210 protein-coding genes, 7 pseudogenes and 1 riboswitch (2 of these 218 running past the window's edge) are annotated in these 227389 nt (G+C 71.4%); of the genes and pseudogenes, 123 read left to right on the top strand and 94 right to left on the bottom strand.

Annotation, left to right across the window (positions count from 1 at the left end):
• Positions 1 to 127, bottom strand: the start of a protein-coding gene (locus tag IE258_RS01865; RefSeq protein WP_189738016.1) for a carboxymuconolactone decarboxylase family protein. It extends 383 nt beyond the left edge of the window; only the first 127 of its 510 coding nucleotides appear in the window; its start codon is at positions 125 to 127; the stop codon falls past the left edge of the window.
• Between the two features lie 46 nt (positions 128 to 173).
• Here IE258_RS01865 and pdxR point away from each other — a divergent pair, with 46 nt between their 5' ends.
• Positions 174 to 1562, top strand: a complete 1389-nt coding sequence (gene pdxR, locus IE258_RS01870) for a MocR-like pyridoxine biosynthesis transcription factor PdxR (protein WP_189738019.1) — start codon at positions 174 to 176, stop codon at positions 1560 to 1562.
• A 110-nt stretch (positions 1563 to 1672) separates the two neighbouring features.
• Positions 1673 to 1761, top strand: a riboswitch (ZMP/ZTP riboswitch).
• A 35-nt stretch (positions 1762 to 1796) separates the two neighbouring features.
• Positions 1797 to 3248, top strand: coding sequence for a glycine hydroxymethyltransferase (locus IE258_RS01875; protein ID WP_189738023.1), 1452 nt, complete (start codon positions 1797 to 1799; stop codon positions 3246 to 3248).
• A gap of 14 nt (positions 3249 to 3262) precedes the next feature.
• Here the strand turns inward: IE258_RS01875 and IE258_RS01880 are convergent, their stop codons facing one another.
• A complete protein-coding gene (locus tag IE258_RS01880) occupies positions 3263 to 3919 on the bottom strand; it encodes a hypothetical protein (protein WP_189738026.1) in 657 nt (218 codons plus the stop codon).
• Positions 3920 to 4028: 109 nt separating this feature from the next.
• On the opposite strand from IE258_RS01880, the gene trpS reads away from it, so the two are divergent.
• A complete protein-coding gene (gene trpS, locus IE258_RS01885; RefSeq protein WP_189738029.1) occupies positions 4029 to 5042 on the top strand; it encodes a tryptophan--tRNA ligase in 1014 nt (337 codons plus the stop codon).
• A 175-nt stretch (positions 5043 to 5217) separates the two neighbouring features.
• Positions 5218 to 5796: a 2'-5' RNA ligase family protein gene (locus tag IE258_RS01890; protein WP_087807643.1), complete on the top strand. Its 579-nt coding sequence runs from the start codon at positions 5218 to 5220 to the stop codon at positions 5794 to 5796.
• 25 nt (positions 5797 to 5821) lie between these two features.
• On the opposite strand, the gene dprE2 is transcribed toward IE258_RS01890, so the two are convergent.
• Positions 5822 to 6577 carry a decaprenylphospho-beta-D-erythro-pentofuranosid-2-ulose 2-reductase gene (gene dprE2 / locus IE258_RS01895; protein ID WP_189738032.1) on the bottom strand — a complete coding sequence of 252 codons (756 nt, stop codon included), beginning with the start codon at positions 6575 to 6577 and terminating at the stop codon, positions 5822 to 5824.
• A gap of 34 nt (positions 6578 to 6611) precedes the next feature.
• The gene (dprE1, locus tag IE258_RS01900) at positions 6612 to 7985 is read right to left on the bottom strand and encodes a decaprenylphosphoryl-beta-D-ribose oxidase (RefSeq protein ID WP_189738035.1); all 1374 of its coding nucleotides are present in this window, start codon (positions 7983 to 7985) and stop codon (positions 6612 to 6614) included.
• A 143-nt stretch (positions 7986 to 8128) separates the two neighbouring features.
• Between dprE1 and IE258_RS01905 the strand changes: the two genes are divergently transcribed.
• Genes IE258_RS01905 through IE258_RS01920 form a run of 4 tightly spaced genes read left to right on the top strand, consistent with a single transcriptional unit; the run spans position 8129 to position 11010 of the window.
• Positions 8129 to 8638 (top strand): phosphatase PAP2 family protein, encoded by a 510-nt coding sequence (locus IE258_RS01905; protein WP_189738039.1) that lies wholly within the window; start codon positions 8129 to 8131, stop codon positions 8636 to 8638.
• Positions 8631 to 9599 (top strand): decaprenyl-phosphate phosphoribosyltransferase, encoded by a 969-nt coding sequence (locus tag IE258_RS01910; protein ID WP_189738042.1) that lies wholly within the window; start codon positions 8631 to 8633, stop codon positions 9597 to 9599. The genes IE258_RS01905 and IE258_RS01910 overlap by 8 nt, the downstream gene beginning before the upstream one ends.
• A complete protein-coding gene (locus IE258_RS01915; protein WP_189738045.1) occupies positions 9593 to 10066 on the top strand; it encodes a GtrA family protein in 474 nt (157 codons plus the stop codon). Before IE258_RS01910 ends, IE258_RS01915 begins: the two co-directional genes overlap by 7 nt.
• Positions 10054 to 11010 carry a YihY/virulence factor BrkB family protein gene (locus IE258_RS01920; RefSeq protein WP_229891903.1) on the top strand — a complete coding sequence of 319 codons (957 nt, stop codon included), beginning with the start codon at positions 10054 to 10056 and terminating at the stop codon, positions 11008 to 11010. Before IE258_RS01915 ends, IE258_RS01920 begins: the two co-directional genes overlap by 13 nt.
• Here IE258_RS01920 and IE258_RS01925 read toward each other — a convergent pair.
• Entirely contained in the window at positions 10958 to 12232 is a 1275-nt protein-coding gene (locus IE258_RS01925; protein WP_373309703.1) for a D-alanyl-D-alanine carboxypeptidase family protein, read from the bottom strand. The genes IE258_RS01920 and IE258_RS01925 overlap by 53 nt on opposite strands.
• 91 nt (positions 12233 to 12323) lie before the next feature.
• Here IE258_RS01925 and IE258_RS41060 point away from each other — a divergent pair, with 91 nt between their 5' ends.
• On the top strand, positions 12324 to 12563 hold the full coding sequence (locus IE258_RS41060; RefSeq protein ID WP_229891905.1) for an SCO4848 family membrane protein: 240 nt from the start codon (positions 12324 to 12326) through the stop codon (positions 12561 to 12563).
• Positions 12564 to 12617: 54 nt separating this feature from the next.
• The gene (locus tag IE258_RS01930) at positions 12618 to 13928 is read left to right on the top strand and encodes a metallophosphoesterase (protein ID WP_189738048.1); all 1311 of its coding nucleotides are present in this window, start codon (positions 12618 to 12620) and stop codon (positions 13926 to 13928) included.
• On the opposite strand, the gene IE258_RS01935 is transcribed toward IE258_RS01930, so the two are convergent.
• The 9 genes from IE258_RS01935 to IE258_RS01975 all read right to left on the bottom strand — a co-directional run bounded on the left by IE258_RS01935 (position 13919) and on the right by IE258_RS01975 (position 20383).
• Positions 13919 to 14674, bottom strand: coding sequence for a TetR/AcrR family transcriptional regulator (locus tag IE258_RS01935; RefSeq protein ID WP_189738051.1), 756 nt, complete (start codon positions 14672 to 14674; stop codon positions 13919 to 13921). The two genes, IE258_RS01930 and IE258_RS01935, sit on opposite strands and share 10 nt — an antisense overlap.
• 11 nt (positions 14675 to 14685) lie before the next feature.
• Complete coding sequence (locus IE258_RS01940; protein ID WP_189738055.1) at positions 14686 to 15174, bottom strand: thiol-disulfide oxidoreductase DCC family protein; 489 nt, start codon at positions 15172 to 15174, stop codon at positions 14686 to 14688.
• Positions 15175 to 15178: 4 nt separating this feature from the next.
• The gene (locus tag IE258_RS01945) at positions 15179 to 15586 is read right to left on the bottom strand and encodes a hypothetical protein (RefSeq protein WP_189738058.1); all 408 of its coding nucleotides are present in this window, start codon (positions 15584 to 15586) and stop codon (positions 15179 to 15181) included.
• Between the two features lie 85 nt (positions 15587 to 15671).
• Positions 15672 to 16082, bottom strand: a complete 411-nt coding sequence (locus tag IE258_RS01950) for a VOC family protein (protein WP_159323981.1) — start codon at positions 16080 to 16082, stop codon at positions 15672 to 15674.
• Between the two features lie 153 nt (positions 16083 to 16235).
• Positions 16236 to 17009 carry a succinate dehydrogenase iron-sulfur subunit gene (locus IE258_RS01955; protein WP_109034407.1) on the bottom strand — a complete coding sequence of 258 codons (774 nt, stop codon included), beginning with the start codon at positions 17007 to 17009 and terminating at the stop codon, positions 16236 to 16238.
• Positions 17009 to 18763 (bottom strand): succinate dehydrogenase flavoprotein subunit, encoded by a 1755-nt coding sequence (sdhA, locus tag IE258_RS01960; protein ID WP_189738061.1) that lies wholly within the window; start codon positions 18761 to 18763, stop codon positions 17009 to 17011. The genes IE258_RS01955 and sdhA overlap by 1 nt, the downstream gene beginning before the upstream one ends.
• A 19-nt stretch (positions 18764 to 18782) precedes the next feature.
• Positions 18783 to 19265 (bottom strand): succinate dehydrogenase hydrophobic membrane anchor subunit, encoded by a 483-nt coding sequence (locus IE258_RS01965; protein ID WP_159323982.1) that lies wholly within the window; start codon positions 19263 to 19265, stop codon positions 18783 to 18785.
• A 5-nt stretch (positions 19266 to 19270) separates the two neighbouring features.
• Positions 19271 to 19651, bottom strand: a complete 381-nt coding sequence (gene sdhC, locus IE258_RS01970; protein ID WP_003974113.1) for a succinate dehydrogenase, cytochrome b556 subunit — start codon at positions 19649 to 19651, stop codon at positions 19271 to 19273.
• A gap of 222 nt (positions 19652 to 19873) precedes the next feature.
• A complete protein-coding gene (locus tag IE258_RS01975) occupies positions 19874 to 20383 on the bottom strand; it encodes a 2-oxo-4-hydroxy-4-carboxy-5-ureidoimidazoline decarboxylase (protein WP_308434116.1) in 510 nt (169 codons plus the stop codon).
• Between the two features lie 281 nt (positions 20384 to 20664).
• Between IE258_RS01975 and IE258_RS01980 the strand changes: the two genes are divergently transcribed.
• The 8 genes from IE258_RS01980 (at position 20665) to IE258_RS02015 (ending at position 28006) form a co-directional block, all read left to right on the top strand.
• Entirely contained in the window at positions 20665 to 22230 is a 1566-nt protein-coding gene (locus tag IE258_RS01980) for a beta-N-acetylhexosaminidase (protein ID WP_189739243.1), read from the top strand.
• Between the two features lie 132 nt (positions 22231 to 22362).
• Complete coding sequence (locus IE258_RS01985; protein WP_189738068.1) at positions 22363 to 22911, top strand: hypothetical protein; 549 nt, start codon at positions 22363 to 22365, stop codon at positions 22909 to 22911.
• 87 nt (positions 22912 to 22998) lie between these two features.
• Complete coding sequence (locus tag IE258_RS01990; protein WP_189738071.1) at positions 22999 to 23568, top strand: hypothetical protein; 570 nt, start codon at positions 22999 to 23001, stop codon at positions 23566 to 23568.
• Between the two features lie 167 nt (positions 23569 to 23735).
• Positions 23736 to 24161 (top strand): hypothetical protein, encoded by a 426-nt coding sequence (locus IE258_RS01995; RefSeq protein ID WP_159323986.1) that lies wholly within the window; start codon positions 23736 to 23738, stop codon positions 24159 to 24161.
• Positions 24162 to 24246: 85 nt separating this feature from the next.
• Positions 24247 to 24864, top strand: a complete 618-nt coding sequence (locus tag IE258_RS02000; protein WP_189738074.1) for an RNA polymerase sigma factor — start codon at positions 24247 to 24249, stop codon at positions 24862 to 24864.
• A complete protein-coding gene (locus tag IE258_RS02005; RefSeq protein ID WP_189738078.1) occupies positions 24861 to 25772 on the top strand; it encodes a hypothetical protein in 912 nt (303 codons plus the stop codon). Before IE258_RS02000 ends, IE258_RS02005 begins: the two co-directional genes overlap by 4 nt.
• A 363-nt stretch (positions 25773 to 26135) precedes the next feature.
• The gene (locus IE258_RS02010) at positions 26136 to 26798 is read left to right on the top strand and encodes an RNA polymerase sigma factor (RefSeq protein WP_159323989.1); all 663 of its coding nucleotides are present in this window, start codon (positions 26136 to 26138) and stop codon (positions 26796 to 26798) included.
• Positions 26798 to 28006: a hypothetical protein gene (locus IE258_RS02015; RefSeq protein ID WP_189738081.1), complete on the top strand. Its 1209-nt coding sequence runs from the start codon at positions 26798 to 26800 to the stop codon at positions 28004 to 28006. Before IE258_RS02010 ends, IE258_RS02015 begins: the two co-directional genes overlap by 1 nt.
• A gap of 219 nt (positions 28007 to 28225) precedes the next feature.
• Here IE258_RS02015 and IE258_RS02020 read toward each other — a convergent pair whose 3' ends face one another.
• Positions 28226 to 29068 (bottom strand): L,D-transpeptidase family protein, encoded by an 843-nt coding sequence (locus IE258_RS02020; RefSeq protein WP_189738085.1) that lies wholly within the window; start codon positions 29066 to 29068, stop codon positions 28226 to 28228.
• 250 nt (positions 29069 to 29318) lie between these two features.
• Here IE258_RS02020 and IE258_RS02025 point away from each other — a divergent pair, with 250 nt between their 5' ends.
• Entirely contained in the window at positions 29319 to 30899 is a 1581-nt protein-coding gene (locus IE258_RS02025; protein ID WP_189738088.1) for an acyl-CoA mutase large subunit family protein, read from the top strand.
• 25 nt (positions 30900 to 30924) lie between these two features.
• Here the strand turns inward: IE258_RS02025 and IE258_RS02030 are convergent, their stop codons facing one another.
• On the bottom strand, positions 30925 to 32364 hold the full coding sequence (locus IE258_RS02030; RefSeq protein WP_189738091.1) for an FAD-dependent oxidoreductase: 1440 nt from the start codon (positions 32362 to 32364) through the stop codon (positions 30925 to 30927).
• A gap of 72 nt (positions 32365 to 32436) precedes the next feature.
• Between IE258_RS02030 and IE258_RS02035 the strand changes: the two genes are divergently transcribed.
• Positions 32437 to 33087, top strand: a complete 651-nt coding sequence (locus tag IE258_RS02035) for a TetR/AcrR family transcriptional regulator (protein ID WP_189738094.1) — start codon at positions 32437 to 32439, stop codon at positions 33085 to 33087.
• Here the strand turns inward: IE258_RS02035 and IE258_RS02040 are convergent.
• Both IE258_RS02040 and IE258_RS02045 read right to left on the bottom strand, forming a co-directional pair.
• Positions 33072 to 34070 (bottom strand): class I SAM-dependent methyltransferase, encoded by a 999-nt coding sequence (locus tag IE258_RS02040; RefSeq protein ID WP_189738097.1) that lies wholly within the window; start codon positions 34068 to 34070, stop codon positions 33072 to 33074. The genes IE258_RS02035 and IE258_RS02040 overlap by 16 nt on opposite strands.
• A 146-nt stretch (positions 34071 to 34216) precedes the next feature.
• A complete protein-coding gene (locus IE258_RS02045; RefSeq protein ID WP_189738100.1) occupies positions 34217 to 35128 on the bottom strand; it encodes a class I SAM-dependent methyltransferase in 912 nt (303 codons plus the stop codon).
• A 372-nt stretch (positions 35129 to 35500) separates the two neighbouring features.
• On the opposite strand from IE258_RS02045, the gene IE258_RS02050 reads away from it, so the two are divergent.
• Entirely contained in the window at positions 35501 to 36592 is a 1092-nt protein-coding gene (locus tag IE258_RS02050) for an acyltransferase (protein WP_189739245.1), read from the top strand.
• 69 nt (positions 36593 to 36661) lie between these two features.
• Here IE258_RS02050 and IE258_RS02055 read toward each other — a convergent pair whose 3' ends face one another.
• The 6 genes from IE258_RS02055 to IE258_RS02080 form a co-directional block, all read right to left on the bottom strand.
• Positions 36662 to 38017 carry a polysialyltransferase family glycosyltransferase gene (locus IE258_RS02055; RefSeq protein ID WP_189738103.1) on the bottom strand — a complete coding sequence of 452 codons (1356 nt, stop codon included), beginning with the start codon at positions 38015 to 38017 and terminating at the stop codon, positions 36662 to 36664.
• A gap of 3 nt (positions 38018 to 38020) precedes the next feature.
• Positions 38021 to 38986 (bottom strand): glycosyltransferase family 2 protein, encoded by a 966-nt coding sequence (locus tag IE258_RS02060; RefSeq protein WP_189738106.1) that lies wholly within the window; start codon positions 38984 to 38986, stop codon positions 38021 to 38023.
• A gap of 136 nt (positions 38987 to 39122) precedes the next feature.
• Positions 39123 to 41786, bottom strand: a complete 2664-nt coding sequence (locus IE258_RS02065; protein WP_229891906.1) for a polysaccharide pyruvyl transferase family protein — start codon at positions 41784 to 41786, stop codon at positions 39123 to 39125.
• Entirely contained in the window at positions 41783 to 43057 is a 1275-nt protein-coding gene (locus tag IE258_RS02070) for a tetratricopeptide repeat protein (RefSeq protein WP_189738109.1), read from the bottom strand. The genes IE258_RS02065 and IE258_RS02070 overlap by 4 nt, the downstream gene beginning before the upstream one ends.
• A 115-nt stretch (positions 43058 to 43172) precedes the next feature.
• Positions 43173 to 44507, bottom strand: a complete 1335-nt coding sequence (locus IE258_RS02075) for a polysialyltransferase family glycosyltransferase (protein WP_189738112.1) — start codon at positions 44505 to 44507, stop codon at positions 43173 to 43175.
• Entirely contained in the window at positions 44504 to 45502 is a 999-nt protein-coding gene (locus tag IE258_RS02080) for a glycosyltransferase family 2 protein (protein ID WP_189738115.1), read from the bottom strand. The genes IE258_RS02075 and IE258_RS02080 overlap by 4 nt, the downstream gene beginning before the upstream one ends.
• Positions 45503 to 45700: 198 nt before the next feature.
• Here IE258_RS02080 and IE258_RS02085 point away from each other — a divergent pair, with 198 nt between their 5' ends.
• The 13 genes and pseudogenes from IE258_RS02085 to IE258_RS02140 all read left to right on the top strand — a co-directional run bounded on the left by IE258_RS02085 (position 45701) and on the right by IE258_RS02140 (position 60562).
• The gene (locus IE258_RS02085) at positions 45701 to 47035 is read left to right on the top strand and encodes a DUF6716 putative glycosyltransferase (protein ID WP_189738118.1); all 1335 of its coding nucleotides are present in this window, start codon (positions 45701 to 45703) and stop codon (positions 47033 to 47035) included.
• 32 nt (positions 47036 to 47067) lie between these two features.
• Positions 47068 to 48342 carry an N-acylneuraminate cytidylyltransferase gene (locus tag IE258_RS02090; RefSeq protein ID WP_189738121.1) on the top strand — a complete coding sequence of 425 codons (1275 nt, stop codon included), beginning with the start codon at positions 47068 to 47070 and terminating at the stop codon, positions 48340 to 48342.
• 13 nt (positions 48343 to 48355) lie between these two features.
• Positions 48356 to 49294, top strand: a complete 939-nt coding sequence (locus IE258_RS02095) for an N-acetylneuraminate synthase family protein (RefSeq protein WP_189738125.1) — start codon at positions 48356 to 48358, stop codon at positions 49292 to 49294.
• 43 nt (positions 49295 to 49337) lie between these two features.
• Entirely contained in the window at positions 49338 to 50405 is a 1068-nt protein-coding gene (locus IE258_RS02100) for a hypothetical protein (protein ID WP_159324005.1), read from the top strand.
• Between the two features lie 265 nt (positions 50406 to 50670).
• Positions 50671 to 51903 carry a M20 family metallopeptidase gene (locus IE258_RS02105; RefSeq protein ID WP_189738127.1) on the top strand — a complete coding sequence of 411 codons (1233 nt, stop codon included), beginning with the start codon at positions 50671 to 50673 and terminating at the stop codon, positions 51901 to 51903.
• 195 nt (positions 51904 to 52098) lie between these two features.
• Entirely contained in the window at positions 52099 to 53142 is a 1044-nt protein-coding gene (locus tag IE258_RS02110) for a BMP family lipoprotein (protein WP_189738130.1), read from the top strand.
• A 272-nt stretch (positions 53143 to 53414) separates the two neighbouring features.
• Positions 53415 to 54461, top strand: a complete 1047-nt coding sequence (locus tag IE258_RS02115; RefSeq protein WP_087807603.1) for a BMP family lipoprotein — start codon at positions 53415 to 53417, stop codon at positions 54459 to 54461.
• 239 nt (positions 54462 to 54700) lie between these two features.
• A complete protein-coding gene (locus IE258_RS02120) occupies positions 54701 to 56311 on the top strand; it encodes an ABC transporter ATP-binding protein (RefSeq protein ID WP_159324008.1) in 1611 nt (536 codons plus the stop codon).
• Complete coding sequence (locus tag IE258_RS02125; RefSeq protein WP_189738132.1) at positions 56311 to 57435, top strand: ABC transporter permease; 1125 nt, start codon at positions 56311 to 56313, stop codon at positions 57433 to 57435. Before IE258_RS02120 ends, IE258_RS02125 begins: the two co-directional genes overlap by 1 nt.
• Positions 57432 to 58488 (top strand): annotated as a pseudogene (locus IE258_RS02130) (ABC transporter permease); the annotation flags it as partial. The gene IE258_RS02125 and the pseudogene IE258_RS02130, both read left to right, overlap by 4 nt.
• Positions 58489 to 58709: 221 nt before the next feature.
• A pseudogene (locus tag IE258_RS41975) lies at positions 58710 to 58856 on the top strand (ABC transporter permease); the annotation flags it as partial.
• On the top strand, positions 58853 to 59245 hold the full coding sequence (locus tag IE258_RS02135; RefSeq protein WP_189738136.1) for a cytidine deaminase: 393 nt from the start codon (positions 58853 to 58855) through the stop codon (positions 59243 to 59245). The pseudogene IE258_RS41975 and the gene IE258_RS02135, both read left to right, overlap by 4 nt.
• Positions 59246 to 59284: 39 nt before the next feature.
• Complete coding sequence (locus tag IE258_RS02140; protein WP_189739252.1) at positions 59285 to 60562, top strand: thymidine phosphorylase; 1278 nt, start codon at positions 59285 to 59287, stop codon at positions 60560 to 60562.
• 68 nt (positions 60563 to 60630) lie between these two features.
• On the opposite strand, the gene IE258_RS02145 is transcribed toward IE258_RS02140, so the two are convergent.
• Positions 60631 to 61551, bottom strand: coding sequence for an AEC family transporter (locus IE258_RS02145; protein ID WP_189738139.1), 921 nt, complete (start codon positions 61549 to 61551; stop codon positions 60631 to 60633).
• A 134-nt stretch (positions 61552 to 61685) separates the two neighbouring features.
• Here IE258_RS02145 and IE258_RS02150 point away from each other — a divergent pair, with 134 nt between their 5' ends.
• On the top strand, positions 61686 to 62072 hold the full coding sequence (locus IE258_RS02150) for an STAS domain-containing protein (RefSeq protein ID WP_159324015.1): 387 nt from the start codon (positions 61686 to 61688) through the stop codon (positions 62070 to 62072).
• Here IE258_RS02150 and IE258_RS02155 read toward each other — a convergent pair.
• Both IE258_RS02155 and IE258_RS02160 read right to left on the bottom strand, forming a co-directional pair.
• Complete coding sequence (locus tag IE258_RS02155) at positions 61965 to 62969, bottom strand: sigma-70 family RNA polymerase sigma factor (RefSeq protein ID WP_189738142.1); 1005 nt, start codon at positions 62967 to 62969, stop codon at positions 61965 to 61967. The two genes, IE258_RS02150 and IE258_RS02155, sit on opposite strands and share 108 nt — an antisense overlap.
• Positions 62970 to 63115: 146 nt before the next feature.
• Positions 63116 to 64417: an MFS transporter gene (locus tag IE258_RS02160; protein ID WP_189738145.1), complete on the bottom strand. Its 1302-nt coding sequence runs from the start codon at positions 64415 to 64417 to the stop codon at positions 63116 to 63118.
• Between the two features lie 63 nt (positions 64418 to 64480).
• On the opposite strand from IE258_RS02160, the gene IE258_RS02165 reads away from it, so the two are divergent.
• Positions 64481 to 65434, top strand: a complete 954-nt coding sequence (locus IE258_RS02165; protein ID WP_189738148.1) for a LysR family transcriptional regulator — start codon at positions 64481 to 64483, stop codon at positions 65432 to 65434.
• On the opposite strand, the gene IE258_RS02170 is transcribed toward IE258_RS02165, so the two are convergent.
• The 7 genes from IE258_RS02170 to IE258_RS02200 form a co-directional block, all read right to left on the bottom strand.
• Positions 65388 to 66371 (bottom strand): carbohydrate kinase family protein, encoded by a 984-nt coding sequence (locus tag IE258_RS02170; RefSeq protein ID WP_189738150.1) that lies wholly within the window; start codon positions 66369 to 66371, stop codon positions 65388 to 65390. The two genes, IE258_RS02165 and IE258_RS02170, sit on opposite strands and share 47 nt — an antisense overlap.
• 11 nt (positions 66372 to 66382) lie before the next feature.
• Complete coding sequence (gene metK, locus IE258_RS02175) at positions 66383 to 67576, bottom strand: methionine adenosyltransferase (RefSeq protein WP_189738154.1); 1194 nt, start codon at positions 67574 to 67576, stop codon at positions 66383 to 66385.
• Between the two features lie 155 nt (positions 67577 to 67731).
• A complete protein-coding gene (locus tag IE258_RS02180; RefSeq protein ID WP_189738155.1) occupies positions 67732 to 68445 on the bottom strand; it encodes a CPBP family intramembrane glutamic endopeptidase in 714 nt (237 codons plus the stop codon).
• A complete protein-coding gene (locus tag IE258_RS02185) occupies positions 68442 to 71009 on the bottom strand; it encodes an MMPL family transporter (protein WP_189738157.1) in 2568 nt (855 codons plus the stop codon). The genes IE258_RS02180 and IE258_RS02185 overlap by 4 nt, the downstream gene beginning before the upstream one ends.
• Positions 71006 to 71935: a class I SAM-dependent methyltransferase gene (locus tag IE258_RS02190; protein ID WP_189738159.1), complete on the bottom strand. Its 930-nt coding sequence runs from the start codon at positions 71933 to 71935 to the stop codon at positions 71006 to 71008. The genes IE258_RS02185 and IE258_RS02190 overlap by 4 nt, the downstream gene beginning before the upstream one ends.
• Positions 71936 to 72071: 136 nt before the next feature.
• The gene (locus tag IE258_RS02195; protein ID WP_189738161.1) at positions 72072 to 72923 is read right to left on the bottom strand and encodes a hypothetical protein; all 852 of its coding nucleotides are present in this window, start codon (positions 72921 to 72923) and stop codon (positions 72072 to 72074) included.
• Positions 72920 to 74131 (bottom strand): aminotransferase class I/II-fold pyridoxal phosphate-dependent enzyme, encoded by a 1212-nt coding sequence (locus tag IE258_RS02200; protein WP_189738163.1) that lies wholly within the window; start codon positions 74129 to 74131, stop codon positions 72920 to 72922. Before IE258_RS02200 ends, IE258_RS02195 begins: the two co-directional genes overlap by 4 nt.
• Positions 74132 to 74607: 476 nt before the next feature.
• Between IE258_RS02200 and IE258_RS02205 the strand changes: the two genes are divergently transcribed.
• From IE258_RS02205 to IE258_RS02215, 3 genes are read left to right on the top strand one after another with little or no spacing between them, the layout of a single operon-like run.
• Positions 74608 to 75150, top strand: coding sequence for a TetR/AcrR family transcriptional regulator (locus IE258_RS02205; protein WP_189738166.1), 543 nt, complete (start codon positions 74608 to 74610; stop codon positions 75148 to 75150).
• Complete coding sequence (locus IE258_RS02210) at positions 75150 to 75476, top strand: DMT family transporter (RefSeq protein ID WP_189738169.1); 327 nt, start codon at positions 75150 to 75152, stop codon at positions 75474 to 75476. The genes IE258_RS02205 and IE258_RS02210 overlap by 1 nt, the downstream gene beginning before the upstream one ends.
• Positions 75476 to 75973, top strand: a complete 498-nt coding sequence (locus IE258_RS02215) for a DUF5360 family protein (protein ID WP_189738173.1) — start codon at positions 75476 to 75478, stop codon at positions 75971 to 75973. Before IE258_RS02210 ends, IE258_RS02215 begins: the two co-directional genes overlap by 1 nt.
• A 39-nt stretch (positions 75974 to 76012) precedes the next feature.
• On the opposite strand, the gene IE258_RS02220 is transcribed toward IE258_RS02215, so the two are convergent.
• Positions 76013 to 76774, bottom strand: coding sequence for an alpha/beta hydrolase family protein (locus IE258_RS02220; RefSeq protein WP_189738176.1), 762 nt, complete (start codon positions 76772 to 76774; stop codon positions 76013 to 76015).
• A 135-nt stretch (positions 76775 to 76909) separates the two neighbouring features.
• Here IE258_RS02220 and IE258_RS02225 point away from each other — a divergent pair, with 135 nt between their 5' ends.
• Positions 76910 to 78112, top strand: coding sequence for an adenosine deaminase (locus IE258_RS02225; protein WP_189738179.1), 1203 nt, complete (start codon positions 76910 to 76912; stop codon positions 78110 to 78112).
• A gap of 140 nt (positions 78113 to 78252) precedes the next feature.
• Entirely contained in the window at positions 78253 to 78621 is a 369-nt protein-coding gene (locus tag IE258_RS02230) for an ATP-binding protein (protein WP_189738182.1), read from the top strand.
• A gap of 89 nt (positions 78622 to 78710) precedes the next feature.
• Here the strand turns inward: IE258_RS02230 and IE258_RS02235 are convergent, their stop codons facing one another.
• The 5 genes from IE258_RS02235 to afsQ1 form a co-directional block, all read right to left on the bottom strand.
• The gene (locus tag IE258_RS02235) at positions 78711 to 78914 is read right to left on the bottom strand and encodes a PspC domain-containing protein (RefSeq protein ID WP_030145644.1); all 204 of its coding nucleotides are present in this window, start codon (positions 78912 to 78914) and stop codon (positions 78711 to 78713) included.
• Positions 78915 to 79009: 95 nt separating this feature from the next.
• Positions 79010 to 79561: a VanZ family protein gene (locus IE258_RS02240; RefSeq protein WP_189738185.1), complete on the bottom strand. Its 552-nt coding sequence runs from the start codon at positions 79559 to 79561 to the stop codon at positions 79010 to 79012.
• 102 nt (positions 79562 to 79663) lie between these two features.
• The gene (locus IE258_RS02245; RefSeq protein WP_189738189.1) at positions 79664 to 80275 is read right to left on the bottom strand and encodes a hypothetical protein; all 612 of its coding nucleotides are present in this window, start codon (positions 80273 to 80275) and stop codon (positions 79664 to 79666) included.
• The gene (gene afsQ2, locus IE258_RS02250; RefSeq protein ID WP_189738191.1) at positions 80275 to 81891 is read right to left on the bottom strand and encodes a two-component system sensor histidine kinase AfsQ2; all 1617 of its coding nucleotides are present in this window, start codon (positions 81889 to 81891) and stop codon (positions 80275 to 80277) included. The genes IE258_RS02245 and afsQ2 overlap by 1 nt, the downstream gene beginning before the upstream one ends.
• The gene (gene afsQ1 / locus IE258_RS02255; protein ID WP_003974066.1) at positions 81888 to 82565 is read right to left on the bottom strand and encodes a two-component system response regulator AfsQ1; all 678 of its coding nucleotides are present in this window, start codon (positions 82563 to 82565) and stop codon (positions 81888 to 81890) included. The genes afsQ2 and afsQ1 overlap by 4 nt, the downstream gene beginning before the upstream one ends.
• Before the next feature lie 208 nt (positions 82566 to 82773).
• Between afsQ1 and IE258_RS02260 the strand changes: the two genes are divergently transcribed.
• Positions 82774 to 83544 (top strand): SigE family RNA polymerase sigma factor, encoded by a 771-nt coding sequence (locus tag IE258_RS02260; protein WP_189738194.1) that lies wholly within the window; start codon positions 82774 to 82776, stop codon positions 83542 to 83544.
• A gap of 232 nt (positions 83545 to 83776) precedes the next feature.
• On the opposite strand, the gene IE258_RS02265 is transcribed toward IE258_RS02260, so the two are convergent.
• Positions 83777 to 84379 carry a uridine kinase gene (locus IE258_RS02265; protein ID WP_189739255.1) on the bottom strand — a complete coding sequence of 201 codons (603 nt, stop codon included), beginning with the start codon at positions 84377 to 84379 and terminating at the stop codon, positions 83777 to 83779.
• A 192-nt stretch (positions 84380 to 84571) separates the two neighbouring features.
• Between IE258_RS02265 and IE258_RS02270 the strand changes: the two genes are divergently transcribed.
• A complete protein-coding gene (locus IE258_RS02270; protein ID WP_159324033.1) occupies positions 84572 to 84982 on the top strand; it encodes a hypothetical protein in 411 nt (136 codons plus the stop codon).
• Between the two features lie 158 nt (positions 84983 to 85140).
• Entirely contained in the window at positions 85141 to 87159 is a 2019-nt protein-coding gene (locus tag IE258_RS02275) for a bifunctional serine/threonine-protein kinase/glutamate ABC transporter substrate-binding protein (RefSeq protein WP_189738197.1), read from the top strand.
• 49 nt (positions 87160 to 87208) lie between these two features.
• On the opposite strand, the gene IE258_RS02280 is transcribed toward IE258_RS02275, so the two are convergent.
• From IE258_RS02280 to deoC, 3 genes are read right to left on the bottom strand one after another with little or no spacing between them, the layout of a single operon-like run.
• Positions 87209 to 88102, bottom strand: coding sequence for an aldehyde dehydrogenase family protein (locus tag IE258_RS02280; protein WP_189738200.1), 894 nt, complete (start codon positions 88100 to 88102; stop codon positions 87209 to 87211).
• The gene (locus IE258_RS02285; protein ID WP_189738203.1) at positions 88095 to 89555 is read right to left on the bottom strand and encodes an aldehyde dehydrogenase family protein; all 1461 of its coding nucleotides are present in this window, start codon (positions 89553 to 89555) and stop codon (positions 88095 to 88097) included. The genes IE258_RS02280 and IE258_RS02285 overlap by 8 nt, the downstream gene beginning before the upstream one ends.
• A 5-nt stretch (positions 89556 to 89560) precedes the next feature.
• Positions 89561 to 90568: a deoxyribose-phosphate aldolase gene (deoC, locus tag IE258_RS02290; RefSeq protein WP_189739258.1), complete on the bottom strand. Its 1008-nt coding sequence runs from the start codon at positions 90566 to 90568 to the stop codon at positions 89561 to 89563.
• A 125-nt stretch (positions 90569 to 90693) separates the two neighbouring features.
• Between deoC and IE258_RS02295 the strand changes: the two genes are divergently transcribed.
• Positions 90694 to 91392: a PH domain-containing protein gene (locus IE258_RS02295; protein ID WP_189738206.1), complete on the top strand. Its 699-nt coding sequence runs from the start codon at positions 90694 to 90696 to the stop codon at positions 91390 to 91392.
• A 109-nt stretch (positions 91393 to 91501) separates the two neighbouring features.
• Here the strand turns inward: IE258_RS02295 and IE258_RS02300 are convergent, their stop codons facing one another.
• From IE258_RS02300 to IE258_RS02310, 3 genes are all read right to left on the bottom strand, one after another.
• On the bottom strand, positions 91502 to 93142 hold the full coding sequence (locus IE258_RS02300; protein ID WP_189739261.1) for a phospho-sugar mutase: 1641 nt from the start codon (positions 93140 to 93142) through the stop codon (positions 91502 to 91504).
• A 431-nt stretch (positions 93143 to 93573) separates the two neighbouring features.
• Positions 93574 to 94398, bottom strand: coding sequence for a purine-nucleoside phosphorylase (locus tag IE258_RS02305; RefSeq protein ID WP_189738209.1), 825 nt, complete (start codon positions 94396 to 94398; stop codon positions 93574 to 93576).
• Positions 94399 to 94491: 93 nt separating this feature from the next.
• Positions 94492 to 94929: a gamma-glutamylcyclotransferase family protein gene (locus IE258_RS02310; protein ID WP_003974055.1), complete on the bottom strand. Its 438-nt coding sequence runs from the start codon at positions 94927 to 94929 to the stop codon at positions 94492 to 94494.
• 86 nt (positions 94930 to 95015) lie between these two features.
• On the opposite strand from IE258_RS02310, the gene IE258_RS02315 reads away from it, so the two are divergent.
• Together IE258_RS02315 and IE258_RS02320 are read left to right on the top strand one after the other, a co-directional pair.
• Complete coding sequence (locus tag IE258_RS02315) at positions 95016 to 96464, top strand: NAD(P)H-quinone dehydrogenase (protein ID WP_189738212.1); 1449 nt, start codon at positions 95016 to 95018, stop codon at positions 96462 to 96464.
• Positions 96465 to 96642: 178 nt separating this feature from the next.
• A complete protein-coding gene (locus IE258_RS02320) occupies positions 96643 to 97629 on the top strand; it encodes a DeoR/GlpR family DNA-binding transcription regulator (RefSeq protein WP_189738215.1) in 987 nt (328 codons plus the stop codon).
• Between the two features lie 89 nt (positions 97630 to 97718).
• On the opposite strand, the gene IE258_RS02325 is transcribed toward IE258_RS02320, so the two are convergent.
• Positions 97719 to 99491, bottom strand: coding sequence for an acetyl/propionyl/methylcrotonyl-CoA carboxylase subunit alpha (locus tag IE258_RS02325; RefSeq protein WP_189738219.1), 1773 nt, complete (start codon positions 99489 to 99491; stop codon positions 97719 to 97721).
• Positions 99492 to 99865: 374 nt separating this feature from the next.
• Between IE258_RS02325 and IE258_RS02330 the strand changes: the two genes are divergently transcribed.
• Positions 99866 to 100348, top strand: coding sequence for a hypothetical protein (locus IE258_RS02330; protein ID WP_189738222.1), 483 nt, complete (start codon positions 99866 to 99868; stop codon positions 100346 to 100348).
• On the opposite strand, the gene IE258_RS02335 is transcribed toward IE258_RS02330, so the two are convergent.
• The 4 genes from IE258_RS02335 to IE258_RS02345 all read right to left on the bottom strand — a co-directional run bounded on the left by IE258_RS02335 (position 100317) and on the right by IE258_RS02345 (position 103049).
• The gene (locus IE258_RS02335; protein WP_189738225.1) at positions 100317 to 100940 is read right to left on the bottom strand and encodes a nucleoside triphosphate pyrophosphatase; all 624 of its coding nucleotides are present in this window, start codon (positions 100938 to 100940) and stop codon (positions 100317 to 100319) included. The two genes, IE258_RS02330 and IE258_RS02335, sit on opposite strands and share 32 nt — an antisense overlap.
• Before the next feature lie 33 nt (positions 100941 to 100973).
• A complete protein-coding gene (gene mmpB / locus IE258_RS41680; protein WP_159324043.1) occupies positions 100974 to 101102 on the bottom strand; it encodes a morphogenic membrane protein MmpB in 129 nt (42 codons plus the stop codon).
• A gap of 135 nt (positions 101103 to 101237) precedes the next feature.
• Entirely contained in the window at positions 101238 to 101447 is a 210-nt protein-coding gene (locus IE258_RS02340) for an acyl-CoA carboxylase subunit epsilon (protein WP_189738229.1), read from the bottom strand.
• A gap of 9 nt (positions 101448 to 101456) precedes the next feature.
• A complete protein-coding gene (locus IE258_RS02345) occupies positions 101457 to 103049 on the bottom strand; it encodes an acyl-CoA carboxylase subunit beta (protein ID WP_189738232.1) in 1593 nt (530 codons plus the stop codon).
• Between the two features lie 110 nt (positions 103050 to 103159).
• Between IE258_RS02345 and IE258_RS02350 the strand changes: the two genes are divergently transcribed.
• Together IE258_RS02350 and IE258_RS02355 are read left to right on the top strand one after the other, a co-directional pair.
• Positions 103160 to 104035, top strand: a complete 876-nt coding sequence (locus IE258_RS02350) for a biotin--[acetyl-CoA-carboxylase] ligase (RefSeq protein WP_189738235.1) — start codon at positions 103160 to 103162, stop codon at positions 104033 to 104035.
• A 115-nt stretch (positions 104036 to 104150) separates the two neighbouring features.
• Positions 104151 to 105296 (top strand): adenylate/guanylate cyclase domain-containing protein, encoded by a 1146-nt coding sequence (locus IE258_RS02355; protein WP_189738238.1) that lies wholly within the window; start codon positions 104151 to 104153, stop codon positions 105294 to 105296.
• 58 nt (positions 105297 to 105354) lie between these two features.
• On the opposite strand, the gene IE258_RS02360 is transcribed toward IE258_RS02355, so the two are convergent.
• Positions 105355 to 106017: a hypothetical protein gene (locus tag IE258_RS02360; RefSeq protein ID WP_229891908.1), complete on the bottom strand. Its 663-nt coding sequence runs from the start codon at positions 106015 to 106017 to the stop codon at positions 105355 to 105357.
• 212 nt (positions 106018 to 106229) lie between these two features.
• On the opposite strand from IE258_RS02360, the gene IE258_RS02365 reads away from it, so the two are divergent.
• From IE258_RS02365 to hutH, 3 genes are all read left to right on the top strand, one after another.
• Entirely contained in the window at positions 106230 to 107030 is an 801-nt protein-coding gene (locus IE258_RS02365; RefSeq protein WP_189738241.1) for an enoyl-CoA hydratase/isomerase family protein, read from the top strand.
• A 92-nt stretch (positions 107031 to 107122) separates the two neighbouring features.
• Entirely contained in the window at positions 107123 to 108271 is a 1149-nt protein-coding gene (locus IE258_RS02370) for a GGDEF domain-containing protein (protein ID WP_189738250.1), read from the top strand.
• Between the two features lie 115 nt (positions 108272 to 108386).
• Positions 108387 to 109925 carry a histidine ammonia-lyase gene (gene hutH / locus IE258_RS02375; RefSeq protein ID WP_189739267.1) on the top strand — a complete coding sequence of 513 codons (1539 nt, stop codon included), beginning with the start codon at positions 108387 to 108389 and terminating at the stop codon, positions 109923 to 109925.
• A 123-nt stretch (positions 109926 to 110048) separates the two neighbouring features.
• Here the strand turns inward: hutH and IE258_RS02380 are convergent, their stop codons facing one another.
• Positions 110049 to 110378 carry a hypothetical protein gene (locus IE258_RS02380; protein ID WP_189738253.1) on the bottom strand — a complete coding sequence of 110 codons (330 nt, stop codon included), beginning with the start codon at positions 110376 to 110378 and terminating at the stop codon, positions 110049 to 110051.
• A 109-nt stretch (positions 110379 to 110487) separates the two neighbouring features.
• On the opposite strand from IE258_RS02380, the gene IE258_RS02385 reads away from it, so the two are divergent.
• From IE258_RS02385 to IE258_RS02400, 4 genes are all read left to right on the top strand, one after another.
• Positions 110488 to 110841, top strand: a complete 354-nt coding sequence (locus tag IE258_RS02385; RefSeq protein WP_161377579.1) for a hypothetical protein — start codon at positions 110488 to 110490, stop codon at positions 110839 to 110841.
• Positions 110842 to 111072: 231 nt separating this feature from the next.
• Positions 111073 to 112317, top strand: coding sequence for a L,D-transpeptidase (locus tag IE258_RS02390; RefSeq protein WP_127895963.1), 1245 nt, complete (start codon positions 111073 to 111075; stop codon positions 112315 to 112317).
• A gap of 147 nt (positions 112318 to 112464) precedes the next feature.
• Positions 112465 to 113952 carry an ABC transporter permease gene (locus IE258_RS02395; protein WP_189738256.1) on the top strand — a complete coding sequence of 496 codons (1488 nt, stop codon included), beginning with the start codon at positions 112465 to 112467 and terminating at the stop codon, positions 113950 to 113952.
• Positions 113953 to 113985: 33 nt separating this feature from the next.
• Entirely contained in the window at positions 113986 to 114669 is a 684-nt protein-coding gene (locus IE258_RS02400; RefSeq protein WP_189738259.1) for an ABC transporter ATP-binding protein, read from the top strand.
• Positions 114670 to 114693: 24 nt separating this feature from the next.
• Here the strand turns inward: IE258_RS02400 and IE258_RS02405 are convergent, their stop codons facing one another.
• Positions 114694 to 115233: a carboxymuconolactone decarboxylase family protein gene (locus tag IE258_RS02405; RefSeq protein ID WP_229891909.1), complete on the bottom strand. Its 540-nt coding sequence runs from the start codon at positions 115231 to 115233 to the stop codon at positions 114694 to 114696.
• A 210-nt stretch (positions 115234 to 115443) separates the two neighbouring features.
• Between IE258_RS02405 and sigJ the strand changes: the two genes are divergently transcribed.
• Positions 115444 to 116358 carry an RNA polymerase sigma factor SigJ gene (sigJ, locus tag IE258_RS02410; protein ID WP_189738262.1) on the top strand — a complete coding sequence of 305 codons (915 nt, stop codon included), beginning with the start codon at positions 115444 to 115446 and terminating at the stop codon, positions 116356 to 116358.
• Between the two features lie 39 nt (positions 116359 to 116397).
• Here the strand turns inward: sigJ and IE258_RS02415 are convergent, their stop codons facing one another.
• Positions 116398 to 117180, bottom strand: coding sequence for an MBL fold metallo-hydrolase (locus tag IE258_RS02415; RefSeq protein ID WP_189738265.1), 783 nt, complete (start codon positions 117178 to 117180; stop codon positions 116398 to 116400).
• Between the two features lie 90 nt (positions 117181 to 117270).
• Between IE258_RS02415 and IE258_RS02420 the strand changes: the two genes are divergently transcribed.
• A complete protein-coding gene (locus IE258_RS02420) occupies positions 117271 to 117873 on the top strand; it encodes a TetR/AcrR family transcriptional regulator (RefSeq protein WP_189738268.1) in 603 nt (200 codons plus the stop codon).
• An 88-nt stretch (positions 117874 to 117961) separates the two neighbouring features.
• A complete protein-coding gene (locus IE258_RS02425) occupies positions 117962 to 118162 on the top strand; it encodes a DUF397 domain-containing protein (protein WP_189738271.1) in 201 nt (66 codons plus the stop codon).
• 52 nt (positions 118163 to 118214) lie between these two features.
• Here IE258_RS02425 and IE258_RS02430 read toward each other — a convergent pair whose 3' ends face one another.
• Entirely contained in the window at positions 118215 to 118859 is a 645-nt protein-coding gene (locus IE258_RS02430; RefSeq protein WP_189738275.1) for a TetR/AcrR family transcriptional regulator, read from the bottom strand.
• 122 nt (positions 118860 to 118981) lie between these two features.
• On the opposite strand from IE258_RS02430, the gene IE258_RS02435 reads away from it, so the two are divergent.
• On the top strand, positions 118982 to 119974 hold the full coding sequence (locus IE258_RS02435; protein WP_189738278.1) for an aldo/keto reductase: 993 nt from the start codon (positions 118982 to 118984) through the stop codon (positions 119972 to 119974).
• An 87-nt stretch (positions 119975 to 120061) separates the two neighbouring features.
• Here the strand turns inward: IE258_RS02435 and IE258_RS02440 are convergent, their stop codons facing one another.
• Positions 120062 to 120937: a helix-turn-helix domain-containing protein gene (locus IE258_RS02440; protein WP_189738281.1), complete on the bottom strand. Its 876-nt coding sequence runs from the start codon at positions 120935 to 120937 to the stop codon at positions 120062 to 120064.
• 167 nt (positions 120938 to 121104) lie between these two features.
• Between IE258_RS02440 and IE258_RS02445 the strand changes: the two genes are divergently transcribed.
• From IE258_RS02445 to narI, 6 genes are all read left to right on the top strand, one after another.
• Positions 121105 to 122145 carry an NAD(P)-dependent alcohol dehydrogenase gene (locus tag IE258_RS02445; protein ID WP_159324064.1) on the top strand — a complete coding sequence of 347 codons (1041 nt, stop codon included), beginning with the start codon at positions 121105 to 121107 and terminating at the stop codon, positions 122143 to 122145.
• A 166-nt stretch (positions 122146 to 122311) separates the two neighbouring features.
• Complete coding sequence (locus IE258_RS02450; RefSeq protein WP_189738284.1) at positions 122312 to 123097, top strand: SDR family oxidoreductase; 786 nt, start codon at positions 122312 to 122314, stop codon at positions 123095 to 123097.
• Between the two features lie 216 nt (positions 123098 to 123313).
• Positions 123314 to 127027 (top strand): nitrate reductase subunit alpha, encoded by a 3714-nt coding sequence (locus tag IE258_RS02455; protein WP_189738287.1) that lies wholly within the window; start codon positions 123314 to 123316, stop codon positions 127025 to 127027.
• On the top strand, positions 127027 to 128694 hold the full coding sequence (narH, locus tag IE258_RS02460) for a nitrate reductase subunit beta (protein ID WP_189738292.1): 1668 nt from the start codon (positions 127027 to 127029) through the stop codon (positions 128692 to 128694). Before IE258_RS02455 ends, narH begins: the two co-directional genes overlap by 1 nt.
• Positions 128691 to 129368 carry a nitrate reductase molybdenum cofactor assembly chaperone gene (gene narJ / locus IE258_RS02465; RefSeq protein WP_189738295.1) on the top strand — a complete coding sequence of 226 codons (678 nt, stop codon included), beginning with the start codon at positions 128691 to 128693 and terminating at the stop codon, positions 129366 to 129368. Before narH ends, narJ begins: the two co-directional genes overlap by 4 nt.
• Positions 129365 to 130084, top strand: coding sequence for a respiratory nitrate reductase subunit gamma (narI, locus tag IE258_RS02470; protein ID WP_189738297.1), 720 nt, complete (start codon positions 129365 to 129367; stop codon positions 130082 to 130084). Before narJ ends, narI begins: the two co-directional genes overlap by 4 nt.
• An 18-nt stretch (positions 130085 to 130102) precedes the next feature.
• Here narI and IE258_RS02475 read toward each other — a convergent pair whose 3' ends face one another.
• Positions 130103 to 131140: an aldo/keto reductase gene (locus tag IE258_RS02475; protein WP_189738300.1), complete on the bottom strand. Its 1038-nt coding sequence runs from the start codon at positions 131138 to 131140 to the stop codon at positions 130103 to 130105.
• 180 nt (positions 131141 to 131320) lie between these two features.
• On the opposite strand from IE258_RS02475, the gene IE258_RS02480 reads away from it, so the two are divergent.
• Both IE258_RS02480 and IE258_RS02485 read left to right on the top strand, forming a co-directional pair.
• Positions 131321 to 131917, top strand: coding sequence for a TetR/AcrR family transcriptional regulator (locus tag IE258_RS02480; RefSeq protein WP_189738303.1), 597 nt, complete (start codon positions 131321 to 131323; stop codon positions 131915 to 131917).
• Positions 131918 to 132036: 119 nt separating this feature from the next.
• Entirely contained in the window at positions 132037 to 133845 is a 1809-nt protein-coding gene (locus tag IE258_RS02485) for a restriction endonuclease (protein WP_189738306.1), read from the top strand.
• A gap of 266 nt (positions 133846 to 134111) precedes the next feature.
• Here IE258_RS02485 and IE258_RS02490 read toward each other — a convergent pair whose 3' ends face one another.
• The 3 genes and pseudogenes from IE258_RS02490 to IE258_RS02500 all read right to left on the bottom strand — a co-directional run bounded on the left by IE258_RS02490 (position 134112) and on the right by IE258_RS02500 (position 136953).
• A complete protein-coding gene (locus tag IE258_RS02490) occupies positions 134112 to 134705 on the bottom strand; it encodes a DUF3885 domain-containing protein (protein WP_189738309.1) in 594 nt (197 codons plus the stop codon).
• Positions 134702 to 135173 (bottom strand): annotated as a pseudogene (locus tag IE258_RS02495) (DUF4291 family protein); the annotation flags it as partial. The gene IE258_RS02490 and the pseudogene IE258_RS02495, both read right to left, overlap by 4 nt.
• Before the next feature lie 142 nt (positions 135174 to 135315).
• Positions 135316 to 136953, bottom strand: a complete 1638-nt coding sequence (locus tag IE258_RS02500) for an alpha/beta hydrolase (RefSeq protein ID WP_189738315.1) — start codon at positions 136951 to 136953, stop codon at positions 135316 to 135318.
• A gap of 474 nt (positions 136954 to 137427) precedes the next feature.
• On the opposite strand from IE258_RS02500, the gene msrA reads away from it, so the two are divergent.
• Complete coding sequence (gene msrA / locus IE258_RS02505; protein WP_115743911.1) at positions 137428 to 137940, top strand: peptide-methionine (S)-S-oxide reductase MsrA; 513 nt, start codon at positions 137428 to 137430, stop codon at positions 137938 to 137940.
• Between the two features lie 70 nt (positions 137941 to 138010).
• Here msrA and IE258_RS02510 read toward each other — a convergent pair whose 3' ends face one another.
• Complete coding sequence (locus tag IE258_RS02510; protein WP_189738318.1) at positions 138011 to 139129, bottom strand: hypothetical protein; 1119 nt, start codon at positions 139127 to 139129, stop codon at positions 138011 to 138013.
• A 96-nt stretch (positions 139130 to 139225) separates the two neighbouring features.
• Between IE258_RS02510 and IE258_RS02515 the strand changes: the two genes are divergently transcribed.
• A complete protein-coding gene (locus IE258_RS02515; RefSeq protein WP_189738322.1) occupies positions 139226 to 140380 on the top strand; it encodes a cystathionine gamma-synthase in 1155 nt (384 codons plus the stop codon).
• 22 nt (positions 140381 to 140402) lie between these two features.
• Here the strand turns inward: IE258_RS02515 and IE258_RS02520 are convergent, their stop codons facing one another.
• The 3 genes from IE258_RS02520 to IE258_RS02530 form a co-directional block, all read right to left on the bottom strand.
• Positions 140403 to 140660 (bottom strand): hypothetical protein, encoded by a 258-nt coding sequence (locus tag IE258_RS02520; protein ID WP_123628568.1) that lies wholly within the window; start codon positions 140658 to 140660, stop codon positions 140403 to 140405.
• 232 nt (positions 140661 to 140892) lie between these two features.
• Positions 140893 to 141399, bottom strand: a complete 507-nt coding sequence (locus IE258_RS02525) for a sigma factor-like helix-turn-helix DNA-binding protein (protein ID WP_189738325.1) — start codon at positions 141397 to 141399, stop codon at positions 140893 to 140895.
• Positions 141400 to 141521: 122 nt separating this feature from the next.
• Positions 141522 to 142025 (bottom strand): MarR family winged helix-turn-helix transcriptional regulator, encoded by a 504-nt coding sequence (locus IE258_RS02530; protein WP_159324406.1) that lies wholly within the window; start codon positions 142023 to 142025, stop codon positions 141522 to 141524.
• 169 nt (positions 142026 to 142194) lie between these two features.
• On the opposite strand from IE258_RS02530, the gene ilvA reads away from it, so the two are divergent.
• The 3 genes from ilvA (at position 142195) to IE258_RS02545 (ending at position 145446) form a co-directional block, all read left to right on the top strand.
• Positions 142195 to 143424, top strand: coding sequence for a threonine ammonia-lyase (gene ilvA, locus IE258_RS02535; protein ID WP_189738330.1), 1230 nt, complete (start codon positions 142195 to 142197; stop codon positions 143422 to 143424).
• 160 nt (positions 143425 to 143584) lie between these two features.
• Positions 143585 to 144592 carry an ATP-binding cassette domain-containing protein gene (locus tag IE258_RS02540; RefSeq protein WP_189738333.1) on the top strand — a complete coding sequence of 336 codons (1008 nt, stop codon included), beginning with the start codon at positions 143585 to 143587 and terminating at the stop codon, positions 144590 to 144592.
• Entirely contained in the window at positions 144589 to 145446 is an 858-nt protein-coding gene (locus IE258_RS02545) for an ABC transporter permease (RefSeq protein ID WP_189738336.1), read from the top strand. The genes IE258_RS02540 and IE258_RS02545 overlap by 4 nt, the downstream gene beginning before the upstream one ends.
• 69 nt (positions 145447 to 145515) lie before the next feature.
• Here IE258_RS02545 and greA read toward each other — a convergent pair whose 3' ends face one another.
• Both greA and IE258_RS02555 read right to left on the bottom strand, forming a co-directional pair.
• The gene (gene greA, locus IE258_RS02550; RefSeq protein ID WP_127895173.1) at positions 145516 to 146013 is read right to left on the bottom strand and encodes a transcription elongation factor GreA; all 498 of its coding nucleotides are present in this window, start codon (positions 146011 to 146013) and stop codon (positions 145516 to 145518) included.
• 180 nt (positions 146014 to 146193) lie between these two features.
• On the bottom strand, positions 146194 to 146592 hold the full coding sequence (locus tag IE258_RS02555) for a DUF4307 domain-containing protein (RefSeq protein WP_189738339.1): 399 nt from the start codon (positions 146590 to 146592) through the stop codon (positions 146194 to 146196).
• Between the two features lie 185 nt (positions 146593 to 146777).
• Here IE258_RS02555 and mca point away from each other — a divergent pair, with 185 nt between their 5' ends.
• Positions 146778 to 147659, top strand: a complete 882-nt coding sequence (gene mca, locus IE258_RS02560) for a mycothiol conjugate amidase Mca (protein WP_189738342.1) — start codon at positions 146778 to 146780, stop codon at positions 147657 to 147659.
• Entirely contained in the window at positions 147652 to 147888 is a 237-nt protein-coding gene (locus tag IE258_RS02565; RefSeq protein WP_164883605.1) for a hypothetical protein, read from the top strand. Before mca ends, IE258_RS02565 begins: the two co-directional genes overlap by 8 nt.
• A gap of 37 nt (positions 147889 to 147925) precedes the next feature.
• Here the strand turns inward: IE258_RS02565 and IE258_RS02570 are convergent, their stop codons facing one another.
• The gene (locus tag IE258_RS02570) at positions 147926 to 151174 is read right to left on the bottom strand and encodes a tetratricopeptide repeat protein (RefSeq protein ID WP_189738345.1); all 3249 of its coding nucleotides are present in this window, start codon (positions 151172 to 151174) and stop codon (positions 147926 to 147928) included.
• A gap of 552 nt (positions 151175 to 151726) precedes the next feature.
• Between IE258_RS02570 and IE258_RS02575 the strand changes: the two genes are divergently transcribed.
• The 4 genes from IE258_RS02575 to IE258_RS02590 all read left to right on the top strand — a co-directional run bounded on the left by IE258_RS02575 (position 151727) and on the right by IE258_RS02590 (position 157140).
• Positions 151727 to 153220: a xanthine dehydrogenase small subunit gene (locus IE258_RS02575; protein WP_189738348.1), complete on the top strand. Its 1494-nt coding sequence runs from the start codon at positions 151727 to 151729 to the stop codon at positions 153218 to 153220.
• Entirely contained in the window at positions 153217 to 155634 is a 2418-nt protein-coding gene (gene xdhB / locus IE258_RS02580) for a xanthine dehydrogenase molybdopterin binding subunit (protein ID WP_189738351.1), read from the top strand. The genes IE258_RS02575 and xdhB overlap by 4 nt, the downstream gene beginning before the upstream one ends.
• 1 nt (position 155635) lies before the next feature.
• Positions 155636 to 156445, top strand: coding sequence for a xanthine dehydrogenase accessory protein XdhC (gene xdhC, locus IE258_RS02585; RefSeq protein ID WP_189738354.1), 810 nt, complete (start codon positions 155636 to 155638; stop codon positions 156443 to 156445).
• Between the two features lie 191 nt (positions 156446 to 156636).
• On the top strand, positions 156637 to 157140 hold the full coding sequence (locus tag IE258_RS02590) for a nucleoside deaminase (protein WP_189738357.1): 504 nt from the start codon (positions 156637 to 156639) through the stop codon (positions 157138 to 157140).
• 115 nt (positions 157141 to 157255) lie between these two features.
• Here the strand turns inward: IE258_RS02590 and IE258_RS02595 are convergent, their stop codons facing one another.
• The 5 genes from IE258_RS02595 to IE258_RS02615 all read right to left on the bottom strand — a co-directional run bounded on the left by IE258_RS02595 (position 157256) and on the right by IE258_RS02615 (position 161945).
• Positions 157256 to 157663 carry a PIN domain-containing protein gene (locus IE258_RS02595; RefSeq protein WP_189738360.1) on the bottom strand — a complete coding sequence of 136 codons (408 nt, stop codon included), beginning with the start codon at positions 157661 to 157663 and terminating at the stop codon, positions 157256 to 157258.
• On the bottom strand, positions 157660 to 157932 hold the full coding sequence (locus IE258_RS02600; protein ID WP_161377832.1) for a hypothetical protein: 273 nt from the start codon (positions 157930 to 157932) through the stop codon (positions 157660 to 157662). The genes IE258_RS02595 and IE258_RS02600 overlap by 4 nt, the downstream gene beginning before the upstream one ends.
• A 120-nt stretch (positions 157933 to 158052) precedes the next feature.
• Entirely contained in the window at positions 158053 to 160041 is a 1989-nt protein-coding gene (locus IE258_RS02605) for a hypothetical protein (protein WP_189738363.1), read from the bottom strand.
• A complete protein-coding gene (locus tag IE258_RS02610) occupies positions 160038 to 161201 on the bottom strand; it encodes a 5'-methylthioadenosine/S-adenosylhomocysteine nucleosidase family protein (protein ID WP_189738366.1) in 1164 nt (387 codons plus the stop codon). The genes IE258_RS02605 and IE258_RS02610 overlap by 4 nt, the downstream gene beginning before the upstream one ends.
• Positions 161202 to 161945, bottom strand: a complete 744-nt coding sequence (locus tag IE258_RS02615; protein WP_189738369.1) for an NUDIX hydrolase — start codon at positions 161943 to 161945, stop codon at positions 161202 to 161204.
• 175 nt (positions 161946 to 162120) lie between these two features.
• Here IE258_RS02615 and IE258_RS02620 point away from each other — a divergent pair.
• From IE258_RS02620 to IE258_RS02640, 5 genes and pseudogenes are all read left to right on the top strand, one after another.
• Positions 162121 to 162279: pseudogene (locus tag IE258_RS02620) on the top strand (DUF255 domain-containing protein); the annotation flags it as partial.
• Between the two features lie 491 nt (positions 162280 to 162770).
• Positions 162771 to 164033 carry a DUF3696 domain-containing protein gene (locus IE258_RS02625; RefSeq protein ID WP_189738375.1) on the top strand — a complete coding sequence of 421 codons (1263 nt, stop codon included), beginning with the start codon at positions 162771 to 162773 and terminating at the stop codon, positions 164031 to 164033.
• The gene (locus tag IE258_RS02630; RefSeq protein WP_189738378.1) at positions 164023 to 165048 is read left to right on the top strand and encodes a hypothetical protein; all 1026 of its coding nucleotides are present in this window, start codon (positions 164023 to 164025) and stop codon (positions 165046 to 165048) included. The genes IE258_RS02625 and IE258_RS02630 overlap by 11 nt, the downstream gene beginning before the upstream one ends.
• Before the next feature lie 2 nt (positions 165049 to 165050).
• Complete coding sequence (locus tag IE258_RS02635) at positions 165051 to 166724, top strand: DUF262 domain-containing protein (protein WP_189738381.1); 1674 nt, start codon at positions 165051 to 165053, stop codon at positions 166722 to 166724.
• A 467-nt stretch (positions 166725 to 167191) separates the two neighbouring features.
• Positions 167192 to 169231, top strand: a complete 2040-nt coding sequence (locus IE258_RS02640) for a thioredoxin domain-containing protein (protein WP_189738383.1) — start codon at positions 167192 to 167194, stop codon at positions 169229 to 169231.
• Positions 169232 to 169241: 10 nt separating this feature from the next.
• On the opposite strand, the gene IE258_RS02645 is transcribed toward IE258_RS02640, so the two are convergent.
• The 3 genes from IE258_RS02645 to trhA are packed head-to-tail and all read right to left on the bottom strand — an operon-like array spanning position 169242 to position 171444.
• Positions 169242 to 169970, bottom strand: a complete 729-nt coding sequence (locus IE258_RS02645; protein ID WP_189738386.1) for a Mut7-C RNAse domain-containing protein — start codon at positions 169968 to 169970, stop codon at positions 169242 to 169244.
• Positions 169971 to 170003: 33 nt separating this feature from the next.
• Positions 170004 to 170711 (bottom strand): TetR/AcrR family transcriptional regulator, encoded by a 708-nt coding sequence (locus IE258_RS02650; RefSeq protein ID WP_189738389.1) that lies wholly within the window; start codon positions 170709 to 170711, stop codon positions 170004 to 170006.
• A 28-nt stretch (positions 170712 to 170739) separates the two neighbouring features.
• Positions 170740 to 171444 (bottom strand): PAQR family membrane homeostasis protein TrhA, encoded by a 705-nt coding sequence (gene trhA, locus IE258_RS02655; RefSeq protein ID WP_109033159.1) that lies wholly within the window; start codon positions 171442 to 171444, stop codon positions 170740 to 170742.
• Positions 171445 to 171730: 286 nt separating this feature from the next.
• Here trhA and IE258_RS02660 point away from each other — a divergent pair, with 286 nt between their 5' ends.
• Positions 171731 to 173560: a phosphoenolpyruvate carboxykinase (GTP) gene (locus IE258_RS02660; protein WP_189738392.1), complete on the top strand. Its 1830-nt coding sequence runs from the start codon at positions 171731 to 171733 to the stop codon at positions 173558 to 173560.
• 220 nt (positions 173561 to 173780) lie between these two features.
• Here the strand turns inward: IE258_RS02660 and IE258_RS02665 are convergent, their stop codons facing one another.
• From IE258_RS02665 to IE258_RS02680, 4 genes are all read right to left on the bottom strand, one after another.
• Positions 173781 to 174398, bottom strand: coding sequence for a hypothetical protein (locus IE258_RS02665; RefSeq protein WP_189738395.1), 618 nt, complete (start codon positions 174396 to 174398; stop codon positions 173781 to 173783).
• Positions 174385 to 175962 (bottom strand): vWA domain-containing protein, encoded by a 1578-nt coding sequence (locus IE258_RS02670; protein ID WP_189738398.1) that lies wholly within the window; start codon positions 175960 to 175962, stop codon positions 174385 to 174387. The genes IE258_RS02665 and IE258_RS02670 overlap by 14 nt, the downstream gene beginning before the upstream one ends.
• A complete protein-coding gene (locus IE258_RS02675) occupies positions 175959 to 177152 on the bottom strand; it encodes a toxic anion resistance protein (protein ID WP_189738401.1) in 1194 nt (397 codons plus the stop codon). The genes IE258_RS02670 and IE258_RS02675 overlap by 4 nt, the downstream gene beginning before the upstream one ends.
• Before the next feature lie 73 nt (positions 177153 to 177225).
• Entirely contained in the window at positions 177226 to 178305 is a 1080-nt protein-coding gene (locus tag IE258_RS02680) for a substrate-binding domain-containing protein (RefSeq protein ID WP_189738404.1), read from the bottom strand.
• Positions 178306 to 178497: 192 nt separating this feature from the next.
• Between IE258_RS02680 and IE258_RS02685 the strand changes: the two genes are divergently transcribed.
• Entirely contained in the window at positions 178498 to 178680 is a 183-nt protein-coding gene (locus tag IE258_RS02685; protein ID WP_189738407.1) for a hypothetical protein, read from the top strand.
• Positions 178681 to 178768: 88 nt separating this feature from the next.
• On the opposite strand, the gene IE258_RS02690 is transcribed toward IE258_RS02685, so the two are convergent.
• Entirely contained in the window at positions 178769 to 179191 is a 423-nt protein-coding gene (locus IE258_RS02690; protein ID WP_189738410.1) for an SCO4983 family protein, read from the bottom strand.
• A 92-nt stretch (positions 179192 to 179283) separates the two neighbouring features.
• Positions 179284 to 180495, bottom strand: coding sequence for a pyridoxal phosphate-dependent aminotransferase (locus IE258_RS02695; RefSeq protein WP_102931996.1), 1212 nt, complete (start codon positions 180493 to 180495; stop codon positions 179284 to 179286).
• A 234-nt stretch (positions 180496 to 180729) separates the two neighbouring features.
• Between IE258_RS02695 and IE258_RS02700 the strand changes: the two genes are divergently transcribed.
• Complete coding sequence (locus IE258_RS02700) at positions 180730 to 181593, top strand: S1 family peptidase (protein ID WP_189738413.1); 864 nt, start codon at positions 180730 to 180732, stop codon at positions 181591 to 181593.
• A 37-nt stretch (positions 181594 to 181630) separates the two neighbouring features.
• On the opposite strand, the gene IE258_RS02705 is transcribed toward IE258_RS02700, so the two are convergent.
• Entirely contained in the window at positions 181631 to 183241 is a 1611-nt protein-coding gene (locus IE258_RS02705) for an N-acyl-D-amino-acid deacylase family protein (protein ID WP_189738415.1), read from the bottom strand.
• A gap of 33 nt (positions 183242 to 183274) precedes the next feature.
• Positions 183275 to 184576: an amino acid deaminase gene (locus tag IE258_RS02710; protein ID WP_189738418.1), complete on the bottom strand. Its 1302-nt coding sequence runs from the start codon at positions 184574 to 184576 to the stop codon at positions 183275 to 183277.
• Between the two features lie 181 nt (positions 184577 to 184757).
• Between IE258_RS02710 and IE258_RS02715 the strand changes: the two genes are divergently transcribed.
• The 7 genes from IE258_RS02715 to IE258_RS02745 all read left to right on the top strand — a co-directional run bounded on the left by IE258_RS02715 (position 184758) and on the right by IE258_RS02745 (position 191568).
• Positions 184758 to 185813 (top strand): sugar kinase, encoded by a 1056-nt coding sequence (locus IE258_RS02715; protein WP_189738421.1) that lies wholly within the window; start codon positions 184758 to 184760, stop codon positions 185811 to 185813.
• Positions 185810 to 186574: an IclR family transcriptional regulator gene (locus tag IE258_RS02720; RefSeq protein ID WP_159324097.1), complete on the top strand. Its 765-nt coding sequence runs from the start codon at positions 185810 to 185812 to the stop codon at positions 186572 to 186574. Before IE258_RS02715 ends, IE258_RS02720 begins: the two co-directional genes overlap by 4 nt.
• Positions 186571 to 186981: a RidA family protein gene (locus tag IE258_RS02725; RefSeq protein WP_127894746.1), complete on the top strand. Its 411-nt coding sequence runs from the start codon at positions 186571 to 186573 to the stop codon at positions 186979 to 186981. The genes IE258_RS02720 and IE258_RS02725 overlap by 4 nt, the downstream gene beginning before the upstream one ends.
• A gap of 127 nt (positions 186982 to 187108) precedes the next feature.
• Entirely contained in the window at positions 187109 to 188590 is a 1482-nt protein-coding gene (locus tag IE258_RS02730; RefSeq protein WP_189738424.1) for a GntP family permease, read from the top strand.
• A 101-nt stretch (positions 188591 to 188691) separates the two neighbouring features.
• Positions 188692 to 189333, top strand: coding sequence for a hypothetical protein (locus IE258_RS02735; protein ID WP_189738427.1), 642 nt, complete (start codon positions 188692 to 188694; stop codon positions 189331 to 189333).
• A 67-nt stretch (positions 189334 to 189400) separates the two neighbouring features.
• A complete protein-coding gene (locus IE258_RS02740; RefSeq protein ID WP_189738430.1) occupies positions 189401 to 190726 on the top strand; it encodes an Nramp family divalent metal transporter in 1326 nt (441 codons plus the stop codon).
• Positions 190727 to 190932: 206 nt separating this feature from the next.
• Entirely contained in the window at positions 190933 to 191568 is a 636-nt protein-coding gene (locus IE258_RS02745; protein WP_189738433.1) for a hypothetical protein, read from the top strand.
• Between the two features lie 74 nt (positions 191569 to 191642).
• Here IE258_RS02745 and IE258_RS02750 read toward each other — a convergent pair whose 3' ends face one another.
• The 4 genes from IE258_RS02750 to IE258_RS02765 all read right to left on the bottom strand — a co-directional run bounded on the left by IE258_RS02750 (position 191643) and on the right by IE258_RS02765 (position 194651).
• Entirely contained in the window at positions 191643 to 192908 is a 1266-nt protein-coding gene (locus IE258_RS02750) for a hypothetical protein (RefSeq protein ID WP_189738436.1), read from the bottom strand.
• Positions 192909 to 192987: 79 nt separating this feature from the next.
• Positions 192988 to 193497, bottom strand: coding sequence for a SigE family RNA polymerase sigma factor (locus IE258_RS02755; protein WP_189738439.1), 510 nt, complete (start codon positions 193495 to 193497; stop codon positions 192988 to 192990).
• Positions 193498 to 193596: 99 nt separating this feature from the next.
• On the bottom strand, positions 193597 to 193788 hold the full coding sequence (locus tag IE258_RS02760; protein WP_189738442.1) for a hypothetical protein: 192 nt from the start codon (positions 193786 to 193788) through the stop codon (positions 193597 to 193599).
• An 11-nt stretch (positions 193789 to 193799) separates the two neighbouring features.
• A complete protein-coding gene (locus IE258_RS02765) occupies positions 193800 to 194651 on the bottom strand; it encodes a helix-turn-helix domain-containing protein (protein WP_189738445.1) in 852 nt (283 codons plus the stop codon).
• Between the two features lie 216 nt (positions 194652 to 194867).
• On the opposite strand from IE258_RS02765, the pseudogene IE258_RS02770 reads away from it, so the two are divergent.
• The 4 genes and pseudogenes from IE258_RS02770 to IE258_RS02785 all read left to right on the top strand — a co-directional run bounded on the left by IE258_RS02770 (position 194868) and on the right by IE258_RS02785 (position 200600).
• A pseudogene (locus tag IE258_RS02770) lies at positions 194868 to 195357 on the top strand (ATP-binding protein).
• Positions 195358 to 195478: 121 nt separating this feature from the next.
• A complete protein-coding gene (locus IE258_RS02775) occupies positions 195479 to 195790 on the top strand; it encodes a hypothetical protein (RefSeq protein WP_189738448.1) in 312 nt (103 codons plus the stop codon).
• Between the two features lie 7 nt (positions 195791 to 195797).
• Positions 195798 to 200225, top strand: coding sequence for an RHS repeat-associated core domain-containing protein (locus tag IE258_RS02780; protein WP_189738451.1), 4428 nt, complete (start codon positions 195798 to 195800; stop codon positions 200223 to 200225).
• 21 nt (positions 200226 to 200246) lie between these two features.
• Positions 200247 to 200600: a hypothetical protein gene (locus IE258_RS02785; RefSeq protein WP_189738454.1), complete on the top strand. Its 354-nt coding sequence runs from the start codon at positions 200247 to 200249 to the stop codon at positions 200598 to 200600.
• A 120-nt stretch (positions 200601 to 200720) separates the two neighbouring features.
• Here IE258_RS02785 and IE258_RS02790 read toward each other — a convergent pair whose 3' ends face one another.
• On the bottom strand, positions 200721 to 202433 hold the full coding sequence (locus IE258_RS02790) for a chitinase (RefSeq protein ID WP_189738457.1): 1713 nt from the start codon (positions 202431 to 202433) through the stop codon (positions 200721 to 200723).
• A gap of 318 nt (positions 202434 to 202751) precedes the next feature.
• Between IE258_RS02790 and IE258_RS02795 the strand changes: the two genes are divergently transcribed.
• The 13 genes from IE258_RS02795 (at position 202752) to IE258_RS02855 (ending at position 212610) form a co-directional block, all read left to right on the top strand.
• Positions 202752 to 203714: a hypothetical protein gene (locus tag IE258_RS02795; RefSeq protein ID WP_189738460.1), complete on the top strand. Its 963-nt coding sequence runs from the start codon at positions 202752 to 202754 to the stop codon at positions 203712 to 203714.
• A 78-nt stretch (positions 203715 to 203792) separates the two neighbouring features.
• A complete protein-coding gene (gene cpaB, locus IE258_RS02800; RefSeq protein ID WP_189738463.1) occupies positions 203793 to 204500 on the top strand; it encodes a Flp pilus assembly protein CpaB in 708 nt (235 codons plus the stop codon).
• Positions 204501 to 204507: 7 nt separating this feature from the next.
• Positions 204508 to 205764: a CpaE/TadZ family protein gene (locus IE258_RS02805; RefSeq protein WP_189738466.1), complete on the top strand. Its 1257-nt coding sequence runs from the start codon at positions 204508 to 204510 to the stop codon at positions 205762 to 205764.
• The gene (locus IE258_RS02810; protein WP_189738470.1) at positions 205761 to 206156 is read left to right on the top strand and encodes a TadE/TadG family type IV pilus assembly protein; all 396 of its coding nucleotides are present in this window, start codon (positions 205761 to 205763) and stop codon (positions 206154 to 206156) included. Before IE258_RS02805 ends, IE258_RS02810 begins: the two co-directional genes overlap by 4 nt.
• A gap of 1 nt (position 206157) precedes the next feature.
• Positions 206158 to 206520 carry a TadE/TadG family type IV pilus assembly protein gene (locus tag IE258_RS02815; protein ID WP_189738473.1) on the top strand — a complete coding sequence of 121 codons (363 nt, stop codon included), beginning with the start codon at positions 206158 to 206160 and terminating at the stop codon, positions 206518 to 206520.
• An 18-nt stretch (positions 206521 to 206538) separates the two neighbouring features.
• The gene (locus IE258_RS02820) at positions 206539 to 207876 is read left to right on the top strand and encodes a TadA family conjugal transfer-associated ATPase (RefSeq protein WP_189738477.1); all 1338 of its coding nucleotides are present in this window, start codon (positions 206539 to 206541) and stop codon (positions 207874 to 207876) included.
• A 9-nt stretch (positions 207877 to 207885) separates the two neighbouring features.
• Complete coding sequence (locus tag IE258_RS02825) at positions 207886 to 208836, top strand: type II secretion system F family protein (protein ID WP_189738480.1); 951 nt, start codon at positions 207886 to 207888, stop codon at positions 208834 to 208836.
• 19 nt (positions 208837 to 208855) lie between these two features.
• On the top strand, positions 208856 to 209758 hold the full coding sequence (locus IE258_RS02830; protein ID WP_189738484.1) for a DUF5936 domain-containing protein: 903 nt from the start codon (positions 208856 to 208858) through the stop codon (positions 209756 to 209758).
• A 262-nt stretch (positions 209759 to 210020) separates the two neighbouring features.
• On the top strand, positions 210021 to 210221 hold the full coding sequence (locus IE258_RS02835; RefSeq protein ID WP_161376422.1) for a Flp family type IVb pilin: 201 nt from the start codon (positions 210021 to 210023) through the stop codon (positions 210219 to 210221).
• A complete protein-coding gene (locus IE258_RS02840; protein ID WP_189738487.1) occupies positions 210221 to 210817 on the top strand; it encodes a pilus assembly protein TadG-related protein in 597 nt (198 codons plus the stop codon). Before IE258_RS02835 ends, IE258_RS02840 begins: the two co-directional genes overlap by 1 nt.
• Before the next feature lie 32 nt (positions 210818 to 210849).
• Complete coding sequence (locus IE258_RS02845) at positions 210850 to 211434, top strand: hypothetical protein (protein WP_189738490.1); 585 nt, start codon at positions 210850 to 210852, stop codon at positions 211432 to 211434.
• Between the two features lie 8 nt (positions 211435 to 211442).
• Positions 211443 to 212063, top strand: a complete 621-nt coding sequence (locus IE258_RS02850; RefSeq protein WP_189738493.1) for an OmpA family protein — start codon at positions 211443 to 211445, stop codon at positions 212061 to 212063.
• Between the two features lie 55 nt (positions 212064 to 212118).
• The gene (locus IE258_RS02855; RefSeq protein ID WP_229891910.1) at positions 212119 to 212610 is read left to right on the top strand and encodes a hypothetical protein; all 492 of its coding nucleotides are present in this window, start codon (positions 212119 to 212121) and stop codon (positions 212608 to 212610) included.
• Between the two features lie 19 nt (positions 212611 to 212629).
• Here the strand turns inward: IE258_RS02855 and IE258_RS41065 are convergent, their stop codons facing one another.
• Complete coding sequence (locus tag IE258_RS41065; RefSeq protein WP_229891911.1) at positions 212630 to 213028, bottom strand: hypothetical protein; 399 nt, start codon at positions 213026 to 213028, stop codon at positions 212630 to 212632.
• Positions 213029 to 213077: 49 nt separating this feature from the next.
• On the opposite strand from IE258_RS41065, the gene IE258_RS41070 reads away from it, so the two are divergent.
• From IE258_RS41070 to IE258_RS02870, 3 genes are all read left to right on the top strand, one after another.
• Positions 213078 to 213542 (top strand): hypothetical protein, encoded by a 465-nt coding sequence (locus IE258_RS41070; protein WP_229891912.1) that lies wholly within the window; start codon positions 213078 to 213080, stop codon positions 213540 to 213542.
• Between the two features lie 160 nt (positions 213543 to 213702).
• A complete protein-coding gene (locus IE258_RS02865; protein WP_229891913.1) occupies positions 213703 to 214683 on the top strand; it encodes an AraC-like ligand-binding domain-containing protein in 981 nt (326 codons plus the stop codon).
• A gap of 69 nt (positions 214684 to 214752) precedes the next feature.
• The gene (locus tag IE258_RS02870; RefSeq protein ID WP_189739326.1) at positions 214753 to 215058 is read left to right on the top strand and encodes a hypothetical protein; all 306 of its coding nucleotides are present in this window, start codon (positions 214753 to 214755) and stop codon (positions 215056 to 215058) included.
• Here the strand turns inward: IE258_RS02870 and IE258_RS02875 are convergent.
• The gene (locus tag IE258_RS02875; RefSeq protein ID WP_189738504.1) at positions 215055 to 215462 is read right to left on the bottom strand and encodes a DUF192 domain-containing protein; all 408 of its coding nucleotides are present in this window, start codon (positions 215460 to 215462) and stop codon (positions 215055 to 215057) included. The genes IE258_RS02870 and IE258_RS02875 overlap by 4 nt on opposite strands.
• Before the next feature lie 248 nt (positions 215463 to 215710).
• Here IE258_RS02875 and IE258_RS02880 point away from each other — a divergent pair, with 248 nt between their 5' ends.
• The 4 genes and pseudogenes from IE258_RS02880 to IE258_RS02895 all read left to right on the top strand — a co-directional run bounded on the left by IE258_RS02880 (position 215711) and on the right by IE258_RS02895 (position 218355).
• Positions 215711 to 216376, top strand: a complete 666-nt coding sequence (locus tag IE258_RS02880; protein WP_189738507.1) for a hypothetical protein — start codon at positions 215711 to 215713, stop codon at positions 216374 to 216376.
• Positions 216364 to 217410 (top strand): hypothetical protein, encoded by a 1047-nt coding sequence (locus IE258_RS02885; protein ID WP_373309705.1) that lies wholly within the window; start codon positions 216364 to 216366, stop codon positions 217408 to 217410. Before IE258_RS02880 ends, IE258_RS02885 begins: the two co-directional genes overlap by 13 nt.
• A gap of 241 nt (positions 217411 to 217651) precedes the next feature.
• A pseudogene (locus IE258_RS02890) lies at positions 217652 to 217982 on the top strand (transposase); the annotation flags it as partial.
• Between the two features lie 91 nt (positions 217983 to 218073).
• Positions 218074 to 218355 carry a hypothetical protein gene (locus tag IE258_RS02895; protein WP_189738510.1) on the top strand — a complete coding sequence of 94 codons (282 nt, stop codon included), beginning with the start codon at positions 218074 to 218076 and terminating at the stop codon, positions 218353 to 218355.
• 88 nt (positions 218356 to 218443) lie between these two features.
• Here the strand turns inward: IE258_RS02895 and IE258_RS02900 are convergent, their stop codons facing one another.
• Both IE258_RS02900 and IE258_RS02905 read right to left on the bottom strand, forming a co-directional pair.
• Positions 218444 to 219421 (bottom strand): SUKH-3 domain-containing protein, encoded by a 978-nt coding sequence (locus tag IE258_RS02900; protein ID WP_189738513.1) that lies wholly within the window; start codon positions 219419 to 219421, stop codon positions 218444 to 218446.
• Positions 219418 to 223962 carry a DUF6531 domain-containing protein gene (locus IE258_RS02905; protein ID WP_189738516.1) on the bottom strand — a complete coding sequence of 1515 codons (4545 nt, stop codon included), beginning with the start codon at positions 223960 to 223962 and terminating at the stop codon, positions 219418 to 219420. The genes IE258_RS02900 and IE258_RS02905 overlap by 4 nt, the downstream gene beginning before the upstream one ends.
• A 346-nt stretch (positions 223963 to 224308) precedes the next feature.
• Between IE258_RS02905 and IE258_RS02910 the strand changes: the two genes are divergently transcribed.
• The 4 genes and pseudogenes from IE258_RS02910 to IE258_RS02925 all read left to right on the top strand — a co-directional run.
• Complete coding sequence (locus IE258_RS02910; RefSeq protein ID WP_189738519.1) at positions 224309 to 224974, top strand: hypothetical protein; 666 nt, start codon at positions 224309 to 224311, stop codon at positions 224972 to 224974.
• Positions 224971 to 225990: pseudogene (locus IE258_RS02915) on the top strand (hypothetical protein). Before IE258_RS02910 ends, IE258_RS02915 begins: the two are co-directional and overlap by 4 nt.
• 106 nt (positions 225991 to 226096) lie before the next feature.
• Positions 226097 to 226393: a hypothetical protein gene (locus IE258_RS02920; protein WP_189738522.1), complete on the top strand. Its 297-nt coding sequence runs from the start codon at positions 226097 to 226099 to the stop codon at positions 226391 to 226393.
• Positions 226390 to 227389: the 5' portion of a putative T7SS-secreted protein gene (locus tag IE258_RS02925; protein ID WP_189738525.1), read on the top strand. Its footprint extends 365 nt past the window's final position; the window shows 1000 of its 1365 coding nt (coding positions 1–1000); it begins with the start codon at positions 226390 to 226392; the stop codon falls past the right edge of the window. Before IE258_RS02920 ends, IE258_RS02925 begins: the two co-directional genes overlap by 4 nt.

The following is a 227389-nucleotide window of genomic DNA, read 5'->3' on the forward strand; positions in this document are numbered from 1 at the left end:
GCTTGGCGGCGGTCTCGAGCCGGATCATCGCCTTGTAGACCTCGGGCGCGTGCTGGGACCAGTTCAGCCGGACGGGTACCTCGGCGGCGAGATCCTGGGACTTCGTGTCATCGGTGTGTGTCGTCATGCCTCGACCCTAGGAAGGAAGCAGCCCAGCGGTATGGTCCATTCCCATGGCGAGATCATGGGCCACTCTCGGCGTCGACCTGCACCTCGAACCCACCGGTCCCGGCCTGCGCCGCGGCCTCACCGACGCGTTGCGCGAGGCAGTCCGCACCGGCCGGCTGGGACCCGGCACCCGGCTGCCCTCCTCCCGCGTCCTCGCCGCCGACCTCGGCATCGCCCGCAACACCGTCGCCGACGCCTACGCCGACCTCGTCGCCGAGGGCTGGCTCACCGCGCGCCAGGGCTCGGGCACCCACGTCGCCGACCGTGTCGCCGCCCCGCCGCCCGAAGCCTCGGCCCGGCGCCCCCGGGAGCCCGCCCGGCCCGTCCACGACCTGCGCCCCGGCAGCCCGGACCTCGCCAGCTTTCCGCGCGTCGAGTGGCTCAGAGCCGCCCGCCGCGCCGTCACGGCCGCCCCCAACGACGCCTTCGGCTACGGCGATCCCCGCGGCCACCCCGACCTGCGCGGCGCGCTGTCCGCCTACCTCGCCCGCGCCCGGGGCGTGCGCGCCGCCCCCGACCACCTGCTGGTCTGCGGCGGCGTCGCGCACGCCCTGGTGGTGCTGGCCGCGGTGCTGCGGGCGCGCGGCGTGCACACCGTGGCCGTCGAGTCGTACGGCCTGCACGTCCACCGCGACCTGCTCGAAGCCGCCGGTCTGCGGACCGTCCCGCTGCCCGTCGACGACCGGGGAGCCGACCCCGGGGCGCTCACGGACGCGGGCGCCGTGCTGCTCACCCCCGCCCACCAGTTCCCGACCGGCGTGCCGCTGCACCCCGACCGCCGGGCGGCCGTCGTGGACTGGGCACGCCGCACCGGCGCCCTGATCCTGGAGGACGACTACGACGGCGAGTTCCGCTACGACCGCCAGCCCGTCGGCGCCCTCCAGGGGCTCGCCCCCGACCACGTCGCCTACCTCGGCACCGCCAGCAAGTCCCTCGCCCCCGGCCTGCGACTGGCCTGGGCGGTACTCCCGCCGGGGCTCGCCGACGAGGTCACGGCGACCCGCGGCGGCTCCGACACCTGCGGCGTGCTGGAACAGCTCACGCTGGCCGAGTTCCTCGCCTCCGGGGCCTACGACCGGCACGTCCGCGCCTCCCGCCTGCGCTACCGGCGCCGCCGGGACGCCCTGGTCGCGGCCCTCGCCGGCCGGGACCCCGAGGTGCGGATCGCCGGGATCGCGGCCGGTCTGCACGCCGTACTCGGTCTGCCGCCCGGCACCGAGCAGCAGGTGCTCAGATCGGCGGCCTGGCACGGCCTGGGCCTGCACGGCCTGTCCGTCTTCCGCCACCCGAGGGCCACGACCGACCCGCTGGACGCGGTGGTCGTCGGCTACGGCACCCCGCCCGACCACGCCTGGACCGGCGCCCTGGACGCACTGTGCCGGGCGCTGCCCTAGACAGGCCCCGGTGTCCGCCGCCGACGCCGGCCGGGCCCGCGACCGGTTCGGCCGGAGCCTTTCCGCATCACGGACACCCACGGCATGCCCCCGCCCCACCCGGTAGCCTGGCCCCGGGCCGTGACTGGCGCGCTGGGATGGGACGAACCATCGGGGAGCGGCCCGGGAAGAGCATGTGCCGTGCGCCTGGGCCGTCCGTACCGTGAACGCTGACCACAACGTCCGGAGGTCCCCATGTCCGCCGAGCAGCCGCTCTCCCCCGAGTCCACCGCCTACCGCGCCGCGCTCGACGTCATCCGAGCCGTCGAGCCCCGCGTCGCCGACGCCATCGGCCAGGAGGTCGCCGACCAGCGCGAGATGCTCAAGCTGATCGCCTCGGAGAACTACGCCTCCCCGGCCACGCTGCTGGCGATGGGCAACTGGTTCAGCGACAAGTACGCCGAAGGCACCATCGGCCGCCGCTTCTACGCCGGCTGCCGCAACGTCGACACCGTCGAGTCGCTGGCCGCCGAGCACGCCCGCGAGCTGTTCGGCGCCCGCCACGCCTACGTCCAGCCGCACTCCGGCATCGACGCCAACCTGGTCGCCTTCTGGGCCGTCCTCGGCGCCCGCGTCGAGGTGCCCTTCCTGGAGAAGACCGGCGCCCGCCAGGTCAACGACCTCACCGACGCCGACTGGGCCGAGCTGCGGCAGGCGTTCGGCAACCAGCGGATGCTCGGCATGTCCCTGGACGCCGGCGGCCACCTCACCCACGGCTTCCGCCCGAACATCTCAGGAAAGATGTTCGACCAGCGCTCCTACGGCACCGACCCGGCCACCGGACTCATCGACTACGAGGCCCTGCGCGCCTCCGCCCGCGAGTTCAAGCCGCTGATCATCGTCGCGGGCTACTCCGCGTACCCCCGGCTGGTGAACTTCCGGATCATGCGCGAGATCGCCGACGAGGTCGGCGCGACGCTGATGGTCGACATGGCGCACTTCGCCGGCCTGGTCGCGGGCAAGGTGCTCACCGGCGACTACGACCCGGTCCCGCACGCCCAGATCGTCACGACGACCACGCACAAGTCGCTGCGCGGCCCGCGCGGCGGCATGGTCCTGTGCGACGACTCCCTCAAGGACCAGGTCGACCGCGGCTGCCCGATGGTGCTCGGCGGCCCGCTCCCGCACGTCATGGCCGCCAAGGCCGTCGCCCTCGCCGAGGCCCGGCAGCCCGCCTTCCAGGACTACGCCCAGCGCATCGTGGACAACGCCCGCGCGCTCGCCGAGGGCCTGACCAAGCGCGGCGCCACCCTGGTCACCGGCGGCACCGACAACCACCTCAACCTGATCGACGTGGCCTCCTCCTACGGCCTCACCGGCCGCCAGGCCGAGGCCGCGCTCCTCGACTCCGGCATCGTCACCAACCGCAACGCCATCCCCGCCGACCCGAACGGCGCCTGGTACACCTCCGGCATCCGCATCGGCACCCCGGCGCTGACCACGCGCGGCCTCGGCACCGCGGAGATGGACGAGGTCGCGGGCCTGATCGACCGCGTCCTGACCGCCACCGAGCCCGGCACCACCAAGTCCGGCGCCCCGTCCAAGGCATCCCACGTCCTCGACGCGAAGGTCGCCGACGAGATCTCGCACCGCGCCACCGACCTGGTGGCCGGATTCCCGCTGTACCCGGAGATCGACCTCGGCTGAGAGGCCGCGAGGCTCTACAGGTCGATCAGCTCCTGACGCGGCTCCCCGCGCGGCGGTCCGGTCCGGTACCGGTCCGCCGCGCGGCGGACCAGCAGCGTCCCCGCGACGCCCGCCCCGAGCCCGGCGGCGGCCCACCACACCCCGCCCGGCCCGCCGTCCTCCTCCGCGTCCCCGGCACCGTCCTTGGCGAAGAAGCCCTCGTCGGCCAGCCACGCGTAGGTGTCCTCGGGCACCCGGTGCCAGCGGATGTCGTCGTCCGCCACGTCCGGCGCCGGATCGGTGCGCACCCACGGCGTGCCGTCCCCGGCCAGGAACAGCTGGTCCTGCCGCAGCATCGCCACGTCCCCGCCCGGCGCCCGCTCCGTCTGCGGCCAGCCCCCGACACCGGTCAGCCCCCACAGCACCGTGAACCGCACCGGCGGACGGCGGTCCCGCGTCCAGTCCTCCGGCACCGGCTCGGTCCCCGAGTACGACGGGTCGAGCAGGCTCCGCAACCGGTCGAAGTCCCGCTCACCCGCGTGCCAGGACGTGGTGCGCCCCGTGCCCGTCCACACGATCACCGCCACGTCCGGATCCACCAGGGGCGCCGCACCGTCCGCCACCGCGGTCCCCGGCACCCCCGCCCACACCACCGCGACCAGCGCCGCCCCCGCTCTCGCCCACCACCGCACGCCGCACCCCCTCCGTCCCCGCCCTTGTTACACCGCCGGGCCCGGAATGGAGCCCCCCTGTTCCGAACCAGTGCCCGACCGCCCCGCGAAGCCTGAGAGAATGGTGAACATGGCCAACGATCGTCCCCGCGTGCTCTCCGGTATCCAGCCGACCTCCGGCTCGTTCCACCTCGGCAACTACCTCGGCGCCGTCCGCCAGTGGGTCGACATGCAGGACACCCACGACGCGTTCTACACGGTCGTCGACCTGCACGCGATCACGGTCCCGCAGGACCCGAAGGAACTGCGCGAGAACACCCGCGTCGCCGCCGCCCAGCTCCTCGCGGCCGGCCTCGACCCGGACCGCTGCACGCTGTTCGTGCAGAGCCACGTGCCCGAGCACGCCCAGCTCGGCTGGCTGATGAACTGCATCACCGGCTTCGGCGAGGCGTCCCGGATGACGCAGTTCAAGGACAAGTCCGCCAAGCAGGGCAACGACCGCACCACCGTCGGCCTGTTCACGTACCCGATGCTGATGGTCGCCGACATCCTGCTGTACCAGGCCGACCAGGTCCCCGTCGGCGAGGACCAGCGCCAGCACCTGGAGCTGACCCGCGACCTCGCGGACCGCTTCAACCAGACCTACGGCGACGCCTTCACCGTCCCGACCGCCCACATCCTCAAGGAGACGGCGAAGATCTACGACCTTCAGGAGCCGACCGCCAAGATGAGCAAGTCGGCGGCCAACCCGAAGGGCCTGATCAACCTCCTCGACGAGCCGAAGGCCAGCGCGAAGAAGGTGAAGAGCGCGGTCACGGACACCGACACCGTGGTCCGCTTCGACCGCGAGCACAAGCCCGGCGTCAGCAACCTGCTGACGATGTACTCCACCCTCACCGGCGCCGAGATCGCGGAGCTGGAGCAGAAGTACGAGGGCAAGGGCTACGGCGCGCTGAAGACGGACCTCGCCGACGTCGTCGTGGAGTTCGTCACCCCCTTCCGGGAGCGGACCCGCCAGTACCTGGACGACCCGGAGACGCTCGACGCGATCCTCGCCAAGGGCGCGGAGAAGGCCAGGAGCGTCGCCGCGGAGACCCTCGCCCGGGCGTACGACAGGCTGGGCTTCCTGCCCGCCAAGCACTGAACCGCGACGCCGCCCGGGGTGCCGCCGCACGCGGTGCCCCCGGCACCGTCCGTGCGCCCCGGCATGCCGCCGTAGCGCTGCACATCACTCCGGTTGCGCCTGCCCACGGCACGGCGGTGGCCGTACAGTCGATATCCGGGTGTCCGACGAAGGACACACAACGACAGGAGACGAAGTGGGGACCGTAACGATCGGCGTGTCGATCGCGGTCCCGGAGCCTCACGGCAGCAAGCTCCAGCAGCTGCGCGCGGGCTTCGGCGACGCCGCTGCTCACGGCATCCCCACGCACGTCACCCTGCTGCCGCCGACCGAGGTCGACGGCGCCGCGCTGCCCGCCGTCGAGGCGCACCTGGCGGAGGTGGCGGCGCGCGGCCGGCCCTTCCCGATGCGGCTGTCCGGCACCGGGACCTTCCGCCCGCTCTCGCCGGTCGTCTTCGTCCAGGTGGTCGAGGGCGCGGCGGCCTGCTCCTGGCTGCAGAAGCGGGTGCGCGACGCGTCCGGCCCCGTCCCCCGCGAACTGCAGTTCCCCTACCACCCGCACGTCACCGTGGCGCACGGCATCGAGGAGGCGGCGATGGACCGCGCCTACGAGGAGCTGTCCGACTACGAGGCCCAGTGGCCCTGCACCGGCTTCGCGCTGTACGAGCAGGGCCCGGACGCGGTGTGGCGCAAGCTGCGCGAGTTCCCCTTCGGCAGCGCCACGGTGCCCCCGCAGGCCGGACGTGTGGAGAGCGGCACCCTGCCCACCCGCTAGCCGGGGAGGGCCGGGGCCGCGCGCCTCACACCGGCAGCCGCCGGAAGACGGTCCGCGGCAGGTGCCGCAGGGCCGACATCACCACCCGCAGCGCACCCGGCACCCACACCGTCTCCGAGCGCCGCCGCAGCCCCAGCTCGATCGCCGTGGCGACCGCCTCGGGCGTCGTGGCGAGCGGCGCCTCCGCCATCCCCTCGGTCATCCGCGACCGCACGAACCCTGGCCGTACGACCATGACGTGCACGCCCGTGCCGTGCAGCGCGTCGCCCAGGCCCTGCGCGAAGGCGTCCAGGCCCGCCTTGCTGGAGCCGTAGATGAAGTTGGCGCGGCGGGCCCGCTCACCGGCCACGGAGGAGAGCACCACCAGCGAGCCGTGCCCCTGCGCCTGCAGGGAGCGGGCGGCGACCAGCCCGGCCGAGACGGCACCGGTGTAGTTGGTCTGCGCCACCCGCACCGCGTTCAGCGGCTCGCGCTCGTCGTGCGCCTGGTCGCCCAGGATGCCGAAGGCCAGCAGCACCAGGTCGATGTCGCCCTCGGCGAACACCTTGCCGAGCGCCGCCTCGTGGGACTCGGGGTCCAGTGCGTCGAAGGCGGCCGTGCGCACCTCGGCGCCGAGGCCGCGCAGCTCCTCGGCGGCCGCCTCCAGGGCGGGGGAGGGGCGCCCGGCCAGCCACACCGTACGGGTGCGGCGGGCCACCAGACGGCGCACGGTGGCGAGCGCGATCTCGGACGTACCGCCGAGGACGAGGAGGGACTGGGGGAGGCCGAAGGCGTCCTTCACGGCTGCTCCAGACAGGTCGGGGTGGCGGGGGGCGTCAGAGGGCGAGGCGGCGGGCCAGGTCGGACACGAACACCCCGCGCGGGTCCAGCTCCGCGCGCAGGGCGCGGAAGTCGTCCAGGCGGGGGTACATCGCGGCGAGCAGTTCCGGGCGCAGCCGGGAGTCCTTGGCGAGGTAGACCCGGCCGCCCGCGTGAGCGACCTCCTCGTCCAGCTCGTCCAGGAACGCGCCGAGCCCCGGCAGGCCCGCCGGGATGTCCAGGGCGAGGGTCCAGCCCGGCACGGGGAAGGAGAGCCAGCCCGGGTCGGCCTCGCCGAAGCGCTTGAGGACGGCCAGGAAGGAGGGGCAGCGGCGGGCGGAGATGCGCCGCACGATCGAGCGCAGGGCCTCCTCCCGGCCGTGCCCGACGACGAACTGGTACTGCACGAAACCCCCGCGGCCGTAGACCCGGTTCCAGTGCGGGACGCCGTCCAGCGGGTGGAAGAAGGTGGAGATCCGCTGGAGCCTGCCCCGGCTGCACCGGGGGGCCTTGCGGTACCAGACCTCGTTGAACAGGCCCACCGTGGTCCGGCCGAGCAGTCCGTCCGGCACCAGGTCGGGGGCGGCCGGCAGGCGGGAGGTGCGGAAGGCCAGCGGCGCGCGCCGGGCGCGGGAGCGGGCGGGCAGCGCGTCCAGCGGGGCGTGGTCGCCGCGTGTGAGCACCGCGCGGCCGGTCGCCCGGCCGCGCGCGAGGAGGTCGATCCAGGCGACCGAGTAGCGGTAGCGGTGGTCGGTGGCGGTCAGCCGGGTCATCAGGTCGTCCAGGTCGCCGGCCCGCTCGGTGTCGACCGACATCAGCGCCGTCTCGACCGGCTGGAGCCGCAGCGTCGCGGTGAGGATCACCCCGGTCAGCCCCATGCCGCCCGCGGTCGCCTCGAACAGCGGCGTGCCCGGGGTGACGGTACGGACCCGGCCGTCGGCGGTGAGCAGCTCCAGGGAGAGCACGTGCCGCGTGAAGGACCCCGACACGTGGTGGTTCTTGCCGTGGATGTCCGCGCCGATCGCCCCGCCGACCGTCACATAGCGGGTGCCGGGCGTCACCGGCACGAACCAGCCGAGCGGCAGCAGGACCTCCATCAGCCGGTGCAGGGAGACACCCGCGTCGCACAGCACGGTGCCGCCCGCGACGTCGACCGCGTGCACGCGGTCCAGGGCCGTCATGTCGAGCACGGCACCCCCCGCGTTCTGCGCCGCGTCCCCGTACGCCCGCCCGAGCCCCCGCGCGACGGCGCCGCGGACCCCGCAGTCCCGGACGGCGACGGCCGCCTCCTCGTACGTCCGCGGACGCACGACGAGCGCTCCGGTGGGCGCCGTACGGCCCCAGCCGGTGACGGTGCCCCAGTCGGCGTCGGGAACGGTGTCGGCAGACATGGCGGTGACCGTATCGCCCCTGTCCGTCCCTGTGTGAAGGATTGGTTCCAGAACATTCGGAGCATCCCTGAAACGGGTGATTAATGGTATGTCGCTCCGGTGTGCCCGCCCTCCCGTGCCACGGGCGTGGACAGTGAGTCCACATGGACGACCTCGACGACATGGACCACCGGATCGTCAGCGCGCTCAGGGCCTGCGGAACCGACCCGCGCGTGGCCGGCGCCGCGCGCGCCCTGTCCTGGGCCGGGGAGCACGGGGCGCTGTGGCTCGCGGCGGGCCTCACCGCGGCCGCCGTGGACCCGCCGCGGCGCACGGCCTGGCTGCGCGGCACCGCGCTCACCGCGGGCGCCCACGTCGTCAGCATGGGCGTGAAGCGGGTCGTGCGCCGCCCCCGCCCCGCGCACGTCGTCCCCCTGGTGCGCACCGCCGGCCGGCACTCCTTCCCCAGCTCCCACGCCACCTCGGCCGCCGCGGCCGCCGTCGTCTTCGGGGCGCTCGGGGTGCGTGCCGCCTGGCCGCTCGCCGCCGCCGTGTGCGCCTCCCGGCTGGTCGTCGGCGTCCACTACCCCACGGACGTCGCGGCGGGCGCCGCCCTGGGCGCGCTCACCGCCCGGCTCGGCGCCGACTGGATGCGCGGAGGCACCCGTGACTGACACGGCCGTCACCGACACCGCCGTCCTGCGCCAACGCGGCCCCGAACAGCAGCGGGAGCCCGACCCGCCGCGCCGCGCGAGACGGATCTCGGCCGGGCTGCTGCGCACCGCACGCCCCCGCCAGTGGGTCAAGAACGTCCTGGTCGTCGCCGCCCCGGCCGCCGCCGGCGAGCTGTTCTCCGCGCCCGCGCTGGGCCGGCTCGCCCTGGTCTTCGTCCTGTTCACCGCCTCCGCCGCCGCCGTCTACCTCGTCAACGACGCCCGGGACGCCGAGGCCGACCGCGCCCACCCCGTCAAACGGCACCGCCCGGTCGCCGCCGGAGACGTCCCGGTGCCGCTCGCCTACGCCGTCGGAGGCGTCCTGGGCGTCCTGGCGCCCGCCCTCGCCGCCTGGCTGTGCCCCCCGCCCGTCGCGGCCCTGCTGACCGCCTACCTCGCCATGCAACTGGCGTACTGCGTCAGCCTCAAGCACGTCCTGGTCGTCGACCTCGCCGTCGTCACCACCGGCTTCCTGATGCGCGCGATGATCGGCGGGCTCGCGCTCGGCATCCCGCTGTCGCGCTGGTTCCTCATCACGACCGGCTTCGGCGCCCTGTTCATGGTCGCCGCCAAGCGCTACTCGGAAGCCGTGCAGATGGCCGGGAAGCAGGGCGCCACGCGCGCGCTGCTCACCGAGTACACCACCGGCTACCTGCGCTTCGTCTGGCAGCTCGCCGCCGGGGTCGCCGTCCTCGGCTACTGCCTGTGGGCCATGGAGGAGGGCGGCGTCCCGCACACCAGCGTGCTGCCCTGGCGCCAGCTCTCCATGATCGCCTTCGTCCTCGCCGTGCTGCGCTACGCCGTCTTCGCCGACCGCGGCACCGCGGGCGAACCCGAGGACGTCGTCCTGCGCGACCGCGCCCTCGCGCTGATCGGCGTGGTCTGGCTCGCGATGTACGGCCTGGCGGTGGCCAATTGGTAGCCGACCGGCGCGAACTGCTGGGCTTCGCCGGTGTCGGTCTGCTCGCCTACGCCGTCGACCTCGGCCTCTTCACCTGGCTGCGCGGCCCGGCCGGTCTCGGCCCGCTCACCGCCAAGACGCTCTCCTTCGTCGCCGGGTGCTCGGTCGCCTACGCGGGCAACGCGCTGGGCACCTACCGCCACCTCGGCCGCCCCCGGGGCCTGCGCCCCTACGCGGTGTTCTTCGCCGTGAACGCCGCGGGCGCCGCCGTACAACTGCTCTGCCTGGCCGTCAGCCACTACGGGCTCGGCCTCACCTCGCAGCGCGCCGACACGGTCTCCGGCGCCGGCGTCGGCATGCTCCTGGGCACGATCCTGCGCTTCTGGGGCACAAGGACACTGGTCTTCCGGTCCACGGCCGGATCCGGAGACCGGTCTGGATCATGGAACGGGACGAACGGGGGCAGGGTCGGATCATGGACTGGCTGAAGAAGCTCCCCGTCGTGGGACCGTGGATCGCCCGCCTGATGACCACGCACGCGTGGCGCTCCTACGAGCGGCTCGACCGGGTGAAGTGGTCGAGGCTGGCCGCAGCCATGACCTTCACCAGCTTCGTCGCGCTCTTCCCGCTGCTGAGCCTGGCCGCCGCCGTCGCCGCCGCCACGCTGAACAAGCAGCAGCAGGACAAGCTCCAGGACAAGCTCGCCGAGCAGATCCCCGGCATCTCCGACCAGCTGAACATCCAGGGCCTCGTCGACAACGCCGGCACCGTCGGAGTGATCTCCGCGCTCCTGCTGCTGTTCACCGGCATGGGCTGGATCGAGGCCACGAGGGGCTGTCTGCGCGCCGTCTGGGAACTGCCCGACGAGGAGGAGAACCCGGTCCTGCACCGGGCCAAGGACGCGGGCGTCCTCGTCGGCCTCGGCGGCGCGCTGCTGATCACGGTCGGCATCTCCACCGTCGCCTCGGCGCTGGTCGGCTGGATCATCCGCACGATCGGCCTCGCCCAGGGCGGGGTCGGCGGCGTCCTGCTCTACGTCGCCGCCTTCGCCGTCGCCGTGCTCGCCGACTTCCTGCTGCTGCTGTACGTGCTGACCCTGCTGCCCGGCGTCCAGCCCGAGCGCCGCCGCCTGGTGGTCGCCGCGCTGATCGGCGCGGTCGGCTTCGAACTGCTGAAGCTGCTGCTCAGCGGCTACATCCAGGGCGTCGCGGCGAAGAGCATGTACGGCGCCTTCGGCGTCCCCGTCGCCCTGCTGCTGTGGATCAACTTCACCGCGAAGCTGGTGCTGTTCTGCGCCGCCTGGACCGCGACCGGCAGCAAGGCGCAGGAGCTGGGCGAGGAGGGCGCCGGAAACGACGGCGGCACGGGCGGCCCGGACGTCAAGGACGGGTCCGGCGGCGGACCAGGTCCGGCAGCGGCCACCTCCGGTTGACCAGGAACGCGCCGCCCGCGAGCAGCACCAGCACCCCCGCGGTGATGCCGGCCGCGATCCCGACCCCACCGGCCCCGTGCGCGGTCGAGGCGCCCGCCACCGGCTTCGTGCCCGCCGCGCCCTTCCCGGTGCCGCCGGCCTCACCGGAGGCCCCCGCCGAGGGGCTCGCCTGAGTGGCGCTCCTCGGCCCCACCAGCTCTCCCACCGGCCGCACCTTGCCGGCCGCCGCGAAACCCCAGTCGAGCAGGCGGGCGGTCTCCTTGTAGACCTCGTTGTGCTCGTCCTTCGCCGGGTTCATCACGGTGACGAGCAGCACCCGGCCGCCGCGCTCGGCGACACCCGTGAAAGTGGAACCCGCGTTGGTGGTGTTGCCGTTCTTCACGCCCGCGATGCCGGGGTAGACCTCGACGTCGGAGTCACCGGCCAGGAGCCGGTTGGTGTTCTGGATCTCGAAGGACTCGCGGGACGTCTTGCCCTTCTTGTTCTTCGTGGTCTCGCCGGGGAACTTCGCGCGGACCGTCGAGGCGTACTCGCGGAAGTCCTTCTTCTGCAGACCCGAACGGGCGAACAGCGTCAGGTCGTACGCGGACGACACCTGCCCCGGCATGTCGTAGCCGTCGGGGCTGACCGCGGTGGTGTCGAGGGCCTGCAGTTCCTCGGCGTGCGCGTTCATGTCCTCGACGGTCTGCTCGACGCCGTCGTTCATCGCCGACAGCACGTGCACCGCGTCGTTGCCGGACCGCAGGAAGACCCCGAGCCACAGGTCGTGGACGGTGTAGGTCTCGCCCTCCTTGATGCCGACCATGCTGGACCCGGAGCCGATGCCCGCGAGGTCGGAGGGCTCGACCTTGTGCTTCGTCGTCTTGGGCCACTTCGGCAGCAGCGTGTCCGCGAACAGCATCTTCAGGGTGCTCGCCGGGGCCAGCCGCCAGTGCGCGTTGTGCGCGGCCAGTACGTCGCCCGACTCGGCGTCCGCGACGATCCACGAACGGGCGGTGAGGTCCTTGGGCAGCACGGGCGCCCCGCCCGCCAGCTCCACCTGCGTCCCGGGCTTGCCGAGCCGTGCGCCGCCCACGATCGACATCGCCGCCGGCGGAGTGGCCGACGGACTCGTCGACGGGCTCGGTGCGGCGAGCGCGGCGGGGGAGAGGAGGGCGAGAGCGGTCAGGGCGGCGGAGGTGGCCGTCAGGGATCGCCTGAGGGCCTTCTTGGGAGCGGGCACGAGCGGAAACGTACCGTCCGCGAGCGGCGCCTTCCCACCCCCCTCCCCACCCCGGGCACGGATCCGGACAGCGTGCGGCGATACTGAAACCATGAAGCTCAGCCGCCCCGTCTCCTGGTTCCTGCTCGCTTTCGGGGTGTGGAGCTGGATCATCTGGATCACTTTCGTCAAAAACCTGGTCAAGGACGGCAGCGGGCTCGCCTTCGAGGACGGCGACCCCACGGCGTACTTCTGGGTGCACCTGCTGCTCGCGATCGTCTCCTTCGTATTGGGGACGGTCGTCGGGGTCATCGGGTTGCGCGGGGTGCGCGCACTGCGCCGAACGCCATAGGCGACGAGGACGTCACGGACGCCCTGGGCGTCACAACCGAGGGGATACGACGGCATGGTGGTCGTCTTCGTGCTGGTCGCGTTGTTGATGGTGGGCGTCCTGGTGACGGCCAACTGGTACGTGTGGCGGCGCCTGTTCCGCGACACGACCCGCGCTCCAGGACCCGTGCGCCGGATCGGCGCGGCGGTGATCGCCGGGGGCTGGCTGCTGGCCGTCGGCGCGCTGGTCGCCGAGCGCGCGGGCGCGCCGTTCTGGCTCCAGCGGGTCCTCGCCTGGCCGGGCTTCCTGTGGCTGGCCCTGTCGATCTACCTGCTGCTCGCGGTGCTCGCGGGCGAGGTCGTCCGGCCGCTGCTGCGACGGTTCCTGGAGCGCCGGGCGGCCGCGCGGCGGACGGCCGGGGCGGAGCAGCCGGCGGCGTCCCCGGCCGCGGACCCGCAGCGCATACCGGCCGGGACGGCCCCGCCGAAGGAGCCCGAGGCGTCCGAGGCACCCGGGACAGCGGGTACCGAGGCGCCGTCCCAGGGCAGCCCCCTCGCCGTCCCCTCCCGCCGCCTCTTCGTCTCCCGCGTCGTCGCCGGCGCCGCCGCCGCGGCGGCCGTCGGGACGGTCGGCTACGGCACGTACGGCGTGCTGAACGGACCGAGCGTGAAGCGGGTCACCGTGCCGCTGGCCAGGCTCCCGCGCGCGGCGCACGGCTTCCGCATCGCCGTGGTCAGCGACATCCACCTCGGCCCGGTGCTCGGCCGGGGCTTCGCGCAGAAGGTCGTCGACACGATCAACTCCACGCAGCCCGACCTGATCGCCGTCGTCGGCGACCTCGTCGACGGCAGCGTGAAGGACCTCGGCCCGGCCGCCGCCCCGCTGGCCCAGCTCGAGGCGCGGCACGGTGCGTACTTCGTCACCGGCAACCACGAGTACTTCTCCGGCGCCGAGCAGTGGGTCGCCGAGGTGCGGCGGCTCGGGCTGATCCCGCTGGAGAACGCCCGCACCGAGCTGCCCCACTTCGACCTGGCCGGCGTCAACGACGTGGCGGGCGAGGACGAGGGCCAGGGCCCCGACTACGAACGGGCCCTCGGCGACCGGGACCGCTCCCGCGCCTGCGTGCTGCTCGCCCACCAGCCGGTGCAGATCCACGACGCCGTCGACCACGGCGTCGACCTCCAGCTCTCCGGCCACACCCACGGCGGCCAGCTCTGGCCGGGCAACCTCATCGCGGGCGCCGCCAACCCGACGCTGGCGGGCCTGGAGCGCTACGGCGACACCCAGCTCTACGTCAGCCGCGGCGCGGGCGCCTGGGGCCCTCCCACGCGCGTGGGGGCGCCCTCGGACATCACGGTGATCCAGCTGGCGTCCCGTCAGGCCTGAGGACCGGAATCCCGCGTCGGCTTCTTCGCGGGGTCCGGCATCATCCTCGTCATCCCCGGCAGGAAGTCCGTGAACAGCTCGTGCACCTCGCGCACCAGCGGGCGCAGCACCCGGAAGCGGGCCAGCACGACGCCCCGCGCGGTGAGCCGGGCGCCGCGCTCGGCGAGGCGGTAGCTGCGCTCGCGGCCCTCGGTGCGGTCGAAGATCCAGTACAGGACGAGGCCCATCTGGGACAGCCACATCAGCTCGGGCAGGATGTCCCGCAGGTCCTCGGGCACCTTGGTCTTCGCCCCGGCGAGCACCGCGCGGTGGATGCTGATGGCCTCCACGCGCGCGTGCTCCGACTCCGGGGAGAAGGGGCTGAGCGGGCTGTCCGGGTCGGCGGCGTTCTTGAAGAACTGCACCGCGAACTCGTGGTACGGCGTGGCGATGTCCAGCCAGACCTTCAGCACGCCCGCCAGCCGGGCCTCCAGGTCGGTCTCCTTGGCCAGCACCTCGCGGACCGCCGCCCGGTGCTCGGCGGCGATCCGGTCGTAGAAGCCCTGGATCAGGTGCTCCTTGCCGGCGAAGTAGTAGTACGCGTTGCCGACGGAGACCCCGGCCTCCTGGGCGATGGCCCGCATCGTGGTCCGGTCGTAACCGCGTTCCTGGAACAGCCGCATGGCCGTCTCCAGGATCAGCGCGCGGGTCTGCTCGGACTTGCTGAGGTGGGCACCGTCGTCGGGGCCGTCGTGGGTCGCAGGCACGGGTCCAGAGCCTATCCAGTGGCGCAGGCGCCGTCGTCACAGCCCGGCCCCGTGTAGATCCACCCGAGACCCGGCTCGTAGACCCAGCCGTCGGCGCGGCGGTACCCGTTGCCGCCCCACTGTCGCTGCCCGCCCCGCCACTTGGCGGCGGCCAGGACGGCCCCCCGGGCCAGCCAGGCGCCCTTGGGCGTGCTGAGCCGGTGGGCGAGCCCGCGGTACCTGCGCAGCGCCCACAGGACGACCACCCAGGCGGCGGCGCCGCGGAAGACCTGACCGGCGTCGCCCACGGCGGTGACCTCGTCCAGGGTGGCCTCGTGGTCGAGCCCGGGGAAGCGCCTGCGCGCCTCCTGGGACGCGGCCGGGACCAGGTCCAGCGGCACCAGCCGGGGCTGGCGCAGCAGCCAGTCCCGTACATGTGTGCACAGGGCGCATTCGGCGTCGTAGAGGACGGTGAGCCGGCGCACGGGGGCGCCGGCCGTCGTCCCGGGAGCGGGAGCCATCGGCTCAGGCCCCGGCCGTCGGGGCCGCCCAGCCCTGCGGCGGGACCGGCGGTACCTGCTCCTGCTCCATCAGGCCGCGCCGCCGGATCTTGTTGAGCACGTACACGTTGCCCAGGTGCATCACGCCGAGCACCAGCAGCACCACACCGAGCTTGGTCGACAGCGCCTCGAAGATGCCCCGGGTGTCGGTGATGGTCTCGTCGTCGCTCAGGTAGAGGGCGACGAAGCCGAGGTTGACGAGGTAGAAGCCGACCACCAGGAGGTGGTTGACGGCGTCCGCGAGCTTCTCGTTGCCGTGCAGGACGTCGGCGAGGAAGACCCGTCCGTTGCGGCTGAGCGTGCGGGCCACCCAGACGGTCAGACCGATGCTGACGGCCAGGTAGATGACGTAGGCGATGACGGTGCGGTCCATGCCCCACCCCTTCTTGAACGCGTTCAAAACGCTGACAGGACTGACTGTAGACCTGTTTTTGAACACGTTCAAGCGGGAGTTCCTCTCAGGGGCGGCGGCCCAGCTCCGGGCGCTTGGAGTAGTCCGTGAGGCCGATGACGTTGCCCCACGGGTCGGCGAACTCGACGGTCCAGCCGGTGGCTACGGGGAACGGCTCGTCGAGCGGCGGCACCCCGGCGTCCCGCAGCGCGCGGGCGGCGACCCGGGCGTCGGTCACCTCCAGCCACACCCGCGCGGAGGGCCACATCGGCGGCTGCCGCCCGAACTCCTCCTCCGCCCGCAGCAGCAGCCCCGGCGTCTCGACGCCCACCTTCAGCAGTGCGATCCCGGCCTCGTCGAGCCGGTAGGCGACCGGGAAGCCTGCCCGCTCGTAGAACCCGACGGCCTCACCGAGGTCCCCGACGGGCAGCAGTACGTTGTCGAACCCGAGCAGTTCGTACGACTCGTCATCTGACATGGCGTCAGGCTAGGACGATCGTCGCCCGGAACGGCTGATTGCCGGTCCGACCCCGCGGCCGGCTTACGCCGTACGGCCGCAGGAACGCGGCAGGGCCCCGTCTCCACAGGAAACGGGGCCCTCACAGCCGTCAACCGGCGTACACCGACGGAGTCAGAAGCGGCGCGTGATCAGCGCTCGCTTCACCTCCGCGATGGCCTTGGTGACCTCGATGCCGCGCGGGCAGGCGTCCGTGCAGTTGAAGGTCGTACGGCAGCGCCACACGCCGTCGCGGTCGTTCAGGATCTCCAGCCGCTGCTCGCCGGCCTCGTCGCGCGAGTCGAAGATGAAGCGGTGGGCGTTGACGATCGCGGCCGGGCCGAAGTACTGGCCGTCGTTCCAGAACACCGGGCACGAGGACGTGCACGCGGCGCACAGGATGCACTTGGTCGTGTCGTCGAAGCGCTCGCGGTCCTCGGCGGTCTGCAGGCGCTCACGCGTCGGCTCGTTGGTGTCCTTCGTGATCAGGAAGGGCATCACGTCCCGGTACGCCTGGAAGAACGGCTCCATGTCGACGACCAGGTCCTTGAGGACCGTCAGGCCCTTGATGGGCTCGACCGTGATCGGCTTCTCGGGGCTGAGGTCCTTGATCAGCGTCTTGCAGGCAAGGCGGTTCTTGCCGTTGATCCGCATGGCGTCCGAGCCGCAGATGCCGTGCGCGCAGGAGCGGCGGAAGGTCAGGCTTCCGTCCAGGTCCCACTTGATCTTGTGCAGCGCGTCGAGGACGCGCTCCTTCGGGTCGATCTCCAGCTGGAAGTCTTCCCAGGTCGCCTCGGCCGCGACCTCCGGGTTGAACCGCCGGACGCGGAAGGTGACCGTGATGTAGGGGGAGTCGGCGAAGCCCGGCTCGGGGGCCTGGTCGCTCTTCTCCATGACAGGGGTAGCCATCAGTACTTACGCTCCATCGGCTGGTAGCGGGTCTGGACGACCGGCTTGTAGTCGAGCCGGATGGACTCGGCGCCGTCGTCGCCCACCTCGCGGTACGCCATGGTGTGGCGCATGAAGTTGACGTCGTCGCGGTTGGGGAAGTCCTCGCGGTAGTGACCGCCGCGCGACTCCTTGCGGGCGAGGGCGGAGACCGCCATCACCTCGGCCAGGTCGAGCAGGTTGCCCAGCTCGACGGCCTCCAGGAGGTCGGTGTTGAAGCGCCGGCCCTTGTCCTGGATCGCCACGTTCTTGTAGCGGGCGCGCAGTTCGGCGATCTTCTCGACGGCCGTCTTGATCGTCTGCTCGGTGCGGAACACCATGACGTTGGCGTCCATGCACTCCTGCAGCTCGCGGCGGATCGTCGCCACCCGCTCGGTGCCGGTGGACGAACGCAGCCGCTCGATCTGCTCGACGACCTGGGACTCCGGGTCCTCGGGCAGCTCGACGAAGTCCGCCTTCTGCGCGTACTCCGCGGCGGCGATGCCCGCGCGGCGGCCGAAGACGTTGATGTCGAGCAGCGAGTTGGTGCCCAGGCGGTTGGCGCCGTGCACCGACACGCAGGCCACCTCGCCGGCCGCGTACAGGCCCGGCACGACGGTGGTGTTGTCCGCCAGGACCTCACCCTCGACGTTGGTCGGGATGCCGCCCATGGCGTAGTGCGCGGTCGGCTGGATCGGGATCGGGTCCGTGTAGGGCTCGATGCCGAGGTAGGTCCGCGCGAACTCCGTGATGTCGGGCAGCTTGGCGTCCAGCTGCTCCGGCGGGAGGTGGGTCAGGTCCAGGTAGACGTGGTCGCCCTCGGGACCGCAGCCGCGGCCCTCGCGGATCTCCGTGTAGATGGAGCGGGAGACGACGTCACGCGAGGCGAGGTCCTTCATGACCGGCGCGTACTTCTCCATGAAGCGCTCGCCGTCCTTGTTGCGCAGGATGCCGCCCTCACCGCGGGCGCCCTCCGTCAGCAGGATGCCCATGCGCCAGATGCCGGTCGGGTGGAACTGGAAGAACTCCATGTCCTCCAGCGGCAGTCCGCGCCGGTACACGGCCGCCTGGCCGTCGCCGGTGAGCGTGTGCGCGTTGGAGGTCACCTTGAAGAACTTGCCGGTGCCGCCGGAGGCGTAGATCACGGACTTCGCCTGGAAGACGTGGATCTCGCCGGTCGCCAGCTCGTAGGCCACCACGCCGGCCGACTTCTTGACGCCGTCGACCTCGGTGATCAGCTGGTCCAGGACGTAGAACTCGTTGAAGAACTCCACGCCCTCCTTGACACAGTTCTGATAGAGCGTCTGGAGGATCATGTGACCGGTGCGGTCGGCCGCGTAGCAGGACCGGCGGACCGGCGCCTCGCCGTGGTTGCGGCTGTGACCGCCGAAACGGCGCTGATCGATGGTCCCGTTGGGCGTCCGGTTGAACGGCAGGCCCATCTTCTCCAGGTCGAGGACCGAGTCGATGGCCTCCTTCGCCAGGATCTCGGCGGCGTCCTGGTCGACCAGGTAGTCACCGCCCTTGACCGTGTCGAAGGTGTGCCACTCCCAGTTGTCCTCCTCCACGTTGGCCAGCGCGGCGGCCATGCCGCCCTGCGCGGCGCCCGTGTGGGAGCGGGTGGGGTAGAGCTTCGTCAGCACGGCGGTGCGGCTGCGCTTGGTCGACTCGATGGCCGCGCGCATGCCGGCGCCACCGGCGCCGACGATGACGGTGTCGTACTTGTGTACCTTCATGATTTTCGCAGCCCCGTGCCTAGCGGATGTTCGGGTCGAAGGTGAAGATCACCAGCGTGCCCAGCAGGATGGTGAACACCGTGGCGGTGTAGAGCAGGCCCTTGAGCCACAGACGCGTGTTGGGGCGCTCTGCGTAGTCGTTGATGACCGTGCGCAGGCCGTTCGCGCCGTGCAGCATCGCGAGCCAGAGCATCAGGAGGTCCCAGACCTGCCAGAACGGCGAGGCCCAGCGGCCCGCCACGAAGGCGAAGCCGATCTTGGAGACGCCGCCGTCGAGCACCAGCTGGATCAGCAGGTGGCCGAGGACCAGGACGACCAGCACGACGCCGGACAGGCGCATGAACAGCCAGGCGACCATCTCGAAGTTGCCCCGGGTGGACTTCGGGGTCTTCTTCGTGCGGGCGCGGGGCGCCTCGATGAGCGGCGCCGGGTTGTCGGCCGTGTAGAGGGAGGCGCCCTCGACGGGGCCGATCCCGGAAGCGGGGGATTCAGTCGTGGACATTGGCGTCAGCTCCCGAACAGTTCACGAGCGGCGTGGCCGAGGACGGGGTAGATCGCCCCGAGCATCAGCACGACCCACAGGGCGACGACGGTCCAGAGCATCTGCTTCTGGTAGCGGGCGCCCTTGACCCAGAAGTCGACGGCGATGACACGCAGGCCGTTGAGCGCGTGGAAGAGGATGGCGGCGACGAGGCCGTACTCCAGCAGCGCGACGATCGGCGTCTTGTACGTGGCCACGACGGTGTCGTAGGCCTCGGGGGACACCCGCACGAGAGCGGTGTCCAGCACGTGAACGAACAGGAAGAAGAAGATGAGGACGCCGGTGACTCGGTGAGCCACCCAGGACCACATTCCTTCCCGGCCGCGGTACAGCGTTCCAGCCGGCACGGAAATTTCCTCCGGGAGCGGGGATTGGGGCCGCGCCGGCTTTCCTTGTCGGTCGGGCCCGGCCGGGTACGGTCCACCGGCCCCCAGCATGGTAGCGACGTGTACCTGCGGTGCTTACAGGGGGCCTGCCGGTGTGATCAAAGTTGCACTCAAAGGAGCAGTGGGGTTGCCGCGGGGCGGCTACTGGGGTGGGGGTTTGGGTGGTTTGCCGGGTGCGGGTGGTCAGTGGCTGGTCGCGCAGTTCCCCGCGCCCCTGAGCGTGCTGATCAATCTGCCTCTTGCCAGGTGCCGGAGTTCTTCAGCCGCTACCAGGCGTTCTTCGTCCAGGTCGTTGTTCAAACGTGACCGGATGGCTGCGAGGACGTGGTTCAGGGCCTCGTTGGTGCTCAAGTCGTCCAAGGAGATGACGAACACGTGTCCGAAGCGGGACTCGTAGGCCGCGTGGGCCGCGTTCAGGGCCGTGTGGGCCGCCGCGTAGGTGTCCTCCGGCAGGGCGGGCCGGGGCTCCGCGGCCAGGGCCTCGGTCAGGTCGTCCGGGGAGAGGTCGTAGGCCGCCTCGTCCGCTGCCGCCAGGAGGGCGGGGAGGTCCGGGTAGGGGCGGTGGGCGACGAGGCGGTGGGTCCAGGCGCGGCTGTGCAGGCAGGCGAGGAGGGTCTGGGCGGCCTCGGCGGCGGGGGCCGTGTTGAAGCGCTCCAGCGGGGCGGCCGTTGCCGGTGTGGCGCGTGTTTGCACCGGTACCGGTATGGCCACTCGGCGGGGGAGGTCTGGGAGACGGTGCGCAGGCAGCGTGGGTCCTCGTGGGCTTCACGTGTGTGTCGGCAGGGGATTGTGCGAAAGATGTGGCGTCACGTTATCGAGTGACGGCAACGCGTGTCCGTCCGATGCCCGAATTTCACCCGAACGGGAGAGTTTCAGAACATGTGGTGGACGCATGACGGCAACGGCGGCCTTAGGTTGGCGCTGTGAGCCAGCACGGAGGCCGGATACCGGCGCACAAGGTGAGGCAGCGGGCCGTGATCGCCGGCGCGGTGGTCGCCGCGCTCGGCGTGGGAGTCGGCCTCTGGGCCACCGACGGCGACGGCGACGGCCCACAGGGTTCGGCGACCCGGTCGTCCACCGGTGAGGCGGCCGCCCCCAGTCCCAGCAGGTCCTACCCGCTGTCCAAGGCGCCGCGCACCATACCCGCCGTGCGCGAGCACACCGCGGCCCGCGGCCCCGGCTGGCAGCCCGAGAAGGGGAACCGGGTCGTCGTCGCCGACTCCGGACTCGCCGACGAGGGCAAGCAGATCGCCGGCGACCTGGGCATGACGTACGCCGGGGAGAAGGACGACGAGCGCGCCGGGGACCTGCTGCTCGACGTCAAGGCCGACAAGGGCGCGAACCCGGAGTCGTACACCATGACCGTGCGCGACGGCCGGGTCACCGTCACCGGGCCCGCCGAGGCCGGCGTCTACTACGGCACCCGCACCCTGAAGCAGGCGGTGGACGGCGGCGGCACCGCGCCGGAGGGCGTGGTGAAGGACGAGCCGGCCAAACCGAAGCGCGGCTTCTCGCTCGACATCGCCCGCAAGCACTACAGCGCCGACTGGATCAAGGACCGGATACGCGAGCTGGGCGACCTGAAGTTCAACGAGCTGGGCCTGCACTTCTCCGACGACCAGGCCTTCCGCATCGAGTCCGACTCGCACCCCGAGATCGTCTCGGACGACCACCTGACCAAGGCCGAGATGAAGGAGATCATCGATCTCGCCTCCTCGCGCCACATCACCGTCGTCCCCGAGATCGACTCGCCGGGGCACCTCGGCGCCGTGATCGCCGCGCACCCCGACCTCCAGCTGCGCAACGCGCAGGGCACGGCCACCCGCGGCGCCATCGACATCTCCAAGCCGGAGGCCGCGAAGATCGTCGACGACCTGCTGAACGAGTACGCCGACCTCTTCCCCGGCTCCCAGTTCCACCTGGGCGCCGACGAGTACCAGGCGCTCGTGGTGCCGAACCCGGAGGCGTCCTACCCGACGCTGGCCGCCGCGGCCCGCAAGGCGTACGGCTCCGACGGCACCGTCGCCGACCTCACCACCGGCTGGCTCAACGGCCGCGCCAAGACGGTCATGGCCCACGACCGCACCCCGCGCGCCTGGAACGACGGCTTCTTCAAGGACACGTCCGTCGAGCCGCTCAAGGACATCAAGGTCGCCTACTGGACCGGCAAGGAGATCGGCGCCCGCCCGCCGACCGAGTACCTGAGCGAGGGCCGCCAGGTCCTCAACTACAACGACGAGTTCCTCTACTACGTGCTCGGGCAGCCCCAGACCTTCGTCTACCCGACGGGGCAGCGCATCTACGAGCAGTGGACCCCGCGCGTCCTGCGCGGCACCACCGCCGTCGACGCCAAGTACGACGACCAGATACTCGGCGGCAGCTTCGCCGTCTGGGGCGACTTCCCGAACGCCCAGACCCAGGCCCAGGTCGCCGAGGGCATCCGGCTGCCGCTGGCCGCGACGGTCCAGAAGCTGTGGGACCCCGGCAAGCCCGAGCTGTCCTGGGCCGACTTCGAGTCGCTGGCGAACCGGCTCGACTGAATCCGGACCTCCCGGACACACCCGGCACGTCACCGTCGCGGCGCGCCGATTGACCGATCCTGCTGCGAACTCCCGTACGGCTGTGGTGGTCTTTTGACCGAGCCGAACCGACACGCCGGGGGGAACCGGGACATGGGCTACTGGGGGTATTTCGTCGTCGGCCGCGCCGAGCGGCCGCTCGCGGAACTGGAGGCGCTGTCCGGCGCCGCGGACATGACCCTGCGCCAGTCCGCTCCGGACGGCTGGCAGGTGTGGGAGTTCGCGGGCGGCGACGGAGACGTCGGCAACATGAACGACCTGGCCGGGCAGACCGGCGCGCCCGCGCTGTTCGGATACGTGATGGACAGCGACTGCGTGGTCGTGGAGGCGGCGGCGCCGGAGAGCGGGGCGTGGACGACCTGCCTGGCGCGCACCGCGATGGCCGGCTACCTGGGCGCCGAGCGGGACGGGCTCACCCTGGAGGACTACTTCCTGGAGCCCCGGGACGCCGCCGAGCGCGCCGTCGCCTGGGCTGCCGAGGCGCAACGGGTCGCGCACGCGGGTGAACTGACCGAGGTGCTGTCGGACGACCCGGCTGCGGAGCCCGACGCGGGTGGCGACGACGGGGTCCTCGCCTCCGGTCCCGTGGCCGAAACCCTCTTCTTCCGGTTCCTCGACCGGCTGGGCGTCGTGCCGCTGTGACACTCCCGGGCCGTCGCACGCAGTAAGGGTCAGTGCGGGCTCCGTGGTGGTGAGCGGGGCGAAGCGGCGGGAACAGGGAGGCGCCCGATGAGCCTGGTGGAACTGATCGCGCGGGCCGACACACGCGGACTCGCCGCGAGCGGACTGGCTTGTTTGGATCGCTGCGTCCCGCTGCTGGACGGCGACGACGAGGCCCTCAGACCCCTGTGGGCGACCCTCGCCGACGGTACCGGCGACGCGGCCGGACGCGACTGGGCGCAGGGGCTGACGCAGGTGCGGGACAAGCTCGCCGGCCCCGACGCCACCGGCGAGGACGAGGCCGTGGTCCTGGCCCGCCGGATGCTCGTGGCCGCGCCCGCCGAGTGCTCCGGACCGGAGCTGCGGACCTGGGCCGACGGCTGTTCCGTCGCCTCGCTCCGCATCCACCGGCTGCTCGACCCGGCGGCGGACCCGGCCCCGGAGGGCGACGTCCCGCGCGACGGCGGCGCGCAGGCGCTGCCCCCGCTCGTCGCCGCCGAACTGCGCCGCCAGGTCGGCGTCCTGGAACTGCTCGCCGGTCACGGCGCGGCCGGGCTGCGTCCCGCACTGGAGGTCTCCACGGAGGGGCGCCGCGTGCTGCGCGCGGTGGTCTCCCGCCGGGCGCGGGGGCGGGGCTGAACGCCGGGGCCGCCCTCGGACCCTGCCTGTGACCGTCGTGCGGGGAACACGCAGTGGCGGTGCGGCGGACGTGGGGAAGGTGGGGCGGTCCTGCGCCGGTTGCGGAACGACCGCCTCCCACGTGTGACGCGAGCCCGCCGTACGGCGCTATAGCCCATGTGACGACTGTGACCAGCGGATTGACGAGCGGATGGACGAGCGGGACGACGAGCCCGCAGCAGACCCGGCCGTCGGCCGCCGCCAAGCCGGTGCGGTGGGCGGCGGACGCGGTGGCCACGATGCGCGAGGGTGCGCGGCTGCGCCTGGACTACTCGGCGCAGAGTCTGTGGCGCGTGGACCGGGTGATCGACGCGATCCGGCGCGAGCGGGCGCCGTACGCCGCCGTGGAGACGGCGCTGCGCGGACTCGGCGCGTACGCCGGGGAGGTGATCGTGCGGCAGACGGGCGGCGAGTGGTGGACGACCGGCGGCGACCACTGGGTTCGCACCCCGGACGGCCGCCTGTGGGACCCGATCGACGAGGCCCGCCGCTGCTTCGCCGGGGACGGGTCGCTGCGCCTGCTGTGCCGGGACGCGACGGCCGCCTCCCTGTGACACTTCTGTGCGCCGCAACGCTGATGACCGTGGGGGGCGGGCTCACCGGAGCGCGCACAGGACTCGGTACGGACGAGGACGGTTCTTGGGCCAGCGAGGGGAACCCCGCCGCGTGCAGGCGTACGACGGGGAACTGGGCGCGGCCGTCGCGCGGGCCCAGCGAGGTGACGAGGCCGCCTTCGCGGTCGCCTACCGGCTCGTGCAGCCCGGACTGCTGGGCTACGTGCGCGGGCTGGTCGGCGACGACGCCGAGGACGTCGCGGCGGACGCCTGGCTGGAGATAGCCCGCGACCTGCGACGCTTCAAGGGCGACGGGGCCGGCTTCCGGGGCTGGACGGCGACGATCGCCCGGCACCGGGCCCTGGACCACCTGCGCCGCCAGAAGGTACGGCCCCGGCCCACGGCGCTGGAGCAGGACGTCCTGGACCTGCCCGGCCCGCACAGCACGCACGACCAGGTACTGGAGACGCTGTCCACCCGGGCCGCGCTCACCCTGGTCGCGGGGTTGCCGCGCGACCAGGCCGAGGCCGTCCTGCTGCGGGTCGTCGTCGGGCTCGACGGGCCCTCCGCCGCGCGCGTGCTGGGCAAGCGGCCTGGCGCGGTGCGTACGGCGACGTACCGGGGGCTGAAGCGGCTGGCACGGCAGCTGGGGGCCGACGGTGTGACGGATGACGGTCCCAGGACGCTGGGGGAGTCGACATGAGGGGCGCCGAGGGCGGCGGCCCCGCGGACCGAGCGGGAGCGGAGGCGGGCATGGGCGCACGGCACGAGGCGGGTGACGGCCGCGACACCGGTCCCCGGCCCGCCCCCGGCGGCGTGCCCGGCACGGAGGCGCTGCTCGCCTCGGCACTGCGGGCGCAGGAGGCCGACACCGAGGGCGAGCGTCGCGCCCTGGCCGCCTTCCGGGCCGCCCGGGACGCGGAACCGGCCCGCGCCGCGCGCACCCGGCGGCGGGACGACTGGCGGCCGCGCGACGGGCGGCACCCGGGGCGCACGCTGAAGACGGCCCTCTCCGTGCTGCTGGCGAGCCTCACCCTGGGCGGGGTCGCCTACGCGGCCATGGGCGGGGGCGGCTCCGCCGCGGACGACGGCGGCCCGGACCGCACCCGCCCGCCCGCCTCCGAGGACGCCCCGGCCCGGCCGGTCGCCACCCCACCGGGCACCACGCCGGGCCCCGGCACCCCGCCGGTCCCCGCGACCACGCCCCCGGGAGCCTCCGCGTCCCCGGAGGCATCCGCGCCTTCCCGCGGCTCCACGCCCTCGGACCCCTCGGGCGTCGACCGGGACACCGAGGCACAGTGCCGCGTGTACGAGCGGCTGGCGGGCAAGGGCAAGGCGCTGGACGCCGCGGCCTGGCAGCGGCTGGTCGCTGCGGCGGGCGGTGCGGAGCGCGTCGGGACCTACTGCACCGAGCAGCTCGGCCTGCCGACCGGGCCGGGACCGTCGACCGGCGCCGGGAACGGCTCCGGCGGGAACGACGCGGGCAACGGCGGTACGGGAGACACCGGCGCGGAAACGGGCGCCGACGGGATCGTCGGCGAAGGAGGCGTCGGCCTGGAGGCCGGCGACGGCGGCGCCGCGGCACAGCTGCCGGACCTGGCCCGCCCATAGGCCCCTGCCAGGGACGACGGCGGCGGCCAAGGCAACGGCCGGGGCCGCCACCCCCCACAGGAGAGGCCCCGGCCGTCGCGCGGCACGGGCCGCGCGGCGGCCCGTACTCCCTTCAGCGCCGGGACTGCGTTTTCTGTCACACCTCACCGCGTCACGGGTTAGTTGCATCTTGTACGGCAATGCGAGGGGGACATGGACGAGTGGCGGTTTCAAGACGTAACGTGCCATTCGCGCCGATGCAGCGCGGGGGCTCGCTCCCGCCACGGGCTTGCGGGAGACCACCGCAACCATCGATGAGAGACCACGACGGCGAGGACCACGTCCGCGAGAGCGGCGCCGGCTCAGGCGCAGAAAGGCTTCTCGGTGCTGGGGGACGACGCGGAGCTGACCGCCGCGGTGCGTGCGGCACAGGGCGGGGACGAGACCGCGTTCCGGACCGTGTACCGCGCCGTGCAGCCGCGGCTGCTGGGATACGTGCGCACGCTCGTCGGCGATCACGACGCGGAGGACGTGGCCTCCGAGGCATGGCTCCAGATAGCCCGCGACCTGGAACGGTTCGACGGCGACGCCGACCGTTTCCGCGGCTGGGCCGCCCGCATCGCCCGCAACCGCGCGCTGGACCACATCCGCATGCGCGGCCGCCGGCCGGTGATCGGCGGCGACGAGACGGAGCTGACGGGCAGGCCCGCGGAGTCCGACACCGCGGGTGAGGCCATGGAGGCACTGGCCACCGGCAGCACCCTCTCCCTCATCGCCCGGCTGCCCCAGGACCAGGCCGAGGCGGTCGTCCTGCGCGTGGTGATGGGCCTCGACGCCAAGAGTGCCGCCGAGACCCTGGGCAAACGGCCGGGCGCCGTCCGCACGGCGGCGCACCGCGGCCTGAAGCGACTGGCCGAACTGCTCGGCGGCGATCCGGAATCCGGCGGCGGGCTCGACGCCCTGCCGCCGCAGCGAGAACCGCACGGCCGTGCGGTGACGTCCGCGAGTGTGACGCATACGCGTACGCGGACGCAGAAGGACATGTGATGGCCGACGAGCAGGACAAGTGGCTGGACCGCGAAACGGCGGAGCTCCTGCTGCGCGGAGAGCCACTGGAGGGTGTCGACCCCGCCACCCGCGACCGGGCCGGGCGACTCGTCGTGGCCCTGGGCGCGCTCTCCGCCCCACCGGTGCCGGCCGGCGAGGAACTCCCGGGCGAGGCCGCCGCGTTGGCCGCCTTCCGCAAGGTGCGCGCCGAGCGGGCCGACGGGTCGGCCCAGGCCGCGGGCGCCCTCGGTCACGGGGACGCTCACCGGCCCCCCGAGGCCGGTCTGGTCCGCATCGGCACGCGCGGTGAGAGCGCCCGGCGTCCGCGCCGGAGCCGCCCCCTGCGCCTCGGGCTGGCCGCCGCGCTGACCGTCGGCGTGATCGGCGGCGTGGCGGCCGCGGCCGGAACCGGAGTGCTGCCGACGCCGTTCGACCGCGGCGAACCGGAACCCGCCGCCACCGTCTCGGCCGCGGCCTCCCCCGGGCGTCCCTCCACCCCGCCCTCGCCGCTCGAAGGCGTGCAGGGCGGGGCGGCACCCGGCAGCACCCCGGGAGCCCCCGACGGCGGCACCGCGCGGGACGACGGCGAGGCCGGGAGCGACGCCGGCGACCGGGACGCGGGCGGCTCCGACGGACGGCGGTCGAGCCTCGCCGCGTCCTGCCGCAAGGTGCGCGCCGGCAAGGAACTCGACACCGCCCACCGGCGTGCCCTGAAGGAGGCGGCCGGGGGAGCGGCACGGGTCGTGAAGTACTGCGGCAGCCTCCTCGCCGGAACCGACGGCGGCGGCCGGGACGGCGGCGACCGGGGCGACGCGGCGGAGACGACCCGCGAGGGCGAGCTGCGCAGGGCCACCGGCGACGGCGAAGGCCGGGACGACAAGGACGGCAGGGACGGCAAGGGCAAGGACGGCAAGGGCGACAAGAACGGCAAAGACGGCAAGGGTGACAAGGGCAAGGGCGGCAAGGGCGACGGCGGGAAGAAGAACGACCACGGAGGCCACGGAGACCAGGGCGACGACGGCGAGGACGGCGGCAACGGCGATGACGACGCCGACGCCGATTCCGACATAGCCCCGCCCGCCCGCGATCCCCACCACCCCGACCGCCCGCACCGCCCCGGCCCGCACGCCCCCTCGGCCGACGAGCCCCGCCGGCCACAGCAGCCCACCTACACACCCCACGCATCGCCCTCCGCAAGTACCCCCTGACCTGCGCTTTCGTGGACGGCGAGGCTTTTCTCGCCGGGGGGTGTGACACTTTCGGCCGCCGTGGCGCAGTAATGAGTGAGCCGACTGGTCATCGGCTTTCGCACCGAGCCGGGGTTCCCCCCGTACCTGCGGCTCGTGCACCTCGGCGCGGGCGGGACACGTTCCCCCGGTCCCGCCCGCGCCCCCTTCGCCGTACGGCGGTGTCGCCGCCTCGCCCCGTCACCAGTACACGACGACCTTGTCGCCGTTCCTCACCTGTGCGTACAGGTCCGCGATCGCCGCCTCGTCCCGCACGTTGACACAGCCGTGCGAGGCGCCCGCGTAACCCTGGGCGGCGAAGTCGTAGGAGTAGTGCACGGCCTGGCCGCCGCTGAAGAACATGGCGTACGGCATGGCCGAGTCGTAGAGCGTCGAGACGTGGTGGCGGGACTTCCAGTAGACCTGGAAGACGCCCTCCCGGGTCGGTGTGTACTGCGAGCCGAAGCGCACGGACATCGTGGACACCGTCCGCCCGTCGATCATCCAGCGCAGCGTCCGGCTCGACTTGCTGACGCACAGCACCCGGCCCCTCGTGCAGCGCGGGTCGGGCGCGGCGGCGGGCTGGCCGCCCATCAGGTACAGCTCCCACTTGCCCGGCTCGTGCGACATCCCGAGCAGCCGCTGCCAGGTGACGGTGTCCGTCCGGCCGGTCCGCGGCAGCCCGCGCTTGCCCTGGAAGCCGCTGACGGCGCGCTCGGTCAGGTCGTCGTACGTCCCCGTCGGCCCGTCCACGAGCCACTCGACCTGGCGCAGCCTGGCCTGCAGTTCACGGACGTCCCGGCCGGTGTCCCCCCGTTCCCACAGCACCCTGGCGGCCCTGGTCCCGGTCGACGGTGTCTTCGGCGGCCGCTCGCTGCGGGAGGGCGTGCTCTTCGGTGGGTGGCCGGTGACCTCTATGCGCACCGGCGCGTGCCCCTTGCCGTCCGGCCCCGTGCCCTGCACGGTGCAGCCGCCCGCCACCAGCACGACCCCCAGCGCGACGGCACCCGCCCGTCCCGCGCTCCGCACGCCCGCCCCACGCATCACGGCCCCCCCGTCGTCCCACGGTCCCGCACCGACGTCCTCTGATTGTTCCCCCGGATGACGCGCCGCGAACGGCACGGCATCGTTGTGACCGGGACCGCATTGAGGCTGTGAGGAAGGTCCCAGCGTGGGCCCCTCCACCGGGTGCACGCACGCGGATACAGTCCGTCGAAGTGCCGGACTGTACCGGCGGGTAAAACACGGGTAGTCCGAGCGGTACGCACATGTGCTCAGCGGGAGGCATCACACCATGACGCGCGAGTCCGAGTCCGGGCTGCCCATCGAACCGGTCTACGGGCCCGACGCCCTGACGGACTGGGACGCGGCCGACAAGCTGGGCGAGCCCGGGAAGTACCCCTTCACCCGGGGCGTCTACCCGTCGATGTACACCGGCCGGCCGTGGACGATGCGCCAGTACGCCGGTTTCGGCACGGCGACCGAGTCCAACGCCCGCTACAAGCAGCTCATCGCCAACGGCACCATGGGCCTGTCGGTCGCCTTCGACCTGCCCACCCAGATGGGCCACGACTCCGACGCGCCGATCGCCAGCGGCGAGGTCGGCAAGGTCGGCGTCGCCATCGACTCCATCGACGACATGCGGGTGCTGTTCGGCGGCATCCCGCTGGACAAGGTCTCCACGTCGATGACGATCAACGCCCCGGCCGCCCTGCTGCTCCTGCTCTACCAACTCGTCGCCGAGGAACAGGGCGTGAGCGCGGACAAGCTCACCGGCACGATCCAGAACGACGTGCTGAAGGAGTACATCGCGCGCGGGACGTACATCTTCCCGCCGAAGCCCTCGCTGCGGCTGATCGCCGACATCTTCAAGTACTGCAGGGCCGAGATCCCGAAGTGGAACACCATCTCGATCTCCGGCTACCACATGGCCGAAGCGGGCGCCTCTCCCGCGCAGGAGATCGCGTTCACCCTCGCGGACGGCATCGAGTACGTGCGCACCGCGGTCGCGGCCGGCATGGACGTGGACGACTTCGCGCCCCGCCTGTCCTTCTTCTTCGTGGCCCGCACGACGATCCTGGAGGAGGTCGCCAAGTTCCGCGCGGCCCGCCGGATCTGGGCGCGGGTGATGAAGGAGGAGTTCGGCGCGAAGAACCCCAAGTCGCTGATGCTGCGCTTCCACACCCAGACCGCGGGCGTGCAGCTGACCGCACAGCAGCCCGAGGTGAACCTGGTCCGGGTCGCGGTGCAGGGCTTGGGCGCGGTCCTCGGCGGCACGCAGTCGCTGCACACCAACTCCTTCGACGAGGCCATCGCGCTGCCCACCGACAAGTCCGCGCGCCTGGCCCTGCGCACCCAGCAGGTCCTCGCCTACGAGACGGACGTGACGGCGACCGTCGACCCCTTCGCCGGTTCCTACGTCGTCGAGCGGATGACCGACGACGTCGAGGCGGCGACCCTCGAGCTGATGGGCAAGGTCGAGGACCTCGGCGGCGCGGTCAACGCCATCGAGCACGGCTTCCAGAAGAGCGAGATCGAGCGCTCCGCCTACCGCATCGCCCAGGAGACCGACTCCGGCGAGCGGGTCGTGGTCGGCGTCAACCGCTTCCAGCTCGCCGAGGAGGAGCCCTACGAGCCGCTCCGCGTCGACCCGGCCATCGAGGCCCAGCAGGCCGAACGCCTGGCCAGGCTCCGTGCGGAGCGCGACCGGGCGTCGGTGGACTCGGCCCTGGCCGCCCTGAAGAAGGCCGCCGAGGGCGAGGACAACGTCCTGTACCCGATGAAGGACGCGCTGCGGGCACGCGCGACGGTCGGCGAGGTGTGCAACGCGCTGCGGGAGGTCTGGGGGACGTACGTGCCCTCGGACGCCTTCTGAGAGCCCGAAGGAACCGGTTCGGGCCTCAGGCGCCCAGCCCGAACCGGCCCAGGTAGGCGTCGAGTCCCTCCGGCGTGTCGCCGGCCCACCCGACGTACCCGTCCGGCCGTACGAGGAACAGCCCCGTCCCGTACGCCCCGTGCGCGCCCCCGCGCACCACCGGTACCGCCGCCCCCACGGCACTGCCGGGCGCGTCGACGCCCAGCGCCAGCAGCGTCCAGTGCGGTCCCCGGAAGGCGTCGAAGAGCCGTACGCCGTCCACGTTCCCGTCGGGCGCGCGGTCCCCGGCCCGTACCGTGCCCTCGCCCACGGTGCCGCGCGACTCCACCGTCAGCGACGAGTCCCGGTATCCGATCCCCAGCTGCCGGGTCGCCCTGCCGCGTTGCACCTCGCCGCGGTGGACGGCGGTCGACAGGTTGAGCATGTCCGCGGCGATCGGGCGCCGTTCCTCCTCGTAGCTGTCCAGGAGCGCGGCCTGCGCCCCTGCCTTCAGTACGGCGTCCAGCTTCCAGCCCAGGTTGTAGGCGTCCTGGATGCTGGTGTTCAGCCCCTGGCCGCCCGCGGGGGAGTGCACGTGCGCGGCGTCGCCGGCGATGAACACCCGGCCCGCGCGGAAACGGTCGGCCAGCGCCGCCCGCGGCCGGAAGTCGGAGGCCCAGCGGACCTCGGTGACGTCCTCGGCGGCGATGTGCGAGCGCTCCGCGAGGACCTTGCGGATGCCGTCGGGGGAGGTGTCGACCTCCGTGCCCGCCGGGAACCGCGCCATCACCTGGAAGTCCTCGGTGCCGGCCAGGGGGCAGACGGCAAGGAGGTCGTCGCCCTCGCGCGGTGGGAAGACGTGCCAGTTGTCGCGGTCCAGGCCGCTGATCCGCACGTCCGCCACCAGCGTCGGGTTCGGGTCGACGTCCTCGCCGGTCATGCCGATGCCCAGCGCGCGGCGCACCGCCGACCGGCCGCCGTCCGCCCCGACCAGGTAGCGGGCGCGCAGCGTACGGCCCGAGGACAGGTGCGCGGTCACGCCCGCCGCGTCCTGCGCGACACCGACGACCTCGTGCTGGAAGGCGACCCTGCCGCCCAGCTCCGCGAGGCGCTGCGCCAGGACTTCCTGGGTGCGCCACTGCGGCACCATCCAAGACCTGTTGTACGGCGAGTCCTCGCTCGGCTCGGCCGGCTCGAACATGTGGTGCTCGCCGACCCGCTCGCCGTCCTTCCAGATCATGCCGATCGGATAGGTGCCGCCCACCGCGTGGATCGCGTCGACGACGCCGAGGTCGTCGAAGACCTCCATCGTGCGGGGCTGGAAGCCCTTGCCCCGCGAGCCCGGGAACAGCTCGCCCGCGCCCTCCAGCACCAGCGCGTCCACTCCGCGCCGGGCCAGGTCGATCCCGAGGGCGAGGCCGGTGGGGCCCGCGCCGACGATCAGAACCTCGGGTTCCGCCGCATCCACGACATGCGAGACATTCATGACAACTCTCCTTAACCTTGTTAAGTGCCGTCCGGGTTCGAGAATGGCCTTAACGCCGTTAAGCTGTCAAGTGTGAGTACGGAACGACGCGCCCCCCTCGACCGCCGACGGGTCGCGGACACGGCGCTGAAGCTGCTGAACGAGGTCGGTCTGGACGGCCTGACCCTGCGCACCATCGCCAGGGAGCTGGACGTCAAGGCGCCGGCCCTCTACTGGCACTTCAAGGACAAGCAGGCCCTGCTCGACGAGATGGCCACCGAGATGTACCGGCGGATGGTCGCCGCGACCCCCCTCGACCCGGCCGACACCTGGCGGGAGCGGCTGCTCAGGGCCAACCGCGGGCTGCGCGCGTCCCTGCTCGCCTACCGGGACGGCGCCAAGGTGTTCAGCGGTTCACGCTTCACCGGCGCGGTGCACGCCGAGCAGATGGAGGAGACCCTGCGGCTGTTCACCGCCGCCGGACTCACCCTCGCGCAGGCGGTGCGGGCGACCAACACGACGTATCTGTTCACGCTCGGTTTCGTCACCGAGGAACAGGGCGTCGAGCCCCTGCCCGGGGAGCGCCGGGAGGGCTTCGACGTGGACGAACGCGCCCGCCTGCTGGCCGACTACCCCCTGACGGCCGCGGCGGGCGCGGAGATCTTCACGGACTACGACCGGCACTTCGAGGAGTCGCTGGCCCTGGTGATCGCGGGTGTCGCGGCGTCCTACGGCCTCGACTGAGCCGTCCCCGGCGTCCTGCCCGCCTTCGCCCGCCGCTCCGCCCGGTACCGGCGCACCGCCCGCGTGACGACCGGCGGCAGCAGGTCCAGGGCGAGCCGCCGGGTGCGGTCCCGCGGGGTCGACGGCCGGGCCGTCCGCGCCGCCGGCCGGGCCTGCGGGGTCCGGTCGGGCACCGGCGCGGCCTGTGTCCCGCCCGCCTCGGGGGCGGGGACGGGCGCCGGGTGCCGCGAGGAGGGCAGCGAGGGCGGCCGCAGCCGCTTGCCCTTGGCGCGGGTCCGCACCAGCCGGTGCCCGGCGGCCCGCTCCACGGTCACCGCGATGTCGTCGCGGCCGCGCAGCGCGGCGATCAGCTCCTCCCGCACCGGCTCCGGGTCGCCCCAGGTGCCGTACAGCTTCTGGCTGCTCAGGCAGACCGGGCGCAGCCCGCGGTTGAGCACCGCCTCCCAGGCCGCGACGGCGACGCCCGGGGTGTGCTCGCTGCGGAAGTCGTCCAGGACCACGATGCCGTCGGGCACCAGCAGCTCCTTGGCCGCGCCGATGTCGCCCTCGACGTGCTCGTACAGGTGCGAGGCGTCGATGTGGACGAAGCGGCAGGTGCCCGGCACGACCTCGTCGACGACCGCGGAACTGGGCGCCTGGACGATCTTCGGCAGGGTGTGGTGGAAGGCGAGGTAGTTCCGTTCGAAGGCCTGGCGGGTGAGTGAGGAGTACGACTTCGCCGCCTCCGCCCGGTTGGCCGCGTCCGGGGGCTCGGCCCCGAACAGGTCGCAGACGGTGAGCGTCTCGCCGTCCCGCAGCCGGTGCCCGAGCAGGATCGCGCTCTTGCCCAGGTAGGCGCCCAGTTCCAGCAGGTCGCCGCGGGTGTCCAGCCTCTCCTGCCGCTCCAGGAACCAGGAGAACAGCACCTGGTCGAGCGGCCAGAACCAGCCGGGGACGTCGTTCAGCTCACCGGGGTACTCGTGCGTCTCTTGCGCAGTGGCCATGAGGCGAGGATGCATCCTCGGTGGCCGAAATGGAGTCGGCACGCGCGATCCGACGGTCAGAAAATCGCACGTATCGCTCAATGTGTCCGGGGTGCCACCGTGCGCAGCCCGCCCGGGAAACCCGCGCGAAGCCCTCGGCGGGCCCCTCAGGAAGCCCGCAGGAAGGCGGAGTGGGCCGCCTTGCCGAGGTAGGTGAACCGGGTGTCGTCCTTCAGGTGCTCGTCGAGCGCCTCCTTGATGCCCGGCCAGCTCGGGTCCCCGAAGTCGTCCAGCACGACGATCGCGCCGGGCGCGGCGATCTCCTCGGCCCACTGGAGATCCTGGCGCACCCCCTTCGCCGAGTGGTCGCCGTCGACGACGATCACGCCGTAGGAGCGGTCGGAGACGGCCGCCCGGGTGTCGAGGTCCTCGGAGAACCCCTGCTGGATGCGGGCCGCCGCGCCGGCCGGACCGGCCAGGGCGAGATTGGTGCGCACGGCGTGCTCGTCCACCGGCGTGCCCGTCGGGTCTGGGCGCACGGTGGTGCCGGGCTGGAGCTGCACACCGGCGAATGGGTCCACGATGGTCAGCGCCGGGCTGCGCCCGTCGCGCTCCAGCATCCGCAGCAGACCGGTGGAGAACATGCCGTACAGCGTGCCTATCTCCAGGACCTCGTCGTTCGGCGGGCCGAGCAGCGGGATCGAGGCGAGCTTGCCGCAGATGTTCATGGTGCCGCCCGCGACCCGGCCCACCCCCAGCGACTCCAGGGCCATCAGGAGACGGTAGGCCGTGGCCACGTTGCGCTCGGCCGCGACCCGGTCCCCGGCCAGCGCCGCGACCTCGCGGTGCAGCCGTTCCAGGGACCCCTTGGCCACCATCCGGGAGAGGCCGCGCCCGGACGGTCCGACCAGCAGCTCGAAGGTGAGCTGCTGCTTCTCGGTCACCTCGGCGTCGGACACCGGTGGTCGGCGGGACTCCGCGGCGCGGATCCGCCGCTCGATGCGCTGATCGATGAGATCGGCGACGGGACGCAGCAGACGCCGGCCGGCGGAGCTGCGGATCAGGGTACGGCTGTTCATGGGTCAACGACCTCTATCCGTCACGGAAGTGAACGTGGGTGCGTGCAACGCCAGTGGGGTGGGTGAGGCCAGACTAGGGAGATACCGCGCCCGAGACGCAGCCTCCGGGCGGACCAAGGGGCGAACTTCTGCGGAACGACGGATGGCCGGACGATGGCGGCTCCCGGTGTTCACCGGGGAGTCACGCACATGTCGCCGATGTTCATCCGGCGGCGCTTCCCGGCGCTCACGGGCCTCTCATAGCCTGCACCGACGCGCCGCGCGGCGCCGAGTGCGAGCGCGCGCGACGCGGCATGCCGATCCCCCGGCCCGGCCCACGGCGCCGGGCCCGTGCGTCCAACCCGGGAGTGACCACCCATCGCCGCCGAGCCCCTGACCGCAACCGAGCCGGTCCGCCCCGCCGCCCCCGTCGCCGCCCAGGAGCGGGCGGCGCGCCCCCGCGGGGAACACCGGTACGACGTCGACCTCGTGCGGGTGCTGGCCTCGGTCGGGGTCATCGTCTGCCACGCCGCCGGCGAACTGATGAAGGCCGTCGACCGCGACCCCGCGCAGGGCGGCCCCGTCTACTGGACGGGGATCACCGGGGACGCGCTGAGCCGCTGCGCCGTGCCGCTGTTCTTCGCGATCGCCGGCTGGGTCGTCCTCAGCGGGGCCCCGCCCCGCGACGGCCGGCAGGTCCGCAAGCGGCTCACCCGCATCCTCGTGCCGCTCGCCGTGTGGACCGCCCTCTACCTGCTGTGGGACCGGGCCCGGGACACCAACACCGAACCCACCGCCCAGCTCGCCAGGGACGCGGTGTTCGCCTCCGTGCAGCCCGCCTTCCACCTCTGGTACCTGTACGCCTACGTCCCGGTGATCCTGCTGCTGTCGGTGGCCGTCCTGGTCAGGAACGGCAAGCGGCCCTGGGGCGCGGGCGCCGCCCTGCTCGGCCTGGCGCTCGCGCCGACCCTTCTGGGCGACCTCGGGCGCCTCCTCGACGTACGCGTGCCCCCGTTCGCCTGGCAGTTCGGCGTCTACCAGATCGCGTACGCCGTCGCCGGGGCCGTCCTGCTGTCGCTGCCGGGTTCCGCGGTCGCGGGCCGGCGCCGACGCCTGCTGTGGCTGGCGGGCGGGCTCCTGGCGTGGGCCGCGGTCGCCGTCTACGAGCACCGGGTGCACTTCCCGAGCCCCTACGCCTCCGTGGTGGTGGCGCTGCTGGCCGGCACCCTGCTCATGGCGCTCGACCGGATCAGGGTGCCCGAGCGGTTCCGGCCGCTCCTCGGCAGGCTTGCCGGGGCCTCCTTCGGCGCCTACCTGGTCCACCTGGTCTTCCTGGAGGCGCTCGCCCCGCGGCTGGTGTCGGCGGACGCGGGCTGGGCGGGCGCCGCGGGCGCTCTCGCCGGTCTGACGGCCGTCACGGTCGTACTGTCGTTCGCCGCCGCCCTGGTGTGGACGCGGCTGCGGCTGGACCGCTGGCTGGGCTGAGCCGGGGCAGCGGAGACGCCGGAGCCCCCGCCGTCCGGGCGGGGGCTCCGGCCCACCTGCTACTTCCTCCTACTTCTTTCCGGCACCGCGCCGCACGGCCCGGCGCACCACGCGCCTGGCCCGCCGCACCTGGAGCTTCGCGCGCAGTTGCGGGCGGCTGCCGGGCAGGCCCAGCTCGGTCAGCCGCAGCTCGGGGAAGTAGTACCCGGGGGTGGCGGAGAGATGGTCGCGCAGCCAGTCCTCCGTCGGCCTGCGCAACTCCGCGTACGTCTTGGGCTGCATGCAGAAGCCGATGGCCCGCACCAGCGGCGACAGGGACTCGGGCGCCGCTCCGACGAGCGCCGGCTCCCGGCCGCCCTCCAGGTCGGGCACCAGGTGGTCGACGACGGCCAGGGGCACCCGGTTGCTGTTCGGGTACGGCTTGAGCCGCTCCATCACCAGCGCCGTCCCGACCCGGGCGACGGGCACCCGGTAGTAGGCGGAGGCGGTCACCATCGCCGTCGAGAAGCAGCCGACGACGAGTTCCGGGGCGCAGTGGTCGTACAGGGTCTCGGCCAACAGGGGCGCGTCCAGCACAGTGAGCCGCACGCCGGCGTCCGCGGCCGCCTTGCTGAGGGCCGCCGTGTAGCCGGCGGGCGCCGTCGGGTGGGGCTTGAAGACGACGGAGCGGTGCCCGGCCCGCGCGGCCCCGGTCAGCATCCGGACGTGGAGGTCCTCCTCCTCCTGCGCCGTGAGGATGTTGATCGCCGCCAGGTACTGGCCGAGCAGCACGGCCGTCGGCTTCTCCCGTACCACGGGCGCCAGTTCGGGGCCGTCGGCCGCTTCCCGGGAGATCTCGTCGAGCACCGCGCGGAACGCCGCGTCGGGGACGACCTCGGGCTCGACGCCGAACTCCGAGAGCAGCATCGGCCTCAGACCCGGGATCAGGTCGAGGTGGAGCAGGCGGCGGATGCGGCGCGCGAGGGTCAGCGGCAGCTTCTCGCGGGTCGGGCCGTAGCTCATCAGGCCGTCGGCGTACACGTGGAGGGCGGCCTCGGAGAAGATCGCCGCCAGCGCGCGGGCCGGGTTGACCTGGATCGACTCGACGGCCAGCTCGATCAGGTCCCGCTCGTCGATGCCCCAGGCGAGCCGGAATGCCTTCTGCCACAGCGACACGTCGTTGCCCCGGGGGCCCCAGGCGCTGGGGTGGTGCGGGCGGATCGCCTCGTTCCACGACACCACGTCGTCGAACCGGCCGGATATTCGCCCGTACCCGTGCATCTCGTCCAGGCGCAGCGCGGTCTCGGGTATCGCCGCGTTGTTGGACACCAGCAGGACGCGCCGGGCCTGATCGCGCGGCCCGAACAGGCCGGCGTCCAGCGCCGCGGCGAGGGTGGCCGCGCCGTAGAGCGTGGAGACCTGGAAGATCTGGGTCTTGTGGGGCATGGATCAGGCAGCCTTCCGCCCGTCACGCAGGCGGCCGAGCAGCCTGCTGCGAGTCCTGTCGATGGTCCGGAGGGTCTCCTCCAGCACGTGCTGGGGCATGCGGTGCAGCGCGTCCCGCGCCTCCCGGCGAAGCCGCTGGGCCGCCGAGGACTCGTACTCGTCCACCTTGCCGAGGTGGAAGGCGATCATGGCGCAGTAGGTCCGTACCGCCTTGGGCAGGAAGCGCTCGGCCTCCCGGTCCTCCGCCAACTCCTTCAGGAGCATGTCGTAGGCCGGGATGAAGTCCAGCTGCCGGGAGTCCTTGATCTGGGTGAGCGAGGTGGCGACGCCCCGACGGTAGAACACCCCGTGCAGTCCCACCGACGCGTACGTGGCGGCCTTCAGGTGCAGGCGCCAGATCCACAGCCGGTCCTCGGCGGTGCGCAGTTCGGTGGCGAAGCGCATGCCGCCGTCGTCGAAGAGGTGCCGCCGGTAGATCCCCGCCCAGACGAAGGGGTAGTCGACCATCGTCTCCATGTGCGGCGGCGCGATGCCGTCGCGCGGGTCCATCACGAGGTCGCGCGCGGGGGCCGGGGGCCGCCGGATCACCCGCTCGGTGCCGGTGGCCTGCACATGGTCGGTGCGGGCGAAGTCGCACCCCAACTCCTCGACCCGGCCCACCAGCTCCCGGAGATAGCCGGGCCCGTACCAGTCGTCGCCGTCGAGGAAGGTGACGAAGTCGCCCCGGGTAGCGTCGATGCCGCTGTTGCGGGCCTGCGCTATGCCCCGGTTGGTCTCGTGCCGGATCACCCGGGTGTCGGTGCGCCCGTCCGTCCAGCGGTCGATCCACCACGGCGTGGAATCCGTGGAGCAGTCGTCGACGAGCAGGAATTCGAAGTCCGGGTCCGCGTTGTTGGCGAGACTTCTCAGAGTGCTCTCGGCGAAGGATTCCACATTGTGCATGGGAACGACGACGGACAGTTTCGGCACGCGGGCCTCTCACGTTCGAGGAGTGGGAGAGATGAGGGGAGATTGGAACAGGCTATCCAGGCGCCCGGATCCGGCGGTGGCCGTGCGGGCTCGGAAAGGAGAACTCCGTTCGCAGCGGAAGTGAATTCTTGGTGTTTCAGTCCCGTTCCGGGGTTCTCCCGAGACCGAACGTGTTCCGCAGCTCCCCGATGTTCGACCGCGTGATCCGCCACAGGGCCTCCTGCGCGCCGTGCACGTCGGCCACGGCCGCCGCGTGGTCGTCGAGCAGCGCGGACGCCCGCTCCGCGAGCCGCGGGCCCAGCCTCCGGTCGTGCACCGACAGCCCCCACTCCAGGTGCCCGACGTCCGTCAGGAAGTAGGCGAGCTTCGGATGGGACACCAGGCTCAGGATCGGCGTCCCGCAGCCGAACGGGATCATCCCGGCGTGCCCGCGCATCCCGATCACCAGCCGGGCGCGCCGGTACAGGTCGCGGATCGCGTCGTTCGGCATGGCGTACAGCTGCTCCACGGGCAGCGCGATGCCGTGCTCGCGCCGCAGGTCGTGCACGAAGCGCTCGTCGGCCGGCATGTGCGCCGCGTACCGGACGTCCACCCGGTCCCGCAGGGTGCGCAGCGCGGCGGCCAGCTGGGCCAGGAAGTGGCCGTAGTCGTGGCCGAAGCGCAGCCCCGCACGGTCGTAGGCGCAGTTCACCAGGACGGTGTCGGACCGCTCGGCCGGATCCGTCCACCCCGGGACCAGGTGCCGGGCGACCGTGGTCGGGCAGGGCTGGTAGCGCACCCGGTCGCGCAGGGAGGCGGGCAGCAGCTCCCGGACCCGCTCGATCGAACCGTGGTTGCGCAGCCCGAAGAACGCCGACCGCTCGACCAGCACCCGCAGGCTCTGAGCGAACCGGCCCCGCCGGTAGCGCTGCCCGTCGAACACGTTGTAGCCGACCGCGAACACCGCCAGCGGCGCGGTCAGGCGGGCCAGCAGCTCGTCCGGCACGTTCCACTGCCAGTGGCTGTTGCCGTTGGGTGAGGTGTCCGGCAGGAAGAGCCCGCCGCCGCCCACGACCACCCCGCGCCGTGCGTTCAGCTCCTCCAGCGTCGCCTCGTCGACGAGCCGGTGCACCGGCTGCGGGTGCCAGCGGCCCGGGCCGGTGTCCGCGCCGAAGCACAGGCGCACCGCCTCCGGCAGCACCCGGTCCCCGGCGTTCTCCCGGCCCTCCGCGAACAGCGCCACGTGCGCGAGCTGTTCGGCGGCGGCGCCCTCGGGCCGGCGCGGCCCGGGCACGTCCGGACGGGTGCGGGTGTACCAGGCGTGGCAGCCCGCGTCCGTGGGGTCGGCGGCCAGGCCCTCGCGGGCGTAGGCGTGCGCGTCCGCCTCCCGCCCGCACAGCCAGGCCAGCCGGGCCAGCTGCGCGAAGGCGCGGGGGGCGAGGTCGGGGGAGGCCGCCGCCAGCAGCAGGTGCGCCTCCGCCTCGTCGTAGCGCGAGAGCGCCATCAGGCATACGCCCAGCGTCTCGTGGCAGCGCGGCGCGTCCAGCCGGTCCGCGACGACCGGGGCGAGCACGTCCACGGCCTCGTCGTAGCGGCCCTGCCCCCGGTACACGTCGGCGACCGTGCGGGCGAGGTCCAGCGAGGGCCGCGCCCTGAGCAGCGGCGGCGCGAGGTGCGCCAGCAGGTCGGGGTGCTTGCCGCCGGGCAGGGCGCGGTAGGCGGCCCGGAACTCCTCGTCGCCCATCTCGAAACGCCGCCACGCCTCGGCGGCCGGACCGTAACCCGGCGCGTCGGCCGGCCCCGTGAAGCGCAGCACGGCGACCGGGGCGGGCACCGGCAGGTCCCCGTACAGCCGGCGGGCGAGGAAGTCGTAGCGCGCGTCCAGCGGTGTCACCTCGCCGTCAGCCACCGGGTCGGCGCCGCCCGGGCCGCACAGCCGCTCGGCCAGGGACTCGTCCAGGTCGGCGCACTGGACCACGAAGAGACCGTCCGGCAGCACCGCCGGCCGCTGACCGTCCTCCCCGGGGGCCAGCACCTGCGGCACGGCCGCCACGCCGAACCGCATCCGCAGCAGTTCGCCGAGGTCGCCCAGGACGACGGACGCGGTACCGAGGGCGACGACCGTGTCGTACCCCTCCAGCCGCAGGGCGGCACCGCGGTCCTCGGCACGGCGCGTGACGACGCGCGGGTGCAGGCGGCGCACCGCGTCGAACGAGGCGTCGGGCAGCCCGGGGTGGAGCACCACGACGTCCTCGCACACCCGGGGGTTGCTCAGCACCAGGCTGCGGACCAGTACGGACAGACCGGGCAGCCCGCCCTCGTCGGTGTGCACGGCGAACGCGATCCGCCGCCTGCCGGTGACGGCGCTCCGGTCGTCGGCGGAGACCTCGGCGGATACGGCGGGGGAGCCCGACGAGGCCGAGGCGGCGGGGGAGGAGGGAGCTGCGGGGGACGCCGAGGTGGCCGGGGAGGGCGAAGCTGCGCGGGACGCTGAGGAGGAGGCGGAGGCTGAGAGGGCGCCCGCGGTGGCGGGGGAGTCCGACGGGGCCGAGGCGGCGGGGGAGAAGGGAGCTGCGGGGGACGCCGAGGCGGCCGGGTAGGGCGAAGCTGCGCGGGCCGCCCAGGAGTCGGCGGAGGCCGAGGCGGCTGGGGCTGAGAGGGCGCCCGCGGTGGCGGGGGAGTCCGACGAGGCCGAGACGGCGGAGGCTGAGAGGGCGCTCGCGGTGGCGGGGGAGTCCGAGGCATCCGAGGCCGGGAGTGAGCTCACGGCGGCCGACGCGGCCGAGGCGGCGGGGAGCGGGGAGGTGGCGGGGTGGGTCATCGCAGGGCGATCCTCATCTTGCTGTCGTCGACGTGCGTCGCGTGCCGCTCGACCCACTCGGCCTCCCGGGGCCGCAGCCGGCCGGCCGGGGTGAAGCCGACGAGATCGAGGCGGGGGCTCGCGTCCAGGAAGTCCAGGAGCCGGAGCACGGTGAACGCCGTGGTCGGCGCCGTGCCCCAGCCGTCCTCGCCCAGCAGCGCCGGGTCGCTCAGCGGCCGGCGCAGCGACACGTCCCCGACGTGGTCCTGCGCGCCGGGCGCCAGCCGCTCCCGGACCGCGCGGCGCCAGCCGGCCACCGGGTCGCCGAACACCAGCCGGACACCGGCCCGCTGCGTCCAGGCCGGTCCGTCCCACGGGGTGTCGCCCCGCAGCGTGACGGCGTGCAGATCGGTGCGCCCGCCGGTGCCCTCGGCACGCAGGCGGAACGAGTCGCAGCGCACCACCAGGTCGTAGCCGTCGATCCCGGCACCCAGCGCGCTCCCGGACACGTCACCGGCGTTCGCGACGACGCACACCGTCCGTCCCTCGACCAGGGCCCGCAGACCGCCGACGTCCACCGGGATGGTGCCGCCCAGCAGCGGGTCGGGCACCAGGTCCCGCCGGTCCAGCCGCCGGTAGGAGCCGTACAGCGCGAGCAGGCGCCGTACCGCGGGGTCGCCCGGGCCGTGTGCGGCCACCCGCGCCCGCACCCAGGCGTCGAAGCGGGGCGCGAGGACCGCGGTGGTCGCGGTGGGCTCGCCGAGCAGCTCCCGCAGTTCGGCACCCTCCCCGGGGAAGAGCGCGACCGCCGCCTCCAGGCACTCCCGGCGGCGGCGCAGGGTGTCCGTCCGGCGGGCGACCTCGGGCGCCGGGCGGCCGTCGGGCAGCAGCGCGGCATAGCGCTCGTAGCACTCCAGCGCCTCGGCGCCGCGGCCCAGCCCGTCCAGCGCCAGGCCCCGCAGCCGCCACGCCCCCTTGGACCGACGCCGGATCCCGGCCGCCGACTCGGCGAGCCCCAGCGCGAGGCCGAGACCGTGCTCCCCGCCCACCTCGAGCGCGCGCTCGCCGACCTGGAGCAGGGCGTCGAAGGGATCCGCCGCCGGCCCGTCGAGCGAGGCCGCGAAGGCGCCGATCGCCCGGGTCAGCCGGACCTGCGGGCCGGTGGCCCCGGCGGCCCCCGGCTCCTGTGCGGCCAGGTGCTCGCCGCACAGGCGCAGGCTCCGGGCGTACGGGCCCGGGCCGGGTGCCTCCCGCTGCCGTGCCTTGAACAATCCCGCCAGGGGCTTCGTCACGCGCTCCACCGTTCTCCGACCGGACGCCGAATGTGCCCCAGGGCGACGGTCCGCGGGTGGCTTCCGGACGGACGGCGGGTGAACACTCGCCCTCGGGCGGACGTCCGGCCGGCCGTCACCGCCCGATCGAGCGCCGGATGGACCGCGCCCGGCGCACCACCCTGCGTGCCGTGGAGTTGTGCGGCAGGAATCCCAGCCGGGCCGGGATGCCACCCGGCAGGCCCAGCGAGGTGAGCCTGCGCTTCTTGAAGTACCGCCAGGTGCGGGCGTCCAGGTGCGCGCGCAGATACGCCTCCGCCTGCGGCCGCAGCTCCGGCAGGACCTTCGGCTGCATCGCGAACCCGACGGTCCGCACCAGCGCGGCGAGCGTCTCGGGGTCCGCGTCCCGCCGCCCCTCGGTGACGGCGGCCGGGTCCGACAGGTCCGGCAGGAGCGCGTCCACGAGGGTGGCGGGCACCCGGTTGCTGTTCTCGTACGGCGTCAGCCGGTCGAGCAGCCGCTCGGTGCCGACCCGGGCCACCGGCAGGCCGTACAGCGCGGACGCGGTGAGCAGGGCCGTGGAGAAGCAGCCGACGACCAGCGCCGGACGCATCCGCTGGAACAGCACCTCGGCCAGGACCGGCGTCTCCACCACGGCGAGGTCGACCCCCAGCCGCTCGGCCTCCTCCTCCAGCACCCGGGTGAAGCGGGCCGGGGCCGTGGGGTGCGTCTTGAACACCACGCGCGTGTGCCCGAGCCCGGCGACGCCGGTCAGCATCCGCACGTGCAGGTCTTCCTCCTCCTCGGCGGAGAGGATGTCCAGCGCCGACAGGTACTGGCCGAGCAGCACCGCGGGCCGCTCCACGTCCGGCAGCCCGGCGCCGGTGTCCGCCAACTCGGCCAGCACCTTGGTGAACGCCGGGGACGGCACCACCTCGGGCTCGACACCGAACTCCGTCAGCAGCAGCGGCGCGAGCCCCGGCACCAGGTCCAGGTGGAGCAGCCGCTCCACGCGCGTGCCGACCAGCGGGGCCAGCTTGGTGCGGGTGGGCCCGTAGCTCATCAGACCGTCCGCGTAGGCGGTCAGGGGCGCGTCGGTGAAGATCTGCGCCACGCCGATCGCCGGCGGCACGTGGACCGACTCCACGGCCAGCGCCACGTCGTCGTCACCGAGCTCCCAGGCCAGCCGCAGGTGCCGCTCCCACAACGGCACGTCCCCGGCCCGCGGCGACCAGTCGCCGGGGTGGAAGGGGTAGATCGCCTCGTTCCACGAGACCACGTCGTCGAACCGGCCCCGCAGCCGCTCGAACCCCGGGGCGGCGTCCAGGGACGGGGTCGTCTCGGGCGTCGCCGCGTTGTTGGTGACCAGCAGGATCCGCCGGTCGGCCGCGTCGAAGCAGCCGGAGTCCAGGGCCGCGGCGAGCGTGGCCGTGCCGTACAGCGTCGACGCCAGGAAGATCTGAGTGGTCATGCCGCAGCCTCCTCGGCCGGCCGGCCGGGGGCCGCCGCGCCCGCGCGACGGCGCAGGCGGCGGAGCCGCGTGGCGCGCTCGGCGTCCATCGTGTCCAGCACCTCGTCGAGCGCGTCCTGCGGCATCCGCCGCAGCGCCGCCGCGCTCCGCTCCTTCAGTATCCGGGCCACGGCGGGCTCGAACCGCTCGATGGAACCGAGATGGTGGGAGATGATCGCGCAGTACGTGCGGACCGCCTTCGGCACCAGCCGCGCGGCGTCCGCGTCCCCGGCCGCCCCCGCGAGCACCTCGTCGAAGGCGCGGATGAAGTCGAGTTGGCGCACATCACCGATCTGGGTGAGCGAGGACGCCACTCCGCGCCGGTAGAACACGCCGAGCAGCCCGGTCACCGCGAAGGACTCCGCCTCCCGGTGCAGCTTCCAGATCCACGGCCGGTCCTCGGCCGTGCGCAGCCCGTCGGTGAAGTGCAGCAGACCGCGCTCGGCCAGCCGGCGGTGGTAGACGCCGGCCCACGCGTAGGCGTAGTCGACGGAGGTGGTGCGGTGCGCGGGCAGGATCGCGTCGCGCGGGCGCAGGGCCGTGTTGCGGCGGCCGTGCGGGACCCGGTGCAGGGTGCGGTTGCGTCCCGTGCACTGCACGTGGTCGGTGCGCACGAAGTCGACGTCCAGCTTCTCGATGGCGGCCACCAGGTCGGCGCAGTGGCCCGGCGCCAGCCAGTCGTCGCCGTCCAGGAAGGCCAGGTACTCGCCGCGCGCCCGGTCGATGCCGGTGTTGCGGGCCGTCGCCAGGCCGCCGTTCTTCTCGTGTATGACCAGCACCGCCCCCGGCAGATCCCGCTCCGCGCGCGCGAGGAGTTCCACGGTCCCGTCGGTGGAGCAGTCGTCGACGAGAATGAACTCGAAGTCGTCCCGCGCGTTGGCGCGCAGACTCCGCAGGGTGTCTGGGGCGTACTGCCGCACGTTGTAGAACGGCACGATGACGGAGAGCTTGGGCACGTCGGCGACGTTATGCGACGGCCCGGCATTCGGCTTTACCGCTTCCTTGATTCCCGGTGAACGCGGCGTGGCGAAGCGGTGAAGCGGATGCTTTTCCGGGGCCCATGCGGGCCGATTCCCCATTCGGCGATGTGCTGTTCACCATTTGTTGGATTCCGGTTGGGCGGTTCCTAGAAATGGCTTCCTAGCGTCTACGACGTGCCAGCAAGTGCAACGAAGGCCCTCAGAGTCGCCGTCCTGGCGGACTCCGACACCCGGTGGAAATGGGGCGCGCTCACCGCGACCCGTGTCCGCCCCGGCGACACGGAGATCCACCTCGACGGCTACCTCCTGCGCGGCCGAGCCACCCCCACCGCCCGCCAGCTCCAGGAGGTCGGCGTCGGCGCGGACTCGCTCCGCGAGGTGACCGCCGTCGAGTTCCTGCGCGCCATGGAGGCGGCGCGGGGCGAGGACTCCTACGACGTCCTCGTCCTCGCCCTGGTCGGCGGCGGTGTCCAGGCGATGCTGCACGGTCTCGGCCGCGTCTGGCAGGACCGCGCCGAGCGGCCCGTGGTCGTCACCGGCTACGTCGGCGTCGTCTACGAGAAGCTCGCCGACGGCCTGCTGCTGCGCCACGGCGCCGATCTCGTGCTCGCCAACTCCCGCCAGGACGCGGACCGTTTCCGCGCCGTGTACGAGGGGGTCGGCGCCGACGCCACCGCGGTGACCGAGGTCGCCCTGCCCTTCCTGGGCGGGGCCGGCTACGCCGGTGAGCCCGACGGCGACCGCCCCTACACGGTGGTCTTCGCCGCGCAGCCCTCGGTGCCGGACAACCGCAGGGACCGCACGTACCTCCTCGAACGGCTGATCCGCCACGCCCGCCTCCACCCCGAGCGGGAGGTCGTCCTCAAGCTGCGCTCCAAGCCAGGCGAGCACACCACGCACATCGAGGAGCTGCCCTACCAGAAGCTGGTGCAGCGGGCCGACCCGCCGCCCAACTTCCGCCTGGTCTACGGCCACATGGGCGAGGTCCTGGACCGCACCGACCTGCTGGTCACCATCAGCTCCACGGCGGCCCTGGAGTCCCTGCACCGCGGCATCCCCACGGTCGTCCTGAGCGACCTCGGGGTGCGCGAGGCGCTCGGCAACCACCACTTCGTGGGCTCCGGCTGCCTCGCCTCCTGGGACCAGCTCGACGAGGGCCACCGCCCGGCCCCCGACCCCGAGTGGGTCGCCCGGCAGGGCGTGGCGGCGGACGGCGGCTACGAGACCGCCTTCGACGAGGCCCGCGAGCGTATCGCGGCCCTACTGGCCCGGCCCGACGGCCTGCCCCCGCTCGCCCCGTACTACACGCCGGTCACCGCCCCCGGCTACCTCCCCGGCATCCTCGCCCGCCACCACCTCGGCCCCGACGGCAGCCCGCTGCCCGGCGCACCGGCCGCCGACCGGGCGCCCGGCCCGGTGCGGCAGGTCGTGCGCCGCGCCGCCCGCGGCGCCTACCGGCACGGCGTCCAGCGGGTCGCCCCGGTGATCCGCCGGATGGGGGAGCTGTGACCGGCCCGAACCGTCTCCAAGGAGTACAGCCCATGACCAACCCGGAAGCGGGCCAGGGCGCTTCGGTGCGCCGGGTGCTCGCCGTGATCCCCGCGCGCGGCGGCTCCAAGGGAGTGCCCGCGAAGAACCTCGCCCCCGTCGGCGGCGTCCCGCTGGTGGTCCGCGCGGTGCGCGAGTGCCTGGCCGCCCGCCTCGTGACGGACGTCGTCGTCTCCACCGACGACCACGCCATCGCCGCGGCGGCCCGCGAGGCCGGTGCCGAGGTGGTCCTGCGGCCCGCGGCCATCGCCGGGGACACCGCCACCTCCGAGGCCGCCGTGCTGCACGCCATGGACACCCACGAGGCCCTGCACGGCGCCGCCGTCGACGCGGTCCTGCTCGTGCAGTGCACCAGCCCCTTCCTGGCTCGCGAGGACGTCGACGGAGTGGCCGGCGCGGTCGTCGAGGACGGCGCGGACACCGCCGTCACCGTCGCCCCGTTCCACGGCTTCGTCTGGCGCGACGGCACCGACGAGACGGGCGGCGCCGACGGCGGCCACGGCGTCAACCACGACAAGGCGTACCGCCCCCGCCGCCAGGACCGCCCCCAGGACCTGCTGGAGACCGGCGCCGCCTACGCCATGGCCGCCCCCGGCTTCCGCAAGCACCAGCACCGCTTCTTCGGCCGCACCGAGCTGGTCCGCACCGACCCGGCCCGCGTCCTGGAGATCGACGACCCGCACGACCTGGCCCGCGCCCGCGCCCTCGCGCCGCACTTCGACGCGGCCCGGCCCGGCGCCCTGCCGACCGCGGCCGACATCGACGCGGTCGTCCTCGACTTCGACGGCACCCAGACCGACGACCGGGTGCTGATCGACTCCGACGGACGGGAGTTCGTCTCCGTGCACCGCGGCGACGGACTCGGCATCGCCGCCCTGCGCCGCAGCGGCCTGACGATGCTGATCCTGTCCACGGAGGTGAACCCGGTCGTCGCCGCCCGCGCGCGCAAGCTCAAGCTGCCCGTGCTGCACGGCATCGACCGCAAGGACCTCGCCCTCAAGCAGTGGTGCGAGGAACAGGGCATCGCGCCCGAACGCGTGCTCTACGTCGGCAACGACGTCAACGACCTCCCGTGCTTCGCCCTCGTCGGCTGGCCCGTGGCGGTCGCGAGCGCCCACGACGCCGTACGCGGCGCGGCCCGCGCGGTCACCACCGTCCCCGGCGGCGAAGGCGCCGTACGGGAGATCGCCACCTGGCTCCTGGGTCCGTCCCTGGACGCCCTCGACCCCGTTGTCGAAACCACCCCCACGCTCACCCAGTCCAAGTAAGGAACCCCCTGCCATGAGCACCAACTCCCGCATCCGCACCTTCGGCACCCGCGAGGCCGGCCCCGGCCGCCCCGTCTACATCACCGGCGAGATCGGCATCAACCACAACGGTGAGCTGGAGAACGCCTTCAAGCTGATCGACGCCGCCGCCGAGGCCGGCTGCGACGCCGTCAAGTTCCAGAAGCGCACCCCGGAGATCTGCACCCCGCGCGACCAGTGGGACATCGAGCGGGACACCCCCTGGGGCCGGATGACGTACATCGACTACCGCCACCGCGTGGAGTTCGGCGAGGACGAGTACCGCCAGATCGACGAGTACTGCAAGACCAAGAACATCGACTGGTTCGCCTCCCCGTGGGACACCGAGGCCGTCGCCTTCCTGGAGAAGTTCGACGTCCCCGCCCACAAGGTCGCCTCCGCCTCCCTGACCGACGACGAGCTGCTGCGCGCCCTGCGCGCCACCGGCCGCACCGTCATCCTGTCCACCGGCATGTCCACCCCGAAGCAGATCCGCCACGCGGTCGAGGTCCTGGGCAGCGACAACATCCTCATGTGCCACGCCACCTCCACCTACCCGGCGCAGGCCGAGGAGCTGAACCTCCGCGTCATCAACACCCTCCAGCAGGAGTTCCCGAACGTCCCGATCGGCTACTCCGGCCACGAGACCGGCCTGCAGACCACGCTGGCCGCCGTGGCCCTCGGCGCCACCTTCGTCGAGCGCCACATCACCCTCGACCGCGCCATGTGGGGCTCCGACCAGGCCGCCTCCGTCGAGCCGCAGGGCCTGACCCGCCTGGTGCGCGACATCCGCACCATCGAGTCCTCCCTCGGCGACGGCGTCAAGAAGGTCTACGACTCGGAGCTCGGCCCGATGAAGAAGCTGCGCCGCGTCACCGGCGTCGTCGCCGAGGCGGAGATCGCCGCCGCCGCGGGCGAGCCCGTCAGCGTCTGACCACCGGCCACCGAGTCACTCACCACGGGACGGTCCCACACCGATGAGCCCCCGCGCCGGGAACGCCGGCCCCCGCACTCTCGCCTTCGTCGAGAGCCCGGTACAACTGCTGAACGTGCTGGAGTGGGCGCACACCCGCGCCCCCGGCGCGGAGCTCACCCTCGTGGTCCTCTCGCCCGTCGACCCGATGACCCGCGGCCAGCTGCGCCGCATGGCGGAACTGGCCCGCAAGGAGGGCCACGAGATCCGCTGGGAGGAGGCGCGCGGCGGTGCCACCGCCCCCTTCCGCACGGTCGGCGGCCTGACCACCGCGCTGCGCCAGGCGGACCGGGTCGTCATGGGCGACCCGTTCTCCCGCTACGTACAGCTGCTCCTCACCATCACCCGCGCCCACGACCTGGTCGTCGTGGACGACGGCACCGCCACGATGGAGTTCGTCACCCAGCTGGCCCACGGCGAACGCCTGGTGCGCTGGCACCGCAAGGGCAGCCGCCCCGGCCCGCGCGACCTGCTCTTCGCCCCGGTCTCCCGGTCCGCCCGCCACCGCCTCACCCCGACCCCCGACCGGCAGGTCTCGGTCTTCTCCTCCATGCCCATCGAGGACGTCCCCGAAGGCGTCGCCGTCGCCGCGAACGACTTCTCCTGGACCAGGGCCCGCTTCGGGCCGCCCCGCATCACCAAGGGTGCCGACATGGTCGGCACCTCCCTGGTGGAGACCGGCGTCGTCGACGCCGACCGCTACGTGGCCGCCGTACGCGCCCTGGCGAAGACCCACGGGGCCGCCCGCTACTTCGCCCACCGCCGCGAGGGCGCCGAGAAGCTGCACCGGCTGGCCGTGGAGACGGGCCTGCAGATCGTCCGCCCCGACCTCCCCCTGGAGCTGATCGCCCGCCGGGGGCCGATCGGCCGTACCGTCCTCAGCTTCCCCTCCACCGTCGTCCACACCCTCCCGCTGGCCCTGGCCGGCACCGAGGTCCGCGTCGCCGTCTGCGACATCGACCCCGCCTGGCTCACCGAGACGGCCTCACCGCGGGCCCGCGGATTCCTGAGCGGCGTCACCGGCTCGGCCCGGGACGTGCACCGGCTGTCGGCGGTGGCGGGCACGGGGTAGCCGGGGCGCGGGGCAGGGCGATCGGCGGGCCCGGCATACGGACGGTTCCGGCGTGGCTCCGCCGTGGCGTGGTATGCGTGAGGGGAGCAAGTAAACAAGGAAGGACGGAGCCGGGTGCCGAGGCCGGAAACGGGTGAGCGTACCCACCCCCGTTGAGAGCCATGCGCCGAGCGGCCAACTTTCTTCCCCTAACGGGCTGAAATTTTGTTGATCGAGGGGCAGTTGACTACCCCGGCGTCCTACCCTTCAGAGGGTGAACGTGTTGATGTCCCCAGAGTCCGAGGCCGACACTCCCGGTGAAGCCGCGCTGCCCGGCACCTTGCCGGACGCGCTGCGCGCGGAGCTCGTGGCCTTCCGCCGCGACCTCCACATGCACCCCGAGCTGGGCAACCAGGAGTTCCGTACCACCGCCGCGATCAAGGAACGGCTGGAGCGGGCCGGTCTCAAGCCGCGCGTACTGCCCATCGGCACCGGGCTCGTCTGCGACATCGGCACCGAGTCGGGCCAGTGGTCCGGCGGACCCCGCATGCTCGCCCTGCGGGCCGACATCGACGCCCTGCCCATCCCGGACACCAAGACCGAGTGCGCCTACCGCTCCCAGGTGCCCGACCGCGCCCACGCCTGCGGGCACGACGTGCACACCACAGTCGTCCTCGGCACCGGGCTCGTGCTCGCCGCCCTCCATGAGCAGGGCCTGCTGCCCAGGCCCGTGCGGCTGGTCTTCCAGCCCGCCGAGGAGGTGCTGCCCGGCGGCGCCGCCGACGCCATCGAGGGCGGTGCGCTCGACGGGGTGCGCCGGATCCTGGCCGTGCACTGCGACCCCCGGGTGGACGCCGGGCGGATCGGCCTCCGGGTCGGCCCCATCACCTCCGCCTGCGACCGCCTCGAGATCGCCCTGAACGGCCCCGGCGGACACACCGCACGCCCGCACCTCACCACCGACCTGGTCACCGCCGCCGCCCGGGTGGTCACCGACGTGCCCCCGCTCGTCGCCCGGCGCGTGGACAGCCGCAGCGGGCTCGCCCTGACCTGGGGACGGATCGAATCCGGCCACGCCCCGAACGTCATCCCGCAGCACGCCGAACTCGCCGGGACCGTGCGCTGCCTCGACCTCGACGCCTGGCGGCAGGCGCCCGACCTGGTGATGGGCGCCATCGACGAGATCGCCGACCTGTACCGGGCCAAGTCCGAGATCACCTACGTCCGCGGCGTGCCCCCGGTCGTCAACGAGGTCACCAGCACCGAGCTGCTCCAGGCCGCCATGGTCGCCCGGCGCGGCACCGACGCCGTGGAGGGCACCGAGCAGAGCCTGGGCGGCGAGGACTTCTCCTGGTACCTGGAGCACGTGCCCGGCGCCATGGCCCGCCTCGGCGTCCGCCCGCCCGGCGAGCGCACGGTCCGCGACCTCCACCAGGGCGACTTCGACGTCGACGAGCACGCCATCACGGTCGGCGTGGAGATGTTCACCGCGGCCGCCCTCATCGACGCCGTGCAGTAGGCGGTGCGGCGGGTGACGGGGCGGGCGGTGCGGTGGTAAGTCCCCCTTCGATCCGGTCGTTAACAGGGCGGTAACCGGCCAGCGGCACGAATGGATAACGGCGCCGCGCAACCCCGTTCCCAGGAGGTTCTACGCGCGTTAATGTGCGCCGAACCGAGCGCCCGCTGCGGGGCTTTGGAGAATGGGGAACTTCAGATGCGTCGGATATCGAGACTGACCCGCGTCGCGGTGGGGGTCGCGTCGCTCGCACTCGCGGCCACGGCCTGCGGCGGCACCAGCGGCGAGAGCGGCGACGACGGCGGTGACGACAAGGGCCTCGCCATCGCCTACGACGTCGGCGGCAAGGGCGACCAGTCCTTCAACGACGCCGCGTACGCCGGTCTGGAGCGGGCGAAGAAGGAGTTCGGCTACAAGACCGCCGACATCGAGCCCACCGACGGCGAGACCGACGCCGACAAGGAACAGCGCCTGACCTCCCTGGCCAAGCAGGGCTACAACCCCGTGATCGGCGTCGGCTTCGCCTACGGCCCGGCGATGAAGGCCGTCGCCGCCAAGTACCCGGACACCACCTTCGGCATCGTCGACTCCGTGGTCGAGGGCAAGAACGTGGCGTCCCTCGTCTTCGCCGAGAACGAGGCCTCCTACCTGGCCGGCGTCGTCGCGGCCAAGGCCACCAAGTCCAGGACCGTCGGCTTCGTGGGCGGTGTGGACGTCCCGCTGATCCACAAGTTCCAGGCCGGCTACGAGCAGGGCGTCAAGGACACCGACCCGAAGATCAAGGTCGTCTCGCAGTACCTGACGCAGACCGCGGAGGAGGGCGGCTTCTCCAGCCCCGACAAGGGCAAGGCCGCCGCCGAGGGCCAGATCGAGAAGAAGGCCGACGTGGTCTACGCGGCCGCCGGTCTCTCCGGGCAGGGCGTGATCGAGGCCGCCGCGAAGGCGAAGATCTGGGCGATCGGCGTCGACTCGGACCAGTACGAGCAGGAGGCCCTCGCGGCCTACAAGGACTCCATCCTGACCTCCGCCCTCAAGGACATCAACGGCGCGGTCTTCGCCCTGGCCAAGTCCGTCGAGGACGGCAAGCCGCTGACCGGCACCCACACCTTCGACCTGAAGTCCGACGGCGTGGGCCTGTCCGACAGCAACCCGAAGTTCGCCGAGGTGCCGGGCGCCAAGGAGGCCGTGGAGAAGGCCAAGGCCGGGATCGTCGACGGCTCCATCAAGGTCGCGACCGAGTAGCCGAACCCCCGCACACACCCGCACGAAGCGGACGGACACCTCCGGGTGCCCGTCCGCTTCCGCGTCCCGGGACCGGCGCTCCCGGCGTCACCCTCCGCCACCCCCCGTTTGCGTCCGGCAAGCCCCGTACCTCCATTCGCCTCACCTTGCTCACGGCCGGATAACAAGGTGGACAGAAGGGGTTTTCAGGCAGGTCTACGCGCGTTAATCTGCGGCGAAGCCAGCGCCGCAGCCGAACCGTCCCCGGCGCTTGTACGACAGGAGCACCAGACATGCGCCGGATTTCCCGGATCACGGTCGCAGGCGCAGCGACCGCCTCCCTGGCCCTCGCCCTCGCCGCCTGCGGTGGTACCTCGACCGACTCCGGTTCGGAGTCCAAGGGGGACAAGGGCCTCGCCATCGCGTACGACGTCGGCGGCAAGGGCGACCAGTCCTTCAACGACGCCGCGTACGCCGGTCTGGAGCAGGCCAAGAAGGAGTTCGGCTACGAGACGGCCGACGTCGAGCCCACCGACGGCGAGACCGACGCCGACAAGGAGCAGCGGCTGTCCTCGCTGGCGAAGCAGGGCTACAACCCGGTCGTCGGCATCGGCTACGCCTACGCCTCCGCCATGAAGAACGTCGCGGAGAAGTACCCGGACACCACCTTCGGCATCGTCGACGACGCCACGATCGAGGCGAAGAACGTCGCGGACCTGGTCTTCAACGAGCAGGAGGCGTCCTACCTCGCCGGTGTCGCCGCCGCCAAGAGCACCAAGACCAACACGGTCGGCTTCGTGGGCGGTGTGGACGTCCCGCTGATCCACAAGTTCCAGGCGGGCTACGAGCAGGGCGTCAAGGACACCGACCCGAAGATCAAGGTCATCTCGCAGTACCTCACGCAGACCGCGGAGGAGGGCGGCTTCTCCAGCCCCGACAAGGGCAAGACCGCCGCCGAGGGCCAGATCGAGAAGAAGGCCGACGTCGTGTACGCGGCGGCCGGTCTCTCCGGTCAGGGCGTGATCGAGGCCGCCGCCGCCAACAAGGTCTGGGCGATCGGCGTCGACTCCGACCAGTACAAGCAGGAAGCCCTCGCGAAGTACAAGGACTCCATCCTGACCTCGGCCACCAAGGACGTCGCCAAGGCGGTCTACAGCCTTGCGAAGTCGGTCGAGGACGGCAAGCCGGAGACCGGTATCGTTCGGGGCGATCTGAAGTCCGGCGAGGTCGGTCTCTCGGACTCCAACCCGAAGTTCGCGGACGACGCCGAGCTCCAGGCAGCCATCAAGACGGCCAAGGAGAAGATCATCAGCGGCGAGATCAAGGTCAAAAGCAGCTGAACGGCTGAGTAGCACCAGCAACACCTGAACCAGCGTGCAACCGCGCCGGCCCAGCCGCGCGGCGGGGTACGGGAAGGGTGGCCCGAGAGCCGCCCTCCTCGTACCCCGTCGCGTCGATGTGCCGCCGCCGCTTTTAGATGCCGTAGGGGCGCTACGCGCGTAGACGGCCCCCGTCCCCAGGAGAGTGCGCCATCAACGCGTCCAGCAGCCCTCCGGCGAAAGCGGCGGTCAGCGAACCGGTGACCGCCGTCGAACTCGCCGGGATCACCAAGCGTTTCCCCGGCGTCGTGGCCAACCACGACATCCACCTCACCGTCCGCAAGGGCACCGTCCACGCCCTCGTCGGCGAGAACGGCGCCGGCAAGTCGACGCTGATGAAGATCCTCTACGGCATGCAGAAGCCGGACGAGGGCACCATCGCGATCGACGGCGAGCAGGTGACCTTCTCCTCGCCCGCCGACGCCATCGTGCGCGGCATCGGCATGGTCCACCAGCACTTCATGCTCGCCGACAACCTCACGGTCCTGGAGAACGTGGTCCTCGGCAGCGAGAAGCTGTACGGCATCGGCGCCAGGGCCCGCCGGAAGATCAAGGAGATCTCCGAGCGGTACGGCCTGGGCGTGCGCCCCGACGTCCTCGTCGAGGAGCTGGGCGTCGCCGCCCGCCAGCGCGTGGAGATCCTCAAGGTCCTCTACCGCGGCGCCCGCACCCTGATCCTCGACGAGCCCACGGCCGTCCTGGTGCCGCAGGAGGTGGACGCCCTCTTCGACAACCTGCGCGAGCTGAAGGCCGAGGGCCTGTCCGTCATCTTCATCTCCCACAAGCTGGGCGAGGTCCTCTCGGTCGCCGACGAGATCACCGTCATCCGCCGCGGCACCACGGTCGGCACCGCGGTCCCCGCCGAGACCACGCCCCGCCAGCTGGCCGAGCTGATGGTCGGCAGCGAGCTGCCCACCCCGGAGACCGCGGAGTCCACGGTCACCGACCGCGCGGTCCTCACCGTCGACACGCTGCGCCTGGCGGCGCCCGGCGGCAAGGCCCTGCTGGACGACATCTCCTTCACCATCCACGCCGGTGAGGTGCTGGGCATCGCCGGCGTCGAGGGCAACGGCCAGACCGAGCTGGTCGACGCGCTCATCGGGCTGCGCCACGCCGACTCCGGCTCCATCCGCTTCCTCGACCAGGACATCACCGCGCTGCCCACCCGCAAGCGCCGCGAGCAGGGCGTCGGCTACATCCCCGAGGACCGCCACCGCCACGGGCTCCTCCTGGAGGCCCCCCTCTGGGAGAACCGCATCCTCGGCCACGTCACCGAGAAGCCCAACAGCAAGGGCGTCTGGCTGGACCTGAAGAACGCGCAGCAGGACACCCGCCGCATCGTCGAGACGTACGACGTGCGCACCCCCGGCATCGACGTCACCGCCGCCTCGCTGTCCGGCGGCAACCAGCAGAAGCTGATCGTCGGCCGCGAGATGAGCCACAAGCCGCGCTTCCTGATCGCCGCCCACCCCACCCGCGGCGTGGACGTCGGCGCGCAGGCCGCGATCTGGGACCACATCCGCGAGGCCCGCCGCGAGGGCCTGGCCGTGCTGCTGATCTCCGCCGACCTGGACGAGCTGATCGGCCTCTCCGACACCCTCCGGGTGATCTACGACGGCAAGCTGGTCGCCGACGCCGACCCGGCCACCATCACCCCCGAAGCACTGGGTTCGGCGATGACCGGCGCCGCCTCCGGACACCTGGAGGACGAGGAGACCCCCAAGCCGTCCGAGCCCTCCAAGCCGTCCAAGTCGCTCAAGTCGCCCGAGGCCCCTGAGTCCCCCGAGTCTCCGGAAGACGAGGCCCGCTGATGAAGAAGTTCGACAAGGAGCGCGTGCTCCTCGCGGTGGCCGGACCGGTCATCGCGCTCGCCGTGGCCTTCGTGCTCAGCGCGATCGTCCTGATCGCCTCGGGCAAGAACCCGGTCGAACCGTTCGCCCTCATGTTCGAGCAGGCCGGATTCTCCGACATCCAGGTCCTGATCATCAACCAGGCGTCGATGTACTACATCGCGGCCCTCGCGGTGGCCATCGGCTTCCGGATGAACCTGTTCAACATCGGCGTCGACGGCCAGTACCAGCTCGCCGCCATGATGGCAGCGATCGTCGGAGCCCACGCCAACCTGCCGGCCGGCCTCCAGGTCCCGCTGCTGCTCCTGACCGCCGTCCTCACCGGCGCCTTCTGGTCCGGCATCGCCGGTGTCCTGAAGATCACCCGGGGTGTCAGCGAGGTCGTCGCGACGATCATGCTCAACTCCATCGCCACCGCCGTCATCGGCTACCTGTGGCTGCCCGACGTCTTCGGCGTCAAGATCGGCAACAACAACACCACCGGCGAGATGCACGAGTCCGGCTGGATCCCCGGCATCGACATGGGAGCGTCCGGCGAGATCTACGGCCTGGTGATCCTCGCCGTCCTCCTCGGCATCGGCTACTGGCTCGTCCTCAACCGCACCCGCTTCGGCTTCGACCTGCGCGCCTCCGGCGCCTCCGAGTCCGCCGCCGCGGCCAGCGGTGTCGACCCCAAGCGCATGGTGCTCACCGCGATGCTCATCTCCGGCGGCCTCGCCGGTCTCGCGGGCCTGCCGATCCTGCTCGGCGACACCCACACCTACAGCCTCAACTTCCCCACCGGCATCGGCTTCCTCGGCATCGGCATCGCCCTGCTCGGCCGCAACAGCCCGGTCGGCATCGCCTTCGCCGCCCTGCTGTGGGCCTGGCTCGACAAGGCCAGCCCCGAGCTGGACTTCCACGGGTACGACAAGGAGATCGCGGTCATCATGCAGGGCCTGATCGTCCTCTCCGTCGTCGTCTCCTACGAGGCCGTGCGCGAGTGGGGCCTGCGCCGCCAGCAGCGCCGGGTCGGCGCGGAGCTGGCCGCCGGACACGTCCTCGGCGCCACCGACAACTCGAAGAAGGAGGTGGCCGGCCGATGACCGCTCCGACCACAGCGACCGACGTCAACCAGCCGTCGCTGGAGCACGCACCACCGACCGGCCGCCGCATGTCGTGGCCCGTGCTGCTCCTGGTCATCGCCGGAGCCCTGGCGCTGACCTCGATCGTCCGCCTGATCACCGGCGCCAACGGCATCACCAACGTCAGCCAGATGTCCACCGCCCTCCAGCTCGCCGTGCCGATCGGCCTCGCCGGTCTCGGCGGCCTGTGGGCCGAGCGCGCGGGCGTCGTCAACATCGGCCTCGAGGGCATGATGATCCTCGGCACCTGGTTCGGTGCCTGGGCCGGCTTCCAGTGGGGCCCGTGGACCGGCGTCCTCGTCGGTATCATCGGCGGCTGCCTCGGCGGCCTGCTGCACGCCATCGTCACGATCACCTTCAACGTCAACCACATCGTCTCCGGTGTGGCCATCAACATCCTCGCCCTCGGCGCCACCCGCTACCTCGCCCCGCTCGCCTTCGAGGGCCACCAGGGCGGCTCGGCCAAGCAATCCCCGCCGGTCGACTCCCTCGGCCACTTCTCGATCCCGGGCCTGTCCGGCTGGCTGGACAGCCTCAACGACCAGCACTGGTTCTTCGTCTCGGACATCGCGGGCCTGCTGGGCGGCCTGGTCACCGACGTCTCCTGGCTCACCCTGATCGCGGTCGCCCTGATCCCCGCCACCTGGTGGATCCTGTGGCGCACCCCGTTCGGTCTGCGGCTGCGCTCCTGCGGCGAGAACCCGATCGCGGCCGAGTCCCTCGGCGTCAACGTCTACAAGTACAAGTACCTGGCCGTGATCATCTCCGGTGGGCTGGCCGGCCTCGGCGGCGTCTTCCTGTCCATCGTGGCCAACCCCTTCTACCTGGAGGGCCAGACCAGCGGCCGCGGCTACATCGGCCTCGCGGCGATGATCTTCGGCAACTGGATGCCGGGCGGCCTCGCCATCGGCGCCGGCCTCTTCGGCTACACCGACAGCCTCAACCTGCGCGGCGGCTCCGCCAACGTGCACGCGCTGCTGCTGCTGGTGGCGTTCTTGCTGGTGGTCGCCGCGGTCGCGGTGCTGCTGAAGAGGAAGTACCTGGCCGGTGCGGTGGCGCTGGTCTTCGCAGCGCTGATGGCGATCTGGAACGGGGTCGACGACGAGATGCCGTCCCGACTCGACTCGGCCCTGCCGTACGTCGCTGTCCTGCTTGTCGTCGGAGCTGTGGTCCTGCTGGTCGCGAAGCGCTATAGCGGCGGTCTGCTCCTGCTCGCGGCTGCCGGGATGACGGCCTGGTACGCCGGCACCAACGAGGTCCCCAACCAGGTCGTCTCCGCCACGCCGTACGTCGTCACCCTCGTCGTCCTCGCCCTGTCCGCGCAACGGCTGCGGATGCCCAAGGCGGACGGCATGCAGTACCGGAAGGGACAGGGCAAATGACGGACGTCGACTGGGGCGCGTTGCGCACGGCTGCCCGGGAGGCGATGGCGCGGGCCTACGCCCCCTACTCCGGGTACGCCGTGGGCGCCGCCGCCCTGGTCGACGACGGCCGCACGGTCACCGGCTGCAACGTGGAGAACGCCAGCTACGGCATCGGCCTGTGCGCCGAGTGCGGTCTGGTCTCCCAGCTGCAGGTGACCGGCGGGGGCCGGCTGACGCACTTCGTCTGCGTCGACGGCGCGGGCGAGGTCCTCGTCCCCTGCGGCCGCTGCCGGCAGCTCCTGTTCGAGTTCGGCGGCCCGGAGCTGCTCCTGGAGACCCCGGAGGGGATCCTGCCGCTGTCCCGGATGCTCCCGCAGGCCTTCGGCCCCGACCACCTCACCAAGTAGTAACTCCCGTAATCCCGTTAGGAAGAGCCATACATGGCCATGGACGTCATCTCCGTCATCCGCACCAAGCGGGACCGCGGCGAGCTCAGCGGCGAGCAGATCGACTGGGTCATCGACGCGTACACCCGCGGCGAGGTCGCCGACGAGCAGATGTCGGCCCTCGCCATGGCGATCCTGCTCAACGGCATGAACCGCGGTGAGATCGCCCGCTGGACCGCCGCGATGATCGCCTCGGGCGAGCGCATGGACTTCTCGTCCCTGTCCCGCCCGACCGCCGACAAGCACTCCACGGGCGGCGTCGGCGACAAGATCACCCTGCCGCTCGCGCCCCTGGTGGCGGCGTGCGGCGCGGCCGTCCCGCAGCTCTCCGGCCGCGGCCTCGGCCACACCGGCGGCACCCTGGACAAGCTGGAGTCGATCCCCGGCTGGCGGGCCCTGCTCTCCAACGAGGAGATGCTGAACGTCCTGGACACCACCGGCGCGGTGATCTGCGCGGCGGGCGACGGTCTCGCCCCGGCGGACAAGAAGCTGTACGCGCTGCGCGACGTGACGGGCACGGTCGAGGCGATCCCGCTGATCGCCTCCTCCATCATGTCGAAGAAGATCGCGGAGGGCACCGGCTCGCTGGTCCTCGACGTGAAGGTCGGCTCGGGCGCCTTCATGAAGACCATCGAGGACGCCCGCGAGCTGGCCTCCACCATGGTCGGCCTCGGCACCGACCACGGCGTGAAGACGGTCGCGCTCCTCACCGACATGGCGACGCCCCTCGGCCTCACCGCGGGCAACGCCCTGGAGGTCCGCGAGTCGGTCGAGGTCCTGGCGGGCGGCGGCCCGGCGGACGTGGTCGAGCTGACGCTGGCCCTGGCCCGCGAGATGCTCGACGCGGCGGGCCTGAAGGACACCGACCCGGCGAAGGCGCTGGCCGACGGCTCCGCGATGGACGTCTGGCGCCGCATGATCGCGGCCCAGGGCGGCGACCCGGACGCGCCGCTGCCCACCTCGAAGGAACAGCACGTGGTGAAGGCGAGTGCCTCCGGCGTCCTGACCCGCCTCGACGCCTACGACGTCGGCGTCGCCGCCTGGCGCCTGGGCGCGGGCCGCGCCCGCAAGGAGGACCCGGTGCAGGCCGCCGCAGGCGTCGAACTCCACGCCAAGCCCGGCGACACGGTCACGGCGGGCCAGCCCCTCCTGACCCTCCACACGGACACCCCGGACCGCTTCGAGTACGCCCTGGCGGCGGTGGAGGACGCGTACGACGTCGCCCCGGCGGGCACGGCCTTCACCGCCTCGCCGGTGGTGCGGGAACGTATCGCCTGATCAGGGGTTCCTCGATCGAATGAACGGGACCGGTGGATTCCCGCCGGTCCCGTTCGGCGTACCGGTCCTCACCCCAGCACCGCCGCCACCCCCACCAGCACCGGCACCGACACCACCGTCGAGACCAGGATCGCGTCGCGGGCCAGGCGCTCGCCGACCCCGTAGGTCGACGCGTAGGTGTACAGGTTCTGCGCGGCGGGGAGCGCCGACGTCACCACCACGTCGAGGAGTTGGGGGCCCCGCAGGCCGAAGACTCCCGACGCCAGCGCCCAGGCGACCGCGGGCTGGCCCACCGCCTTCAGGGCGACCGCGAGCAGCACCGGCCGCCGTTCCACGCCCCGCAGCGGCATCGTGGAGCCGCACAGGCCGATGCCGAAGGCCAGCAGCACCGCGGGGACCGACATGTTGCCGATCAGCGTCACCGGGTCCATGACCGCGTCCGGCACCTCCAGGCCGCTCGCGGCGACCGCGACCCCGGCGAGCGAACCCAGCGCGATCGGATTGCGCAACGGCGTCAGCAGCCGCCGCCACAGGGTGCCCCCGGCGCCTCCGCGCGACAGGTCCAGGATCGTCACCGCCACCGGCGTCACCAGCACCAGTTGGAACAGCAGCACCGGCGCCACCAGCGAGGCGTCGCCCAGCACGTACACGGCGATCGGGATGCCGAGGTTGCCCGAGTTGACGTAGCCGGAGCACAGCGCGCCGATCGTGGTACGGCCCACGCCCCAGCCGCGTACGACGCCCACCGCGACGAACGCGCCGGCCACCGCCACCGTGGACAGGGCCGTCACCAGCAGCCGCGCGGAGAAGACCACCGACAGGTCGGCCGTCGCCAGCGTGGTGAACAGCAGGGCCGGGGAGGCCACGTGGAAGGCGAGCTTGGTCAGCACCTCGCGGCCCTGGGGGCCCAGATGGCCGCGCAGGCCGAGCACGTAGCCGACCCCGATCACCACCGCGATGACCGCGAACCCGGTCAGCACCCCCTGCACGGCGCCCCCTTCCGGACGGAGAGGCGGGTGCCGGGCGGCGCGGCGGATACGGGGCCGGGTATGTGGGGCATACAGCGAACCCTCTGCCGGAGGGCACGCGCAGGTCAATGTGATCCCGGACGGCCCCGGCGCCGATGAGTTCCGCCGGTCCGCCGGGTCTACCGCACGTGGACGCCGTGACACCCGCCGTACTCGTGCTGCCGGGGCCCGTCTCCCGAGGGGAGACGCCCCGGTTCTGCGACGAGGTGCGCGCGCTGCTGGAAAGCACCCGGGCCGGGGTGGTCGTCTGCGACGTCGGCGGTCTCGGGCCGCCGGGGCTCGCCGTGGTCGACCTGCTGGCCCGGCTGGAGCTCACCGCACGGCGGGCCGGGGGCCGGATCCGGCTGCGCGACCCCGACCCGGCCCTGCACGCCCTACTGGACCTCGTCGGCCTCCGCTTCGAGACGGAGCGGCAGGTCGAACAGCGGGAACCACCGCTTGGTGTCGAGGAAGCAGTGGAACCCGGTGATGCGGCCGTCTGAGATCTCCAGCACCTGGACCGCCCACGGCGCGAAGCCGCCCGCCTCCGGGTCCGGCTTGTAGTGCGCGAAGGCCGGCAGCCCGTTGGCCTGGACCGGCAGCAGCCGGGAACCGGCGCACGCCGCGCCGAGCGTCGTCATGAAGCCCGTGATGTCCGCCGGACCGGCCAGCCACAGGTCGAACGGCGGCATCGTCATGACCGCGTCCTCGTGCAGCAGCGCCGTCAGCGCCGTCATGTCGTACCCCTCGAAGGCGGCGACATAGCGCTCCAGCAGCTTCTGCTGCTCCTCGTTCAGCGGGTCCGACACCGCCGCGTCGGCTCCCCGGTCCGCCCGCTCGGCGAGCGTCGCGCGGGCACGCTGCAGGGCGCTGTTGACCGAGGCGACCGACGTGCCGAGCAGCTCGGCGACCTCGCTCGCCTTCCACGCCAGCACTTCGCGCAGGATCAGCACCGCCCGCTGCTTGGGCGGCAGCTGCTGCAGGGCGGCCATGAAGGCGAGCCGCACGGACTCCTTGGCGACCGCGGCCTCGGCCGGGTCGGCGGTCTGCGGCAGCACACGGGCGTCGGGCATCGGCTCCAGCCAGGTGTGGTCCGGGCGGGGGGAGAGGGCGGCCTGGGCGAGCGGCGTCGCCTCCGTCAGGTCCATCGGACGCGCCCGCTTGTTGCCCGCGGTCAGCATGTCCAGGCAGACGTTGGTCGCGATCCGGTACAGCCACGAGCGCAGGCTGGAGCGGCCCTCGAACTTGTCGTAGCTCCGCCAGGCGCGGACCAGCGTGTCCTGCACCGCGTCCTCGGCCTCGAAGGAGGAACCGAGCATCCGGTAGCAGTACCCCGTCAGCTCGGGCCGGTGCTTCTCCAGTGCGGAGTCCAGCTCCGTCGTCACGGTGCCGTTGGTCATCGTCCACCCACCCCTGTGGCGTCCCGTCGTGCGCGTCTTCGCGCCTCGCACTTCGGAAGCTACCGCAGGGGACTGACAATGGCCTGTGCAGTCAATGAACGCGCAGGTCGGGAGGGGGGCGAGACCTCACCGGGCCCGCGAAACCCTCACCGGGACAGGCTCAGCGCCTTCACCGGCGCGTCGCCGGCCTGCCGACGGGCCGCCAGTGACCCGGAGACCGTGATCACCACGACGCCCAGCACCGCCAGCACCCCCACCCCGACGGTCCCGGCCCAGCCGCCGGAGTGGAAGGCCACCGCGCCGACCGTGCTGCCCGCGCTGGAGCCCACGTAGTAGGCGGACTGGTAGAGCGCCGACGCCTGGGCACGGCCGTGCTGGGCGGTCTTGCCGACCGCCGAGGAGGCCACCGCGTGCCCGGCGAAGAAGCCCGCCGTGATCAGCACCAGGCCGAGCAGGACCAGCGGCAGGGACGGCGCCAGGGACAGCAGCAGGCCCACCGCCGTCGTCCCCGCGCCCAGGTAGAGCGCGCCGCGGCGGCCCAGGCGGCCCACCAGCCGGCCCGCAGTCGAGGCCGAGACCGTACCGACCAGGTAGACCAGGAAGATCGAGCCGATCAGACCCTGGGGGAGGGAGAACGGCGCCTCGGCCAGGCGGTAGCCGATCACCGTGTAGACGCCGCCGAACACCGTCATGAACAGCGCGCCGATCGCGTACAGGCGGCGCAGCAGCGGGTTGGCGAGGTGGTCGCGCACCGTGCGGACCAGGACCCGGGGCCGCAGTGAGCCCGGCGTGAAGTGCCTCGGCGCCGGCAGCAGCAGCCGGAAGGCCACCGCGCAGGCCACCGCGACGAGGCCGATCACCCCGACGGCGACCCGCCAGCCCCACTCCTGGGCGACCCAGCCGGTGATGATCCGGCCGCTCATCCCGCCGACGCTGTTGCCCGCCACGAACAGGCCGATCGCGGTGACCAGCGCCCGCGGCCGCACCTCCTCCGCGAGGTACGCCGTCGCCGAGGCCGGCAGTCCGGCCAGCGCCGCGCCCTGCACCGCCCGCAGCGCGACCAGCGCCGGGAGCGACGGCGCGAAGGGCACCAGCAGCCCGACGGTCACCGCGACCGCCAGCGACGCCGTCATGACCGTACGCCGTCCGAACCGCTCCGACAGCGCGCTCATCGGCAGTACGAACACCGCGAGGCCACCGGTCGCGGCGGCCACCGTCCAGCTCGCGTCGCTCGCCGTGACGCCCAGGTCGCCGGAGATCAGCGGCAGCAGGGCCTGGGTGGAGTAGAGGAGCGCGAAGGTCGCGACGCCCGCCAGGAACAGCGCGAAACTCATCCGGCGGTAGCCGGGGCCGCCCGGCGCCATGCGTGAGTCGGAGGACGCGAGGGAGTCGGAGGCGGCGGATGCGGCGTCCACGGCCGTGGACGCCCCGGTATCGGCGGGAGTCATGCCACGAAGGTACGAAGCCCCTTACTCATCCGTCCAATGCATGGAATGGCCATAATCGTTCCCATGGTGCATCAGCAAAGCTCACGGCCCCGCCTGTCACCGTCCGGTGACACAGAAGACATCGTCGCGCTGCTCGCGCCCCGCCTCGCGCACTTCGCCGGCGTGGCCCGCACCGAGCACGTCACCCGGGCCGCCCAGGAGATGAACGTCCCCCAGTCGACCCTCTCCCGCGCCCTCGTCCGCCTGGAGGAGGACCTCGGCGTCGACCTGTTCGTGCGTCGCGGCCGCACCCTCGCGCTGACCGTCGCCGGGCGCACCTTCCTCGGCTCCGTGGAGCGCGCCCTCGCCGAGGTGGAGCGGGCGGCCGACGAGGTCCGCGCCGACGCCGACCCGGCCACCGGCAAGGTCGCCTTCGGCTTCCTGCACACCATGGGCGCCGAGACCGTCCCCGGCCTGCTGCACGCCTTCCGCGCCGACCACCCCCGGGTCCGCTTCAGCCTCGTGCAGAACTACGGCGAGGCCATGCTGGAGCGGCTGCGCGCGGGGGAGCTGGACCTGTGCCTCACCTCCCCGGTCCCCGACGCGCCCGACCTGGTCGCCCGCCGCCTCGACGAGCAGAAGCTGCGCCTGGTCGTCCCGGCCGACCACTCCCTGGCCGGGCGCCGGCGCATCCGGCTCGCCGAGGCCGCCGACGAGATCTTCGTGACCCTGGAGCCCGGCTACGGGCTGCGGCGCATCACCGACGCGCTGTGCAAGGAGGCCGGTTTCCGGCCCAGGGTGGCCTTCGAGGGGGAGGAGGCGGAGACGCTGCGCGGCCTGGTCGCGGCCGGACTCGGCGTCGCCCTGCTGCCGCCGCCCGCCGTGCCCCGCCCCGGCGTGGTCGAACTGACGGTCACGGCCCCGCGCGCCGCCCGCGAGATCGGCGTGGCCTGGCTGGCGGGGCGCACGGACACCCCGCCCGTCGCGGCGTTCAAGAGGTTCCTGCTGTCGCGGCGGGGGAGCCTCCTGCCGGCGTAGGAAGCGCGCCCCACCCGGCCGGCAGCGGCAGGGTCGCCGGGTCGAGCGTGTACTCCTGGGTGCCGGCGCAGCCCAGGGCCCGTGCCGCCACGGCGCAGCCGAGCCGGGCCGCCCGGTCCAGGGGCAGATCGTGGGCGAGCCCCGCGAGGAACCCGGCCCGGAAGGCGTCGCCACCGCCCGTGGGGTCGACCACCTCGGCGACCGGCACGGCCGGGACGCTCAGCCGCGGCGTGCCGCGGCGGGCGATGCCGACGCCGTCCCCGCCCCGCGTCGTCACCCACACGCCGACCCGCTCCAGCACCTCGGCCTCGGTCCAGCCGGTGCGCTCCCGCAGCAGGGCAGCCTCGTAGGCGTTGGTGAACAGGAACCGGGCGCCCGTCACCAGCTCGCGGGTCTCGGCGCGGCCGAGCCGGGCCAGTTGCTGGGACGGGTCCGCCGCGAACGGGATGGACCCCGAGCGACAGGCCCGGGTGTGCCGCACCATCGCGGCCGGGGCGTCGGCGCCCACCAGTACCAGGTCGAACGGGCCGTGGCGGCGTGCGACCTCCGCGAGGTCGATCGCCTCCGCCTCCGCCATCGCACCGGCGTAGAAGGTGGCGATCTGGTTCTGGTCCAGGTCCGTGGTGCACACGAAACGGGCGGTGTGCCGGGTGGCGCTGATCACGACCGCGGACGTGTCCACGCCCACCGCCCGCAGCCGCCGCGCCGGGCCGTCGAAGTCCGCGCCGACCGCGCCGACCAGGAGCGCGCCGATGCCCAGCCGGCCGAGCCCGTAGGCGATGTTGGCCGCGACCCCGCCGTCGCGCACGGTCAGGTCGTCGACGAGGAAGGACAGCGCGACGGTGTCGAGCCGGTCGGCGACGAGTTGCTCGGTGAACCGGCCCGGGAAGGTCATGAGGTGGTCGGTGGCGATGGAGCCTGTGACGGCGATGCGCATGCCGGGGCCCCTCACAGTCCGGCGGCCGAGCGCAGGGCGTCCACCCGGTCCGTGCGTTCCCAGGTGAACTCGGGCAGCTCACGGCCGAAGTGGCCGTAGGCGGCGGTGCGCGCGTAGCGGGGCCGCAGCAGGTCCAGGTCCCGGACGAGGGCGGCGGGACGCAGGTCGAAGACCTCCCGCACGGCCTGCTCGACCCGGGCGACCGGGACCGCGGCGGTGCCGAAGGTCTCCAGGAACAGGCCCACGGGGCGGGCCACCCCGATGGCGTAGGCGACCTGCGCCTCGCAGCGCCGGGCGAGCCCGGCCGCGACGACGTTCTTGGCGACCCAGCGCATCGCGTACGCGGCGGAGCGGTCCACCTTGGAGGGGTCCTTGCCGGAGAAGGCCCCGCCGCCGTGCCGGGCCATGCCCCCGTAGGTGTCGATGATGATCTTGCGGCCGGTCAGCCCCGCGTCCCCCATGGGCCCGCCGGTCTCGAACCGGCCGGTGGGGTTGACGAGCAGGCGGTAGTCGTCGGCGGCCAGGTCGAGCCCCGACTCGCGGGCGTCGGCCAGGACCTGGTCGACGACGTGCTTGCGGATGTCGGGCGTGAGCAGGCCGTCCACACTCACGCCGGGCGCGTGCTGGCCGGAGACCACCACGGTGTCCAGGCGTACGGCGCGGGCGCCGAGATACTCGACGGTGACCTGGGTTTTGCCGTCGGGGCGAAGGTAGGGCAGCGTGCCGTCGCGCCGCACCTCGGTGAGGCGTTCGGCGAGCCGGTGCGCCAACTGGATGGGCACCGGCATCAGTTGCGGCGTCTCGTCGGTCGCGTAGCCGAACATCAGGCCCTGGTCGCCCGCGCCCTGCCCGTCGAGGGGGTCGCCGTCCTTGCCCGAGGCGTCGACACCGAGGGCGATGTCCGGGGACTGGGAGCCGAGGGAGACGTTGACGCCGCAGGAGGCACCGTCGAAGCCCTTGGCCGACGAGTCGTACCCGATCTCCAGGATCTTCGCCCGGACGAGCGCCGGTATGTCGGCCCAGGCCGTGGTGGAGACCTCGCCCGCCACATGGACCTGACCGGTCGTGATCAGCGTCTCCACCGCCACCCGGGCGGACGGGTCGTCGCGGAGCAGGGCGTCGAGGACCGTGTCACTGATCTGGTCGGCGATCTTGTCGGGGTGGCCCTCGGTGACGGATTCGGACGTGAACAGGCGGCTGGGCATGACGGGTTCCTGTCTGTCGGGATCGGGAGGACGAGCAGGTCGGAGACGGCGAGCACGGCGGGCCGGACACGGCGAGCACGGTCGGACGCGGCGAGGACGGTCGGACGCGGCGAGCACGGTCGGACGCGGCGAGCCGGAGCCCGCCGCCCGCGGTTTCACAGCCAGAGGTGCACGGCGCCGAGCAGCAGCAGGTTGCACACGCCCTGCGCCACCGCGCAGGCCACCGCCGAGCCGGTGACCGCGCGGCACACGCCCAGGGCGAGGCCCATGAGGAACACGGACGGGAGTACGCCGCAGATCACCTGGACGTTGAAGGGCCGCAGCCCGTAGTCGCCGAGGTGGACCAGGGCCCACCCGGCGGCCGTGAGCACCACCGCGGCGCGGGTGCCCCAGGGCCGTTCCACCGACCGGAAGAGGACACCGCGGTAGCAGACCTCCTCCACGAGGGGCACCAGCACGCCCATGGCGAGGACCATGGCCACGACGTCCGCCCAGGGCGCGCCGGGCACCAGGCCCTCGAACAGCTTGGGCACCCACCGCGTCCAGTTGTCCTCGTCCGTGCCGAACGCGGCGCGGGTGGCGAGGAAGGTCTGGGCGTAGACCACGGCCACCACGGCGGTGCACCACAGAAGCGGCGCCCACCCGGTGAAGCCCCGTATCCCGGCGTCGGCCCACCGCGCGCGGGGCACGAGTCCCAGGGCGGCGGCGCTCAGGGCCACCGCCAGGACCATCACCGGCACGCTGAAGGCGCCGCCGATCCGCACCGCGGCGAGCAGCGCGAACAGGGCACCTGCCGAGGCCAGCGGGGCCGCGGCCACCCGCCCGCGCAGCCCCGGGCCCGGGCGGGCGGGCGCGGGCAGGCCGCTCATCGCGCGTCCGCCTTACGGTGCCCCCGGCCCCGGCGCAGGCTGGGCAGCCACCAGTTGTACCGGCCGAGCAGCAGCAGCGTGGCCGGCACGAACAGCATCCGGATCACCGTCGCGTCGAGCAGGACGGCGAGCCCGAGGCCCGCGCCGTACTCCTGGAGCATCAGCGTGGACGACAAGGCCATCGTGCCGAGGCTGCCGGCCATGACCAGGCCCGCCGCGTTGATGACCCGGCCGGTGTCCACGACCGCGTTCACGGTGGCCTCCTCCTGGGAGGCGCCCGCCCGGGCGAGGTCACGGACCCGGGTGACCAGGAAGATCTCGTAGTCCATGCCCAGGCCCATCATCAGGACCGTGAGGAAGATCGGCAGGTCGTCGATGACCGCCTCGCCGCGCCAGTGGTGGAAGACCAGGACGGTGAGCCCGATCGCCCAGACGTTGCTCAGCATGATGGTGGCGATCAGCCGGACCGGGACGAACAGCGACCGCAGTGTGATCACGAGCATCACGAAGACACCGATGCTGACCAGCGCCACCATCTGCCAGAAACTGGACCGCAGCGCGGCCCCGTACTGGAGGTCCACCTCCGTGGCCCCGCCGACCACCAGCTCCCCGACGCCCGCGTCGGCCTCCCGGACCGTGCCGCGCAGCCGGTCCAGGGTGTCGGCCGCGGCGGCCGAGTAGGGGTCGTCGGCCAGCACCACGACGAACCGCAGGGTGCCGTCGGGGGCCACGTGGTCGGTGAGGAAGGCATGCCCGGAGGCGGCCTGTTCACCGGTCCAGGGCGTGCCGAAGGGCTGCGTCGCCGAGTCCACCGAGGCCACGCCGTCGGTGGCGGCGAGCCGCTCGGTGAACCGCGCGACCGCGGCCCGCCCCTCGTCGGTCAGCGCGCCGTCCCGCACGACGCCGGGCGCGGCGGGACCGAGCACCGTGGTGGGCAGCGCGGCGCTGTCGCCCCACTCGCCGGCCAGCGTCTCGAAGCCCTTGCGGGCATCGGTGACCGGGCTCAGCGCGACCGGGTCGGAGGTGGAGCGGTTGCCCGCCACCAGCAGCGCGAGCGGAGCCGTCACCACGAGGAACACGGCGACGATCGCCACCTTCCGGCGGCGCGCGAAGTGCGCCGTGCGCAGCAGGTGGCGGCCCATCGCCCCCTCGTGCTCCAGATCGGTCAGCGCGCCGCGCCCCAGGGCGAAGAACCGGTCGCCGAGCAGCACCAGCAGACACGGGGTGAGGGTCAGCGCGGCGGCGAGCACGATGGGGATGCCGAGGAGCCCGCCGTAGCCCAGTGGCGGGATCCAGTCCACCGGGGACAGCAACGTCGCGCCGAACGCGAGGGCCACGGCGACCGCGGCCAGCAGCATGCTCTCGCCCGCGTGCACCGTGGCGTGCACGGCGGCCTCGCGCGGAGGACGCCCCGCGAGCCGCTCCTGCCGGTAGCGGGACGACAGCAGCATGCTGTAGTCGACGCCGGCGCCCAGCATCACGAACTGCATGATGGTCACGGTGAACTGGGTGAGCGTCACCTGCTGACCCAGTCCGTACAGCGCGGCCTGACTGACGCTCATGGACAGACCCACGACCGCCAGCGTGAGGATCGCAGGCACCAGGGCCCGGAAGAAGACCAGCAGGATCACGAAGATGATGACGTACGCCACCGACTCCATGAGGGCGTTGTCCGCCTCGGCCTTGGCGTACGTGTCGTGGATGAGCGCCAGTTCCCCGGTCACGTGCACCGTGACGCCGTCGCGGCCGTCGGCCAGGTCGCGCACCGTCGTCCGCAGTCCCTCCACGTCCGGGTCGCCGTGACCGTCGGCCGCGTAGGCGACCGACACCAGCGCCGTACCACCGTCCTCGGAGAGCAGCCGGGCCGCAGCGCCCCCGGGGACGTCCACGGGGAAGTCGCGCCAGTCGGTGGCGACGGTGAACTCGCCCGCCAGCCGTGTGAGTTCCTGGCGCGAAGCGGCCTCGACCGCCGTACGCGCGGTGGGTGCGAGGGCGGCCGGTACGCGCCCGGCGGCCACCTCGGCGTCCACGTAGGAGCGGCGCTCCGCGGCGGTGTCGCCCCGGTCGCGGGCCTGCTCCCGCACACCGCCCAGCAGCGCGGCGGTCGCGTCCCGGTACAGGGTGAACGCCGAGACGGTGCTCCCGACCTCGCCGCTGCGCAGGGGCTCGGCCAGGCGGGCGTCCAGACCGGCCAGCAGTCCGCGCAGTGCGGGACCGTAGGCATCGGTGGCCTCGGCCACCACGGTGACCTCGCGCTCCGAACGCTGCGGGAAGGCCCGCTTGGTCAGTTCGTCGGCGCGGGCACTGGTGGTGCCGGGCACCACCTTGGAGGCGCCCTGGTCGGTGAGGACCGAGTGCAGCTGCCCCGCGACCGGTGTGCACAATGCGATGAGGACGGCCCACACCGCGATCACCGTCTTCGGGCGCCGCGCGAGGCCCTCGGCGAGCCGGAACAGGGCGCGCTGCACCGGAGACCGCGCCGATTCCGGTCCGGTGGACGGGCCGGGCGGGGACGGCACGCGCACCGTGCCGGCCGCCCCCGTGGTGGTCGGAGTGTCCGTCATGCCGGCACGACCCCGTCCGGGCGGTCGGCGTGGCCGGTGCGGACGTCGGCGGGCTTGGCGCCGGTCACCACGACGAAGGTGTGCTCGATCTCCAGGGTGCCCTGCCGGTCCAGCAGTTCGGCCAGTCCGTTCTCGATACGGCTGAGCACGAGCTGTTCCCGGTCGCTGTCCACGGCGGTCTTGAAGCCGGCCGCGGCACCGGAACGCTGGACCCACTCCATGACGGCGGCCGGGGTGTGCGCCGGGATCGTCTGGGCGCCCTCCCGCTGGGTGCGTACAGTCAGCCCGGCCTTGGCGAACCAGCGTGCCACCGTCGCCGCGTCCTTCGGCAGCGCGACCCTGATCAGACCGGTGAGCAGGGACGGATCGTCGGCGAAGACCCGCTCGAGGGCACCGGTGAGCGCCTGGTGCGCGTCGGCCCGGGTCTCGATGACGACGACGTGTCCGCCCGGCCGGAGGATCCGGTTGATCTCGGCGAGCAGGCGCGGCGGCTTCGTATAGCAGATCGCCCACCCCACCACGACGACGTCGGCGCGGCCCGAGGGGATGTCCCGCACGAACCCGTCCATGTCCCCCTCGGAGAGTTCCACCCGCAGGTCGGGCGCGTCCTCGGCGAGCGGCAGCACCTTCCGCTTCGCGACGCCGAGCATGCCGGGTGACTTGTCGACGGCGAGCACGGTGCCGCGGCCGCGCAGCCGGCGCGTGATCTCGGCGGTCAGGTGTCCGGTTCCGCAGGCGAGTTCGACGACCGTGTCACCCGGGGAGATCGGTACGTCGTCGAGGGCGGCGACGGAGTGCCCGCCCATCACCGGGCTGAAGAACGTGTCGTAGTCACCGCTGGCGGCGTCGTAGTCGGCCGTGGGATCGGCGTGCGCCTTGGTGGCGGCCAGGCGCAGTGCGCGGACGGCGAGGCCTATTCGTGACATGCGGGCTCCTTCGGAGACAGGGCGTGGACAGCGGGGCGTGAGGGAGGCGGGGAGGTGGCGTGGGGAAGGGGACGAGGACGCAGGGACGGGAGGGACGGGAGGGGCGAGAGGGGCGGGCGAGGACACGGGAACGGGGTCACCCGGACACGAGCGCGCGGGTGAGCTGGAGCAGCCCGCAGCAGCAGGCCACCGCACTCGCGGCGGCGCGGGCCTCCGGCAGCCGGACGGCCGCGACCACCCAGCCGAGGACGACGGCCAGACCCAGCACCGACACCGCGACGCGCACCGACACCCCGGCCCCGGAGGCCGAACTCGAACCCGGCCCCGAACCGGAGGCCGAGCGCGATCCCGGCCCGCGATCCGAACCGGAGCCGAAGCCCGAGCCGGAGTCGGGAACGAAGTCCGAGCCGGGACGGAAATCCGAGTCGGGAGCGAAGTCCGAGCCGGAGCCGAAACCGGGACCGGAGCCGGGACCGGAGCCGAAGCCCGAGCCGGAGTCGGGAGCGAAGTCCGAGCCGGGACGGAAATCCGAGTCGGGAGCGAAGTCCGAGCCGGAGCCGAAACCGGAGCCGGAGCCGAAGCCGGGACCGGAGCCGAAGCCCGAGCCGGGACGGAAGCCGGAGCCGCGGGCCGGGCCGGGGGCACCCCCGGCCGCCCGGGGTACCAGTACCGCGGCCACGACGCCCGCCGCCACCGCACAGCACGCCCCGCCCAGCAGGAGCCCCCACCGTCCCCCGGGACACGCGACCGCCAGGCCCAGGGTCAGCAGTGCGGCCGGCACTGCGGCCGGCAGCGATCGGTGCGGCATGCCGCCCAGGGTGTGTGCCACGCCGACGGTGAGGAGGAAGACGAGCACGAGCACTGCCGACGTCACCGCACCGTCGTGCCGGACCACCTGGGCCGCCGCACTGACCCCGAGCGCGAGCCCGGCCGCGGCCAGCGCCGACGTCGGCCCGGCGCGGACGGCGCCGGTGTGCACGCCGATCACGCCACGCTGGTCGACGCGGTCGGCCGCAGCGCCCGCTGGTGCGGTGCGACCTCGGTGGCGAAGGCGTCGACGACCCGGTCGAGCTGCGCGACGGTGTGGGCCGCGGTGTAACTGGTGCGCAGCCGAGACGATGCGGCGGGCGGCAGTACGGGATTGACGTACACACCACGCTGTACCAGGCGCTGCCAGATCCGCACGGTGTCGGTCGCGCCGGCGGTCGGTAAGGGGATGATCGGGGTGCTGCTCTCACCGGCCAGCACCCCGGCGCCGGTCAGGCCGCGCCGCACGTGGTCGGCGTTGGCGAGCGCGGCCGCCGGCAGGTCCGGTTCGGCACGCAGGATCCGCAGCGCGGCCAGCGCGGCCGCGGTGTTGGACGGGGTCATGGAGGCGCTGAACATCAGGCTGCGCGCGTTGTGCTTGAGGTAGTGGATGGCCTCGTGACTGCCGAGCACGGCGCCGCCCAGCGACGCGAGCGACTTGCTGAACGTCACGGTGATCAGGTCGACCCGGTCGGTCAGTCCGAAGTGCGCGGCGGTGCCCCGGCCGTCCGCCAGCACCCCGAGGCCGTGCGCGTCGTCCACGAGCAGACGCGCTCCGTACTCGGTGCAGACGCGGGTGACGGCGGGGAGGTCGCAGATGTCGCCCTCCATCGAGTAGACGCCGTCCACCACGACGAGACGCCCGGCGTCGTCGGGCAGGCGCTCCAGGACGCGGCGCAGCGCGGCGGCGTCGTTGTGCGGGAACTTGCGCATCCGGGCACCGCTCAGCCGGCAGCCGTCGACCAGGGAGGCGTGGGCGTCGTGGTCGATGACCACGTAGTCGCGCGGGGCGAGCAGGGCGGCGAGGACGCCGAGGTTGGTCTGGTAGCCGGTCGACATGACCAGCGCCGCGGGCTTGCCGAGGAACGCGGCCAGCTCCGCCTCCAGCTCCTCGTGCAGCTCGGTGTTCCCGTTGAGGAACCGCGATCCGGTGCTGGAGCTGCCGTACCGCTCGGCGGCGGCGCGGGCGGCGGCCAGCACCCGGGGGTCGCCGGTCAGCCCCAGGTAGTTGTTGGAGCCGCACATGACCAGGTCACGGCTGCCCGCGCGTACCGTGCTGCCTTCGCCGCTTTCGAGAGCCTGGAAATAGGGGTAGAGCCCGGCCGCGATCAGGTCGTTGGCCGCTGTGAAAGCGGCGAACCTGGAGTATATGTCGGGAGGGGATTTCACGGTTCCGGTTTTTGTGCCGAGTTCAGCTGTCACGAACTTTCCCTTTGTTGAATTCAAGTCACTAAAGGGCGTGCAGGAATGCCGAAGGGCGCGTGTGAGCGCATGCGGCCAGGGCAGGATGCCGTCTCGCCCGGGAGCGGGTCACCGTTGACCGAGGGCGACAGAAGGTATGGCAGAGAAGGGCGGGCGGTGCCGTGGACAACGGGGCCCGCAGGGTTCGCTAAGCGCTCGATTCGATCATGTAATCCCCCGAATGATCGTATGCGCCGGCCGGTCTGGGCAGGCGACGGCGAACATAACCGGTCGCCGTCAAGCGTGTCAATGAAATCCTTTTTGGCTTGGAGGAGATTGCACGGAATTCACGCTTCCGACCTTCTCGACGCCGCAGGTCAGGGCTGGGTTGACTGTGGTACGGTTCATTCGACCGTCCAGACGGTCGGGAATGCTGGTAAGCCCTTTCGGAAACGGATGAGTACGTGCGCGACCGAATCCTTGACGCCGTGGAACGCCTGCTGGTCAGGGGCGGGGTGGACGCGGTCCGGCTGGACGCCGCGGCCGCGGAGGCCCGGGTCAGCAAGGGTGGCCTGCTCCACCACTTCCCCTCGAAACGCGCGCTCGTCGAGGGCGTGGTCACCCGGCTGGTCGACCGTTTCGAGGCCGTGCTCCCGGGTCCCGATGCGCCGCCCGGGGCCTTCGCGAAGGCATGGCTCGACGCCTCCATCCCACCGGAGGTCTCCGAGGACGGCGAACCGGCCGCCTCCGCCGTACCGGTGGCCCTGCTCGCCGCGGCGGGCGGACCCGAGGTCCTCGACATCCTCCGCGAGCGCTACGACGCCTGGCAGCGCCGGCTCGACGAGGACGGGCTGGCACCCGGCGTGGCGACGCTGGTCCGCATGGCCGTGGACGGCTGGTGGACCGCACGGCTGCTCGGCCTGGCACCGCCCCGCGGCGAACAGCACCGCCGGCTGCGGGCGCTGGTGGACGAACTGACGACACGACAGGATCAGGGGGACGGTTGATGGGATTCCTGCTGGTGGCCGGGGCGATCGTCTCCGAGGTGGCCGCGACCCTCGCGTTGCGCGCCTCGCACGGACTGACCCGCCTCGCCCCGAGCCTCCTCGTGGTCGCCGGCTACGCGACGGCCTTCGTCCTGCTGGCCCAGGCGCTCAAGTCGCTGAGCGTGGGACCGGTGTACGCCGTGTGGTCCGGCGTGGGAACCGTCGGGGCCTTCGTCGGCGGCGTCCTCCTGTTCGGCGAGCAGCTGCGCACGGCGACGCTGGTCGGCATGGCGATGATCGTCGGCGGAGTGGCCGTGATGTACCTGGGCGGAGGCGTCGAGCACTGATGAGCGCCGGGACCGACACCGAGTCCGCCACCCGCGCCCCCTGCCTGTCCGGCATCAAGGCGGCGATGCTGGTGACCGATCTGGGCTTCCTGCTGTACTGGTCGGTGGCCCTGCTGGCGCTCATCCCGGCCGAACACGCCTACAAGGACTACGACGACCCGGTCATGAGCGACTGGAACTACTCCTTCCTGCCCCTCGACATCGCCGCCAGTGTCACCGGCCTGCTCTCCCTGGCGCTCTCCCGGGGCGCGCTCGGCGCACGCGCACGCCGCCACCGCCCGCTCTGGCTGCCCCTGATGCTGGTCTCGCTCACCCTCACCAGCACGGCCGGACTGCAGGCCGTCGTCTTCTGGGCACTGCGCGGCGACTGGTCCCCGACGTGGTGGATCCCCAACCTGGCCCTGCTGCTCTTCCCGGTCTACGCCGTCACGGTCCTGCTGCGCCACGGGTGGACCGCGCCGTACCGGCCGGCCGAACGGCCCCCGGGGGGCCGCTGACGCGTCGGACCGGCCTTAGGGGATGGCGTTTGGATCTTGCTACCGCCGCAACGACTTCCCGAACCCCGCCGCCAGCGGCATCCGCAGCCCCAGCGGCGGGGGAGCGGCCAGGGCGTCCTCCACCGGACGCGAGAAGGACTGCCCGAACAGCACACCCATCACGAAGTCCTCGGCCAGCGCGGCGACCTCGTCCCGGTACTGGCGCAGCCCGTGGCCGTCGGAGTGCACCTCGAACCGGCACACGCCGCGATTCGCCTTCTTCGCCCGGGAGGCGAGCCGGAAGGACAACTCCGGGTCGCTGCGCCCGTCGTTGGTGCCGTGCACGATCAGCACCTGCCGCCCGGCGAGCTGCTTCACCGGTTCGGGTGGCGCGGCCACGTCGTCCTCCGGCAGCCAAGGGGCGATCGCCAGCGCCGAGTTGACGGCCTCGTGCCCGGCCGCCCGCAACGCCGCGCGTCCGCCCATGCCGACGCCGGCCAGACAGACAGGTACGTCCCCGTAGCGCCGTACGGCCTCGTCGGCGGCCCACTCGGCGTCCCGGGCGAGGTGCGCCTCGGCGCCGTTCCAGCCGCGGTAGCGGTAGTGCACGACGTGCGTCGCCAGCCCCTCCTCCCGGCCCGCGCGTGCCAGCCTGCGCCCCAACGCGCGCACGGACGCGGCCGCGAGCAGCGCGGAGGGCCTGCGCTCGGAGACCTCGTCGCCCTCGGGGAGCAGCAGCACCACACCGCTCACCGCCGTCCCCTCCGGACCGAGCGTCCGCCCCAGCCGGGCCCGACGGACCGGCGTCGCTTGCTGTGCCATGGCAGAAGATTCTCAGAAGTCCGGGTGTACGGAACCCGTCCGCGCAGTCACCGTTACATATCGGGGAGTCCGTACACCGCACCGGGTCCTGGCATTCGCCCGGCGTTCTACGCGCGTAGGAGTTAGAGTGCGGAAATGACGAGCCGAAGCACCGAGAAGAGCGCCGCGGCGAGCAGCGCGACGCATACCGCGACCGTCTCGAAGACACCGTCGCCGGACCGGATCCGCCGGGCACCGAAGGTCCTGCTGCACGATCACCTCGACGGCGGTCTGCGGCCGGGCACGGTCGTGGAACTCGCCCGCGAGACGGGCTACGGGGACCTTCCCGAAACCGACGCCGACCTGCTCGGCACCTGGTTCCGGCAGGCCGCCGACTCAGGGTCCCTGGAGCGGTACCTGGAGACCTTCTCCCACACCGTCGGCGTCATGCAGACCCGCGACGCCCTGGTCCGGGTCGCCGCCGAGTGCGCCGAGGACCTCGCCGAGGACGGCGTCGTCTACGCCGAGGTGCGGTACGCGCCCGAGCAGCACCTGGAGAAGGGGCTGACCCTCGAAGAGGTCGTCGAGGCCGTCAACGAGGGCTTCCGGGAGGGCGAGCGGCGCGCCCGGGAGAACGGTCACCGCATCCGGGTCGGCGCCCTGCTCACCGCCATGCGGCACGCCGCCCGCTCCCTGGAGATCGCCGAACTCGCCAACCGGTACCGCGATCTCGGCGTGGTCGGATTCGACATCGCGGGCGCCGAGGCCGGCTACCCGCCCACCCGGCACCTGGACGCCTTCGAGTACCTGAAGCGGGAAAACAATCATTTCACCATCCACGCCGGCGAGGCCTTCGGGCTGCCGTCCATCTGGCAGGCCCTGCAGTGGTGCGGCGCCGACCGGCTCGGGCACGGGGTGCGCATCATCGACGACATCCAGGTCCACGAGGACGGCTCGGTCAAGCTCGGGCGGCTCGCCTCCTACGTCCGGGACAAGCGGATCCCGTTGGAGCTGTGCCCCAGCTCCAACCTCCAGACCGGCGCCGCCGACTCCTACGCCGATCACCCCATCGGGCTGCTGCGCCGACTGCACTTCCGGGCCACCGTCAACACCGACAACCGGCTGATGTCCCACACCAGCATGAGCCGGGAATTCGAGCACCTTGTCGAGGCGTTCGGTTACACGCTCGACGACATGCAGTGGTTCTCCGTCAATGCGATGAAATCAGCGTTCATTCCTTTCGATGAACGACTGGCCATGATCAATGACGTCATCAAGCCGGGATATGCGGAGCTGAAGTCCGAATGGCTGTTCCAGCAGACGGCCTCTACCAGCGGTTCTTCGGAGTCCGAGGGCTGAGTGCGGGGTGACGGTAATACGAGAACGCGGATGGGATTTCACAATCCGTCCGCATTTCGATGTTTGCCGTCGGGGGCCGGGCGTGTTTACGGTCGAGGACCGCTCACATCCCCGTCACCCCATTACGAGGACGCATTCCCATGAAGCAGTCTGCTGCCAAGACCCTCGGTGTCGCCGCCCTCGGTGCCGCCTTCGCCGCCGCCGGCGCGGGCGCGGCCACCGCGGCCCCCGAACTCCCCGACGCCGCGCAGACGGTGGACTCCGTCGCCCGCACCCTCCCCGCGGAGACCGTCTCCCAGGTGGCGCCCGGCGCGGGCAACGCGCTGGAGCAGGGCCGCAGGATCTCCCACACCGGTCTGACCGTCGCGCAGCCGGTCGTCGAGCAGTTGGTCGCCGAGCAGCTCGCCGAGGGCCCGACCGAGCCGGTCGCCAAGCTGCTCGGCGGGGTGCCGCTGCAGGGACTGCCCACCCAGGGCCTGCCGGTCAACGGCCTCCCGCTGGGCGGCTGAGCACCACCGCCTCCCCCCAGTACGCGCCGAAGGGGCGCACCCGGTCGTCGGGTGCGCCCCATCGGTGTACCAGAGGGGTGGTACGTCCGTCACCAGGCCGTGCGGGCGGCCTTCTCCTCGGACGGGAGCAGGATCCACAGGGCCAGGTAGAGCAGGAACTGCGGGCCGGGCAGCAGGCAGGAGACCAGGAAGATCACCCGCATCGTGCCGTTGGAGGTGCCGAAGCGCCGGGCCAGCGCGGCGCACACTCCGCCGATCATGCGGCCGTGGGTGGGGCGGGCGAGGCGGGACATCGCGGCTCCTTCGTGAGCGTGTGGGTGGGGCCGCCCTTCGGCTTCCCCTTCATCTGCCCTCCACGCTACGGAGACGAACGGCGCAAAGCGTCGCTCTACGGGGCGATACCGACCCTGGGAATCGTCGGGGTCCGACCCTGAGCGGGCTCCTCCTGGGGGATGTCCTCGCATCCGGCCCGCCGGTACCAGCGACGGAGCCGGGACCGGCCCGCCGGGACCACGGCGAGGTGTGCCAGGGCCACGCCCACCGTGTTCAGCAGCACCGAGTCGATGTCGACGACCTGACCGGGCACCCCGGTCTGCAGCAGCTCGATGCCCACCGACAGCAGCGCGGCGGCGGCCGTGGTGCGCAGCAGGGACGCCAGCGGCGAGACGTGCAGCCGCCCGCCGGCCATCGGCAGCAGGACGCCGAGCGGTGCCAGCAGGACCAGCGACCCGCCCAGCGAACGGGCCGCCTCGCGCCCGCCCAGCGCCAGGTCGGCGCGGATCCCGGCGAAGGGCTGCAGGTTCGGCGGCAGCACCCAGGGGACGTCCAGCGGCCGCAGCGCGTACCAGGCGACGAACGCGAGATGTGCGACCAGGAGAACACTTCCTGTCACACGGATGCGGAGCGCGGCGCTGCCGCCGAGGAACCCATGACGCTGCACGTCCCCCTAGACGCACCCCCCGTCCTGCGCGGTTCCGGGCTCTTGCCCGCAAGGGTGAGGCTTGCGCCACATGGCCCATGCAGGGGGCCCGGCAGCGGCCCGTCAGCCGCCGGTGACCTCGTCGGCCGGCGGTTCGTTGCTGCCGGGCCGGGCCCGGACCTCGTCCGTGCAGGAGTAGCGGCGGGCGGACCGGTCGGTGGGCCCGGCCAGGATCACGGAGCCGTCGCCCTCGGCGGCGGCGGAGTCGGAGAAGGTGCACACGACCTGCGCGAGGGCGTACGAGGTGAGGTCGTCGGGATCGGTGCTCAGCCGCAGCGTGTCCTCGGGGTCGCCGGAGCGCGGTCCCGTCACCGTGAGCCCGCGGCGCACGTCCGACGTGTACCCGGCCTCCTTCTCCGCGGCCGACGGCTGCGCCGCCAGCTCGTCCAGCAGCCCCTGGGCCACCAGCACGCGCCGCCCCGAGTCCGAGGCGCCGTCCGGCACCCGCACCGTGCGGTCCACGGCCACCAGCGACGAACCGCACAACAGGAACACCTGCGCGGGCAGACCCGGCGCCGCCTGCGTCGACACGTCCGGCTCGGCGAGCGAGCAGCGCACCCGCGAGGGCGCCGGACCGTAGTCCGTGGGCACCTCGGTGGCGCGGATGCCGCACCCGGTCAGCAGCACGGCCAGTACCAGGAGCCCGCAGAGGGCCGGCAGCCGGCGTACGGTCATCAGACCTGTCCCTTCGCGTCCTTGCCCCTGCTCCCGCCGCCCGCGGCTCCCGCCGTGTCCTCGGCGTCCTCGTCGGCGGGCGGGGACGGGTCCTGCGGCAGCCGCAGCGTGAACACCGCACCGCCCTCGGGGGCGTTCTCGGCGGTGATCTCGCCGCCGTGGATGTGCGCGTTCTCCATGGCGATGGACAGGCCGAGCCCGCTGCCCTCGGAGCGCGGCCGGGAGGCGCTCGCCTTGTAGAAGCGGTCGAAGACGTGCGGCAGGACGTCCTCGGGGATGCCGGGCCCGTTGTCCCGCACCCGGATGACGACCTCGTCGTCCGCCCGCGCCACGGACACCCTCACCGGCGACCCGCCGTGCTTGAGCGCGTTGCCGATCAGGTTGGCCAGGATGACGTCCAGGCGGCGCGGGTCGAGCCGGGCGTGGATGCCGCGCTCGGCGTCCAGCTCGACGGCGTCCAGCCAGGCCCGGGCGTCGATGCAGGCGGTGATCTGGTCGGCGACGTCCACGTCGTCCAGGACCAGCCGGGCGGTGCCCGCGTCGAAGCGGGTGACCTCCATCAGGTTCTCCACCAGGTCGTTCAGCCGCCGTGTCTCGCTCACGACCAGCCGTACGGCGGGCTCGACCATCGGGTCGAAGCTGCCGCCCTCGCCGTCGCCCTCGCCCGCGTACTCCAGCTCCTCCTCCAGCACCTCCGTCACGGCGGTGAGCGCCGTCAGCGGCGTACGCAGCTCGTGGCTCATGTCCGCGACGAAGCGCCGGGACGCCTGCTCCCGGCCGGCCATGTCCGCGACCCGCTTCTCCAGGTTCTCGGCGGCGCTGTTGAACGTCCGGGACAGATCGGCCAGTTCGTCGGTGCCGGACACGCGCAGCCGGGTGTCCAGCTTCCCCTCGCCCAGGCGTCGCGCCGCGACGCCGAGCCGGTGCACGGGCTTGAGCACGGTCGTCGCCAGGGCCTGCGCGAGCAGTGCGGAGCCGAGCAGGGCGAGCGCGGTGGCGATCCCCAGCGACCAGGCGAGCGAGTTCAGGTCCTTGGCCTCCGGTTCCAGCGACTTGAGCATGTAGCCGGTCGGCCCGCCGCCGATCACCCGGGTGCCGGCCACCAGGTACGGGGTGTCGTCGTCGGTGATCCGCTGCCAGTACAGGTGGTACGGGTGCTTGTTGGCCGAGGTGACCTTCTGCTCCTTGTTCACCGCCGTGCGCAGCGACTCGGGCACGTCGGACAGCGCGAAGCCGCCCAGACCGCCCGAACTGCCGTACACGGCGGTGCCGTCGGTGCCCTCGGCGACCAGCAGCACCGAGAACCGCTGGCTGCTGTTGGCCATCTGCCCCGCGGTGTGCTGCACCTCGTCCTGCGTGGGGTGCTCGGGCAGCGCGCCCGCCCGGTTCTGCATCTCCTGCTCGAAGTCGCGCAGTACGGCGTCCTGGGTGCGGGTCAGCACCGCCTCCCGGTTCAGCCAGTACGCGATGCCGGACGCGGACACGGCGGCGGTGAGCGCGACGAGACCGAAGACGAGGACCAGCCTCAGGCGCAGGCTGGTGAAGCGCAGCCCGGACCAGAATCCCTTGCGAGCCGCGGCCAGGCCGCGGGTACCCCCCTGGTGTTCCCGTGTCACTGAGGCGGATCCAGCCGGTAGCCGACACCGCGCACGGTACGGATCAGGGTCGGGGACGACGGCACGTCCTCGACCTTGGCGCGCAGCCGCTGCACGCACGCGTCCACCAGCCGGGAGTCACCGAGGTAGTCGTGCTCCCACACCAGCCGCAGCAACTGCTGCCGGGACAGCGCCTGTCCGGGCCGCCGGCTCAGTTCGAGGAGGAGCCGCAGCTCGGTCGGCGTGAGCTGGAGGTCCTCGCCGTTCTTCGTCACGGTCATCGCGGAACGGTCGATGACCAGGCTGCCGAAGCTCGCCGAGTCGGTGGACTCCCGCTCCCCGCGCCGCAGCACGGCCCGGATCCGGGCGTCGAGCACCCGGCCCTGGACGGGTTTGACGACGTAGTCGTCGGCGCCCGACTCGAGACCGACGACCACGTCGATGTCGTCGTTGCGCGCGGTCAGCAGGATGATCGGCAGCTGGTCGGTGCGCCGGATGCGGCGGCACACCTCGAAACCGTCGATGCCGGGCAGCATCACGTCCAGCACGATCAGGTCGGGCCGCTGCTCGCGCAACAGCTTCAGACCGTCCTCACCACTGGCAGCGGTGGCCACCCGGTGGCCCTGGCGGGTCAGGGAGAGCTCCAGGGCCGTGCGGATGGCGTCGTCGTCCTCGATCAGCAACAGGGAAGGCACGCGCTCATTCTGGCCCATGAGGGGGTGGGTGTTCGACCTGCGGGTGCGGTTGGGGTCCCAGGACGCCGCCGGACCCTGTGAAGGAAGCGTGGCGCAGACGTGACGGAGCCCTGTGACAGCTCTGTGACAGTCGGCGGACACGGCCATGAAGTGGCCGGGGGAAGCTTTTCGTCACAGGCAACCGGCAGTCCACGACGGGGGGCGCGAGATGAACACGCTGAAGGGCACCAACACCAGCGCAGTGGTCACGCGTCTGCACGACGTGCACGGACACCGGGGTTCCGAGAAGTCCGGTGCCGTGAGCGGGCGGGGGTGCGCTCGCGGCACCGGGCGTCAGCACACCGTGTACATGACGGTGGTTGACGCGCGCACGGGGGAAAAGGGGAACACGGGGGACCGGGGGGAGACGCACGGGGGAACCGCGTACGGGGAGGTGCAGGGGGAGCGCCGTTCCCTGTCGGAGGCGGAGTTCACCGCCTACGTCCAGGAGCGCCGCTCCTCCCTGTACGCGACCGCCTACCACCTCACCGGCGACCGCTTCGAGGCCGAGGACCTGCTGCAGAGCGCGCTGTTCTCGACCTACCGGGCGTGGGACCGGATCAGTGACAAGGCGGCGGTCGGCGGTTACCTCCGCCGCACCATGACCAACCTGCACATCAGCGCCTGGCGGCGCCGCAAGCTCAACGAGTACCCGACCGAGGAACTGCCGGAGACGCCCGGCGACATGGACGCGATGCGCGGCACCGAGCTGCGCACGGTCCTGTGGCAGGCGCTGGCCCGGCTGCCCGAGCTCCAGCGCACCATGCTGGTCCTGCGCTACTACGAGGGCCGTACGGACCCGGAGATCGCGGACATCCTCGACATCAGTGTCGGCACGGTGAAGTCCAGCATCTGGCGCTCCCTGCGCCGGCTGCGCGAGGACGAGGTCCTCAGCTTCGGCCGTGACCAGGAGGACGCCTTCGGCGAACTGGTCGCCTGAAGGTACGGGCCGGGAGCACCGGCCCGAGGGGCGGGGCCCCGTGAAAGAAATTCCGAGCCGGGGTGTATCAGGGGGAGGGACCCGGGCTCTTACTCACGGGGAAGCACCACGGGGGAACAACGGGGGACACGGGGGACGGGGATCACGGGGGATCCACGGGGGAGCGGAAAGGGAGCGGGACTGGAGGGCCGGGGGGTCCGTCCAGTCCCGCTTCTGCGTGCGGGGGCGGGCGTTACGCGGCCGTACGGCTGGTGGCGCACCGGCCCGCGGCCGCGGCGGCCAGCCGGCCCATCGCCTCGTCCCGGTCGCAGGCGTGGGCGCCCAGCGCGGTCTGCCGGGCGATGACGGACCGCTCGAGCCGCATCAGCCGCCAGCCCCTGCGCAGCAGGAACGGCACCGACTTGCGGCCCTCGCGCAGGTCCCGCAGGAAGCGGCGGCGGAACGTCGTCAGCGGGCCCCGGCTCAGGCACAGCGCGTCGGCCAGCACGCCCAGTTCCCGGCAGCGGGCCACCAGTTCCGCGGCGAAGATGCCCTCCGCGAGGAACAGCGGCGTCCGTCCGATGTCGACCGTCTCCTCGCCGGTGCGGGCACTGAGCGAGATGTCGTAGACGGGCACGTCGGTACGCCCCGTGCGGCACAGCTCCCCGATGGCGGCGACGGCCGCGTCCGCGTCCCAGGACGTCGGGTGGTCCCAGTCGATGTCGGAACTGAGCGGCACCGTCGGCAGCGTCGGGTCGGTGCCCTCCTTGTAGAAGTCGTCGAGGCGCAGCACCGGGAGGCCGGAGTGCGCCGCGAGGAGGGACTTGCCGGAGCCGGAGGGGCCGCAGAGCAGCACGACTCGCGTCGGTATGGGCGGATGGGAGCTCACGGGACACCAGTCTGAGGCATCGGACGGCCGCCGTACGACCCCGCGGGTGGACTTTGCCGCACGCGTCACATCCCGGTCGCGCTGTGCGGTGACCTGATCACGGTGTGCGCTGTTATCAGGGCAGTCCGTAGCAATCCACGTCAAGAGGTGGCAGCAGCGATGGCCCGACACGCGTCCCCCCGCACCCCGCACGCACAGCGCGCCCTGGTCGCCCTCGCGACCGCCGGGGCCGCCCTGGCAGCAGGCGCGGCGACAGCTTCCGCGGCGGACGGCGGCGGCGAGACCATCGCCGGCCTGGCCCACACCCGTCCCACCTCGCTGGGCAACATCGACCCGCAGGCGGGCCTGGCGGCCGTGACCGGCACCGTCGGCTACGTCACCGGGCCGGTCTCCGACCTCAAGCCCAACCCGCTGGCCGGCACCGGCGTCGACCCGCTGGACAACGGCGTCGGCACGAAGGTCGCCGACTTCCAGCCGCTGACCTCGACGGCCCTCACCGGGCCGGTCGCCCAGGCCCAGTCCCTGGGCGCCGTGCCGGTGGTGGGGCAGGTGACGGAGCTGCTGCGCTGACGCATTCCGCGCACGCCGGGCCGCGATCCCTCCGAGCGGGGGTCGCGGCCCGTTTCCGTCGCGGTGGTTCGCCCTGCCCGTTCGTCGCGGGGGCTTCGCGGGACGGCCGTCTAATCTGTGGTGACTCACGTTTCGCGCAAGTGGTGCTAGGGGGCCGAGTGCACAACGACGACGGAATCAACGGGGCCGGCGGCGGAGCCGACGGGCATCCCGAGGATCGTCCCCCCGTCCCCCACACCGTGATCGAGGGCCGCTACGAGCTGCTGGAGCCCATCGGCAGCGGCGGCATGGGCGAGGTCTGGAAGGCCCACGACCGGCGGCTGCGCCGGTTCGTCGCCGTGAAGGGGCTCCTGGACCGCAGGGCCATGACTCCGGACACGCAGAAGGCGGCGATGCAGCGCGCCCGTCGCGAGGCGGAGGCGCTCGCCAAGATCGAGCACCAGAACGTGGTGACGGTCCACGACCAGATCGAGACCGCCGACCAGGTCTGGATCGTGATGAAACTGCTGGAAGGGCGGTCGCTGGCCGACTTGTTGAGCCGTGACGGGGTCCTCGGCGTGCCCAGGGCCGCGGACATCGGTCTCCAGATGGCCCAGGGCCTGCGGGCCGTCCACGAGGCGTCGGTCCTGCACCGCGACGTCAAACCGGGCAACGTCCTGGTGCGGGACGGCGGCCAGGTGGTCCTGGTGGACTTCGGCATCGCCACCTTCGAGGGTGCGGACCGGGTCACCCGGCACGGCGGCATCATCGGTACGCCTCCCTACCTGGCGCCCGAACTCTTCGCCCCCGCCGCTCCCGGCCCCACCTCCGCCTCCGACCTGTGGGCGCTCGGCGTCACCCTGTACGAGATGGTCGAGGGACGCCTGCCCTTCGGCGGCAACGAGGTCTGGGAGGTGCAGGCGAACATCCAGCAGTCGCCCGAGCCCGTGCTCCGGTACGCCGGGCCCCTCGGCCCCGTCATCCAGGGACTGCTGGCCACGGACCCGGACGGCCGCCTGGACGCGGCCACGGCGGAGGCGATGCTCCGGGAAGTCCTCGCCGAGCCGGGCACGCCGACCCCCGCCCGGGCCGCCACCCCCGCGCACCCGCCCACGGCCCGGCCCACGCCGCCCGCCGGGCCTTCCTCCGAAGCCGTTCCTTTCGGGACAGCCCCTTCCGGAACAGCACCTTCCGGGCCGATCCCTTCCGGAAACGCGCCTTCTGAGTCGTCGTCGCCGGCGGCGCGCGAGGGGCGCGGCCGGTTCCGGGGCTGGAAGGTGGCGGCGGCCGCGGCGTGTGTCGTACTGCTGGCCGGCGGAGGCTGGATCGTCTCGCGGGGCGACTCCGGGGGCGAGCAGGACGACGCATCCGGACAGCAGGGAGCGGGCTCGGCCGGGGGCGACGCGGAGCAGGCCTGGGAGCAGTGGAAGAGCGCCAGGAAGAGGCTGACGATCGGGGCCAAGGAGGACCAGCCCGGGCTGAGCTTCTACAACGAGGACACCGGCGTGTGGAGCGGGTTCGACGTCGACATCGCCTATGCCCTCGCCGGCAAACTGGGCTACGACAAGGCACAGGTGGACTTCTACGGGGTGACCACGGCCAACCGGGCGAGCAAGCTGAAGAACGGGGAAGTGGACCTGGTCGTCGCCTCGTACAGCATGACGCCCGCCCGCGAGCAGCGGGACGGCATCAAGTTCGTCGGCCCCTACTACAAGGCGGGCAGCAGCCTCCTCGTCCGCAAGAACTCCGCGAAGTACGACCTCGACGAAGCCGTCGACGTGAAGCGGAACCACGTCGAGGTGTGCACGGCGCGGGACTCGACGTACGCGGACAAGTTGCAGGAGGACGGCTACACCACGGGGAAGTGGCAGCCCGACACCTACAAGGAGTGCGTGGAGAGACTGCTGGACAAGCGCTCGAGCGTGTACGCGGTCGCCTCGGACGACGTCCTTCTGGCCGGGTACGCCCGGAACGATCCGGCGCACCTCAAACTGCTGCCGAGCGGCGCGGGCACGGAACCCTACGGGGTGGCGATGCGGAAGGACGACCCTCTCCTGCAGAGCAAGGTGTGCTCGGGGCTCCAGGAGATCCTGGCCGGAAAGGAGTGGTCGGAGATGTACATGAAGGATCTGTCCCCGCTGACGGGGCGGAAGACCGCGCCGAGCAGGCCGGAACCGAGGCCCTGCTCGGCCGAGTGAAGACCGCGGCTCCTCCGGACGGGGAGGAGCCGCGGCCCGTCGGCGTCGGTCAGTACGACGAGCCGGACGCGCCCAGCGCGCCCGTCGGGTGCCAGACCGTCTTCGTCTCCAGGAACGCCGTCATGCGGTCCGTGCCCGGGGTCGCCGACCAGTCGGCGTTGTCCACAGGCTGTGGACGCAGGACGCGCTTGAGGTTGTCCGCCGCCGCGATCTCCAGCTCCTTCGCCAGCTCCTCGTCGGCGCCCGCGAGGTCGATCGCGTTGACGTCCTGGTGGGCGGCGAGCGGGGCGGCGATCTCGGCCGTACGGCCGGAGAGGACGTTGACCACGCCGCCGGGCAGGTCGGAGGTGGCCAGGACCTCGCCCAGGGAGAGGGCGGGGAGCGGGGACTTCTCCGAGGCGACCACGACCGCCGTGTTGCCGGTCGCGATGACCGGGGCGACGACGGACACCAGGCCCAGGAAGGACGACTTCTGCGGGGCCAGGACGGCCACGACGCCGGTCGGCTCCGGGGAGGAGAGGTTGAAGAAGGGGCCCGCGACCGGGTTGCCGCCGCCGACCACCTGGGCGATCTTGTCGGTCCAGCCCGCGTACCAGACCCAGCGGTCGATCGCGGCGTCCACCTGGGCCGCCGCCTTCGACTTCGACAGGCCCTCCGCGTCGGCGACCTCCGCGACGTACTGGTCGCGGCGGCCCTCCAGCATCTCGGCGATCCGGTAGAGGATCTGTCCGCGGTTGTACGCCGTCGCGCCGGACCAGCCGCCGAACGCCTTGCGCGCGGCGACCACGGCGTCACGGGCGTCCTTGCGGGAGGAGAGGGGGGCATTGGCCAGCCACTTGCCCTTTGCGTCGGTCACCTCGTACACCCGGCCGCTCTCGGAACGCGGGAACTTCCCGCCGACGTACAGCTTGTAGGTCTTCAGCACGCTGAGTCGCTCAGACATCGAGGTACGCCTCCAGGCCGTGGCGGCCGCCCTCGCGGCCGAAGCCCGACTCCTTGTAGCCGCCGAACGGCGACGTCGGGTCGAACTTGTTGAACGTGTTGGACCAGATCACACCCGCACGGAGCTTGTTCGCGACCGCCAGGATGCGCGAGCCCTTCTCCGTCCAGATGCCCGCCGACAGGCCGTACGGCGTGTTGTTGGCCTTGGCGACCGCCTCGTCCGGTGTGCGGAAGGTGAGGACGGACAGGACCGGGCCGAAGATCTCGTCGCGGGCGACGGTGTGCGCCTGGGTGACGTTCGTGAAGAGCGTCGGGGCGAACCAGTAGCCGGAGGAGGGGAGTTCGCAGGCCGGGGACCAGCGCTCGGCGCCCTCCGCCTCGCCCTGGTCGGCGAGGGCGGTGATGCGGGCCAGCTGCTCGGCGGAGTTGATCGCGCCGATGTCCGTGTTCTTGTCCAGCGGGTCGCCCAGGCGGAGGGTGGTGAGCCTGCGCTTGAGGGAGTCCAGGAGCTCGTCGTGGATCGACTCCTGGACCAGGAGGCGGCTGCCGGCGCAGCAGACCTGGCCCTGGTTGAAGAAGATGCCGTTGACGATGCCCTCGACGGCCTGGTCGATCGGGGCGTCGTCGAAGACGATGTTGGCGCCCTTGCCGCCCAGTTCGAGCGTGAGCTTCTTGCGGGTGCCCGCGACCGTGCGCGCGATCTGCTTGCCGACCGCCGTGGAGCCCGTGAAGGCGACCTTGTTCACGTCGGGGTGCGCGGTGAGCGCCGCCCCGGCGCGGCCGTCGCCGGTGATGATGTTGACGACGCCCTTGGGCAGCCCGGCCTGGCGGCAGATGTCCGCGAAGAACAGGGCCGAGAGGGGGGTCGTCTCGGCGGGCTTCAGGACCACCGTGTTGCCGGTGGCGAGCGCCGGGGCGATCTTCCACGCCAGCATCAGGAGGGGGAAGTTCCAGGGGATGACCTGGCCGGCCACGCCGAGGGGGCGGGGGTTCGCGCCGTAGCCCGCGTGGTCCAGCTTGTCGGCCCAGCCCGCGTAGTAGAAGAAGTGCGCCGCCACCAGGGGGAGGTCCGCGTCGCGCGTCTCCCTGATCGGCTTGCCGTTGTCGAGGGTCTCCAGGACGGCCAGCTCGCGGCTGCGTTCCTGGATGATGCGGGCGATGCGGAAGAGGTACTTCGCGCGCTCCGCGCCGGGCAGCGCCGACCACTTCTCGAAGGCCCTGCGGGCGGCCTTCACGGCGCGGTCGACGTCCGCCTCGCCGGCTTCGGCGACCTCGGAGAGGACCTCCTCGGTGGAGGGGGAGACCGTCTTGAAGACCTTGCCGTCGGCCGCATCGGTGAACTCGCCGTCGATGAACAGGCCGTACGAGGGCGCGATGTCGACGACCGCGCGCGACTCGGGCGCCGGTGCGTAGTCGAATGCCGGTGCCGGTGCGGATGAGGGTGTGGGTGCCATGTCGATCAGTCCACCGTCACGTAGTCGGGGCCGGAGTAACGGCCTGTGGCCAGCTTCTGGCGCTGCATCAGCAGGTCGTTGAGGAGGGAGGAGGCGCCGAAGCGGAACCAGTGGTTGTCCAGCCAGTCCTCGCCCGCCGTCTCGTTGACCAGGACCAGGAACTTGATCGCGTCCTTGGCGGTGCGGATGCCGCCGGCCGGCTTCACGCCCACCTGGACACCGGTCTGCGCGCGGAAGTCGCGGACCGCCTCCAGCATGAGGAGCGTGTTGGCGGGTGTCGCGTTGACCGCGACCTTGCCGGTCGATGTCTTGATGAAGTCCGCGCCCGCCAGCATGCCGAGCCAGCTGGCGCGGCGGATGTTGTCGTACGTCGACAGCTCGCCGGTCTCGAAGATGACCTTGAGGCGGGCGGCCGTGCCGCATGCCTCGCGCACGGCGGTGATCTCGTCGTACACCTTCATGTAGTGACCGGCCAGGAACGCGCCGCGGTCGATGACCATGTCCACCTCGTCCGCGCCCGCCGCCACGGCCTCGCGCACGTCGGCGAGCTTCACGGCGAGGGAGGCGCGGCCGGCCGGGAAGGCGGTGGCGACCGAGGCGACCTTCACGCCGGAGCCCGCGACGGCCTCCTTGGCGGTGGGCACCATGTCGGGGTAGACGCAGACGGCCGCCGTCGCCGGGGCCGTGCGGTCGGTCGGATCGGGGCGGACCGCCTTCGCGCCGAGCGCCCGGACCTTGCCCGGGGTGTCCGCGCCTTCCAGCGTCGTCAGGTCGACCATCGAGATGGCGAGGTCGAGGGCGTACGCCTTCGCGGTGGTCTTGATGGATCGGGTGCCGAGAGAGGCGGCGCGCGCCTCCAGGCCGACGGCGTCGACGCCGGGCAGTCCGTGGAGGAAGCGGCGCAGGGTGCTGTCGGACGCGGTGACGTCGGCGAATCCGTGTGCGGGTCCGTTTACGGGTCCGGTTACGGGGCCCTGTGCGGGTCCGTTTTCGGCGGGTGCAGTGGTGGGCATGGTCACCAGACGAGCATATCTACGCGCGTAGCGGTCTGTACAGCCCCCGCGGGCTCGTCCGATCTCGTCCGATGTAGCGGCACCGCATGTGAGCGCCGGGCGGGGCGTCGGGCACAATCGGCAGCATGACCACCCCGGAGCCCCAGTCATCCTCGCCGCAGCCCTCGGGACCCGTGTCCAAGGACCGGGCCTACCGCTCGCCCGCGGGTATCTCCGGAGGCGTGCTGGTACTCGCTCTCGCGCTGTGGCTCGGCATCGACGCCCTGGTCACGGGCGAGGGGGACACCCGCTGGAAGGCGCTCGCGGCGCTGGTCTTCCTGGTGCCGCTCGTCGCCGCCTACACAGTGCGGCCCGCGGTCTTCGCGAACGAGGACCGGATGCGGGTGCGCAATCCGTTCCGCGTGATCGTGCTTCCCTGGGCACAGGTCGAGTCGTTCCGGTCCGCCTACTCGAACGAGGTCTTCGACGAGGGCGGCGCCAAGTACCAGCTGTGGTCCATTCCCGTCTCGCTGCGCGGGCGCAAGAAGGCCGCGCGGCAGGAGGACCGGCGGGCCGCCGGTGGTGCCGGACGCAGGCGCGGGAGCGTGCTCGGGGGCGTGGGGCAGTTCGGTTCGCGGGGTGGTGCCGGGGCCTCCGGCGGCGAGGCGGACGGGCCGGTGCGGGCCGAGGCCGACAAGGTCATGGACGAGCTGCGTGAGCTGTGGGAGGCGCGGAAGGACGCCGCGGGCTCCCGGGGCGACGTGACCGTGCGGTGGGCCTACGAGATCGTCGTGCCGGTGGTGGCGGGGGCGGTGGCGCTGGGGGTGCTGTTCGGGGTGGGGTGACCGGTGACCGGTGACCGGTGATGGGGTGACGGGTGGTGCGGGTGGGTGAGTGTGGCCGGGGGTGCCTTGCACCCCCGGCTTTTGAGATGCCCGTCGCACGCCCGGCTTTTCAGATGCCCGCCGCCGTCGACAGGTCGCGCTTGAGTGCGGTCAGCAGGTCCGCGGCCTTGGCGCGGGCCGCAGGGAGGCCGGCGTGCTCGGCCACCGGGACGACCACCTCCAGGTAGCACTTCAGCTTGGGCTCCGTGCCGCTCGGACGGACGATCACCCGGGCGCCGTCGAGCGTGTAGCGCAGGCCGTCGGTGGGCGGGAGGGTGTCCGTGCCCCGGGTGAGGTCCTCCGCGGTGGTGACCGGGAGGCCCGCGAGGGTTGCCGGGGGCTGTTCGCGCAGGCGGTTCATCGCCGCGGCGATCAGGGAGAGATCCTCCACGCGGACCGAGAGCTGGTCCGTGGCGTGCAGGCCGTGCTCCACGGCGATGTCGTCGAGGAGGTCGAGGAGCGTGCGGTCGGCCTGCTTGAGGGTGGAGGCCAGCTCCGTGATCAGGAGGGCCGCGGTGATGCCGTCCTTGTCGCGGACGCCCTCCGGGTCGACGCAGTAGCCGAGGGCCTCCTCGTAGCCGTAGCGGATGTTCTCGACGCGGGCGATCCACTTGAAGCCGGTGAGGGTTTCGACGTGCGTGAGGTTCGCCTTGGCGGCGATGCGGGCGAGGAGGGACGACGAGACGATCGACTCCGCGAACGTGCCGTGCGCTCCGCGGGTGACCAGGTGGGTGGCGAGCAGGGCGCCCACCTCGTCGCCCCGGAGCATGCGCCAGCCGGTGGCCTCCGCGGCGTCGGGTACGGCCACTGCCAGGCGGTCCGCGTCCGGGTCGTTGGCGATGATCAGGTCGGGGGCCGTCTCCCTTGCCTTCGCGAAGGCGAGGTCCATCGCGCCGGGCTCCTCCGGGTTGGGGAAGGCGACGGTGGGGAAGTCCGGGTCGGGGTCGGCCTGCTCGGTGACGAGGGTGGGGCGCGGGAAGCCGGCTCGGGCGAAGGCGGTGAGGAGGGTGTCCTTGCCCACGCCGTGCATCGCCGTGTAGACGGTGCGGGCGGTGCGGGGGGAGCCGGGGGCGAGGACGGCGTCCGTGCGGGTGAGGTAGGCGTCGAGGACGGCGTCGTCGAGGGTCTGCCAGCCGGTGTCGGGGCGCGGGACGTCGTGGAGGGTGCGTACGGCGTCGATCTCGGCGGCGATGTCGGCGTCGGCGGGGGGCACGATCTGGGAGCCGTCGCCGAGGTACACCTTGTAGCCGTTGTCGCGGGGCGGGTTGTGGCTGGCGGTGACCTCCACTCCGGCGACCGCGCCGAGGTGGCGGATCGCGAAGGCGAGCACGGGGGTGGGGAGGGGGCGGGGGAGTACGGCCGCCCTGAGGCCGGCGCCCGTCATGACGGCGGCGGTGTCGCGGGCGAAGTCGGCGGACTTGTGGCGGGCGTCGTAGCCGATGACGACGAGGCCGTCGTGCCGGCCTTGTTTCTTGAGGTACGCGGCGAGGCCCGCGGCGGCGCGGATGACCACCGAGCGGTTCATGCGCATCGGACCGGCGCCGAGTTCGCCGCGCAGGCCCGCGGTGCCGAACTGGAGGGTGCCGGAGAAGCGTGCGGTGAGCTCGGCGTGGTCCTCGGCGTCGATGAGGCGGGCGAGTTCCGCGCGGGTGTCCGCGTCGGGGTCCTCGGCCAGCCATGCCTTGGCTCGTGCGAGGAGGTCGTCTTGCACGTCTTGCACGTCGGTCAGCCTCTCGGGTGTCGGTGGTACGGGTGCGGGGTGCCTGCGGCGCCTGTGCGGGTTTGGGGGGTGCGGGGTGCCTGCGGCGCCGCTGCGGCTTTGGTGGGGGTGCGCGTAGCGCGGTGGGTGCGGTTGTGGGTCGGGGCCGCGTCGGGGGGTGTTCGTCCTCGGAACGGCGCGGAATCGGTCGGTTACAGGGGCTCGCCGGGTTGACGCGCCAACCGCTGCGGGCGAACACCCCCCGACACGTCCCCTGCTCGCCGTACGCGCCTGCGGGCCGTCGCCCCCTAGCTGCGGGCAGTCGTGCCGCTGGGGCGGCACGGGTGGGCGCAGCGGCACCCCGCAACGCCGGGCTGCGCTTCCCACCGCCGCGCCAGCCCCCGCGCCGGGTGCCAAGCCCACGCCGGACCACTGGGCCTCGGCTACAGCCGGCCCAGGACCTGGGTGAGCAGCTTCCCCATGCGCGCGGCGGAGTCGCGGCCCGCCTGGAGGACCTCCTCGTGGTTGAGGGGCTCGCCCGTCATGCCCGCGGCGAGGTTGGTGACCAGGGAGATGCCCAGCACCTCCGCCCCGGCCTCGCGGGCCGCGATCGCCTCCAGGACCGTCGACATGCCCACCAGGTCGGCACCGATGACGCGGGCCATGCGGATCTCGGCCGGGGTCTCGTAGTGCGGGCCGGGGAACTGGGCGTAGACGCCCTCCTCCAGCGTGTCGTCGACCTCCTTGCACAGCGCCCGCAGGCGGGGCGAGTAGAGGTCGGTGAGGTCGACGAAGTTGGCGCCGACGATGGGGGAGGTGGCGGTCAGGTTGATGTGGTCGCTGATCAGGACCGGCTGGCCGGGGCGCATGCCCTCGCGCAGGCCGCCGCAGCCGTTGGTCAGGATGATCGTCTTGGCGCCGGCGGCGACCGCGGTGCGGACGCCGTGTGAGACGGCGGCGACGCCGTGGCCCTCGTAGTAGTGGGTGCGGCCCAGGAAGACCAGCGCGCGCTTGTCACCGAGGGTGTATGAGCGGACCTTGCCGCCGTGGCCCTCCACCGCGGGCTTGGGGAAGCCCGGCAGGTCGGTGACCTGGAGATCGGTCTCGGGGGCGCCCAGGGCGTCCACGGCCGGTGCCCAGCCGGAGCCCATCACGAGGGCGACGTCGTGGGTCTCGGCGCCGGTGAGTTCGCGCAGGCGGGCCGCGGCGGCGTCGGCGGCGGCGTACGGGTCGCCCTGGATGTCGTCCGGAAGAAGAGATGCGTTCACGCGAAGAGGGTAGCCGGTTTGTGGCTACGCGCGTAGATGGTAGAGGTCACGGGATGGTGGTTTTTGGGTTGGAGGTTTTGACGAGGGCGGTCCTCAGCAGGGGCGTTTGCGGAGTTCCATCACGTAGTCGTGGGGGGCGCCGGACGATTCGGCGGCGTCCGCGATCTCGCCCAGATAGCGGGCGGAGGGCAGGCCGCCCTCGTAGGCGTTCAGGACGTAGGTCCAGGCACCCTCCTCGCCGTCGAGGGTGTGGATGCGGACCCTTGTGCGGCGGTAGATGTCCAGGCCCACGCCCTCCCAGCGGTCGAGGGAGTCCTCGTCCATGGGGGCGATGTCGTAGAGGGAGACGAAGACCTGCGAGATCGGGTCCTCCACGAGGGTCGCCAGGGCGCCCTCCCAGCCCATGTGCTCGCCCCCGAAGGTCAGCCGCCACCCGTTCAGCCAGCCGGTGGCGCGCAGCGGCGAGTGCGGGGCGCGGCGGGTCATCAACCGCGCGTCGAGGTTGCCGGCGTAGGCGGCGTAGAGCGACATGGGGGGAAGGGTACGGCAGGGGTGTCGGGCATCGCTGTCGTAACGGTGGTGGCCCCGGGCGGCTTCTCGTTGAAGGGTGCGGGACAATGGGGTACGTGACTCGGATCGTGATCATTGGCGGCGGACCCGGCGGATACGAAGCGGCGCTGGTGGCCGCTCAGCTCGGCGCGGAGGTGACCGTCGTCGACTGCGACGGTCTGGGCGGGGCGTCGGTGCTGACCGACTGCGTGCCGTCCAAGACCCTCATCGCCACGGCTGAGGTGATGACCACCTTCGACTCCTCCTACGAGGAGCTGGGGATCATCGTCGCCGACGACACTCCGCCCATGGAGCAGGCCGCCCGGGTGGTGGGGGTCGATCTGGGCAAGGTCAACCGGCGGGTGAAGCGGCTCGCGCTGGCGCAGTCGCACGACATCACCGCCTCCGTGACCCGTGCGGGTGCGCGGGTCATGCGCGGGCGCGGGCGGCTGGAGGGCATGCAGGGGCTCGACGGCTCGCGGAAGGTCGTGGTGCGGGCCGCCGACGGGAGCGAGGAGACGCTGACCGCCGACGCGGTGCTCATCGCTACGGGTGGGCATCCGCGGGAGCTGCCGGACGCGCGGCCCGACGGGGAGCGGATCCTGAACTGGACCCAGGTGTACGACCTGGAGGAGCTGCCCGAAGAGCTCATCGTGGTCGGGTCCGGTGTCACCGGTGCCGAGTTCGCCGGGGCCTATCAGGCGCTCGGGTCCCGGGTCACCCTCGTGTCGTCGCGGGACCGGGTGCTGCCGGGTGAGGACCCGGATGCGGCGGCCGTTCTGGAGGACGTGTTCCGGCGGCGTGGGATGAACGTCATGTCGCGGTCGCGGGCCCAGTCCGTCAAGCGGGTCGGGGACCGGGTCGAGGTGACGCTGTCGGACGGGCGGGTCATCACCGGGTCGCACTGTCTGATGGCCGTCGGCGCCATTCCCAACACGGAGGGGATGGGGCTGGAGGAGGCGGGAGTCCGGCTCAAGGACTCCGGGCACATCAAGACCGACCGCGTCTCGCGGACCTCGGCCCCCGGTGTGTACGCCGCCGGTGACGTCACCGGTGTCTTCGCGCTGGCCTCGGTGGCGGCCATGCAGGGGCGGATCGCCATGTACCACTTCCTCGGCGACGCCGTTACTCCGCTGAATCTGAAGACCGTGTCCGCCAACGTCTTCACCGACCCCGAGATCGCCACCGTCGGCTACTCGCAGGCCGACGTGGACGCCGGCAAGATCGATGCCCGCGTGGTGAAGCTGCCGCTGCTGCGCAACCCGCGCGCCAAGATGCAGGGCATCCGGGACGGCTTCGTCAAGATCTTCTGCCGGCCCGGTACCGAGATCGTGGTGGGGGGTGTGGTGGTGGCGCCGCGTGCTTCGGAGCTGATCCATCCGATCTCGATCGCCGTCGACAACAACCTGACGGTCGAGCAGATCGCCAACGCCTTCACCGTGTATCCCTCGCTGTCGGGGTCGATCGCCGAGGTGGCACGGCAGTTGCACACCCGGAAGGGCGGCGGGGAGCAGTAGTCCGGTGGGCGCGGCTGGAAATGACTCCCCGCTGGTCACGGGGAGTTGCGGTGCTTGCGGATGGCATAGGCGGCCGGGGTAGGCCCGTATACCACTTCCGGTGGTGGCATGCGAACAACTTCTGTTATTCGGCGCATACTGCTGAAAGCAGACGGTCGTTGGGGTTACTGTCAGTTTCGTGTTCGCTGCAGAACGTCGCCAATTGATCCTCGAAATGGTGCGAGCGAACGGGGCCGTGTCGCTCCGTGAGCTCGCCCGCGTCGTCCAGACCTCCGAAGTGACCGTACGGCGGGACGTGCGCGCACTGGAGGCAGAAGGACTCCTCGACCGCCGGCACGGCGGTGCGGTACTGCCGGGCGGGTTCACGCGAGAGTCCGGCTTTCCGCAGAAATCCCATCTCGCGACCGCCGAGAAGACGGCCATCGCCGATCTCGCCGCGGGCCTCGTCGATGAGGGCGAAGCCATCGTGGTGGGCGCGGGTACCACGACGCAGGAGCTGGCACGTCGGCTCGCGCGGGTGCCCGGACTGACCGTCGTCACCAATTCGCTGCTGGTGGCCCAGGCCCTTGCCCATGCCAACCGGGTCGAGGTGGTGATGACCGGAGGCACGCTCAGGGGGTCCAACTACGCCCTGGTGGGGTCGGGGGCCGAGCAGTCCCTGCAGGGGCTGCGGGTCTCCAAGGCATTCCTGTCCGGGAGCGGGCTGACCGCCGAGCGGGGGCTGTCCACCTCCAACATGCTGTCGGCGTCAGTCGACCGGGCGCTGGTCCAGGCCGCCGCCGAGGTCGTCGTCCTCGCCGACCACTCCAAGCTGGGTACGGACACCATGTTCCAGACCGTGCCCACCGACGTCATCACCCGTCTGGTCACCGACGAGTCGCCGGCCCACGACGAGCGTGCCGCCACCGAGCTCCAGGCCCTGGCCGACCAGGGCGTGCAGATCGCCGTGGCCGGGGCGTCGGGGGGTGGTACGGCTGACGGCACCGGGGCACCTGGGGCCTCGGGGGGTGATTCGGTGGCCCGTCAGCAGCGCCGGGACGTGCCGCTTCCGGGGCCACGCCGACAGGTTCCGGGCGCGGCGGCGGGGCTGCGGTCGGCCACCGCTCTGAGTGAGCAGAACGGCGGGACGGAGCGGGCGCGCGTCGCCGACCTGCGTCGTCGGTAGCGCCTCGTCCGGCGGACAGTGACAGGGGCGTCCGGTGGACCGTGTGAGGTGGTCCGGCGGGCGCCCCTGTCGTGTGGTGCGGGTGGTGCTCAGTCCTTGATCTCGCAGATCGCGGCGCCGGAGGTGATGGAGGCGCCGACCTCGGCGCCCAGGCCCTTGACGGTGCCGGCCTTGTGGGCGTTGATCGGCTGTTCCATCTTCATCGCCTCCAGGACGACGATCAGGTCGCCCTCGGCGACGTCCTGGCCCTCCTCGACGGCGATCTTCACGATCGTGCCCTGCATCGGCGAGGCGAGGGTGTCACCGGAGGCCGCGGGGCCGGACTTCTTCGCCGCGCGGCGCTTGGGCCGGGCCCCGGCCGCCAGGCCGGTGCGGGCCAGCGACATGCCCAGGCTGGAGGGCAGGGAGACCTCCAGGCGCTTGCCGCCGACCTCCACGACGACCGTTTCGCGGCCGCTCTCCTCGTCCGCCTCGCTGTCCGCGGGCGCGGTGAAGGGCTTGATGTCGTTGACGAACTCCGTCTCGATCCACCGGGTGTGGACCGTGAACGGGTCGGTGGAGCCGGTCAGTTCCGGGGCGAAGGCCGCATCGCGGACGACGGTGCGGTGGAAGGGGATGGCGGTGGCCATGCCCTCGACCTGGAACTCGTCCAGGGCGCGGGCGGCGCGCTGGAGTGCTTCCTTCCGGGTGCGGCCGGTGACGATCAGCTTCGCGAGCAGGGAGTCCCAGGCCGGGCCGATCACGCTGCCGGACTCGACGCCCGCGTCCAGACGCACGCCCGGACCGGTCGGGCCCTCGAAGCGGGTGACGGTGCCGGGGGCGGGCAGGAAACCGCGGCCGGGGTCCTCGCCGTTGATGCGGAACTCGAAGGAGTGCCCGCGCAGCGCCGGGTCGTCGTAGCCCAGTTCCTCACCGTCGGCGATGCGGAACATCTCCCGGACCAGGTCGATACCGGCGACTTCCTCGGTGACCGGGTGCTCGACCTGAAGACGGGTGTTGACCTCCAGGAAGGAGATCGTGCCGTCCATACCGACGAGGAACTCCACCGTGCCGGCGCCGACGTAGCCGGCCTCCTTCAGGATCGCCTTGGACGACGCGTACAGCTCCTCCAGCTGCGCCTCCGACAGGAACGGCGCGGGGGCCTCCTCGACCAGCTTCTGGTGGCGGCGCTGCAGCGAGCAGTCCCGGGTGGAGACGACGACCACGTTGCCGTGGGTGTCGGCCAGGCACTGGGTCTCCACGTGGCGGGGCTTGTCGAGGTAGCGCTCCACGAAGCACTCGCCGCGCCCGAAGGCCGCCACCGCCTCACGCACCGCCGAGTCGTACAGCTCCGGCACCTCTTCCAGGGTCCGGGCGACCTTCAGGCCGCGGCCGCCGCCGCCGAACGCGGCCTTGATCGCGATCGGCAGGCCGTGCTCCTTGGCGAAGGCGACGACCTCGTCCGCACCCGAGACCGGGTCCGGGGTGCCCGCGACCAGCGGAGCGCCGGCCCGCTGGGCGATGTGCCGGGCGGCGACCTTGTCACCCAGGTCGCGGATGGCGTGCGGGGGCGGACCGATCCAGATCAGGCCCGCGTCCAGGACCGCCTGCGCGAACTCCGCGTTCTCGGAGAGGAACCCGTAACCGGGGTGGATGGCGTCCGCGCCCGACTCACGCGCGGCTTTGAGGACCTTGGCGATGTCCAGATAGCTGGTCGCGGGGGTGTCACCACCCAGGGCGAACGCCTCATCAGCGGCGCGGACATGCAAAGCGTCCCGGTCCGGGTCCGCGTAGACGGCCACGCTCGCGATCCCGGCGTCCCGGCAGGCCCGGGCCACGCGGACAGCGATTTCGCCACGATTGGCGATGAGCACCTTGCGCACGATTGAGGCTCCCTCCTTGAAACAAGCCGAGTTTAGGGACTGCCGACACGGCACTTCGACCCGTCCCCAATGGTGAGCTTGCCCACACGGAGCGTGATTCGAGGCTCGCTCGACCCCCGAAAGCCCTTGTAGTACCGCGGTACGCAGGGCTCCTGGGGGCAACCCTAGCCCTCCGATGTGGTCAAGGTCTCTGTGAGAGCGTGCTGCGGGCCACTCGGTTTCTTTGTGGAGTCCCTACTAATGGCCCAATGATTCTTTGCTCGTGCCGGAACCCTTGTGGTGCGCATTACCCGTTAGTAGCGTTCCTCGGGTCTCGAACGTACTTGGGGTAACAGCTGTCGTGTGCGGCAGCGGTCGAAGGTGGGTGGGGACCGGTGTCAGTGCGCAGGCCGGTGGCGTGGGTCGTGGCGGTCGTGCTCTTCGTGGAGGCCGTCGGCGTCGCGGCGCTGAACTGGTTCCTGGCGGTCGTCGTCGACCGGCAGGACATGTCCCTGGCCGGTCTCGACCCGGACATGATGTCCCTCTCCTCGAAGATCGGCGGGGTCGTCTTCGGGCTGTACTTCGCGCTGTGCGGCCTGGTCGCGCTGCTCGTGGCGGTGCGCGACCGCGCGCCGGCGGGGGTCGGCCGGATCCTGCTGATCAGCGCCGCCGTGGTGCACGGGCTGCTCGGCGCCTTCACCTGGGGGCTGGTGGGGCCCGGCGCCTTCATCTTCATGATCGTCGTACTGGGCCTGATCGTGCTGCTGCTGATGACGTACGACGCCCGGGAGGAGCCCGCCGCCGGGCAGCGGCCCGAGGACGGCAAGGGCGGTGACGGCTCCCCGGTCAGCTCTCCGCCGGCGCCCACAACTCCGTGATGCCGATGCCGAGGTCGGCGAGGAGGCGGCGCAGCAGGGGCAGGCTGAGGCCGATGACGTTCCCGTGGTCGCCGTCGATGCCGTCGATGAAGGGGGCCGAACGGCCGTCCAGGGTGAAGGCCCCGGCGACGTACAGGGGCTCCCCGGAGGCGACGTAGGCGGCGATCTCGTCGTCGGTCGGCTCGCCGAAGCGGACGACCGTGGACGCGGTCGCCGAGACGTGGCGGCCGGAGGCGGTGTCCCAGACGCAGTGGCCGGTCTGCAGCGTGCCCGCCCGGCCGCGCATCGCCTTCCAGCGGGCGGTGGCCTCCTCGGCGTCCGCGGGCTTGCCGAGCGCCTGGCCGTCCAGGTCGAGCACCGAGTCGCAGCCGATCACCAGGGCGCCGTGCACCTCCGGCTTCGCGGCCACCACGGACGCCTTGGCCTCGGCCAGGGCGAGGGCCAACTCGGCGGGGGTGGGGGCGGTGACGGCCTCCTCGTCGACACCGCTCACGAGCACCTCGGGGGCCAGTCCGGCCTGGCGCAACAGGCCGAGCCGGGCCGGGGACTGGGAGGCGAGGACGAGTCGGCGGCGGGGCTGAGCAGCAGTCATGGGGTCACATTAGCCACCGGGAGCGGGGGCGGCTCACCCCAGGCCGAGGACGATCATCGCGAGGACCATGGCCAGCGCCAGGAAGACGCTCAGCCGCCGCAGCATGTTCTGCATGTCGCGCAGTTCCTTGGGCGGCTCGTTCTCGGGGTCGGACCACAGCATGCCACCAGCGTGGGGCTTGGCCGGGGGGCGGGGCTTGAGTACGGGTACTTAAATCGGGGCGCGGGGTTCCTCTTCCGTGCGCCCACGCGGCGGAGCCGCAAATCGGCACAGCCCCGCGCCCCTGGGTGTCCGGCCTCACCCGGGCCAGTACGTGCGGGCCCATGAGGTCGGGCCCGGCTGGGGGAGACGGGTGGTTGCGATGCGGGACGGGTCCGACCAGGCGTCGTGCGGGCGGTCGGTGGTGGACGGCTCGGCGGCCGCCGTCACCGCGCGGGCCCTGACCACCGTCAGGGCGGCGGCCAGTTCTTCCGGGGTGGGGTTGCCCCGTACGACCTTGATGGTCACAGCGGCTCCTTACAGGGGGATGTTGCCGTGCTTCTTCGGGGGCAGGGACTCCCGCTTGGTGCGCAGCTGGCGCAGGCCCCGGACGATGTGGCGGCGGGTGTCGGACGGCATGATCACCGCGTCGACGTAGCCGCGTTCGGCCGCCGTGTAGGGGTTGAGGAGGGCGTCCTCGTACTCCTGGATCAGACGGGCGCGGGTGGCCTCGGTGTCGTCACCGGCCTCGGCGATGGTGCGGCGGTGCAGGATGTTGACCGCGCCCTGGGCGCCCATGACGGCGATCTGGGCGGTGGGCCAGGCCAGGTTGAGGTCGGCGCCCAGGTGCTTGGAGCCCATGACGTCGTAGGCGCCGCCGAAGGCCTTGCGGGTGATGACCGTGATGAGCGGGACCGTGGCCTCGGCGTAGGCGAAGATCAGCTTGGCGCCGCGGCGGATGATGCCGTCGTGCTCCTGGTCCACACCCGGCAGGAAGCCGGGGACGTCCACGAAGGTGAGGACGGGGACGTTGAAGGCGTCGCAGGTGCGCACGAAGCGGGCCGCCTTCTCGGAGGCCGTGATGTCCAGGCAGCCGGCGAACTGCATCGGCTGGTTGGCGACGATCCCGACCGGGCGGCCCTCGACCCGGCCGAAGCCGGTGAGGATGTTCGGCGCGTAGAGGGGCTGGGTCTCGAAGAACTCGCCGTCGTCCAGCACGTGCTCGATGACCGCGTGCATGTCGTAGGGCTGGTTCGCCGAGTCGGGGACGATCGTGTCCAGCTCGGCGTCCTCGTCCGTGACCGCGAGGTCCGCCTCCTCCGGGAAGGCGGGGGGCTCGGAGAGGTTGTTGGACGGCAGGTACGACAGCAGCTGCTTGACGTACTCGACGGCGTCCTTCTCGTCGCCGGCCATGTGGTGGGCCACGCCCGAGGTGGAGTTGTGGGTGCGGGCGCCGCCCAGCTCCTCGAAGCCGACGTCCTCACCGGTGACCGTCTTGATGACGTCGGGTCCGGTGATGAACATGTGGCTGGTCTGGTCGACCATCACCGTGAAGTCGGTGATCGCGGGGGAGTACACCGCGCCGCCCGCGCACGGTCCGACGACCAGGCTGATCTGCGGGATCACGCCGGAGGCGTGGGTGTTGCGGCGGAAGATCTCGCCGTACGCGCCGAGGGAGGCCACGCCTTCCTGGATGCGGGCGCCGCCGGAGTCGTTGATGCCGATGACCGGGCAGCCGGTCTTCAGGGCGAAGTCCATGACCTTGACGATCTTCTGGCCGTAGACCTCGCCGAGCGCGCCGCCGAAGACCGTGAAGTCCTGGGAGAAGACGGCGACGGGGCGGCCGTCGACGGTGCCGTAGCCGGTGACGACGCCGTCGCCGTAGGGGCGGTTGGCGTCGAGGCCGAAGTTGGTGGAGCGGTGCCGGGCGAACTCGTCCAGCTCGACGAAGGAACCCTCGTCGAGAAGGAGGTCGATGCGTTCACGAGCCGTCAGCTTGCCCTTGGCGTGCTGTTTCTCCACGGCGCGTGCGGAACCGGCGTGCGTCGCCTCCTCGATACGGCGCCTGAGATCCGCGAGCTTGCCCGCGGTCGTGTGGATGTCGGGCTGCTGCGCTTCCGGCTCGGACATCGGGATGCGGCTCCCTGCCTGCTCAAAAGGGGGGACGGTTACTCGTTCGTAGAGTAGTAGGGGCCCTTCCGTTCGGCAGTGCGGTCTTTCCCACACCTAGGGTGGGTTGCATGACGCCCCGAGACTCCTCCGACTCCTCCGACGCCCCGGACAGCCGTTGGTCCGACCTGGACCGGCCGCCCCTCAGCAGCACCGCCCTGCGCCGGGGACTGGTGCGGGACGGGGGGCTGTGGCGGCAGGTCGACGTCGTGCAGCGCACCGGGTCCACCAACTCCGACCTCGTCGCCCGGGCCGCCGAGGGGGACCTGGCGGAGGGTGTCGTCCTCGTCGCCGAGGAGCAGAGCGCCGCGCGGGGGCGGCTCGACCGGCAGTGGACGGCACCCGCCCGCTCCGGGCTGTTCTTCTCCGTGCTGCTGCGGCCCGCCGAGATCCCCGTGGCCCGCTGGGGCTGGCTGCCGCTGCTCACCGGCGTCGCCGTGGCGACCGGGCTGTCCCGGGTGGCGGGGGTCGACACCGCCCTGAAGTGGCCCAACGACCTGCTGGTGACCGTCGGCGACGAGGAGCGCAAGGCCGGCGGCATCCTCGCCGAGCGCGCCGGGAACGATGGCGTGGTGATCGGAGTCGGCATCAACGTCTCGCTGCGCGCCGACGAACTGCCGGTCCCACGGGCCGGGTCGCTGGCGCTGGCCGGGGCCGTGAACACCGACCGGGACCCGCTGCTGCGCGGGGTGCTGCGCTCGCTGGAGGACTGGTACGGGCGCTGGCGCGGGGCCGGGGGAGACCCGGCGGCCAGCGGGCTCCAGGAGACGTACGCGGCGGGCTGCGCGACGCTGGGGCGCATGGTGCGGGCGGAGCTTCCGGGGGACCGGTCCCTCGTGGGGGAGGCGGTGGCCGTGGACGGGGACGGACGGCTGGTGCTGGCGACGGAGGCGGGCGTGCAGGAGCCGGTGGGGGCGGGCGACATCGTGCACCTGCGGTTGGCGTGAGCCGGACCCCGGGGCACTCTCGGTGTGCGGGCCGCACGGGAGTGAGCTGGGGCACACCTGACGTAAAGTTGGGGCCGGTCGAACCTGACCGCGGCAGATCGGAAAGGCAACAGGCGTGACCGTCGACGACACCGGCTCCGGCGCGGACGGGGACGGCCGGGTGGACCCCGAGCCCGCCCCGGACCCCGCCGATCCCGGCGAGGACCCGCTCGCGCTACGCCTGGAGGGGCTCATCCTGGGCGCCGAGCGCCGCTACACGCCCTTCCAGGCCGCCCGCAGCGCGGGCGTCTCCATGGAGCTGGCTTCCCGGTTCTGGCGGGCCATGGGCTTCGCCGACATCGGCCAGGCCAAGGCGCTCACCGAGGCCGACGTCCTCGCCCTCAGACGGCTGGCCGGTCTGGTGGAGGCGGGGCTGCTCAGCGAGGCGATGGCCGTCCAGGTCGCCCGGTCCACGGGGCAGACCACCGCCCGGTTGGCCGAGTGGCAGATCGACTCCTTCCTGGAGGGCCTGACCGAGCCCCCCGAGCCGGGGATGACGCGCACCGAGGTGACGTACCCCATCGTCGAACTGCTCCTGCCCGAGCTGCAGGAGTTCCTCGTGTACGTCTGGCGGCGCCAGCTCGCCGCCTCGGCCGGCCGGGTCATCCAGGCCGGGGACGACGAGGAGATGGTGGACCGGCGGCTCGCGGTGGGCTTCGCGGACCTGGTCGGGTTCACCCGGCTGACCCGGCGGATGGAGGAGGAGGAGCTCGGCGAGCTGGTCGAGGCCTTCGAGACCACCTCCGCCGACCTGGTGGCCGCGCGTGGCGGACGGCTGGTCAAGACCCTCGGCGACGAGGTGCTCTACGCCGCCGACGACGCCGGTACGGCCGCCGAGATCGCGCTGCTCCTCGTCGAGACGATGGCCAACGACGAGACCATGCCGGAACTGCGTGTCGGCATCGCCTTCGGCACGGTCACCACCCGGATGGGCGACGTCTTCGGCACGACCGTCAACCTGGCCTCCCGGCTCACCTCGATAGCCCCCAAGGACGCCGTCCTCGTCGACACCGCCTTCGCGCAGGAGCTGATCCGCACCCGGGACGCCCCCGCCTCGGAGGCGGCGGCGGCGGAGGAGGCCGCCGCCGCGGAGAAGGAGGGCGAGGAACCGCCGGTGTACCGGTTCGCGCTCCAGCCGATGTGGCAGCGGCCGGTGCGCGGTCTCGGCGTGGTCGAGCCGTGGCTGCTCACCCGCCGGGACTCCGGCGGCGGGGAGTCGTAGGCCGCGGCACGCAGGTCGTCGTGGGGCGCGGCGTGCAGGTCGTCGTGGTGCGTGGCCGTCAGCCGCGGAGCAGGTCCACGCAGAGGCCGATGACCGGCACGCACAGGCCCGGGTCGTCCGGCTCCGGCTCCGGCTCGGATGTCGGTGGTCTGCCGCCCTCCGGCGGCGGGGGCGGTGCGGGGCGGTCGGACCGCGACGGCTGGGGTGTCCCCGGGGCGGGAGCCCGGTCGCCGGGGTCGTCCTCCGGGGCTCCCTGGGCTCCCTCCTCCCCCTCACGTGCCGTTCGTTCCCCTCGGGTGGGGCTGCGTCCCTCGGGGGTGCCCGGGCCGTCCGGCCCGGTCGTGGCGGCGGGCAGGGAGGTCGCGCTCGCGGACGGGGCGGGCACGAGACCCGGTGCGGGGGAGCCGCTCAGGCCGCCCATGACGGACGTCGCCGAAGGGCTCGCTCCGGACGGTCCGCCGCCGGTGGCCGCGGCGCCGGGCGACGTCGCCCGGTCCGGGGCCGCGCTCCGGCCCGAGCCCTCCACGCGCGGCCCGGCCCCGGCGCCGAAGGCCCCCGGGTCGCCGCCGGACTCGGGCAGCAGACGTACGACGCTCAGGGCGCCCGCCGCCAGGGCGAGGCCGCCGGCGGCCAGCAGCACCTTGCGGGGGCGGGGGCGGCGGTGCCGGCCGCGGCGGCCCCACGCGTACCGCGGCTCGGTCGGTGTGCCGGTCGTCGTCATGATCCCTCCCCGGTGCGCACGCGCCCCCGCTGCGCCGTGGCGGAGCGAGGCTACGGTCTGCCGCGGGCCGGGGTACGGCGGTTGCTCGCATGTCACTCGAACGGGTGGGCGGGGTCGGTGTGCGCAGTGGGCGGGTCCGGCCTTTCCCCGCGCCGGTACGCCTGCGATGATCGGGCGGTCGACTCGTTAACACGCGTTAACCGGAGGGTGTCATGAGCGAGGAGCGGTTCGGAGAGTTCGTCCTGGTGCGGCGGCACGCGGACGGGCATGTCGCGGAGCTCGCGCTCGACCGGCCGAAGGCCATGAACGCCGTCTCGACCGCAATGGCGCGGTCCGTGGGCGCGGCCTGCGCGGCGCTGGGCGAGGACCGGGACGTACGGGTGGTGGTGCTGACCTCGACGCACGAACGGGCGTTCTGCGTCGGGGCGGACCTGAAGGAGCGCAACTCCTTCTCCGACGCCGACCTGCTGCGGCAGCGGCCGGTGACGCGGGGGGCGTACACCGCGGTGCTGGAGCTGGCCGTGCCGACGGTCGCGGCCGTGCACGGGTTCGCGCTGGGCGGCGGGTTCGAGCTGGCGCTGTCGTGCGACGTGATCGTGGCCGACCGTACGGCCGTCGTGGGGCTGCCCGAGGTCTCGGTCGGGGTGATCCCGGGCGGTGGCGGTACGCAGCTGCTGCCGCGCCGGGTGGGCGCGGCGCGCGCCGCCGAGCTGGTGTTCACGGCGCGGCGGGTGGCGGCCGAGGAGGCGCGCGAGCTGGGGCTCGTGGACCAGCTGGTGGAGGAGGGGCGGGACCGGGAGGAGGCGCTGGAGCTGGCCTCCCGGATGGCCGCTAACTCGCCCGTGGGGCTGCGTGCGGCCAAGCGTGCGCTGCGCCTCGGGCACGGCCTCGACCTCCGGGCGGGACTCGAGGTCGAGGACGCGGCGTGGCGGTCGGTGGCGTTCTCGGGGGACCGGGCGGAGGGTGTGGCGGCGTTCAACGAGAAGCGGGCGCCGCGGTGGCCGGGTGAGTGAGCCCGAGTGAGTCGAGCGCACGGGTCGGAGGAAATCGCCCGGTTCGCCCCGTTTGAGTAACGTTTCTTCGTGAATCTCCCTAGCCTGGAGTGATGGGTGACGACAGGCGGCTCGCGGCCGTGGTGGCGCTTGCGCAGGGGATGGCTGCCGCGCAGAGCGCGCGTGAGGCGTGGCGGGCGGCGGCCGTCGGCGGATGCCTGGCGCTGGGCGGCAGCTTCGCCGCGCTGTCGGTGTGGGAGCGGGAGCTGGGGCGGCTGCGGGTCCTCGTGAACGTCGGCCGGCGGGCCGAGGACGAGGAGGAGTTCCCGGAGAACGAGTCCTACCCGGTGCACCAGTTCGCGGAGATCACCGAGTTCCTGCACGAGCGCTGGGCGGGCGGTGGTGAGCCCGACGCCTGGGTCGAGACGGCCGCGGGGCCCGCCGCCGGGCGTCCCGGCTACGTCCACCAGCGGGTCGCCGCCCTGCGCCGCCGGGGCCGGGGCTGCTGCGTGGTCGCGCCGATCGTGCTGCACGGGCGGGCGTGGGGCGAGCTGTACGTGGCCCGGCCGGTGGGGGAGCGGGTATTCGAGCGGGCCGACGCCGACTTCGCCACCGTGCTGGCGTCCGTCGTCGCCGCCGGAATCGCGCAGACCGAGCGGCTCGAGGAGGTCAGGCGGCTCGCGTTCACGGACGCGCTCACCGGGCTGGCCAACCGCCGCGCGGTCGACGCCGCGCTGGACGAGGCCGTCGAGCGGCACCGCGAGGAGGCGGTCGTCGTCAGCCTCGTCGTGTGCGACCTGAACGGCCTCAAGCGGGTGAACGACACGCACGGGCACGCGGTCGGGGACCGGCTCCTGGAGCGGTTCGGGTCGGTCCTGTCGCTGTGCGGGGCGATGCTGCCGGGGGCGCTCGCGGCCCGGCTCGGCGGGGACGAGTTCTGTCTGCTCGCCGTCGGGCCGCCCGCCGACGCGGTGGTCAAGGCGGCCGAGGAGCTGTGCCGCCGGGCGGCCGAGCTGGAGCTGGGGGACGGCGTGGCCTGCGGGGTCGCGTCCACGGAGGACCCGGTCGGGCCGGTCCGGTCCGCCCGCCGGCTGTTCCGGCTCGCGGACGCCGCCCAGTACCGGGCCAAGGCCGAACGGGCGGCCGGGCCGGTCGTCGCGGGGCGCGAGGGGCCCGACGACCCCGTCCTGCGGCTCGCGGACCAGCCCTCCCGGGAGCAGGACGGGGAGCGTCGGCGATTCCGCGGACGGCACTCGCCGTGACGCCGGTCCGGTGAGGAGTCCACCAGGAGGCCGTAAGGGGCGCACGCCGTTCTCATCTGTGACGCATCCCCTCGTGACATCATCGAATTCACTGCGTACGCTCCTGAATATGGATATGCACACTGTGGTGGTGGGGACGGCGGGGGTCACCGCGTCCGACGTTCTCGCCGTGGCGCGCGCGGGCGCCCGGATCGAGCTCTCCGAGGAGGCGGTGGCGGCCCTCGCCGCGGCCCGCTCCATCGTGGACGCGCTGGCCGCCAAGCCGGATCCCGTGTACGGCGTGAGCACCGGCTTCGGCGCCCTGGCGACCCGGCACATCAGCCCCGACCTGCGCGCCCAGCTGCAGCGCAACATCGTCCGCTCGCACGCCGCCGGAATGGGTCCGCGCGTCGAGCGCGAGGTGGTGCGCGCGCTGATGTTCCTGCGGCTGAAGACCGTCTGCTCCGGACACACCGGCGTCCGCCCCGAGGTTGCGCAGACCATGGCCGACGTGCTCAACGCCGGGATCACCCCGGTCGTGCACGAGTACGGCTCGCTGGGCTGCTCCGGCGACCTCGCCCCGCTCTCGCACTGCGCGCTGACCCTGATGGGCGAGGGCGACGCCGAGGGCCCCGACGGCACCGTACGGCCCGCCGGTGAGCTGCTCGCCGCGCACGGGATCACCCCGGTCGAGCTGCGCGAGAAGGAGGGCCTGGCCCTCCTCAACGGCACCGACGGCATGCTCGGCATGCTGGTCATGGCCCTCGCCGACCTCGACACCCTCTACAAGAGCGCCGACATCACCGCGGCGCTGACCATGGAGGCCCTGCTCGGCACCGACAAGGTGCTCGCCCCCGAGCTGCACGCCATCCGCCCGCACCCGGGGCAGGCGGCCAGCGCCGCCAACATGGCCGCCGTGCTCAAGGGCTCGGGCCTGACCGGGCACCACCAGGACGACGCCCCCCGCGTCCAGGACGCCTACTCGGTGCGCTGTGCCCCGCAGGTCGCCGGTGCCGGACGCGACACCATGGCCCACGCCGGTCTCGTCGCCGAGCGCGAGCTGGCCGCGGCCGTGGACAACCCGGTGGTCCTGCCCGACGGGCGGGTCGAGTCCAACGGCAACTTCCACGGCGCTCCCGTCGCCTACGTCCTGGACTTCCTCGCCGTCGCCGTCGCCGACCTCGGCTCCATCGCCGAGCGGCGCACCGACCGGCTCCTGGACAAGAACCGCAGCCACGGCCTGCCGCCGTTCCTCGCCGACGACGCCGGCGTCGACTCCGGCCTGATGATCGCCCAGTACACGCAGGCCGCCCTGGTCGGCGAGCTGAAGCGGCTGGCCGTACCGGCCTCGGCGGACTCCATCCCGTCCTCCGCGATGCAGGAGGACCACGTGTCCATGGGCTGGTCGGCGGCGCGCAAGCTGCGCACGGCCGTCGACAACCTCGCGCGTGTCATCGCCGTCGAGCTGTACGCCGCCACGCGCGCGATCCAGCTCCGCGAGGGACTGACCCCGGCGCCCGCGTCCCGGGCCGTCATCGACGCCGTACGGGCGGCCGGTGTGGAGGGTCCGGGACCGGACCGCTACCTGGCGCCCGACCTCGCCGCGGCGGACGCGTTCGTGCGTGCCGGGCACCTGGTCGCGGCGGCGGAGACGGTCACGGGGCCGCTGCGCTAGCGGGTGACGTGCTCCAGGGGCTCCGGCGGGACTGCGCCGGGGCCCCTTCGCGCTGTCTCGGGACGTGCCGGAGGGCCAAGAGGCGCCGGTCGGTCAAGGGTGCCAAAAGAACGTCAAATTCTGTCAAAAGTCGAGGCGTTCCCGGCGGACCGAGTAGCCCACGAATCCGGCGCCGAGTCCGAGGCAGAGGGCACCGCCGACGACGTACGGCGTGCTGTCGAAGCTGCCGGTGTCGGCCAGCCGGGTCGTGCCCTCGCCGGTCGCCGCCGTGTCCGTCGCCGTATCCGCGGAGGCGGCTCTCGCCTGGGCTGTGACCTGCGGAGACGGGGTCGCGGCCGCGGATTCGAGCACCGGTGTCCCGGATGTCGCGTTGGCCGATGGGACGAACCACAGGGCACACAGCAGGCCGCCCGCGGCGGCGGCGGTCAGCAAGGAACGGCGAGCGGATGACACGGAATATCGATCCCCTTGTGGCGCTGGCGAATTGGCCGTGTGGGCAGATGTTAGTGAAAGGCGCGGGTCACAGGAAAGTCACGGGAGCGGTCGGCCTTACGCTCCGGAGATGAGTACTCCTGAGACATCACGGTTTGTGCGGGTTCGCGTCGAGCTGGTTCTCGAGGTCGACGACGAGGAGGCCGTCACCGGGGCCGCGCTGCAGGCCCTCGCCGACGACACCGAGCTGTCCGACGCGGAACGGGCCGACTCCGAGCGCGCTGTGACGGAGGACACCGCAGAGGCCCTGGCCCATCTGGTGGACCCGTTCGACCTGGTCAGCGTGGTGCCCGGGGTCGAGCTGCGGCAGGCATCCTGGAGCAGCGAGCAGATCGACTACGACCCCGACTCGCCCGAGTGGGACCTCGACGAGGATGATGGCGGCGAGAACGACCCGGAAGACGAGGAAATGACGGTCGGCTGACGCGGTGTGGGGAAATTCCTGACCCCGGGCGGCAACCGCCGCCCGGGGTTTCGTCGTCTCACGGTGCGCACTGACCGACACCTCCCCGCACCGCCTCCCGCCTTCGACGGCAAACGTGGCATGCCCCACACCCGTGAGCGATGTGGAACGGGACGAACCGGTCGTAGCGTTGAAAGTTATTGACGGGGTATCTCGGGGTTTCGGGAATCGGCAACGATGGAGAAGCGTGTGATGACGGACGGTAAGCGGCGCAAGGGCCTGGCGGCCGCGTCCGCACTGCTCGGCGGTGTGCTGGTGCTCTCGGCATGTTCCAGTAGCGACGCCGACACCTCCGGAGGTGGGGACAAGACCTCGCAGGCCGAGGTCGACGAAGCGGCGGCCAAGAAGACGTCCGAGGCCCAGATCAAGATCACGCCCAAGGGCGGCTCGGACAACGCCTCCATCAACAACTCCGCCGGCGTCACCGTGAGCAAGGGCACGCTCACCGAGGTGAAGATGACCGCCTCGGACGGCACCGAGGTCAAGGGCGAGATATCCGCCGACAAGACCAGCTGGAAGCCCGGCGGCCAGCTGGAGCGCGCCACCAAGTACCAGATCACGGCGACCGCGCAGGACTCCGAGGGCCGCGCCGCCCACGAGAACGCGTCGTTCACCACGGTCTCCCCCGAGAACAGCTTCATCGGGACCTTCACCCCGGACGACGGCAAGACCGTCGGCGTCGGGATGCCCGTGTCGATCAACTTCGACAAGGAGATCACCAACAAGGCCGCCGTCCAGAAGGGCATCACGGTCAACAGCAGCAGCGGCCAGGAGGTCGCCTGCCACTGGTTCTCCACCCAGCGCATGGACTGCCGCCCCGAGAAGTACTGGACGGAGAACTCGACCGTCACCCTCAAGCTGGCGCTCGACGGGGTCGAGGGCGCCGACGGCGTCTACGGCGTCCAGCAGAAGTCGGTCACCTTCAAGATCGGCCGCAACCAGGTCTCCTACGTCGACGCGAAGACCAAGCAGATGAAGGTCACGCAGGACGGCAAGACGGTCAAGACCATCCCGATCTCCGCCGGCTCCCCGGACAACAAGACCTACGAAGGCCAGATGGTGATCTCCGAGAAGTTCAAGGAGACCCGGATGGACGGCTCGACCGTCGGCTTCACCGACGACGACGGCAAGGGCGAGTACGACATCAAGGACGTGCCGCACGCCATGCGCCTGAGCACCTCCGGCACCTTCATCCACGGCAACTACTGGGGCAAGGGCATCTTCGGCAGCGTCAACACCAGCCACGGCTGCGTCGGCCTGCAGGACGCCAAGGGCGCCAACGACCCGAACACGCCGGGTGCCTGGTTCTACAACAACTCGATCATCGGTGACGTGGTCGTCGTCCAGAACACCGGCGACAAGACCATCGCCCCGGACAACGGCCTCAACGGCTGGAACATGGACTGGGCCCAGTGGAAGGCGGGTTCGGCGGTCTGACGCCGACTCCCTCCGGGCCGACCGCACCGCGCACGGGCGCCCGCCACCCCTCGACGGGGCGGCGGGCGCCCGCCGTTTCCCGGGCTTCTCATCCTCCTCTTACGCGGCCCTTATCCCGTCATCACGGGCCGTGCCTAGCTTGCGCCCATGTTCTTCACCTACCTGAGGCGCGAGCTGCGCCGCCGCAGAAAGGCGGCCCTCGTCGTCGCCTCCGGACTGGCCCTGGGCATCGCGCTGGTCATCGTCGTCGACTCGGTCTCCTCCGGCATGGGCCGGGCCCAGGACAAGGTCCTGCAGTCCCTGTACGGGCTCGGCACGGACATGACGGTCACCAAGGCCGCCGAGGCGTCCTCCGGAAGCACCGCCGAACGGCCGCGCTTCCGCTTCGACGCGCAGGACGACGGCTCCGAGGAGGAGCAGAGCACCGACCGCGTCATGGTGCAGGGCTTCCAGACGCTGGCGAGTTCCACCGTCGGCAAGGTCGCCGGGCAGAACGGTGTCGCCGACGCGGTGGGCGGTCTGAGCCTCCAGGTCGTCAAGGTCAGCGGCGAGTTCTCGCGCGGCCAGTTCCAGCAGGACGCCTCCGGCGGCGGCGCGGGCGGCACGGGGCAGGGCGGCGGCCCCGGCGGCGGCCAGTCCCCGCAGGGCCGCGTCCAGGGCGGCGGCGCCGACTTCGACGTCAACAGCTACTCCGTCTACGGCACCGACGTCACCGAGCCCGCCCTCGGCCCGCTGACCACGTCCACCATCACCAGCGGACGCACCTTCAAGGAGTCGGAGACCGACGCCAAGGTGGCCGTCGCCGACTCGGCGTACGCCAAGGAGAAGAAGCTCAAGACCGGCAGCACGGTCACCGTCAAGGACACGAAGTTCGAGATCGTCGGCATCGCCACGGCCGACAGCGGTGACGCGGCGGCCAACCTCTACGTGCCGCTGAAGCAGGCCCAGACGCTGGGCGACGCGAAGGACAAGGTCACTACGATCTACGTCAAGGCGACCGACTCGCAGCGGATCGACGGCGTCAAGTCCGCGATCCAGAAGAACATCTCGGGTACGACGGTCACCACCTCCGCCGACCTCGCCGACACCGTCTCCGGCTCGCTGTCCACCGCCTCCTCGCTCGCCACCGGCGTCGGCAAGTGGCTGTCGATCGTCGTCCTGGCGGCGGCCTTCCTGGTCGCCGGTCTGCTCACCTCCTCCGCCGTCTCCCGCCGGGTGCGCGAGTTCGGCACGCTCAAGGCGCTCGGCTGGCGCTCGGGCCGGGTCACCCGGCAGGTGATCGGCGAGGCCGTCGTCAACGGCCTGGTCGGCGGCGCCCTCGGCATCGCGCTGGGCCTCGCGGGCGCCTACGCCGTCACCGCCGTCAGCCCGACGTTGCAGGCCCAACTGGGCGGCGGCACGGGCGGTGGCGGGGGTGCGGGCGGGCCCGGCGGTCTCGGTGGGGGCGGCATGGGCGGCCCTGGTCGGCAGGTCGCCGCCAAGACCCTGGACATCGCGCTGACCGCACCCGTCAGCCTCACCACCATCGCCCTCGCGGTGGGCCTCGCCGTGGCCGGCGGACTGGTCGCCGGGGGCTTCGGCGGCTGGCGCGCCTCGCGACTGCGCCCGGCGGACGCCCTGCGCCGCGTCGAGTAGCGCCCCCCTTCCCCGTACTCCAGGAGTTGCACCATGTACGAACTCAGCGGCGTCACCAAGCACTACACCCGCGGCAAGGCCACCGTGCACGCCCTCGACGGCGTCGACCTGACCATCGCCGACGGCGACCGGCTCGTCATCCAGGGCCCCACCGGCGGCGGCAAGTCCACCCTGCTCCAGATGCTGGGCGCCCTCGACCGGCCCAGCGCGGGCCGGATCGTCCTCGACGGCACCGACCTCGGCACGCTCCCCGAGGCCAGGCTGACCCGGGTGCGCAGCGAGAGCATCGGCTTCGTCTTCCAGTCCTTCAACCTGATCCCGACCCTGACCGCCCAGGAGAACGTCGAGACCGCCCTGGTCCCGCTCGGCGTCAAGGCGAAGGAGCGGCGCGAGAAGGCCGCCGAGGCACTGGCCTCCGTCGGCCTCGGCGAACGCCTCGGCCACCTCCCCGGCGAGATGTCCGGCGGCCAGCAGCAGCGCGTCGCCATCGCCCGCGCCCTGGTGAAGCAGCCCAAGGTGCTCCTCGCCGACGAACCCACCGGGAACCTCGACGAGTCGACCCGCGACGAGATCATGGACGTACTCGACCGCATGTGGAAGGAGCTGGGCCTCACCTTCGTCATGGTCACCCACGACTCGGCGATCGCCAGGAAGGCCCCCCGCGTGGCCACCATCCGCAAGGGCCGCCTCACCGTCAAGGAGAACGCCTCGGCGTGACCGTGCGCGGCCGGTGCCGGGTCGTCAGTCGGTGTAGTTCTTCCCCGGGGGCCGACCGGGCACCGGCTTGCCGACGAGGGCGACCGGCGTGAACAGGCTGAAGTGGCCCAGGGCCATGGCGAGGTGCCAGATCCCGTCGGTGTCGTAGTGCCGGGACAGCCGGGCGAACAGGTCGTCACTCACCCGGTCCCCGAACGGGTTCGGGGTGAGGACGGCCTCCGAGAGTTCCAGCGCGGCACGCTCGGGAGCGGTGAAGCAGGGGGCGCTCTGCCAGGTCGCCACGGCCGTGATGCGCCGCTCCTCCTCGCCGGCCTTGCGCAGGGCGTCGGTCGCCGCGACGCCGTGGTAGGTGCTGCCGATCACCTGTGCGGTGCGCAGGCGCATCAGGGCGAGGGTGGCCTGCGGGACCGGGCCGTTGCGCAGGGCCTTCTGCACGGCCCCGGCGAGGGCCGTCAACTCCGGGAAGAGCCCGGTGGGATCGGGCAGGCGCGACCGTGTCCCGTCCTGCCCCGCGGTGGTGGTGGTCGTGTCCTTGGTGGTGGTCATGTCCTTGGCGGTGGTCATGGCTGAGCCGCTCCTTCGAGTCGGTCGGACGTCGTTCCACCACTCCGACACCGTGGCGACCCGAAGTGTGAGCCCGCGCCCCGAACCCGTGCCCCGGGCCCGCGCGCCCCCGACCCGTGCTGCCCCGCCCGCATGTCACAGATGGCCGCGCTGTCGCGTCGTAGGGAAGTGAGGACACGCGCGCACGCGGCAGAAGGAGCGTCGGAAGCAATGACCACCCGATCCGCGCCGGTCACCGGCGAGCGGCGGCAACTGATCAACGTGGCCTACCGGATGCTCGGCTCGCTGGCCGACGCGGAGGACGCCGTCCAGGAGGCGTACGCCCGCTGGTACGCGATGCCCACAGACCGGCGGGAGGCCGTCGTGTCCCCGGGGGCCTGGCTCACGACGGTGGTCAGCCGGGTCTGCCTCAACCACCTGCGCTCCGCCCGGGCGCGGCGGGAGCACTACGTGGGCCAGTGGCTCCCCGAGCCGCTGGCCGACCCCGCCGAGCGGACCGCCGCACGCACACCCGGCATCGCCTCCGACCCGGCCGACCTGATCACCCTCGACGAGTCGGTCGGCATGGCCTTCCTGATCGTCCTGGACTCGATGTCCCCCGCCCAGCGGGTCGCCTTCGTCCTCCACGACGTCTTCCGCTATCCGTTTCCCGAGGTGGCCACGATCGTCGGCCGTACGCCTGCCGCCTGCCGCCGGCTGGCGTCCACGGCGCGCCGGGCGATCCGCACCGCGCAGGAGACCGCCGCCACGTCGACGGCGCAGGACGCGGTCGTCGTACGCGATCTCAAGCGGGCCTGGGAGACCAACGACGTCGACGCGCTCATCCGGCTCCTCGACCCCGAGGTGACCGCGGTCGGCGACGGCGGCGGTGTGGTGCGCACCCTGGAGCACCCGCTGCGGGGCAGCGAGCCGATCGCGCGCGGACTGCTCCGCTTCGGCCCGCGGCAGTCCGGGCAGACGCTGCTCGAACGCACGGTCAACGGGCGGCCCGGCCTGGTCGGCTGTCAGGACGGCACCGTCGTGACGGTGTACTCCTTCGGCGTCTCGGACCACCGCGTCCGCCACCTGTGGGCGATGCGCAACCCCGAGAAGCTGCGCTCCTGGGCGACGGCCCCGGCCGCGTGAAGCGGGGGAGACAGGGGAGGCCGGGCGGACGGTGCCCGGTCACGTGGCCAGGTCGAGCCACTCCCCGACGGCCAGTACGTGTGCGCGCCGCCCGGCGTGCGCGCGGAACTCGGCCTCCGGGTCGGCCACCTCGACGTAGCCCGCGATCTTGTCCGGCTGTTCCGGCTCGTAGTGGATCGGCACCGCGAACCGGGCGTCGAGGATCTCCGCGGCCGCGGCGGCCTGCAGCGGGTCCAGCGCGGCGGGCACCGGGCTCGGCGGCCGCAGGTGCGGTGCGTCGACCACCGCGCCGTTGGCGGGCAGGAACACCGCGTCGAACGGGCTGAACCGGCGTGCGACGAGCCACCAGAAGCCGTGGAACATCGTGTCGCCGCCGTGGAAGATCCGCTGCCCGTCGGCCTCCACCACCCAGTTCAGCTGCGGGTCGCCCAGCCCGTCGACGGCGGGGACCGCCGTGACGCGGAACGGCCCCAGGTCGCGCGTGGACCAGACGTCCACGGCCTCGGCGGCCAGCCGGTGCCGGACCAGCTCGCGCTCGGCCAGGAGCGTCGTCACGTTGTCCACGTCGTCACCGTGACCGGGCGCCGGGCGCAGTACCGGCGCCCCCGGCGGCAGCACTTCCGCGAGCGCGGCCGCGTCGGTGTGGTCCCGGTGCAGGTGGGTGACGAGTGCGGCGGAGGCCCGCCCGCTCGGTACCGCCACGTTCTCGCCGGGCTGCCACCCCGTGAACAGCGGCGAGAGGTCCCGCACGTAGTCGATCACCAGCCGCTCGCCGCCCGCCTCGATCTCCACTCCGGCCCAGCCCAGCCGTCGCACCCGCATCTAGCGCTCCTTCGATCGGTGGAGCTCTGGACGTTAGCGTACGGACGTTCGCTAAATCAATAGCGAACGCTCGTACGCTATAGTCGTCCCATGTCACCACGACGCTCAGCGGCCGAAGCGCAGGCCACCAGGGGCCGGATCCTCGGCCGTGCCGCCGAGATCGCCTCCGAGGAAGGGCTGGACGGCATCACCATCGGCCGGCTCGCCGAGGAGCTGGAGATGAGCAAGTCCGGGGTGCACAAGCACTTCGGCACCAAGGAGACGCTGCAGATCTCCACCCTGGACAAGGCGTTCGTGGACTTCTGGCACCGGGTGGTCGAGCCGGTGCTGGGGGAGCCGCCGGGCCTGCGGCGGCTGCGCGCGGTGTGCGCCAACTCCGTGGACTACCTGGAAGAACCGCTGCTGCCCGGCGGCTGCCTGATGACCGCGGCACTCTCCGAGTACGACGGCCGCCCCGGCCGGGTCCGCGACGCCGTGGCGGAGGTGTGGTCGCGCTGGCGGGAGCAGCTGCGGGCGGACCTGGCCACGGCGGTGGACGACGGCGAGTTGCCCGCAGACTTCGACGTCGACCAGGCGCTGTTCGAGATCGTCGCGGCCGGGCTGGCGCTCAACGCGGCCATGCAGCTCCAGCGCGACCGGACGGCCGCGGACCGGGCCCGCCGCGCGATCGAACGGGCCCTGGACCAGTCCTGACCGTCACCGACCGCTCCGGACCGCCGGGGCGGCGGGCGCGCGGACGTCGTCGAGCGGCGGCTCTCCCGCCAGCTCGCACCAGACCGTCTTGCGGTCCCCGCACTGCTCCACGCCCCACGGCTCCGGCGGTAACTGCGTCGAGGTCGCGAGCGACTTCCCCGGCCTCGTCCCCGTCCGGGACTCCAAGGTCTCCCGCGACGGCGATGGAGGCGGCCCCGTCCTCCTCCTCACCGCCCGCGCCTGGGCACCCTTCGTCACCGCGCTGAGCCGGGGCACGCTCACGGCGTGACCGAGGTTGCACCCGGAGGTGTGCGTCAAGCCGAACGGTTGGGGCGCTGGTCTCAGTCCGGGCGAGGGAACATGCGCTCCACGGCGGTCACCAGTGCGGCGCGGCGGGCGGTGACCGAGGGGTCCACGGCCTGGTCTGCGGCGGCGGCGGCGATTTCGGGCTGACCTGCCCAGGTCATGGCGATCTGGTTGATCAGGGCGAGGACGTCGACCGGGTCCCAGGCCGGGTCGAGCAGCCCGACGCGCTGAGCGTCGCGAAGTTTGTCGAGCTTGCCGGCGATCGTGGCCTGGAGAGGGCTGGTGCCGTCTGCGGACTCGGTGTCGTCTGTCGACTCGGCCAGTTCCAGGCGGCCCCACGTGATCAGGCGGTAGTGGTCCGGGCGGGCCGTGAAGTGGTCGAAGAGGATGCCGGCATAACCGGGCAGGTCGGCCGGATCCAGCTGAGTCGCCTCGATGAGTGCGGTCGTCTCGCGTTCGGCGACGTGCGCGTAAAGGGCTTCCTTGCTGCGGAAGTAGGCGTAGACACGCTCCTTGCTCGTCCTGGCCTGCTTGGCGATGCGGTCCACGCGGGCGCCGGCGATCCCGTGCCGGGCGAACTCCTCCTTGGCTGCGGCGACGATCCGCTGGCGCGTGGAGTCGGTGGACTCGCCGGAGGTGGGAGCGTCCGGGGTCCGACCAGGGCTGGTGGAGCGAGGCATGAGTCCAGGATAGGCGACCGAACCGTTCGGTTTTGCTCAGTGGTCCGGACGGGCGTAGGGTCATACCGAACAGTTTGGTTTGGTCGGTGATGGGCTGCCGACACGACACGAGGAGCGATCTCATGCAGCACCGCACCCTGGGGCAGCAGGGACTGCGCGTCTCCGCGCTCGGACTGGGCGTGATGGGGATGTCCCTGGCCTACGGCCCCTCGAACGACGAGGACGGCATCTCCACCATTCACCGCGCCCACGAACTCGGAGTCGACTTCTTCGACACCGCCGAGCTGTACGGCCAAGGGACCGGCAGCAACGAGACGCTGCTCGGCAACGCGGTCAACGACTTCCGCGACGAGGTCGTCCTGGCCACCAAGTTCGGCTTCGACATGACCAGCAAGTCGCTGGGGAGCGGCGTCAACAGCCGCCCGGAGAACATCCGCGAGGTCGCCGAGAACAGCCTGCGCTACCTCCAGACCGATCGCATCGACCTCTACTACCAGCACATCTCCGACCCCGACGTACCGGCCGAGGAGGTCGCCGGCACTGTCGGTGACCTGATCACCGAAGGCAAGGTGCGGTACTTCGGCCTGAGCAACGTCGGCCCGCAGTACATCCGCCGCGCCCACGCCGTCACCCCGGTCACCGCCCTTCAGCACGAGTACTCGATCTTCGAACGCGAGGTGGAGGACGAGATCCTGCCGGTCCTGCGGGAGTTGGGGATCGGCCTGGTGCCGTACTCGCCGCTCGGCCGCGGCTTCCTCTCCGGTGTGGTCAAGCCCGCCGACGAGTATCCCGAGGACGACATGCGCAGCTGGGACGAGCGCTGGCAGGGCGAGAACTACGCCTACAACCTGAACGCCGCCGAGCAGCTCCGAAGGCTCGCCGCCACCAAGGGCATCACCCCCGCCCAGCTCGCCCTGGCATGGCTGCTCGCCCAGGGCGAGGACGTCGTCCCGATCCCGGGCACCCGCAGCGCCACACGTCTGGAGGAGAACGTCGGCTCCACCGACGTGGTACTCACCGAGGCCGACCTGGCCCGTATCCGGGAGGTCCTCCCGCAGGGCTCCGCAGGCAGCCGCTACCCGGCCTCGATGATGGCCGGCTTCCGCACCGACTGACAGCCCGTACGGCACCGGATCGACTGACGACCCCAGTCCGGGGCGCAGGACCCGGAGACAGAGATCTCCTCTGCGGCTGGCCCGAGCTCACGTCGGCAGTGAAGTCGCCGCGTCCGTCCCCCAGCTCGCCAGCAGCCGCAGCGCGTCCGCCGACGGGGAGCCGGGTTCCGCGTGGTACGTGATGAAGGCCTGTTCGTCGTCGTCGACCAGGCGGAACGTCTCGAAGGACAGCGTCAGGTCGCCGACCAGCGGGTGCCGCATCCGCTTGACGCCGTAGCTCTTCTCCTTGACGTCGTGCGTGGCCCACAGGCGGCGGAACTCCTCGCTCTTCACCGAGAGCTCACCGACCAGCGCGGACAGTCGCGGGTCGTCCGGGTGCCGGCCCGCGTCCATGCGCAGGAAGCTGACCATGTCGTAGGCCTTCTGGTCCCAGTCGATGAACAGCTCGCGGTAGTCCGGGTTCAGGAAGACCAGCCGTGCCCAGTTCCGCTCGGCGGCCGGCAGTCTGCCCCAGTCGCCGAAGAGGGCCGCGGCCATCCGGTTCCAGGCGAGGATCTCGGAGCGGCGGCCCGTCACGTACGCGGGCACCGTGTCGATCGAGTCCAGGAGCTGGAGCAGCGCCACCCGCACCGGCTGCTTGCCCCGCGGGGCCCCGGCCCGCCGGCGCTGCTGCTTCGGCTTGGCCAGATGCGTCAGGTGCGCCTGCTCCGCGTCGGTCAGCCGCAGCGCGCGGGCGATGGCGTCCAGGACCTCCGCCGACACGTTCTGCCCGTTGCCCTGTTCGAGACGGGTGTAGTACGCCACCGACACCCCGGCCAGCTGCGCCAGCTCCTCGCGCCGCAGCCCCGGTACCCTGCGCTGCCGGCCGTACGACTCCAGGCCCACGTCCTCCGGCTGGAGGCGGGCCCGCCGGGTGCGCAGGAACTCGCTCAGTTCGGCCCGCCGGTCAAGCTGTCCATCCATGCTTCCAGTATCACCGGACGTATTCCCGGTCGTACGCACATGAGCCTGTCCCCGTCAGTGGTACGCACGCCGGTCGTACGCAAAGCCGTGGTCTGGGTGGATCCGCAGGTCGCAGGCAGGGTGGAAGCATCACCCAGTCACGCCAAGAGAAACCCGGAGAACCCGGCATGACCACTGTCGCCGCGTACGCAGCACCCGCCGCCAAGGCGCCGCTGGAGCGCACCACCATCGAGCGGCGCGAGGTGCGGGAACACGACGTCCTGATCGACATCAAGTTCGCCGGCATCTGCCACTCCGACATCCACCAGGTCCGCGAGGGCTGGGGCGAGGCCATCTTCCCGATGGTCCCCGGCCACGAGATCGCGGGCATCGTCTCCGCGGTCGGCCCCGGCGTCACCAAGTTCGCCGTCGGCGACCGGGTGGGCGTCGGCTGCATGGTCGACTCCTGCCGCGAGTGCGAGAACTGCAAGGCCGGCCGCGAGCAGTACTGCACGGGCGGCAACGTGATGACGTACAACGGCGTCGGCAAGGACGGCGAGCCCACCTACGGCGGCTACTCCGAGAAGGTCGTCGTCGACGAGAACTTCGTCCTCGGCATCCCCGAGGGCATCTCCCTGGACGAGGCCGCGCCCCTGCTGTGCGCCGGCATCACCACGTACTCCCCGCTCAGGCGCTGGAACGCGGGCCCCGGCAAGAAGGTCGCCGTCGTCGGCCTGGGCGGCCTCGGCCACATGGCCGTCAAGCTCGCGCACGCCCTGGGCGCCGAGGTGACCGTGCTGTCGCAGTCCCTGCGCAAGAAGGACGACGGCCTGAAGCTGGGCGCCGACCACTACTACGCCACCAGCGACCCGGCCACCTTCGAGGAGCTGGCCGGCACCTTCGACCTGATCGTCTCCACGGTCTCCGCCCCGCTCGACTTCGCCGCCTACCTGGGGCTGCTGAAGACGGAGGGCACGCTGGCCAACGTCGGCGCCCCCGAGGAGCCCGTCTCCCTCAACCTGTTCGCGCTGCTCGGCGGCGGCAAGTCCCTGACCGGCTCCATGATCGGCGGCATCGCCGAGACCCAGGAGATGCTGGACTTCTGCGCGGAGCACGGCATCGGCGCCGAGATCGAGCTGATCGCCGCGTCCGAGGTCAACGAGGCGTACGAGCGGGTGCTCGGCAGCGACGTGCGGTACCGCTTCGTGATCGACACCGCGACGATCTGATCTCCCGGGGAAGATCTTTTCGGATTCTTCCCTCCGCCCTGTCACACAGCCGCCCCGCCCCGGGTCATACCGCCACGACACACAACGGCGGACGTCCGGGGCGGGGCGGTCCCACATCGGCTCCCTCCCCGCGCCCCGGACGCCACGGACACCGGGAGCAGCAGCCATGACCCACCCCTCGACCTCCACGACGCCCCTCCTGGTCACCGGCGGCACGGGAACCCTCGGCGGCCACGTCGTCCCGCTGCTGCGGGCGGCCGGCCAGGACGTACGCGTCCTCACCCGGCGCCCCCGCCCCGACGCGGACGGCATCACCCACGTCACCGGCGACCTGCGCACCGGTGAGGGCGTCGAGGCCGCCGTCGACGGCGTGCACACCGTCCTGCACCTGGCGGGCGGCCCCAAGGGCGACGACGGGGCGACCCGCACCCTGGTGCGCGCCGCCGCCCGCGCGGACGTACGGCACCTCGCGTACATCTCGGTCGTCGGCGCCGACCGCGTCCCGCTGGCCTGGCTGCGCACCAAGCTGGAGTCGGAGCGGGCGATCGCCGACTCGGGCATCGGCTGGACGGTGCTGCGGGCGGCCCAGTTCCACGAGCTGACCCTCACGATGATCGAGAAGATGACCCGGCTGCCGGTCCTGCCGGCCCCGGGCGGGCTGCGCCTGCAACCGGTCGCCGCCCGCGAGGTCGCCGCGCGCCTGACCGAGCTGGCCCTGGCCGCGCCGTCCGGCCGGGTCCCCGACATGACCGGCCCCGAGGTCCACGATCTGGCCACGCTGGCCCGTTCCTACCTCGACGTGCGCGGAGGACGCCGACGCCCGAGGCTGCCGGTGCGCATCCCCGGGAAAGCGGGGCGCGCGTACCGTTCTGGCGAGAACCTCACCCTGGACGGCGCGCTGGTCGGCAAGCTGACGTGGGCCGAATTCCTGGCGGAGGGAACGGCCGGATGACTTCCCCCGGTATTTCTGGCCGAAAGTCCGCGCAGTCGAAGAATATGCGCATGACAACTATTGCAAAGCGAATGAAAACCTTCGTCCCCGCCTCCGCAAAGGGCGCTGAAATACCGTTTCTGCAGCGAATTTCGGCGCGATGCTGAATGCGGCACACAGCATGCCCGCCGGAACCCGGCGGGCATCGCTCCGTCGCGTTCGCAAGGAGATGGCAACGTGGTGCGAAGCAGGGCGAAGGCCGCGGCCGACGCCGCCGACCGGCTGCTGAAGGCCGGTCAGCTGCTGCGGAGGTCCCCGACCACCCTCGATCTGAGGGCCGTGTACCGCACGGACCAGAAAGTCAATGACAGTCCTTATCGGGAGCGGTGGGCGCATGACAAAGTCGTGCGTTCCACGCACGGCGTCAACTGCACGGGTTCCTGCTCGTGGAAGGTGTACGTCAAGGACGGGTTGATCACCTGGGAAACCCAGCAGACGGATTATCCGAGCGTCGGTCCCGACCGGCCCGAGTACGAGCCGCGCGGCTGCCCGCGCGGCGCCTCCTTTTCCTGGTACACCTATTCGCCCACCCGTGTTCGCCATCCGTTGGCCCGCGGTGTCCTGGTGGAAATGTATCGGGACGCCAAACGCCGGCACGGCGGCGACCCCGTGGCCGCCTGGGCCGAGCTGACCGGCGACCCCGACAAGCGGCGCCGCTACCAGCGCGCCCGCGGCCACGGCGGCTTCGTCCGCGTCGACTGGGACGAGGCGCTCGAGATCGCCGCCGCCGCCCAGGTGCACACGATCGCCGAGTACGGACCCGACCGGGTCGCCGGCTTCTCCCCGATCCCCGCCATGTCGATGGCCTCGCACGCGGTCGGCGCCCGCTACCACTCCCTCATCGGCGCCCCGATGATCTCCTTCTACGACTGGTACGCCGACCTGCCGATCGCCTCCCCGCAGGTCTTCGGCGACCAGACCGACGTACCGGAGTCGGGGGACTGGTGGGACGCGGCCTACCTGATGCTGTGGGGCTCCAACGTCCCCGTCACCCGCACCCCCGACGCCCACTGGATGGCGGAGGCCCGCTACAGGGGGCAGAAGGTCGTCGTCGTCTCCCCGGACTACGCGGACGCCACCAAGTTCGCCGACGAGTGGCTGCACCCGCACCCCGGCACGGACGGGGCGCTCGCCATGGCGATGGGGCACGTGCTGCTCACCGAGTTCTTCGTGCGGCGGCAGGTGCCGTACTTCACCGACTACGTCAAGCGCTTCACCGACCTGCCCTTCCTGGTCGCCCTCGACGAACACGCACAGGGGAGGTACACGCCCGGCAAGTTCGTCACCGCCGCCGACCTCGGGCTCGGCCGGCACACCGATGCCGGGGCACGGGCCTGGATGCCGGTGCTGATCGACGCCGACACCGACGACGTCGTCGTGCCCAACGGCACCCTCGGCGACCGGTGGGGCAAGGACGGCCAGGGGCGCTGGAACCTCGACCTCGGCGGGGTCGACCCGCTGCTCACCCTGCACGGGCACACCGGCGGCGGCCGTGACAACGGTGTCGAGGTGGTGCTGCCCCGCTTCGACGAGCCGGGTGCCACCGTCGTGCGCGGCGTACCGGCCCGGGAGATCGGCGGCCGGCTCGTCACCACCGTCTACGACCTGCTGCTCGCCCAGTACGCCGTGGCCCGCCCCGGACTCGCCGGACAGTGGCCCGGCGGCTACGACGACGCCGACGCGCCCTGCACCCCCGCCTGGCAGGAGCGCATCACCTCCGTCCCGGCCGACGCGGCGGTCCGTGCCGCCCGGGAGTTCGCGCGCACCGCCGAGCAGACCCGGGGCCGCTGCATGATCGTCATGGGGGCGGGCACCAACCACTGGTTCCACTCCGACACCATCTACCGCTCCTTCCTCTCCCTGCTCATCCTCACCGGCTGCCAGGGCGTCAACGGCGGCGGCTGGGCGCACTACGTCGGCCAGGAGAAGGTCCGCCCGTACACCGGCTGGCAGCAGCTGTCCACGGCCGCCGACTGGGTCCGGCCCTCGCGGCAGATGGCGGGCACCCCGTACTGGTACCTGCACACCGGCCAGTGGCGGTACGAGTCCCACGCCGCCGACGCCCTCGCGTCGCCCACCGCTCCCGGCACCCTCGCCGGGCGGCACACCGCCGACCTGGTGGCCCAGTCGGCCCGGCTCGGCTGGATGCCGTCGTACCCGACCTTCGACGCCAACCCGCTCGACCTCGGCCGCCGTGCCCGCGAGAGCGGACAGGAGCCCGGTGACTGGGTAGCGGATCAACTCGGCTCCGGGGCGATCGACTTCGCCTGCGAGGACCCCGACGCGCCGCGCAACTGGCCGCGTGTGCTGACCGTGTGGCGGGCCAACCTCATCGGCTCCTCCGCCAAGGGCAACGAGTACTTCCTGCGCCACCTGCTCGGCGCCCGCGACGGCGCGACCAGCGACGAGGCGCCGCCCGAGCGGCGGCCGCGGTCGGTCGCGTGGCGGGACGACGCCCCGCAGGGCAAGCTCGACCTGCTGCTGAGCCTCGACTTCCGGATGACCTCCACGACGCTCTTCTCCGACCTCGTGCTGCCCGCCGCCACCTGGTACGAGAAGCACGACCTGTCCTCCACGGACATGCACCCCTTCGTGCACGCCTTCAGCCCCGCGATCAACCCGCCGTGGCAGGCCCGCACCGACTTCGAGATCTTCCACTCGCTGGCCCGCCGCCTGAGCGAACTCGCCGCCGGCCGCCTCGACACGGCGTACGACCTGCTCGCCACCGCCCTTCAGCACGACACCCCCGGCGAGATCGCCCAGCCCGGCGGCCGGGTCACCGACTGGCGCGACGGACGCACCCCGGTCGAGCCGGGCCGCAACGCCCCTCAGGTCTCCCTGGTGGAACGGGACTACACGGCCGTCGCCGATCGGCTCGCCGCCTTCGGGCCGCTGGCCGAGGAGCACGGCATGACCGTCAAGGGCGTCACCGTCAACCCGCACGAGGAGGCCCGCTGGCTCGCCGCCCGCTGCGGCACGGCCCCCGCCGGACCGGCTCACGGCCGCCCCCTGCTCGACACCGACGTCAAGTTCTGCGAGGCGATCCTCGCCCTGTCCGGCACCACCAACGGGCGCCTCGCCGCCGAGGGCTTCGACCGCCTCGCCGACCGGGTCGGCGCCGGCGCCGGGCTCGCGGAGCTGGCCGCGTCGGTGGCGGAGCGGCGCGTGGTCTTCTCCGACACCCAGGAGCGGCCCGTGCAGGTCGGGGCGAGCTTCGAGTGGTCCGGCAAGGAGTCGCCCGACCGGCGCTACTCGCCCTTCACCGTCAACACCGAGCACAAGAAGCCCTGGCACACCCTCACCGGCCGCCAGCACTTCTACGTCGACCACGACTGGATGGCCGAGCTGGGCGAGCAACTCCCGGTCTACCGGCCCCCGCTGAACCTGGCCGAGCTGGGCGACGCCCCTACGGCCGTAGGCGAGGGTGACGGCCGCGCGGTGACCGTCCGCTACCTCACCCCGCACGCCAAGTGGTCCATCCACTCCGAGTACCAGGAGAACCTGCTGATGCAGACCCTGGCCCGCGGCGGCCCCGTCATCTGGATGAGCCCCGCCGACGCCGATTCGATCGGCGCCGCCGACAACGACTGGGTGGAGGCCGTCAACGCGCACGGCGTCGTCGTCGCCCGCGCGATCGTCTCGCACCGCGTCCCGGACGGGACGGTGCTGATGTACCACGTCCAGGAACGCCTGGTGAACGTGCCCAAGTCGGAGGCGAACGGCCGCCGCGGCGGAGTCCACAACTCCCTCACCAAGCTGCTGGTCAAGCCGACCCACCTGATCGGCGGCTACGGCCAGCTCTCCTTCGCCCCCAACTACTACGGTCCCACCGGCAACCAGCGCGACGCCGTCACCACCATCCGGCGCCGCTCCCAGGAGGTCACCTACTGATGCGCGTCATGGCACAGGTGGCGATGGTCATGAACCTCGACAAGTGCATCGGCTGCCACACCTGCTCGGTCACCTGCAAACAGACCTGGACCAACCGCACCGGCACCGAGTACGCCTGGTTCAACAACGTCGAGACCCGCCCCGGCCTGGGCTACCCCCGCGGCCACGAGGACCAGGAGAAGTGGAGGGGCGGCTGGCGGCTCAAGGGCGGGCGCCTCGTCCCGCGCACCGGCGGCCGCGCCCGCCGCCTCGCCCGGCTCTTCGCCAACCCCGAACTCCCCACCCTGGACGACTACTACCAGCCCTGGACCTACGACTACGAGAACCTCACCACCGCACCCCTCGGCGACGACATCCCCACCGCCCCGCCCCGCTCGGCGATCGACGGCCACCCCACCGCCATCACCTGGGGCCCCAACTGGGACGACGACCTCGGCGGCGGCCCCGACCAACTCGCCGCCGACCCGCTGCTGGCCCGCATGAGCGAGCAGGTCCGGCTCGACTACGAGCGCGCGTTCATGTTCTACCTGCCCCGCATCTGCGAGCACTGCCTCAACCCGTCCTGCGTCGCCGTCTGCCCCTCCGGCGCCCTCTACAAGCGCGTCGAGGACGGCATCGTCCTGGTCGACCAGGACCGCTGCCGGGGCTGGCGGATGTGCGTCAGTGGCTGCCCGTACAAGAAGGTCTACTTCAACCACGCCACCGGCAAGGCCGAGAAGTGCACCTTCTGCTACCCGCGCATCGAGGCCGGCGACCCCACCGTCTGCTCCGAGACCTGCGTCGGCCGGCTGCGCTACCTCGGCGTCATGCTCTACGACCCCGACGAGGTCGGCGCCGCCGCCTCCGTCACCGACGAGAAGGACCTGTACGAGGCCCAGCTCGGCTGCTTCCTCGACCCCGACGACCCCGAGGTGGCCCGCGCGGCGGAAGCCTCCGGCATCCCGCACGACTGGGTCGAGGCCGCGCGCCGCTCCCCGGTGCACGCGCTGATCACCCGCTACCGCGTCGCGCTGCCGCTGCACCCGGAGTACCGCACGATGCCGATGGTCTGGTACGTCCCGCCGCTTTCCCCGGTCGTCGACGCCCTCACCGGCAGCGGACACGACGGGGAGGACCCGGCCGCGCTGTTCGGCGCGATCGACACGCTGCGCATCCCCCTCGGCTACCTCGCCGAACTCTTCACCGCGGGCGATCCGGGCCCCGTCGAGGCCGCGCTGTGCCGGCTGGCCGCGATGCGCTCCCACATGCGGCGCGTCAACCTCGGCGAGGAGCAGGACCCGCGGATCGCCGAGTCGGTCGGTCTCGACGAGCCCGGCATCCTGGAGCTGTACCGGCTGCTCGCGCTGGCCAAGTACGACGAGCGGTACGTCATCCCGACCGCCTACACCGGCTCCGTCCCCGACCCCGGCGGCACCGGGGCGGGCTGCAGCCTGGACGGCGTGGGCGGGCCGGGGATGATGCCGGACGGCGCGGAGGGCGGCCCCGGCCTCGGCTCCGACTTCGGCGAGTTCGACCCCGACGCCTTCCACGCGCCGCCGACCGCCGGGTCCGGCACGTCGTCCGCGCTGCGCGGCCGGGTCAACCTCCTGAACTGGAACGGGAAGGGACGCCCGGACGGCCTCTTCCCGCGCGCCCGCGGCACCGTGCGGACGGAGCCGGAACTGTGAGCCGCGGCCGCACGGGGAACACCGCCAACGCCGCGGTGGTCTTCCAGGCCGCCGCCCTGCTCCTCGGCTACCCGGACGGGGACTGGCCCCGCCGCCCGCGCACCGTCCGCGAGACGGTCGCCGAGCTCCCCGGCCCCGAGATCCAGCTCCTGCTCTCCTTCTGCGACCGGGCGGAGCGGGAGGACCCCCTCGCCGTCGCCGCCCGGTACGTCGCCACCTTCGACCGCAGTCGCCGCCGCTGCCTCTACCTGACCTACTACACCGACGGCGACACCCGCCGCCGGGGCGCCGCGCTGGCCCGCATCAAGTCCGTGTACCGCACGCACGGCTGGCTGCCCCCGGACGACGAACTGCCCGACTTCCTGCCGCTGATGCTGGAGTTCGCCGCCCGCACCCCCGAGCCCGGCACCGCCCTGCTGACGGACCACCGCGCCGCCATCGAGGTCCTGCGCTACGCCCTCGAAGCCCACCGCAGCCCGTACGCCGCCCTCCTCCAGGCCGTCTGCCGGTGCCTGCCGGGCCAGGCACCGGCCAGCCGCGAGGAGGCCCTGCGGCTGACCCGTACCGGCCCGCCGGCCGAGGCGGTGGGCCTGGACGTCCTGGGGCCCTTCCCCGCCCAGCCGGGGCAACCCGCCCAGCCCGGTCCGGCGAACGACGAAGGAGCCCGCCGATGAGGCACCTGCACACCGCCCTGTGGGGCGTCCTGCCCTACCTGACCCTGGTGGTGCTGGTGGCGGGCACGGCCTGGCGCTACCGCTACGACCGCTTCGGCTTCACCACCCGCTCCAGCCAACTGCACGAGAGCCGGCTGCTGCGGGTGGCCGGCCCGCTCTTCCACTACGGTCTGCTGTTCGTGATCGCCGGCCACGTCGCAGGCCTCCTGGTCCCCGAGTCGCTGACCGACCGCCTCCACGTCAGCGAGCACCTGTACCACGCCAACGCCCTGATCGCGGGCGGCACGGCGGGCCTGGCCACGCTGGCGGGCCTCGCGCTCCTGCTCCACCGCCGCCTGCGGACCCCCGCGATCCGGGCCGCGACCAGCCGCAGCGACCGGGTGGTCTACCCGGTGCTGATCACGGTCGTCCTCGCCGGACTGACGGCCACCGCGTCCGGTGCGACGGCCCGGTCCACGTACGACTACCGGCTCGGCGTCTCGGTCTGGTTCCGCAGCCTGTTCGCCCTGGACCCGGACGTGACCGCCATGGCCGAGGCGCCGCTGGTGTACCGCCTGCACGCGCTCCTCGCCATGGCCCTGTTCGCCCTGTGGCCTTTCACCCGTCTGGTGCACGCCTTCACGGTGCCGCTGGGCTATCTGGTGCGGCCCTACGTCGTGTACCGCTCCCGGGGGCGCGGTGAGGTGGGGGCAGGGGCGGGCCGCCCGGGGCGCTGACGGCTCGGCGTCCGCCGTTCAGCGGGCCGCCGGGTGGCGCCGGCGGCGCAGCGCCGGGTCGAGAAGCGCGGGCGTGGTGTCGAACTTCTCGTGCGCGGCCAGATCCGTGCCCGGCGGGACGATCGCGTCGATCGCGTCGAGGACGTCGTCGGAGAGCACGGTGTCGGCGGCGGCGAGCTGGGAGTGGAGGTGGTCCAGGGTGCGGGGCCCGACGAGCGCGGCGGTGACGCCCGGATGCGCGGTGACGAAACCGAGCGCGAGCTGGATCAGGGTGAGCCCGGCCTCGTCGGCGACCGCGGCCAGCTTCTCGACGGCGTCGAGCCGGGCCCGGTTGGCGGGCAGCGCGGTGTCGAAGCGCTCGGGCAGGACCGCCGACCGGTGCGTGGCGACCTCGCGTCCCGCGCGCACCGCCCCGGACAGCCATCCGGAGGCCAGCGGGCTCCACACCAGCACGCCGAGCCCGTACTGCTCGGTCACGGGCAGCACATGGCTCTCGATGCCGCGCTGGAGCATGGAATAGCTGGGCTGCTCGGTGACATAGCGGCCCAGCCGGTGCTCGCGGGCGGCCCACTGCGCCTCGACGATCCGATACGCGGGGTAGGTGGAGGACCCGAAGTACCGGATCTTCCCGGCGCGCTGCAGATCGGTGAGCGCGGACAGGGTCTCCTCGTCACTCGTGTTCGGGTCCCACCGGTGGATCTGGTAGAGATCCACGTGGTCGACGCCGAGCCGGCGCAGGCTGTTGTCCAGCTCGGTGACCAGCCAGCGACGCGAGGCGCCCTGGTGGTTGGGCTCGTCGCTCATCGGCATGTACGCCTTCGTGGCCAGCACGATATCGTCGCGGCGCCCGGCGATCGCCTTGCCGACCATCTCCTCCGACTCGCCGCGGCCGTACATGTCGGCGGTGTCGATGAGGTTGATCCCGCTCTCCAGGGCGGCGTCGACGATGGCGGTGGCCTCGTCCTGGGTGGTACGCCCGATGCTGCCGAAGTTCATGGCGCCGAGCGCGAGCGAGCTGACCTGCACACCGGTGCGGCCCAAGGTGCGGTACTGCATGACGGTTCCTCCACTGGGGTGGCCTGCGTATGGGAGTGGCTTCGTAGGGGTCGAGGCATGACTTGGTGGCGGGCTCGACGCTCTGGCATCATGAGGACACCAAGCGGAACGCCGTCCCGTTTACTCGCCCAACAATACGGAACGGTGTCCCGTTTATCAATCGGTGAAGGGAACGGCACGGTGAAGGACGGCGAAGCGGCGACGGGACAGGCGGCCTCCCGGCCCAAGCGCGCGGACGCCCGGCGCAACGAGAAGACCCTGCTCGACGCGGCCGCCGCGGTGTTCGTCAGATCGGGCGTGGAGGCCCCCGTACGCGACATCGCGGCCGAGGCCGGCGTCGGCACGGCCACGATCTACCGCCACTTCCCGACCCGGGCGGACCTCATCATCGGCGTCTACCGGCACCAGGTGGAGGCATGCGCCGAGGCCGGCCCCGCCCTGCTGGCGAGCAGCCCCACCCCGTACGCCGCGCTCGCGAGCTGGATCGACCAGTTCGTCGACTTCCTGGTCACCAAGCACGGCCTCGCCGCGGTCCTCCAGTCCGACAGCGCCGGCTTCGAGACCCTCCACGCGTACTTCCTCGACCGCCTCGTCCCCGTCTGCACCGACCTCCTCGCCGCCGCCGCCGACTCCGGCGAGATCGACACCGACGTACCGCCCCTGGCGCTCATGCGCGGCGTCGGCAACCTCTGCATCGGCGCGGAGACCCCCAACCCGAGTTACGACGCCCGGCAGTTGGTACGCACCCTGATCGCGGGGCTGCGCGCTGCGGACTGATCCCGGCCCGGTCGCGAAGGGCGGCGAGTGGATGTGCGCGGCAGCGATTGCTGGATAAAGTCGACCCGCTACAACTGGTTGTGGGGACAACCGGTGCAGGGGGGGAGGGCTGACAACCCATGAGTCGTCGCACCACGGGGCCCTTCGGGGTCTGGGCCGAGATGCAGCGGCAGCGACAGCGCCGGCTGGAGGCCGAGGCACGGCAGCACAGACAGGAGGCCCGGGAGGCGCGGGCCTACGAGCGGCGAGCCGCTCAGAGCTATCGTGAATACAAGCAGGCCGACGCGATCCGCCGAACCGAGGAGCTGGACGCACGGGTCGCGATGCTCCAGGACCTGCTGGCCTCGGGGTGCCGGGCATCGGTCTTCCGGCCCTCCGCGCTCATGCGCGCCGAAGAGCTGCCGTCCCTGGCCGCGGTGATCGAAGGCGTCGGACGCCGGGAGCCCGAAGCCGTGGTCGAGTACTTCTCTGCGGCTCTGTACACCTCGACGGCCTGGCCCGAGGGGTTCCCCCGTTGGGTCGCCATGACCTACGACCCCGTGGCCCGGCAACTGGTGCTCGACTGGGAGCTGCCCGCGGGCGATGTCGTCCCGCAGTCCAAGTACGTGCGGTACATGTACGCGGCCGACCAGTACCGGGAAACCCCCCGACCGGTGGGACAGCGCAGGGCCCTCTACAAGGAAGTCATCGCGCAGTGCGTGCTCCTCGTGCTGCACGAACTGTTCGCCGCCGACGAGTCCGGCGCCCTGGAGTCGGTGGCCCTCAACGGCTTCGTCGACGGACACGACCCCACGACGGGCCGGCCGGACCGCATCTTCCTGGCCACCGTCATGGCCGAGCGTTCCTCCTTCCGCGAACTGCACCTGGCCCAGGTGGACGCGGAGAGCTGCCTGGCCGACGCGCTGCGCGGACAGGTGTCGGCCCGCCCGGACCAGCTCGTCGCGATCAGGCCGGGCCGTCGGCCCGAGGAGGTCGGCCACCGGGTCACCACCCACGGCGACGTCGAGGAACCCGATCTGTACGAGATGGACCCGATCGCCTTCGAGGGCCTCGTGGCCGAGCTGTTCGAGGCCATGGGGATGCGGGCGGTCACCACGCAACGCTCCAACGACGGCGGGGTGGACGTCCACGCGCTGGACCCGACCCCGATCCGGGGCGGGCAGATCGTCGTCCAGGTGAAGCGGTACCGCAGCACGGTGCCGCCCACCGCCGTCCGCGACCTGTACGGGACCGTCCAGGACGCCGGGGCGAACAAGGGCGTCCTCGTCACCACCTCGGGCTTCGGCCCCGGCTCGCACACCTTCGCCAACGGCAAGCCGCTGGAGCTGGTCTCGGGGGCCGAACTCGTCGACCTGCTGCACCGCCACGGCCTGCGCGGCCGGCTGGGCGACGGCGGCCGCCCAGCCTCAACCCCGCCGCCCGCCCCGGACCCGTCGGTGCCCGACGACTACAACATCCTCGGCATGTCCTGGTCCGGGAGCGTCGCCCTGGACGTGTGCGCCCTGGTGTGCCGGGGCAACCGGATCCTGACCGACGACCACTTCGTCTTCTACAACAACCCGCGGACCCCGGACGGCTCGGTACGGACACTGTCCGCCACCGCACCCGACAAGGCCGCGCTCTGTGCCTCGTTCGACACCCTGCCGGCCGACGCCGACCGCCTCGTGCTGGTGGCAGCGGTCGACCCGGAGGTCAATCCGGACGCCGACCTGTCCGGTTTCACGGACGCCCGCATCCGCCTCCTCGACCCGGCCCTGACGGAGCTGGGCCAACTCCAGGTCTCCGACGGCCGCCCGCACGAGACCGCCCTGGTCCTCGGCTCCTTCCGCCGCAGGTCCACCGGCGACTGGGACTTCGTAGTGGGCGGGAAAGGCTACACCGGCGGCCTGGAGGAACTGCTGCGCGACTTCGGCGTCGAGGTGGACTGAGACGCCGCCGACACGAGACTGCCGGGGGGCGCCGGGCTCACGACCCGGCTCGCGCCCCGATCCCGCCCGGGCGTTCATCGGGATCCGAGGGTCCAACCGTCGCCGGTCGTGGTGTGCCGCCGCCGAAGAGCCCGGCGATGTCTGCGTCGGCCGTCGGCGCCGCGAGCAGCCGGTCCCGCATCGCGCGCCGATACGGCGAGAGGTCCGGCTCGGGCTCCGACGGCTCGGTGGGAGCCGGCTTCTCGGCCCGGGACATCGTGACTTCCTCACAGTCCGGAAGGCGTGCTGGACAGCCAGTCCACGTGACGGCCGCGAAGCCGGTCGCGTTCGCCGGGCGTGGCGAGAACGACGTCCGCCCCGCCGTCGTAAGGGGCGTGGATGCGGCGGAGCTCCGTGTCCGTGACGAACACCTCGACGAGCGCCTCGTCGGCCACCGCGCGCAGCAGGGCGTCGACGCAGCCGCTCCGCCAGGGCCGCCGGTCCGCGTAAAAGCGTGTGTGGGTGTGAAAGGCCGGGTCGGGGTCCTCCTCGTCCGATTCGGTCCACCAGCGGACGCCGTTGGGGTGGAGCTCCCGCCGTGGCGTCGGGAAAGCGGCCGGTCCGTCGGGCGTACCGGACCAGTCCGAGGTCACGACGTACACGTCTCGGTCGGCGAACAACTCGTCGAGCACGGTGTTGTACCGGTGCAGCACGACCGCGTACTCGTCCTCGGACTCCGGATACCGCTTCGAACCGGGGAGGCTGTGGAAACGGACCCAACGGTCGGCGTACGTGCTGCGGAACGTGTGGGTGACGGGCGGTCCCGACGGGCGCCGGGCCCGCCACAGAGCGGCGAGTGCTCCGGGGGAGTGGTCCGTCACGGTCGCAGGCTCCTCAGTGGTCCTTCCGCGGCGGGATGCGGCTCCTCCCGCGGCAGCAGGTCCCGCGCCGAGTCGAGGTCGTCGTCGCGTACGAGGGCGTGGCTCTGGTGGGCGAGAGGGGTCAGGTCGCGGATGGCGACCGCCCACTCGTCGGCGTTCCGGCGTGCGGCCTCGCCGGAGAGTCCGAGTTGCAGGGAGCGGTAGGGCAGGGGCCGCAGGCGCAGGTCGCGTTCGGGGTCCCACTGGACGCGGGTGGGCGAGCGCTTCAACTCGCGCTGCCAGGTGGCTCGGTCGGGGTGCACGCAGCGCTGGTAGCTCGACAGACACGCGTTGCGCAGGTCCCTCTCGAAGCCCTCGCGGTCGATCTCGACGGCCAGGACGGCCTCCTGGCCGTCCGTCGGGGCCCATCCGCAGCGGTACATCATCCACAGGAAACGACGGCTTGATCCATGTCGAGCAGCGTTCCCAACCTCCACCGTCCGAACCGCTCCAGGGCCCTCTTGCCGTGAGTTCGACGTGTCGGCTTCGGTGGGAAAACCGCTCGGAATGGCTCCGTGAGCATCGTGGAGCGAGACCGACGGCGCGTGCCAAGACCGGGGCTGGCGCATGCTCAGGCGAGGATGCCGGCCATCCAGCCGCCGCCCGTGGTGACTCCGCCCGTCGGTTTGGGTGCGGAGAAGGGGGGCGTGTCCTGTCTGCACGTTGTTCCGACTGGCGGGAGGGTGCCGTCGATCAAGTAGCGGCTCTCGTGGTCCTTGACGCACCTGCTGGGGTTGAGCAGGGCGGTGTGCCCGTGTCCGTCGAGGGTGAGGAGGCGGGCGTCGGCCAGCTCCTTGGCCATGGCCTGCGAGGCCGAGTAGGGCGTGGAGGGGTCGTAGCGGGTGCCGACCACCAGGACGGGGTGTGCCGTCGGCTTGTTCCACGGGCCGCTGTACCTGTCGGCGGCGGCGGTCGGCCAGGAGGCGCACCCCTCGGTGGCCCAGGTCCAGAAGCGTCCGGCGTCGCCGGCACGGGTGGCGCTGGCCTTCTCGAGGGCGTGGTAAACACCGGGGTCACGCGGATTGGGGCTGTCGCCGCAGAGTACTGCGGCGCCCTGTTCCTCGCCCACGTACGGATTCGGATCAGGGACCGCCGGTGCGGGCGGGAAGGCGGGCGGCTCCGGGACGCGGCCCTGCCACAGGTCCTGCAGCCTGCCGGCGAGCTGGGTCCACCCGGGGTGGACGACGTAGAGGCTGTTCACCACGTCGGCGACCGTGCCGGCATAGGTCCATGAGCCCACGGGATGCTTACGGAGCCGCTGCAGCAACCGGTCGAACTTCTCCCTGGTCGCCTCCGGGCCGCCGGCGGAAAAGGCGCAGCGCCCGGTGGAGGCGGACCCGCACAGCGTGAGGAACTGGTCCACGGTGGCTGCCGCGGAGCGGTCCGAGCCCATACGCAGGAAACTCGTGAGCCGGGGCTCGTCGTCCAAGGCGTGGTTCGTCCATGCCTGCGGGTCCCAGTTGCTGTCGAGGACCATGGCGCGGACCTTGTCGGGGAACATGTTGGCGTACGTGGCGCCCAGGATCGTGCCGTAGGAGATCCCCTGGTAGGTGAGCTGCCGGTCGCCCACCGCCCGGCGGAGCCGGTCGAGGTCGCGGGCGGTGTCGGCGGTCGACACATGGCGCAGGAGTCCGGGGGCACGCTGCTCACAGCGCCGGGACAGATCCTTGTACGCGGCGATGAAGGCCGCCCGCTCCTTCTCGCCGACCGGGAAGCCCGCCGCATGGTTGGCACTCCAGTCGGAGGCTTCCTCGGAATTCGCGAAGCAGTTCACCGCGGTGCTGCTGCCGACCCCGCGGGGGTCCCAGCTGACGATGTCGAACCGCTCCCGCACCTCGCTCGGGAAGGCATCGTAGTTCTGCGGCATCTGCACCGTTCCCGGACCGCCAGGGCCGCCGGGGTTGAAGAACAGAGTGCCGATGCGCCGACCGGGGTCGGTTGCCCTCCGCTTGACGACGGCCAGCTCGATGGTGCGACCACCGGGATCGTCGTAGTCCAGCGGCACCTTCGCGGTAGCGCAGTCGAACTCACTGCCCGGGACGCACCGACTCCAGTCCAGATGCGGGGCGGGCACAGAAGGCGTGGGCGCACCGCCGGCCGAGGCGATGCCGGGCCCGGTCAATATCGCCGGGCAGGTCACCAACACCGCGATGACCGCGGTACGACGTCGGCGGCCCGCTATGAGTCCGCGTACGGGGGGCATGGGCATACTCCGTCCACCTTGTTTCGTAGCCGAGCCCCGAGGCCACCGCTGCCCCGGTCTTCGGCACGCGTCCGTCTCGACGAAACCGCGTGGCGGCGAGGCGGGCGAGGCAACCGCAGCCGAATGGTCGAGCCACTTCGGAGTGGTACGGGGTGCCGGCGGCAACTCGGTCGATGGACAGCAGCGTCCCGTCAGGAACGGCTTCAACCGGGGCCACCGGTTTTCGGCACGGCTAAAGCAGGCGTTCCACTTCCGCCACCATGTGGCCGGGATACCGCCGGCCACATGGTCGTGGCGTGATCTGCCTGACGGCTTGACGCAGCGCTGCCACCGTTGCGGGAGGCTGCGGGATGAGTGGTTGCCCGGCGGCGTGGAATCCTTGTGGACCCCCGCGTGTTGCACACAGCGTGGGCATGGAGGCCGGTGACGTGCGGGCCGAGGGGCCCGGACGACCGAGCCGAGAGATTTTGGAGGGCCGCGATGGCTGCGCAGACACAGAGGGCCGTGCTGGCGGGCGGATGCTTCTGGGGGATGGAGGAGCTGATCCGTCGGCTCCCGGGCGTGACCGCGACCCGGGTCGGCTACACCGGGGGTGACGTGCCGAACGCGACATACCGCAACCACGGCACGCACGCGGAGGCCATCGAGATCCTCTTCGACCCCGAGGCGACCGACTACCGCGCGATCCTGGAGTTCTTCTTCCAGATCCACGACCCGAGCACCAAGAACCGCCAGGGCAACGACATCGGCCTCAGCTACCGCTCGGCGATCTACTACGTGGACGACGAGCAGAAGCGGATCGCCGAGGACACGATCGCGGACGTGGACGCCTCCGGACTGTGGCCCGGCAAGGTCGTCACCGAGGTGGAGCCGGTCGGCCCCTTCTGGGAGGCCGAGCCGGAGCACCAGGACTACCTGCAGCGCTACCCGGACGGGTACACCTGCCACTTCCCGCGTCCGGGATGGCGGCTGCCCGTCCGCAGCGAGGGCTAGCGAGCGCTGAGGCGCTCACCGAGAAGCGGTCCGGCCGGTTGCGGCCGGACCGTTCGTCGTGGGGCGGCGCTCAGTGCGGCAGCGTCGCCGGGCTGCCGCCGTTCGCCTCGTACCCCGCCACCGCCAGCGCACGGTAGACCGCGAACTCCGCCGCCGGGTCGCTCGACAGCGTCCAGGGCAGGGCGCCGACGTGGCCGTCTATGACCATCAGCTGGTTCATCGCCTCGGCCCAGCGCTCGCCGCGGACCAGGAAGAAGACCAGAAGGTGGCGGACGTGCGCCTGCATCGGGTCGTCCCGGTCGGCCGAGTGGACCGCGTGCAGCGCGCCGTGGACGGCCTTGGTGACGACCTCGCTCTGGTAGAAACCGCTGACCAGGTTGACCTCGGGCAGGTGCTCGAAGACCGCGAACAGCGGCATCGCCGCCAGCAGGGAACCCCGCGGGGCACGGGCGGCCGCCGCCTCCGCGAAGGAGTACGCCAGCTCGCGCGAGCCGTGCCACTTCTCGCACCAGTACTGCAGGGCGGCCAGGTGCGCGCCCATGTGGTTGGGGGCGCGGTCCAGGATCTTCAGCCAGAGCTGCTCGAACTCCTCGCGCGGATAGCCGAGGCCGCGGGCCACCGACAGCTCGACGATGTAGGGGACCGGGTCCCCGGGCGCGAGCAGGGCCGCCTCGCCGCAGGCCGCCTTCGCCTCCTCCATGATGATCCGGAAGTCGTCCGAGCCCGGCGTCGCCGTCCGCCACGCCTGCTGCACCAGGAACTCGGCGTGCACCGCCGCGCCCCCCGCGTCCTTGGGCGCCTCCGCCCGCCACACCCGCAGCCACTGCCCGCCCGGTGTCTCGCCGACCCCGCCGGGCCGCTGCCGCAGCTCCAGCGACGCGGCGCCCGCGAAGGCCTGCACGCGCTGCCAGCGCCGCTCGCCCTTTGCCTCCGTACCGGCCAGGAGCTGCTGCGCCCCCCGGTAGTCCTGGGTGCGCTGCACCAGGTCCAGGACGTCCAGCAGGTCCTCGTCGGGACCCGGCATGCGGATGTCCAGCTCCTCCTCGCGGGCGAAGCCGTAGTTCGCGGGGTCGGCGGCGTCCGGGTGGCCGGGCTCGACCAGGCCGACCGCACCGCGCCGGCGCCGCGAGATTTGGAGCAGCACGAAGCCGAGCATGACCAGTGCCATCAGGACCCAGAGAATCTCCATGTCTCAAGCGAACCAGACGCCGCCGACAATTGGCCAACCTGTCCCCCGCCCTGTGGAAAACCCGCGAGGCGTTCCGCACGGCTACCCTCGGTGCCCATGAGCGACAGGCACATCAGTCAGCACTTCGAGACGCTCGCGATCCACGCGGGCAACACCGCCGATCCCCTGACGGGCGCGGTCGTCCCGCCGATCTATCAGGTGTCGACCTACAAGCAGGACGGCGTCGGCGGGTTGCGCGGCGGCTACGAGTACAGCCGCAGCGCCAACCCGACCCGTACGGCCCTGGAGGAGAACCTCGCCGCCCTGGAGGGCGGCAGGCGAGGCCTCGCGTTCGCGTCCGGACTGGCGGCCGAGGACTGCCTGTTGCGTACGCTGCTGCGCCCGGGCGACCACGTGGTGATCCCGAACGACGCGTACGGCGGCACCTTCCGGCTCTTCGCCAAGGTCGCCACCCGGTGGGGCGTCGAGTGGTCCGTGGCCGACACCGGCGACGCCGCCGCCGTGCGGGCCGCACTCACCCCGAAGACCAAGGCCGTGTGGGTGGAGACGCCCTCGAACCCGCTGCTCGGCATCACCGACATCGCGCAGATCGCGCAGGTCGCCCGGGACGCCGGCGCCCGGCTCGTCGTCGACAACACCTTCGCCACCCCCTACCTCCAGCAGCCGCTGGCGCTGGGCGCCGACGTCGTCGTGCACTCGCTGACCAAGTACATGGGAGGGCACTCGGACGTGGTCGGCGGCGCGCTGATCGTGGGCGACCAGGAGCTGGGCGAGGAGCTGGCCTTCCACCAGAACGCGATGGGCGCGGTCGCGGGGCCCTTCGACTCCTGGCTGGTGCTGCGGGGCACCAAGACCCTCGCGGTGCGCATGGACCGGCACAGCGAGAACGCGAGCAAGGTCGCCGAGATGCTCTCCCGGCACGCGCGCGTGACGCGCGTGCTGTACCCGGGGCTGCCCGAGCACCCGGGGCACGAGGTCGCCGCCAAGCAGATGAAGGCGTTCGGCGGCATGGTGTCCTTCCGCGTGGAGGGCGGCGAGCAGGCCGCCGTCGAGGTGTGCAACCGCGCGAAGGTCTTCACGCTCGGCGAGTCCCTCGGCGGCGTCGAGTCGCTGATCGAGCACCCGGGCCGGATGACGCACGCCTCCGCGGCCGGCTCCGCCCTTGAGGTGCCCGCCGACCTGGTGCGGCTGTCGGTCGGCATCGAGAACGCCGACGACCTCCTGGCCGACCTCCAGCAGGCGCTGGGCTAGCGGAGGCAGAGGGGGAGAGGGCTCACCAGCCCTCCCAGCCGGTCACGGGTGGGGTCGTCTCCGAGGGCGGCTCCACCCACGGCTGCACCGTCAGCGCCCAGACGGTGAACGCCACGGCCGCGGCGCCCAGCAGCAGCCACATCAGGCGGCGGGCGGCGGTCCTGCGGCGCAGCATGCGGCCGCCTCGGCGGACGGCCTCCGCACAGAGGTCGGGCGGTACCCGCGGCGGCGACTGCTCCATGATCTGCCGCGCGGCGGCCTCGCGCCGGGGCCGGTTCACCGGAACCTCCCGGACCGCCACCCGCGCGTGCCGGCCATCGCGCCGGTCGTAGGGACGGCCATCGCCCACGGCGTCGTGCCGGTCGTAGGGACGGCCATCGCCCACGGCGCCGTGCCGGTCGCCGTGGCAGTCGGCGTGCCGTCCGTCGTGTGCCTCGCCGTGCCGGGCATCGCGAACGTCGTAGTGCGGCTGCCCCGGCTGCTCCGCCTGCTCCGGCCGCTCGCCGGGCCGGTCACGGGGTCGCCGCCTTCGCTTCCGCCGCGACCGGCGCGGCCGGTGCGGGCCGCGGGTGCAGCAGAGTGGCGGTCGCGCGGTCGCAGATCGTCCGCACCCGTTCCACCGGCAGGCCCAGCAGCGCGGCCGTCTGCTCCTCGGCGACGCCCTCGTACAGCCGAAGCACCAGGATCAGGCGTTCCTGGGGGGAGAGCCGGCCCAGAGTGCCCGCGGGCCGCCGGCGGGCCCCGCCGAGGGCGCCGTACCGGTGCCAGGCATCGCGGGCGAAACGCGTGGCCAGGTGCTGGCGGGTGCGGTCGTACGGGTCCTCCCCGTGCAGCCGGTCCCAGGACGCGTACGTGTGGGCCAGGCTCAGGGACAGCAGGCGCCGCGCGCGCGGGTTGGCGTCCGGGGCCTCCGCGGTGAGCAGGGTGGCCGCGTGCAGAAGCCGCCCTGCCGCGCCCGCGACGAACGCCTCGAACTCGCGGGCCCGGCGGGCATCCCGGGACGCATGCCGTTCTCGCACCGCGCCTCCCGCCCAGACGGCGACGACCCCTGAGGTCTCATATCAGGCCAGGGGCGGGCCGCCGGTCAAGGGTTCGGCGCGAACGCCCTCCGGAATGCCCCGGAAAGCGCGTGAGGCGTCGCTCAGGAGCCCGCCGGCGCATCGGTGGAAGCCGCCGCGCCGGAGGGGGCCATACGGGCGGACAGGGCGCCGTTGAAGCGCGCGAGGAGCGCGCAGAACGTCTCGCGCTCCTGCGGCGCCCAGTCGTGGGTCAGTTCGGCCATGAGCTGACGCCGGGAGGAGCGCACCTCCTCCAGCCGCGCCACGCCGCGCGGCGACAGCTGGAGGACCACCGCGCGTCCGTCCTCGGGGTGGGAGGTCCGCTTGACGAGCCCGGTGTCGACGAGCGGGGCCACCTGCCGGGTGACCGTCGAGGAGTCGATCCCCATGCTCGCGGCGAGCGCCTTCACGCCCATCGGGCCCTCTTTGTCGAGGCGGTTGAGCAGCAGGTAGGCGGCGCGGTCCATGGAGTTGCGGACCTGTCCGACCCCGCCGAGCCGGGTCTGTTCGGCGCGTCGGGCGAAGAGCGCGACCTCGTGCTGGAGCGTCTCGAGAAGACCGGTGTCACCGGCGGTCGTCATGTCCATCGACATTTCAGGTGTTGTGGGCATGGCCGGGGGCTCACTTCGTGGAGGGCTGCTAATTGGGGGACAGGGTACGCGGCCGGGCGGCAAGGCGTACCGGCGCTGGGCAAAGCGGGTCTCGGAGGTTGGTCACAACGGCGCACGGCGCCCGTGAACTGCGATGCTGGAGGCTATGAGCTACAGCACGGCGTCCCGCGTCGCTCCCGTCACCCTCGACGACGTGCGCGGAGCCCAGAAGATGCTCTCGGGCGTGGCGCGGGTGACGGCGATGGAGGGCAGCAGGCACCTGTCCCAGCTGGTCGGCTCGCCGGTGCACTTCAAGTGCGAGAACCTCCAGCGGACGGGCTCGTTCAAGCTGCGCGGCGCCTACGTGCGGATCGCCGGGCTGCTGCCCGAGCAGCGGGCCGCGGGCGTGGTCGCGGCGAGCGCGGGCAACCACGCGCAGGGCGTCGCGCTGGCGTCGTCGCTGCTCGGCGTGCGGTCGACGGTGTTCATGCCGCAGGGTGCGCCGCTGCCGAAGATCAGCGCGACCCGGGACTACGGCGCGGAGGTGCGGCTGCACGGCCAGGTGGTGGACGAGACGCTGGCCGCCGCGCAGGAGTACGCGGAGCGGACCGGCGCGGTCTTCATCCACCCGTTCGACCACCCCGACGTCATCGCGGGCCAGGGCACGGTCGGGCTGGAGATCCTGGAGCAGTGCCCCGAGGTGCGGACCGTCGTGGTCGGCATCGGCGGGGGCGGGCTGGCGGCCGGTATCGCGGTCGCGGTGAAGGCGCTGCGGCCGGACGTGCGGATCGTCGGCGTGCAGGCGGAGGGCGCGGCCGCCTACCCGCCCTCGCTGGCCGCCGGACGCCCGGTCGCCGTGGAGAACCCGGCGACGATGGCCGACGGGATCAAGGTGGGGCGGCCCGGTGACGTGCCGTTCGGGATCGTCGGCGACCTGGTGGACGAGGTCCGTACGGTCTCCGAGGACGCGCTGTCGACCGCGCTGCTGCTGTGTCTGGAGCGGGCCAAGCTGGTCGTGGAGCCGGCCGGGGCGAGCCCGGTGGCGGCGCTGCTGAGTGAGCCGGACGCCTTCGAGGGACCGGTCGTGGCGGTCCTGTCCGGCGGCAACGTGGACCCGGTGCTGATGCAGGGCGTGCTGCGGCACGGTATGGCCGCGCAGGGCCGCTACCTGGCGGTCCGGCTGCGGCTGACGGACCGGCCCGGGGCGCTGGCCACGCTTCTCGGGGTGTTGTCAGTGGTCGACGCTAACGTCCTCGATGTGAGCCACGTCCGAACCCATCCGCGGCTCGGGCTCACGGAGGCGGAGGTCGAGCTGCACCTGGAGACGAAGGGCCCGGAGCACTGCGCCGAGGTCGGCCGGGCGCTGCGGGAAGCGGGATACACCGTCATCGCCTGAGCCCGGACGGGGCGCCGGCAGCCACTTCGTCACTCGTTCGAGAAAGTGCATTGTGAGACGCGATACATCGCGTTATGGTGTGTCGTAAATCGCTCGCTGAGCGCTGCGAAACGTACAAACCTAGGCTTTTCGAAGAATCCCCGACGACGTGGAGACTCATATGCCAGGCGCCATCTATGCCGAAGGGCTGGTCAAGACCTTCGGTGACGTAAGGGCTCTGGACGGCGTCGACCTCGACGTTCCCGAGGGCACGGTCCTGGGTCTGCTCGGGCCGAACGGCGCGGGCAAGACCACCGCCGTCCGCTGCCTCACGACCCTGCTGCGCCCCGACAGCGGCAAGGCGGTCGTCGCGGGCATCGACGTCCTCAGGCAGCCCAACGAGGTACGCCGCTCCATCGGCCTCTCCGGTCAGTTCGCCGCGGTCGACGAATACCTGACCGGCCGGGAGAACCTGCAGATGGTCGGCCAGCTCTACCAGATGAAGGGCAGGGCCGCGAAGGCCCGCGCCGCCGAGCTGCTCGACCAGTTCCACCTCTCGGACGCCGCCGACCGCCCCACCAAGACGTACTCGGGAGGCATGCGCCGCCGGCTCGACCTGGCGGCGGCCCTGGTCGTCTCCCCGCCCGTCATGTTCATGGACGAACCCACGACCGGCCTCGACCCCCGCAACCGTCAGGAGCTGTGGGAGGTCATCAAGCGGCTGGTCGCCGGCGGTACGACCCTGCTGCTGACCACGCAGTACCTGGAGGAGGCCGACCACCTCGCGCACGACATCGCGGTCGTCGACCACGGCCGTGTCATCGCCCGCGGCACCTCCGACCAGCTCAAGGCCCGCACCGGGGGAGAGCGCGTCGAGGTCGTCGTCCACGAGCGCCACCACATGGCGACGGCCTCCGAGGTGCTCGCCGGATTCGGCAAGGGGGCGACCACCGTCGAGGAACACACCCGCAAGCTGACCGTCCCCGTCACCGGCGGCGCGAAGCTGCTCGCCGAGGTCATCCGCGAGCTCGACGTCCGCGGCATCGAGATCGACGACATCGGCCTGCGCCGCCCGACCCTCGACGACGTCTTCCTCTCCCTCACCGGCCACGTGGCCGAGGTGGCGGACGAGGGGAACGGCTCGGCGGACGACGCCGCCCACGAGCAGGAGAAGGAGGCCGCCAAGTGAGCGCCGCCACCGACACGACGCCGGTCACGGCGCCCGCCAACCCCATCGGCCAGTCCGTCCGCGACTCGCTGGTCATCGCCCGCAGAAACCTCATCCGGATGACCCGGATCCCGGAGATGGTCCTCTTCGGGATCATCCAGCCGGTGATGTTCGTGGTCCTCTTCACGTACGTCTTCGGCGGCTCGATGAAGATCGGCAACACCACCGACCCGGACGTCTACAAGGACTTCCTGATGGCGGGCATCTTCGCCCAGACCGTCACCTTCGCCACCGCCGGATCGGCGGCCGGCATCGCCGACGACATGCAGAAGGGACTCGTCGACCGCTTCCGCTCCCTGCCGATGGCCCGGGGCGCGGTCCTCACCGGCCGCACCGTGGCCGACCTCGTGCAGACGGCCATCACCCTGCTCGTCCTCGCGATAGTCGCGCTGATCGTGGGCTGGCGCACCGGCTCCGCCGACCCGACCAGCGTCGGCGAGATCCTCGCCGGATTCGCCCTGCTGCTCCTCCTGGGATACGCCTTCACCTGGATCGGCGCGCTGATCGGTCTGTCCGTGCGCACCCCGGAGGCGGCGACCTCGGGAGGGATCATCTGGCTGTTCCCGGTGACGTTCATCTCGAACGCCTTCGTGGACTCCAGCCAGATGACGCCCTGGCTGAGGCACATCGCCGAGTGGAATCCGTTCAGCGCCACCGTGCAGGCCTGCCGCGAGCTGTTCGGCAACCCCGGCGTCGTGCAGTCCGACGCCTGGCCCATGCAGCACCCCGTCTGGGCCTCGCTGATCTGGTCCGTGCTGATCATCGCGATCTTCCGGACGCTGGCGGTGCGCAAGTACCGCTCGGCGGCCATCTGACCAGGAGACGACGCGACGAGCCCCCGGCGTCACGGGGACACCGGGGGCTCGTCGAAGGGGGGCGGTGGGTCAGCCGTTGTACGGCTCGGCCTTGAGGATCTTCACCGAGGCCGGCTTGCCGTTGGGCAGCTCGTACTGGGCGTCCTCGCCGACCTTGTGGCCGATGACGCCCGAGCCCAGCGGGGACTGCGGGGAGTAGGTCTCGATGTCCGAGCTCGCGTACTCGCGCGAGGCGAGCAGGAAGGTCAGCGTGTCGTCCTCGTCACCGTCGAAGGCGATCGTGACGACCATGCCGGGCGCCACCGCACCGTCGGCGGCCGGGGCCTCACCCACCTTGGCGCTCTCGAGCAGCTGGGTCAGCTGGCGCACGCGGAGCTCCTGCTTGCCCTGCTCCTCCTTCGCCGCGTGGTACCCGCCGTTCTCACGCAGGTCCCCCTCCTCACGAGCCGCGGCGATCTTGGCAGAGATCTCGGTGCGCGCAGGACCAGTAAGGTATTCAAGCTCCTCCTTGAGCTTGTTGTACGCCTCCTGGGTCAGCCAGGTGACGTTCTCGCTGGTCTGGGTCACGGGTGCTCCTCGTTGGTACTGGGAATACAAATCAACGCCCTACCCAGAAGGATGTTCCTTCACGGAAGGGCGAAACCACGAGCCTAACAATTCAGTGGCCAAAGGGGGAGGACATAAGCCACCAGATTCCTGTCACCGCAGGTCAGGCGGCAGGTTTTGGCGCCAGTGGGCCTCGCCGGATCACTCCGGATGGCAGCCGAGCAGCTCGGCCGACGTCCCGGCGGCCTTGGTCCGCAGCGTGACGACCTTGTCGATGCGGGTGTCGTCCCCGTCGAAGCGGAAGTCGGCCCGGCCCACCTCGTCGCCGTCCTCCGCCTGGGAGCGCACCGTGCAGTAGCCGGTGATGCCGGCGTCCTTGCGGACCTCCAGGTGCACCTGCACCGAGTCCTCAGCGAGCTCGAAGCCGATCAGCTCGCCGCTGATCTTGTTCTGACCGACGTAGTGATAGCCGAACCAGCCGATCAGGGCGAGCAGCAGCGCGCCGAGCACGGCACCGACGATCTTGAGCGTGCGGTCGGCCTGCTCGTCCGAGGAGCGGCCGTAGCGGCCCTGGGGCGTCCGCGTGCTCGCCGTGCTCATGGTCGTCCTCTCCGCGGGAGCGGGTCCGGTTGCCGGGCCCCGGAATTATTCCGCTCCCGATTCGGTCACTATAGAAGCCTCCCGCCCGCCACCCGACCGCCGCCCCTCAACGACGCCCCTACGGGGCGGCACCTTCAAATCGCGCCGCTGCACGCCGGGGCGCCGACTGACCGAGGATTTGAGTCTTGACTGACCAGCTGCGACTGATGGCCGTTCACGCCCACCCCGACGACGAGTCGAGCAAGGGCGCGGCCACCATGGCGAAGTACGTGTCCGAGGGGGTGGACGTGCTGGTGGTGACCTGCACGGGCGGGGAACGCGGCTCCATCCTCAACCCAAAGCTCCAGGGTGACGCGTACATCGAGGAGAACATCCACGAGGTGCGCAAGAAGGAGATGGACGAGGCCCGGGAGATTCTCGGGGTGAAGCAGGAGTGGCTCGGCTTCGTCGACTCCGGGCTGCCCGAGGGCGACCCGCTGCCGCCGCTGCCGGAGGGCTGCTTCGCCCTGGAGGACGTCGACAAGGCGGCCGGTGAGCTGGTGCGGAAGATCCGCGCCTTCCGCCCCCAGGTGATCACCACCTACGACGAGAACGGCGGCTACCCGCACCCCGACCACATCATGACCCACAAGATCACGATCGTGGCCTTCGAGGGCGCGGCCGACACCGAGAAGTACCCGGAGGGCGAGTACGGACCGGCGTACCAGCCGCTGAAGGTGTACTACAACCAGGGCTTCAACCGGCCCCGCACCGAGGCGCTGCACAACGCGCTGCTGGACCGCGGCCTGGAGTCGCCGTACCACGACTGGCTCAAGCGCTGGTCGGAGTTCGAGCGCAAGGAGCGCACCCTCACCACGCACGTGCCCTGCGCGGACTTCTTCGAGACCCGCGACAAGGCGCTGATCGCGCACGCGACGCAGATCGACCCCGACGGGGGCTGGTTCCGGGTGCCGATGGAGATCCAGAAGGAGGTCTGGCCCACCGAGGAGTACGAGCTGGCCAAGTCCCTCGTGGAAACCTCCCTCCCCGAGGACGACCTCTTCGCGGGCATCCGGGACAATGCCTGACATGAGTGCAAGCGCAAGCCTGGCAATGACGCACCTCGTCACTCTCGCCGAGCTGGACGAGGACAAGGTCACCCCCGGTGTCCTCGGGTTCATCGTGTTCGCGGTGATGGCTCTGGCGGTGTGGGGACTGATGAAGTCCATGAACCGGCACATGGGCAAGGTGGACTTCAAGGAGGCGGCGGAGCAGGACGCCTCCGGCGGCCCCGAGGCGAAGCCCCAGCGGGGCTGACCCCGGTCGGCCGCCCCGAGGGCGGGCGGCCCCGGCCTCAGGCCGTGACCGCCACGCCCATCACCTCCCTCGCCTGGCGGCCCGGGACCATGCCCAGGCGCCAGGCCTGCCAGCCCGCCTCCAGCTGCACGCCGCGTTCCAGGAGGAGCTGGTAGGCGTCCACGTAGTCGTCCAGCTTGGTGTCACGGGCGGGATGACGGGCGCGGGACAGCTGGCTCAGCTCCTCCTGGGCGACCGCCGTGCCGATCTCCACCCCGCCGGGGGCGGCGTACGGCAGCAGCGTGCAGCGCAGGAAGCGGGCCCAGTCCTCGCCCCGCCGGTCGCCGTACCCGGCGAAGAGGGCGGCGGCCTCGTCGCACAGGGCCAGCGCCTGCGGCGTACGCGCGTTGCCCGCGTCCACGACCGCCAGCTCCAGGCACGTCCACGCCTCCCCGTGCCCGACGCCGATGCGCTGGAAGTCGGCGCGCGCGTCGACCAGGAGCTGCCGGGCGAAGCCGGAGTTGCGCAGCGAGCCGGTCTGGGCGGCCCGCTGGTCCCGGGTGACCCGCGCCGAGTGGTGCCGGGCGCAGGCCAGGCCGTACACGTCCCGCATCCGGGAGAACATCGTGCGGGAGCGTTCCAGTGCGCGCACCGACTGGTCCAGGGCGCCCGTCTCCTCCAGTGCCTGGCCCAGGTAGTAGATGCTCCACGCCTTGCCGCGCGCGTCTGCGTTCTCCCGGTGCCGGGTTTCCGCCCGTCGCAGCCCCTCCACCGCCGCGGACACGTCCCCGTCCACCAGCCGGGCCCGCGCCAGCTGGGTCAGCGCCCAGGCCTCGCCGCGGGCGTCCTGGGTACGGCCGTACAGGTCGAGGGCCACCCGCAGGTCCGTCTCCGCCCCCGGCACGTCACCCATGCGCAGGTGCAGCTGGCCGAGCTGGAAGTGGGCCCACGCCTGGCCGTGCACCGACTCGCCCGCGCGGTGCAGCACCAGCGACTCGGTGAGCAGTTCCAGGGCCTCGGCCAGCCTGGCCCGGTCGCGCTGCACCGCCGCCAGCGCGTGCAGCGTCCAGGCCCGGTCGGTGGCCAGCTCCGGTGCGGCCTGGAGGTCCAGCGCCTCCTGCAGCTTGGCCGCCGCGTCGGTCAGGTTCCCCTGGTGGTGCAGCGTGATGCCCAGGGAGCACAGGGCCCGCGCCGTCCCGGCGTCGTGGTGGGCGTCCCGGTACAGGTCGACCACGGAGGCCAGCGTCGTACGCGCCTTGTCCAGATCGCCCAGCTGCCGGGCCGCGATGCCGGTGCGCCACTGCACCGAGCGCACCAGCAACCCCTGGTCCACGGACTGCGCCAGCTCGCTGATCTCGCCCAGCCGGTACAGGTCGCCGCGCAGCAGGCAGTAGTCGCACAGCGCGCCCAGCAGGTTCAGCACCGCCCCCTGGTCGACGCCCTCCGCGTGCCTGAGCGCCGCCGTGATGAAGCTCGACTCGTCGTCCAGCCAGCGCAGCGCCTCGTCCAGGGACGTGAAGCCGTGCGGCCCGAACTGGTTGGAGCGGGTCGACATGTTGCCGTCGACCAGGCGCAGCACGGAGTCGGCCAGCTCGGCGTAGTTGGCGATGAGCCGTTCCTGCGCGGCCGTCCGCTCGGCGGGCTCCTCCTCGTCGGCGAGCCGGGCGCGGGCGAAGACGCGCACCACGTCGTGCAGGCGGTAGCGGCTGCCCCGGACATGGTCGAGCAGCCCCGCCCGCGACAGCGCCGTCAGCTGCCGGGTCGCCTCGGCCTCGTCCGTGGCCAGCAGCGCGGCGGCGGCCGCGGCGCCCAGCGAGGTGCGCCCCGCCAGTGCCAGCCGGCGCAGCAGCCGGCGGGCCGGCTCCGCCAGGTCGGTGTAGCGCAGCCACAGCGCCCGCTCGACCGGCTCCACCGGCCCGTAGGCGCCCAGGTCGGTCGCCAGCGCGCGCGGTGAGCGCGGGCCCAGCGACGACCCGGCGACCCGCAGCGCCAGCGGCAGCCCGCCGCACAGCTGCCGGATCAGCTCGCTCGACTCGGCGTCATAGGGGCCCGAGGCGTCCTCGGCCGCGGCGCCCAGCAGCTCCTCCGCGCCCGCCGCGTCCAGCGCCTCCACGGGCAGGTCGTACACCCGGGCGGGCAGGTCGGGCGGGAGCCGCAGTGCCTGGCGCGCGGTGACCAGCACCAGGCTGTCCGAGCGCTCCGGCACCAGCGTACGCACCTGCTCGGGGTCCGAGGCGTCGTCGAGGACGACGGTGACCGGGACGCCCGTCAAATGCTTGTGGTACAGCTCGGTGAGCCGCTTGACCTGATGGTCCGCGGAGGAACGCTCCCGGAACAGCAACTGCTCGCGCGGCGCCCCGAGCCGGTTCAGCAGGTGCAGCAGGGCGTCCCGGGTGCTCAGCGGCGAGGCCCCGCCCTCCGCGGAGCCGGCCGGTCCCGGTCCGTCGGATGCGGCGCCGCCCGCCCCGGACCCCGCCCCGCGCAGATCGACCAGGCAGGCCCCGCGGAAGTAGTCCCGCAGCTCGTGGACGGCCCGGACCGCCAGCGTCGTACGGCCGCTGCCGGGCGCCCCGTGCAGCACCACCACCGTCGGCTTCGTCTCCGTACTCGCGCGGGCCGCCTGCACCCACTGCCGCAGCCGCGCCATCTCCTGCCGCCGGCCCGCGAACACGCCCTCAGGTTCGGGAAGTTGGCCGAACGACTGCTCCAACGCGCTGCGTCCCCGGGCGGCCGCGCTCTTGTCGGCACCCCGCAGCTTCGGCCCGGTCTTGGCCGGACCGGTGGACGCGGCGAGCATCCGCTGCTGGTCCAGGAACGGCCGGATGCCGCGCACCTCCAGCGCGGTGAGCCACTGCAGCCGCAGCTGCTCGGGCCCGCCGGGCTGGCTGACCGCCCCGGCGCGGTGGTGGGCGGCCGGCACATGGGCCCCGACCACCTTGACCACGGTCGTCGCCGCGCCGACGACGCCGACCGTCACTCCCGCGCCGACCGCGGTACCGGTGCCGGTGCCGAGCGCCACGTCGGCCACCACCGCGGCGACCGCCGCCACGGCGGCCACCAGCAGGGGCGTGCCGGCGCCCTCACGGGCGTAGCGCTGGCGGAAGGTGAGCTGACCGGCCGCGGCCTCGTCCAGGGCGTGGGTGTAGGCCGCGTACTCCTCGCCGGCCGTGCCCGCCATGGCGTCCAGCGCCGCGCGGGCACGGGAGAGCAGGACGTTCCCGTCCGTGCGTCCGCCCGTGCGCCGTACCTCCTCCTCCACGGCTCGCTTGAGCAGCCCTTCGGCCTCCGCCCGATGACTGTCCCGCATGTCGCGCCCCCTCCGGCGGCATCGGTGTCCTGCCGGGTCGCCCCGGGCGCCCCGGTGGCCCCAGGTGTCCCAGGGGCCCTCCCGGCCCATCCCCGGGTCCTTCCCCGGTTATGCGTGGGTCAAGTGTGCTGCGGCGAGGAGACCCTGGGGAGGGCTGGTTCGCACCGGCCGGAGAAAACGACGAATTCCGCTCTTGACCCCCGGTGACCCCACCCACTAATTTGCGAGGGAAGCAGACCCATGACTACCGACAGGAGGCGACCGGCAGATGTACACCAACTCTGACCTGAGCCGCCTCGCCCGCCGCACGGTGTGGGTTTCGGGTCGGGTCGCGCACGGCTGCTGACACGCCGTTCCACTGTGCCCCCGCGTGGCACATTCCGGGTTTCTCCCTCACTTTCACCACTTCACGGCATGCCGTTGTCGCGTGCCGATGTGCGCTCGCCTCTCCACCGCGGCGCGTCCGGACATAGAAAGCTGCCTGAAATTGGCGAACATGATGAATCGACCTGTCCCGAATCGGCCCGCCCCGCGTCGAAATGAAGGTCTGTCATGGTGACGGCACGGATCACCGTCAACGGAAAAGAAGCGCCGATCGCACCGGCCGCACCCCACACCACGGTGCTCGACTTCCTGCGCGAGCGCGGCCTCACCGGCACCAAGGAAGGGTGCGCGGAGGGCGAGTGCGGCGCCTGCTCGGTCCTGGTGGCCCGCCCGGGGGTGAACAAGCCCACCGACTGGGTCCCGGTCAACGCCTGCCTGGTCCCGGTCGCGGCGCTCGACGGGCAGGAGGTCGTCACCTCCGAGGGCCTGGCCACCGTAGAGGCGCCCGGCACGCCGCCCGTCCTGCACCCGGTGCAGGAGGAGATGGCGGTCCGCGGCGGTTCCCAGTGCGGTTACTGCACGCCGGGGTTCGTCTGCAGCATGGCGGCCGAGTACTACCGGCCCGAGCGCTGCGCGCACGCGGACCGGGGCCCGGACGCGACCGCCGGCGCCGACGACGGCGACAGCGGCGACACCGAGCACGGTCCGAACGGCTTCGACCTGCACGCGCTCAGCGGCAACCTGTGCCGCTGCACCGGCTACCGGCCGATCCGCGACGCCGCGTTCGCCGTCGGCACGCCCAGCGACGAGGACCCGCTGGCCCGGCGCCGCGAGCAGGACCCGCCCGCGCCGGTCGCCACCGAGTACCGCCAGGACGACAGCGCCTTCCTGCGCCGGAGCACCCTGGCCGAGACGCTGCGGCTGCTGCGCGAGCGGCCCGACGCGGTGGTGGTCGCGGGCAGCACCGACTGGGGCGTCGAGGTCAACATCCGCTCCCGGCGGGCGGATTGCGTCATCGCCGTCGACCGGCTGCCCGAACTGCGGGGCCTGCGGGTCGAGTCCGACCACATCGAGATCGGGGCGGCGCTCACCCTCACCGAGATCGAGCGGCGCCTCGACGGCACCGTCCCGCTGCTGGCGCAGCTGTTCCCGCAGTTCGCGTCCCGGCTGATCCGCAACGGCGCGACCCTCGGCGGCAACCTGGGCACCGGCTCGCCCATCGGCGACAGCCCGCCGGTGCTGCTCGCGCTGGAGGCGTCGCTGGTGCTCGCCGACGCCGACGGGGAGCGCGAGGTGCCGCTGGCCGACTACTTCACCGGGTACCGGCAGAGCGTGCGCCGCCCCGGCGAGCTGATCCGCGCGGTGCGCCTGCCGCTGCCGCTTTCGCCGGTCACGGCCTTCCACAAGATCGCCAAGCGGCGCTTCGACGACATCTCCAGCGTGGCGGTCGCCTTCGCGCTCGACGTCGAGGGCGGCACCGTCCGCAAGGCGCGCATCGGACTCGGCGGCGTGGCCGCCACCCCGGTCCGCGCGCTCGCCACCGAGGCCGCCCTGGAGGGCAGGCCGTGGACCACCGAGACCGCCGAGGCCGCGGCCGAGGTGCTGCGGGGCGAGGGCACGCCGATGAGCGACCACCGCGCCAGCGCCGGCTACCGGGCCGCGATGCTCGGCCAGAGCCTGCTGAAGCTGTACGCACAGACCACCGAGGCGGTGCCGTCATGAGCCACCTGTCCGAGCGTCCCGAGAAGCCCGTCGTCGGCCTCTCCATGCCGCACGAGAGTGCCGTCCAGCACGTCACCGGCACCGCGCTGTACACCGACGACCTGGTCCAGCGCACCAAGGACGTGCTGCACGCCTACCCCGTCCAGGTCATGAAGGCCCGCGGCAGGGTGACGGCGGTACGCACCGAGGCCGCTCTCGCGGTGCCCGGCGTCGTAGGGGTGCTGACCGGCGCCGACGTGCCGGGCGTCAACGACGCCGGCATGAAGCACGACGAACCGCTCTTCCCCGACGAGGTCATGTTCCACGGCCACGCGGTCGCCTGGGTGCTCGGCGAGACGCTGGAGGCGGCCAGGATCGGCGCCGCGGCCGTGGAGGTGGACCTCGAGGAACTGCCCTCGCTGATCACGCTCCAGGACGCCATCGCCGCGGACAGCTACCACGGCGCCCGGCCCGTCATGACGCACGGCGACGTCGACGCGGGCTTCGCGGACGCGGCCCACGTGTTCACCGGCGAGTTCCAGTTCTCCGGCCAGGAGCACTTCTACCTGGAGACGCACGCGGCCCTCGCCCAGGTCGACGAGAACGGGCAGGTGTTCATCCAGAGCAGCACCCAGCACCCGTCCGAGACCCAGGAGATCGTCTCCCACGTGCTCGGGGTGCCCGCCCACGAGGTGACCGTGCAGTGCCTGCGGATGGGCGGCGGCTTCGGCGGCAAGGAGATGCAGCCGCACGGGTTCGCGGCCGTCGCCGCGCTCGGCGCCAAGCTGACCGGCCGCCCGGTCCGGTTCCGGCTCAACCGCACCCAGGACCTCACCATGTCCGGCAAGCGGCACGGGTTCCACGCCACCTGGCGCATCGGCTTCGACACCGAGGGCCGCATCCAGGCCCTCGACGCCACGCTGACCGCGGACGGCGGCTGGAGCCTGGACCTGTCCGAGCCGGTGCTCGCCCGCGCGCTGTGCCACATCGACAACACGTACTGGATCCCCAACGCTCGGGTCGCCGGGCGTATCGCGAAGACCAACACGGTCTCCAACACCGCCTTCCGCGGCTTCGGCGGACCGCAGGGCATGCTGGTGATCGAGGACATCCTGGGCCGCTGCGCGCCGCGCCTCGGCCTCGACCCCCGGGAGCTGCGGGAACGCAACTTCTACCGGCCGGGCCAGGGCCAGACGACGCCGTACGGGCAGCCGGTCACCCAGCCAGAGCGGATCGCCGCCGTCTGGCAGCAGGTCCAGGACAACGGCCACATCGCCGACCGAGAGCGCGAGATCGCCGCCTTCAACGCCGCGCACCCGCACACCAAGCGGGCCCTCGCGATCACCGGCGTGAAGTTCGGCATCTCGTTCAACCTCACCGCCTTCAACCAGGGCGGCGCGCTGGTCCTGATCTACAAGGACGGCTCCGTCCTGATCAACCACGGCGGCACCGAGATGGGCCAGGGCCTGCACACCAAGATGCTCCAGGTGGCCGCGACCACGCTGGGCATCCCGCTGCACAAGGTGCGCCTCGCCCCGACCCGGACCGACAAGGTGCCCAACACCTCCGCCACCGCGGCCAGTTCCGGCGCCGACCTGAACGGCGGCGCGGTGAAGAACGCCTGCGAGCAGCTGCGCGAACGGCTGCTGCGGGTGGCCGCGAGCCAACTGGGCTCCAACGCCTCGGACGTACGCATCGTCGAGGGCGTCGCCCGCACCCTGGGCAGCGACCGGGAGCTGGCCTGGGACGACCTCGTGCGCACCGCGTACTTCCAGCGGGTGCAGCTCTCCGCGGCCGGTTACTACCGGACCGAGGGGCTGCACTGGGACGCCAAGACGTTCCGGGGGTCGCCGTTCAAGTACTTCGCGATCGGCGCCGCGGCGACCGAGGTGGAGGTGGACGGCTTCACCGGCGCGTACCGCATCCGCCGGGTGGACATCGTGCACGACGTCGGCGACAGCCTGTCCCCGCTGATCGACATCGGTCAGGTCGAGGGCGGGTTCGTGCAGGGCGCGGGCTGGCTGACGCTGGAGGACCTGCGCTGGGACACCGGCGACGGCCCGAACCGCGGCCGTCTGCTGACCCAGGCCGCCAGCACGTACAAGCTGCCGAGCTTCTCGGAGATGCCCGAGGAGTTCAACGTCACCCTCCTGGAGAACGCCACCGAGGAAGGTGCGGTGTTCGGGTCCAAGGCGGTCGGCGAGCCCCCGCTGATGCTGGCGTTCTCGGTGCGCGAGGCGCTGCGGCAGGCGGCCGCCGCGTTCGGGCCGCGCGGGACGGCCGTCGAGCTGGCCTCGCCCGCCACCCCGGAGGCGGTGTACTGGGCGATCGAGTCGGCCCGACAGGGCGGCACCGCCGGGAACGGCCGCGTCCGCGACGAGGCGGCCGTCGGCGGCGCGGGCCGTACCGGCGTGGAAGCGCTGAGCGGTGCCTGACATGACCTGGATCGCCGCGGTCGCGCGGTTGCGGGCACGCCGGGAGCCCGGCGTGCTGGTGACCGTCGCGACCGTGCGCGGCCACGCCCCGCGCGACGCCGGCGCGAAACTCCTCGTGGGGCGGAGTGGGACCTGGGGCTCGATCGGCGGCGGCAACGTCGAGGCCGTCGCCGTGGACCGGGCCCGCGAGATGATCGCCGCGGCCGCACCGGAGCCGGAGCTGCTCGACTTCGCCCTGAACGACAAGGTGACCAACCGGCACGGCGTGCAGTGCTGCGGCGGCACCGTCGCCGTACTGCTCGAACCGCTGCCGGTGGTCCGGGCGGTGGCGGTCTTCGGGGTCGGGCACGTCGGACTGGAACTGGCGCGCATCCTGGCCCGTCAGGACCTCGACCTCCACCTGGTCGACAGCCGCGCCGAGCTCCTGACCGAGGAGCGGCTCGGCGTGCTGTCGGACGCGGTGGCGCAGGTGTACACGCACCACACGCCGCTGCTGCCGGAGGAGGTGCTGGCCGAGCTGCCGCCCGGCACCCACGTCCTGATCATGACCCATGACCACGCCGAGGACGCCGCCCTGTGCGACGCCGCCCTGCGCACCGACCACCTCGGTTCCATCGGGCTGATCGGGTCGGCGGCCAAGTGGGCGCGGTTCCGCAAGCGCCTCGCCGACGAGGGCGGCCACGACGACGCCGTCATCGACCGGATCAAGACCCCGATCGGGCTGGCCGACATCACCGGCAAGGAGCCCGCGACCATCGCCGTGAGCGTCGCGGCGGACCTGCTGCGCACCTTCGAGGCCGACGGGGACTGACCCCGCCGGGGCGGTTGTCCTCCCTTGTAGGAATCTACGAAGCGCCGGTCGCAGCCTGCCCGTAGTTCATGTATTCGGCCCCTGGCCGGGTCTCGTAGGCGAGCTGTGTACTGCTCCTACGCATCCTCCCCGTGAAGCGCACAGGCCCGCACGCCGTACTCCGCACGCCGCCTGCCCAAGAAGGAGCACGCATGACGACCGACACCCTCGAGACCGGCATCCGCGAGTTCGAGCGCGCCTGGATGGACAAGGCCATCGAGCTGGCCACCACCAGTGTCCGCAACGGCGGCGGCCCCTTCGGCGCCCTGATCGCCAAGGGCGGCGAGATCGTCGCCCTCGGCAACAACCAGGTGACCGCGGGCCTCGACCCCACCGCCCACGCCGAGGTCAGCGCCATCCGCGCCGCCTGCAGGGCACTCGACACGTTCAGCCTGGAGGGCTGCACCCTCGTCACGTCCTGCGAGCCCTGCCCGATGTGCCTCTCCTCGGCCCTGTGGGCCCGCGTCGACCGCCTCGTCTTCTCCGCCGACCGCCACGACGCCGCCGTGGCCGGCTTCGACGACCGCAAGTTCTACGACCTGTTCGAGAAGCGCCCGCAGGCGAACTGGCCCATGACCGTGGAACACCTCGACCTGCCCCACCGCACCCAGCCGTTCGACGCCTGGATCGCCAAGACCGACCGCGTCGACTACTGAGCACAAGCCCTTCCGGGGGCCCCGGCCGCCCCGCCCGTACGCCCCACACCCGTGGCGTATGGGCGGGGCGGCGGCGCGTACGCAGCGAACTGGCGGCCCCAATGGTCGGCGATGCTCACACGTCTTTGATGACCACACGCTTTCCGCAGAGCTTCGACCAGTCGTCACGGTCGGAGGTCAGAACGATCACCGGATCCGGGGCGCGGAGCGCGAGCGCGGCAACGAGGGCGTCGATGGCGTACTTGTGTCCGTGCAGCCCACCCGCGTCCCGAAGCAGCGCTACCGCGGTCAGGGAGTCCTCCTGGCTGACCGGATCCACCTGCAGTCGGGACAGCACCCACTTCAGGCGCGCGAAATGGGTCTTCCCCTGTACGGCCTCGACAATGGTCAGCGCGGAGACGAGGACAGGGACCCCAGCCTGCCGGGATGCCTCGATACGAGCCGCCATCCGGCGGTCGTTGCACAGGAGTTGAGAGAGCGCCTCGGAGTCGAGCACCAGGGAGCGGGCCGGACGCTCCTTCACGCAGCACCCCGTTCGACACGATCCGTGTTCTCTTCTCCGAACAGCTCGCGACGAGCGGCTTCCACCTCCTGCTCCGTGAGTGCGCCGTGCTCCTCCTCATGAGCCGCGACGATCTCTCCGAGTCCGTCCATGGCGAGCTGATGCCTGACGGCCTCCGTGATGTAACTGGACAGGCCGCGTCGGCCGGCCCTTGAGCGGAGCTCACTGACCAGCTCGGAGGGCATGGATACGGAGATGTTCTCGGTGACTCCGGCTCGGTTCTGCTTCATGCAGCCAGTGTAATATCTCTTCTATTACAGTGGCGAGAGCTACTACGGAGTGGTGGCGTCGGCCCGTCGAATTGGTTGCCTCCGGTCCACTGCGGTCTGCAGTCGCTCTCGATCTCAGGATCAGTCGGCGATCTGGAGCGGGGTCAGGTTGTCGGGGTTGTGTCGTTCGATCCAGCCCTTCCCGTCTGCCGCTATCCCTTCCAGGAGACGGAAGGTGTGGGTGAAGCCGGCCGCGCTGAGGCTGATCGCGGAAATCTCTTGGGCGTCCTCATCCGGTGCCAGTTGATGGGCATCCGCGTCCTTCACACGGAACTTCCGCGCCGGTCCGTTGGTGAGGACGAGCTCCAGGTCGTAGCCGACGTCGACGTTCTCCGTCACCTGTACCGAGGACAGTGCGTCGAACCGGTAGTTGCTCCGCTGCTCGTTCTTGCGTGTTGCGTCGGAGAACTTGAACTCGGAGCTGATCTCTCGGATGCCGTCCCGGGTCAACAGGAACAGGTGGATGACGTAGTGCGAGTACCGCCATGGCCCGCCCCGGACCCGGCCCCGTTTGGAGGAGGATGCGGGGGCCACCAGGATGGTGTGTGTGATCAGGTCGCGCCAGGCGAGTCGGTGATGCCGCAGCGCCTCATCGACGAAGGCCGTCTTGTCGCAGGTGAGCCAGGTCTCCATTTCCAGCTCGCTGGGGCGGGTCTCGTCCAGGAGTGCCTTCCAGCGCTGGTGCGCGATCTGTCGTGCAGCCAGCTGCTCCTGGTACTGCTGGGTCTCGCGGGTCACTCGGTGTCTTTCACGCTGCACCTCCAGCCACAGGTGAGTGGCCGCGTGCCCGGACCAGGCCGCGCCGAGCAAGGCCAGGAACGCCCACAGCGGCCGTGGTTGCTCGGCCCCCGAGACCGCCGTGACGAAGCCCGACAGAGCCGCGGTCCCGAGAACGGCGAGGGCTACCACGGTCAAGACCTTCGTGCTGGTCGGAGTCCGGCCTCGGTGGTACAGGTCGAACAGGGTGCCGTTGTTGTGGCGGTTCCGGGCGTCCTCGGCGAGGTACCGGATCAGCCAGGTGACCCGATCCACACCGGTCCGACTCTCCCGGTAGAGGTCCGCGATCTCGGCGGCGAGGTGGCTGCGGACATCACTGGTGTGTGTGAGCCAAGTGTCCGGGGTGAACCCGTGGGGTGTGCGGACGCTGAAGTAGTGATCGAACTTGTTGCGGACGCGTTTGGTGAACCCGTCCTCGTCAGGTGCGGGGCTGTTCGGCTGCGGGACGACGGCCCCGACCGCGAGGTTTGGCCGGGATTCTCGGCCCCACCACTGGAGGCCACCTCGGGCTGCGGTGCGACCGGCGCCGAGTGCCACCAGTAACTCGACGGCCGCCCGGGTTGGATTCTCGATCAACGCCAGCGTTACAAGGGCCACACTGCTGACCAGGAACAGGACGATTCGAACCGGGAGGGCCGCCTGGGCAGCGGTAGCCGCAGCGGTGATCGGGCGGGGCGGTGTGGCCCGCGCCCCGATGGGGGGCGGCTCGAAGTAGGCCCAGACTCGCCGGGCCCGGTCGTTGCCGAAGCGCTCCGCCCCGGCGCGTTCGAGGGTCTCCGCCCACAGGTCGTCCTTCAGCCCACCGGTGAGCATGAGGTCGAGGTGGCGAAGGATCGCGTTGCGCTGGAGGGACGGCAGGTCCTGCAGCTGCTTCAGTACGGAGCCGGTTTCTCCGCTCGTGGTGCCGAGCACCGCCAGCAGATCGAAAGTGACACGCAGAGCTTGCTTCCACTCGTCCTCGGGGTAGTTGCGTACGATCCCGGAGACGTAGCGCAGCCGTTGGACCTCTTCGGCGCTGAGGTCGTCGTACGTGCGTGCGCTGAACATGGCGAGCACCCAGTGGAAACGAACCTCCGCGCCGCTGTGGCTGTGAGCGATCGCATCAGAAATCATTTCGCGGGCGGTGCTGGGAATTCCGTCCTCCAGAAGCCGCACGCCCACTCTGTACTTCTCCTGGGGAGAAGCGTCCGGGTGGACGAAGTAGACGTTGGAGTTGTGTACGGTCCCGGCCTGGATCCCGACGTTGGAGTCGTACGCGGCCGAGCTGTACGCGGCACCGTTGTTGTCGCTCATGCCCGGTCACCGGCTGCGGCAATCAAGGGCGTCAGCTGGGCCACCAGCGCAGGGCACTCCGCGACCAGTCCGCGCAGCCTCCTGAGCGTCATGGCCGCCCGCTTCGCCGAATCAGGCGTGTTCCTCCCGGCCGACCGGAGGGCGGAGTCCAGGCCGGCCAGGGCCTCCTGATACGTGTCGTCGTCGAGGGCACCTTGAGCGTGGTGGCGCCCCAGCTGCACGCGGAAGCCCTTGAGTTCCTCGACCAGGCCCACCGGGCCGGACTCCCGCGGAGCCGCGTTGACGTGAACGCTGCTTCCCGTGACCGTGCCCGCCATGATGCCGACGGTGCTGTTATGGGCGGTGTTGCTGACCTGTCGGTCGGACCGGTCGGCCGCATGGCCCCTGTCGTCTGGGGGCACGACGGTCTTCTCCGGTTCCCCCGCCAGTTCCACTGCCAGCCGGGTGGCGAACGCCGCGGCGTTCGCTGCGGCCTGCGGCTGCCAGTTGCGGTCGTCCGTGCTGTTCTTCGTGCCGTCTGCCCGGTCGCTGATTCCTCGGATGATGGCTACCGGGGCCCCATTGAGATGGCCGGCCTGTGCCACACCGGCCGCTTCCATCTCGATGGCGAGTGCGTCGTTGTAGTGCTGCCGGATCCACTGCGCCTCCGCCGAGATCCTTGAGTTCTGGACGATCTCGCCGGCGGCGATCGCCCCGAAGCGCACCTGAGGTGCGTCCTCATGACCGGAGCCGGAATCCGCCCAGTCGTTCAAGCGGGCCAGGTGCGAGGCGAGTTGGCTGATGCCGTGCGGTGCCTCCCACACCCGTGGGCGCGCCTTGAGCCCGTCGTCCTCGCTGGTCCCCCCGTGGTAGGCGTACACGTGTGACGCCATCACCACGTCACCCAGCCTGGTGGCGTCCCACAGGGCACCGGCGACGCCGACGAACAGCACGGCAACCGGTGAGAACTCTTGAATTGCGCGTTCGGCGATCACGGCGGCGGAACCGTTTCCCTTGCTCGTCAGACCGAGTGCGACTCGGCACGACGCACCCTGCACGGTTCCCACCTCGAACCGCGTACCACGCTCATGGCGGTGCACCTCCACACTCGCCAGCCTCTCGCGCACGGCCTGATACTCGAGATTGAGAGCGGTGAGAATCACCACCGGGCCTTTTGGCATCTATTCGTCTCCCCCTGTCATGGTCTGTCCCTTCGCGGGCGGTGCCGGTCGGGTCAGCGGTGGGACCAGCACGGTTTTCGGGCCGGCCTTGTACAGCCGAGCGGGTCGTCCGCCCGTGGTTCTCCGGTCCGTGCCGGCGGGGATGATGAATCCCTTCGCGGCTTGGACCTTCCGGTAGAAATTTCGGGTGTCGAGTGCGGTGCCCCAGACGGCCTCGTACACCTGTTGCAGCTCCGCGATGGTGAATTGCTCCCCGCAGAAAGCTGTGGCCAGCGACGAGTATTCAAGCTTGGTGCGCGCGTGTTCGATCCCGTCCGTGGCGATTCGGCGGTGATCGAAGGCGAGCTCTCTTTCGCCGGACAGCACGGCTTCGGCGGGAACCCATGCGGCATCGGTGGCATCCGTTCCGGCGACCGGATCGGGCAGCCCCGGTGCGATCGCCAGGTGTGCCACGGAGACGACTCGGCCCCGAGGGTCGCGGCCCGAGTCCCCGTACACGGCCAGTTGTTCAAGGTGCACCCAGCTGGACGCCAGGGCCGTTTCCTCGTTCAGTTCGCGGTGGGCGGCATCCAGAATCTCCTCGCCGTCGTGATTCAGGAATCCTCCGGGGAGGGCGAGCATGCCCCGGAAGGGATCCTCGCCCCGCTCCACCAGGAGGATGTGCAGGTCGCCTTGCCGCAGCGTCAGGATCACGAGATCGACCGTCAGCAGTACAGAAGGCGGTGACCAAGCGTCATCTTGCATAACACGCACGGTACTTCGTTACTGTCACTTGCACAAGAAGTAGGAATGGGGGTTTGCTGTCCTGCTCGCCCCTGACCCGCCGCCGCGGCGCGTGCGGCGGGACGGTAGGGAACCCGTCCCCGCCAGCCCGTTCCGGTTTCGGGGTTCCCGCGGCCGGTGCTGCGATATTGACCGCATGGTGAACCGCCTGGCCGATGCCACGTCCCCCTACCTCCTTCAGCACGCGGACAACCCGGTCGACTGGTGGCCGTGGGAGGCCGAGGCGTTCGAGGAAGCCCGGCGGCGCGGTGTTCCTGTGCTGCTGAGCGTCGGCTACAGCGCGTGCCACTGGTGCCAGTGAACTCGTCAACTGAGTAGTTCGCCGATTTTGCGTCCGTCTGAAGCACGGGTGACACACCCAGAGGCTGGTGGCTATCTGAGAGGTGGACATGCCGGGCCCGAGCGGGCCGCGAGTTGAGACACCCGGAGGAAGCCGCGTCAGGGGCGGAGCTGTTGCTAGCTGCGGGTGATTGACGCCGTACCCCTCACCAGGAGGCCCCGGGGCTGGGCTCGCCCGTGGCTCTGGGGAAGCTGATCGCCCCGGCGCTCTTCCTGGAGCTCATGCCGCAGCCGTGCACAGCACCTCTGCCGCCGAGAGGGTTGTTGTCCAGAGGCTCACGGTCTTGCCGGGTAGCTGGAACTCCCACGCGGTTGTTGGGCGTCTACGCAGTGGGAAGAGCGAACCTCGGGTCCCGTGCTTCCACCGTCTGAGAGTATTGCCGCAACCGCGCAGACGCTCCGTTGGGGCGGCGTGCGCCGGACATGGTGTGAGCGAACGGAGCCCAGGTGTCGTTGGAGAGGTTCTCGCTGGAGAACTATCGCTGCTTCAGAGAGAAGCAGGAGATGGAGCTCGGGAAGATCACCGTCGTGCTGGGGCGAAACAATTCCGGTAAGAGTGCCGTCGTGCGAGCGCTCCCGCTTCTGTCAATCGGTATCCGCGGCGACTCCCCGTACCCTCTGGACCTGGACTTGGTCCAAGGCATCACTCCTTCGTTCGCCGATCTGATCCACGGCTCGTCACCACACGGGCATATTCGACTGGGCGCATCGATCGGCATCGATGACGGCGGGGTCGTCAGTGTCAACGCCGAGGTCCAGAACATTGCCAACCAGGGAATGCAGCTAGTTTCCTCGTTGGCGATCTCCTGCAGGTCTGAGGTCGTGAACATCTCCTGGATCCCTGGCATGGACGCCTACTCGTCTGAGAAGCGCACTTATCTTGTCGACGGCCACGAGCGCAAGGTTGGGTTTCGCGGGCTGCTGCCCGATCCGGCCGACTGGCCGGACTCCGTCGGCAGTGTCCGCGGAGTCGCCGGGCTGCTTCGGGAAGGTCTAGACGAGATTCGGTATCTGGGTCCGTTTAGGAAGAGCCCTGAGCGATTCTTTCGGTCACCGGTCAGAACACTGGGGAACGTCGGTCATCGGGGAGAGAAGGCTTTCGGTGTACTCGCGGCGGATGAGATGTACGGGCGTGGTCTGATCGGTCGTGAAGTGAACATTCTGCTGGAAAGAATTCTGCCCGGCTGGCGTCTCGAAGTCACCGACGTCGGTTCCGGGATGTACATCCCCAAGCTGCGTTCCCTGCGCGACCCCGATCTCGTCGTCCATATCGATGACGTCGGCACCGGTGTGGTTCAGTTCCTGCCGATCGTGATTCAGAGGGCCGCAGACCGCGTGGAGCCGCCCGTCGGGCCTGTGATCGAGATCGTGGAGGAGCCCGAACTTCACCTTCATCCTTCGGCGCACGCCGCGATCGCCGATCTCTATGTTGATGCCGTTCAGGAATCGCAGGTGCGTTTTCTGGTGGAGACGCACAGCGAGAATTTTCTCCTGAGGCTCCGCCGGCGGGTTGCGGAACGGAAGCTGGCACCGGAGGACGTGAAAATCTACTTCGTCGAGCAGGCCGAGGGGACCGCTGCCCTGCGAAAGATCGAAGTGGATGCTCTCGGCAACCTCGATTACTGGCCTCGGGGAGTCTTCGCAGAGGATTTCGAGGAAGTACGCGCCCTCGCTGATGCCCAGGCCAATCGGATCAACGATGCGCGTTGAGATTCCTGTAGACTTGCTGACGGGTCGTCAAGGCGATGAAAACGCAGAGCTTGTATTGAAGCTGATCGCGTTCTTCAGGGAAGCGCGACACGAGTGGGTCATCTCTCCCCGTGATGTGGACGCCGTCCATGCGTTCCTGGAGCGTCACGTCCCGGTCTTGGCACAGATTTACCTACTGCTTGCGCAGAAGGCGAGCATGGCTCAGGCATGGGCGCCTCATGGAGGCACCGCCGGGGTTGTCAGGGTGGCCGGTGAGACGCTGGCAGCCGACCTCCGTGACTTGGAGCGGCCGGCTGTGCTGGTTGTGGAGAACGCGATCTACGACTGGCAGATGATCGAGGCGCTCGCGCGCCTGTTGGGCTGTGAGGACGTTATCGACGCCAAGAACGGCAGTCGCCTCGGTGTGTACAACGGAGGCGGCAAGGATGGCGCGACCCAGCATGCAGTCGACCAGGTCGCACAGTTCTCCAGGACCAAGCGTGTAGTTCTAGTCATAGATAGCGACAGTTTCCACCCTGCGGACCGGACCGGCAATCATGAGAAGGCCGAAGCTGCGGCCCGCGAAGGCGTCAGTTCGCATGTCCTCAGTTTTCGGGAGATGGAGAACTACATTCCCAACCGGGTCTTGGCCCGCCAGCCGAAGAAGACTGTTGGGATGTCGTCCATGGCCAAGCGCCTGGAGTCCCTCAAGAAACTCTCGCCCGAGCAGCGCGCCCACTTCGATATGAAGCACGGATTTAAAGGGAAACCGAGGGGGGGCCTCGACCGCAAGTCGCGGCACTCCGGGAAAACGGGCGCGACCTATATCATTCCCCCGCGTCACGGGGACCTGTACGACGAAGTGGCGGAGCGGGATCTCGTCACCCTTCAGGAGGGATTCGGGACGGACTTGCCAGGTCTGTTCCTTCAAGAGGTACTACGCGGCGGCATATCGGACCGTGACTTGGATGGCCTGGGTCCCGGGGTGAAAGAGGAATTGAAATCGATGTTCGAAACAATTCGGGGTGTAATCTGAGTATGGGAGATGTCGAAGTGGTCAAGGATATCTCGGTGGTGCCTGAGGTCCACTTCCTGGAGCAGGTGCTGGAGCGGATTTCACAGGGTGAACTGCGAGTGCCGAAGTTCCAGCGCCCTTTCCTGTGGCGTCCGGAGCAGATGCTGCAGCTTTTCGACAGCATGGAGCGCGGCTATCCGATGGGAAGCCTGCTCATCTGGGAGACCACCATGCCACTCGAGAGCCTCGATACCATCGGTGGGCGCAGGATTCCGCCGCCGCCAGAGGGTGCGAAGGTCGCCTATGTGCTGGACGGCCATCAGCGGCTCTCGACGCTCTTCGGCGTCCTCCATCGCTCAGCCGATGCTCCGCAATCTACGCGGCAGGAGGACTGGATGTGGTGGGTCTACCGGCCGCTCGTCCGATCGGACAATGACGGTTTGCGCTACCGCCACTGGAAGAGTGCCGAAAAGGTGCCCAGCCACTACCTGCCCATGCGGTCCGTGCTGGGGACCCTGGACTTCCTCGAATACGCACGGAAGCTGTCCGATGTTTCCGCCTCCCGTGAGGAGGCCGACCGCCTCACAACGGAGAGCGAGCGCATCGCGAAGCGGGTGAAGAACTACAAGGTTTCCGTGGTGCGCATGGAGGGCGGCACTCTCCGGCAGGCCATCGAGGTCTTTTCCAGGATCAACAGCAGTGGCCAGAAGATGCGTCCCGACCAGATGGTCTCCGCTCTGACCTACGGGACCATCGGCTCGGAGACGCTCAGCGACAAGATGGAGGAGATCAAGGGACGGGTCGCCGCTTCTGGCTTTGGCGAGATCCCGATCATGACGATCTTTCAGACCGTCCTTGCACTGTCTGGCGAGGAGGACGTGCAGCGGGACACATCCTGGGAGACGATGGCCCGCAAGGTCCAAGACCAGCTCATGACCGCAGTGATGGACACCGACCTGATCATCCAGCAGGTGGTCGAGTTCTTGCGGGACGAGGTCCGGGTTCCGCTGGCCCGCTTGGTTCCGTACAACATCCAGATTATGCTGCTCGCCGTCTTCTTCCACTTCTCCGACAAGGTCGAAGTGGAGCAGCGGGTCAAGCTCCGAAACTGGTTCTGGACAACGTCGCTGGCAGGCACCTTCGCAGGATCCACAACCACCCAGGTCCGGAACTTCATTACGGAGATGAAGGCCTTCGCGCAGGGCAAGGGTGGGCTCAGCTACTCCGGTGAGCGGGCCCGTTCCTTTCCCGAGCGTTTCGACCTGCGCAGCGCGCGTGTACGCGCCTACCTCCTGTGGGATCTGCAGACGTTTCCGGAGCGGAAGAACCTCGACGGCGGCACCGTCAACGTACTGGAGCAGCTCGCGACGGCACACACCGAAACTTATCGACACATCATTACTCAGAGTGGGGTTCCGGGGGCGTCCAGTCCCGCTAACAGGATCGTCATGACGACACCGCCAGGCGTGTCGATCCGGCAGGCGCTCATCAGACTCGCGGAGGAGGGGAGGACCGATATCCTGGACTCACACGGAGTCAGTCTCGCGTCCATCGAGCACCTCAAGTCCGACGAGTTCACCGAATTCATTCTGGCGCGCCAGAGTGAGCTGGCCGCGCGGGAGCGGCAGTTCATCGAGGGTCTGGGCATCAAGTCGGCGGATAAGGAGGTCGGGGAGGCCGATATCGACACCGAGTGAGGGGCAGCGGGTTCAGCCTTGGGGGCAGCCTCGAGGTCACGACACGATGTTGCCGCCCTTGACTCGACGACAAGCGACTCGACGCAACCCCGTGTGGTTACGTCACTTTGCCGTGGTTCGGTGCCCCGGAGGGGGCGGCAGGAAGCGAGGGCCAGACATCACTCACTCCTTCCTCGGTTTCCGAGCCCGTGCGCTGGATTCGGCGCGGGACACATCTGGTCCTTTCCGAACCGTTGCTGCCGGGGTTCTGCGGTAGTTCGGCGAGACCAACGCTTGGCTCTGGTGTGCGGGGATGCGCGATGTCGTTGTGCACCATGTCTCCCGCATCGTGGTGCGCATCTATGCCGCCCTGCTGGGGGTTGGACATAGCCTCACACCGAGCAACGGTGGACGGACGCACGTCGGGCAGGCGGACGGGGCATGCGGGTTCCGCAGGCTAGGCGCGTGTGGTGTGAGAGCCTGGGCGTATGAACCGGTTGGCTGGTGTGACCTCGCCTTATCTGCTTCAGCATGCCGACAATCCGGTCGACTGGTGGCCGTGGGGACCCGAGGCGTTCGAAGAAGCGAAACGGCGCGATGTACCCGTTCTATTGTCGGTCGGATACTCTACGTGTCACTGGTGCCACGTCATGGCGCACGAGTCGTTCGAGGACGGGCCCACCGCCGAGTACCTCAACTCGCACTTCGTGAGCGTCAAGGTCGACCGCGAGGAGCGGCCCGACATCGACGCCGTGTACATGGAGGCCGTGCAGGCGGCCACCGGGCAGGGCGGCTGGCCCATGACCGTGTTCCTCACGCCGGACGCGGAGCCCTTCTACTTCGGCACCTACTTCCCGCCCGAACCCCGCCACGGCATGCCCTCCTTCCGCCAGGTGCTCCAGGGCGTCCAGCAGGCGTGGGCCGAGCGGCGCGGCGAGGTCGACGAGGTCGCCGGGAAGATCGTGCGGGATCTCGCCGGGCGGGAGATCTCCTACGGCGACGCCGAGGCGCCGGGCGAGGAGCAGCTCGGGCAGGCACTGCTCGGACTCACCCGGGAGTACGACGCCGAGCGCGGCGGGTTCGGCGGGGCGCCGAAGTTCCCGCCGTCCATGGCGATCGAGTTCCTGCTGCGCCACCACGCCCGCACCGGCGCCGAGGGCGCCCTCCAGATGGCGGCCGACACCTGCGAGCGGATGGCCCGCGGCGGCATCTACGACCAGCTGGGCGGCGGCTTCGCCCGCTACTCCGTGGACCGCGAGTGGGTCGTGCCGCACTTCGAGAAGATGCTGTACGACAACGCGCTGCTGTGCCGCGTGTACGCCCACCTGTGGCGGACCACCGGCTCCGACCTGGCCCGCCGGGTCGCGCTGGAGACCGCCGACTTCATGGTGCGGGAACTGCGCACCGCCGAGGGCGGGTTCGCCTCCGCGCTGGACGCCGACAGCGACGACGGGACCGGACGGCACGTCGAGGGCGCCTACTACGTGTGGACGCCCGCCCAGCTCACCGAGGTCCTCGGCGCCGAGGACGCGGAGCTGGCCGCGCAGTACTTCGGCGTGACCGAGGAGGGCACCTTCGAGCACGGCGCCTCGGTGCTGCAACTGCCGCAGCAGGAAGGCGTCTTCGACGCCGCGCGGGTCGCGTCGGTACGGGAGCGGCTGCTCGCCGCGCGGGACGGTCGCCCCGCCCCGGGCCGGGACGACAAGGTGGTCGCCGCCTGGAACGGCCTGGCGATCGCCGCGCTCGCCGAGACCGGCGCCTACTTCGAGCGCCCCGACCTCGTCGAGGCCGCCGTCGCCGCCGCCGACCTGCTGGTGCGCCTGCACCTGGACGAGCAGGTCAGGCTCACCCGCACCAGCAAGGACGGCCGGGCCGGTGCCAACGCCGGGGTGCTGGAGGACTACGCCGACGTGGCCGAGGGCTTCCTCGCGCTGGCGTCGGTCACCGGGGAGGGCGTCTGGCTGGACTTCGCGGGCTTCCTGCTCGACCACGTCCTCACCCGCTTCACGGACGAGTCCGGCTCGCTGTACGACACCGCGGCCGACGCCGAGCAGCTGATCCGCCGCCCGCAGGACCCCACCGACAACGCCACCCCGTCCGGCTGGAGCGCCGCCGCGGGCGCCCTGCTCTCGTACGCCGCCCACACCGGCTCGGAGCCGCACCGCACCGCCGCCGAACGCGCCCTCGGTGTGGTGAAGGCGCTCGGCCCGCGCGTCCCGCGCTTCATCGGCTGGGGGCTTGCGGCAGCCGAGGCGCTGCTCGACGGCCCGCGCGAGGTCGCCGTGGTCGCCGCGGAGCCGGCCGACGCCGCCGCGCGCGGGCTGCACCGTACGGCGCTGCTCGGGACCGCGCCCGGGGCGGTCGTCGCCTTCGGCACCGAGGGGAGCGACGAGTTCCCGCTGCTCGCCGACCGGCCCCTGGTGGGCGGGGCACCGGCCGCGTACGTCTGCCGGAACTTCACCTGCGACGCACCGACCACCGACCCGGCCCGGCTGCGCGACGCACTGGGCGCCGCCCCGACCGGCTGAGACGGCCCGCTCAGGCGTCCCGGGTTCTGCTCACCGCGCGCTCCACGATCGCCTCCAGCTGCTCGTGGTGCGCGCCCCGCCAGTAGGCGCGGCCGCAGGCGGTGCACTGGGCGAAGACGTCGTACGACCGCTGCGTGCCGCCCTTGAGCTGCTCCGCCACCTCGTCCTTGGTGGCCGCCCTGAGCAGTCCGTTGCAGGCGGTGCACCGTGTCCACGGGCTCAGCTCGGGCCGGAACCGGTCCAGGACCTCCTGGAGCTGCTCCTCGGGGCGGGTGCTGTACACGTAGGCGCCGGCCCACAGCTCGCGGCGGCGCAGCAGTCCGCGGTCGCGGCTGAGCAGGACCCGCTTCTCGGCCGCGGACAGCGCGGCGAGCGCCGGGTCGCCGAGGTCCGTCGACTCGTACGCCGTGTCCACGCCGAGCAGCCGCAGCCGGCGGGCGAGGGTGCCGAGGTGCACGTCGAGCAGGAACCGCAGTGGAGCGCCGGGGACCCGCTGGGGGTGCTGGACAGGCTGTACGCGCACCGACTCGCCGCCCGCCGGGATGTGGCCGGCCGGGACCTCGCGGCCGTCGACGAGCAGGGCGCCGACCTCGGTCAGCGGAACCCCGAGGGACTCGACGAGATGGCCGAGGGTGGAGACGCCGTCGGTGGCCGTGCGGGCGGCGCCGGTGGCGCGGGCGCGCGGGACGAACAGGTGCAGTTCGGGGGCGAACTCGACGTGGATCTCGGGACCGTTCACCGGGTCAGGATGCCACGGGGCAGGGCCCGGGCCTCAGTCTTTTCGAGGGCCTTCCCGACGGCCCTCGAGGTGGCATCCCCGGTGGTCCTCCCGCTGGTCCTCCGGGTGGCTTTCCCGGAGGGCGGGCAGCCCGTTCTCCAGGGCGTCCAGGGCGCGGTCGACCAGCTCGGCCAGGTTCTCCTCGTGGTCGTGCTCGGCCCAGTACCGCGAGACCTCCATCAGGCCGCCGACCAGGGACATCGACACGATCCTGACCTCGAGGCCGGCCGGGTCGAGGCCGGTGCGCTCGGCGATGGCGCGGGCGAGCACCCGGCCGGTGGCCGACATGTTCTCCAGCATGCGCGAGCGCACCGCGGGCACCTCGGCCAGCAGCCGCGTCCGCAGCCGGGTCAGCTCGGCCTCCTCGCCCGCGCCGAGGTCGAGCGCCTTGCGCAGGACGTGCCGCAGGGAGGCCGACCACGGCTCGCCCGCGGGCCGGGCGGCCAGTTCCGCGGCCATGACCGGGTCGTACTCGTCCGTGAGGACGATGTCCTCCTTGGTCGGGAAGTAGCGCAGCACGGTCGACGGCGACACCTCGGCGCGCTCGGCTATCTGCTCGACCGTCGTGGCCGCGTACCCCTGCTGCCGGATCAGCCCGTAGGTCGCGGCGCGGATCGCCTCACGGGTCTTGGTCTTCTTCCGTTCCCGCAGCCCGGGCCGCGGGACGTCGACGGGAGAGAGGGCGGAACGTGCGGCGGCCATACGGCCATTGTCGGCCACGGCGCGGTGGCTAGTACGCGACCAGCGAGATCCCCACGTAGTGCGCGATGAAGGCGGCCAGCGTGAAGGAGTGGAAGACCTCGTGGAAGCCGAACCAGCGCGGTGACGGGTTGGGACGCTTGAGGCCGTAGATCACGCCGCCCGCGCTGTAGAGCAGACCGCCGACGATCACCAGGACGAGGACGGCGATGCCGCCGGCCCGCATGAACTCGGGCAGGTAGAAGACGGCCGCCCAGCCCATGGCGAGGTAGCAGGGGGTGTAGAGCCAGCGCGGGGCGCCGACCCAGAAGACGCGGAAGACGATCCCGGCCGCGGCGGCCGCCCAGATGCCCCACAGCAGCCACTCGCCCTTGGCGCCGGGCAGCAGCAGCATCGTGAGCGGGGTGTAGGTGCCCGCGATGATCAGGAAGATGTTGGCGTGGTCGAGGCGGCGCAGTACGCCGTCCATGCGCGGGCTCCAGTCGCCCCGGTGGTAGAGCGCGCTGACGCCGAACAGCAGGCAGGCGGTGAGGACGTAGACACCGCAGGCTATGCGGGCCTCGGACGTCTCGGCGAGCGCGGTGAGCACCAGACCGGCGATCAGGACGGCGGGGAACATGCCGAGGTGCAGCCAGCCGCGCAGCTTCGGCTTGACCGGATGCGGGAGGGAGAGCGCCACGGGCCCGCGGCCGCCGGCCGGCAGGTCCCTGGGCGCGTCGGGGACGGACGCAGTCATAGGCGCATCGTACCTACGGTTCCGTAAGTTACGTATCAGTACGGACGTATGACGAACGGCGAGTGGCCATCGTCTCACGGGGGACCCGGTGGGGCACCTCCGACGCGGGTACGTGGCGATCCTCACGCCGCTCAGTTGTGACGCCCTCTGGACAGATGGGCGCTCTCGTCGGATGATCAAATGAGTGCGGTCGACACCGGATGAGCGCCCACGAGGCACACGTCACGCGTCCGGGTCGCAGCCCCCACGGGGCCTCCAACAAAAAACCCCTCATCTAGGAGCAATCGTGGCGCGCGACATCGCGGCTCCCCCCGTCCCCACCAACCACCAGGAACTGATCTCGTGGGTGAACGAGATCGCCGAACTGACCCAGCCGGACGCAGTGGTCTGGTGCGACGGATCCGAGGCCGAGTACGAGCGCCTGTGCGGGGAGCTCGTCGAGAAGGGCACCTTCCGCAAACTCGACCCGATCAAGCGCCCCAACTCGTACTACGCGGCCTCCGACCCCACCGACGTCGCGCGCGTCGAGGACCGGACCTTCATCTGCTCCGCCAAGGAGGAGGACGCCGGGCCCACCAACCACTGGAAGGACCCCGCCGAGATGCGGGAGATCTTCCGTGGTGACCAGGGAGAAGGCGGGCTGTTCCGCGGCTCCATGCGCGGCCGGACCATGTACGTCGTGCCCTTCTGCATGGGCCCCCTCGGCTCCCCGCTCTCCGCGCTCGGCGTCGAGATCACCGACTCCGCGTACGTCGCGGCCTCGATGCGCACCATGACCCGCATGGGACAGCCGGTCCTGGACGAGCTGGGCGAGACGGGCTTCTTCGTCAAGGCCGTGCACTCCGTCGGCGCCCCGCTGGAGCCCGGCCAGGCGGACGTCCCCTGGCCCTGCAACAGCACCAAGTACATCTCGCACTTCCCCGAGGACCGCGAGATCTGGTCCTACGGCTCCGGCTACGGCGGCAACGCCCTGCTCGGCAAGAAGTGCTACGCCCTGCGCATCGCCTCCGTCATGGCCCGCGACGAGGGCTGGCTCGCCGAGCACATGCTGGTGCTGAAGCTGACCCCGCCCACCGGCGCGCCCAAGTACGTCGCCGCCGCCTTCCCGTCCGCCTGCGGCAAGACCAACCTCGCCATGCTGGAGCCCACGATCTCCGGCTGGACCGTGGAGACCATCGGCGACGACATCGCCTGGATGCGCTTCGGCGAGGACGGCCGCCTGTACGCCATCAACCCCGAGGCGGGCTTCTTCGGCGTCGCGCCCGGCACCGGTGAGCACACCAACGCCAACGCCATGAAGACCCTGTGGGGCAACTCGGTCTTCACCAACGTCGCCCTCACCGACGACGGCGACGTGTGGTGGGAGGGCATGACCGAGGAGACCCCGGCCCACCTCACCGACTGGAAGGGCAACGACTGGACGCCCGAGTCCGGTACCCCGGCCGCGCACCCCAACGCCCGTTTCACCACGCCCGCCGCGCAGTGCCCGATCATCGCGCCGGAGTGGGAGGACCCCAGGGGCGTGCCGATCTCCGCGATCCTCTTCGGCGGGCGCCGCGCCACCGCCGTACCCCTGGTCACCGAGTCCTTCGACTGGAACCACGGCGTCTTCCTCGGCGCCAACGTGGCCTCCGAGAAGACCGCCGCCGCCGAGGGCAAGGTCGGCGAGCTGCGCCGGGACCCCTTCGCCATGCTGCCGTTCTGCGGCTACAACATGGGCGACTACATGGGGCACTGGGTCGACGTGGCCAAGGACAAGGACCAGTCCAAGCTGCCGAAGATCTACTACGTCAACTGGTTCCGCAAGGACGACGCGGGCCGGTTCGTCTGGCCCGGCTTCGGCGAGAACGGCCGCGTCCTGAAGTGGATCGTCGAGCGTCTGGAGGGCAAGGCGGACGGCGTCGAGACCCCGATCGGCGTGCTGCCGACCAAGGAGTCCCTGGACACCGACGGACTCGACCTCGCCGACGCCGACCTGGAGTTCCTGCTCAGCGTGGACAAGGAGGTCTGGCGCGAGGAGGCGGCACTCGTCCCCGAGCACCTGAACACCTTCGGCGACCACACGCCCGCCGAACTGTGGGACCAGTACCGGGCCCTGGTGCGGCGCCTGGGCTGAGCACCGTCCCCACCCATCTCCGTGGCCGGTCCGACTAGCCCTGACCCGCGAAGTCGTCACGAAGGCCGGTCACGTAGGGGGTCTCCCCGCGCTCCAGTAGCTCTTCGCACCCCGGAGCGCGGGGAAGCCCCGCTCGGGCCGGGTTCCCGCACAACGGCGTGCGACGGACCCGGCCCTTCGACACGTCCGGGCCCGCCCGGCATCGCGGCCGGTACGGCGGTCAGCGCTCCGAGCGGTCCTCCAGGTACCGGGTGTGCGACTCCTGCCGCCGGGCCTCGGCGTCCCGCAGCCGGTCCGTCAGCCGCTCCGCCTCCTCCCGCAGCAGCGTCAACTGCCGCTCCAGATGCCGCTCCGGCGGCTCCTGCCCCGGCGTCATCCGCGTCCACCAGCGGGTCCGCACATACGCGTCCACCGCCTCCGGCACGTCCTGCCGCACCGCACGCGACACCGCGTGCAGGCCCTCCGGGTCGGCCGCCAGCACCTCGGCGACCCAGCCGGGCTCCAGCAGCCCGGCCAGCAGCCCGGACAACTCGGCCAGCCGTCCCTCGGCGGCCGGCGGCAGCTCCACGTCCGCCAGGTAGTCGCGCAGCCGGCCGAAGTCGCCGCGCACCTCCTCCAGCTGGGCCGAGGGGTCCGGGAAGTCGGGCGGCGCGGGCCGCTCCGGCGGGGCGAGCAGCGCACCGGCGCCGTACAGGCCGGCGACGACCACCGGCCAGTACGGTCCTGCCACGCCCGTGAAGGTCAGCACGACGCCCGTCAGCCCGCAGGCGCTGCCGGTCAGGTTCTTGCGGGACTCCAGGTACGCGACGACCCGGCCGCCGCCCCTACTGGTAGCCACGGATCTCCTCGAAGGCGCCGTCCAGCGACCCCCGCTGCGCGTCGAAGAGCCGGCCACCGGTGAGCTCGGCGATGTGCGTCAGCTCCGCGCGGTCCGAGTCGCCGAACAGGATGGGGAACACCGGGATCTCCTGCCGCTCCCCGCTCAGCGCCTCGTAGAAGCGGTCGAAGCCGGCCGCGTCGGTGCCGGTGGTGTTCTCGCCGTCCGTCATCAGCACGATCGACGTGAACGCGTCCCGCCCGCCGCCGAGATGGTCGTACGCCTTCTCCAGCGAGGTGTAGACCGCGGTGTCGCCCTCGGCGGTCAGGCGCGCGGTGTCCCGGCGGATGCCCTCGAGACCGGATTCGGGGTCGGCCGGGTCCACCACATGGGTCGCCACCCGCTTCACGTCCGAGCCGAACGGCATCAGCGTCACCTCCTCGCGGTCGCGGAAGTCGCCGGTGAGGGTGGTGAGCGCGGTCTTCAGCCGGGTCAGCCGCTCGCCCGCCATCGAGCCGGACGTGTCGAGGACGTACACCGTCCGGGACGGGCGGCGCAGCTCGTTCTCGTACGCGTCGAGCAGTCCGTCGGCGACGGAGCGCGAGCCGGGGGAGGGCAGTTCGCGCCGTCGGCTCGTGTCCAGCCCCGCCGCGGGCGGCACGGAGGTGAGGACCGGGCGGCGGTGGGTGGTGCGGGTGATCTCCCGCTGGATCTCCGGCGTGCGCAGCGCCTCGGCGAGGCGTCGGACGTCGCCGCGGGTCGAGCCGTCCGTCGACGCGAGCGTGGAGAGCGGGTAGTCGGCGGTGAGGACGCCGTCGGTGGGGCGGATCACGGTGAGGCCCGGGATGCCCATGAGGACGGACTCGTAGTTCAGCAGCGCGTCCACGTTCCCGCGCCGCTCGTACGCCGCAGCCAGCCAGCCCGACGAACCCGAGGTCAGCTGCTGCCCGGTGAAGAACTCCCGAAGCCTGGGCGTCGCCTTCGCCACGTCCGCGTCGGTGAGCGCGGACTGGGCGCCGGACAACGCGGAGGCGACCGAGACGAGGGTGGCGAAGCCGGAGTTGGAGCGGGCCGGGTCGGTCATGCCGTAGGTGAGTTTCCCGTCGGCGACGGCCTGCTCGACCTGGGACCAGGTGACCGACCCGGGCCGCCAGCCCAGCCGCCGGACGGTGGCGTCCTTGACGCCGATCGCGACCGGGCTGGCCATCACCGGCGTCTCGGAGACGATCCGCCCGGCCGCCTCGGGGCGCAGCCGCAGCGAGTCGTTGGAGGACAGCCACACCGCGTCGTACGTCCCGTCCGTCCCGCCCTTCGCCAGCAGGTCGACGGCGTCGAGGGTGCCGATGGGGGTGAGCCGGACGGTGAGGCCGGTCTCCTCGCGGACCCGGTCGAGCACCGGCCGCAGGTCGCTCAGCTCGCTGGAGGCGAGGACGCGCAGGGTGCCCGGCTCGGCGCTGCCCGCGACCCCCGGGGTCGACGCCCCGTCCGCCCCGTCGCCGTCCCCGTGCGAGGTGCAGGCGGTGAGGAGGGCGAGCGCGGTGAGGCAGACGGCGAGGGCGCGTCCGGTGCGGCGGCCGTGTCTCATGCGAGGCCCCCGTCCCGGGAGGAGTCCAGGGCGCCCCGGGAACGGCTGCGCTCCAGGTACGCGTTCGCGTGCCGGAGTTCACCGGTGAGGGACTCCACGGTCGCCGCCATCGCCTCCGTCGCCTGGGCCTTGTAGGAGTCGATGGTGTCGAGGGTGCGGTAGATCTGCTGGAAGGCGGCGCGCAGGGTCTCCGCGCCCACCGCGGGATCGGCGGCGATGCGCTGGATGTCGCCGGTCTGGGTGGCGAGCATCTCCGCGTTGCCCCGGACCAGGTCCTCCGTCGTCCCGCGCAACGCGTCGACCTGCTCGATCACCTTCTTCTGGTGGTCGAGCGCGGTGGCCAGCATCACGGAGATCCGCAGGGCCGACACGGTGGTCGTGGCCGCCCGGTCGACGCCCTTGACCAGCTCCTCGTTGTTGCGGCGCACGACGTCCATCGCGAGGTAGCCCTGGGCGCACACCGCGAGCTGGGTGAGCAGGTCCTGGTGCTTCTGCCGGACCGGGAAGAGGACGTCCGCGCGCAGGGCGTCGGCGGCCTGCGGGTCGCCCGGTTCGACACCGGCGACGTGCTCCTGCACGGCCGTGTCGAGGGCCTCGGTGAGCACGACGTACTCCTGGAGCTTGCCCATGGTCTCCCACAGCCGGACCCGCTCGGTCTGCAACGCCGCGTTGTCGCGCCGCAGTTCGTCCTGGCCGCCGCGCAGCGAGCCGACGATCCGGTTCAGGGTGCCCTGGGCGGAGGCGTACTTGGCGACGTGGTCGCGCAGCCGGTTGCCGCCGGGCAGCCGCGACAGGAGCTTGCGGCCCTTCGACGCGGGCAGGTCGCGCGGGTCCAGGTCCTCCACCACGCGCCGCAGCTCCACCAGGGAGCCCGCCACCCGGGTCTGGGCGTCGTCGCCCTTGTCGGGCAGGCTGCGCACCGTGCGTTCCAGCATGCGGTTGGACTGGGCGGCCGCGGTGCGCATCTCGGCGGCACCGAGGCCGGTGATCTCGCCGACCTTGCCGGCGAACTCGGGCGAGCGGGCGTCGAGCGCGGCGAGTCCGTCCACGTAGGCGGCGGCCTTGCGGGCCATGTCCGCGCGGGTCGCGTCGTCGAGGGGCACGAGGCCGCCGGCCCGCTCGCGCGGTACGGGAGCGACGGGCTCGGGCGGGGTGAGAGTGAGTGTGAGGTCGTGGTCGGTGCCGGTCACGTGGCCGTGTCCCCCTGTGGTCCGCTGGTGTTCTGGTGCTGGTCCGGGTCGGTCCGCCGGTGGCCGTCCGCCGTCATCCGCGCGCCCTGACGGCCATCTGGCGCAGTACCTCGGATGTGGGCACCGGCGCCTGCCGGACGCCGGTCAGCCGCTGGTTGAGATACGCGGTGTGGGCCTCGGTGGCCCGGGTGAACTCGGCGGACGCGCCCTGCGGCCGGAACCCGTGCCGGACGGCCAGCTGCCGCAGCCTCGGGTCGGCGGAGAGCAGTTCGCCGAGTTCCCGTCCCGTGTCGGTGAGCGGTACGACCGTGTGGTCGCTGGTGGCGGTGGTGTCCGGGTACAGGACGACCAGGTCCGAGACGGCGTCCCCGCCCTCCGCCAGCAGTGCGGCGACCTGTGACTCGTACGCCAGCACCAGCGGTTCGCCGACGCCGCTGGTGAAGTCCCGGAAGGCGGCGTCCGAGCTGGACTTCTGGGCGCCCTGGACCTGGACCAGCTTGCGCAGCAGGGGCGCCGTGCGGTCCAGGTCGGCGTCGCTCGACACCACCCGGTCGCCGTTGGCGACGTAGGAGGCGGCGGCCAGGTAGAGCGCGCCGGAGTTGGAGGTCTCCGGGTCGGTGGTCGCGACGTACAGGGTCCCGGTCAGCTCGGTGTGCTTCTCGGCGCCCTTGAGCTGCTGCCAGGTGCGGTCCGCGCGGGCCGCGTCGAGGTAGGCGTCCATCCTGAGGGTGCCGCCCCGGCTGCGGTCGAGGGTGACGAGCCCGTTCGCCGCGAGGACCGCCGCGGTGGAGCGGTGGGCCACCACGACGAGCGGCGAGTAGAAGGGCCGGGGCAGCGGCTTGCGTACGCCGTACTTGTCGGCGAGTTCGTCGGCCGGTGCCTGACTGGACGGGAAGGCGAGGTCGTAGCCCTTGAGGTCCAGCTCCTCCATGGCCCAGGACCCGGAGGTCTCGGCCCGCACGGTGTAGCCCTTGGCGGCGAGGGCCTTCACCACTTCGGGATCGGCGAAGAACTGCGCCTTCTCCGACCCGATGACCATGCGCACGGTCTTCGTTGCCGCGCCCGTCTCCTCGTTGTCCCGGCCCGCGACGACGGCGGCCACCACGCCACCGATCAGCAGGACCGCGAGGACGATTCCAGCGATTCGTCTCACGCGGTGAGCGTGCTCCCGGAATCAGACGTTCCTGGCGGGTCCCGGTGAACGGGAGGTGACCGCCCGATACCGGTATGCAACGGGAACCGGCCACTCCGGGGCGCCGTGGCGGCGGCGGGGCATGTGCCGCCCCCCGCGGGTACCCGGGGGACCGGAACCGCGGAGAACAGGAAGAGGAAGGAGGGACCCGCCATGGCAGACGGTGGTGACTTCTACTCGCGCGACCGGCCGCGGGAGCCCGACCCGCAACTGGCGGAGGACCGCCCGCGCGGTGGTGGCCCGGAGGATCCGCACCGCCGGGGCAACTGGCCCGTGTGGGCGATCGTCCTCGCGGTCATCCTGGTCTTCGTCGTCCTGACGGTGATCTTCGGCTGACCCGCCGGACGGCGGGGTGTGTGGCGCCCGGTCCGCGCGTCGCTGCGGGTGCGCGCGGACCGGGGCCGTACGGGGGGCCCGGGAGGGCTCAGCCGGCCGCGAGCTCGCGCGGCTCCAGGGCCGCGGAGTGCGCGTCCATGCGCTCGGCGGTCAGGATCGCGACCGCCGTGTCGGCGCGGGAGGCCGCGACCACCAGGGCCCGGGCCGCCAGGGTGTGCGCCCGCCGGTGCAGGGCCGCCGGACGCGGCTCCGCGCGGGTGGCGGCCACTTGCAGGCGGACCGGCGCCTGACCTCCCCGCAGCCGGGTCACCTGCTCGGCGAGCCGGTCGGCCGCGGTCTCCAGACCGGTGTCGGGCGCCAGCGCGCGCAGCTCGTCGGTGACGGCGAGCAGTGCCGCGAGATGGCCCGCGAGCTGGATGTCCAGCTCCTCGTCCCGGGACCGGTGGGGGAAGTCCGTGGTGCTGCCGGCCATCGTGCTGTGGACCGACTTGCTGCGGATCGGCTCGTACATGGGATGGCCTCCTGAGTGTTCCAGGAAACCATCCTACATTGGATTCAATCTAAAGTTGACGGTGTTCGGGACTCGGCAGGGACTCGGCGCACTCAGTGCTGGCCGTACCCGTCCAGGAAGTTCCCGATCCGGCCCACCGCCTCGCGCAGGTCCGCGGCCGTCGGCAGGGTCACCACCCGGAAGTGATCGGGCTCGGGCCAGTTGAAGCCGGTGCCCTGCACGACCATGATCTTCTCCTGGCGCAGCAGGTCCAGGACCATCCGCCGGTCGTCCTTGATCTTGAAGACCTTGGGGTCGAGCCGCGGGAAGAGGTACAGCGCACCCTTCGGCTTCACGCAGGTCACGCCGGGAATGCTGGTCAGCGCCTCGTGGGCGGCGTCCCGCTGCTCGCGAAGCCGCCCGCCGGGCAGCACCAGCTCGTTGATGGTCTGCCGCCCGCTGAGCGCCGCGACCACGCCGTGCTGGCCCGGCATGTTGGCGCACAGGCGCATGTTCGCCAGGATCGTCAGGCCCTCGATGTAGGACTCGGCGTGCGCGCGCGGCCCGGAGATCGACATCCAGCCGACCCGGTAGCCGGCCACCCGGTACGCCTTGGACATGCCGTTGAAGGTGAGGGTGAGCAGGTCGGGGGCGATCGCGGCGGTCGGGGTGTGGGTGGCGTCGTCGTAGAGGATCTTGTCGTAGATCTCGTCGGAGCAGACCAGCAGGTTGTGCCGGCGGGCGATGTCCGTCAGTCCGCGCAGCATCGCGTCGTCGTAGACCGCGCCCGTCGGGTTGTTCGGGTTGATGATCACCAGTGCCTTGGTGCGGTCGGTGATCTTCCGCTCCACGTCCGCGAGGTCGGGCATCCAGTCGGACTGCTCGTCGCAGCGGTAGTGCACCGCCGTGCCGCCGGACAGTGACACGGCGGCCGTCCACAGGGGGTAGTCCGGGGCCGGGACGAGGACCTCGTCGCCGTCGTCCAGCAGGCCCTGCATCGCCATCACGATCAACTCGGAGACGCCGTTGCCGATGAAGACGTGCTCGACGTCCGTCTCGATGCCGAGGGTCTGGTTGTGCATGACGACCGCCCGGCGCGCCGCCAGCAGGCCCTTCGCGTCGCCGTAGCCGTGCGCCGTGGAGACGTTGCGGAGGATGTCCTCCAGGATCTCCGGCGGGCACTCGAAGCCGAAGGCGGCCGGGTTGCCGGTGTTCAGCTTCAGGATGCGGTGTCCGGCCGCCTCCAGCCGCATCGCCTCCTCGAGCACCGGGCCCCGGATCTCGTAACAGACGTTGGCGAGCTTGGTCGACTGGATCACCTGCATGTCCGCGAGCTTACGACCCGGTTACGACCCATGGGCCGTGTTTTCCACCACGTGAGATGCGCCCGTCCGGGTGGTCGTGGCCGCCGGCGGCGGTGGCCGGTGGGCCGGTTCGCGCCAACTGGCGGCCGGTTACCGGCCCTTGTCCGCACCCCTCTCCGTCATGAGAATGCTCATGACAATAAGGCGCCGCCCGGACGACCTCCGGCCGGTGCCCTCCATAGAGGGGACCCCCACATGAACAAGCCTCTCCTTGCCGCGCTCGCCACCCTCGCCGTCACCGGGATAGGCGTGGCACCGGCGGCCGCGTCACCCGCGGCTCCCGCCTCATCCGCGGCTCCCGCGTCACCCGCGGCTCCCGCCGCCCGTGCCGTGTCCTTCGCCGGCACCGTCGCGCTCAGCAACTGCTCCGGCTCCCTCGTGCGCCTGCCCGCCTCCGAGGACGACGACCCGGCGCTGGTCATGTCCAACGGCCACTGTCTGGAGACCGGCTTCCCGGCGGCCGGCGAGGTCGTCGTGGACCAGCCCTCCAGCCGCAGCTTCGGGCTGCTCAACGCCTCCGGCACCCGCGTCGGCACCCTGCGGGCCGGCAAGATCGCCTACGCGACGATGACCGACACGGACGTCTCGCTCTACCAGCTCACCAGCACGTACGCCCAGATCCGCGGCTCCTACGGGATCAGCCCGCTCACCCTCGACGACACCCGTCCCACGGCCGGCACCGCGATCACCGTCGTCTCCGGCTACTGGAAGCGCACCTACGCCTGCGATGTCGACGGGTTCGCGTACCGCCTGAAGGAGGGGGAGTGGACCTGGAAGGACTCGGTCCGCTACACCTCCGCCTGCCAGACCATCGGCGGCACCTCCGGATCGCCCGTCGTCGACAACGCCACCGGCGAGGTCGTCGCCGTCAACAACACCGGCAACGAGGACGGCGGGCGCTGCACCGACAACAACCCCTGCGAGGTCGCCGAGGACGGCACCGTGACGGTCCGCGAGGGCATCAACTACGGCCAGCAGACCTACCAGATCCCCGCCTGCTTCGGCCTCGACAACAAGCTGGACCTCTCGCGCAGCGGCTGCGTCCTGCCCAAGCCGTAGGGCCTGCCCGCGCCGGTCCCGGCGGACCGGCCCCGGCTCAGCGCGGAACCCGGCGCACCGACCGCCCGGCCAGCACGTCGGTGCGCCGCCCGTCCTCCATCACGAACCGCCCGTCGACCAGCACGTGCGGGATGCCCGTGGGCAGGACGCGCGGGTTCTCGTAGGTGCTGCCCGCCGCGACCGTCGCCGGGTCGAAGAGCACCAGGTCGGCCCGGTAGCCCTCGCGGACCAGACCGCGGTCGGGCAGCCGCAGCCGGGCCGCCGGGCGAGAGGTCAGGTGGGCGACGCACTCCTCCAGCGGGAGCACGCCCAGCTCGCGCACGTAGTGGCCCAGGTAGTGCGGGAAGGTGCCGTAGGCGCGCGGGTGCGGCTTGGCGCCCTGGAGAATGCCGTCCGAGCCGCCGGTGTGCACCCGGTGCCGCATGATCGCGCGGACGTTCTCCTCGTGGCCGACGTGCTGGAGGATGGTCGGCGCCAGCCGGTCCGCCAGCAGCAGGTGCCGGGCGACCTGCCACGGGGTCTCGCCGCGCAGCCGCGCCGACTCCAGGACCGTACGGCCGACGTACTCCGCCAGCGCCGGGTCGCCGGTGCCGGAGATCTCGATCGTCTCCCACTCCATGGGCACGCCGTGGGAGCCGTCGGAGCCGATCTCCTCCATGTGGTGGCGGATGCGCTCGGCGGTGTCGTCGTCCGCCAGCCGCTTCATGATCTGGTCCGGGCCGCCCTCGCTGGCCCAGCTCGGCAGCAGCGCCACGAGGGTGGTGCAGCCGGGGGTGTAGGGGTACGTGTCGAGCGTGATGTCGGCACCGGCGGCGAGCGCGCCGTCCAGCAGCGTCAGCAGCTCGGGCGCCTTGCCCTTGTTGACGCCGAAGTTCATGGTGGCGTGGGCGAGGTGCAGCGGGCAGTCCGCCTCCCGCGTCAGCTCCACCATCTCCTCGTACGCCTGGAGCGCCCCGGCGCCGTACGAGCGGTGGTGCGGGCAGTAGTAGCCGCCGTACGACGCCACCACCCGGCACAGCTCGGTCAGCTCGGCGTCCTTGGCGTACATGCCGGGCGTGTAGGTCAGCCCGGACGACATGCCGACCGCGCCCTGCTCCATGCCCTCGGCGACCAGCCGCCGCATGTGCTCCAGCTCCGCCTCGGTCGCCTCCCGGTCGTCCCAGCCGACCGCGAGGGCGCGCACCGTGCCCTGCGGGATCAGGTAGGCGGCGTTGACCGCGATGCCGCGGTCGAGCCGGTCCAGGTACTCGCCGACCGACCGCCAGTCGAAGTCGACGTCGTCGCCGGGGCCGTTCCACCCGGCGATGGCGCGGCGCACCTCGCCGAGGGTGCGGTCGTCGACCGGCGCGTACGACAGCCCGTCCTGACCGATGACCTCCAGGGTGACGCCCTGCGCGGCCTTGGCGCTGTGGTCCGGGTCCCGCAGCAGCGCCAGGTCGCTGTGGGCGTGCATGTCGATGAAGCCGGGGGCCAGGACCAGGCCCTCGGCGTCCAGCTCGCGGCGTGCCTTGGGGCGCTGGCAGCCGGCGGCCGCCGCCTCCTTGACGATCGAGACGATCCGGCCGCCGTCGACCACCACGTCCGCGCGGTACGCGTCCGCCCCCGAGCCGTCCACGACGTCGGCGTCCCTGATGACCAGCTCTTCCATGCCTGACTCCTCCTGGATCCGCTGCCGGATCCGCTAGAAGAACGTGCGGATGTAGTCGACGACCGTCCCGTCCGCCTCGGCGACCGGGATGAGCTGCCACTTGTCGAAGGAGGTGCACGGGTGGGACAGGCCCGTCCCGAGCCAGTCGCCGACCTCCAGGTCCGCCTCGGCGGTGGTGCGCAGCCAGGCGTGCTGGTCGGACAGGCCGGTCACCGTGATTCCGGTCGCCGGGCGCTCCGGACCACCGTCCGCGGGGCGCACCACCTGCGCGAAGGGCAGATGCAGGTCGTACGCCGCGTCCCGCTTGCCCGCGTTGGTGAACGCCTGCTCGGGGGAGGGGCGGGAAACGACCTGGCTCCACAGCCGGAACGCGGGCTCCAGGGCGCCCTCCTCGGGGACCCGGTTGAAGGGGGTCAGCTCGCGGTAGTGGCCGTCGTCGTGGGAGACGTACGCGCCCGAGCGCAGCAGCTTCAGCACCGGCCGGGACAGGTCGGGGACCTCGGCGAACACGTCGGCCACCGCGTCGAACCAGGCGCTGCCGCCCGCGCTCAGCACGATCTCCTCCAGGCCGTCGAACCGCCCGGCCTTGTCGAAGTCGACGGCGAGCGCGACCAGCCGCCGCAGCCACGCGTGCACGCGCTCCGGGTCGGCGTCCGGCACCTCGCCCTCGTACCCGGCGACCCCGGCCAGCCGCAGCGTCCGCGCCCCGGCCACCGCGTCGGCGACCGCGGCGCACTCGGCCTCGGTACGCACGCCGGTCCGGGCACCCGCACCGGCGGCCAGCTCGACCACGACGTCCAGCGGGCGGGCGGCCCCCGCGTCCGTCAGGGCCGCGTCCATCAGCTCCACGCCGCGCACGGAGTCGACGTAGCAGACGAAACGGAAGTCCGGGTCGGCGTCCAGCTCCGAGGAGATCCAGCGCAGGGCGGCGGCGTCGACCAGCTCGTTGGCCAGGAAGGCCCGCTGGATGCCGAAGGCCCGCGCCACCCGCACCTGGTGCGGAACGGCGAGGGTGATGCCCCAGGCGCCGTGCTCGATCTGGCGGTGGAAGAGCTGCGGGGCCATGGAGGTCTTGCCGTGCGGCGCGAAGGCGAGGCCGTGCCGGGCGGAGTACGTCTCCATGAGCTTCAGGTTGTGCTCCAGGCGCTCGGCGGACAGCGCGAGGACGGGGGTGGTGAAACCGCCGGTGAAGAGGTTGCGGCGCTGTCCGGCCAGCTCGGCGACGGTCAGGCCGTACGCGTCCGGCGGGAGGCCCTTGAAGCGGTGGTCGACGTGCTCCTCGGCCAGCCTGGCGAGAGCGTCGCGGCCGGTGCCGGGGCCGGAGTCGAGGGCCATGGAGCCTCCCTGATCTGATCCGTTGCAAACTCTGCAACGATCGTTGCGTATATCGCTTACTGCTGTCTAACATCTCGGCGAACGCGGGGTCAACGGAGCAGCCGCCCGCGAGACGCGTAACGAGACGCGCAGAACGAGCCGCAGACAGCGCAGACGCCGCAGACGAGGAGCCCCCACCATCGTGACCGCCATCGGACGAACCAGCACCGCCCCCGACGTCGTGGACGTCGTCGCGCTCGGCGAGTCCATGGTCACCTTCCTGCCCTCCCGCCCCGGGCGCCTCGCCGACGTCCCCGCCTTCGAGAGGGCCATCGGCGGCGCCGAATCCAACGTGACCTGCGTGCTCGCCGCCGCCGGACACTCCACGCGCTGGGTCGGCCGGGTCGGCGCCGACGGCTTCGGCGACCACCTCGTCGAGGCCATCGGCGCCTACGGCGTCGACGTCGGTGCCGTGCGCCGCGACCCCGCCCGCCCCACCGGCATCTACTTCCGAACCGCCGGCGACCGTGCCACCGACGCCCACGAGGTGGCGTACTACCGGGCGGGCTCGGCGGCCTCCGCGATGTCCGTCGACACCATGGACCTCGACGCGATCCGCTCCGGCCGCGTCCTGCACCTGTCCGGCATCACCCCCGCGCTCTCCGCCGACTGCCTGGACCTGACGCGCGAGCTGACCACCCGCCGCCCCGGCCGCCCCCTGGTCTCCTTCGACGTCAACCACCGCCCCGGCCTGTGGCGGGACGCCGGTCACGGCCACGGCCCCGAGGTGCTCCTCGACCTGGCCCGCGGCGCCGACCTCGTCTTCGTCGGCGACGACGAGGCACGGGACGCCTGGGGTCTCGGCGGACCCGAGGCCGTCCGCGCCGCGCTGCCCGAGCCGGAGCTGCTCGTCGTCAAACAGGGCGCGAGCGGCGCCACCGCCTTCCACGGCACCGACGCCACCTACGTGCCCGCCCTGCACGTCGACGTCGTCGCCGCCGTCGGCGCGGGCGACGCCTTCGCCGCCGGGTTCCTCTCCGCCACCCTGCGCGGCAAGCCCGTACGCGAGCGCCTGCGCCACGGCCACCTCATGGCCGCCGCCGCCCTCACCGTCCCCGGCGACCTCGCCACACCCCCAGCCCGCGACCACGCCGACCGCCTGGCCGCCCTCGACGACACCGCGTGGGGGAGACTGCGACTCGGCCCCGGCTGGACACAGGACGTCCGAGGGGCCGACGAGGAGGTACGCACACCATGAGCCAGACCGTCGACCGCGCGCTGAGCATCCTGCCGCTGCTCGCCGAGGGCCCCGCCGACCTGGGCCGGGTCGCCGACCGCCTGGGCGTGCACAAGTCCACGGCCCTGCGCCTGCTGCGCACCCTCCACGAACACGGCTTCGTCTACCGGCAGGCCGACCAGCGCTACCGCCTCGGCGCCCGGCTGATCTCCCTCGCCCAGGAGGCGATGGAGAACCTGGACGTCCGCGAGATCGCCCACCCCCACCTCGTACGCCTCAACGAACAGGTCGGACACACCGTCCACCTCGCCGTCCACGAGGAGGACGAGGTCCTCTACATCGACAAGGTCGAGAGCCGCTACCCGGTCCGCATGTACTCCCGGATCGGCAAGCCCGTCGCCATCACCGTCGCGGCCGTCGCCAAGCTGCTGCTCGCCGACCTTCCCGAGAACGAGCGCCGTGCCGTGGCCGAGCAGCTCGACTACCCCATGTACACGGCCCGTTCGACACCGAACGCCGACGGGTTCCTCAAGGAACTCGCCAAGGTGCGCGAACAGGGCTGGGCCACCGACCTCGGTGGCCACGAGGAGTCCATCAACTGCGTCGCCGCGCCCATCCGGGGCGCCGACGGCCGGGTGGTCGCCGCCATGTCGGTCTCCGCGCCGAACGTGGTCGTCACCGCCGAGGAACTCCTCACCCTGCTCCCGCTGGTGCGCCGTACGGCGGACGCCATCAGCGGCGAGTACTCCGGCAGGACCCCAGTCAAGGAAGTCACCGCATGACCGACAAGATCGCTCTCGTCCCCGCGACCCACACCGTCCCCCCGGCGAAGTTCAGCCACGGCGTGAAGAAGGGCAACATCCTCCAGGTCGCCGGCCAGGTCGGCTTCCTGCCCCACGAGGAGGGCAAGGCCCCCACCCCGGCCGGCCCCACCCTGCGTGAGCAGACCCTCCAGACCCTCGCCAACGTCAAGGCGATCCTGGAGGAGGGCGACGCGTCCTGGGACGACGTGATGATGCTCCGCGTCTACCTCACCGACGTGGACCACTTCGCCGAGATGAACGAGATCTACAACGCCTACTTCGAGGAGCAGGGCCTCACCCAGCCGCCCGCCGCGCGCACGACCGTGTACGTCGGGCTGCCCGCCGGCCTCCTCATCGAGATCGACGCGCTCGCCGTCCTCGGCTGACCGTCGCGCCACCCCGCCTGTCTGACCGTCTGTCTGTGAACGGCACGGCGTCCCCCACCCCCGGGGGCGCCGTGCCGCGCTCCACCCTGCCCGAAAGCTCCATGTACTTATCCAGAGGACCCCCCGTATGTCCTACGCGTCCCTCCCCCTTGCCGCCGCCTCCGAGACCCCACCCCACACCGGCGGTCTGCTCACCCTGATCGACGGCACCGCCGGTCTGCTGACCGTCGCCGCCATCGGCATCGCGCTGCTGCTCTTCCTCATCATCAAGGTGCGACTGCAGCCCTTCGTCGCGCTGCTCGCCGTCTCCATAGCCGTCGGCCTGCTCGCCGGCCTGTCGGTCACCGAACTCTTCGGCACCGTCCAGAAGTCGGACGCCGTCTCGACCATCGAGTCCGGCATGGGCGGCATCCTCGGCCACGTCGCCATCATCATCGGCCTGGGCACCATGCTCGGCGCGATCCTCGAAGTCAGCGGCGGCGCACAGGTGCTGGCCTCACGGCTGCTCGGCCTCTTCGGGGAGAAGCGCGCCCCGCTCGCCATGGGCCTCACCGGCCTGATCTTCGGCATCCCGGTCTTCTTCGACGTGGGCATCTTCGTCCTCGCGCCCATCGTCTACGCCGCCGCCAAGCGCTCCGGCAAGTCGATCCTGCTCTACTGCCTGCCGCTGCTGGCCGGCCTGTCGATGACCCACGCCTTCCTGCCGCCGCACCCCGGCCCGGTGGCCGCCGCCGGACTGCTGAACGTCAAGCTCGGCTGGATCATCCTCATGGGCATCGTCTGCGGCATCCCCGCCGTCCTCGCCGCCTGGGTCTTCTCCGCCTGGATCGGCCGCCGCATCTTCGTGCCCGTGCCGCAGGACATGGTCGAGGCGTCCGAGGAGGCCAAGCAGGCCGTCGTCGAGGAGCAGCGCAAGGCGGGCGTCGCGCCCACCGAGACCCCGGTCGCGCTCGGCACGGTCCTCGGCATCATCGGCACCCCGCTGGTCCTGATCCTCGCCGCGACCTTCTCCTCCATCGCCCTGGACCCGTCCACCCTCCGCTCGGTGATCGAGTTCTTCGGCAACCCGTTCGTCGCCCTGACCATCGCCCTGCTCCTCGCCTACTACCTGCTCGGCATCCGGCGCGGCTGGTCCCGCAAGTCCCTGGAGACCGTCTCGACGGCCTCGCTGAAGCCCGTCGGCAACATCCTGCTGGTGGTCGGCGCGGGCGGGGTCTTCGGCGCCGTCCTCAAGGCCAGCGGCGTCGCCCAGGCCCTCTCCGACACCTTCAACGACGTCGGCCTGCCGGTGATCGTCCTCGCCTACCTGATCTCCGTGGTGCTGCGGGTCGCGCAGGGCTCGGCGACGGTGGCCATCGTGACGACGGCGGGCATCGTGGCGCCGCTGCTCGCCGAGGGCGACCACTCCCAGGCGTTCGTCGCCCTGGTCATCATGGCCATCTCGGCCGGTTCCATCTTCGCCTCGCACGTCAACGACGGCGGGTTCTGGATGGTCGCCAAGTACTTCGGCATCAGCGAGCGGGACACGCTCAAGACGTGGACCGTGCTGGAGAGCGTGCTGTCGGTCGCCGGGTTCGTGGTGGCGGCGGTGGTGAGCCTGTTCGTGTAGGCGGGTACTCGTACGGCTCGTACGGGCGGCTCGTGTAGGCGTCTGATAACGAAGTTGGGGCTGGCTGTGTCCGACACAGGATTGTCGACCATACTGCCCGCGTGGAGCAGCGCAGAGGATCGACGAGCCAGCCCCTGGAAGGCGCCGGATTCGACCCGGCATTCATCCCCGGGCTCACCGCACCCGTGTCCGGTGAGCCCGAGGATGTGAGAGGCGACGAGGCGGAGAAGGACGCCGACGCGGAGACCGCGGAGCCCTCGGCCGCCGGCGACCCGTCCGCCGAGGGCGTCGAGGACGCTGCGGACGCCTCGGAACCGGAGGACGAGGCGCCCGTGGACGGCCCCGTCTTCGAGGCATCCGACCGCCGCGCCAAGATCGTCGCCGACCACAAGGGCGTACGCCTCTCCCTCGACGACCAGGGCTGTGAGTTCCGCTGGGACGAGGTCGGGGCGGTCGAGACGGAGACCGGCCGCTTCGGCAAGCGGTTCACGGTCACGGTGCACACGCCGGACCGCCGCTGGTACCCGATCGAGATCGAGGCCGCCTCCCGAAGCCGTTTCGCCGAGTGGGAATCGGCCCTGGACGAGGTCCTGGACGCGTACTTCGAGGACGGCGAGGCGGAGTCCGAAACCGAGGCGGAGTCCGAGTCGGAGGCCGAAGAAGCGGCGGACACGGCGGACGGGGCAGAGAAGGACGCCGAGGACACTCAGGCCGCCGAGGGGACCAAGGCCCGCGCGGAGTAAGCGTTTCGGGTGAAGATCCGTGCACGCCCTCTTGTCGCACCGGCGGCCATGGGCTTTCTTGACCCCCATGGCGGACACCACGGGCAACACCTCAGACGCAGGCGTATCGGTCGGGGCCGATCAGGCCCCCCGTAAGTCCAGTTGGCGCTACATCGGCCCGGGGATCGTCGTCGCCGCGACCGGTGTGGGCGCCGGCGACCTCGTGGCCACCCTCATCGCGGGCAGCAACTTCGGCTACACCCTGCTGTGGGCGGCGGTCATCGGCTGCCTCGTGAAGATCTCCCTCGCCGAGGCGTGCGGCCGTTGGCACCTGGCCACCGGCCGCACCCTCTTCGACGGCTGGGCCAGCATCGGCCCCTGGACCACGTGGTTCTTCGCGATCTACGCGGTGATCTGGGGCTTCGTCTACGGTGCCGCGGCGATGTCGTCCAGCGCGCTCCCCCTCCAGGCCCTCTTCCCGGACGTGATGGACCTCGAATGGTGGGGCATCGCCTGCGGCCTGGTGGGCCTGGTCTTCGTCTGGTTCAACAAGTACAACGTCTTCGAGAAGGTCATGACGGTCCTGGTGGGCGTCATGTTCGTGGTGACGGTGTACCTGGCGATCCGCGTCACGCCCAACCTGGGCGACGCCTTCGCCGGCCTCCTCCCGGTCCTCCCGGACGAGAAGGACTCCGTCCTCAACACCCTGGGCCTGATCGGCGGCGTGGGCGGCACCATCACGCTGGCCGCCTACGGCTACTGGGTCAACGCCAAGGGCTGGACCAACACCGGCTGGATGAAGGTCATGCGGCTGGACAACCGGGTCGCCTACGCCACGACGGGCATCTTCGTCGTCGCGATGCTCCTCGTCGGCGCCGAGCTGCTGCACTCGGCCAACGTCGCGATCGCGAGCGGCGACAAGGGCCTGATCCAGCTCGGCGACATCCTGGAGCAGGAGTACGGCACGGCGACCGGCAAGCTCTTCCTGATCGGCTTCTTCGCCACCAGCTTCACCTCGCTGATCGGCGTCTGGCACGGCGTGAGCCTGATGTTCGCCGACTTCCTGGCCCGCAGGCGCGGTGAACGGGAGGCGCGCGGTGACGAGTTGGCCTCGGGTCGCCGCGAACGCTCCTGGGCCTTCCGCGCCTACCTGCTGTGGCTCACCTTCCCGCCCATCATCCTGCTCTTCCAGGACGAGCCCTTCCGCCTGATCATCATCTACGGCGTCCTGGGCGCCGCCTTCATGCCCTTCCTCGCCCTCACCCTGATGTGGCTCCTCAACTCCTCCCGCACCCCTCGCGAGTGGCGCAACGGCAGCCTCAGCAACGGCATGCTCACCGTCGCCGGACTGCTGTTCCTGGTGTTGTGCGTCAAGCAGATCTGGGACCAGCCGTGGTCGGAGTTCTTCGGGTAGAGGTACCGGAGCTGCCGCATGCCTGGACAGGTGCCCCGAGGGGCAGGGCTTCTGCCCTGGAATACGTGGCAGCTGCAACTCGCTTCAGGTATGCCGGACGTATGCGCGCAAAGAACGAGGAGCGGAAGGCCGACGTGGTTCGCCTTCGACCACCGTCGGACCGGAGCGAGCCCTCCCCGGGGGTCCGTCCCCCAGGGCCTGGCGGCATGGGCTTCGGCGCGGTGCGTGCGCTCCAGCGAAGTGTCGGCAACGCAGCCGTGTCCCAGGTGGTCGGGCGACCCCGTGACGTCATTCAACGGGCCACCGTCGCGCCCACGGGCGACGGACCGGTGGTACACCTGGACGACGGGGACAGGAAGAACTCCCGGGAAGCGATCCTGTACATCAGCGGATCGTATGTGTACAAGATGTACACCAAGGAAGCCACTGCGAATTCGGTTCTCTCGGAGATGGAGAAGGCGTCTGGGCTGGGCGTTCCCGTGCCCCCGTGGACGTCCTACAAAGCCAATTACGACCCCCAGGACGGAACCCGGCCCAAGCAGGTGACCGTCATCCGCTCCAAGAAGGTCGACGGCACGTTCTTCCAGCTCAGTAAGGGCGGTGGTGCGAAGACCTTCATCAACGCCATCCAGGGCATGTCTGACGTAACCCGTATGCGGCGGATCAGGAACCAGCTCGTGGCAGCCAGGGAGGCGGGCATCTCGGATCCCCAGGGAATGATCTCCAATGATCCCCAGGAGGGCGTGATGTTCTTCCTGGACATCCACACAGGCGGTACCGGCAGCGGGCTTGACGAGCTGATCAGTGCTGTGGACAAGAAGATCGACGACTTCACCCCCTGAGCGACTTCCGGCCTGGCTCGGGAAGCCGGGGAGGCATCGGCGCAGAGCTACCCGTCCCCGGCGGGGGAGGCGTCCTACCGCAGCGCGTCCCACTGCTCGCTGAGCGCGATCCCACGCAGCTGCTCCATGCTAAGCACGGGCGCGTCGCGGGTGGCGTCCTTGTTCTGGTCGCCGGTGTTGAAGGCGCTGATCACCACGCGGAAGCCCTCCGGCCCGGGGCGCAGCGTGTCCACGGTCCACATCACCACGCCGGAACCGGCCTTCTCGCCGGGCTCCTGCCGGGTGACGAGGCGGGTGCCGTCGGGCAGGATCTCCCCGCCGGCGTACACCTGCCCGGCGCCATCGGCCATGCCGTACTGCACGTTGACCTGGACGAGGCTGCGGCCCTTCCCGTCGTCCACGATGACGTAGGCGTACTCGAACTCCTGCCCGCCGCGCGCGACGACGTCCAGCTTCCCGGGGAGCAGCGCGGCGAGTGTGTCGCCGACCGACTCCCCGGAAACCTCGGGCAGTTCGGGGCGGGGCGCGGTCGACCGCGACGGCTTTGGTTTCTTGGGAATGGCGTCGACCACCTCGCGCCACACCCCGGCGGTGACGAGCGTCCGCAGCCGCTCCGTGGACAGCGGCGGCTCGTCACGACTGACCGGTGCGCCCTTCTCGGCGGGGGAGTTCCACTCGGAGACGCTGACGTGCTGTCCCTCGGCGGTGACCAGGTCGGCGGTCCAGAGCTTGGTGTCCACGCGCAGGTCCGGGTACTCGTAGCCCTGGTACAACCTGAGCGTCGAGCCGTCGGGGAGCCGGTCGGAGGTGCAGTCGGCGTACGGCGTGCCGTTGTGGTCGGGACATGCCGCCAGCTGTCGTGCCTGGGCGCTCCCCGGCTCCACCCGCGCGAAGCCCATGCCGATGGCGGCGGCCCCGGCCCCGTCGTCGTAGACGAGGTGCGCGGCCGGACCCAGCTGGTGGTCCGAGCCCCGGCCCGACTCCTCGCCGTACGTCCCCCGGGGGAGCAGTCCCTTGAGCTCGCGCAGCAGGTCGTCGCCGGTGAAGACGGCCGCGGCGGCGGTCGCCTCGCCGTTCGGGGTGCCGGCGGAGGCGGCGGTGGACCGGGCGGGGGCGGCCTGGTCGTCCGCCGGGAGGACCAGCGCCCCGCCCACCCCGGCCAGGGCGACCCCGGCCACCCCGCCCACCACGGCAGTCCTGCGCCGCAGCAGGGCCCGCCGCCCTCGGACCCGCCCGGCGGTGACGAGGGCCGCCCGGTCGGCCTCGAAGCCGTCACCGGCGTCGCGCAGGGCGGCGCCCAGCCGGTCCTCGAAGGGGTCCCGACGATCGTTTTCGAGCATGGTGAACCACCCTTTCCACACGTGAGTCGACATGAGCCGCGGAGAACGGCGAACAAGAAACGGTCCGGGCCGGGGCGGCCTAGGGTCTGGCGTACTCCGAGAGGTCCTCGCCCAGCAGGTCCCGCAGCCGGCCGAGCGCCCGCGAGCACCGGGTCCGCACCGCCGCCGAACTGACGCCGAGTACGTCGGCGGTCTGCTCGACGGAGCGGTCGTCCCAGTACCGCAGGACGACGACGGCCCGGTCCTTGGCGGGCAGCCGCGCGAGCGCGTCCAGCAGCGTCAGCCGCAGGGACGCGTCCCCGTCACCGGCGCCGGGCAGATCGGGGAACACGTCGGTCGCCCGCTCCCCGCTGCTGCGCCGCCGCTGATGGGCCAGGAAGGCGCGGGTGAGCACGGTCTGCGCGTAGGCGGCCGGGTTCTCCGCCCGCGACACCCGCCCCCACCGCACGTAGAGCCGACCGAAGGTCTCCTGCACGAGATCCTCGGCCAGATGCGTGTCCCCGGCGGTGAGCAGACACGCGGACCGGTACAGGTGCCCGGCCCGCGCCACCGCGAACTCGGCGTACTCGTCCGCCCGCCCCTGCCTCATCCGTCCGCTCCCCCCGAAGTCCCCGCCGTGGTGTACCGCCCTCACCTCATTGATGCGGTGGGCCCCGGGAAATGTTTCATACGGACTTCACAGCAGGGTTCACAGCAGGTGGTCGGCCTTCCCCGCCTTGATGTCGAGGATCATCCGCCGCAGCGCCTCCCGGCTGTCGGTGAGGGCGGCGTCCTCCGCACCGGCTATGGCGACGTAGGCGTTGCCGGTGGCGTCGGTGCCGAGGCGGAAGCAGGAGTTTCCCTCGCCGCAGAAGGGTGCTTCCCAGGTGATGTCGCTCATCGGGTGTCTCCTCAGAGGTCGTTGGCGATCGCGTGAATGAAGCCGCGTGATGCCTCTGACGAGAGGGCGATGCGCTCCATCCAGTCCAGATGGGCACGGTACTTCGCCAACTGAGTCTCGGCGTGCAGGAAATCAGGCCCGTGCGAGCTGTCGACCTGCACGGTGTCGAGCTGGGCCACGGGCCCCTCCGCGTACAGCACGGTCTGCCCGGCGCCGGGGAAGGCTCCGGCGGCGAAGGGAATCACCAGGACGGTCACGTTGTCCTGCTCCGACCTCTCCAGGACGTAGCGCAGCTGTGCCTTGGCCACCTCCCGCCCACCGAACTGCATGCGGAGCGCGGCCTCGTGCACGATGGCCACGAACGGAGTTGCATCCGCCCCGTCCAGCACGCTCTGCCGCTCGACCCGATGCGCCATGCGCAGAGCGACCTCGTGCTCGGGCAACTGCGGGACGACGACCCGGAAGACAGCCATCGCGTGGTCGGACGTCTGAAGCAGCCCAGGCATGTGCATCGAGTAGGCGGCCCGCATGCGGGCGGAGTGCGCCTCCAATTCCGCGATGTCCAGCATTCCCTGGGGCAGCGACCCCCGATACTTCTCCCACCAGCCCCGCCGACCGGCTGCTGCCATGCTCACCAGGGCCTCAACGTACTCCGCGTCTGCACAGTCGCAGTTGCAGGCCAGGGTGCGGACCCGCTCCGGACTGACGGCCCGTACCCCCGACTCGATGTGCGAGATCGTGCCCCGGTCAACCCCGAGCAGCGCCGCGGCAGACTCGGCGGACATACCCGCCGATGTGCGCATGCGACGAACCTCGATCCCCAGCCGCTTCTGGCGTGCTGTGGCTGATGTCCTCGCTCCCATTTGCCAGTCCCTCCACCTCGTCGTGGGCAAGTCTGCCGTCAGCACAAGCAAGGCCCCACGATCGAGCGCATTTTTTACTGTCTGGTGCCAAATTAGGCACCGATGACGATACGTTCGGTGATGCAAACGCTACACAGGGCGTTCGGCAGTGCATCGCGCAAGCCTGCCCGCGCGACGGAGCCACCGACCGCCCACCGGCCCGACGAAGGAGTCGCCATGCCCACAACCCGCTGCCCCGCCGCTCCCACCTACCCGGCGGACCCGACACCCCCCATCCCCGAAACCCTGGCCTACAGCCTCACGCTCCCCGCCGCACTGGCCAGCGCAGCGCTCGCACGGGCGACGACCAGGGAGGTCCTGCGGGCGCACGGCCTGGCGGACATGCTGGGACCCGGCGCTGCAGGCGGTGGGCGGACTGGCGGCCGTCGCAAGCCAATTCACGGAGTCCTCGAACTACTACCTGACCCTCCGCTACCGCTTCTCCACCCTCCGCCTGATCGCCTACGACAGCCATCCCCGCCACACCAGCCCCCATCTGGCCACCGCCTGCGACACCCGACGCCGCGCGGCCCTCCGCGTCCTGGCCTGCGTCTGCCGCGCCTGCGACGGCACGTGGGGCTTCGGCGAGGCGAGGGAACCGGGTGGCGGCACACGCATGTGGGCGACCCTGCCGAGGGCGAGCGCGGCGGCGTACGGGGCGCCTTGAAGACGTAGGTCACAGTCGGACTTTGCCGTCCCTTGGGCCCGCCCATACCTCCCGTAGAACCGTCTTCACTACCGTCGTCGCGTTGGCAGGTGCACAGGGTGAACCACGGGGGAGGGTCGGCATGGCGGACCTGGCTAAAGAGGCAGCGTCGCTGCACAAGGCGGCGTCGGGGCTGCGGGCGGTGGGACACCACACCGCGAAGCCGTTGCAGGAGTTCGAGTCCGCATCACACGACCTGTCGGCCCTCGGCGCCCTGGGTTCGCTCCTCGGTGCGAAGGGTGACATCGAGGAGGGCATGACCACCCTCGCGAAACTGACGAAGCAGCTGGACGAGGAGTGGGAGACCGAGGCGAAGTTCCTGGGCGACGTCTGCGACGCCTTCGACCTGCTCGAGGTGCTGCTGACCGCCGCGGCTCAGGCGAAGAAGGGCTGAGCGGGGCGTGGTCGACCTCAACCCGCTGCACTACATCAACAAGTTCAACCACATGTTCGGCGACACGGTCGCCGAAGGCCTGGAGTTCCTGGGCATCACCGACCCGGCAGTGGACCCGGACGGCATCCGGGAACTCGCCAAGAAGTGGCGCGCGCTGGCCAAGGGTCTGGACGACGCGGCCGAGGCGGCGCGGAAGTCGCTGGCGGACGTGGAGTGGGAGGGCAAGGCGGCCAAGGCCCTCCACAAGCGGGCCAAGTCGGCTCGCAAGCAGGCCACGGAGATGGCCGACTCCCTCCGCGAGGGCGCGAAGGCGCTGGACGACTTCGCGGACAAGGCGCACGAACTGCTCTCGGAGATCGGCGTCATCCTGGCGGAGATCGCCGAACTGGAACTGGCGGGACTCGCCCTCTCCGTGCTGACCGGCGGCACGTCTGCGGTCGTCTCGACGCTGCTGGCCGGCTCACGGGCGGCGAAGGTGGTCGCGCTGGTCGCCCGGATCGAGCAGGAGGGCACCGTCCTGGCGTCCGCGATCCGCGGGGTGATGGAGGTCATCCGGGCGGTCGAGCGGGCGCTGAAGACACTGAAGGAGATCCGCGGGGTCGCGGCGGCCGGGAAGATGGCGAAGGAGGGCATGAAGTTCTCCGCCTTCGACACGCTCCTGCGCGACCCGGAAGCCTTCAAGGACCCCGAGAAACTCGCCGGCATCCTCACGGAGGGCGCCCTGCTGGGCGTCGGCTTCGGCGCCCTGGGCAAGGCCCTGGGCAAGGGCCTCAAAGCCCTCAAGCCCAGCGAGCTGGCGAAGCTGAGCAAGGCGTTGAAGCTCGACGGTTCGGGCTTGTCCAGGCTGAAGCTGCGCCCCGGTGAGTGGGAGAAGCTGCCCGCCTCCATCCGGGCCATGGTCAAGAAGTGCGATCTCGATCCGATCGACGTGGCAACCGGCGACATGCTGCTGCCACAGACCGATGTCCAGCTGCCGGGTACCCTCGCACTGGTCCTGCAGCGCACCCATCTGTCCTCATACCGGTGGGGCGGCTGGTTCGGGCCGTCCTGGGTTTCCACGCTGGCCCAGCGTCTTCAGGCCGATGACGAGGGCATCATCTATGCCGCGCCCGACGGTGCCCGTCTGCTCTACCCGCTCCCAGCTCCGGACGCCGAAGACCCGGTTCTCCCCGAGGCAGGCCAGCGTCTGCCCCTGACCTGGGACGCCGAGCTTGACGGAGCCCTTCGCATCACCGACCCGGACAGCGGCTACGCGTACATCTTCCACAGCCCCTGCCCCACGGACGATGGTGAGGCCGTCGACCTGCCCCTGCAGGCGATCGTGGACCGTAACGGCCAGCGGATCACCGTGCATTACGGCGACGACGGCACGCCCGCCGAGGTGAGCCATTCCGGTGGCTACCGCATCGGCATCGACCGCCACCCCCGCATGCCCCGCATCTCGGCTCTCAGGCTCCTCGGCCACGAGCATCAGGCAGCGAACGGGACACTCCTCGTCTCCTACGGCTACGACGAAGACGGGCATCTCACCGACGTCACCAATTCCTCAGGAGTGCCGCTGCGGTTCACTTACGACGATGCAGGACGCATCACCTCGTGGACCGACCGCAATGGCACTGCCTACCAGTACACCTATGACGAATCGGGCCGTGTCGTTCGTACCGAGGGCAGCGACGGATACCTGTCCGGAACTCTGGCCTACGACGATGTCACGCGCACCACACGCGTCACCAACGGGCTCGGACACACGACCTCCTACGAGCACAACGAGGCGTACCGCCTCATCCGGCAGACCGATCCGCTCGGACATGTGACGCTTCAGGAATGGGACGCGGACCACCAGCTCATCGCGGTCACCGATCCACTCGGTCGTACGACGCGCCGTGTGCACGACGAACACGGCCGGGTAGTGCTTGGCGTACGACCGGATGGTCGCGCGGCCAAGGCGGATTACAACGAACTCGGCCTGCCCACCGCGGTCACCGAGCCGGATGGCAGCGTGTGGCGGCAGGAGTTCGACGAGCGGGGCAACCGGATCGCGGCCACCGATCCAGCCGGAGCCACAACGCGGTACGGCTACAACAAGGCCGGTCACCTCGTCTCGGTCACCGACGCGCTGGGCCACACCATCCGCGTCGGCTGTGATGCGACGGGTCTGCCTGTCGAGATCACTGACCCGCACGGCGCAGTCACCACGTACGAACGCGACGCATTTGGCAACCCTGTCACCGTCACCGATCCGCTGGGACACGCAACCGGCCTGGAGTGGACAGTGGAGGGCAAGCTCGCCCGCCGCACGAACCCGGACGGGTCGGGCGAATCCTGGGCGTATGACAGTGAGGGCAACTGCACCAGTCACACCGACCCGATGGGTGCGGTCACCCGCTTCGAGTACACGCACTTCGACCAGCTCGCCGCGCGTACCGGACCCGACGGTGCCCGTTACGAATTCACACACGATGCGCAGTTGCGCCTCACCGGTGTCACCAACCCACAGGGTTCCACGTGGACCTACGTCTTCGACCCGGCAGGCCACCTGATCTCCGAGTCGGACTTCGACGGCCGCACTCTCACCTACACCTATGACGCGGCAGGCCAGCTCACCGCCCGCACCACACCCGCCGGCGAGCAGATCCGCTTCGAGCGCGATGTCCTCGGCCGCACCGTGGCCAAGGACGTCGCAGGCCGCATCAGCTCGTACGCGTACGACGAAGCGAGCCGTCTGATCCGCGCCGTGAACGACGACGCCGTCCTGAGCATGCGCTACGACGCAGCCGGACGCCTGCTCTCTGAGAAGGTCAACGACCGCACCACGACCCATTCCTACGATCCGCTGGGTCGCCGCACAGGCCGCACCACACCCACCGGCGCAACGACCACCTACACCTTCAACGCTGCCGGAAACAGGACCCGGCTGACCACGGTCGGCCGCACTCTGACCTTCGACCACGATCGGGCAGGCCGTGAGCTGGCCCGCCACCTCGGCGAGACCGTCACCATCGCCAGCGTCTTCGACCCTCTCGGCCGCCCCACGAGCCAGACGGTGACAGGACCAGTTCCACACGGCCTGATCCAGCAGCGGGACTACACCTACCGGGACGACAGCAGCCTCATCGCCGTCAACGATCACCTCGACGGCCCACGCAGCTTCGACCTCGACTCGGCCGGGAGAATCACCGCGGTTCGAGCAGAGCAGTGGTCCGAGACCTATGCCTATGACAAGGTCGGCAACCAGAGCAAGGCCGTCTGGCCCACCGCTCACCCCGGCCAGGAGGCCACCGGCACCCGCTCCTACAGCGGAACCCGCATCACCAGAGCCGGTCAGGTCCGCTACGAACACGACCAGGCCGGACGCATCAGTCTGCGCCAGAAGCACCGCCTGTCCCGAAAACCGGACACCTGGCGCTACACCTGGGACGCCGAAGACCGTCTCACCCAGGTCGTGACTCCGGACGGCACGGCATGGCGCTACCTCTATGATCCGCTCGGTCGACGTACCGCCAAGCAGCGCCTCGCGCCCGACGGCCACACGGTGATCGACCAAACGGACTTCACCTGGGACGGAACCACACTCGCCGAGCAGTCCAGCCAAGTCTCCGGTGGCCTCGAGACCGTCACTCTCACCTGGACCCACGACGGCCTGCGTCCCGTCACCCAGGCCGAACGCAAGCACCTCGACCAGGCGGAGATCGACCAGCGCTTCTACGTCATCGTGACCGACCTCGTCGGCACGCCCACCGAACTCGTCGACGAACAGGGAGACATCGCCTGGCGAGCCCGTTCCACGATCTGGGGCACGACCGCATGGAACACCACTGCCGGCGCTCACACCCCGCTCCGGTTCCCCGGCCAGTACCACGACCCGGAAACGGGGCTCCATTACAACTACTTCCGTCACTACGATCCCGAAACCGCCCGGTATCTCACACCGGACCCCCTCGGCCTGTCCCCAGCACCCAACCCGATGGCCTACGTGCATAACCCGCACACCTGGGCCGACCCTCTCGGGCTCGCTGGATGCCAGCCGGGCGAAGGGGGTGTCGAGGTCGATCCCCGGAAACTCGACTATCTTTTCAACAAGAACATCAAGCCGGACTCGCACAATTCGCCGAGGGCGCTGCAGAACGAATTGCAGTTGCGGCGGATCGGTATCAACGACAGCGCGGAAATGCGACGGTACGTGACCGAGCATCTGGCCGGCGCAACCAAGCAGTCGTTCGAGCGTACGTTCAGGAAGGAGTGGGACGGGGGGAGCGGTGAATTCGGCGTGACAAACTCCGTCCTCCACGGACCTCACGGTGCACTGGGTGTCGAGAGCACCTGGCAGGTGCTGCCCGATGGCACACGTAGGCTGTCCACCGTCATCTTCCGCGGGAGCGGGCCGGGCGTGAGTATCGTCAAGACGTCCGACAAATGGCCGCCCTACAACCACTAGCCGCGTGAGGCCGGAGAACATATGTATCGAGAATTCATCGTCCCTGACGACCAGGAGATCCTGGAAGCGATCGGCGAGTGGCCGGAGGCGGAGGAGGACGGTGAAGCCCGCTGTCTCACGCTTCAGGGCGAGGAGCAGGAGTGCATTCTGCTCTCCTACGATGCGCTCGGCAGGTCGGTGCGAGTGAGGTGGAGGAACAGGGAAGGGAAGGAGACGCTCGACATCTTCCGCGAAGGCGCGACACGCATGTCGGTGCACAACGGGAAAGGTGTCACCTATCTGTCGCTTGAATTCCACGTGGGCGAATGTGCCGGGAAGATGGAGATCCAGGTGTTCCCGCATTTCACCCTCAGGGATCAACTTCTCATGGTCTGAGCCCGATGCTGCGCGCGATGCCGGGAGACGGCTGACGCGCAGCGACAGGCCCCCGCCCGCGCGTAGGCGGGCAGGGGCCGGGTCGGCAGGATCAGCCGGAGCGGTAGCGGGTGGCCGGGGTTACGGCATCGCGTCCACGTGGGCGCCCACCGCGTTCGACCAGGCGTTGCCCGCCGTCGCGTCCCAGTTGGTGGACCAGGTCATCGCGCCCCGGAGGTCGGGGTACGTCCTGGAGGGCTTGAAGGAGCCGCAGTTGGTCGCCTTGGTGAGGCAGTCCAGGGCGGCGTTGACCACCGACGGGGCGACGTAGCCGCCGCCCGCCGCGCGGGTGGAGGCCGGCAGGCCGAGGCCCACCTGGGACGGTGCGAGGCCGCCCTCCAGCTGGATGCAGGCCAGGGCGGTGAGGAAGTCGACCGTGCCCTGGGCGTACACCTTGCCGTCGCAGCCCAGCATCGTGCCGCTGTTGTAGTACTGCATGTTGACGACGGTGAGGATGTCCTTCACGTTCAGCGCCGTCTGGAAGTAGCCGCCCTGCGTCGACTGCATGTCGATCGTCTGCGGGGCCATGGTGAGGATCATGTCCGGGCCGGCCTTCGCGGACAGGGCGCGCAGGGCCTGGGTCATGTAGGTCGGGTTGAGGCCGTTCTCCAGGTCGATGTCGACGCCGTCGAAGCCGTACTCCTGCATCACCGAGTACACGGAGTTCGCGAAGTTCGTCGCGGAGGCGGAGCTGTTCACCGAGACGGTGCCCTTCTCGCCGCCCACCGAGATGATGACCTTCTTGCCCGCGGCCTGCTTGGCCCGCACGTCCGCCTTGAACTGGTCGACCGTGTAGCCGCCGAGCCCGGCCGAGTCGAGGTTGAAGGTCACGGCGCCCGGCGTCGTGGTCGCGTCGGCGAAGGCCACCGCGATGATGTCGTACGCGGCCGGCACGTCGGAGATCTTCTGGACCGTCGCCCCGTTGTTGAAGTTCTGCCAGTAGCCGGTCACCGCGTGCTTGGGCAGGTCGCTCTGGTTGCCGCCGTCGTCCGGGGCCGTCGTGCGGGCCGTGACCGCTGCCGACTTCACCGATTCACCGGCCGCGTTCGTCGCCGTGACCTGGAAGGAGTACGACGTCGAGGCCGCGAGCCCGGTCACCGTCGCCGACGTGCCGGTCACCGCGGTGACCTTCGTGCCGTCGCGGTAGACGTTGTAGCCGGTGGCCCCCGAGACCGTGTTCCAGGTGAGGGAGGCGGAGTTCGGGGTCGTGCCGGAGACGTTCAGGCCGGCCGGGGCCGAGGGGACCGTGGGGTCGGGGTCCCCGTCGCCGCCACCGCCGTCGGGGCCGAAGACGGACAGGTCGTCGACGTAGTACGCCGCCTGCCCGTACCAGCCGTGCGTGTACACGGACACGGAGGTCGTCGAGGAGCCGGTGCTGAAGGTGGTCTTGAGCTGCTTCCACGCCGTCGAGTCCGGGGTCCAGGTCGACACGTCCGTGGTGCCCGTGCCCGTCACGCCCAGGTAGGAGTACCCGCCCTGCACCCACGCGCTCAGCGTGTACGTCGAGTTGGGCTTCACCGCGACGCTCTGCGAACAGCGCGCGTTGTCCTGCCCCGCCGGCGTGGCCTTCAACGCGGCGGAACCCGCGTGTGCGGGGGAGGCGACGGTGGTGCCGCTGTTCGCCGAGCAGGTCCAGTTGCTCAGCCCGGACTCGAAACCGGCGTTCTTGGCGTTGTTGACGTCGGCGGCCGAGGCCGGGCCGACGGCCGTGAACGCCAGAGCCAGGGCGGCGGTGACGGCGCCCGTCAAGGAGCCGAGACGTCTTCCGCGGCTGCGTCTGCGTACGGGGTCCACTGCTGCCTCCGGGGGTGGGGTGGGGCGGAATGGGGGACGGTGGCCACCGCTGACGTACAAGGTGGTCCAGACCAATTGAAGGTGTCAAGAGGTAGGTACGGACCAAGTTGGCGGCCCGTGTCGCATCATCCGGAAAGCGGCAGCTCGCCATCGAAAATGCTCAACCTGCCCTGATTTGGCGCATCTTGTGCAACACAAGTTGTTCCACAGGCTGGAGAAACGGTGTTCTCCGGTCACAGACGCGTGGATACAGTGCTCAGGTAGTCACGCAGTGAAGTCATCCGGGTGTGCCGGAGTAACACCGGCGGACCGACGGGCATGGGAGACGGGGAGCCGCGCGTGCCAACTGCCATTGCCGTGACCAGTGCCGACATGGCACTGCCGCCGCAGGACGAACGGACGCTGCCCGCGGCCGTGCTCCAGGACGTCGACCGCCGCCCCCTGGAACAGGTGCTGGCCGAGCTGCAGACACTGGTCGACCAGCACGGACACGTGATCGTGGTGTGCTCCCAGGCCGTCCCGGCGGGCGTGGAACGACGCCTGCACACCGTCCGCGCCCTCCTGGAGACCGACCGCATCGCCCTGTTCCGGCCGTCCCTGCCGCCGCTCGGAATCGCCGTCCTCGCCCGCCAGTTGCGCCAGCTGGCCTCCTGCGACCTCGGCCCCGGCGTCCTCGCCTCCGCCGGCCGGCTGCTCACCCACTACATCCACGCCGGGGCCCTGCTCGGCTCCGTCGCCCGGCTCGACCGCGTGCCCGTGGACCTGAAGGCGCACGCCAGGTCCTGGGTGCCCGGCAGCCAGTTCGGCGTCGTCGCCCACCCCGTGCCGCAACTGGTGAAGGTCGGTCCCGAAGCCGCCCTGACCGGACCGGAGTTCGGCACCTCGCTGCTGGTCGCCAAGGGGCAGCTCGCGCCCGACTGGGTCACCGGCACCCTCGCCCCGTCCTGGCGCGTGCAGGGCCTGCGCGAGGCGGCGCTGCCCGCGGAGTCCTCCCACTGGTGGGGCACCGGACGGCTGACCGAGTTCTGCGCGTACCTCCCCGACCTCTCGGTCCTCTACCAACTCGTCACGTCCGTACGGCGAAGCGCCTGCCACTGGTGCGGCATCGACGTCATCGGCGACCGCTGCGTGTTCTGCTCCGCGACGCCACCGGACTACGACGGCAGCGGCGGGAACGGCAGCGGCGGTAACGGGACGGGCAGCGCCCGGGACCGTGCGCTGGGCCACCGCCGCGATCCCGCGCTGGGCCGCCGCCGTGAGAGACGGGCCCTGACTGGGTAGGCCCGTAGCGCCCCGTCCGCCCGACCCAGCCCGTCCGTCCACCCGGACACCCGACCCCCCAATGAGGTTGCACGGCCCATGAACTCCCGTCAGCGCCGCGGCATCATCCTGCTCGTCCTCTCCGTCCTGTGCGCCCTCGGCGCCTTCGCCGGCGTGCTGTCCGTCATCAACGACGTGAAGTCCAAGGTCGGCCCCGAGGTGACCGCGTACCGGCTGAAGAGCGACATCGAGCCCTACACGCAGCTCGGGGCGGCGCAGTTCGAGAAGACCGAGATGCCCGAGCGCTGGCTGTCCGAGAACGCCGTCACCGACCTGTCCCAGGTCCGCGGGAAGATGGCCGTGACCAGGCTGAAGGCCGGCTCGCTGCTCCAGACCGACATGATCGTCGACACGCCCGCCCTGCGCCCCGGACAGCAGGAGGTCGCCATCATGATCGACGCGGCGACCGGCGTCGCCGGGAAGATCACCCCGGGCTCCACCGTCAACGTGTACGCCACCTTCGAGGGCGCGCGCGAGGGCGACCCCGACCAGTCCAAGATCATTGTGACCAACGCCAAGGTCATCGACGTCGGCGAACTCACCTCGCTGGAGCCCGACGAGGACAGCCGCGACCGCGAACCCACCGACGCCGTGCCCATCACCTTCGCCCTGTCCACCATCGACGCCCAGCGCATCACCTACGCCGAGTCGTTCGCCCGGCGCGTCCGGCTCGCGCTGGTGGCCCCCGGCGGCGACACCACGGTCCCCGACAAGGACCGGACGTACGAACTCGCGAAGGACAAGTGAGAGCCGTATGGCCACGAGGATCCTCCCGGCAGTCGGCGACCCGGACGCCGTACGGTCCCTCACGTCGCTGCTCAGCCAGCTCCCGGACGCCGAACCGGTCGCGCCGGTCGCCGACTCCACCCAGCTCGTCGACACCCTCGCCCGGCTCGCCGCCGAGTCGGTGGACGAACTGCCCGAGGTCGTGATCGTCCACGAGCGCATCGGACCGGTCCCGGCCCTGGAGCTGATCCGCGAAGTCGCCCTCCGCTTCCCGGCCGTCGGCGTCATCCTCGTCACCTCCGACCCAGGACCCGGCCTCTTCCAGGCCGCCATGGACTACGGCGCCCGGGGCCTGGTCGCCCTCCCGCTCGGCTACGAGGAAGTGGCCAGCCGCGTCCAGGCGGTGGCCCAGTGGTCGGCGGGCGTACGCCGGCACCTCGGCGGCGCCGTCGACGTGTTCACCGGAGCGGGCGGCACCGTCGTCACCGTCAGCGGCGCCAAGGGCGGCGTGGGCGCCACCCTGACAGCCGTCCAACTCGCCCTGGCGGCACAGGCGTCCGGCCGGTCCACCGCTCTGCTCGACATGGATCTGCAGACCGGCGACGTCGCCTCCTACCTGGACGTCCAGTTCCGCCGCTCGGTGGCCGACCTGGCCGCCATCACGGATCTCTCCCCGCGCGTCCTGGCCGACGCCGTCTTCCGCCACGACAGCGGCCTGGCCCTGCTGCTCGCCCCCGGCGAGGGCGAACGCGGCGAGGAGGTCACCGACCGCGCCGCCCGCCAGATCGTCGCCGCCCTGCGCTCCCGGTACGAGGTGGTCGTCATCGATTGCGGAGCCCAGCTCGGCGGGGCCGGCGCGGCCGCCGTAGAGAGCGCCGACACGGCGCTGCTGGTCACCACCCCGGACGTGGTCGCCGTACGGGGCGCCAAGCGGGCGGTGCGGATGTGGGAGCGGCTGCAGATCCGCAAGGCGGAGGAGACGACGGTGGTCGTCAACCGGCACACCCGGGGCACCGAGATCCAGCCCCCGCTGATCCAGCGGATCACCGGCACGGCGATCGCCGCCACCACGGTCCCGGCGAACTTCAAGGAACTCCAGGGCGCCGTGGACGCGGGCCGCGTCCACGAACTGGACGGCAGAAGCACCGTGAAGCAGGCCCTGTGGACCCTCGCGGGCGAACTGGGCCTGGCCGGCCCGTCCGACGTCGGCCGGAAGGGACACGGCCGCCTCAGGGGAGACCGGGGCGCGGCCGGCTTCCGGCGCCGGAAGGACGGTGCCGGGTGAGCGGGTTACACGGACGGGACCGTGCCCGGGACGGCGGCCAGGTCACCATCGAGTTCCTCGGCATGACGCCGGTGATCATCGCGACGCTGGTGGTGCTGTGGCAGCTCGTGCTCGTGGGATACACGTACACGCTCGCGGGGAATGCTGCGGACGAGGCGGTACGGGCGGCGACGGCGGCCGAGCGCGGGGCGCGGCAGGGGGCCTGCCAGGAGGCGGGCCTGGACAAGCTGCCGGGCTCCTGGGAGGGAGGTGCCAGTGTGGACTGCGGCACCGCGGGCGGTTACGTCACCGCCGACGTGCGCATCGAGGTCCCGCTCCTCTTCCCGGGCACCCTCAGCGTCCCCTTCACCGTGCACGGACACGCGGGGGCCGTGGAAGAGGAGGACGACTGAGATGCCGTACTCCCGCGGGCGACGGGCGAGGGACCGGGGCCAAGTGGCCATCGAGTACCTCGGCTTCCTGCCGATCCTGGTCGTCGTCGGCATGGCCGTCGTACAGCTCGGCCTGATCGCGTACACCGCCCAGCAGGCCGGCACCGCGGCCCGCGCGGGGGCGCGCAGCGCCTCGCTCCAGGAGAGCGCGCAGGCGGCGTGCGCGGCGGCCGTCAGCAGCTGGCTGGCGGACGGCACCGACTGTCCGCAGTCGTACGGCGGGGACGAGGTGACGGTCACCGCCACCGTCGAGATCCCGTCGATCGTGCCCGGATGGGACTTCGATCCGGCCCGCAAGACCGCCACCATGCCGCTGGACCACTGACCGAGGAGCCGAGGACGCATGAGCCTGCGCGCACGCATCCACTCCCCCGAGGAGCACGGCAGCCGGGGCGAGGACGGACACCTGGTCGCCTCCTACCGGGCCAAGCTCCTGGAGGAGATCGACCTCGCCGAGATGAGCGCACTGGCGATGGCCGAGCGCCGGGCCCGCCTGGAGCGGGTCCTCGGGCACATCATCAGCCGCGAGGGCCCGGTCCTGTCGACGGTCGAACGCTCCCAGCTGATCCGCCGGGTCGTCGACGAGGCCCTCGGCCTGGGCATCCTCGAACCGCTCCTGGAGGACGCGTCGATCACGGAGATCATGGTCAACGGCCCCGACGCGATCTTCGTCGAGCGGGCCGGCCGCGTCGAGCAGCTCCCCCTCCGCTTCGCCTCCCACGACCAGCTGATGCAGACCATCGAGCGCATCGTCTCGACGGTCAACCGCCGGGTGGACGAGTCGAACCCGATGGTCGACGCCCGGCTGCCCTCCGGCGAGCGCGTGAACGTCATCATCCCCCCGCTCTCCCTCACCGGCGCCACCCTCACCATCCGCCGCTTCCCGCGCTCCTTCACCCTCCAGGAGCTGATCGGCCTCGGCTCGCTCGACGAGAACATGCTCTACCTGCTGGCCGGTCTCGTGCAGGCCCGCTTCAACATCATCGTCTCGGGCGCGACGGGCACCGGGAAGACCACCCTCCTCAACGCCCTCTCCGGCCTCATCCCCGAATCCGACCGCATCATCACCATCGAGGACTCGGCCGAACTCCAGCTCCAGCAGGCGCACGTCATCCGCCTGGAGTCCCGCCCGCCCAACGTCGAGGGCCAGGGCCGCATCACCATCCGCGACCTGGTCCGCAACTCGCTGCGCATGCGCCCCGACCGCATCGTCGTCGGCGAGGTGCGCGGCGGCGAGTCCCTCGACATGCTCCAGGCCATGTCCACGGGCCACGACGGCTCGCTGGCCACCGTCCACGCCAACAGCGCCGAGGACGCCCTGATGCGGCTGCAGACCCTGGCCTCGATGTCGGACGTGGAGATCCCCTTCGTCGCCCTGCACGACCAGATCAACAGCTCCGTCGACGTCCTGATCCAGCTCACCCGCTTCGCCGACGGCGCCCGCCGCATCACCGAGATCGCCCTGCTGGCCAGCCACGGCGGCGAGCCGTACCGCCTGGCCACGGTCGCCCGTTTCAACGCCCGCCCGATGACCGCCGACGGCCGCGTCGTCGGCGCGTACGAGTACCACCCGCTGCCGCACCGCACCGCCGAGCGCCTCTACATGGCGGGCCAGCCCATCCCGCAGGCCTTCGGTGTGGCCCACACCCCGGACCAGCTCACCACCCGAGAAGCCAGGTAGGACCGCCCGATGGAACCGGAACTCGACACGCTCGTCACGCTCACCACCGGCGTCACACTGCTGACCTGCGTCCTGGCGGTCGTCGGCCTGCACTCCTACGCCGCAGGGAAGGCCCAGCGCGCGGCCCTGGTCGACCGCCTCACCGCGACCGGCCGGGCACCGTCGGCCGGACGCCGGCGCCGCTTCCCGACCCTGGACCGCCGCCTGCGCCGCACCAAGCTCGGCCGGAACCTGGAACGGCGCCTGTCGGCCACCGGCCTGGACGTGACCCCCGGCGAGTTCTTCGCCTACATGCTGGCGACGGTGGCCGGCCTTTGGCTGATCGGCCAGGCGGCCCTGGCCCCCTTCTTCGGCCCCCTGGCGGGCCTCCTCGGCATCGGCGTGGCGATCCAGTTCCTCAACTGGCAACGCCAGAAACGCATCGAGAAGTTCATCAACCAACTCCCCGAACTCGCCCGCATCCTCGCCAACGCCACCCAGGCCGGCCTCGCCCTGCGCACCGCCATCGGCATGGCCGCGGAGGAACTGGAGGCCCCGGCCGGTGAGGAACTGGGCAAGGTCGCCGACCAACTCGCCATCGGCGCCTCGATGGACGACGCCCTCGGCGAACTCGCCGACCGCCTCCCCTCCCGCGAACTGGTGGTCCTCGTCACCACCCTCGTGCTGTCCAACCGGGCGGGCGGCCAGGTGGTCGGCGCGCTGCGGAACCTGACGGAGACCCTGGAGGAACGCAAGGAGACCCGGCGCGAGGTCCGCACCCAGCTCTCCCAGGTCACGATGACGTCGTACGCCGTCCCCGTCCTGGGCATCGGCTCGTTGCTCCTCATGAACGGGGTGAAGGACGGCGCCCTGGAACGCATGACGGGCTCCCCGGCCGGCCAGGCCGCGGTGATCACCGCCTTCGCGCTCTACGCCGTCGGGTTCGTCCTCATCCGCCGCCTGTCCCGCATCGACGTCTGAGAGGAGGGAAGACAAGGACATGGGCCTCGAACTCCCCGGCATACTCCTCGCCCTCCTCATGGCCCTGGCCGTCTGCGGCGTCTTCGCCGGCATCCGCATGTATCGGGCGGAGGCGAAACTCCCCGACGACCTCGCCCTCGCCCTGGAGGTCGGCGCCACCCGCACCGGCGCGGCGCACTCCCTCATCGACCGCATGGGCATGCGCTACGCCCCCGCCGTACTGCGGCTGATGGGCCCGGCCCTGGTCGCCAGGTACCGCCGCCGGATCGACCTGGCCGGCAACCCCGGTGGCCTCACCATCGACCGCTACGCCGCCCGCCGCGCGGTCTACGGCGCCCTGGGCGCGCTGGGCTTCCTGGTCTTCCTCCTGCGCGGCCAGTACCTGGTGGCTCTGCTCCTGCTGGCCTTCGGCGCGTTCTGGACGGAGGTGGGCATTTGGTCGGCGATCCGCATCCGCAAGGACGTCATCGAGCGCACCCTGCCAGACTTCCTGGACGTCCTCGCGGTCGTGGTCAGCGCGGGTCTGGGATTCCGCCAGGCCCTGGACCGGGTGTCCACGCGCTACGAGGGCCCCTGGGCCGACGAACTGCGCATCACGCTGCGCCAGATGGACCTCGGCATGAGCCGCCGCGAAGCCTTCACGGAGCTGCGCCGACGCAACGACTCCGAACAGGTGGCGATGTTCGTGACGGCACTCCAGCAGGGCGAGGAACTGGGCGCCCCCATCGTCGACACCCTGGTCTTCCTGGCCAAGGACATGCGCCGCACCGACGCCCAGAACGCCCGCCGCAAGGCCGCCCGCGCGGTCCCCAAGGCCACGCTGATGATCACGACCTTCATGGTCCCGGCCACGATGATCCTCCTCGGCGCGGGCCTGATCCTGGGCTCGGGGACGGACTTCGGCACGATCACGGGCGAGTAGGAGAGTGCGACTGCACATGAACAGGAGAAGGCAACTACCGCCCGCCTATGACCCATTGACCTCACTTCACCGCAACACCTTTCGCATGTGCAATCAACTGTGGGACAGTCGATACCTGGTACTCCCGACAGGTCGAGGTCCCAACCGAGCGCAAGGGAGGTGGAGATCGTGGACGCCGTGAAGACCGGCACGACCAGCCAGCAGATCACCGCCGCCCACCCGCACGAGGAACACGGCTTCGCCCAACCTGGAGGGGAACACCATGACCAACTGGCTGCACACCGTCGCCGCATACCTGCACACCCACACCCCGACCCGCAACGACAAGGGCCAGACGGCGGTGGAGTACCTGGGCATCATCGCGGTGGTGGTGGCCATCGTCCTGGCGATCACGGGGACGGACATCGGGCAGACGATCTACAACGCGATCAAGGACAAGATCACCGAGGTCACCGGCGGTTGATGGCTCCGCGTCCACGCGACGACGCAGGGCAGGCTTTCCCCATCTACATCACGGTGGTGGCGGGCCTGCTCTTTCTCGCGCTCGCGTACCTCGCGGTCGGTCAGGCCGCAGGTACTCGCAGCGAGGCGCAGACGGCAGCGGACGCCGCGGCACTGGCGGCGGCTCTGGAAACCCGGGACCAGCTGGCGGACCAATGGCTCGACAAGGTTCTGGAGCCGGAGTCGTGGCAGGAGATATTCGAGGGAAAGGCAGTGATTCCCAACGCGTGCTGGCGCGCCGAGGAACTGGCGGCACGCAATGACGCGAGCGTGGATTGCGTACCCGACGGACTCTTGGGCTACACAGTCTCGGCCGAGACCAACGAGACCGTCGGGGACACCATCGTGCCGGGCACAGAGGATCAGAAGGCGACGGAGAGCGCGACCGCGGTCATCGAAGCCCGATGCTCGCCCACACCGCCCGCCGAGGATGCCGACGACGAGGCACTGCCGAGCCTCACCTGTAAGGGTGGCGAGGACTGGGACGTGAAGCCGGAGGAGCTTTCGGACCTGCCGAAGGCCGAGGACCTGTTCGACGTCCATCTGGCCGACAGCTGACAAGCGAAAACGAGGACGAAGGAAGCGGAGTCATGAGCATTCGGTTCACAACAAGGGCTCGCGGGGGACTGTCCGCATGGCCCGTTGCGATCGTGCTGGTCTTCGGCCTGGTGGCTTGCGGCGGTGGAGGCGGGAGCGATGACGACAAGCCGGAGGCGTCGACGGCTGCTTCCAAAAGCAGCGAGTCCAAGCCGGATGCCCAGGAGGGGGATGAGGAACAGACGCTCGCCGAGTTGAAAGGACCGAGTGGCCTGTTTCTCAAGGTCACGGCTTCAGAACGGGACGCGGGGGGCTTTATCACCATCAGCGGGGACTTGAAGAACGACGGGGAGAAGACCGTCAACATTCCCGCTCAACTGAGTGGCAACGAAACCGAGATCGTCAGGAACGGTAGCTCTCTGGGGGGCGCCACTCTGGTGGATGCCAAGGGGAAGAAGCGCTATTACGTACTGCGCGACACAGATGGTCGCCCGCTCACGACCACGAACTTTCCAGCCCTGAAGGCAGGCGAGTCCCTTCCCGTGTTCATGCAGTTCCCCGCACCCCCCGCCGACACCGCCGAGGTGACGCTTCAGCTGCCGATGTTCACCACCGGCACCATCGAGATCTCCGGGTGAGGCACACCATGACCTCACCCCCGCGTTTGCTGACGGCCGTCACCCTCATGCTCGCCACGACCCTCTGCGGCACCACCACGGCCCACGCCGATGACGACCCCAACGACCCCCCGGGCACGGAACCCTCCGCCTCCGCCCCCGTCGACGTGGACCCCAACGACCCCGACCTGAAGCTCCCGGACGGAGCCACGCTCGCCCAGGCGAAGGTCCTGGACATCAAGTCGGTCGTGGAGGAGCAGAGCGGCGACGAACGCCGCGAGGACACCAACACCAGCGTGACGCTCGCCCTCCAGGCCGAGGTGCTGTTCGGCAAGGACAGCTCGAAGCTCGGCGCCGAGGCCAAGTCCCGTATCAGGGGCATCGCCGACGAGATCAGAACCCAGAACGCCACCCGCGTCCGCGTCTTCGGCTTCACCGACAACCTCGGCTCCTCCGCCCACGGCGACGTACTCTCCAAGCGGCGCGCCAACGCCGTGCACGACGTCCTGTCCCAGTCCCTCAACGACGCCGGCATCACCTACGAGGTCCGCGGCTACGGTGAGCAGTACCCGATCGCCGACAACGCGACGGAGGCCGGCCGCAAGAAGAACCGCAGGGTCGAGGTCTCCTTCCCCCGCACTGAGCCCTGACGCCATGAGAAAGCACCTGCGCATGCGCCGCCCACGCCCCGCTCGCACACTCCTGATGACCCTCACGGCGCTGACCGCCCTGACGACGACCGCGTGCAGCGACACCCAACAACCGAACGACGCCGAGCCACCCCCCACCCCGCGGAACCGCCCCACGACGTCCCACCCCGCACCCCAGCCCCCCTCCCCGTCACCGGCGGACGGCACCGACGTCGGCGCCTGCACCGACGGCAACTGCGAGATCGCGGTGACCGAGCCCGTGACGATCCGCTTCCCGGCACCGGACGACGCCGGCCGGGCAACGTTGTCGGTGACGAAGGTCGGCCCGAACGAGATCGAGTACGAGGTGAAGTCCGGCAACAACCGCTCCACCGGCGGCGCCGAAGGCCCCGGCCAGGGCTGCCTCACGTACCTCCGCGACCGAGGCAGCGGCAACTCCTGCGGCACCCTCGACCCCACCCGCCCGAGCCCGCGGCCCGGCGCCGTGGTGATCCAGGCGACGACGGGCACGGACGGCACGGCACTCCTCCACATCGTCTCCCCCTGACGCAGCCCGCTCCCGTACGTCACCCCGTGGAGGCGTCGATCCGCAAGCTCGCCCGCGCGGTCGCGAACAGACGGCTCTGCTCGGCGAGGCGCTGCGCGGTCGCCTCGGTGTCGACCAGCAACTGGTACACGTGGCCCGCCCTCCCGGCGACGAAGACCTCCAGCCGCTTACGGGGTTCGCTCTGCTGTGTCCAGTGGTAGTCGATCTCCAGCCAGAGAGCGTCCCGCCCGTTCTGACGCGTCTTGTGCGTGGTGACCTCGATGCCGGCCATCGACGACTCGGCGGTGTCGCGGTACCAGGCCAACTGCCCCGCCGAGGCGGCCTGCGGGGTCGACCCGTACGACCTGTCCCGCTTGACGCTCAGGTCGTAGGCGCCGTCCGGTGAACGCCAGGTGCTCTGCAGCTCACTGGCGGGCACCTCGTCCCATCCGCCCGGCCTGCCGAAACAGACGGTAAGAGAGGCTTCTTTGACCCGGCGCCAGGTCTTGGGCAGAGACGACGAACAGGACGAGGCGGGAGCCGAAGTGGAAGCGGAACCGGACGCAGCATCCGAGGCCGAAGCCGAAGCCGAAGCCGAAACCGAGACCGATGGTGAAGGTGAAGACGAAGGGGAAGACGACGGCGACGACGACCGCGACGGCGATGCGGCAGCGCCCCCGTCCGAGGACGACGACGCCCCGGCCTCCGCGACACTCCGACCGAGCGGCGATGAACCTCCCACGAGAGGTATCCCGAAAACCGCCAGGAGCAACCCCGCGACAGCGGTGATCGCCGAGACCACGGCCGCCACCTCCCCCATCCGCCTCCCTGGCGAGGCGCCGCCACCGGAACTGCTCAACTGCCCTACCACGCCTCTCTGTCGCCGAACCGGGCTCACCACTGTCGGACACATCCGCCCCCTCGTCCTCGCCCGAGCGCGCAGACTTCTTTGACGATGGGCGCAAACCCCGCATGAAGTGACCGGTCGAGAGCTCCCGCGCGCGCGGGACCGCGGCGCAGAATGTCGGCAGAGTCGGCTCAGGTGCGACTGCTGCGGGGGTGGCGGGAATGGAACGGGGCACAGCTGTGGGGAGAACCGGGGCAGGTGAGTCGGTGCACCTCTCCACGGACAGCGTCAGTGGCCCCGAGGGGTTCGGCTGGTGGGGGGACATGGTCAGCAGGGCGGTGATGCCGGTGTCGCTGGCGAGCGAACACGCCCACCACTTCACAGGCGAGGTGACCATGCTGGAACTCGTGGACACCGAGTTCTCGGCCTTCTCCTTCTCCCCGATGTCGGCGCGCCGGACACCGGACCACATCCGCACGTCCGACCCGGAGAACTACTTCCTCTTCCTCGTCCACGGCAGCCCCATCGGCCTGGAGCAGCGCCGCAACAACGCCCTGCTGCGCGCCGGTGACGTGGCCCTGTTCGACACCTCACAGCCCCTGGCCTGCGAGTTCCAGGACCAGGGCCGCCACTCGCGGGTGAGCGTGCTGCGGCTGCCCCGAGCGGCCGTGCCGCTGCCCAGCCACAAGACGGACCGCCTGGTGGCCACGCCGCTGCCCACCCGTACCGGGTCCGGCGCACTGCTCACCTCCTACCTGGCAGGTCTGCGCGAGAACGCGGCGCACTGCGGTCCGACGGAGCTGCGCCGCCTGGGCACCACGGCCCTCGAACTGGCGGTCACCTTCCTCGGCGCCCGCCTAGACAGTGCTCCGGCGCTCCCGATCGAAAGCCGCCGACGGGTGCTCCTCGCCCGTATCAACGCCTTCGTCGACCACAACCTGCACGAGCCGGACCTGGGCCCGGCGACGATAGCCGCACATCACCACATATCGGTACGCCTCCTGCACGCCCTCTTCGAGGAGGAGCCGGAAACGGTCAGCGCCACGATCCGCCGCCGCAGACTCGAACGCAGCCGGTCCGACCTCGTCGATCCGCGCCTGCGGCACCGCACGATCGGCGAGATCGCCGACCGTTGGGGTTTCCGCCACCCCGCCGCCTTCAGCCGCACCTTCCGCGAGGCGTACGGCATCTCGCCCACCGAAGCGCGAACTGCACCCCACGACAAGCAACCCTGCACTCCCCACTGAGGACCAGGACACCGATCCCCGGCACAGTGAATCGGCGCAACGGCACCGAGCGGGGGAGAGGCCAGGGGAATGAGAGCGAACGACACGGAGGAGCCCGAGGGCGGACGCCCCTGGGACCGTAAGCCGGGCGGGGCCGGCCCGCCCGGCCCCGGCGACCCGCACCCGCCTCACGGCGACGGCTCATGGCACACGACGCGCAGCGTGCCGTCCATCGTGGTCGTCGTCCTCATCGTCATCTGGACGGTCTTCGCCGTGCAGTGGAAGGAGAAGGACTGCGCCTTGGTGCCGACCTCGTACCTGCTCGTGATCACGCACGGCACCCCGAGCGTCTTCGAGGGATGCGGCGACCACGCCGTCGACGTAACGGACGACTAGCCCCGCCGACCGGCCTCTCCGGCCGACGCCGTCGGGCCCTCCACGACCTCCACCCGCGCCCCCACCCGGACCCCCCACTCACCCATCGCCCCGGCCTCCGCCTCCAGCACGTGCCGCGCCCGCAGCCGGGGCCGTCCGAGCCTGCCCGGCCGCATCGTGCGCACGGCGACGACGTTGAGCCGCCGGTCGAGGTAGGCCACGTCGATGGCCATCCGCATCCGGAACGTGTGCACACCGCTGGCGGGGGTCAGCAGCATCGCCCCGTCGACCGAGTCGCGCCCCAACAGCCCCTTGGTCCGCGCCCGGTACGAGCTCGCGACCTCCAGCGGAACCCGAACGCGCTCCCCGTCGGGCCCCACCACGGCCAGCACCCCCACCCCGTCCCGCCACCGCCGCCGTCCCATGCAGCTGCCCTCCGCTAGCCCCGTCCCGCCCCCCCGGCTGAAGGTATCGGCTCCGGAGCTGACGACCGCCGGACCCCTTTGCTGCTTCCGGTGCGTTACGGAACCGTTATGGCCCAAGAAGCCACAAGTGCAGAGGGTTTGAACTCCCTGGTGGCCGGGAGGAGACCGGTGTCACCCTGGTGCCGCCCGTCCCCGGTGGATAGCGTTGCTTCGCTGAAGAGAAGCCTCGTCCCACCCAGGAGCCGACAGTGAATCGCCGCCGCCCCACCCTCCTCGCAGCGCTCACGCTGACCGCCACAGCGGCCTTGACGCTGTCCGCGTGCGGCAGCGACGACGACAGCCCGGCCAAGGGGGAGGACGAGATCGCGGGGGCGGACACCGGTAGCTCCACCCCGTCGGCGTCACCGACGGCGTCCGAGTCCTCGGAGCCGGGGCGGCCGGAGATCGAACTGCCCGACGATCTCTCCTACACCTTCGACTGGCCCAAGACCGGGGACAAGGAGAAGGACGCCGTTCTGGCTGACGGGGAGCAGTCCATCAAGGCCGTGGACCTGGCAATCGTCAATCAGGATCCACTCGACAAGGCATACCTCTACTACTACGAGGGCGAAGCCGCTGCCGGGACGCAGGAGTTCATCCAGGCGTATGTCAAGGAGAACGCGCGAGTGACGGGTGCCTACCGCTTCTACGACGCGGTGGTCAACGTGCGCGGAGCTGACAGTGCCTCGCTCGTGTACTGCGAAGATCAGGGCAAAGCCTATGACATGTACTTGAAGCCGAAGAAGGTCAACAAAACGCCCGTGACCAAGAACAGTTACGTGCTGTACAACACCCAACTGAGTAAGAACGACAAGGGTGTGTGGGTTGTACAGAAGATGTTGTCCCAGAGGGGGAGCGACAAGTGCCAGCCCTGACTCCAGCCACGCGTGCACTGGCTGTGTCAGTCGTGATCGCTGCTGTCGCCCTGGGCGTGACAGGTCCGGCCGTCGCTGACAACAAGATCGGTGGTGGCGCTCAGTCGCCCAGTACGGACGCGCACGGCGAGTCCGACGGAAGCGGTACCGTCTCGGCGACCGCCGGTGCCGTCGTCTTCGATCGTTCCAAGAACGGCTCGGGGGCGTCCGTGGGTCCGGTGGCCGCTGCGACGAACTGGACGCCGCCCGCTTGCTACTACGCCCCGAAGTACTCCCCGGAGCAGCTCCAGAAGGTCAAGGAACCCGTCTGGGAGGCCGAGTCGACGGGCTACCAGTGGGATGCCGCGCAGCGCGACAGGTACGTGAACGGGAAGCCGTACAAGGACTTCAACAAGGAGAAGGCCGGCGAGGGCTACTGGTGGGACTCCTACGTCACGCCCGGCCGTGAGGGGGACCCAGGGGCGCTCGACTGCAATAAGGAGACGTTCTGGGTGGACACCGGTGACGACCCGCCGGCGGACATCCCGCAGGCGATCACGCCGGAGGTCCTCGCCCAGCTCGCCTACGCGGAGATCCGCGTCCCCACCACGGAGGTGGAGCTGAGGCCCGCCGAGGCGACGAAGGTGAACCTTCCGACCTGGGCGTGGCTCGACGCGACGGACTTCAAACCCGTGTCGGTGACGGCGTCGGTTCCTCTGCTGGGCGTGCAGGCGACCACCACGGCCGAGCCGGTGTCGGTGAAGATCGACCCGGGTACGGCAGACGCCCAGACCTACCCGGCTTCCGGGGTGTGCGAGGCCGCGAACGGCACCATCGGCGAGCCTTACGCGAAGGGGAAGGCCGATGAGACGCCGCCCTGTGGGGTCAAGTACCTGCGTTCGTCGGGCGACGGGTCGTACCAGCTGAAGGCCACGGTCACCTGGAAGATCCACTGGACCGGTACCGGCGTGGTCGGGGAACAACCCTTGCCCGACGGCGACTTCGGCGGAGAACAGGACGTCGTCGTTCAGGAGATCCAGGCCGTCAACCGCTGAGTAGCGAGAGGGCCCTGGGCCGCACGACTCTCGGTCGGACAGAGGCCGACCAGGCGGACCGGCTTGAGGGCGGGCGAGGGTGGTTCACCGCAAGGGTTGGCGGGCGCACCGTGGGGGTCGAGCCATGGCCGGTCAGCCGTCAGGGCTCGTGGAGAACTCAGGCTGATCACCCGGGGAGTCGGAAGGGTAGAACGGAACGACCGTCGCCCGGGTTGGCAGGTCGAGGATCGTGGCCGTCGGCCGGACCGGAGCCAGGATCCTCATCGACGTCGGCGACGGCCGTTCGTTTCCGTCCGACGCCCACCTGGCCGCTTACGCCGGCCTTGCCCCGGCAACCCAGCTCGGGCTCGTCAATCTGTGGCGAGCAACCGGCCCGGAGAGGAAACAAGCAGCCCAAACGGGCCTTCTTCCCCTCCGCGTTCGCGGCCCTGGCCGACCCGGTCTCCAGGGCCTACTACGACAAGAAGATCAGCCAGGGCAAGCACCCCACCCAATCTCTCCTCTGCCTCGCAAGACGACGAGCCGACGTACTCTTCGCGATGCTCCGCAACGGAACCTTCTACCAACCCCAACCCGCCCCTTCAGCTTTGACCAAACCCATAGGGGCCCCACGCCGCTCACGCCCTGCTCAACGAGCGCTACACCACCGCCCGCGGTGACGGGATGACACGCGCCATCGCCGAACTCGGCGTCGCCACCGCACCGCCCGAGACCGCCGACGCGGCCGCGCTTGCCCGCTGTACACGGGATCACTGGGCCATCGAGGCCCGGGACGCGACGTTCGACGAGGACGCATGCCGCGCCCGCATCGGCAGCCTTCCCAGGGCCCTGGCCACCTTCCGCAGCCTCGCCCACCTCGCCGGATGGACCGACAACGCAGCCGCCCAGGGCCACTACCGCAACCACCCTGCCGACGCCCTACGCGAACTCGGTCTCGCCGGATGAGCACGCATCACGCCTATCGTTGCAGGTCGGGATTACTCTTCTCGTTTTTGATCACCCAGCGGACGCGCAGTCACGTGAAAGACGGAGGCTAACGGATGCCCCGGACGAGCTTGTCCAGCGCAGCGTCGGCCGTGTCGGCCAGCGGCTCGACATCATCCATGCCCAGGTAGAACGCCCCACTCTCCGCCATGACCAGATACGAGTTTCCTTGGGAAAGATCGCCTACTGGATAGAGGTACACCTCAGCATCTTCGCTGAGAGCCTCAATAATTTCGAAGTCCCACTTGGCCAACGAAGGGTCGATGCGGAACGGCGATCGAGCCGCATTCACCCCTGGCCCTCTCTGACTCACCTCCAGGCCGCCGAATTCAGCAAGAAATCGACGCACGGCGTCATGCATGACGTAGCCGTCATCGGCTTCCTGCATCTCTCGCTCCCAGGACTCGACGGAGACCGTGCGTCCTGGATACCAGCCGGCCAGTCGAAGTACGTGCTCCGTCTCAGGCGACCACCTGGGTACGCCGTCCGAACCATGGGTGGCTCCGAAAGCAGGCGGGAGCTCCAGGTGGTCGCCCACGAGCACGTAGGGCAGGGGCGCCTCGGTACGTCGCTCGAGGACGAGCTTTTCCAAGGCTTCATATGCGCTATGCGCCAGCAGTTCTGCGTCGGCACCGACGTAGACAGAGCCATCGGGGGCCATGCCCAGACAACTGGCCCCTTCGTCCACGCGCCCGATGGGGTACAGACGGGCGCCAGCGCTTTCATCCATGCGCCGAAAGGTTTCCTGAACCCCATGGCAAACCTCGGGGTTCGCGTCGACGTCGCACGGCTCGAAACGGAACGTAGATTGCGGCATCACTGGACCAGGTGTCCAGGTATCCGTCGCCAAGCCGGCGAATTCGCCGAGGAAGCGCCTCGCCTCATCATGCATTTCAAACCCGCCGAACTCCCTCAAAGGAAGTTCATACTTGTCAAGAGGAACAGACCGGCCGGGATACCACCCGGCACACCGCAAGACTTGATGCGTCAGAGGCGACCACTCCGCTGGAACCTCGTCGTCCATCATTCAATCACCGCCGTAATTCCGAGTTGATCGAGTACATTCTTACAGGAGTCACAAGGTGGTTTGATCTTGTGGTGGTTGGGATTGCCTGGCGCACGGACATCGACGGCAGCCATCGTGCCGCCCCGTGGGTCGACTCCTGCCTTCATCGCGTTCGACAGTGCTTCGGCCTCGCCGCACTTTCCGTGCTGTCCGCCGACCCGTACGTTCTCGGGCACTCTGTCATAGGCGGCCCTAACGTCGGGGTGCAAGTCGTGCTCTCCGCCCCCCTTGATACTCGCCCCGTCAAAGGTCCGATTGTGCCCCGGCACCGAAAGCCCAGCCGCACTGGTCGGCCTGGTCTTTTTGCTCGCTCCCGGACGCTGCTGCTCCACGTCGGCCCGCCGCTTGGCCGCGTCACGCGCCGCGTCTTCGCAGGAGGGCGCCAATCCGAAGGGATCGATCGCTGTAAAGGGGTTTGCCACGTACGCGCGCGGGTTCGGGCCCGGTGCGAGACCAAGGGGGTCCGACGTAACGTACTGACCCGTCTCCGGGTCGTAATGACGCTGGTAGTTGTAGTGCAGCGCCGTTTCCGGATCGTGGTACTGCCCCGGGAAGCGCAGCGGACAGTACGCTTCATCCGCGTTCGGCTTGTCGATCGGTGCCCCCCACACCGTGGTCCGAGCCCGCCAGGCGAGTTCTCCGGGCTCCGTGACCATCTCGACGGGTGTGCCGATCAGGTCCGTGACGATGGAGTAGAACTTGGCGTCCACCCACTCCTGCGTCGCGTTCGACGGCACACGCTCGATCTGCGTCACTGGGCTGAAGCGGTCCTGCTCCCAGTCCCACACAGTGCACGTGGGTTCAGCGCCGGCGGACCAGGTCACTTGCTCGGCGAGAACGAAACCGTCCCAGACGAACGTGGTCTCCTCGACGACGCTCCGCCCGTCTGCACTGAGCCGCCTTTTCGCGATACGCCGACCGAAGGGGTCGTAGGCGTAGGTCCACGAGGTGCCGTCCGGGGTGATGACTCCGACCAGGCGGTCCTCGCTGTCCCAGGTGTAGCGCCAGATGTCGGGTTTGCGCGACAGCCGCTTCTTGCGCCTGACGACGACCCGACCCTGTTCGTCGTATTCGTAGCTGACGCTTCCCACCCGGTGGACGGGGCTTTTCTCCACACTCCGTGCGGAGTGCGCGGACTCCCCCTGATGCCACTCGCCCTCGACGATGTTGCCCGTGGCGTCGTACACGTAGCGCTCGGACCAGTCGGTCGCGCGCACGCCTGCCACCCGTCCACGCCCATCGACGTCGACGAAGCGGTCGCCTCCCTGAAGGTCACTGATCGCGGCGACTGTGCCGTCGGGTCGGTAGCGGTATGCACGGTGCTGCAGGGGGACCGGCTCGCCCGTCGTCAGCGCGTCGGCTCTCCGACTTTCCGCGGTGACGGTCTGCGAGCTGAGCCTGCCGGTGCCGTCCCAGGTCTGTCTCAGCGCGACGCCGCCTGTGCGGCGCTCGATCTCCCGTCCGCCCTCGTCGTAGGCGAAGGTGATCGTTCTGCCAGCCGTCCGCAGGACAACCGGGCGGTCGCGTTCGTCGTACTCCCACGCACTCTCGGCGTTCGACGGGGTGATGCGCCTCACGCGTCTGCCCAGCACGTCGTAGGCAGAGCGTACGGTGGTTCCGTTGCACGTCTCCGCCACCACGCGGCCGCGGGCGTCGCGTTGGTAGCTCAGTTCGGTCCCCGGACCGACCACGCGGCGCACCTGACCCACAGGGTCGTACTCGAAGCGTGTGACGCCCTCCGGCGCCCGCTGTTCAGTGACCTTGCCGAGGTCGTCGCGAACGTAGTCGATCGACTGGCCCGCGCCATTGGTCTGCCCAACGAGTCGGCCGACCGGGTCGAACCGATAGCTCTGAGCACGGCCGTTGTAGTCACACTCCTGGACGAGACGTCCGGCTTCGTCGTACGTGTACTTCCACACAGCTCCTTGCTGATTGGTCACCGAGGTGACTCGTAGCTGACGGTCGTACGAGAACTCCACGCGTGAGCCGTCCGCGTCCGTGCGCGAACGGAGGAGATCAAAGGCGCCGTAGTCGAAGCGGGTCACCCGTCCCGAACCATCCACGTGCTCGGTGAGGTTCCCCTCGCCGTCGTACGCCCGACGCTCCGTGGTCCCGTCGGGCAGTTCCACGCTCAGTTGCCGGCCCTCCGGCGTCCAGCTCAGTCGGGTGACGGCACCATCAGGACCCCGTTCCTCGACAACCCTGCCGAACGCGTCACGCACCAGTCGCGTGGTACCGCCTTCGGCATCGGTGGAAGCGACGGGTAGACCCGCCGCGTCAGCTTCGAGAGAGGCTGTGCCGCCGCTGGCGTCGGTGACCTCGATGAGCGCGCCGTCGTCCCTGTATCGATAGGTGATACGGGCGCCTGTTGGATCGGTCTCAGCGACCAGGTTGCCGTGCTCGTCGTACGCCATACGCCAGACATGACCATCGGCCTGGACCACCTCGAGGGGTTGCCCCCACTCGTCGTTCTGAGCGGTCTCCCGGTGGCCGTCGGGCCGCAACACGGTGGTCGGCGCACCAAGCTGGTCATAGGCGTACCGGGTAGTCCGACCGCGTGCGTCGGTTCTCGCCAGCAGGCGGTCGTAGCGGTCCCACTCGAACCGCGTGGTGTTACCGAGCGGGTCCGTCTCAGCCAGAAGTTGATACTCGTGGTTCCAGTGGTAACGCGTGGTGTGACCCAGGGCGTCGGTGTAGCGCGTCTCTTGGCCGCCGGTGTCGTAGGCGATGGTGCACCGCAGAAGTCCGTCGGTGCCCTCGCCACCCACACATCTGTCCTGATCGTCGTAGAAGAAGCGGTACCAGAAGCCTTCTCGATCGGTCCATGACGTAATGCGCGAGCGGTCGTCGTACGCCAGCTTCAGCGGCAGGCCGCTCGAATCGAATATCTCTGTGAGGTCGCCCGCGGGGCTGTAGACAAAGCGCCTCAGCAGCGTGCCGTGGGGATCATTCTCCGGGTTGCGCAAGCGCAAGGCGGTGACACGCCCCGCCTGGGTCGAGACATCGATGTGTCGGCCACCGGAGTCTCGCACCACGATCGGCGTGCCGTCGGCAGAGCGGTCGATGTCGATCCGGTAGCCGTTGCGATCGGTCATCGCCACAAGTAGGAGGGTGAACGCCTCACCGATCGGGACCGGGCGCTTGGGAGCCGCGAAGTGTCGGGTGATTCCAGCGAGTGGATCGGTGATGCACAGCGGGGCGTCTGACGCGCCGCTCCAGTGCAACGGCCAACGCGGTCCTTCCGAGGGCAGCACCGATGCCCCGGGTTCGGGAGCCGGGTAGATGAGGATCATGCCGTCCTCAGTGGCGTAGGCGGCACCCTGGTCGTCCAGCTCCAGACGTTCGTCGAGCGTGGACGCCCAGGATGCGCCGAAGGAGCGGCCAGCCCGGTAGGTGGACAGGTGGGTGCGCCTCAGCACCACGGGGAGTAGACCGGGCAGCTCGACATCGATCTCGGTCATGTACATCTCACCGGAGATCATGTCGATCGGATCGCCGTTCAGGCACCGCCCCTTACCGGGCTTCGCCTTTGCCACGGCGTTGTCTGCCTCGCTTCGCAGGCCCTTCTTCCCCAGCCCCTTGGCCATGGCCTTCAGGCCGGTCTTGCCCAGTGCCTTCGCGCCCTTGGCGAGTCCGCCGAGGGTGGTGAGCCCCTTCATGCCGGGTATGCAGTCGAGTGCGGCGAACCCCACGTCCCACAGGGATGCTTGGCCCTTGCTGTATTTGTTGAGCGTGTCGGCGAGGACGACGAGGGCGGCGACCAGGACGATCGCGCCGAGGATCGGGCCGCCGATGACCATCGCGATGATGCCGACGACGGCGACGACGACCTTGCAGACCGCGACGATCGAGTCCCAGTTGTCGGAGACCCAGTCCCCGACCTCCTCCCACCAGGAGCGGTTCTGGATGCCGGCGTCGGATGCCTCGTCGATCCTGCCCTTGGCCTCCCGGGTCGCGTCGTCACGCATCTTGCGCGCGTCCTCGGCCATCTTCTTCGCCGCGTCCAGCGCGCTCTGCGCGTCGTCCACGGCGGACTGCGCGTTGGCGTGCGCGGTCTTGGCGTGCTGGACGTCACGGGTGGCGGCGCGGACCTTGGCCTCGTCCGGCTTGTCCGCGTCGGACTTGCTGCCGGTCGGGTCGTCCTTGTACTTGTCCGCCTCCTTCGACGCCCGCGTCACCCATGAATCCGCCGAGGACAGCTTCGACTGCGCCGAGGACAGGTCCTGGCGGGCCTCCCGCGCCTTGATGAGCGCCCGGTCCGCCAATGCCTGCGCCCGCTCCAGCTTCGGCCAGAAGTCCGCGAGCGCGTCGCCGCACATCCCGTACGACTTCTCCAGCTTCTTCAAGTTCTTCGGAACGCCGGAGAACTCCTCCTTGAAGACGGTCGCCGACTTCCCCGCCCACTCGGCCAGGGTGGACTCGCCGGCCATGCCCTTCACCAGACGCAACGCCTCCGAGACATCGTCGGCGAAGTCGTGCAACGTCTTCGCGAGCGTCCGCACCCGCTGCGGATCCCCCGGGGTCGGGTCCTTGTCCAGGTCCAGGACATGCCAGTCACTCGGCCTGTGGCCCACCATCCCGCAACCCCCGTCAACTCACGCGTCCCACCAGCAACCACCCGTACGCACACGCAAACTTACAAGGCGAGCCGACTCAAAGAAAGAAGTATCTGGCCAGACGCTGGGGGACAGAAAGTCCGGCTATGGATATATGGCGGCGGCTCGTGAGACGGAACTGCTATCCAGTCCTGTCAGGGGTCGCGCGGGACCGGTCCCCCTGGTGTCCCTGGGCCCCTGTGGATAGCGTGGCGTCGCCGAAGAGAAGCCTCGTCCCACCCAGGAGCCGACAGTGAATCGCCGCCGCCCCACCCTCCTCGCAGCGCTCACGCTGACCGCCACAGCGGCCTTGACGCTGTCCGCGTGCGGCAGCGACGACGACAGCCCGGCCAAGGGGGAGGACAAGATCGCGGGGGCGGACACCGGTAGCTCCACCCCGTCGGCGTCACCGAGTGAAACGGTTCCTGATCAGGGGGAACGGCCGGAGATCGCCTTGCCGGCCGACGTGACGTACAAGTTCGAGTGGGGCAAAACCGGTGATGCAGTCAAGGATGCTGTGCTGCACGATGCCGAGCAGCGCATCAGGGCTGTGGACATGGCCATTGCCGAGCAGGATCCGCTGCACAAGGCGTACCGCTTCTACTCCGAAGGCGAGGCGGCTGCGGGGAGTGAGAAGTACATTCGGGACTTCGTGGATCACAAGGCCCGTACGACTGGCGTGACTCGCTACTACGACGAGAGCGTGAACGCCAAGGACGACGGCACCGCCGCACTGGTGTACTGCGAGGACCAGAGTAAATCGTTCAACAGGTTTCTCAAGACGGGGAAGACTGACGTCACGCCGGTGACGAAAGATAGCTACGTCCTGTATGCCAGCACGCTGCGCAAGAACGACAAGGGCGTCTGGGTGACGGAACGACTGGTTTCGGAACGGGGGAACGCGAAGTGCCAGCCATGATTCGTCGCAATGTCTTGATACTGCCAGCAGGGCTAGCTCTGCTCCTTGCTGCCGTTGGCCCCGCCCATGCGGAGAAGGGGTTCGGTGGGGCGACGGACGGTCAGACGGAGCAGCACGCCGATGCCGGCGATGACGGGACAGTTTCGGTCACCGTGGGTGGTGTCGTCTTTGATCGTTCGAAGAACGGTAGTGGTGACTCGGTTGGGCCGGTGACGTCTTCGACTTCGTGGAGTCCGCCGGCGTGTTGGTATGCCCCGAAGTTCAGCCCTCAGGAGCTTCAGGACTACCTGGAGCCGATCTGGGAGGCCGAGTCCACGGGGTACGAGTGGGATGCCAAGCAGCGGGAGAAGTACAACGCGAAGGATGAGAAGAAGGGCTTCAACAAGGACAAGACGGGCGAGGGATATTGATGGGGCTCGTATGTGAACGAGAGCTTCCCGCCGGGCTGGGACAAGTCCGACACGGATTACTTCTGGGTGGACCTCGGTGACCCGCCACCCGCGGACAAGGAGAACGCCGTCACTCCGGAAGTTCTCGCCGAGCTCGCCTACGCCGAGATCCGCGTCCCCGGTACCGAGGTGACGCTGGCGCCTGCCGAGGCGACCAAGGTGAACCTTCCGACGTGGGCGTGGCTGGACGGGGCCGAGTTCAAGCCGGTGTCGGTCACCGCGTCCGTGGAGGAGATCGGGATCGACGCGACGGCCACGGCGGAGCCGGTGTCGCTGCGGATCGAACCGGGCACTCCGGATGCCGAGTCCTACCCGGCGTCGGGGGTCTGTGAGATCAAGGACGGCCGTATCGGCGCTCCGTACGAGAAGGGCAGGGCGAATGACACGCCGCCGTGCGGGGTGAAGTACCTGCGTTCCTCGGGTGAGGGGACCTTCCCGCTTCAGGCGACGGTCACGTGGGAGATCCACTGGACGGGCAGTGGTGGCGCGGGCGGCGACCTTCCTGACGGTACGTTCGGCGCCACGCAGGACGTCGTCGTCCAGGAGATCCAGGCCGTCAACCGCTGAGCGTCCCGCCAGTCCTCAGGGCGGCTGCAGTCCCCGGGGCGTCACGAAAACCGGATGGCGTCGTTCCTCTCATCGGTGCGGTGGACCGGTGAGAGGGGACGGGCGGGTGGCGGAGCGGCTTGCCGTGGACGGGGACGAGCTCGGGCGGTTCATGAAGTCGCTGAGGGAGTCGTCGACTTCGCTCAGGGGAGTGCGGAAAGCCCTGTCGGACGCGACGGTCCTTGGGCTGGGCACGGATGAGCTCGACTCCGCGTGCGAGGCATTCCAGGAGGACTGGAAGTACGGCTCCGAGGAGATCGGCAAACAGACCGAGGACCTTGCCGAGATCATCGGCAAGAGCAAGGACAGTTACCTCGAGGTCGACAAGGCGCTCGAGGCGGCGGTGCGGGAGTCGCGCAAGTGACCGTCACGGCCGGCCACGACCAGTACGGTGCCGCTCTCGACCCGCAGTCGCGGGCGGACCTGGGCAAGCCGCAGGGGCTCAAGTCCGCGCCGCCCATCCCGAACCCCGCCTATCCGCACCTCGGCTTCAATCCCGTACCCGGGGACACGGAGACCGTGCGCGGGTTGGAGAAGAAGCTCAGCGGCTGCGCGAAGGTGCTCCAGGAGGCGTACGACCTCGTCACCAAGCTTCTCGACGGCAGCTACTGGAAAGGTGACGCCGCCGTCGCCTTTCGTGAGCAGTTGGACGGCGGGCCCTTGCCGTTGAACCTGAAGAACGCGGCGCACTCGATCCGCAAGGCGGCCAGGCAGCTGGACCGTTGGGAGGGGGAGCTCGACGACTTCCAGCGGCGGGCGAGGAAGCTGGAGGACGACGCGAGGGACGCCCAGGCCGCGGTCGACCGTGCGCAGGGGCGGGCGGACTCGGCTGGCCACGACCCCGACCTGAAGAAGGAGGGGGCCGATGGCGACGCCGCGCTGAAGGCGCTCACGCGGGCGAACGGTGACCTCGACGATGCCCGGGTCGAGCTGAAGAAGATCATCGGCAAGGCGAAGAGGCTGGCCGAGGAGCATGAGGAGAAGGCCGGGTATCGGGCCCGGAAGATCCGGGACGCGACGAAGAAGCTGGTACCGCACGAGCCGGGCTTGTTCGACCAGGCGCTCGACTGGCTGGGCGACAACCTCCCGGACATCCTCAGCTTCGTGGCGGGGGTGATCGGGGTTGTGGCGCTTCTTCTTTCGGGGCCGCTGGGTTGGGGTGTCGCGACGGTTGCTGCCTTGGTGCTCACGGCTTCCGGGCTGAGCGTCGTGGCGCTTGGTCTGCGGCTTGCAAACCCGGAAGTGCGGGCGTCTTTGTGGGACGGGTTGGCCGAGGGAGAACTCGATGCCGACTTCTGGAGCAACGCTGTATCCGTGGGAGCAGACGCCGTAGGCGCGCTACCCGGTATCGCGGCAGCAG

The sequence above is a fragment of the Streptomyces tendae genome, from assembly GCF_014650435.1.
GTDB classification, from domain to species: domain Bacteria; phylum Actinomycetota; class Actinomycetes; order Streptomycetales; family Streptomycetaceae; genus Streptomyces; species Streptomyces tendae.

Bases quoted from the DNA above. Each gene is read 5' to 3' on its own strand.
- IE258_RS02125 (WP_189738132.1), top strand. From the start codon at position 56,311: ATGAAGAAGTTCGACAAGGAGCGCGTGCTCCTCGCGGTGGCCGGACCG.
- IE258_RS02605 (WP_189738363.1), bottom strand. From the start codon at position 160,041: ATGAGCGACAACAACGGTGCCGCGTACAGCTCGGCCGCGTACGACTCC.
- sdhA (WP_189738061.1), bottom strand. From the start codon at position 18,763: ATGAAGGTACACAAGTACGACACCGTCATCGTCGGCGCCGGTGGCGCC.
- IE258_RS02270 (WP_159324033.1), top strand. From the start codon at position 84,572: ATGGCCCGACACGCGTCCCCCCGCACCCCGCACGCACAGCGCGCCCTG.
- IE258_RS02315 (WP_189738212.1), top strand. From the start codon at position 95,016: ATGGGGTACGTGACTCGGATCGTGATCATTGGCGGCGGACCCGGCGGA.
- IE258_RS02855 (WP_229891910.1), top strand. From the start codon at position 212,119: ATGACCCTCACGGCGCTGACCGCCCTGACGACGACCGCGTGCAGCGAC.
- IE258_RS01875 (WP_189738023.1), top strand. From the start codon at position 1,797: ATGTCCGCCGAGCAGCCGCTCTCCCCCGAGTCCACCGCCTACCGCGCC.
- IE258_RS02570 (WP_189738345.1), bottom strand. From the start codon at position 151,174: ATGCGGGACAGTCATCGGGCGGAGGCCGAAGGGCTGCTCAAGCGAGCC.
- IE258_RS02055 (WP_189738103.1), bottom strand. From the start codon at position 38,017: ATGCCCCACAAGACCCAGATCTTCCAGGTCTCCACGCTCTACGGCGCG.
- pdxR (WP_189738019.1), top strand. From the start codon at position 174: ATGGCGAGATCATGGGCCACTCTCGGCGTCGACCTGCACCTCGAACCC.
- IE258_RS01945 (WP_189738058.1), bottom strand. From the start codon at position 15,586: ATGGACCGCACCGTCATCGCCTACGTCATCTACCTGGCCGTCAGCATC.
- IE258_RS02725 (WP_127894746.1), top strand. From the start codon at position 186,571: ATGACCGACAAGATCGCTCTCGTCCCCGCGACCCACACCGTCCCCCCG.
- IE258_RS02095 (WP_189738125.1), top strand. From the start codon at position 48,356: ATGAGCACCAACTCCCGCATCCGCACCTTCGGCACCCGCGAGGCCGGC.
- IE258_RS02590 (WP_189738357.1), top strand. From the start codon at position 156,637: ATGACGACCGACACCCTCGAGACCGGCATCCGCGAGTTCGAGCGCGCC.
- IE258_RS02555 (WP_189738339.1), bottom strand. From the start codon at position 146,592: ATGAGCACGGCGAGCACGCGGACGCCCCAGGGCCGCTACGGCCGCTCC.
- trhA (WP_109033159.1), bottom strand. From the start codon at position 171,444: ATGACTGCGTCCGTCCCCGACGCGCCCAGGGACCTGCCGGCCGGCGGC.
- msrA (WP_115743911.1), top strand. From the start codon at position 137,428: ATGGCTGCGCAGACACAGAGGGCCGTGCTGGCGGGCGGATGCTTCTGG.
- IE258_RS02870 (WP_189739326.1), top strand. From the start codon at position 214,753: ATGAGAGCGAACGACACGGAGGAGCCCGAGGGCGGACGCCCCTGGGAC.
- IE258_RS02345 (WP_189738232.1), bottom strand. From the start codon at position 103,049: ATGTCCGAGCCGGAAGCGCAGCAGCCCGACATCCACACGACCGCGGGC.
- IE258_RS02420 (WP_189738268.1), top strand. From the start codon at position 117,271: ATGTCACCACGACGCTCAGCGGCCGAAGCGCAGGCCACCAGGGGCCGG.
- IE258_RS02155 (WP_189738142.1), bottom strand. From the start codon at position 62,969: ATGACCAACGGCACCGTGACGACGGAGCTGGACTCCGCACTGGAGAAG.
- IE258_RS02530 (WP_159324406.1), bottom strand. From the start codon at position 142,025: ATGGACATGACGACCGCCGGTGACACCGGTCTTCTCGAGACGCTCCAG.
- IE258_RS02615 (WP_189738369.1), bottom strand. From the start codon at position 161,945: ATGCAAGATGACGCTTGGTCACCGCCTTCTGTACTGCTGACGGTCGAT.
- IE258_RS02040 (WP_189738097.1), bottom strand. From the start codon at position 34,070: ATGGCCACTGCGCAAGAGACGCACGAGTACCCCGGTGAGCTGAACGAC.
- IE258_RS01990 (WP_189738071.1), top strand. From the start codon at position 22,999: ATGAGCCTGGTGGAACTGATCGCGCGGGCCGACACACGCGGACTCGCC.
- IE258_RS02005 (WP_189738078.1), top strand. From the start codon at position 24,861: ATGAGGGGCGCCGAGGGCGGCGGCCCCGCGGACCGAGCGGGAGCGGAG.
- IE258_RS02390 (WP_127895963.1), top strand. From the start codon at position 111,073: ATGACGGACGGTAAGCGGCGCAAGGGCCTGGCGGCCGCGTCCGCACTG.
- IE258_RS02740 (WP_189738430.1), top strand. From the start codon at position 189,401: ATGGCGGACACCACGGGCAACACCTCAGACGCAGGCGTATCGGTCGGG.
- IE258_RS02515 (WP_189738322.1), top strand. From the start codon at position 139,226: ATGAGCGACAGGCACATCAGTCAGCACTTCGAGACGCTCGCGATCCAC.
- IE258_RS02805 (WP_189738466.1), top strand. From the start codon at position 204,508: ATGGCCACGAGGATCCTCCCGGCAGTCGGCGACCCGGACGCCGTACGG.
- IE258_RS02900 (WP_189738513.1), bottom strand. From the start codon at position 219,421: ATGATGGACGACGAGGTTCCAGCGGAGTGGTCGCCTCTGACGCATCAA.
- IE258_RS02075 (WP_189738112.1), bottom strand. From the start codon at position 44,507: ATGACCACTCAGATCTTCCTGGCGTCGACGCTGTACGGCACGGCCACG.
- IE258_RS02385 (WP_161377579.1), top strand. From the start codon at position 110,488: ATGAGTACTCCTGAGACATCACGGTTTGTGCGGGTTCGCGTCGAGCTG.
- dprE1 (WP_189738035.1), bottom strand. From the start codon at position 7,985: ATGTCTGCCGACACCGTTCCCGACGCCGACTGGGGCACCGTCACCGGC.
- IE258_RS02445 (WP_159324064.1), top strand. From the start codon at position 121,105: ATGACCACTGTCGCCGCGTACGCAGCACCCGCCGCCAAGGCGCCGCTG.
- IE258_RS02875 (WP_189738504.1), bottom strand. From the start codon at position 215,462: ATGGGACGGCGGCGGTGGCGGGACGGGGTGGGGGTGCTGGCCGTGGTG.
- IE258_RS41060 (WP_229891905.1), top strand. From the start codon at position 12,324: ATGAAGCTCAGCCGCCCCGTCTCCTGGTTCCTGCTCGCTTTCGGGGTG.
- IE258_RS02245 (WP_189738189.1), bottom strand. From the start codon at position 80,275: ATGACCGTACGCCGGCTGCCGGCCCTCTGCGGGCTCCTGGTACTGGCC.
- IE258_RS02030 (WP_189738091.1), bottom strand. From the start codon at position 32,364: ATGAATGTCTCGCATGTCGTGGATGCGGCGGAACCCGAGGTTCTGATC.
- IE258_RS02670 (WP_189738398.1), bottom strand. From the start codon at position 175,962: ATGAGACACGGCCGCCGCACCGGACGCGCCCTCGCCGTCTGCCTCACC.
- IE258_RS02065 (WP_229891906.1), bottom strand. From the start codon at position 41,786: ATGACCCACCCCGCCACCTCCCCGCTCCCCGCCGCCTCGGCCGCGTCG.
- IE258_RS02350 (WP_189738235.1), top strand. From the start codon at position 103,160: ATGACGCCCCGAGACTCCTCCGACTCCTCCGACGCCCCGGACAGCCGT.
- IE258_RS02825 (WP_189738480.1), top strand. From the start codon at position 207,886: ATGGAACCGGAACTCGACACGCTCGTCACGCTCACCACCGGCGTCACA.
- IE258_RS02840 (WP_189738487.1), top strand. From the start codon at position 210,221: ATGGCTCCGCGTCCACGCGACGACGCAGGGCAGGCTTTCCCCATCTAC.
- IE258_RS02165 (WP_189738148.1), top strand. From the start codon at position 64,481: ATGGTGCATCAGCAAAGCTCACGGCCCCGCCTGTCACCGTCCGGTGAC.
- hutH (WP_189739267.1), top strand. From the start codon at position 108,387: ATGCACACTGTGGTGGTGGGGACGGCGGGGGTCACCGCGTCCGACGTT.
- IE258_RS02845 (WP_189738490.1), top strand. From the start codon at position 210,850: ATGAGCATTCGGTTCACAACAAGGGCTCGCGGGGGACTGTCCGCATGG.
- xdhC (WP_189738354.1), top strand. From the start codon at position 155,636: ATGACCTGGATCGCCGCGGTCGCGCGGTTGCGGGCACGCCGGGAGCCC.
- IE258_RS02185 (WP_189738157.1), bottom strand. From the start codon at position 71,009: ATGACGGACACTCCGACCACCACGGGGGCGGCCGGCACGGTGCGCGTG.
- IE258_RS01985 (WP_189738068.1), top strand. From the start codon at position 22,363: ATGGGCTACTGGGGGTATTTCGTCGTCGGCCGCGCCGAGCGGCCGCTC.
- IE258_RS02710 (WP_189738418.1), bottom strand. From the start codon at position 184,576: ATGGCCCTCGACTCCGGCCCCGGCACCGGCCGCGACGCTCTCGCCAGG.
- IE258_RS02115 (WP_087807603.1), top strand. From the start codon at position 53,415: ATGCGCCGGATTTCCCGGATCACGGTCGCAGGCGCAGCGACCGCCTCC.
- xdhB (WP_189738351.1), top strand. From the start codon at position 153,217: ATGAGCCACCTGTCCGAGCGTCCCGAGAAGCCCGTCGTCGGCCTCTCC.
- mmpB (WP_159324043.1), bottom strand. From the start codon at position 101,102: ATGCTGTGGTCCGACCCCGAGAACGAGCCGCCCAAGGAACTGCGCGAC.
- IE258_RS02225 (WP_189738179.1), top strand. From the start codon at position 76,910: ATGACGAGCCGAAGCACCGAGAAGAGCGCCGCGGCGAGCAGCGCGACG.
- IE258_RS02230 (WP_189738182.1), top strand. From the start codon at position 78,253: ATGAAGCAGTCTGCTGCCAAGACCCTCGGTGTCGCCGCCCTCGGTGCC.
- narH (WP_189738292.1), top strand. From the start codon at position 127,027: ATGCGCGTCATGGCACAGGTGGCGATGGTCATGAACCTCGACAAGTGC.
- IE258_RS01920 (WP_229891903.1), top strand. From the start codon at position 10,054: ATGGACTGGCTGAAGAAGCTCCCCGTCGTGGGACCGTGGATCGCCCGC.
- IE258_RS02400 (WP_189738259.1), top strand. From the start codon at position 113,986: ATGTACGAACTCAGCGGCGTCACCAAGCACTACACCCGCGGCAAGGCC.
- narI (WP_189738297.1), top strand. From the start codon at position 129,365: ATGAGGCACCTGCACACCGCCCTGTGGGGCGTCCTGCCCTACCTGACC.
- IE258_RS02335 (WP_189738225.1), bottom strand. From the start codon at position 100,940: ATGACTGCTGCTCAGCCCCGCCGCCGACTCGTCCTCGCCTCCCAGTCC.
- IE258_RS02485 (WP_189738306.1), top strand. From the start codon at position 132,037: ATGAGTCGTCGCACCACGGGGCCCTTCGGGGTCTGGGCCGAGATGCAG.
- IE258_RS02815 (WP_189738473.1), top strand. From the start codon at position 206,158: ATGCCGTACTCCCGCGGGCGACGGGCGAGGGACCGGGGCCAAGTGGCC.
- IE258_RS02565 (WP_164883605.1), top strand. From the start codon at position 147,652: ATGCCTGACATGAGTGCAAGCGCAAGCCTGGCAATGACGCACCTCGTC.
- IE258_RS01905 (WP_189738039.1), top strand. From the start codon at position 8,129: ATGGACGACCTCGACGACATGGACCACCGGATCGTCAGCGCGCTCAGG.
- IE258_RS02180 (WP_189738155.1), bottom strand. From the start codon at position 68,445: ATGAGCGGCCTGCCCGCGCCCGCCCGCCCGGGCCCGGGGCTGCGCGGG.
- IE258_RS02435 (WP_189738278.1), top strand. From the start codon at position 118,982: ATGCAGCACCGCACCCTGGGGCAGCAGGGACTGCGCGTCTCCGCGCTC.
- IE258_RS02695 (WP_102931996.1), bottom strand. From the start codon at position 180,495: ATGCAGGTGATCCAGTCGACCAAGCTCGCCAACGTCTGTTACGAGATC.
- IE258_RS02750 (WP_189738436.1), bottom strand. From the start codon at position 192,908: ATGCTCGAAAACGATCGTCGGGACCCCTTCGAGGACCGGCTGGGCGCC.
- IE258_RS02690 (WP_189738410.1), bottom strand. From the start codon at position 179,191: ATGTACGAGCCGATCCGCAGCAAGTCGGTCCACAGCACGATGGCCGGC.
- IE258_RS02540 (WP_189738333.1), top strand. From the start codon at position 143,585: ATGCCAGGCGCCATCTATGCCGAAGGGCTGGTCAAGACCTTCGGTGAC.
- IE258_RS02370 (WP_189738250.1), top strand. From the start codon at position 107,123: ATGGGTGACGACAGGCGGCTCGCGGCCGTGGTGGCGCTTGCGCAGGGG.
- IE258_RS02630 (WP_189738378.1), top strand. From the start codon at position 164,023: ATGCGCGTTGAGATTCCTGTAGACTTGCTGACGGGTCGTCAAGGCGAT.
- IE258_RS02215 (WP_189738173.1), top strand. From the start codon at position 75,476: ATGAGCGCCGGGACCGACACCGAGTCCGCCACCCGCGCCCCCTGCCTG.
- IE258_RS01965 (WP_159323982.1), bottom strand. From the start codon at position 19,265: ATGTCCACGACTGAATCCCCCGCTTCCGGGATCGGCCCCGTCGAGGGC.
- IE258_RS02235 (WP_030145644.1), bottom strand. From the start codon at position 78,914: ATGTCCCGCCTCGCCCGCCCCACCCACGGCCGCATGATCGGCGGAGTG.
- IE258_RS02190 (WP_189738159.1), bottom strand. From the start codon at position 71,935: ATGTCACGAATAGGCCTCGCCGTCCGCGCACTGCGCCTGGCCGCCACC.
- cpaB (WP_189738463.1), top strand. From the start codon at position 203,793: ATGAACTCCCGTCAGCGCCGCGGCATCATCCTGCTCGTCCTCTCCGTC.
- IE258_RS02785 (WP_189738454.1), top strand. From the start codon at position 200,247: ATGTATCGAGAATTCATCGTCCCTGACGACCAGGAGATCCTGGAAGCG.
- IE258_RS02745 (WP_189738433.1), top strand. From the start codon at position 190,933: ATGGGCTTCGGCGCGGTGCGTGCGCTCCAGCGAAGTGTCGGCAACGCA.
- IE258_RS02820 (WP_189738477.1), top strand. From the start codon at position 206,539: ATGAGCCTGCGCGCACGCATCCACTCCCCCGAGGAGCACGGCAGCCGG.
- IE258_RS02405 (WP_229891909.1), bottom strand. From the start codon at position 115,233: ATGACCACCGCCAAGGACATGACCACCACCAAGGACACGACCACCACC.
- ilvA (WP_189738330.1), top strand. From the start codon at position 142,195: ATGAGCTACAGCACGGCGTCCCGCGTCGCTCCCGTCACCCTCGACGAC.
- IE258_RS02110 (WP_189738130.1), top strand. From the start codon at position 52,099: ATGCGTCGGATATCGAGACTGACCCGCGTCGCGGTGGGGGTCGCGTCG.
- IE258_RS01955 (WP_109034407.1), bottom strand. From the start codon at position 17,009: ATGGCTACCCCTGTCATGGAGAAGAGCGACCAGGCCCCCGAGCCGGGC.
- IE258_RS02685 (WP_189738407.1), top strand. From the start codon at position 178,498: ATGGCAGACGGTGGTGACTTCTACTCGCGCGACCGGCCGCGGGAGCCC.
- IE258_RS02650 (WP_189738389.1), bottom strand. From the start codon at position 170,711: ATGGCCGCCGCACGTTCCGCCCTCTCTCCCGTCGACGTCCCGCGGCCC.
- IE258_RS02140 (WP_189739252.1), top strand. From the start codon at position 59,285: ATGGACGTCATCTCCGTCATCCGCACCAAGCGGGACCGCGGCGAGCTC.
- IE258_RS02440 (WP_189738281.1), bottom strand. From the start codon at position 120,937: ATGGATGGACAGCTTGACCGGCGGGCCGAACTGAGCGAGTTCCTGCGC.
- IE258_RS02025 (WP_189738088.1), top strand. From the start codon at position 29,319: ATGACGCGCGAGTCCGAGTCCGGGCTGCCCATCGAACCGGTCTACGGG.
- IE258_RS02210 (WP_189738169.1), top strand. From the start codon at position 75,150: ATGGGATTCCTGCTGGTGGCCGGGGCGATCGTCTCCGAGGTGGCCGCG.
- deoC (WP_189739258.1), bottom strand. From the start codon at position 90,568: ATGCCCACCACTGCACCCGCCGAAAACGGACCCGCACAGGGCCCCGTA.
- IE258_RS02510 (WP_189738318.1), bottom strand. From the start codon at position 139,129: ATGGAGATTCTCTGGGTCCTGATGGCACTGGTCATGCTCGGCTTCGTG.
- IE258_RS02395 (WP_189738256.1), top strand. From the start codon at position 112,465: ATGTTCTTCACCTACCTGAGGCGCGAGCTGCGCCGCCGCAGAAAGGCG.
- IE258_RS02105 (WP_189738127.1), top strand. From the start codon at position 50,671: ATGTCCCCAGAGTCCGAGGCCGACACTCCCGGTGAAGCCGCGCTGCCC.
- IE258_RS02415 (WP_189738265.1), bottom strand. From the start codon at position 117,180: ATGCGGGTGCGACGGCTGGGCTGGGCCGGAGTGGAGATCGAGGCGGGC.
- IE258_RS01940 (WP_189738055.1), bottom strand. From the start codon at position 15,174: ATGGCTCCCGCTCCCGGGACGACGGCCGGCGCCCCCGTGCGCCGGCTC.
- IE258_RS02450 (WP_189738284.1), top strand. From the start codon at position 122,312: ATGACCCACCCCTCGACCTCCACGACGCCCCTCCTGGTCACCGGCGGC.
- IE258_RS02575 (WP_189738348.1), top strand. From the start codon at position 151,727: ATGGTGACGGCACGGATCACCGTCAACGGAAAAGAAGCGCCGATCGCA.
- IE258_RS02295 (WP_189738206.1), top strand. From the start codon at position 90,694: ATGACCACCCCGGAGCCCCAGTCATCCTCGCCGCAGCCCTCGGGACCC.
- IE258_RS02090 (WP_189738121.1), top strand. From the start codon at position 47,068: ATGACCAACCCGGAAGCGGGCCAGGGCGCTTCGGTGCGCCGGGTGCTC.
- IE258_RS02310 (WP_003974055.1), bottom strand. From the start codon at position 94,929: ATGTCGCTCTACGCCGCCTACGCCGGCAACCTCGACGCGCGGTTGATG.
- IE258_RS02475 (WP_189738300.1), bottom strand. From the start codon at position 131,140: ATGCAGTACCGCACCTTGGGCCGCACCGGTGTGCAGGTCAGCTCGCTC.
- IE258_RS02135 (WP_189738136.1), top strand. From the start codon at position 58,853: ATGACGGACGTCGACTGGGGCGCGTTGCGCACGGCTGCCCGGGAGGCG.
- metK (WP_189738154.1), bottom strand. From the start codon at position 67,576: ATGCCCAGCCGCCTGTTCACGTCCGAATCCGTCACCGAGGGCCACCCC.
- IE258_RS02365 (WP_189738241.1), top strand. From the start codon at position 106,230: ATGAGCGAGGAGCGGTTCGGAGAGTTCGTCCTGGTGCGGCGGCACGCG.
- IE258_RS02500 (WP_189738315.1), bottom strand. From the start codon at position 136,953: ATGCCCATGCCCCCCGTACGCGGACTCATAGCGGGCCGCCGACGTCGT.
- IE258_RS02635 (WP_189738381.1), top strand. From the start codon at position 165,051: ATGGGAGATGTCGAAGTGGTCAAGGATATCTCGGTGGTGCCTGAGGTC.
- IE258_RS02700 (WP_189738413.1), top strand. From the start codon at position 180,730: ATGAACAAGCCTCTCCTTGCCGCGCTCGCCACCCTCGCCGTCACCGGG.
- IE258_RS02150 (WP_159324015.1), top strand. From the start codon at position 61,686: ATGAGTTCCGCCGGTCCGCCGGGTCTACCGCACGTGGACGCCGTGACA.
- IE258_RS02760 (WP_189738442.1), bottom strand. From the start codon at position 193,788: ATGAGCGACATCACCTGGGAAGCACCCTTCTGCGGCGAGGGAAACTCC.
- trpS (WP_189738029.1), top strand. From the start codon at position 4,029: ATGGCCAACGATCGTCCCCGCGTGCTCTCCGGTATCCAGCCGACCTCC.
- IE258_RS02015 (WP_189738081.1), top strand. From the start codon at position 26,798: ATGGCCGACGAGCAGGACAAGTGGCTGGACCGCGAAACGGCGGAGCTC.
- IE258_RS02730 (WP_189738424.1), top strand. From the start codon at position 187,109: ATGTCCTACGCGTCCCTCCCCCTTGCCGCCGCCTCCGAGACCCCACCC.
- IE258_RS02020 (WP_189738085.1), bottom strand. From the start codon at position 29,068: ATGCGTGGGGCGGGCGTGCGGAGCGCGGGACGGGCGGGTGCCGTCGCG.
- sigJ (WP_189738262.1), top strand. From the start codon at position 115,444: ATGACCACCCGATCCGCGCCGGTCACCGGCGAGCGGCGGCAACTGATC.
- IE258_RS01950 (WP_159323981.1), bottom strand. From the start codon at position 16,082: ATGTCAGATGACGAGTCGTACGAACTGCTCGGGTTCGACAACGTACTG.
- IE258_RS02850 (WP_189738493.1), top strand. From the start codon at position 211,443: ATGACCTCACCCCCGCGTTTGCTGACGGCCGTCACCCTCATGCTCGCC.
- IE258_RS02755 (WP_189738439.1), bottom strand. From the start codon at position 193,497: ATGAGGCAGGGGCGGGCGGACGAGTACGCCGAGTTCGCGGTGGCGCGG.
- IE258_RS02430 (WP_189738275.1), bottom strand. From the start codon at position 118,859: ATGCCTCGCTCCACCAGCCCTGGTCGGACCCCGGACGCTCCCACCTCC.
- IE258_RS02705 (WP_189738415.1), bottom strand. From the start codon at position 183,241: ATGGAAGAGCTGGTCATCAGGGACGCCGACGTCGTGGACGGCTCGGGG.
- IE258_RS02100 (WP_159324005.1), top strand. From the start codon at position 49,338: ATGAGCCCCCGCGCCGGGAACGCCGGCCCCCGCACTCTCGCCTTCGTC.
- IE258_RS02220 (WP_189738176.1), bottom strand. From the start codon at position 76,774: ATGGCACAGCAAGCGACGCCGGTCCGTCGGGCCCGGCTGGGGCGGACG.
- IE258_RS02280 (WP_189738200.1), bottom strand. From the start codon at position 88,102: ATGTCTGAGCGACTCAGCGTGCTGAAGACCTACAAGCTGTACGTCGGC.
- IE258_RS02045 (WP_189738100.1), bottom strand. From the start codon at position 35,128: ATGAACAGCCGTACCCTGATCCGCAGCTCCGCCGGCCGGCGTCTGCTG.
- IE258_RS02600 (WP_161377832.1), bottom strand. From the start codon at position 157,932: ATGAAGCAGAACCGAGCCGGAGTCACCGAGAACATCTCCGTATCCATG.
- IE258_RS02640 (WP_189738383.1), top strand. From the start codon at position 167,192: ATGAACCGGTTGGCTGGTGTGACCTCGCCTTATCTGCTTCAGCATGCC.
- IE258_RS02895 (WP_189738510.1), top strand. From the start codon at position 218,074: ATGACACGCGCCATCGCCGAACTCGGCGTCGCCACCGCACCGCCCGAG.
- IE258_RS02835 (WP_161376422.1), top strand. From the start codon at position 210,021: ATGACCAACTGGCTGCACACCGTCGCCGCATACCTGCACACCCACACC.
- IE258_RS02160 (WP_189738145.1), bottom strand. From the start codon at position 64,417: ATGACTCCCGCCGATACCGGGGCGTCCACGGCCGTGGACGCCGCATCC.
- IE258_RS02765 (WP_189738445.1), bottom strand. From the start codon at position 194,651: ATGGGAGCGAGGACATCAGCCACAGCACGCCAGAAGCGGCTGGGGATC.
- IE258_RS02795 (WP_189738460.1), top strand. From the start codon at position 202,752: ATGGGAGACGGGGAGCCGCGCGTGCCAACTGCCATTGCCGTGACCAGT.
- IE258_RS02285 (WP_189738203.1), bottom strand. From the start codon at position 89,555: ATGGCACCCACACCCTCATCCGCACCGGCACCGGCATTCGACTACGCA.
- IE258_RS02610 (WP_189738366.1), bottom strand. From the start codon at position 161,201: ATGCCAAAAGGCCCGGTGGTGATTCTCACCGCTCTCAATCTCGAGTAT.
- IE258_RS01930 (WP_189738048.1), top strand. From the start codon at position 12,618: ATGGTGGTCGTCTTCGTGCTGGTCGCGTTGTTGATGGTGGGCGTCCTG.
- IE258_RS02170 (WP_189738150.1), bottom strand. From the start codon at position 66,371: ATGCGCATCGCCGTCACAGGCTCCATCGCCACCGACCACCTCATGACC.
- IE258_RS02720 (WP_159324097.1), top strand. From the start codon at position 185,810: ATGAGCCAGACCGTCGACCGCGCGCTGAGCATCCTGCCGCTGCTCGCC.
- IE258_RS02260 (WP_189738194.1), top strand. From the start codon at position 82,774: ATGAACACGCTGAAGGGCACCAACACCAGCGCAGTGGTCACGCGTCTG.
- IE258_RS02830 (WP_189738484.1), top strand. From the start codon at position 208,856: ATGGGCCTCGAACTCCCCGGCATACTCCTCGCCCTCCTCATGGCCCTG.
- IE258_RS02775 (WP_189738448.1), top strand. From the start codon at position 195,479: ATGGCGGACCTGGCTAAAGAGGCAGCGTCGCTGCACAAGGCGGCGTCG.
- IE258_RS02360 (WP_229891908.1), bottom strand. From the start codon at position 106,017: ATGACGACGACCGGCACACCGACCGAGCCGCGGTACGCGTGGGGCCGC.